The organism is Thioalkalivibrio sp. ALE23 (genome assembly GCF_000378545.1).
Lineage (GTDB): Bacteria > Pseudomonadota > Gammaproteobacteria > Ectothiorhodospirales > Ectothiorhodospiraceae > Thioalkalivibrio.
This window is the reverse complement of sequence record NZ_KB900031.1, coordinates 202,813-429,524: the sequence shown is the minus strand read 5'-3', so window position 1 is coordinate 429,524 and position 226,712 is coordinate 202,813. Positions and strand designations below refer to the sequence as shown.

Below are 226,712 nucleotides of genomic sequence, written 5' to 3'. Positions count from 1 at the left end.
CCCAGCCGGTGTCGAGCACAGCAGGTCTCCCGGTGACGGTGTGGCGTGGCGGCGTTGTGGATGAACCGCCGCAGGCCCGCTACAGTACGCGGGCCGGGCGGCAGCTTAAAGATTTTCCCCGGTGCCCGCCACGGTGGCCCGCGGGAATCCAGCCCTGTCGCCCTCCGTTTCGCTCCCCGGCCGAGAATCGCGCATGAGCCATTCCCTGACTCCCGAATCGTTCGCCAATGGCGAGCAGCTGCCGCTGAAGGATTTCACCGAGAAGGCGTACCTGGATTACTCCATGTACGTGATCCTGGACCGCGCCCTGCCGCATATCGGCGACGGCCTCAAGCCGGTGCAGCGCCGCATCATCTACGCAATGAGCGAACTGGGGCTTTCGGCCACCGCCAAGTACAAGAAATCGGCGCGCACCGTGGGCGACGTGCTCGGCAAGTTCCATCCGCACGGCGACGCCGCCTGTTACGAGGCGATGGTGCTGATGGCGCAGCCGTTCTCCTACCGCTATCCGTTCGTGGACGGGCAGGGCAACTGGGGCTCGCCGGACGATCCCAAGTCCTTCGCCGCGATGCGCTACACCGAGTCGCGCCTGTCGCGCTATGCGCAGCTGCTGCTGTCCGAGCTGGGCCAGGGCACGGTGGACTGGGTGCCGAACTTCGACGGCGCGCTGGAGGAGCCGAAGATGCTGCCGGCGCGGCTGCCGAACGTGCTGCTCAACGGCGGCTCCGGGATCGCCGTGGGCATGGCCACCGACATCCCCCCGCACAACCTGCGCGAGGTGGCCGCGGCCTGCGTGCACCTGCTGGAACACCCGAAGGCCACCGTGGACGAGCTGTGCGAGCACCTGCCGGGGCCGGACTTCCCCACCGAGGCGGAGATCGTCACCCCGCGCGCCGATCTGCAAAAGCTCTACGCCACCGGCCAGGGGTCGGTGCGCGCGCGGGCGCGCTACGAGCGCGAGGGCGACGATATCGTGGTCACCGCGCTGCCGCACCAGGTCTCCGGGGCGAAGCTGCTGGAACAGATCGCCAGCCAGATACGGGCGAAGAAGCTGCCGATGATCGAGGATCTGCGCGACGAATCCGATCACGAGCACCCGACCCGCCTGGTGATCACCCCGCGCTCGAGCCGCGTGGACATCGAGGCGCTGATGGCGCATCTGTTCGCCACCACCGACCTCGAGAAGAACTACCGCGTGAACATGAACGTGATCGGGCTCGACGGCCGCCCGCAGGTGCGCGACCTGCCCGGGCTGCTGCGCGAATGGCTGGAGTTTCGCATCGAGACCGTGCGCCGGCGCCTGCAGTGGCGCCTGGAGAAGGTGCAGGCGCGGCTGCATGTGCTGGAAGGCCTGCTGATCGCCTATCTCAACATCGACGAGGTGATCGCGATCATCCGCGAATACGACGAGCCGAAGCCCGAACTGGTCAGCCGCTTCGGCCTCAGCGAGACCCAGGCCGAGGCGATCCTGGAACTCAAGCTGCGGCATCTGGCGAAGCTGGAGGAAATGAAGATCCGCGGCGAGCAGGACGAGCTCTCGCAGGAACGCGACCAGCTGGAGAAGACCCTGGGGTCCGAGCGTCGCCTGCGGACCCGCGTGCGCCAGGAGATCGAGAAGGACGCCGTCGACTATGGTGACGAGCGGCGATCCCCGCTGGTGGAACGCGAAGCCGCGCGGCCGCTGGACGAATCCGCGCTGGTGCCGGCGGAACCGCTGACCATCGTGCTCTCGGAGAAGGGCTGGGTGCGCGCCGCCAAGGGCCACGACGTGGACGCCCGTGGCCTGAACTACAAGGCCGGCGACGCCTTCCGCGCCGCGGTCGCCGGGCGCAGCAACCAGCCGGTTGCTTTTGTCGACTCCACCGGACGTGCCTATACCCTGCAGGCGCACAGCCTGCCTTCGGCGCGCGGTCAGGGCGAACCCCTGTCGGGCCGGGTGAACCCGGCCGAGGGGGCGCATTTCGTCGGCATGGCCACCGGGAGCGGCGAGGATCGCTGGCTGCTGGCCACCGATCATGGCTATGGCTTCATCACCCGGCTGGAGGATTTGCTGGGACGCCAGAAGGCGGGCAAGAACGTGCTGACCGTGCCGGCCGGGGCGGCGGTGCTGCCGCCGGTGGCGGTGCCGGATCCGGAGCGCGACCATTTGGCGGTGGTCACGACCCGGGGCTACCTGCTGGTGTTCCCCGCGGCCTCGCTGCCGGAGCTGGCCCGCGGCAAGGGCAACAAACTGGCCGGGATCCCGGCGGCGGCGATCAAGGACGGCTCGGAGCGGGTGCAGGAGGTGGTGGCCCTGGCTCCGGGCGATACCCTGGTGGTGCATGCCGGCAAGCGCTTCAAGGCGCTGGCGCCGGCGGAGTGGGGCGAATACGTCAGCGAGCGCACGCGCCGCGGGCGGCAGCTGCCGCGCGGCTACCAGAAGGTCGATTCACTGGAGGTACGCCGCTGACCCGCGCCGCGAGGTCTATGTACCGCGTTGCCCGGCGCCGGTGGCGTCCTGTGCCGGGGCGATCAGCGCGCGGGCATCGGCCTCGGGCAGCGGACGGTGATAGAGAAAGCCCTGGCCGACGGGGCAGCCCAGCTCCCGCAGCAGGTCGGCGTCGTCCCGGGTCTCGATGCCTTCGGCCACCGTCTCCAGGCCAAAGCCGCGACTGACCGCAAGGATCGCCTCGAACAGGCGGCGCATGTCGGGGTCGCCCGCGATGCCGTCCACCAGGGCACGGTCCACCTTGACGGTGGAGACCGGCAGCCGTCGCAGATAGGCCAGCGACGAATACCCCGTGCCGAAGTCGTCGATGGCGATGGAGACCCCCAGTTCGCGCAGCGCGTGCAGCTCTTCCAGGGCCTGATCGAGGTTGTGCATGATCGCGGTCTCGGTGATCTCGACCTCGAGGCACTGCGGCGGCGTGCCGGTCTGTTCCAGGGCCAGGCGTACGGCTTCGGTCAGCGTGTTGCCGCGCGCGGTGCGGGCCTCGAACTGGCGTGCCGAGATGTTGACCGCTACCGGGTAGCAGTCACCGGTCGATGCCCGCCTGCGGGAGGTCGCGGCCAGCGCCTCGCGCAGGGCCCATTCGCCGAGGTTCACGACCGCGCCGGTGGTCTCCGCGACCGGGATGAATTCCCCCGGCGAGACCCTGCCGAATTCGGGGTGATCCCAGCGCATCAGCGCCTCGAAACCGGTGACCATGCCATCGGGCAGGTGGATCTTGGGCTGGTACAGCAGCGACAGGCCTTGATCGTCATGGGCCAGCCCGAGGTCGTGTTCCAGGCGGTGACGCCGGCGGGCGGCCGCTTCCAGTTCGGGGTCGTAGGTGAGCCACTGCATCCGTCGGCGGTCGGCCTTGGACAGCGTGAGCATGACCCGGCGGATCAGCTCGCCGGTGTCGTGGCCGGCCTCGGTGGTGCGCGCATGTCCGGCCACGATCTCCGGGCGTACCTCGTACTGGCCGATCTGCAGGCGCTGCAGGGCGGTGTCGAGCATGTCGCGCAGGGCGTCGTCCGTCAGCCCGTGTTCGCTGCGGGCCAGCAGCAGGAATGTGGCGCCGCCCCAGAGCCCGCAGATCCCACCATGGTGGCCCACCGCGGCGTCCAGGCGGCCCTGCAGGCGCTGGCCGGTCTCGCGCAGCATCGGGTCGGCGGCCGCGTGGCCCTCCATGCGTTCCAGGGTCTCGTGGCCACTGACGCGCAGCATCACCAGATCGATCACCGTTTCCGCTGCATCCGCGAGCCAGCGTTCCAGGGTTTCCAGCAGCGCCGCGCGGTTGGGCAGGTCGGTGGCCAGATCGTGGTGGGCCAGGTACTCCAGATCACGATCCTTGCGCTGCAGGGTCAGGGATTGCGTCTCGAGGCTTTGCGACAGGTCCTGCACCTCGTTGTGCGTGGCATTGTGCAGGGCCCGTACCCGCAGCAGGTTGCTGATGCGCTGGACCACCTCGGAGGCATCGAACGGCTTGGTGATGAAATCCAGGGCCCCGCCCGCTAGCGCCCGCTGCCGGGTGTCCGGGTCGATCTGCGCGGTCAGAACGATCACCGGCAGCCAGTCGCCTTCGCCCAGTTCCGCGTTCAGGTTCTCCATCACCTGATGGCCGTCCATGCCCGGCATGCGGATGTCCAGCAGGAGCAGATCGAAGGCCTCCTCGCGCCAGGTCTCCAGCGCCCGTTGCGGGCTGGTCTCGCCGTGCACGTTGGTGAACCCCGCATCTTCCAGGATGGTGCTCAGGAGCTCCACGTTCATCGGGTTGTCGTCCACGATGAGGATGCGGGCGGCGGTCTGGTGGTGCTCGGGTATCAGCATGTCGGGGACGGACTCGGACGTCAGTCGGCCGGCTGCAGGAGCCGGTCGAGGGTTTGCAGGAAAGCGGGGATATCCAGTGGTTTGGTCAGATAGTCCTCGAAATCGGGGTTCTGGTTCCCTTCGTCGATGCGCTCGCGGGAGGCATCGGCGGTCAGGGCGATCCGCGGGATATGGCGGGTATCCGGCCAGGCTTTCAGCACCCGTGCCGCCGCGGTACCGCTCATCCCGGGCAGATTGATATCCAGGATGACCAGATCCGGTTGCCACTCGCGCGCGGTGATCAGGCCCTGTTCCGCGCTGCCGGCCACGCTCAGTTCGGTATTCCCGCGATGGCCGATCAGCTCGCGCATCAGTTCCACGTTGACCGGGTTGTCCTCGATGTACAGCACCCGCCAGCAGTGGGTCGGTCGCCCGTCATCCGCGCCAACGGAGGGTCCGTCCGGGGCATCCGGGGAAGCCGGGCCCGCGACGTCCGCAGGCGTTCCGGTCTGTTCGCTGCGCGGCAGCACGATGCGGAAGCAGGACCCTTCGCCCACCGTGCTGGTGAAGTCGAGGTCGCCGCCCATGCGCGTGGCCAGTTCGCGCGCGATGACCAGGCCGATACCGGTGCCCTCGATGCCTCCGCCTTCCTGACCCAGACGTTCGAACGGCTGGAACAGGCGGTGGCGCTGTTCCTCCGGGATGCCGGGGCCGGTGTCGCGGACCTCGACCGCGAGGTACCCGGGGGCGGTGCCTTCGGCGTGTTCCGGGACGGAGGCCTCGGGTTCCACCACGACCTCCACGCGGCCGTTGTCGCGGTTGTACTTGATGGCATTGGTCAGCAGGTTGATCAGGATCTGGCGCACCCGGGTGGCGTCGGCATGCACCGGTGGCCAGTCGTGGTCCGGGGTCGGGTGATGCAGGCTGACCCCGCGTTCGCTGGCCTGCGGGCGTACCATCTCGAGCGCCTCGTACAGGATCGCATCGATACCGACGGGCTCCAGCGACAGGGTCAGGCGCCCGGTCTCGATGCGCGAGAGGTCGAGGACATCGGTGATCAGGTTGAGCAGGTGGGTGCCGCTCTGGCGGATGTGGGCGGCCTGGCGGGCCTGGCGCTGGCTCAGGGGTTCGCGCGGGCTCTCCGCCAGCAGCTGGGCGAAGCCGAGGATCGAGTTCAGCGGCGTACGCAACTCGTGCGACATGTTGGACAGGAACTGCGACTTGGCCTGGCTCGCGCGTTCGGCCTCGTGCATCGCCCGTTCGAGTTCCTCGCGGTCGCGGCGCCGCTCCTCGCGGTCGCGCAGCGCGCGGATCAGGATCGCGTAGGTTGCCGAGAACGGGGCGAGGAACTCGGCCAGCTCCTGGTCGTAACCGCCGGGGCGGTTGGCGATGCCGAACATGCCCACCAGCTCGTCGCCGTGGTAGAGCGGCATGCCGAGATACGGGCCGAGCTCGGGGTGGCCCTCGGGCAGGCCGCCGGCACGCGGGTCGTTCATGACGTCATCGGAGATCAGCATGCGCCCGTCGCGCATGACCTGGCCGATCAGGCTGTTCGCCCCGCACAGCCGCATGTCGCCGCTGAGCAGCTCCTGATAGAGCCGTTCGGAGGCATCGCTCCAGGCCAGGTTGGTGATCGCGTGGATCTTGAGGCACGGCTGGCCGTCGTGCCATTCGGTCTCGCCCATGAAACCGTAGTGACTGTCGGTCACCTGCAGCAGGGTGTCCAGCAGGAACGGCCAGACGTCCTCGGCGGAGTCGGTCTCCATGTATTGCGTGGTGGCCAGGCGCATGGCCTCCAGCAGATGCTGCTGGCGCTGCTGCTGCGCGGAGGCGTTGCGGTAGGCGTCGATGTCCTGGACGATGCCCAGCAGGTGTCGCGGGCGGCCACGGTCGTCGCGTTCCAGATCGCCCTGGGCGCGCAGCCAGCGCGGTGGCGAGGTGCGGATACGGAATTCCACGTCCAGCGGAGTCCCCGAGGCCAGGCTTTCGCTCAGCGCTCCCTGGACGTGGGGACGGTCCTCCGGCAGCACGATGTCGGTGAGGAAGCGCGGATCCTGCAGCGCGGGATGCTCGGCGCCTTCGGTCAGGGCGGCGGCCTCCGGGGTCCAGTCCAGCTCGCCGGTGACCGCGTCCACGCTCCAGTTGCCGATGCGCGCAAAGCGCTGCGACAGGCTGCGACGGCGTTCCGCCTCGCGCAGGGCATTCTGCGCACGGGTGATCTCGCTGAGGTCGTGGGCGACGGTGATGACGCCTTCGGAACGGCCGTCCTGGCCGACCAGCGGGGTCTTGATCAGTTCCAGTTCCCAGCTCCGGCCGTTGTGCTCGAAATGCAGCGGCTGGGTGCGGGTCTGGCCGGTGGTCATGACTTCGTGGTCGAGGGCGCGGGCATAGTCGGCCACGTCGGCACTGAAAAAATCGTGGGCCGTGCTTCCGAGGGCCTTTTCCGGCGCGAAGCCCAGCAGGGGTTCGCAGGCCGGGTTGGCCACCACGTAGCGGCCGTCGGCATCGCTGGCGTAGATCGGATTGGGGGCGCCGCGCAGCACCGCGTTGAACAGGCGGCTTTCGCGCAGTTCGCGTTCCTGCGCCTCGTGCAGTTCGGTCAGATCGTTGACGATGCCGATGAAGTGTTCTTCGCCGTCGATCCGGATGGAGGAGACCGCGAGCTGCATCGGAAAGGTGTGCCCGTCGCGATGCAGGCCGCGGACCTCGCGGCCGATCCCGATGATGCGCGCTTCTCCGGTGGCCTGGTAGTGGCGCAGGTAGTCGTCGTGCTGGCTCGCCCAGGGGGCCGGCATGAGCATGGACACGTTTTGGCCCAGGACTTCGTCGGCAGAGTAACCGAACAGGCGCTCGGCCGCGGGGTTGAAGCTCTCGATGAGGCCACCGGCGTCGATCTGAATGATGCCGGCGGCCGCGGTCTCGAGCACGGCGTGCAGCTTGCGGCTCTGGTGCTCGTGTGCAGAGCGGGTGGCGTCATAATCTCCACGCAGGAACTCGGTACGGAGGATGTGCCCGGCGAGCCCGGCGAAGTCCTCCAGCGCGCGGATCCGGTCCGCATCGAACCGGCGCGGCCGGGTATCCATCACGCTCAGGGTGCCCACCGCGAGGCCGTCTTCCAGGGTCAGGGGGATCCCCGCGTAGAAACGTACGCCGGGCTCGCCGGTGACCAGCGGGTTGTCGGCAAAGCGCGGATCGTCGGTCGCGTCCTCGACGATGGTGGTGTGCTGCGGGGTGGCGATGGCATGGGCGCAAAACGAGACCTCGCGCGGTATGCGGCGGTGACAGGCGCCGTGGGTGCCCAGCAGGCGCTGGTGGTCATGGTCGATCACCGAGACCACCGCGATCGGGACCTCCAGCCGTGCCGCTGCCTGACGCAGCAGCGGCGCGAACAGGCGTTCGCCGTCGGTCTCCTCGAGCAGGAGACGGCGGACGCCGGCCAGGCGCCGGTCTTCGTCTTCGGGGGTGGGGGGTGCCCGCATGCATGAACCTAGGCGGAGGATTGTCTACGAAGGGATGATACGTCATGCAGGCGACGGTGTGTGTGACCGGGACTTGAATCCGCGTGTATCGCCCCTATCTTATACACCGTCCGAAATGCCTGATTCCACCCGCAACGGAGAACGAGTTCATCCGATGAAACGCATACTGCTGTTCCTGGCCACCAACTTCGCCATCCTGATCGTGCTCAGCATCACGCTGCGCATCCTCGGGGTGGAGAGCATCCTCGACGAGCAGGGGGTCAACCTCGACCTGACGGCCCTGCTGATCTTCGCCGCGGTGTTCGGTTTTGGCGGCTCGTTCATCTCCCTGGCCATCTCCAAGTGGATGGCGAAGAAGACCATGAAGGTCCAGGTGATCGAGAAGCCTTCGAATGCCACCGAGCAGTGGCTGCTGGAGACCGTCCAGCGCCAGGCGAAGCAGGCGGGCATCGGCATGCCGGAGGTCGGGATCTACGATTCGCCGGACCCCAACGCGTTCGCCACCGGCATGAGCCGGAACAACGCGCTGGTCGCGGTCAGCACCGGGCTGATGCAGAACATGGGGCAGGGCGAGGTCGAGGCCGTGCTGGGCCACGAGGTCGGCCACGTGGCCAATGGCGACATGGTGACCCTGGCCCTGATCCAGGGCGTGGTGAACACCTTCGTGATCTTCCTGTCGCGCGTGATCGGGCACTTTGTCGATCGCGTGGTGTTCAAGAACGAGTCCGGTCACGGCCCGGCGTTCTGGATCACCGCCATCGTGGCCGAGATCATCCTCGCGATCCTGGCCTCCATCATCGTGTTCTGGTTCTCGCGCCAGCGCGAGTTCCGTGCCGACCAGGCCGGGGCCGAACTGGCCGGGCGCGAGAAGATGATCGGGGCGCTGGAGTCGCTGGCGCGGGCCTCCGGCCGGCCGGTGGACATGCCGGATCAGATGGCCGCCTTCGGCATCCGTGGCGGCATGGCGCAGGGCCTGAAGAAGCTGTTCATGAGCCATCCGCCGATCGAACAGCGCATCGCCGCGCTGCGCGCCGGGGCCTGAGGCAGGCCCCGCGCCGGGGTTCACCCGGCGAGCACGTGATCGGCGACGAACGGATTGCGCTGGCGCTGCTCGCCGAAGGTGGATTCCGGTCCGTGACCGGGGATGAAACGGACGTCATCTCCGAGTGGCCACAGTTTCTGCGTGATCGACTCGATCAGAACGCGCCCGTTACCGCCGGGAAAATCGCTGCGTCCGATCGCGCCGTTGAACAGCACGTCCCCCACCAGCGCCATCCGCGCGGACGGGCTGAAGAACACCACGTGGCCCGGGGTGTGCCCGGGGCAGTGCAGTACCTGCAGCCGTTCATTCCCCAGCTCCAGGGTCTCTCCGTCGTCCAGCCAGCGATCCGGGGTCAGCGGCGCGATCTCCGGAAATCCGAACATCGCGGCCTGCTGCGGCAGCTGCTCGAGCCAGAACGCGTCTTCGCGCTGCGGGCCGACGACGGGCACGCCGGACAGCCGTGCCAGCTCGGCCGCGCCGCCGGCATGATCCAGGTGGCCGTGGGTCAGCAGGATGGAATCCAGTTCCAGGCCCTGATCGCGCACGCGGGCGAACAGGGTCGGGGCCTCGCCGCCGGGGTCGACCCAGGCCGCGCGGCCGGTTTCGTTGCACCAGATTAGGGTGGCGTTCTGCTCCAGCGGGGTTACCGGAAGGGTGCAGTGTTCAAGCATCGGGGTATCGCTCCGCGGCGAACGCGTCGGGAGGGAATAGTTGTGTGGCGTATGCGTCTTACGGTTGTGCAGATCGCAAGCTTAGGAGAAAAACCGGTCCGGCGCGACCGCTTTCTGTTCGTCGCTCGCGGGAAGTGCTTGACAGGAATATCCTAATATTAGAAGATCTGCATACGCTGAATGTTGTCCCCCCTGACAGCATCGGCGGACTCCTCCATCCTCCTTTGGTGGTTTTCTTGGCGCGGGCTCTGTCCCGCGCTTTTTTTTGCCCGTTCGCATCGTCCGGCCGCCGCGCCTACCATGGCGGCATGCCCGCCCCCGGTTCCCATCGATCATGACGCGACGCCTGAACAGCCTGCGCAATGTGGTGGTGATGTTCATCCTGCTGCCGCTGCTCCTGTTGGTGGGTGCGGTGGTCGCGCTGGGCCTGCAGGAATTCCAGACGCAGATGGAAGACCGCATGCAGGACGACATCGAGCTGGTTGCGCGGGCGATCCGTCTGCCGGTGTCCACGGCGATTGTTGAACAGGACGTGGCGGCCGTTCAGGAGTCGCTGGATTCGCTGTTCCAGATCGACGAGGTCTTCGGGGTGTATGTCTACGACGCGCGCGGCGAGCTGGTGGCGACCTCCGGGCCGCCCAGCCCGTCGCTGCGGCATCGGGGAGAGGCGCAGGCGATCAGCGAGACCGGAACCCTGGGCGCGTTCGACGAACATCGCGGGCGCGAGGTTTTTTCGTTCTTCCTGCCGCTGGCGGACCACGCGGGACGAATCGTGGGCCTGCTCCAGGTGACCCGTGATGTGTCTCCGTTTCGTGCCTACGTCTCCCAGCTGCGCTGGCAGGGCGCGGTGCTGACCGGGGCGGTGACGGTGCTGTTTCTGGCCCTGGTGCTGGTGGGGTACCACCGGGCCGTGGGGCGCCACGTCGAGCGCCTGACCGGGGTGATGCACGACATTGGCGAAGGGGTGCGCGGCGTGCGGGCGCCCGAGGCCGGGCCGGCGGAGCTGCGCCATGTTGCGGCCACCATGAACGGGATGCTGGAACGGCGCGAGGCGTCCGAAGCCGCGCTGGAGGCGCAGCGGGCCGAGCAGCGAGCGCTGGAGGAAAAACTGCGGCATTCGGAAAAGCTGGCGGCGATTGGCCAGCTGGCGGCCGGGGTGGCGCACGAGCTGGGAACCCCGCTGGGGATCATCGCCGGACGCGCCCAGCGGGCCGCCCGCCGTCTGGCCGAGGACGACCCGGCGCGCAAGGAAATGCAGGAGCTGCGGGCAGAAACCGAGCGGGTGGAGACCATCGTGCGGCAGCTGCTGGATTTCGCCCGGCGCAATCCGCTGCAGCGCCGCAGCGTGAATCTGGACGAACTGGTCCGGGAACTGGTGGATCGCGTGCGCGGTCGGGGGCATTGTCCGGACGTGGAGTTCCGGCTGGAAGGCGCGCCCCTGCAGGTGGAAGCGGACCGGCTGCGGCTGGGCCAGGCGCTGGAAAACCTGATCGAGAACGGCGGGCAGGCAGCCCGGTCGCACGTGCGGATCACCTGGGGCGTGGAGGGCGAGCAGGTCGAAGTCACCGTGGCCGACGACGGCCCCGCCGCCGGAGGCGGTATCGATCCGGAGGCCGCGGAGCGCCTGTTCGAACCCTTTTTCACCACCAAGCCGACCGGAAAGGGAACCGGTCTCGGGCTGGCGGTGGCCCAGGTGGCGATGGAGGATCATGGAGGGTCGATCGCGCTGGATCGTTCGGACCCGGGCGAGACCCGTTTCGTGATCCGGTTTCCGCGGGCTGCGGATGCCACGGGAAGTGCCGCGCGGGATGGAGGGGATGGAACGTTGCCGGAGGAGGGTGCATGACCAATCCGGAGTCGGTGCTGGTGGTCGAGGACGATCGCGGTCACCGGGACCTGCTGGTGGAGGAGCTGCGCGAGGCGGGGCATGGCGTGGTGGCCGTGGGCAGCGCCGAAGAGGCGATGCAGGCCCTGGGCCAGCAACCCTTCGGCCTGGTGGTCAGCGATCTGAGACTGCCGGGCGAGGATGGCTTCCGCGTGCTGGAAGCCACGCGCGAGGCGGTGCCGGAGCCCGGTTTCATCATGCTCACCGGCTTCGGAACCATCGACCAGGCCGTGGCCGCGCTCAAGGCGGGGGCGGATGATTTTCTGACCAAGCCGGTGGATCTCGATCATCTGCGGCTGGCGGCCGACCGGGTGATCGAGGCCCGGCGGCTGAAGGCCGAGGTGCGCCAGTATCGCGAGCTGCTGGCGGCCGGCGAGGGATTTCACGGCATGCAGGGGAACAGCCCGGCGATGCTGCGGCTGTTCGACCTGATCCGGCGGATCGCGGCTTCCGATGGATCGGTGCTCATCACCGGCGAGTCCGGTACCGGCAAGGAGCTGGTGGCGCGTGCGCTGCACGCCGAGAGTGCTCGCCGCGACGGTCCCTTCGTTGCCCTGAACTGCGCCGGCATTCCCGAGAGCCTGCTGGAATCGGAACTGCTGGGGCATGTCGCCGGGGCTTTCTCCGGCGCCCGGGGCGCGCGCCGCGGCTTGTTCCGCGAGGCCGACGGGGGCATCCTGTTCCTCGACGAGATCGCCGAGATGCCGGTGGCGATGCAGAGCAAGCTCCTGCGGTTGCTGCAGGACGGGCGCGTGCGCCCGGTGGGCGGCAACGAGGAGGTGGACACCGACGTTCGCATCGTGGCGGCGACCCACCAGGACATCCCGGGGCGCATCGCGCAGGGCGAGTTCCGCGAGGACCTCTACTATCGGCTGGAGACCTTTCGTATCGAGATCCCGCCGTTGCGCGACCGGGGCGAGGATATCGAACGCCTGGCCCTGCAGTTCCTGCGCCAGCACGCCCTGGCTCACGGGCTGCCGGAGCGCCGTCCGAGTCCCGAGGCGATGCGGGCCCTCCTCCACTATGCCTTCCCCGGCAACGTGCGCGAACTCTCCAGTCTGATGGAGCGCGCCGCGACCCTGTCTTCCGGTGACCAGATCGAGTTGCGCGACCTGCCGGAGCGGGTGCACGCATCGGCATCCGGCGGGACACCCGCCGGCACGTCCCCGGGTGACGGCGTTCCCGGCGCCCGGGACGCCCACTGGCCTTCGCTGGCCGAACTCGAGACCGATTACATCCAGCGCGTGCTGGAACACTGCGAGGGCAACAAGCAACGGGCGGCGCGCATGCTGGGGATCGGCCGCAAGACGCTTTATCGGCGGCTCGGCGAGTCCGATACGAACTGAGCCCTTTCCCTTGCACGATGTGTCATGCGGACGCGGTGACACGTTTCATTGCGACCCATGTGTCGAAAAGAAACAGTTCTGATCTTCTTTCTGTTCTCCTCCCGGCCGCACGGACGGCCTTCATGTCTCTGATTGAAAAGATATTTTTTTGTGTTCTGAATGTTGGCCCGTGGTTTGCTTCGTATGGGTTGTCCGTAGCGAAATCCGCAAACCACAGGAGGTCGCATGACGACTTTCCGCAAAACCGCAACGGCCATGGCGCTCGGTTCGGTGCTGACCCTCGGCTTTTCCGGGGTGGCCGCGGCCCAGGCGGGCCAGGGCGGTGCCCCCGCCGGCGACATGCCGCCCGAGGCCGGAACCCCGGGGCAGGGCCAGCCACCCGAGCCGCGGCAGGACGCACCGGCACCGCGGGATGCCCCGCCACCCGGCGGGAGCGGTCAGGGCGGAGGGCTTCCGCCCGGCGGCACCGGACAGGAACGCGGGCTCCCGCCTGGCGGGCAGCCCCCCGAACCGCAAACCGGGCCGCAAACCGGGCCGGGGCAGCCGGATCGGCCGCAGGGCGCGCCGCCCGAGCCGCGCGACGCGCCGCCGGGGAGCATGGAACCCGAGCGCACGGATCCGCGTGGCGGTGCCACCGGCCAGCAGATGCCGGCCCCGGGCGAGAGGCCCGAGGGCGAGGCGATGCCCGAGCCCGGCGAAGAACCGCGGCAGGACACGGAGCGGGACTGGTAGTCCGGCCCGCCCGCGACTGCGGGCGGATGTTCCGCACAGAGCGCAGATGAACCGCAGATCATGATTTTCGTGAATACAGACCGTCGTAATGACCAAGGAGCAAACGCAATGATGAACTTTCGCAAGACCGCAATGGCTTTCGCCCTGACTTCCATGTTCGCCCTCGGCGGCGTGGCCTCCGCCCAGATGGGTGGCGGCGCCGAGGGCGGTGCTCCGCCGGAAGGTGGCGCCCAGGGCGGTGCCCCGCCGCAGGGCGGCGCCCAGGGCGGCGCGGGCGCCCAGGGTGGTGCTCCGCCGGAAGGTGGCGGCGCCCCGATGCAGCAGCAGGCCCCCGAGGTCGACCTGTCCGATGAAGACATCGACACCTTCGTCGAAGCCTTTGTCGGTGTGCAGGAGGTCCGCGAGGACTTCTCCCAGCGCCTGCAGGAAGCCGAGGACGAGACCCAGGCGCAGCAGATGCAGCAGGAGGCCCAGGATGAGATGGTTGCGGCCGTGGAGGATGCCGGCATGACCGTTGAAGAGTACAATGAGGTCGCCATGGCCCTGCAGAACGACCCCGAGCTGATGCAGGAGGTCCAGCAGCAGGCCGAAAGCGCCATGTAAGCCCGCAAGGGACAGGCATGCGCCGGCGGGGCCGTCCTTCGGGGCGGCCTCGTCTTTTTGCGCGATCGCTCGTGGGACCCTTGAATGACGGGGTACAACACGGTATTCTTTCGCGCTTTCTGAATCGCCCCGACATCGGAGCATCGATACATGAGCACCATCAGCGCCAAGCCGGCAGAAGTCGAACGCGACTGGTTCCTTGTGGATGCCAGTGACAAGACCCTCGGTCGACTCGCCACGGAAATCGCGCGTCGGCTGCGCGGAAAGCACAAGCCCGTCTACACGCCGCACGTGGATACCGGCGACTACATCGTCGTGATCAACGCGGACAAGATCCGGGTCTCGGGCAACAAGGCTTCCGACAAGATGTATTATCGCCATACCGGTTATCCGGGGGGCATCAAGGAGGCGAACTTCTCCCAGATGATCGAACGTCATCCGGAGAAGGTGCTCGAGCTGGCCGTCAAGGGCATGCTGCCGCGCAATCCGCTCGGCCGGTCGATGCTCAAGAAACTCAAGGTGTATGCCGGAACCGAGCACCGGCATGCGGCCCAGCAGCCGCAGCCGCTGGACATCTGATCCGCGGCGCCGCCAACCAGAAACAGGGAAATCGATTCCAATGGCTATGAATCAGTACTACGGTACGGGTCGCCGCAAGACGGCTTCCGCGCGTGTCTTCCTGCGTCCCGGCTCGGGCAACGTGACCGTCAACGGCCGTCCGCTGGACGAGTTCTTCGGTCGTCCGACCTCGCGCATGGTTGTCCGGCAGCCGCTGGAAGCGGCCGAAGCCCTCGACGGCTTCGACGTGGTGGCCACGGTCTCCGGCGGCGGCGGTAACGGTCAGGCGGGTGCCATTCGTCTGGGTATCGCCCGCGCCCTGGTTGAGTATAATGAGGACCTGCGCAGCACGCTGCGTCGTGGCGGTCACCTGACGCGGGATGCCCGCGAGGTGGAGCGCAAGAAGATCGGCCTGCGCAAGGCCCGTCGCGCGACGCAGTACTCCAAGCGCTGATCCGGTTTTCGCCGGTGCACCCGGAGGTTTCGGGCACCGGCCAGAATTGGGGGATCGTCTAGCGGTAGGACTACGGACTCTGACTCCGTCAACCCAGGTTCGAATCCTGGTCCCCCAGCCATCCATGGAAAAGGGCCCCCTCGCGGGGCCCTTTTTCATGGATATGACCGGCCAGGATGAGAACCTGGAAGGTTCGTCGGAGCGCAGCGGAGCAACGCACACGCGCAGCTCTTTTACGGAATGTCGGTCTTTCTCCACGCGTCTGTGGTCTATAGTCAGTCCCAGGTTTCGAGCAAGGAGAAGCCATGTCCGTACCCGAGAATCCGTATCCCGAGGTCACTGTCGATACCCGCGCCCGCCAGGTGGAAGGGACCAATGCCTGGTACATGATCGGTCTGTCGGGCATCCCGGGCCCCGACAACGAGGGCCACACTTCCAACGCCGGTTTCGTGGTGACCGACGAAGGCGTAGTGGTCTACGACGCCCTGGGGACCCCGGCCCTGGGGTTCGAGATGATCCGGCGGATCCGGGAGGTCACGGATCAACCCATCCGCTACGTGATCGCGGGTCATTACCATGCGGACCATATCTACGGTCTGCAGGCATTCGCCGATCACACGGAAGCGCGCATCATCGGTCAGCGGCGTGCGGAAGATTATCTGCGCGGGCCGGGCGCCGAATCCCGGCTGCAGCAGCGCCGGGGCGTGCTCTATCCGTGGGTGGACGAAGACACCCAGGTGATCCCGCCGGACGAGCTGTTCGACGAGGAGTACACCATCGAGCTGGGCGGCAGGACCTTCCGCCTGCTGCATGCCGGTCCGGCGCATTCACCGGATGACGTCATCATGGTGGTCGAGGAAGACGGCGTGGTGTTTGCCGGCGATATCGTGTTTGATGGCCGCATCCCGTTCCTCGGCGATGATGCCCTGGATTCCGGCAACTGGGTGAACCGCCTGGAGCAGGTCGAGGCGATGGAGCCGAACTTTCTGATCCCGGGGCATGGCGACGCGACCGCCAATGCCCGGCGCGCGGTGCGCTTCACCCGGGACTACCTGGTGAAGCTGCGCGAGCACATGGCGGAATCGGTCGAGGACATGATGTCCTTCGAGGAGGCCTACGCTGCCATGGACTGGTCCGAATACGAAGACCTGCCGGCGTTCGACCAGACCAACCGTTCCAACGCCAATGCGGTGTTTCTGGAGATGGAATCCCAACTGTTCTGACGCCGCATTATCTCCGCAGCCGACCGGGCCCGGGCTGTTCCGGGCCCGGTGGGGCGTGCACGTCGATCAGGGTTTCCTTATTAATGCGCAATTACTTTGGTGCCAAAAGAATGGACCGCGAGTGCGAGATCGTGCTTTCGGTCCGGCTGGCCGTTAACCTTGCGCTTCACTCTGATCGGGAGGCCCCGCCTCAATGACCGCCGAACGCGTGCGCGAAATACCGTACAACTACACTTCCTTCTCCGACCGCGAAATCGTTATCCGCTTCCTCGGGTCCGATACCTGGGAGCTGCTCAACGAGCTGCGTGGCGAACGCCGTACCGGCGTGTCCGCGCGCATGCTGTTCGAGGTCCTGGGGGATATGTGGGTGGTCACGCGCAACCCGTACATCCAGGACGATCTGCTGGGGGACCGCAAGCGTCGCCGTTCCCTGATCGATGCGATGCAGCATCGCCTCGACCAGATCGAGGCGCGTGCCGAGGGCAACGAGAAGGCCCTGACCCTGGCCCGGCGCGCCCAGGCGGCGCTGACCGCGTTCGCGGAGGAGTTCGACAAGACGCTGGCGCTGCGCGACAAGGTTCGCAAGCGCATGAACGGGCTCACGCACAAGGACAATATCCAGTTCGGCGGGCTGGCGCGTGTCTCGCACGTGACCGATGCGACCGACTGGCGCGTGGAACTGCCGTTTGTGGTGCTCACCCCCGACTCCGAGGAAGAGATGGGGCCGCTGGTGGCGGCCTGCATTGAGCTGGGCCTGACGGTGATCCCGCGCGGCGGTGGTACCGGCTACACCGGCAGTGCCGTGCCGCTGTCCAAGCGCTCGGCGGTCATCAACACCGAGAAACTGGAAGGCCTGGGTGACGTGCAGCGGCGCAGCCTGCCGGGTGTGGACCGCGAAGTCCCGGTGGTGCACGTCGAGGCGGGCGTGGTGACCAAGCGCGTCTCCGAGCTGGCCGACAACAACGGCCTGGTGTTCGCGGTGGACCCGACCTCGCAGGACGCCTCCACCATCGGCGGCAACGTGGCCATGAATGCCGGCGGCAAGAAGGCCGTGCTGTGGGGTACCGCGCTGGACAACCTGGCCGCCTGGACCATGGTGACCCCCGAGGCGGACTGGATGTATATCGAGCGCCTCGATCACAACCTCGGCAAGATCCACGACGCGGAGACCGTGCGCTTCCGCGTGACCCGTTTTGAGGCGGACGGCCGGACGCAGAAGGGCGAGCCGGAGATCCTGGAGATGCCGGGGGCACAGTTCCGCAAGACGGGGCTGGGCAAGGACGTGACCGACAAGACCCTGATGGGCGTACCGGGTATCCAGAAGGAGGGCTGTGACGGTCTGATCACCTCGGCCGAGTTCATCCTCCATCGCATGCCGGACAACGCCCGCACCGTGTGCCTGGAGTTCTACGGCACCGATCTGCACGAGGCGGTCCCGGCGATCGTCGAGATCAAGGATGCGGTGGATGCCGAGGAAAACGTGCTGCTGGCGGGCCTCGAGCACCTCGACGAACGCTACGTGCGGGCGGTGAAGTACACCCCCAAGGGTGCGCGCGGCGACCTGCCGAAGATGGTCCTGGTGGCGGACATCGTGTCGGATGACGAGGACGCGCTGGGCCGCCTGGCCGCGCAGATGGTGCGCGCCGCCAACGCCCGCAATGGCGAGGGCTTCATCGCGGTCAGCCCGGAGGCGCGCAAGCGCTTCTGGGCCGATCGCGCCCGCACCGCGGCCATCGCCCACCACACCAACGCGTTCAAGATCAACGAGGACGTGGTGATCCCGCTGGAGCGCCTGGCGGAGTACACCGAAGGGGTGGAGACCCTCAACGTCCGCGAGTCGCTGACGAACAAGCTGGCGATGGTCGACGAGATGCTGGAATGCATGTGCGGCGACCATCCCGAGCTGCGCGAGTTGCTGGAGGATGCCGAGGGCGAGGGCCAGCAGTGGTTCGAGACCAAGCGCCAGCGCGCGGTGGAGGTACTGGAATCGGTGCGCGATCGCTGGTCGCGCATCGCCGACAACTTCCACACCCTGGCCTCCGAGTGCGACGAGCTGCTGGACGATGCGGCCCGTGCGGATATGCGCCCGCACGACAAGCTGATCCACCTGCTGCTGCGGCGCAGCCTGCGCATCTCCTATCGCGCGGAGGTCGAACGGCCGCTGTTCGACATCTTCAACGGCCACCAGATGGAGTCGGTGCGCAAGCGCCTGACCGCGATCCACGACCGCGTGCTCACCAGCCGGCTGTTCATCGCCCTGCACATGCATGCGGGCGACGGCAACGTGCACACCAACATCCCGGTCAATTCCAACGACTACCCGATGATGCACCAGGCCGAGCGCCTGGTGGACGAGGTGATGCGCCTGGCGCGCGAACTGGACGGGGTGATCTCCGGCGAGCACGGGATCGGCCTGACCAAGATGCAGTACCTGGACCGCGACCGCATCGACTCGTTCGCGAAGTACAAGAAGCAGATCGACCCGAACGGGGTGTTCAATGCCGGCAAGCTGCTGGAGGGCTCCGGCCTGAACAACGCCTATACGCCGTCGCTGCGTCTGGTGAAGCAGGAGGCGCTGATCCTTGAGCAGAGCGAGCTGGGCGATCTCAACGACGAGATCAAGGACTGCCTGCGCTGCGGCAAGTGCAAGCCCGAGTGCAACACGCACGTGCCGCGCGCCAACCTGCTGTACTCGCCGCGCAACAAGATCCTGGCGACCGGCCTGATCGTGGAGGCCTTCCTGTACGAGGAACAGACCCGACGCGGGCTGTCGCTGAATCACTTCGAGGAGATGAACGACGTGGCCGATCACTGCACGATCTGCCACAAGTGCCTGAACCCGTGCCCGGTCGACATCGACTTCGGCGACGTGACCATGCACATGCGCTCCATCCTCAACAAGAAGGGCAAGCGCAAGGCGTCGCCGGCCACCATGATGTCCATGGCGTTCCTCAACACCAAGGATCCGGCCGCGGTGAAGGGCATCCGCAAGGGCGCGATCCAGATGGGCTATGCGGCCCAGCGTCTGGGTCACTGGTCGTTCAAGAAGCTCGGCCTGACCGGCGAGGGCAAGCGGCCCCGCTCGACCACCGGCAAGGCGCCGGTGCACGAGCAGGTCGTGCATTTCGTGAAGAAACCCATGCCGGCGGGGCTGCCGAGTCAGACCACGCGGCAGATGCTGGGGCTGGAGGACTCGCGCTACGTGCCGATCCTGCGCGATCCGGTGAAGACGGACATGGACTCCGATGCGGTGTTCTACTTCCCGGGCTGCGGCTCCGAACGCCTGTTCAGCCAGGTCGGCCTGGCCACCCTGGCGATGCTCTACGATGCGGGCGCGCAGACCGTGTTGCCGCCGGGCTACCTGTGCTGCGGTTACCCGCAGAACGCCGGCGGCGACTTCGAGAAGGGTTCACAGATCAGCACCGAGAACCGGGTGCTGTTCCATCGCATCGCGACGACGCTGAACTACCTCGACATCAAGACGGTGGTGGTCTCCTGCGGGACCTGCATGGATCAGCTGCTGAAATACGAGTTCGAGAAGATCTTCCCGGGCTGCCGGCTGCTGGACATCCACGAGTACCTGATGGAGAAGGGCATCAAGCTTGAAGGGCTGCAGGGCGTGCAATACATGTACCACGATCCCTGCCATTCGCCGATGAAGTCGCACAAACCGACCGAGGTGGCCGGCAACCTGCTGGGCCAGGAGGTCCTGCAGTCCGATCGCTGCTGCGGCGAGGCGGGCACCTTTGCGGTGAGCCGCCCCGACATCGCGACCCAGGTGCGCTTCCGCAAGCAGGAGGAGCTGCACAAGGGCATCAAGCAGTTGACCGGCGAGGAGAAGGCGGAAAACGGCAACGTGAAGATGCTGACCTCCTGCCCGGCCTGCCAGCAGGGCCTGTCGCGCTATCGCGAGGACACCGGGCTGGACACCGACTACATCGTGGTGGAGATGGCCAACCGGCTGCTGGGCGAGGACTGGCAGAAGGGCTTCATCGACCGGGCGCGTGAAGGAGGCATCGAGAAGGTCCTGCTCTGAGCGGCGGTTTCCCGTACACTGCGCAGTGGAATAAACGGAGTTCACGGGGCGTCGCAGGGAAGGCCGTATCCCGCGGCCCCCTGCTGACGTCAACGGAGATCGCATGAGCTTTCGTCATTTCGCTGTTCGTTCGGGTGTGTTCGCCCTTGCCGCCGGCCTGCTGGCCACCCCTGTCACCCTCTCGGCCCAGCTGGCGGAGTTTCCGGGGCGTCATCTTTACGAACGCTTCGGGGTGGAGGCCATCGAGCTGTTCGACCTGCGCGGTCAGTTCAGCGGCTCGACCCTGGTGGACGTGCGCCCGCGCGCGGAATACGACGTGATGCGGATGCGCGACGCCCATCACGTAAATCTGCACGCCCCCGATTTCGACGAGCGTGTCCGCGACCTGGAAGCCCGGGAAGGCAGCCCGCTGGTGTTCTACTGCAACGGGCGCGACAGCCATCGGGCGTACCGTGCCGCGGCGCGGGCCAGCGATGCCGGGCTCGATGCCGTACTGGCGTATGACGCCGGCATGCATGACTGGGCGCAGAGCTATCCGCGCTTTTCCCGCCTGTTCGGCGAAGCGGTCGAGGACGGCGATCTGATCCCCGACGCGTCGTTCGAGGCGCGGCTGCTGGATGGCGAGACGTTCGCACGCCGGGCCCAGGAGGACGACAGCCTGCTGCTCGACATCAGTGGTGCCGGGGACGAGGATGACATCGCCCTGTTCGGCGGACGCGAACGGGTCATGCCGGTGAACGAGCCGGCGGCCCTGGACGACGCCCTGCGTGCGGCCGCCGCGGACGGCGACACCCTGCTGATCTTCGACCAGCACGGACAGCAGGTGCGCTGGCTGCAGTATCGCCTGCGCGAGCTGGGCATCGAGGACGAGCGTTATTACTTCCTCGAGGGCGGCATGCAGGCGTTCTACGATGAGGTGATGGGCTGAGAGAGCGGGGTCAGCGGCGGAAGAAGCCCAGGATCAGTGACAGCACGATGCTGACGATGATCATGGTCGTCAGCGGGAAGTAGAAGCGGCTGTCACCGCGTTCGATCACGATGTCCCCGGGGAGTCTTCCCCAGGGGATCTTTCCCAGCCAAGGCCACAGCAGCCCGATCAGGACGATCGCGCCGCCGATGATGATCAGCCACTTGCCGGTCTCGTTCATCGTGCCTCAGTGATGGTGGAGTTCGCGCACGCCCTTCTCGCTGCCGATCAGCATCACGTCGGCCGGGCGCCGCGCGAACAGCCCGTTGGTCACCACCCCGGCGATGTGATCGATCTCCGATTCCAGCTCCACCGGGTTCATGATGCGCAGGTTGTGGACGTCCAGGATGACGTTCCCGTTGTCGGTGACGAAACCTTCGCGCAGTTCCGGATTGCCGCCCAGGTTCGACAGCGCGCGGGCCACGTGGCTGCGGGCCATCGGGATGACCTCCACCGGCAGCGGGAAGTTGCCCAGATAGTTCGCGATCTTGGTGTCGTCGACCACGCAGACGAAGGTCTCGGAGGCCGCGGCCACGATCTTCTCGCGGGTCAGCGCACCGCCCCCGCCCTTGGTCAGGTGCAGGTGGGTGGTGGCTTCGTCGGCGCCGTCGACGTAGATCGGCAGCGGGCCGGCCGAATTCAGGTCCAGGACCTCGATGCCATGTTTGCGCAGGCGCTCCGCGCTCGCCTCGCTGGAGGCGACGGCCCCGTCGATGCGGTTCTTCATGCCCGCGAGGGCATCGATGAAATAGTTGGCGGTCGACCCGGTGCCGACACCGACCACCCAGCCGTCCTCGATCTTCGACAGGGCCGCTTCGGCCACCGCCTTTTTCATTTCGTCCTGAGTCATCGCTTCGTCTCGCATGTTCTTGATATAAACTGCCGAGCATAACCATCCCGACGTTGACGGGACAAGCGCCGCGCAGCTCTCGCGCCGTCATTGCGAGTCATGCCATGCCCAGTCATCGCGAGTCGCGCAGCTCTCCCCCCCTCGTCATCGCGAGTCGCGGAGCGACGTGGCGATCTCCATCCGAAGCCACCTGTTCCTGCGTGCAGGCCATTGCGGCCGATTGCCGCGTCGCCTTCGGCTCCTCGCAATGACGGTGGAGGCGTGGATTCCCGTCATCGCGAGTCGCGGAGCGACGTGGCGATCTCCATCCGAAGCCACCTGTTCCTGCGTGCAGGCCACTGCGGCCGATTGCCGCGTCGCCTTCGGCTCCTCGCAATGACGGGGGCACGAACGGCCTCGCGCGAGGGAGTCACAAGGTATGCGGCGCGCGTGCTATCGTGCGAAGTCATGAAAGACTATCCCTATCTGGAGAAGATCCTCACCTCCAGCGTGTACGACGTGGCGCGCGAGACACCGCTGGATACCATGCCCACGCTGTCGAACCGGCTGGGCTGTGATATCCGCCTCAAACGCGAGGACCTGCAGCCTGTGTTCTCGTTCAAGCTGCGCGGCGCTTACAACAAGATCGCGCAGCTTTCGGAGGAGCAGCGCTCGAAGGGCGTGATCGCGGCCTCGGCGGGCAACCACGCCCAGGGCGTGGCGCTGGGGGCCACCCATCGCGGCATCCGTGCGGTTATCGTGATGCCGGTCACCACGCCGCAGATCAAGGTCGATGCGGTACGCCGTTTCGGCGGCGAGGCGGTGCTGTTCGGCGATTCCTTCGACGAGGCCGCAGCGCATGCCCGCGAGCTGGAGGCCGAGCACGGCTATACCTTCATCCACCCGTTCGACGATCCGGACGTCATCGCCGGGCAGGGCACGGTGGCCATGGAACTGCTGCGTCAGCACCCGGGACCGCTGGACGCGGTGTTCGTGTGTATCGGCGGGGGCGGACTGGTCTCGGGCATGGCGGCCTATATCAAGCGCCTGCGCCCGGAGATCCGGGTGATCGGGGTGGAGCCGGACGACGCCCCGTCGATGTACAAGGCGCTGCAGCAGAACCGGCGGGTCAGCCTGAAGCAGGTGGGGATCTTTGCCGACGGCGCCGCGGTGCGTCAGGTGGGCAAGGAGACCTTCCGCCTGACCCGCGAGTTGGTGGACGAGGTCCTGCTGGTGGATACCGATTCCATCTGCGCAGCGATCAAGGACATCTTCGACGATACCCGCGTGGTGGCCGAGCCGGCCGGGGCCCTGGCGGTGGCCGGCATGAAGCAGTACGCCCAGCGCGAGGGGCTGCGCGGCGCGCATCTGGCGGCGGTGCTCAGCGGCGCCAACATCAATTTCGACCGCCTGCGCCACGTGGCCGAGCGCGCCGAGATCGGCGAACACCGCGAGGCACTGTTCGCGGTGACCATCCCCGAACGGCCCGGCAGCTTTCGCGAGTTCTGCGAAGCGGTCGGCAAGCGCGGCATTACCGAGTTCAACTACCGCTACGCCGACGACAGTACCGCGCATGTCTTCGCCGGGATCAAGCTGGAAGGCGGCGATCCCGAGCGCGCGGAGATCCTCGCGAACCTGCGCGAGCGCGGCTACGAGGTCCTCGACATGACCGAGAACGAGGTCGCCAAGCTGCATCTGCGGCACATGGTGGGCGGCCACGGTGGCGAGGTGCGCAACGAGCGGCTCTACCGCTTCGAATTCCCGGAGCGTCCGGGGGCGTTGCTGAACTTCCTCAACCACATGGGGGAGACCTGGAACATTTCCCTGTTCCATTACCGCAACCATGGCTCCGCGCATGGTCGGGTGCTGGTCGGCATGCAGATCCCGAAGGAGGAGCGCAAGCGCTTCCGGGAATTCCTCGAGGAAGTCGGCTACCCGTGGCACGAGGAGACCGGCAACCCGGCCTATTCGCTGTTCCTGCGCTGAAGGTCGCGTGCGGGGTCAGTCTTCCGGGGCGTCCAGTGCATCCGCCGGCGGGGTGCCCTCGGTTTCGATCCCCTCGCGCATGGCTTCCTCCGCCTCCTGGTTGAGGACGATCAGGGTGATGCGCCGGTTCACCGCGGCCTCGGGGTTGTCCTCGTCGAAGGGGACGGTGTCGGACAGCCCCACCACGCGCGCGATCTGTTCCGGCTCGGTGCCGCCGGCGATCAGCTCGCGCCGCGCGGCGTTGGCGCGGTCGGTGGACAGCTCCCAGTTGGTGTAGTCCTCGCGCTGCAGCGGGCGGGCATCGGTGTGGCCGGTGATCGAGATCCGGTTGGGGACCTCGTTGATCAGCCCCGCGAGCTCGCGCAGGATGCCGCTGGCATGGTCCAGCGGCCGCGCGCTGGCGGTGGCGAACATCGGACGATTCTCGGCGTCGATGATCTGGATACGCAGGCCTTCCGGTGTGATGTCCATCAGCAGCTGGTCCTTGAACGGCTCCAGGGCCTGACTGCGGTCGATGGCTTCTTCCAGCGCTTCCTGCAGCGATTCCAGGCGCTCCCGGTCGCGTTCCAGCAGGGTCTCGTCATCGGCATCGTCCGGTACGGGCTCCGGGGGCGCATCGAGACGGTCGGGCAGGCCCTCGAAATCGATGATCGACGGATCGGCGCCGGTGCCGTCACCGATGGCCTGCGACGGAGCCATGGCCTCGCCCTCGAACGCCGAGGGGTTCTGGAAGTACTCCGACAGCGCGGCGCGATCGTCCGCCTCCAGCGCGGCCAGCAGCCACAGCAGCAGGAAGAAGGCCATCATCGCCAGGGCGAAGTCGGCGAAGGCGACCTTCCACGAACCGCCGTGGTGGCCGCCCTGGACCACCTTCTTCTTGACGATGATCGGCTGGGTCTTGTCCTCGACGCCCATGAGCGGTGTCCGGCCGGCCTCAGGCCGCCTTCACGTGTTCCTCGAGTTCGGTGAAGCCCGGGCGCACGTCGCTTTCCATGGTCTTGCGGCCGAATTCCACCGAGACCTGCGGGCTGTAGCCCTGCACGTTGGCGAGGATGCAGGCCTTGATGCACTGCATGTACTTGGTGTCCTCGTGCGAGCGGGCCTCCAGCGCGGAGGCCGTCGGGCCAACGAAGCCGTAGGCCAGCAGGATCCCGAGGAAACTGCCGACCAGCGCGGCGGCCACGTTCATGCCGATGGTCTCGATGTCGCCGCCGATGGCGCCCATGGTGTTGATGATGCCGAGGATCGCCGCGACGATGCCGAAGCCGGGCAGGGCGTCCGCCACCTTGTTCACCGCATGGCTGGGACGCTCCACCTCTTCGTGGTGGGTCTCCAGATCCACGTCCATCAGGGCGTCCAGCTCATGCGGGTTCATCGAGCCGGAGATGATCAGCCGGAGGTAGTCGGTGATGAATTCGACGGCATGGTGATTCTTCAGCACCCGCGGGTGGGCCTGGAAGATCTCGCTGTTTTCCGGATCATCGATGTCGACTTCGACCGCCATCAGGCCCTCCTTGCGGGCCTTGACGAACAGCTTGTACATCAGCGCCAGCAGGTCGAGGTAGTCGGCCTGCGCATATTTGCGTCCCTGCATCAGTTTGGGGATCGACTTGAAGACCGTAACCACCACGTGTGGCGGGTTGGCGATCAGGAACGCGCCCAGCGCGGCGCCGCCGATGATGATGTATTCGTAGGGCTGCCAGATGATGAAGATGTCGCCGCCGTGGGCCACGTAGCCCCCGAAGACGGCGCCCAGTACGACGAGAAAACCGAGGATGAACTTCACGCGCGCAGGTCCTGCGTTGCTATAGTCGGCCCGCCAACTTTAATCGAGAAACGCAGGCGAGGTACAGCAATGGCCCTGGATGAAACGGCGCCCTATGCCGGGCGGGCACGCAGCCTGGCGGAGACGGACTGGCCGGTACTGGGCTCCAGCGAGGCGGTTTTCGCCGACACCGACGCCCTGGTCAACCGCTCGCTGCGCGAGGTGGGGCTGTATGCCGAGCGCGATCCGGGGCTGGCGCTGCGGCTGATCCTGCGCGCCAACGCCCCGCGTCCGGGCCTCAAGCAGGAGGTGCATTCGGTACCGGATGCGATCGCGATGCTGGGCCTGCGGGCGGTGCACGAGGAGATCGAACGCGCACCAAGGGTGGAGGACATCCTCCCGGACCCGCAGCCGTACCGGCGGCGGGCGGCCCAGGCGCGCCTGGCGGCGCTGATCGTGGAGGAACTGGGACGGGTGCGCCACGACAGTGAACCGGGCGAGCTGGGGCTGGCCGCCCTGTTGAACGACCTCGGCATGCTGGCGCTGGAAATGACCGACGCGCCGGAACTGCCGGGGCTGCGCTCGATGCTGCAGCTGCGGGCGCTGCCCGATGAGGCCAGTTACGTGGCCCTGGGCTATGCCACCGACGATCTGTCGCGCGGAATGGCCGAGCACATGCACCTGCCGGAGCTGGTACGCGGTACCCTGCGCGCGGAGAACGCCGCTCACCCGCGGGCCATGGAGGTGATGGTGGCTTCGGCGGTGGCCGGCCAGATCTTCCACGGCATGGACACCCTGCGCGAGGACCGGGATCTGCGCCTGCTGGCCGAGTTGCTGGGCGAGCCCGACAAGGCGGCGGCGGATCGGCTCGGCCGTCTGATGGAGGGCTTCAACCGGGACGCCTGGCTGTATGCCATGGACGCCCTGGATCCCGCGGCGATCGCGCGCGTCTGGCGGGAGGACTGTTCGCCGGTGCCGCTGGGCCTGGCGCCGCGCGGCGACATCGCGGTCAGCGGCGAGCTCGCGCTGCAGCGCGAGCCACACCGGGGCGTGCGCCTGCGGCGCCTGTTGCGCGCCTGCCAGTTCGGCCTGGGGCTGAACAGGGTCGTGTTCGCGGAGCTGGCGCATGATGGTGACTGGCTGCAGGCGGCCGATCTCGTCGGTACGCTGCACGAGCCGGAGTTCAGCCATTTCGGCATCGGTCGCCATGACCTGGGCGCCATGGGCGCGGTACTGGAGCAGACCGATCCGGTCTGGTGGTCGCGCGATTATCCCGATACCCCGCTGCCCGGGGCCGTGGCCGGGCTGACCGGCGGGGTAGACTGCCTGCTGGCGCCGGTGCGGGAGCACGGGCGCTGCATCGGGATGATCTACGCCGACCGGCGCTCGCCGGCGCTGGCGCTGGATCCCCGGACCTTCGACGGCTTCGCCCGGCTGCTGGCGGCGGCACGGCGCTGAAGCTCAAGCCGCCCGGGCGGCGGCCGTTACCCCGTACAACGACACTCACGCGACGAGCAAAGGGCGCGCCGGCCGGCGCGCTCGCGGAGACCGAGCAGCATGCGCGAAAACCTTCCCGTCACGGGGACCGAATACCCTCTCAACGAGGGCGAGGACCTGATCTCGTCCACCGACCTGAAGGGCCGGATTCGCAACGCCAATGACGCCTTCGTGCGTGTCAGTGGTTTCGACTGGGAAGAACTCCACGGCTCGGCGCACAATATCGTGCGCCACCCCGACATGCCCGAGGCGGCCTATGCCGACATGTGGGCCACGCTGCAGTCCGATCGCGCCTGGATGGGCATCGTGAAGAATCGCCGGAAGAACGGCGACCACTACTGGGTGGACGCCTTCGTGACTCCGGCCTACGAGAACGGGCAGAAGGTCGGCTAAGAGTCGGTCCGCCGGGTCCCGTCGCGCGAGCACGTCGAGCGCGCGGAAAAGGTCTATGCCGCGATGAAGCGCGGGCGCCAGTTCCGCCGTCATCTCTGGGACAGCCTGCTGTTCCGGCTGCTGGGTGTCTGGGGTCTCGGCTTTGCGCTGGCGCTGGGGGTGCTACTGCTGGCGCCCTGGGGAGCACTGGCCCAGGGACTGGGTCTGGCCCTGGTGTTCGCCCTGGGGGGCGCGGCCACGCTCGGGCTGATGCAGCCGCTGCAGCGTACGATGCGGGGACTGCGGCGGATCTTCGACAACCCGGTGATGGAGACCATCTACTGCGGCCGGCGCGACGGTTCGGCGACGCTGGAGCTGTTCCAGCGCTTCCACGAGGCGCGGCTGTTCACCGTGCTCGACCGCATCGAGGAGCAGTCGGGGGCGGTAAGCGACGGCGCCCGGACCATGGCGGGTGCGGTGGAGCAGACCGCCAGCGGGGTCACCCGCCAGCAGGGCGAGATCGATCAGGTCGCCACGGCGATGAACCAGATGACCTCGACCATCCAGGAGATGGCGCAGAACTCGGCGCAGGCCGCGGACAGCGCCCATCACGCCGAGCAGGAGACCCGTTCCGGGGAGGAGGTGGTGAACGCCACCGTGGAAGCCATCAACCGCATGGCGGGCGAGGTCGAGACCACCGCGGAGAAGCTCAACCGGCTGGAGACCGACGCTGCGGAGATCGACAACATCCTCGGCGTGATCCGGGAGATCGCCGAGCAGACCAACCTGCTGGCCCTGAACGCGGCCATCGAGGCGGCGCGGGCCGGCGAACACGGGCGCGGCTTTGCGGTCGTGGCCGACGAGGCCCGCCGGCTGTCGCAGCGCACGGATGAGTCCACGGTGACCATTCGCCAGATGATCGAGACCCTGCAGAACGGCTCGCGGGAGGCGGTCAGTGCGATGCGCTCGAGCCAGGAACAGGCTGCCCACGGCGTGGAACAGGCGCAGTCGGCCGGTGAGTCGCTGGGGCGCATCCGCGAGGCGGTAGGGCGCATCACCGAGATGAACACCCAGATCGCCACGGCGGTGGAAGAGCAGAGCTCGGTCGCCGAGGAGATCAACCGCAACGTCACCTCCATCCACGACGTGGCCGGCGAGACCGGGACCGTGGCGGAACACGCGCGCCAGGCCAGCGCCGACATGGAACGCCTGGCCGGCGAGCTGAAATCCCTGATCCACCGTTTCGATACCCGCGCGTAGGAGGCCGGCCCTCCGGCCGATCCGGCGCCGGGGACTGCCCGGACGTCAAATCGGCCAGGGGGCTGGCCTCCTGCACGCGGGGTTCCCGCCCGGTGGCGGGCGGACGTATGCTGTGGGCTGCGACGCCGCCGAGTAGAGGAGCCCCGCCGGATGCCCATCGACTGGAAACACTACGATCCCGCCCCGTTTTTCGACGAGCTGATGGAAGGGGCGGGACAGCCGCGTGCAGCGGCCCGCGCGGTGGCCGATTACCTCGCCACGCTGGACGACGCCGAACTGCAGGGGCGCAAGCAGGCGGCGGACAACGCGATCCTCGAGATGGGGATCAGCTTCACGGTCTACAGCGAGGGCGAAAACATCGATCGCGCCTGGCCGTTCGACATCATCCCGCGGGTGATTCCGCGGCGCGAATGGGAGCAGGTCGCGGCCGGGCTGGAGCAGCGGATGACCGCGCTCAACCTGCTGATTGACGACATCTACAACGAACAGTGCATCTTTCGCGACGGCGTGATCCCGCGTTACGTGCTGGAGCAGTCACGCAATTTCCGCGAGCAGTGCGTCGGGATCCACCCCCCGCACGGGGTGTGGGCGCATGTCTGCGGCAGCGATCTGGTGCGCGCCGGGGACGGGCAGTTCCATGTACTTGAGGACAACCTGCGGGTGCCCTCGGGGGTCTCCTACATGCTGGAGAACCGGCAGGTCACCAAACGGGTGTTCCCGGAACTGTTCCAGGACAGCTCCATCCTGCCGGTGGACGAATACCCCGCGCAGCTGTTCGACATGCTGGCCTCGATCTCGCCGCGGCCGCAGGACTATCCCGAGATCGCGGTGCTGACACCCGGCATCTACAACTCGGCCTATTTCGAGCACTCCTTCCTCGCGCAGCGCATGGGTGCCGAACTGGTGGAGGGGGCCGACCTGATGGTGGGCGACGACGACTGCGTGTACATGCGCACCATCGACGGCCCCGAGCGGGTCGACGTGATCTACCGTCGCATCGACGACGCCTTCCTCGACCCCGAAGTATTCAATCCCGATTCCATGCTGGGGGTGCCGGGGCTGATGCGCGCATGGCGCAAGGGCAATGTGGGGCTGGCCAATGCCCCCGGGGCCGGCGTCGCCGACGACAAGGTGATGTATGCCTTCATCCCCGAGGTGATCCGCTATTACCTCGATCAGGATCCCATCATCCCGAACGTGCCGACCTGGCTGTGTTCCGACGACGAGCACCGCCAGTACGTGCTGGACCATCTGGACGAGCTGGTGGTGAAGCCGGCCAACGAATCGGGCGGCTACGGCATGCTGGTGGGGCCGCATGCGAGCAAGAAACAGCGCAGCGAGTTCGCGAAGCTGATCCGCCGGGATCCGCGCAACTACATCGCGCAGCCGACGCTGGATCTGTCGGTCGCACCCACGCTGTGCGGGGCGGAAATCGAGCCGCGCCACCTGGACCTGCGACCGTTCATCCTGCAGGGCGTGCGCACCGACGTGACCGCCGGGGGGCTGACCCGCGTGGCGATGCGCAAGGGCTCGCTGGTGGTCAACTCCTCGCAGGGCGGGGGCAGCAAGGATACCTGGATCGTGGACGAGGAGGACTGAGATGCTCTCGCGGGTGGCAGAACGGGTGTACTGGATGGCGCGCTATGTGGAACGGGCCGAGAACACCGCGCGCATGGTCATGGCCTTCAACCTGCTGGCGCTGGACATGCCGAAGGCGGTGCAGCTGTCGTGGAAGGGCCTGGTATCGGTCACCGGTCACGATGCCGAGTTCGAGTCGCATTACCAGCGCGAGGACGAGCGCAATTGCGTGAAATTCCTGCTGGCGGATGCCGACAACCCCGGCTCGGTGCTCTCGTCGCTGCGCGCGGCGCGCGAGAACGTGCGGACCACGCGTGATCTGGTGCCCTCCGAGGCCTGGGAGGTGATGAACGAGCTGTACCTGTTCGCCCGCGATCACATCGATCAGGGGATCACCAAGCGCGGGCGCTTCGAATTCCTGTCGCAGGTGATCCAGCGCTGCCAGATGCTGACCGGTCTGCTGGCCGGCAGCATGAGCCACGATGCGGCCTACGATTTCATCCGCCTGGGGCGCAATCTGGAGCGCGCCGACATGACCACCCGCCAGGTGGACGTCGGGGCACTGCGGCTGCTCAAACGCCACGACGAGCCGGCCGAGCCGTACGAAGGGCTGCTGTGGACCTCGATCCTGCGTTCGGAGGGCGGGTTCCAGATGTATCGCCTGCACGTGAAGCGCCGTATCAACGGCCCGGACGTGGTGCGCTTTCTGCTGCAGGACACGGCCTTCCCGCGGGCGGTGGCGCACGCCCTGACCGAGGTGCAGTCGGCGCTGGAGCGCCTGCCGCGCAACGAGATGCCGCTGCGGCTGGTCAGTCAGGCCCGGCGGCATGCCCTGAACGCCGATATCGACGCGCTGATCGCCGAAGGCGAGCTGCATGGCTTCCTGGAGGTCCTGCAGCGCGACGTGGCCGAGCTGCACCGCGCCAACGAGCGGACCTGGTTCCTGTTCCCGGAACACGCGCCCGCGCCGGACGCGGCCTGAGCCGGCCCGGGCTGTGTCGCGGCCCGGGCGTCAGGACTTCTTCTTCGCCCGGCGACTCACGCGAGTGCCGCGGTCCTTGCGCCCGTGGCGGTGTTCCCAGTCGAAGCGGGGCAGGTCGGTGAAGGCCTTCTTCACGTTTTCGTCCCAGGCATGCGTCAGCGAGCGCAGGTATTCGTCCTCCGCCTCCAGGCAGAGGTAGTGATCCATCTCCTGGGTGTCGCGCTCGTACACCAGCACCTCGATCGGGGGCCCCACGGTCAGATTGGAGCGCACCGTGGAGTCGATGGAGACCAGGGCGCAGCGCGCCGCGTCGCCCAGCGAGGTGTCCGCCTCGATGATGCGGTCGAGGATCGGCTTGCCGTACTTGCTTTCGCCGATCTGCAGGAAGCGGGTGTGCTGCGAGGTGGTGATGTAGTTGCCCTGCGGATAGACCAGAAAGATCGCCGGGGGCTCGCCGGCGATCTGGCCGCCGATGATCAGGGTGGCATCGGCCTTCATCCCCGACTTCGACAGCGCCTCGGAATGCTTCTCCTGTTCCTCGCGGTTGATGCGTCCGAGGTATTCCGCCGCCTCCGACATGTGGGCGACGGTCGCGAGGTTTGGTTCGGCGGCGCCTTCCTGGCCGGCTTCCTCCATTTCGCGCTGCAGGCGACTGACCACCGCCTGGGTGGTGGCGAGGTTGCCGGCGGCGAGGACCACGAACAGGCGCTGTCCCTGGACCTCGAAGGTATGCATCTTGGAGTAGGTGCTGACCTGATCGACGCCGGCATTGGTGCGCGAGTCGGAGGCGAACACCAGACCGTCGTCCAGATCGATGGCGACACAGTAGGTCATCGGGCGGGCAATCCGGGCAGGGCGGAGTCCCGGGATACTAGGCGCCGCCAGCGAGTGCGTCAACGCGGGCCGGTCCGCCACCCGGGTGCGCGGACCGGCGGCCGGCCTCTCAGTTCTGCAGGATGCCGTTGGGTGCGTGGGAGCGCATCCAGTCGCGGACCATGTGGCCGTATTCGTGGTCATCCTTGCGGATATGGTTCATCAGCCAGTCGCGCAGGGTCTCGCCCAGTTCGCTGGCCACGTCGTGGCCGTCGGCGAAGTCCTGCTGATACTGGCGGATCCGCTGGCTGAACGCCTCGTGCGACTTGCGATGCTGCTCCAGGTCGGGGTATTCCACGATCTCCAGCATCTCTTCCTCGAAGGCAAAGTGGGTCAGGGTGTAATCCACCACCTGGTCGAGCACTTCGTGGACCTCCTCGCGCGACGCGCGGCCCTCGACGGCTTCGCACAGGCGGTTGATGTATTCGACGATGCGCTTGTGCTGGTTGTCGATGACCGGGATCCCGGTATCCAGATCGTCCGACCAGTGAACGTACGGCATGGCTCCATCTCCTGGTGATGTTATCGGTATGCGGTGCCCGCCGCGTGGCGGCCCTCCTCCGCCACACGGGAGCGGCGCGGCGATCAGCGGCCGAAGAGCTTGCTGAACAGTCCCCGGTTGTGGGCCGTGTCGGCCCCGGTGTGCTGGCGCACGAGCTCGGCGTAATCGGCGTCGTCGTGCTTGATGTGATTGACCAGCCAGGTCTTGAGTACGGTGTGCAGTTCGCGGGCGATGTCCTCGCCGTTCTCGAACTGTTCCTTGAAGGTTTCCACCCGCCGGATGAACAGGCCGTGCACCCGCTGATGGGCGCGCAGGAACGGGTAGCCGGCTTCCTCCATCATTTCTTCCTCGAAGGTGAAGTGCGACTGGGTGTAGTCGATCAACTGGTTGATGACATCGCCCACCTCGTCGCGATCACTGCTCTCGATCGCGTGGTGGAGCTCGTTGATGTAGTCAACGATGCGCTTGTGCTGGTTGTCGATGACGTCGATCCCGGTGTCGAGATCGCTGGTCCATTCCATGTGTGCCATTCGTTGCTCCGGGCCACGGATGTGGGACTGAGAATATCGTCACTCGAGGATACGGGATGCGGACGCCGGTCACAGTGATTCGGCTCATAATCATCGGCGTTAGAGTTGTGCGCGGCCACGCCCGATCCGTGTACCCTCGGGTCTTTATGCAGGCCGTCCGCGGGAGAGGACATGACGCTGTTCTGGGTAACGCTGGTTCCGTTCGCACTGCTGTTCGTGCTCCTGGTGTTCCTGCGCCGGCCGGCGTACGAGGCGGCGCCGCTGGCGTGGCTGGCCACGCTGCTGATCGGGCTGTTCGTCTGGCAGTTGTCGGGCACGGTGGTGGCGACCAGTCTGGCCAATGCCGGGGTCGTGTTCCTGGAGGTGATGCTGATCATCACCGTGGCCCTGCTGATGCTGAACGTGCTGATCCGGACCGGGCACCTCGACACTATCCAGTGCGCGATCGCGTGGGTCTCGGACGACCGCCGGGTTCTGGCGATGCTGCTGGGCTGGGGCCTGGTCGGCTTTGTCGAGGGGATCGCCGGTTTCGGGACCCCGGCGGTGCTGGCCGCGCCGCTGCTGGTGTATTTCGGCCTGCCTCCGCTGAAGGCGGTGGCCATCGCCCTGATCGGCAATTCCACCGCGGTGCCGTTCGGGGCCGCGGGGACCCCGGTGGTGATCGGCTTTTCCGGGCTGGGGCTGAGCGAGGACACCATCGGCCAGGCGGTGTTCCAGACGGCGGCGATCCACGGGACCCTGGGGGTGTTCATCACGGTGTTCATCGCCTGGGTCGCGACCCTCGGCGAGGAGAAGGGCCGTTTTCGCGAGTTCATCCCGTTCGCGGTGTTCTCGGGTCTGGCCTTCGGGCTGCCGTATTTCCTGGTGGCCTGGCTGGTGGGGCCGGAACTGCCGGCGATCATCGGCGGGGTGAGTGCGATGGCCCTGATCGCCTGGGCGGCGCACCGCGGCTGGCTGCTGCCGGTGCGCGGGGGTCGCGAGGCGGCCGAGCCGGTGGATACGCGCGGGGTGTTGCGTGGCCTGGTTCCGTTTTTCGTGATGGCCGTGGCCCTGATCCTGTCGCGTACGGTGGGGCCCCTGCGCGAATGGCTGGCGGCAGTGGAGATCGGGTTTGCCGGGCTCCCGGGCGTCAGCCCGGATCAGACCCTGCAGCCACTGTTCACCCCGTATTTCTATTTCCTGCTGGCCCTGATCACCGCGATGTTCCTGTTCCGCGTGGATCGCGCGACCCTGGGCGGGGCGGCCGTGGCGACCTGGCAGCGGGTACGTATCGCCGCGATCGTTCTGGTGTTCATCATCAGCCTGACCCAGCTGCTGCTGATCTCCGCGGACAACGGTGCCGGGCTGCCGTCCATGCCGCAGGTTCTGGGACAGGGGCTGGCGGAACTGCTGGGCGGGGGCTTCGTGCTGTTCAGTGCCTTCGTCGGTGCCCTGGGCTCGTTCATGACCGGCAGTGCCACGGTCTCCAACCTCCTGTTCACCGGGCTGCAGGTGGATACCGCGGAGGCCCTCGCGCTGGCGCTCCCGTCGATCCTGGCCCTGCAGCTGATCGGCGCCGGCGTGGGCAACATGATTTCCCTGCAGAACATCGCCATGGCCGCCGGGGCGGCGGGGCTGGAGGCGCGCGAGGGTCAGGTGATCCGCGAGACGATCATCCCCGTGCTGGTGGTGTGTACCAGCGCCGGGCTGCTGATGCTGGTCTGGTGAGCCGCCCCCGGGACGGGGGCGGCGGGACACGCGGACCGGCTCAGTACAGGAAGTCCGGGAGGTGTTTGCGCAGGTCGGCGGGCTTTTCCACCTTGGTGACGTTCTTGGCCACCTCCGCGGTCACGGTCTGCGCCACCTGGCGGTCCAGGAGTTCGCGCAGGGCGCCCAGGAAGGAGGGCGCGGCCACGATCACCAGATGCTGAAAACTGCCCGCGTGGTGGGCCTCGCGCAGGCGCTCGGCGAGCTGACGGGCGAAACGGTCGCGTTCCTGAACACCGGGGTCGGTGGGATCCTGCATCGCATGGCGGCCGTCCCCGCCCGTGCTGCCCCAGCTGCGTCCGGGCCGGTCGGAGACCAGGTCCTGATTGTGGGCCCGGGATTCGCTGTGACTGAGGGCCTCGACATCCTGCATGTTGCTGCAGGCCCGGCCTTCACAACTGAGGATGCGCGCGCGCGCGGCATCGGCAACCACGATCCAGACGTTGTTCATGCATTTCCTCCCTTAGATTGACGTGGCGGGTGCCCGTGACGGCCGGGGACGTATCCCGGGCCGCGGGTCGGCCCAATTCGGGAGTGTAGATGCCGGCACGGCCCTTCGGGTGACGAATCCGCCGCGTGCGTGATCCGGATCACTCGACCGGGGCCGAGGTCTGCGACGGCGTACAGGCGGCCAGCGGGGCGGGCATCGCCAGGCCGTAGCCCTGGCCGTAGGGGATGCCCAGGGCGCGCAGGTGGTTGCCGATATGTTCGTTCTCGACATGTTCTGCGATGGTGGTCAGGCCGACGATGCCGCTGATGTCATGGATGGCGCGCACCATGGCGAGGTCGATGGGGTCGTGCTCGATGTCCTTGACGAAGCTGCCATCCACCTTGAGAAAGTCCACCGGCAGGTTCTTCAGATAGGCGAAGGAGGACAGGCCGCTGCCAAAATCGTCCAGCGCGAACAGGCAGCCTTCGCCACGCAGCTCGCGCATGAAGCGCGCGGTGCGGGTCAGGTTGCCGACCGCGGCGGTTTCGGTGATCTCGAAGCACAGGCGGTGGCCGGGGATGCCGGCCGAGCGCACCCGTTCCAGCAGGAATTCGGGGAAGGCCTCGCTGTTGAGGGCGGTGCCGGAGATGTTGATCCCGATGACCGGCAGTTCGGCACCGCGGGCCTGGCAGTCCTGCATCCATTCCAGTGCGGTTTCCACCACCCAGCGATCCAGCTGGCACATCAGATCGTATCGCTCCGCCGCCGGGATGAAGGTCCCCGGGGGAACCGGGTTGCCGTGCTCGTCGCGCAGCCGGAGCAGGAGCTCCTGGTAGGCGGGTGGTCCGTCGTCCAGTGCGAGCACCGGCTGAGCCCAGAGTTCGAATTCTCCGCGTTCGATCGCCTGGGGGATGCGGCTGACCCAGTGCATCTCGCCCGCGCGATCGGCCAGATCGACATCCTGCGGGGTGTAGACGCGGACCTGATTGCGTCCCGAATCCTTGGCTGCGTAGCAGGCGGTGTCGGCGTGGCGCAGCAGCTGCTGGGTGGACTCCGATTCGGCGTCCACCGGCACGGCGCCCAGGCTGGCCGACAGGGCAAAGACGTTGTCTTCCCAGAACAAACGCATGCCGGCGATCTCGCTGGCGATGTCCACGGCCATCTGGCTGCCCTGCTCGATGTCGCAGTCCTGCATCAGGATGCCGAATTCGTCGCCGCCCAGACGCGCGAGGTGGTCCTGCGGCCGCATGATGCTGCGCAGCATGCCCGCGATCTGGCGCAGCATCTCGTCGCCGGCCTGGTGGCCGCGGGTATCGTTGATCAGCTTGAACTGGTCGAGATCGAGATAGCACAGCACATGCGGGCGTCCGTCGCTGCGGGCGCCGTGCAGGGCTTCCTCGACCAGCTGCTCGAAACGTCGCCGGTTGATCAGGCCGGTCAGGTCGTCATGCGAACTGTAGTAGGCCATGTGCTGCAGGGCCTCGCGGACTTCGGACACGTCGCGCAGAACGATGACGTGTCCGCGTGCGGTGCCGTCGGTGTCCTGCACCGGGGTGACGGTCAGCTGGACCGGCAGGCGGGACCCGTCAGAGCGCCGGAGGACCTGTTCGTCGGCGCCGTCGCCGCGTCCGCTGGCCGGGGGAGCGGCATCACCGCCGGGCAGCGGGTCCAGGGGGCGGCCAGTGCTTTGGTCTTCCAGCTGCAGCACCCGTTCGAGCGGCTGTTCGGTCAGTGCTTCGACCGGCTGGTGCAGCAGTCGGGCGGCCATCGGATTGGCGTAGTCGATCCGGCCGGTGGTGTCCACGGTCAGCACGCCGTCGCCAATCGAGGCCAGGGTGGTCTGCGCGCGGCGCTGTTCACGCGCATGGCGGGCACGCTGCTCTTCGATGATCGCCTGCTGATGCCGGCGTTCCAGGCGCATGCCCAGCCATTCGGCACACAGCCCGAGGAAACTGCGGACCACCGGGTCAGGCGGACGGCGGGTGCGGTGACTGCGGCGACACGCGGCCAGGACCACGGGCTCCGGCAGATCGGCCGGCACCCGCACGAGATCCACCCGTCCGGCCGCCGGCAGCTCCACTTCCTGTCCGGGGACGCTCCGGGGAACCGGCTCTTCGGCGCCGCGCGTGCACAGCGCGGCGGCCCGTTCCTCGATCAGACAGGCCGGGCGCTGCGGGTCGCGCGCCCAGTGGGCCAGACGCTCGATGCCCGTGTCGCCCTGCCGGAAAAGCGCGATCTCGTCACTGTCCAGCTCGCCGGCTGCGGCCTCCAGCAGACGGTGGAAGGCCCGGGCGTCGTCCTCCGCTTCCGGCTCGCGGGTCCCGGCCGTGACCGCGGCGAAGGCGCGCAGCACGTGGGTGTGCGACGCGAGCACGCGGATGCGCGCGAGCATGATGCCGAACAGCAGCCCGACCGCCGACGGGATGACGAACAGCTGTGGCGGGAAGCCTTCGACGGCGTAGACGAAGCGCACCTGGACCACCGCCAGCACGGCGACGATCGCCACGGCCAGCGCCGTATAGCGCAGATAGATCGGCCAGGTGTCCCGCCAATCCGGATGCTTTTGCATGTTTTCCCCCTTCAGGAAACGCACACATGGATCAGCGTTTCCTTAACGGACCGCGCGGCTTTTTTGTGCTCTGGCGGCCCCTCCTTTGGTCGCCGCATACGCTACACCGCGAGGCGCAGCGGGTACAGTCCGGCGGAACCGATCGCAGTGCCATCCGGGTGTGGGATACTGGCGGCATCAAGCGACCGCCGGGGGCGAGGATGACGACTGCGCTGACCTGGATCGGCGTGCTGCTGTGCCTGTCGCAGTCGGCGATCCTTTCGGGACTCAACCTGGGGCTGTTCGCCCGCAGCAAGCTGGAACTCAAGGTGGAGGCCAGCAAGGGGGACGCGCGGGCGCAGCGGGTCCTGCACCTGCGCGAGGATTCCAACTTTGCGCTGGTGACCATCCTGTGGGGCAACGTGGGCGTCAACGTCCTGCTGGCGCTGCTCTCCGGCTCGGTGCTCGGCGGGGTCGCGGCGTTTCTGTTCTCCACCGTGGTCATCACCATCTTTGCCGAGATCATCCCGCAGTCGTATTTTTCCCGCCACGCCCTGCGCGTGGCCTCCGTGCTTTATCCGGTGCTGCGTTTCTATCAGTTTCTGATGTATCCGGTCGCGCGGCCCACTGCGTGGGTGCTGGACCGCTGGCTGGGCGGGGAGGAGATCCGCTATTTCCCGGAACGCGACCTGCACCAGGTGCTGGATCTGCACATGCGTGCGGGCGAGAGCGAGATCGCGCGGGTCGAGGGGCGCGGGGCGCGCAATTTCCTCGAGCTGGACGACATCGCGGTGCGCCACGAGGGCGAGCCGGTGGATCCGGCCAGCATTCTGACCCTGGAGTTCGACGGGGACCGGCCGCGGTTTCCGCACATCGAGCCGCGGGTGGACGACCCGTTCCTGCGCAGTATCAATCGTTCGGCCTGCAGCTGGGTGATCGTCACCGACCCGAACGGCGCGCCCCGGCGGGTGCTGCGCGCGGCGGATTTCACCCGCGAGGCGCTGTTCGCGCCGGAGCGTTTCGACCCGCTGCATCACTGCCTGCACCCGGTGGTGGTGCGCGACGGATCGCGCCGCCTCGGCGAGCTGATTCCGCATTTCCGCGTGCGCCCGGCACACGAGGGGGACACGGTGCTGGGCGAGGACGTGATCCTGCTGTGGGACGAGCAGCGGCGGATCCTCAGCGGCACCGACATCCTCGGGCGGCTGCTGCGCGGGGTGGCCCGGCCGGCGCCGGAGTGACCGCGCGGGAGGCGCGCGGAGCGGTCCGGTTCAGTCCTTGCCCGGGTCCTTCAGGCGTTCGGCGAGGTCGGCGAAGGGGTTCCACGTCGCGCCCCCGGACGTCGCCGCGGTGCCGGACCCGCCGCCGGATGCCCCCGCCGCACGCGCCTCGCCATGGCGCTGGTGTTCGTTGTCATGGCAGTACAGGCACAGCAGCTCCCAGTTGCTGCCATCCGGGGGATTGTTGTCGTGGTTGTGGTCGCGGTGGTGCACGGTCAGTTCGTGCAGGTTGGCGCGGGTGAACTCGCGGCCGCAGCGCCCGCAGACCCACGGGTACATGCCCAGGGCCTGCTCGCGATAGCCGCGTTCGCGTTCGTCCCGCTCGCGCCGGGCGCGTGCGACCAGATCGTCCAGACGTTTCGAATCGCTCATGCCCGGAGCATAGCCGTGCGCGCTCAGTCGCGCGAGCGCGGGGGCGGCAGCAGGAATTCCGCCGGGTGGCGCCGCAGGTGGCGGCCGTAGGCGCGCAGCAGCCGCGCCGGGGAGCCGATGCGCACGCCGCGGGCGCGCAGCGCCACGTACAGTGCCAGGCCGAAGCTGACCCACAGGTTGATCGCACCGATCAGCAGCACGAACGCCAGGAACAGGCCGAAGGTGGCCAGGGCGAGTCCCTCGTTCACCGTGACGTAGCCCAGGTTGGCCGACGCGAACGCCACGTGCTGGATATCCAGCGGCAGCCCGGTGAGATAACCGACATAGCCGGTCGCCCCCAGCAGGGCGCCGAACACCATGTTGCCGAGCACGGCGCCATAGTGGTAGCCGACCCAGTTCGCCAGGCCGTGGCGCGCCCGCTGCGGCAGCAGGCGCCGCAGCAGCGGGTGTTCGCGCAGGCGCCCGGGCAGGTCGAGATAGGCGCAGCGGTTGTCCAGCCAGCCGGCCACCAGCCCGGATACGAACAGCCAGACCCCGGCGATGGCCGCGAACAGCAGGGCGAGCCCGGCGAGCGGGCGCAGGCCGTCCAGCAGATAGTCGGCCTTCGTGCTGTCCAGTACCGGCTGTTCGAAGACCGACAGCGCGAACAGACCGATGAACAGGGCCATCGGCAGGGCCACACCTACGTTGCCGAGGATGGCGGCGAACTGCGAGCGTCCGACCCGGACCAGCAGATCGGCGAGTTTCGACGGGTCGGCGGTGCCGCGTTCGGTCTGTTCGATGGCCGCGGCCATGCGTGCCGCGGTCATCGCGGGCTGCTTGGTGGCCACCGTCAGGTGCAGCATGTGGATCAGCACGAAGCCCAGGCCATAGTTGAGGCTGGACCAGAATGCGTACCAGCCCTCCGACAGTCCGAGGTGGCCGATCTGGATCTTGATCAGGGCCATCAGCGCGATGATCACCCCGGCCCCGGCGCCGGACCCGAGCATGCCGAAGTATTCCTGGCGTCCCCGGGTGATGTATTTCTCGCCGGTGTCGGAGACGTGCTGGGTCACGCTGCGCGAGACCTGGCGGATGTTGTCCTGCCACAGGGCGCGCACGCCGTGGCGCCGGGCGCTGGTGGTCACCAGCTCGCGGAACAGGCCGACGGCGGTGGCGCGGGTGGTCGCGGATTCTTCGGGCTCGAGCAGATCCAGCAGCTTGTGGATGCGCGCCAGCGTCTGGTTCAGCCGCTCCAGCAGGTGTGTCAGCGACAGGCTGTTGCCGCGGCTGTGCGACAGCGTGCGCAGCTTCTCGATCTGCTCGGCGCATTGCTCCAGCAGGACCCGCGCATGGCGGTCGTCACGGCGCTCGCGGGTCGGGTCCTGCAACCAGGCGCGGTACTCGCGCACGTAGGCCGCGATCTCGCGTTCCTGCGCCACGAAGGCCGAATTGCGCTCGGCGATCGACGGATCCAGACGCAGGAGTTCGGGTTCCAGCTCCTCCGCCGCGATCCAGATCGAGAGCATCTCCAGGGCGTAGAGGATCTCCTCGCGGGCCCATTCCAGGACTCCGGGGTGTTCGCCGGAAAGACAGCCGAGCGCGCTCAGCAGGCGCAGCCAGGCATCGTCCGGCAGGCGTGCCACCCAGACCGCGTCGTCCGGATCGTGGAACACGTGATAGAGCACGTCGCGCAGGTCGGTGCGATCCATCGGCGACGGGTTGATGCGCTCGTACAGCAGTTCCGCGGCCTCGCGGAAGAAGCCGCGGCGCGAAAACAGTCCGATCCCGGTGTACAGCGTCAGGTGGCGGGCGTCTTCCAGCCCGGCTTCCAGGCGTTCACGCAGGCGTTCGCGCAGCGCAGGCTGATCCTGCAGGGCCAGTACCAGGGATTCCAGGCGCGCGATCACCGGAGCGACATTGCGCGGGTCGTCCGGGCGCAGCCAGTCGACCAGGCGCCGGAGGATCTCCGCCAGGTCGATGTCGGGGTCGTCTTCGAGGGCGGTCAGCAGGTCCGCGGGGTCATCGGCTTGCGACATGGGATTCGGGCTGGATTCCGGATGATGGCGCGAAGCTTATCATTCGTTCCCGGTGACCGCGCGCCCGCGGATTTGATCGGCGCCGCCCCGCAGTCCAGAATACGCCCCCTGCGGCCGGCCCCGGCGACCTTCCCGACGAGATCGATGATCAAGCTCCGTACCTACGTCTACATGGACTCCCTGCAGCCGCAGCTGGCGGCCTACATGGCGACCGTCTCGCAGGGATTCCCGCCGGTGCCGGGTGACTCCTGCCTGTGGGTGGAGGTCTCGCCGGGCATGGCCGTGCACCGCCTGACCGACATCGCGCTGAAGTCCACCCGCGTGCACCTTTCGCAGCAAGTGGTGGAACGCGAATACGGTTCCATGGTGGTGCACCAGCGCGACGACTCCGACGTGCAGGAGGCCGGGCGCGTGCTGCTGTCGCGCATGGGGGCCGAGGTCTCCGACCGCCAGCAGTGCAACATCCCGTGGCAGGAGATCATCCGCGGGATGTCGCCCGACCACACGGTGCTGATCAACCGCCAGAACCGTCGCGGCTCGATGATCCTGCCGGAACAGAGCATGTTCATCCTCGAGGCCGAGCCGGCGGGCTACATCATCTATGCCGCCAACCAGGCGCTGAAGGCCGCGCACGTGACCCTGATCGACGTCAGTGCGGTGGGGGCCTTCGGCCGGCTGATCCTGGCCGGGAGCGAGGCCGACATCGACGAAGCGGCGCGCGCCGCCAGCGCCGCACTGGAACGCCCTGCGGGAACCTGAGCGCCATGCATCGCGAACAGCTGCTGCATCTGCTGCAACGTCACCAGACCCCGTTCATCGAAGAGGCGGGCTTTCGCCGCCGCGCGCTGGATTTCGTCCGCCGGCACCCCGACTGCTTCAACTGCGATCTGCTGCCGGCGCATGTCACCGGCTCCGCCTGGGTCCTCAGCCCCGACCGCGAGCGGGCGCTGATGTTGCTGCACGGGAAGCACAACCGCTGGTTCCAGCCCGGCGGCCATGCGGACGGTCAGGCCGACATCCTCCAGGTGGCCCTGCGCGAGGTGCACGAGGAGACCGGGCTGGCACGCGAGCACATCCGACTGGTCGCCGAAGACGTCTTCGACCTGGATATCCACACCATCCCCGCCAGCCCCGAGTTTCCGCAGCACGACCACATCGACGTGCGCTTTCTGGTGGAGATCGACGACCGTCTGGAGATCCCCGGCAGCCACGAATCGCACGCCGTGCTGTGGGTGCCGCTGCAGCATGTCTCGCGCTACAACAACAACCGCTCCTGCTGGCGCATGGTGGAAAAGAGCCGCCGACTGCGCACTGCCGAGCATGTCGACGACCCGGTGCCGGCCCACCGGGTGCCGGGTCCGGGCACCCGCCCGGGGTACTGATTCGCGGCCAGGGCCGCTCCTGCGACGCCTGTAGGGTGCCTGCTCGCAGGCGAACGGCCAGGGCCGTTCCCACGATGCCTGTGGGAGCCTGCTTGCAGGCGAACAGGGCCGGGCCGGCGCCGCATGTTCAGAACCGCCGGGAGCCATGCCCGGGCAGGGGCACCGCCTCCACGTGTACGCGCACGTTGCGCAGCTCCAGCGGCCCGTCGGAATCCACCCGGCGGGTCTCGCCGCGGCGCCAGCCGGAGCGCCACGGCAGGCGGGCCGCACCGAACTCGGTGCGGCCACGGGACGGCACGTCCAGCAGCAGGAGGCCTTCGCGGTAGGCGACCTTCATCTCTCCCGAACGTCGTTCGCTGTGGACCTCCACCGTGCGCGTCTCGCCATCCGCCAGGGTGAAGGCCAGCGGGGCATAGCGCCGTTCGCGGCCGCCGATGCGCATCCGCCCGCGCTCCAGGCTCACGCGGATCAGGTCACCGAAGTGCCCCTCCTCGCCGCGGTGGATGCGGTCGATGCGCGCCTGGCGTTCCGCGCGTTCGCGCGCCTCGATCTTCTGCTGCTCGCGCCGGGTCTGCTCGCGCTCCTTCTGCACCGACTCCCAGGCGCGCATCGCCTCCTGGCGCTCGGATGTGCTCATCTGCTCCCAGTGTTCCTCCGGCACGCCGTAAATGCGCGGGGCACAGGCCGCCAGCATCACGGCCAGGCTCAGCACGGCGGATATCAGGATGAGGCGGGCAACGGATCGGGTCATGGTCATGGCGGCAATCCCTGTCGGATGGAACATGATGGCCGCCGGGGCGGCTCGGTCAGTCTATCCTGCCGGGGCCGCCTGAGTGGCGGCTGAACGGCCATGCCCCTGGCGGCCGTGCCACCCGCTGCCGCGCGGTTTCAGGCTGGCGCCCGGCGGTTGTGGGAGATTGCTTGCAAGCGAAACGGGCTGCTGCCGGGCCTGACCGCTGCCGCGAGGCCTTGAGCTGGCGCTGCGGAGTCGGCGGCTTTGGCTACCGCCGGGGGTTGCGCTCTCTCGCGAGCGCGCCGCGAGGTCCTTTCTTGCTTGCCCAAGAAAGGACCCAAAGAAGGGCACCCCGACTGCCGCATCCCGGTCCGCTAACGCGGCCCGGGATCCCCTCGCTCCGAGGCCGGTCGCGGGCGGCGCTGAACTCGCGAAGCTGCGCTTCGCTCAGACAAGCAGCGCCTTTTCTCCCGCGCCCGACCTCTGCGCTCGGTGCGGCAAACGGGGGCGCAGGGCCACCGGTCGTTCCTTTTCCGCCAGGCGGGCAGGCCGGGGGTTATGAACGCCCCCGGCCGAGACCAGGACCGTTGGCAACCGATTGTGTCGGATCGGCGAGAGGGCTCGCCTCCCACCGTGTTGAAACCTGTTCCCGCAGGAGGCCGGCCCTCCGGCCGATCGGGGCCGGGATGCCGTGTCGCATGGGAAGATGTCGCCCCCAAAGGACACCACGAGCCTACGGTTCGCTTGCAAGCAAGCTTGTATGTTTACTCGTGGCAGGCCTAGAAAGGGTCTGTCGGGGCGGAGGGACGAAGCAAGCATCTCCCACAGTCACCGTTGCATACCCGGTACCGGGAGGGTGCCCGGGTAGGGCCATGGGCATGCCCTGCCGAGCCGCATGACCTTCTTCCATCAGGGCTTGGGGGTGGGCCGGCCCCTGCCCGCACGCGATTCCTTTGCAAGGATGGTTGGGAATGAGCTCTGCGAAGGGCCCGTACAAAGCTTGAACCCGTTGGTGCACCGGGCCGCCTTTGCATCAGAAGCCAGGAAACGCACGATTCGGGCGCCCCGCAACGAAGCGGGTCGGGACCGGGGCACCAATGGCCTGAACGCCTCCGGTTTACCCCCCCTCCCGTTGCGAGCCCCTTGCGGAGGGTGCCTCGCGCCGGAAACAAGGGGCCGGATGTTTGAGCGAAGCGCAGCTTCGCGAGTTCGGCGCCGCCGGCGCGAGGCGCCCGGAGCAAGGTTCCCGGGCGAGCTCGGGTGCCCTTCTTTGGGTCCTTTCTTGGGCAAGCAAGAAAGGACCTCGCGGCGCGCTCGCGAGAGAGCGCAACCCCCCCGGCGGCAGCCAAAGCCCCGGACCCCGCAGCGCCAGCTCGAAACCCCGCGGCAGCGGTCAGACTCGGGCAGCAGCCCCTGCTCGCTTGCAAGCAAGCTCCTGCAGCCGCATCCGGGCGCGGGCGCGGATGGCGCCTACGCGCCGTGCCCCGTGCGTTCGCGCAGGGCCGCCACCAGTCCGTCCATCGGCAGGTGTTCGGCCTCGGCGGCGGTGCGGGCCTGGTATTCGAGTTCGCCGGCGTCCAGGCCGCGTTCGCCGATCACGATGCGGTGGGGGATGCCGATCAGCTCCATGTCGGCGAACATCACGCCGGGGCGCTGTTCGCGGTCGTCCAGCAGGACCTGGAAGCCGGCGGCCTCGAGCTCGTCGTGCAGCTGTTCGGCGGCCTCGCGCACGCGCTGCGACTTCTTCGCGCCGATCGGGCAAAGGGCGATGTCGAACGGGGCGATGGCGGTGGGCCAGCAGATGCCGCGCTCGTCGGAGTTCTGTTCGATCGCGGCGGCGACCACGCGCGAGACGCCGATGCCGTAGCAGCCCATGGTGACGATCTGCTCGCGGCCGTCCTCGTCCAGCACCCGGGCGCCCAGGGCCTCGGAGTACTTGTCGCCGAGCTGGAAGATATGGCCGACCTCGATGCCGCGGCGGATCTCGATGGGGCCGGAGCCGTCGGGCGCGGATTCCCCCTCGGTGATGTTGCGCAGGTCGGCAGTCTCCGGGCGCGGCAGGTCGCGTTCCCAGTTGACGCCGGTCAGGTGGTGGCCGTCCTCGTTGGCGCCGACCACCATGTCGGCCATGCCGAGCACGGCGTGGTCGGCCAGCACCGGGATCGGGCTGTCCACCGGGCCCAGGGAGCCGGGGTCGGTGCCGAACACGGTACGGATCTCGGCCGCCTCTGCCATGCGCAGCGGCTCGGCGATCCAGGGGTGCTTTTCGGCCTTGACGTCGTTGAGTTCGTGGTCGCCGCGCAGCACCAGGGCGACCAGATCGGCGTCGACCGCGTCGCTGGCGGCCACCACCAGGGTCTTGACCGTGCGTTCGGTCGGCACGTCGAGGAAGGCCGCGAGATCGGCGATGGTGTGGACATCCGGGGTGGCGACCTTCTGCAGCGTCTCGGCGGGGGCGGCCGGTGCGGCCGGGCCGGGGCAGGGCGCGAGTTCGACGTTGGCGGCAAAGCCGCCCGGGGAGAAGGCGATCGCGTCCTCGCCGGAGGCGGCCAGCACGTGGAACTCGTGCGAGGCATTGCCGCCGATCGCGCCGGTATCGGCTTCCACCGCGCGGAAGTCGAGGCCGCAGCGCTGGAAGATGCGGCAGTAGGCATCGTGCATCTGCTGGTAGGTCTGCCCCAGGGAGTCGGCATCCAGGTGGAAGGAGTAGGCGTCCTTCATCAGGAATTCGCGCGCGCGCATCACGCCGAAGCGCGGGCGGCGTTCGTCGCGGAACTTGGTCTGGACCTGGTAGTAGTTCACCGGCAGCTGGCGGTAGCTGCGGATCTCGCGGCGGACCAGATCGGTGATGACCTCTTCATGGGTCGGGCCATAGCAGAAATCGCGTTCGTGGCGGTCCTGGATGCGCAGCAGCTCGGCGCCGTAAAAGTCCCAGCGCCCGGACTCCTGCCACAGCTCGGCCGGCTGGATGGCCGGCATCAGCACCTCCAGGCCCCCGGCCCGGTCCATCTCCTCGCGCACGATGTTCTCCACCCGGCGCAGCACGCGCAGCCCCAGCGGCAGCCAGGTGTACAGCCCCGAGGCGAGCCGGCGGATGTAGCCGGCGCGCAGCATCAGCTGGTGGGAGACGATCTCGGCGTCGGCCGGGGTTTCCTTCAGGGTGTTCAGCGGGAATTGCGAGACGCGCATGGGGCTCGGGCCTTGTGGTCGGTGGTCGTTGAGCGGACGGGGTCGGGGATCAGAACGTGGTGCCGTTGGTGCCCCAGAAATGGCGCGGGGCATCGGCGAACTCGATGTAGACGCGCGCCGGCTCCACGCCCAGTTCGGCCTGCAGGGCGTCGCACAGCTTGCGTGACAGCTCGCGGGTCAGGCCCTCGGGCAGGCCGATGCTCTTGAGTTCGCAGTAGGCGAGTGCCTCGGTGCTGCCGCCGAAACGCATGTGCGCGTTGTGGCCAAGGGCGACCATCACGTAGCCCTCGGGCTTGTTCAGCCATTCGGCAACCGCGGTCGACAGGCGGGCGGTGACGGCATCCGGATCGGCGGGCAGGGCAACGTTGGTCTCGATACGCAGCAGTGGCATGGCGGTCTCCCGGGAATGAAACGGTGGTCGGGGAACGTCCCCGTGCGGGTGCCGTTATGATACGGACAGACGCGGCGCGGTGCAGGGGGTTGCAGGGCTTTGCTGCAAAACCGACGGGGAAAGCTATACTCCGGGCAGTTACCGGGGTTGCGGTCGGGGATTTGCCCGCCCCTGGCCGGCTCCGTTAAATTAGGGAAAACTAATATATTAAAGAACGGCCCCGTGACGGCTGATCGCCCCGCAAGAAGGGTGGCAGGAGAGGGCCGAATATCCGGAAGGGACCACACCATGACACGACTCCCGATCATCGGGGCCGCGCTGCTTGCGCTGGCTCTGCCGCTGGCGACTCAGGCCGATGACCTGCCCTTCGAGACGGTCGAGGCCGAGCGTCTGACCCTGCCGCAGGAGCGTCTGCTGGATGGCCGCGTCGAAGCGGTCCAGCGCTCCACCATCTCGGCCCAGACCTCGGGCCGCATCCGCGAGATCTACGTGGACGTGGATGACTTTGTCGAAGAGGACGAACTCCTGCTGCGCATCAGCGACGTCCAGCAACAGGCGCGCCTGAGTCAGGCCGAGGGTGACCTCGCCGATGCGCGGGCACGTTTCCGCGAGGCGCGCTCCGAGTTCGAACGCATCCGCGAGGTGTTCGAACAGGACGTGGTGTCGCGCTCCGAGTTCGAGCGCGCCGAGGCGCAGCTGGAATCGGCCCGTGCGCGCCTGCGCTCGGCCGAGGGGCGGGTGGACGAGGCCCGCGAACAGCTCGGCTACACCGAGGTCTACGCGCCGTACTCCGGGATCGTGACCGAGCGCATGGTCGAGGTCGGGGAATCGGTCTCGCCGGGTTCGCCGCTGCTGGCCGGGCTGAGCCTGGATCGCCTGCGGGTCGAGGTCGACGTGCCCCAGCGTCTGATGCCCGGGGTGCGGGATCGGCGCGAGGCCGAGGTCCTGCTGGATTCCGGCGAACGGATCGCTGCCGAGAGCCTGACCCTGTTCCCCTATGCACATCCGCAGAGCGCCACCTTCCGGGTGCGCGTGAACCTGCCCGAGGACGAGAACAACCGCGGTCTGTTTCCCGGCATGTTCGTGAAAACGAGCTTCGTGCTGGACGAGGTCGAGCGCCTGATGGTGCCGCAGGAGGCCGTCGCCTATCGCTCCGAGGTGATCGCGGTCTACGTGATCGACGACGAGGGTCGGGTGCGCTTCCGTCAGGTCCGCACCGGGCGCGAGCACGACGGCATGATCGAGATCCTTGGTGGCCTGCGCGAGGGTGAACGCGTGGCGCTGGATCCGGTGCATGCCGCGATCTATCTCAAGGAACACCAGCAGGTGACGCGATGAGCGGCGGCGGCACGGACGCGGCCCCGGAGCGCATGGGGATCTCCGGGCGCATTGCGAAGGCCTTCCTGACCACCCAGATCACCCCTTTGCTGGCCCTGGTGGGGCTGCTGCTGGGGCTGTTCGCCATCCTGGTGACTCCGCGCGAGGAAGAGCCGCAGATCAACGTCACCATGGCGGACGTGTTCATCCCGTTCCCCGGGGCCAGCGCCGAGGAGGTCGCCCATCTGGTGTCGACCCCCGCGGAGCAGGTGCTGTCCGAGATCGAGGGGGTGGACGACATCTATTCCACCTCGCGCCCGGACATGGCGCATATAACCATCCAGTTCGAGGTAGGCGAGGACCGCACCGCGGCGCTGGTGCGGCTGTACAACCAGGTCTTCTCCAACGATGACTGGATGCCGCGGAATCTGGGGGTCGGCGAGCCGATGGTGCGGCCGATGGGCATCGACGACGTGCCCATCGTCAACGTGACCCTGTGGACCGAGGACGAAGAACGTGGCGGACACGACCTGCTGCGCGTGGCCCACGGGCTGGAATCGGAACTCAAGCGGGTGCCCGGCACGCGCGACATCTACACCGTCGGCGGGCCCGACCACGTGGTCCACGTGCGCTTCCAGCCGGAGATGCTGGCGGCGCACAACCTCGCGGTGGACGACCTGCGCGAGGCCCTGGCGGTGTCGAATTTCTCGCGCGATGCCGGGCATCTGTATCAGGACGACGAGGAGATCCTGATCCAGGCCGGCGACTTCATCACCGAGCCCGAGGCGTTCGCGCGGCTGGTGGTGGGGATGCATGACGGACGTCCGGTGCATCTGGAAGACGTGGCCGAGGTCGAACAGGGCCCCGGCTATCCGAGCGAGCACGTACGCTTCGCCCATGGGGCCGCGGCCGAGGGCGGCGGGCACATTGGCCAGAGTCACCCGGCGGTGACCGTCGCGGTGGCCAAGCAGCCGGGCACCAACGCCCCCGATATCGCCGACCAGGTCATCGAGCGCCTGGACCAGCTGCAGGGCACCTACATCCCCGAGGGGGTCGAGGTCTCGATTACCCGCAACTACGGCGAGACGGCCGAGGACAAGGCCTCCACGCTGATCCAGAAGCTGATGCTGGCAACCGCGTCGGTGATCATCCTGGTGTGGATCGCGCTGGGCTGGCGCGAGGCGTTCATCGTCGGCGTGGCGGTCATCATTACCCTCGCGCTGACGCTGTTCGCGTCCTGGGCCTGGGGTTTCACCCTCAACCGGGTGTCGCTGTTCGCGCTGATCTTCGCCATCGGCATCCTGGTGGACGACGCGATCGTGGTGGTGGAGAACATCCACCGACACATGGTCCAGGGCGGGCGCAAGTTCCTCGAATCCATCCCGCTGGCGGTGGACGAGGTGGGCGGCCCGACCATCCTCGCGACCTTTACCGTCATCGCGGCGCTGCTGCCCATGGCCTTCGTGACCGGGCTCATGGGGCCGTACATGAGCCCCATCCCGATCAACGCCTCCATGGGGATGGTCCTGTCGCTGGCGGTGGCCTACGTGGTGACTCCGTGGCTGACCTACAAGGTGCTGCGGCGTCAGGCCGAACAGCACGAGGCCGGGGGCGGACACGGCGGACACGAGGCCGGCGAGGCGGCCTCCGATGGCCTGATGCGCCTGTTCAACTTCCTGCTGCGCCCCTTCCTCGGGACCGGCGGGCGCAAGAAGATCAACCGCATGGCGCTGTGGATCGGCACGCTGGTGCTGATCCTCGGCTCGGTGTCGCTGGCCTATTACCAGCTGGTGGTGCTGAAGATGCTGCCGTTCGACGACAAGTCGGAGTTCCAGGTGGTGCTGGACATGCCCGAGGGCACCAGTCTGGAACGCACCGGCCAGGTGCTGGGCGAGATGGCCGACTACCTCAAGACTGTGCCCGAGGTGCACGACGTGCAGACCTACGCGGGCACGGCCACGCCCATCAACTTCAACGGCCTGGTGCGGCAGTACTACCTGCGCGAGGGGAGCCATGTCGGCGACATCCAGGTGAACCTGACGCATGCCTCCGAGCGCGACCGGCGCAGCCACGACATCGCGCTGTCGGTGCGCGACGAGATCAATGCCATCGCCGGGCGCTATGACGGCGCAGCGGTGAAGGTGGTCGAGGTGCCGCCGGGACCGCCGGTGATGTCGCCGATCGTCGCCGAGATCTACGGGCCGGACTACGACGGCCAGATCGAGGTTGCGAAACAGGTGCGCGAGGTGTTCGAGAACACCGAGGGCCTCACCGACATCGATGACTCGGTGGAACACCCGGGGCCGAAGAAGATCCTGCAGGTGGACCGCGAGCGCGCCGCGCATCTGGGCGTGCCCCAGCGGGCGGTGGTCGAGGCGATCGAGACCGCCCTGTCCGGCGAGGACGTAACCTATCTGTACGGCTCCAACATCAAGTATGCGGTGCCGGTGCGTCTGGAGTTCGATCGTGCGGAGAAGGGCAGCCTGGATCCGGTGCTCGGGCTGCGAGTCCGCTCGCAGAGCGGCGAACTGGTCCCGCTGGGCGAGGTCGTGAACGTGGTGGATTCGAGCCGCGAACACTCCATCCATCACAAGAACCTGCTGCCGGTGGTCTACGTGCAGGGCGATCTGGCGGGCGGAGTGGACAGCCCGCTGTACGGCATGTTCGACATGTTCTTCGGCCTGCGCGACCAGCCCATGGTCCATGGCGAGCCGCTGGAGCAGCGGTTCATCAGCCAGCCGGACAACCCGTACAACTTCAGCCTGAAGTGGGACGGCGAATGGCAGGTGACCTACGAGACCTTCCGCGACATGGGCATCGCCTACTCGGTGGGACTGATCCTGATCTACCTGCTGGTGGTCGCGCAGTTCCGCTCGTACATGGTGCCGCTGATCATCATGGCGCCGATCCCGTTGACGGTGATCGGCGTGATGCCCGGACATGCGTTCGTGGATGCGTTCTTCATGGACGCCAAGTTCACGGCGACCTCCATGATCGGGATGATCGCGCTGGCGGGGATCATCGTGCGCAACTCGATCCTGCTGGTGGATTTCATCAACGAGGAGCTGCGCCGCGGGGTGGATACCATCGAGGCGGTGGTGCATGCCGGTGCGGTGCGGGCCAAGCCGATCGTGCTGACCGGGCTGGCGGCGATGGTCGGCGCCGGGTTCATCCTCGATGACCCGATCTTCTCCGGGCTGGCGATCTCGCTGATCTTCGGGGTGTTCGTGTCCACGGTGCTGACCCTGGTGATCATCCCGGTGCTGTACTACCTGTACGTACGCAACCGGGTGGACCAGATCCGCGAGCAGGCGGCGTAAGCCGGCCCCGTCATTGCGAGGAGCGTAGTGACGAAGCAATCGCCATGGCGGCCCCCGGCCCCGGTGCACTGCGGGCAGCAACCGATTGCCACGTCGCCTTCGGCTCCTCGCAATGACGCAGGCGGGGGCGAGTAGCGGCCCCGGCACGTTGTCGCATGGCAATGGCACGACCGGAGTCCGGCGTTTTCGCCGGGCGACGGTACCGGCATACAATCGGGGGACCGAACGAACCGGAGTGGCTCGATGAATGTGGACATGGGAGACGAGGGCCTGGATGTCACCGGGATCAGTCGTGAACAGTGCGCGACCCTGGTGGAGGCCCTGAAGGCCAGCAGCGATCAGAGTTTCATGGAGGATCCGGAGCTGCGCAAGCTGTTCAAGCTGCTCGCCGTGCTGCAAAGTGATCTGTGGGACGAGATGACCGCGGGTCAGTTCGATTTCAGTCAGTACAAGAAGCAGTAAGCCACTGCAGGAGACTGTCATGTCCGATCCGTCCGGCGGCCGCCCCTCGAATTTCGTCATCGGCAATATCCTGCTGGGGCTGGCGGCCCTGATGCTGTTCTTCTTCGTTCCGCTGTGGGAGCGGATCGGCGTGGTGGCCCTGTTCCTGTGGATGGTCCTCGCTGCGGCGGGGGTGTACTTCATCGTGAAGGACAAGGACATAACGCCCGGTGGACCGCCGAACTGATGCCCCCGGAGCGGGGGAGCAGGCAGCCGGTTTCGAGGGTCCGGACACCGTGTCCGGCGGGTCCCCGCGGGCCGCTTTTCCGGCCTTTCTGAGCGCGCGCCTCGCACGCCTGCGCGACGCCGCGGGCGAGCTCGATCAGGGTGAATGCTCCGGGGACTGCGTGGATCGGCTGTATCGCGAGGTCAGCGCCCTGGCCCGCGTGGCCCGGACTCACGGGGTGCAGGAGATCCTGCGCCTGGCCGAGTCACTACAGGCCACCCTGGCCGGGCTGCGGGCCCGTCCGAACACTGCCGACCACGAACTGCTGCGTCTGGGCCTCGCGCGCCTGGAGGCCGCCGCGGATGCGTGGTCGCGTCAGGCTCAGGGGGTGCCGGAGACGCGGCTCCAGCCGCAGGTGTCGGCGGATGCGGGTGGCGGCCGGGTGCAGGTGGTCGCGGAGGACCCGGAAGTCGGCGAGGCGGTGGCGGGCATGCTGCGTGATCACGGCTTCGCGGTCGTGCTGAGCGGCGCCGAACCGGACGCGGCGGGCGCCGGCGGGGTCACCGCGCGGGTGGTCTGCGTCGGCGAGGTGGCCCCGGAGTCCGCGGTGCTCGCGCGACTGCAGGATCCGGGGCGCGGGTTTCTGCCGACCCTGGTGGTGGCGCGCTCCTGGAGCCCCGGGGCGCGCCTGCAGGCCGTGCGCGAGGGCGCGGCCCGCTGCCTCGATTACCCGCTGGCGGACGATACCCTGCTGGAACAGCTGGTGCAGATCGGCGGGGTCGTCGCGGAGACGGGGTATCGGGTGCTCCTGGCAAGTGCCCGCCCCGAGGCCGCCGACGACACCCTGGCGGCGGGCCTGCGGGAGGCCGGACTGACGGTGGAGGTCCAGCCGGACCCCGATGCCGCGCTGGTCCGCCTCCACGGCGGCGAGGTCGAGGTCCTGGTTCTGGATCTGGACGAAGGGGGGTGCAGTGCCGAGGAGTTCGCGGCCCTGCTGCGCACCCGCGACAACGGTTCCTCCATCCCCATGCTGGTCCTGACCGCCGCCCCCGGGCGGGTGAACGAGCTGATGGCCCTGCACCCCGGGGCGAGCGGGGTGTTCCTCAAACCGGTGGAACCGCGCCGCCTGGCGGATGCGGTGGTGGCGCGTGCCCGCCAGCAGCGGCAGATGGACGGGGTGACGCGTGCTTATCGCCAGGCGCTGTACGAGCGCGAGCGGGAACACCTGGCGGTCAACGAGCACGCGCTGGTGAGCATCACCGACGTGGCCGGGGAGATCATCTATGCCAATGAGCGGTTCGCGCGGGTCAGCGGCTATAACGTATCCGATCTGCTGGGGCGCAACCATCGCCTGCTGAAATCCGGAATGCACGCCCCGGCTTTCTACGAGGAGCTCTGGGAGACCATTGCCGCGGGTCGCGTCTGGCAGGGCGAACTCTGCAACCGCGCGCGGGACGGCTCGCTGTACTGGGTCGAGACCACCATCGTTCCCTATCTGGACGGCGACGGCCTGCCTTATCAGTACGTGTCGATCCGCACCGACATCACCACGGTGAAGCGCCAGGAGCATCGCCTGCGCAGCAGCCAGCGCTTCGCCAACATGGGGACCTGGGAATGGACCCCGGGGCGTGAGGAGCTGCAGTGGTCCGAGCGTATCGCGCCCCTGCTGGGCCACTCTCACGGAGACCTCGAGCCCACGGTGGAAAACTTTCTCGGTGCGGTGCACCCGGAGGATCGCGAGCGGGTGGAAAACGCCATCCGCAGTTCCCTGCGTCGCGGGTCCTATCTCGAACTGGAGCACCGGGTGGTCTGGCCGGATGGCACGGTCCGCTGGCTGCTGCAGCGCGGTGACGTCGAGCGCGACGCCAGTGGCGACGTGCAGCACATGCTGGGCGTGTCACAGGACATCACCAAGCGCAAGCAGTCCGAGCTGGCGCTGACCCGGCAGACCACGCGACTGCGCGAAGCCCAGCGCCTCGCGCGCGTGGGGCACTGGGAGCACGATCCGGTGACCGGAGCGCTGTGGTGGTCCGACGTGGTCTACGAGATCTTCGCCCTGTCCCCGGGCGACGCCCCGGTGAGCATGGAGGGCTTTCGTGCGTTCGTGCACCCCGAGGATCGCGAGGGGCTCGACCGCGAATATGCCGGGGTGCTGGCCGAGGGGCGGGGCGAGGTGTTTCTGCGCATCCGGCGCGATGACGGCGAACTGCGGCACCTGCATCTGATTGCCCATGGCGAAAGCACCGGGGGCCGGGAACAGAACGGCCGGCTGACCGGAACCGTTCAGGATGTCACCGAGCTGCAGCAGGCCCAGGAGGAACTGTCGCTGTTCCGGCGCATCTTCGAGGCCTCGGAACAGGCGATCTCGGTCGCCGACCGGGAAGGCCGCATGGTGTACAACAACCCCGCGGTGCTGGAGATGACCGGCTTCGAGGAGGCCGATCTGGCGGGCCGATCCTATCGCGAACTGATCCCGGCGGAGGCGGAACAGTCGGCGCGCGAGATCGACGAAATCCGCGAGGCCGGCGGGGCCTGGACCGGTCAGCTGCCGATCCGCTGCCGCAACGGCGCGGTGTTCATGTCCAGCAGTACCATCGGCGTGGTGCGTGACAGCCGTAGCGAGCCGCAGTACATCTTCAACATCTTCGGTGACTTCACCGCCGAACTGCAGCGCCGCGCCGAACTGCAGCGGGCCCGCGAGGAGGCCGAGCAGGCGAGCCGGGCGAAGTCCGACTTCCTGTCCAACATGAGCCACGAGCTGCGCACGCCGATGAACGCCATCCTGGGCTTTGCCCAGCTGTTGCAGCGCGACACGTCGCTGGGCGAGCGCCAGCAGAGTCAGCTGGACGAGATCGCCCGCGCCGGCCGGCACCTGCTGGAGCTGATCAACGAGATCCTGGACCTCGCGCGTATCGAGTCGGGGCGGCTGCAGGTGACGCCGGAACCGGTGGACGTGGCGGACGTGGTGGACGAGTGCCTGTCGCTGCTGCGGCCGCTGGCACAGGAGCGCGAGGTTCGCCTGGAAGGCGCGCGGGCGGCCACCGCGGATGCCCCGCGCGTGCAGGCCGACCGTACCCGGCTCAAACAGGTCCTGCTGAATCTCTTGTCCAACGCCATCAAGTACAACCGCGCAGGCGGGCGGGTGACGCTGCTGGGCGCTGCGGGGCAACAGGGGCTGCAGCTGGAGGTGCACGACACCGGCCCCGGACTGACCGCCGAGCAGCTGGAACGGCTGTTCCAGCCCTTCGACCGGCTGGAGGCGGACGCCAGCGGGATGGAGGGCAGCGGCGTGGGGCTCACCATCACCCGGCACCTGGTGGAGATGATGGACGGCCGGCTGGGCGTGACGAGCACGCCGGGCGAGGGTTCCTGCTTCTGGTTCGAACTGCCGCTGGCCGCGGACAGCGATCTCGGGGCAACACCCGGGGGCGGGCCCGATCACCCGGCCGCGACCGGCGCATCGGAACTGCCGGCGTCCGGCACGCCGCGCACGGTGCTGTGCATCGATGATCAGCCGGCCAACCTGCGCCTGATGGAAGAGGTCCTGGGACCGGAGCCGGACCTGGAAACGGTGGTGGCCGAGACCCCCCTGAAGGGCCTGGAGGAGGCGGCACGGCTGGCCCCGGACCTGATTCTTCTGGATCTGGCGATGCCCGGCATGGATGGTTATCAGGTGCTGCGCGCGCTGCGGGCCGACGACCTGCTGGCCGGTGTCCCGGTGCTGGCGGTGACCGCGGATGCCACCGACCCGACGCGCGAGCGGGCGCTGGCGGCCGGTTTCGCCGAGGTCGTCACCAAGCCGGTGGATCCGGCCGGACTGCGGGAGCGGGTGCGCGCGTTCGCCCGCGACGCGGGTCAGAGGTAGAGCCAGGCGACGATCGCGACTGCGGCGACCACCGCCACCGCGTCGGCGCTCAGCGCGGCGGCCAGGGTGTGGCGTACCCGCTTGACCCCGATCGCGCCGAAATACACCGCGAGCACGTAGAAGGTGGTCTCGGTGGAACCCTGCAGGGTGGACACCAGCATGCCGACGTGGGTATCCGGCCCGGTGGCCGGGTCCTGCATGATCCCGGCCATGATGCCGTAGGCCCCGGACCCGGACAGTGGCCGCAGCAGTGCCATCGGCAGGGCCTCGGCGGGCAGCCCGAAGGGCGTGGTCCACGGCCCGACCAGCCCGACGAACATCCCCAGCGCGCCGCTCTCGCGCAGCATGCCCACCGCGACCAGGATCGCCACCAGATACGGGATGATCCGCAGGGCCACGTTGAAGCCTTCCTTTGCCCCCTCGACGAAGACCTCGTATACCGGCACCCCGCGCAGCACGCCATAGGTGAGAAAGCCGACCACCAGTCCCGGGATGATCCACGGGGCGATGGCCTGGCCGTAGATGATGGTCAGCGGGATGATCGCCAGCACCCCCAGCAGGACCAGGAGCGAGACCCAGGCGGGGTAGCCCTCGGCCGGGACCTCGATGTTCATCGGCTGGGGCTGCTCGCCCGGCTCCGTGTCCCGGTCGGCATCGGAGCGCCGGTCCCCGGTGGGGTTGGTTTCCGCATCGGGGTCGTCAAGGCCGCCGGGCGGGATCTCGCGGGTGGCCGCCGGGGGGCGGAACCAGCGTTGCAGGACCAGCGCGCTGGTGATTCCGGCGACCGTGGCGAACAGCGTCGCGAACAGCGTGGTCGGCAGGATGGCGGCCGGATCCTCCGAGCCCAGCGAGGCACGCAGCGCGATCACCCCGGTGGGCAGCAGGGTGATGCTGGAGGTGTTGATCGCCAGGAACAGCGCCATCGCGTTGGTGGCGGTGCCCGGGTGGGGGTTGAGCTTCTCCAGTTCCTGCATCGCGCGGATGCCGAAGGGCGTGGCGGCATTGCCCAGGCCCAGAATGTTGGCGGAGAAGTTCAGGATCATCGCGCCCATCGCCGGGTGTTCCGGCGGGACGTCGGGGAACAGGCGCACCATCAGCGGCCGCAGCAGGCGGGCGAGCACGGTGAGCAGGCCGCCGGCCTCGGCGATCTTCATCAGGCCCAGGAACAGCGCCATCACCCCGACCAGCCCCAGCGCCAGTTCCACCGCGGCGCCGGCTGCCTCCACTGCGCCTTCGGAGAGGTCCGCCATGGGGCGTTCCTCCGGATCGGTGGAGCGCAGCTCGCGCAGCGCCGCGGTGGTGAACGCGATGACGACCAGCGCAAGAAAGATCGCGTTCATGCGCCGGGGGCCGTGATGTTCAGCGGTTCTCGCCGCGCGAGACCAGCCGCAGGAAGGCGTCCATCCAGCGCGCCGGCAGGATCGCCTTGAGGAAGGCGAACAGATGCGTGGGGAAGGTCACGCGGTAGCGCAGCTTCGGCCGCCGCGCCTCCAGGGCGTGGATCACGCAGCGGGTCACGGCCTCCGGCCCGAGGGTGAACGGGGCGTCGGCCTCCGCGTTGGCCATGCGCGCCTCGGCGGCCTCGTAGGTGCGGGCCCAGGGGCTGTGGGCGCGGTGGATGTGGTGGCGGAAGGCCTTCAGCGCGTTGGCGCGGAATTCCGAGCGGATCGGCCCGGGCTGGATCAGGACCACGCGGATCCCGCTGCCGTGGAGTTCCTGGCGCAGGGTGTCGGACATCCCTTCCAGCGCGAACTTGGAGGTGACGTACGCCCCGCGCAGGCGCAGCGGGGCGAAGCCCAGCACCGAGGAGTTCTGGATGATGCGCCCCTCGCCGGCGCGGCGCATCGCCGGGATGACCAGATTGGTGAGCTCCAGCCAGCCCAGCACGTTGGTCTCCAGCTGGGCGCGCAGGGCGGCGCGCGAAAGATCTTCCACCGCCCCCGGCTGGCCGTAGGCGCCGTTGTTGAACAGGCCGTAGAGTTTCCCGCCGGTGCGGTGCAGCACCTCGTGCGCCGCGCTGCGGATGCTGGCGGAGTCGTTGAGGTCCAGCTGCAGGGCCTCGAAGCCCTCCTTCTTCAGGCGCGAGACGTCTTCGGCGGCGCGCGCCGTGGCGAATACCCGGTAGCCGCGGTCGCGCAGGGCACGGGCCGCATGGGCCCCGATCCCCGAGGAACAGCCGGTGATCAGGACGGCACGGGCATCGTCTTCGGCGGAACTCACGCGGACCTCCGGGTGCCGGTCAGTAGGTCAGGGTCGCGACGCCGTCCTCGACGACCTCGCCGATGAAGGCCCCGCCGCCGCGCATGCCGTCGAGTTCGGGCACCGCGTTGTCCAGCGTCAGGCCGTTTTCGTCCATCGCGCCGGCGCAGGCGTAGAAACGCGCACCGGCCTCATGGGCATCCTGCATGAAACTGTAGACCGATTTCTCCTGCCCGTCGCCGGGGTACATGGCTTCCGCGACTCCCTGGCGCAACAGGCGGGTGGTCTGCGCAGCGAAATAGATCTCGACCTCGAGATCCATGGCACCGGCCACCGTGGCCTGAAAGAACGGGGCCCCCAGAGTGCCGGGGCGGTCGAGGTCCAGATTCAGCAGCATGATCACGATCTTGTCGGCCATCTCGTCTCTCGCTTTTGGGCGTGGGCTCGGCATTTTTTCGGGATCGCCGCATGATCGGATCTCGCGGCGCGCGAAGCAATCGCCGCGAGTCCTTTTATTCCGGGCCGGCGGCCGCATAATACGGTCATTCGCTTCGCAACGAGTCACAGCCTCCGGGAGAATACCCTCATGCCGATCTACGAATACGCCTGCCAGCAATGCCACCAGGTCTCCGAGATCCTGCAGAAGATTTCGGATCCGCCCGCCACCACCTGCCCGCAGTGCGGTGCCGAGGCGCTGACCAAGCAGGTCTCGGCCGCCGGGTTCCGCCTGGCCGGCGGGGGCTGGTACGAGACCGATTTCAAACAGGGCGGCCAGCGCAACCTGAAGGAGGGCGGCGGGTCCGCCGGTGACAGTGGCGGCTCCGGGGGTTCCGGCAGTTCCGGCGGCGGCGATGGTGGGGGCAGCGCCGCCACGACCGGAGGCTGAGTCCGATGCTGGCCGCGCTCCGGCGTTACGTGATCGCGGGGCTGCTGGTCTGGCTGCCACTGGTGGTGACCGGTTACATCATCAAGCTGCTGGTGGACCTGCTGGACTACAGCCTGTTGATCCTGCCGGAGGAATGGCGCCCGGAGGCCTGGCTGGGCTTCGACCTTCCGGGTGCCGGGGTGGTGATCGCGGTGGCGATCGTGCTGCTGACCGGCATGATCGTGGCCAATATCCTCGGCCGGCGGCTGGTTCAGCTGGGCGAGGCGGTGGTGCGCCGGATCCCGCTGGTCAGCACCATCTACGGGGCGGTGAAACAGGTCACCGAGACGGTGTTCTCGGACGGCGGGGACTCCTTCCGCAAGGTGGTGCTGGTCGAATATCCGCGCAGCGGCGCCTGGTCGGTGGCCTTCCTCACCGGTACCGGCACCCGCGAGACCCGTGAACGCACCGGCGAGGACATGCTGACGGTGTTCGTGCCCACCGCGCCCAATCCCACCTCCGGGTTCGTGCTGCTGGTCCCGCGCGAAGACGTGATCGAGCTGGAGATGTCGGTGGAGGACGGGCTCAAGTTCGTGATGTCGCTGGGGGTGGTCACGCCCGCCGCGGACAGCCCCGGCAACGCGCCGCTTCCGGTTGCGCGGGACGGGGGCAGGCCGTAACATTTCCGGCCCTTTGACGGGCGTGACGCGCCCGTTTTCCCCGATCAACCCGCGCGGCCGCCATCACCGACATGCCGCGCCCGGCAGCTGGAACGGCGCAATGCGAACGCATCTCTGTGGGCAGGTCACCGAAAGCGACCTCGATTCCGAAGTGACCCTGTGTGGCTGGGTCAACCGCCGCCGTGACCACGGCGGCGTGATCTTCGTCGATCTGCGTGATCACGCCGGACTGGTGCAGGTGGTGTTCGATCCCGACCGCGAGGAGGTCTTCGCGCGGGCCGAGCAGCTGCGCAGCGAATACGTGATCCGCATGACCGGGCGCGTGCGCCGGCGCCCGGAAGGCACCGAAAACCCCGAGCTGACCACCGGCGCGGTGGAGATCCTCGGGCTGGAGCTGGAGGTGCTGAACGCGGCGAAGACCCCGCCGTTCCCGCTGGATGACGAGGACGTGGGCGAGGACACCCGCCTGCGCTATCGCTACATGGATCTGCGGCGGCCGGTGATGCAGGAGCGCCTGCGCCTGCGCGGGCGGGTCACCGCGGCGATGCGCCGGTTCCTCGAGGAGCGCGACTTCCTCGATCTCGAGACGCCGATGCTGACCCGCGCGACGCCCGAGGGCGCGCGCGACTACCTGGTGCCGTCGCGCACCCACGCGGGCAGCTTCTTTGCTCTGCCGCAGTCGCCGCAGCTGTTCAAGCAGCTGCTGATGATGTCCGGCATGGACCGCTACTACCAGATCACCCGCTGCTTCCGCGACGAGGACCTGCGTGCCGACCGCCAGCCGGAGTTCACCCAGCTGGACATGGAGATGGCGTTCGTCGACGAGGCCGACGTGATGGGCGTGACCGAGGAGCTGATGCGTCATCTGTTCCGCGAGGTCATGGGCATTGAGCTGGACGATCCGTTCCCGCGCATGAGTCATGCCGAGGCGATGACCCGCTTCGGCTCCGACAAGCCGGACCTGCGCATCCCGCTGGAGTTCACCGAGCTGACCGAGGTGATGCAGGCGGTGGAATTCAAGGTCTTCAACGCGCCGGCGAACGACCCCGAAGGGCGGGTGGCCGCCCTGCACGTGCCGGGCGGCGCGGAGCTGACCCGCAAGGAGATCGACGGCTACACCGAGTTCGTCGGGCGCTACGGGGCGAAGGGTCTTGCGTACATCAAGGTCAACGACCCCGCCGATCCTGCGAACGGGCTGCAGTCGCCGATCCTCAAGTTCCTGCCCGAGGACGTGATCCGCGAGATCCTCGCGCGCACCGGCGCGGCCGCCGGCGACCTGATCTTCTTCGGCGCGGACCGCGCCGACGTGGTGAACGAGGCGCTGGGTGCGCTGCGCGTGCAGGTCGGCCATGATCGCGGCCTGGTCGAGCCCGGCTGGCGCCCGCTGTGGGTGGTGGATTTCCCGATGTTCGAGTGGGACCCGGACGACAAGCGCCTGTATGCCCTGCATCACCCGTTTACCGCCCCGGCCACCGACAGCCCCGACGCCCTGCGCGAGAACCCGCGCGAGGCCATGTCGCGGGCCTACGACATGGTGCTCAACGGCACCGAGGTCGGCGGCGGGTCCATCCGTATCCACAACCCGGAGATGCAGCAGGCCGCGTTCGAGGCGCTGGGCATCGGCGAGGAAGAGGCACGCGAGAAGTTCGGCTTCCTGCTGGATGCGCTGAACTTCGGCGCCCCGCCGCATGGCGGCCTCGCCTTCGGTCTGGATCGCCTGGTGATGCTGATGAGCGGCGCCCACTCCATCCGCGACGTGATGGCGTTCCCCAAGACCCAGACCGCGGCCTGTCTGCTGACCGACGCCCCGGCGCCGGTGGGCGAGAAGCCGCTGCGCGAGCTGGGCATCCGCCTGCGGGCCGGGGTTGCCGGCGACGGCGCGCAATAGAGCCGGGGCAGCGCGGCGATGACGGCCATGCGGACCACGGTGGTGACCCTGCATGGCTGGCACATGACCGGGGCGGAGATGGTGCTGCTGCGGCGCCGTCTGCATGCGGCGGGTTACCGGGTGCGGGCGTTTCGCTATCCGTCGCGCAGGGCCAGCCCCGAGGAAGTCGCGCGCGCCCTGGCGGCCTGGCTGGAGACCCTGCCGGACGACATGGTGCATCTGGTCGGCCACAGTCTTGGCGGGGTGATCCTGCGGCACCTGTTCGCGGTGGCGCCGGTGCAGCGGCCGGGGCGCGTGGTGATGCTCGGGTCCCCGCTCGCCGGCAGTCGGGTGGCCGCGCGCCTGGCCGCCAACCGGGCCGGGCGCTGGTGGCTGGGGCGCGCGCTGGATCGCGGTCTGCTGGGCGGCAGCCCGGTGCTGCGCGGGCGCCAGGTGGGGATGATCGCCGGGACCCGCGGGCGTTTTCCGGGACCGCTGCTGACCGAACTGCCCGAACCGCATGATGGCCTGGTCGCGGTGGAGGAGACCCGGGGCCCGGAAGTGTCCCGGCATCTCCAGGCACCGGTCACCCACATGGGCCTGATCTTCAGCGATCCGGTCGCGCGGGCCGTCGCGCATTTCCTGGAGCACGGGGAATTCGACCTCTGAACCCCGTTACACTGAGCAGCGTTTCCCTGAGCACAGGCAACGAGGAGGCGGAACACCATGGCCGGTCACAGCAAGTGGGCGAACATCAAGCACCGCAAGAGCGCGCAGGACGCGAAGCGCGGCAAGCTGTTCACCAAGCTGATCCGCGAGATCACCGTGGCCGCGCGTCACGGGGGGCCGGACCCGGAGACCAATCCGCGTCTGCGTCTGGCGTTCGACAATGCCCTGAAGAACAACATGACCCGCGACACCATCGAGCGCGCGGCAAAGCGGGGCGCCGGGGAGACCGAGGGCGAGGCCTACGAGGAGCTGCGCTACGAGGGCTACGGCCCGGGCGGTGCGGCGATCATGGTCGACTGCATGACCGACAACCGCAATCGGACGGTGTCGGAGGTGCGCCACGCCTTCAACAAGATGGGCGGCAATCTCGGCACCGACGGTTCGGTGGCCTATCTGTTCGAGAAGAAGGGCGTGATCAGCTTTGCTCCGGGTCTGGACGAGGAGACGGTGATGGAGCCGGCGCTGGAGGGCGGTGCCGAGGACGTGCTGGTGGACGATGACGGTTCCATCGAGGTCCTCACCGACCCGGATGCCTATCAGGACGTGCGTCAGGCCCTGCTGGATCACGGTCTGGAGCCGGAGAATTCGGAGGTCACCATGCGTCCGGAGACCCTTTCCCCGCTGGACGAGGAAACCGCCGAGACGGTGCTGAAGCTCCTGAACATGCTGGACGATCTGGACGATGTGCAGAACGTCTACACCAACGCCAACTTCCCCGAAGGGGTGGGCGGCGATGGTTGAGCTCCGGATTCGGCGGCGGGGCTGAAGCGGTGCGCATCCTCGGCATTGATCCCGGTTCGCGCCTGACCGGTTTCGCGGTGATCGAAACCGGGTCGCGGCAGTCGCGCTCGCTGGGGCACGGCGTGGTGCGCCCGCGGGCGAAGGCGTTCCCCGAGCGCCTCGGCGAGATCTTTGCGGGGATCGAGGAGGTGATCGCCGAGCTGGCCCCCGAGGTGCTCGCGATCGAGAGCGTATTCGTCGCACGCAATGCGCAGTCCGCGATCAAGCTCGGGCAGGCGCGCGGGGCGGCCATCTGTGCCGCTACCCGGGCGGGGTTGCCCGTCCACGAATACACCCCGCGCGCGATCAAGCTGGCCGTGGTCGGGGTCGGCGGTGCCGGCAAGGAGCAGGTCCAGCACATGACGCAGCAGATCCTTTCTCTCGGCGAACCGGCGTCCAGCGACGCCGCCGACGCCCTGGCCGTGGCGCTGTGCCATGCGCATACCGATGCCAGCCAGGCGCGGCTGCAGCCGGCCGCCGCCATCGGCGGGGGCCGCCCATGATCGCGCGCCTGGAGGGAACCCTGATCAGCCGCGAGCCCGGTGGCGTGCTGCTGGACGTTGGCGGGGTCGGCTACGAGGTGGACGTGCCGGTGTCCACGCTGGCCCTGTTGCCGGACCCGGGCGAGACCGTGGTGCTGGCCACCCATCTGGTGGTGCGCGAGGACGCCCATCAGCTGTACGGGTTCCATCATCGCCGCGACCGTGACCTGTTCCGGCGCCTGATCCGGGTCAACGGCATCGGGGCGCGTCTGGCGCTGGCGATGCTGTCGACCTACGCCGGCGACGAACTGGCGGGGCTGATCCGTTCGGGCGACACCACTGGACTGGCGAAGGTCCCGGGCATCGGCAAGCGCACCGCCGAACGCGTGGCCCTGGAGCTGGGCGAGCGTCTGGGCGAACTCGGCTTTGGCGGCGCGGCGCCGGAGAAGGGGGGCGATGCGGCGCCGGCCCCGGCCGGCCCGTCGATGGAGGACGAGGCCCTGGCGGCGCTGGAGGCCCTGGGCTATGCGCGTGCCAGTGCCGAGAAGATGGTGGCCGCGGTGCGCGAACAGGCCGATTCGGTGGAGACCCTGGTGCGCCTCGCCCTGCGTGCGACCGTGCGTTCCTGAGGCTGCAGGCCGGGCCGGCGTGATCCGGCCCGGATTCCGCGAAAACCACAGTCCCGGGCCCCTGTAAATGGTTCCCGGCAGGATGCATACTGCAGCGCATGGAATCCCGTCTGGTTGACATGCAGCATCAGTCCGAGGACGCCGGCGCCGAGGTGAGTCTGCGGCCGAAACGGCTGACGGACTACAGCGGCCAGCCGCAGGTCGTGGAACAGCTGGGTCTGTTCATCGATGCCGCCCGTGGCCGGGGCGAGGCCCTCGATCACACCCTGGTGGCCGGGCCGCCGGGACTGGGCAAGACCACCCTGGCGCATATCGTCGCCCATGAGCTGGGCGTGGGCCTGCGCCAGACCTCCGGGCCGGTGCTGGAACGCGCCGGGGATCTGGCCGCGATCCTCACCGCGCTGGAACCGCGCGATGTGCTGTTCGTCGACGAGATCCACCGCCTGCCCACGGTCGTGGAAGAGGTGCTCTACCCCGCGCTGGAGGACTCGCAGCTGGATATCGTGATCGGCGAAGGGCCGGCCGCGCGCTCCATCAAGGTTGATCTGCCGCCATTCACCCTGGTCGGGGCCACCACCCGCGCGGGGCTGCTGTCGGCGCCGCTGCGCGACCGTTTCGGCATCGTGCAACGCCTCAATCATTATTCCGTCACCGACCTGGCGCATATTGTCGAGCGGGCCGCCGGGCTGCTGGGCGTGGGCATCGATGCCGCCGGGGCCGAGGCCATCGCGCGGCGCGGGCGTGGCACCCCGCGGCTGGCCAATCGCCTGCTGCGGCGGGTGCGCGACTACGCCGAGGTGCGCGCCAGCGGGGTGATTACCGCCGAGGTCGCGGAGCACGGTCTGGATCTGCTGGCGATCGACGCCGGTGGCCTGGACGCCCAGGACCGGCGCTTGCTGGAGGTGCTGGTGGACAAGTTCGACGGCGGGCCGGTGGGCGTGGAGAGCCTGGCCACCGCGCTCAACGAGGATCGCGGGACCCTGGAGGACGTGGTCGAGCCGTTCCTGATCCAGCAGGGTTACCTGCAGCGCACCCCGCGCGGCCGCCAGGCGACCCGGCGCACGCTGGCGATGTTCGACCTGCCCGGCGGGGACGGGGACCTGCTGGCCGGCGGAGGGCGTGCATGACCGCAGCCACGGATTTTCACTGGCCCGTGCGCGTCTATTACGAGGATACCGATGCCGGTGGCGTGGTCTATCACGCCAATTATCTGAAATTCATGGAGCGTGCGCGCACCGAGTGGCTGCGGGAACTCGGCTTCGAACAGGACCGTCTGAGGGCCGACTGCGGCGTGGTGTTCGCGGTTCGCCGCGCCAGCCTGGACATGCGCCGGCCGGCGCGTTTCAACGAGGCACTGGAAGTGACCTGCGAACCGCGTCGCCTGCGTCGTGCCAGCGTCGAGTTCGTCCAGGTCGTGCGCCGCGACGGCGAGCCGCTGGTTACCGGCGAGATCATGATTGCCTGCGTGGATCCCGAGCGGGCCGTGCCGGCCGCCGTGCCGGAATCTGTTTACCGCGCGATGCACGCGGCGATCGCAACCGATACCGAAGCAACAGGCTGAGGGAGAAGATCCGTGGAAGTCGATTTTTCGATGTACCAGCTCATCATGGAGGCCAGCCTGGTGGTCCAGCTGGTGATGATCATCCTGGTCCTGGCCTCGGTGTTCTCGTGGCTGGCCATCATCGTGAAGGCGCGCACGCTGCGGGGCGTGGACCGGGCGGCCGATGACTTCGAGGAACGTTTCTGGTCGGGCGCGGATCTGTCCCATCTCTACGAGGGATTGCGGCGCAAGACAGTGTTGAACCCGATGGAGCATGTGTTCTCCTCCGGGTTCAAGGAGTTCCTGCGTGCGCGCCAGCACGGCATGCCGCCCGCCGAGCCGGCCCAGGGCGCGATGCGGGTGGCGATCTCGCGCGAGCTGGACGGCATGGAACGCTATCTGCAGTTCCTGGCCACGGTCGGGTCGACCAGCCCGTACATCGGCCTGTTCGGCACCGTCTGGGGCATCATGCACGCGTTTCTCGGGCTCTCCGGGGTGCAGCAGGCGACCCTGGCGATGGTCGCCCCGGGCATTGCCGAGGCCCTGATCGCCACCGCGCTGGGGCTGTTCGCGGCGATCCCGGCGGTGATCGCCTATAACCGCTTCTCCGGGGACGTGGATCGTATTGCCGGGCGGCTGGAGAACTTCAGCGAGGAGTTCGCGGGCCTGCTCAACCGCCAGTCCCATCCGCGCGCAAGCGAGGCGTCGGTCGCCACGACCGGCGAATAAACCATGGCGAAGACCTCGCTCCGCAGTCAGCGTCGCAGCCGGCGGCCGATGTCGCAGATCAACGTCGTGCCGTTCATCGACGTGATGCTGGTGCTGCTGATCATCTTCATGATCACCGCGCCCATGCTGCAGCAGGGGGTGGAAGTGGATCTGCCCGAGGCCCAGGCCGAGGCGCTGGATGACGGGACCGAGGCGGCCGAACCGCTGGTCGTCACGGTGGACGCCGCGGGCGCGCTCAGCCTCAACCAGGGGCCGCGGGTGAATGAACCGCTGGCGCCCGAGGAGATGACCGAGATCGTTATCCAGTTCCTCGAGGACCACCCGGGCACGCAGACCTACGTGCGCGGCGACCGCAACGTGGACTACGGACGGGTGATCGACGCGATGATCGCGCTGCAGCGGGCAGGGGGCGGCCGCGTGGGCCTGATCACCGAACCGCCGCGCGACGACTGAACCGGCCGCCGTGTTCGAACTGCTGCGACAACATCCGTTTGCCCTGCTGCTGGTGCTGGCGCTGCATGGCGTGCTGTTCGCGGCGCTGTTGCTGAACGTCAACCTTGCGCCGGACAGCCGTTCCGGGGAGCCCCTGGAGATCACGACCGGCGACGAGGTGGAAGTGGTTCAGGCCGAGGCGGTGGACGCCGAGACCTTCGACCGCATCCAGCATGAACGCGAAGTCGCGGAGCAGGAGGCGATCGCCGAGGCCCTGCGCGAGGAAGAGGAACGCCGCCGCGCCGAGGAACAGCGCAGGCTGGAAGAACAGCGCCGGCGCGAGGCCGAGGAGCAGGCCCGGCGCGAGGCACTGGAAGAGGCGGAGCGGGCACGCCGGCAGGCACAGGAAGAAGCCGAACGTCTGGAGCGTGAGCGCGAGGCCGCCGAACAGGCCCGGCGCGAGGCAGAAGAAGAGCGCGAGCGCGCGGAACAGGAACGGCGCGAACGCGAGGAGGCCGAACGTCAGGCCCGCGAGGAACAGGAGCGCCGCGAGCAGGAGGAGGCCGAACGCAGGGCACGCGAGGAAGCCGAGCGGCGCGCCGAAGCCGAGCGGGAACTCGAGGAGCAGCGCCGGCGCGAACGCATGGAAGAGGAGATGCAGCGCATGGCCGAGGCCGCGGAACGCCGCGAGGCGGCGCAGGCGGCCGCTGAACGCCGCGAGGCGATCGAGGAGTGGCAGGCACAGGCCAGCGCGGTGGTCCAGCGCCGCTGGCGTGAACCCGCGGACGTCAGCGCGTCGGACCGGGCGACGGTGCACGTGCGGGTCAACGAGACCGGGCGTATCATCAGTTTCGAGGTGGAGCGCTGCGCCGGGGGGCCGGCCTTCTGCGCGTCCGTGGAGGAGGCGATCGAGCGCCTGCGTGCCCTGCCGGAGCCGCCGGATGCCGACGCCGCGGCGCGCGGGGTCCGGATCCAGTTCGAACCGCAGTGACGGTGAGGTTTCAATGGCATTGCAGGCACCAATGATGAAAAAGATGTTGCGGCCCCTGACAGGCCTGCTCGGGATTGCCCTGATGCTGGGGGCCTCCCAGGCGCACGCGGTGCTGGAGGTCACGGTGACCGAGGGCGTGTCGGGGGCGATCCCGGTAGCCGTGGCGCCGTTCGAGTGGCGCGGCGAAGGTGAGCCGGAGACCCGCATGAGCGGGATCCTGGGGGACAATCTGCACCGCAGCGGGTTGTTCGAGGTACTGCGCGAAGACCTGCCTTCGGGGGCCACCGGGCCTGCGGACTTCATTCCGGAGCCCTGGGGTGCGGCCGGGGCCGAGTACGTGGTGGTCGGCAGCAAGCGCCCGGACGGCGATCGCGTGGTGGTGGATTTCCATGTGTTCGACGTGCTTGCCGAGGAACGCCTCGGCGGCTGGCGCATCCCGGTGCCGGCCGACATGCTGCGGCGCGGCGGGCACCGGGTGTCGGATCTCGTGTTCGAGGCCATCACCGGCGATCCGGGGGCGTTCAGTGCGCGCATCGCCTTCGTCCAGGTGCAGCGCGACGGCGACGGCCGCGAGTTCCGGCTGCAGGTCGCCAACTCCGACGGCGCGAATCCGCGCACCCTGTACCGCTCGTCGGATCCGGTAATGTCGCCGGCCTGGTCGCCGGATGGCAACGAACTGGTGTATGTGTCGTTCGAGAACCGCCAGTCCGAGGTCTTCCGCCACGACGTGCGCAGCGGCGAACGGGTGAGCCTGGCCCGGTTCCGGGGAATCAACAGTGCGCCGGCCTGGTCGCCGGACGGACGCTACCTGGCGCTGAGCCTGTCGCGCGACGGCAGTCCCAATATCTATCGGCTGGATCTGCAGAGCGGGGACCTGGAACAGCTGACGCGGTCCTCCGCGATCGAGACCGAGCCGGCGTGGTCGCCGGACGGCGGGACCATTTATTTCACCTCCGACCGTGCCGGGGCGCCGCAGATCTACCGCATGGACGCCGACGGCGGGGATGTCCGGCGCCTGACCTTCGAGAGCGGATATGCGGCGGGTGTCACGGTGTCCCCGGACGGTGATTCGGTAGTGTATGTGGAGGGCGGCGATGGCGGCTTCCGTCTGGCCCGCCTGGATCTCGGCGACCGTCGTGTCACGCGACTGACCGATTCCGGTAACGCCGAATCCCCAAGCTTTGCTCCCAACGGCAGCATGATCCTGTACGCCATCAGCGAAGGCACTCGTGGCGTCCTGGGCTCGGTGAGCCGGGATGGCCGGGTACACCAGCGGCTGGAGGGCCGGGACGGCGAGGTGCGTGAACCGGCCTGGTCGCCACTCGGCGAATGAGGGGCTGCGCGGATTCTTTGATGATTGACAACACCCTGAGGAAACGAACGATGAACCACCTGATTCGCTGGGGCGTGCTGGCCCTTGTCGTGGGCTCGCTGGCGGCCTGCGCCCAGCCGGTGCGCGATGCCGAGGATCCGGCCGAGCGCGAGGCACGTGAGGCGGCACAAGCCGAAGCCGAGGCCGAGCGTGAGGCCCGCGAGCGGCGCGAGCGCGAGGCACGCGGGCTGGGCGAGGACCGGCGTCTGGACGCCGCGGCACTGGATGACCCGGACAGCCTGCTGGCCGAGCGCCTGGTGTATTTCGAATTCGACCGTGACGAGGTGAAGCGCGAGTACGAGGAGATGCTGGAGGCGCATGCCGAGTATCTCGCGGCCAACCCCGGTGCGCGGCTGCGTCTGGAAGGGCATACCGACGAACGGGGTACCCGTGAGTACAACCTGGGGCTGGGCGAGCGTCGTGCGCAGTCCGTGCGTCGGGTGCTGAACCTCAACGGGGCCGAGGACGAGCAGATCGAGGTCGTCAGCTACGGCGAGGAGATGCCGGTGGCCTTCGAACAGACCGAAGAGGCCTGGGCGCAGAACCGGCGCGTGGAACTGGTATACGACCGTCGGCAGTGATGATGGTGATGGATACGCGTCCCATGCAGGCGATTCGGCGGCGGGCCGGGCAGCGTTTCCCGCAGGGTGCTCTTCGGGGCGCCCTGCTGGCCGGGATGCTGCCGGCGCTGCTGCTGGCCGGGCCCCCGGTGCTGGCGCAGGAAGACGGCATCGTGGCGACGCAGTCGCAGGTGCGCGAGCTGGACCGCCGGCTGGATCGCATCGAGCGCAGGCTGGATTCCAGTGCGCTGGCGGACATGCTGCGCGGCGTCGAGGAGATGCAGCGGGATCTGCGCAATCTGCGCGGAGAAGTGGATACCCTGAATCACCGCCTTGATCGCCTGGAAGAGCGCCAGCGCGACCAGTTTGCTCATCTGGACGAGCGGCTGGCGACGCTGGAGGCCGGCGGTGTCGCCCGCGAAGGCGAGGCGCCGCAAGAAGAAGTGGTGGATTTCGATCTGCCGGATGCGGGCGAGCAGGAGGCCTACCAGGAGGCCTTCTCGGTCCTGATGGACGGGGATTATGCCGGGGCGATCCGGCAGCTGGAGGCGTTCATCGAGCGGTTCCCGGACGGGGGTTTTGCCGCCAACGCCTGGTACTGGCTGGCCGAAGCCAAATATGCCAGTGGCGATTTCGAGGCCGCGCTGGAAGACTTCGAGCGGTTGCGTGAGCAGTTTCCGGAGAGTGACAAGCAGGGCGATGCCCTGCTGAAGATCGGTTACTCGCATTACGAGCTCGAGGATTTCGAGGCCGCGCGCGAGGCGCTGGAACAGGTGCGCGAGGAATACGGCGGCACCACGCTGGATCGCCTTGCCCGCGAACGCCTGCAGCGGATGGACGGCTCGTGAGCGTGGAAGCACCGCTGCGCCGCACCACGGCACCGGCCTCCGCGTCCGGGGGCGCACCCCGGCTGCGTCTGAGCGAGATGTTCGTTTCGCTGCAGGGCGAGGCGGCGCAGGTGGGCTGGCCCACGGTGTTCGTGCGCCTGACCGGCTGCCCGCTGCGCTGTCGCTGGTGTGACACCGAATACGCCTTCGAGGGCGGCGAGACCACCGACGTGGACACGGTGCTGCAGAGGGTGACGGGCGAGGGGGTGCGCCACGTGTGCGTCACCGGGGGCGAGCCGCTGGCCCAGCCGGGCAGCCGTGCCCTGATCACGGGCCTGTGTGATGCCGGCCTGGCGGTCACCATCGAGACCTCCGGTGCCATGGACGTGAGCGACGTGGATCCGCGCGCCGGACTGGTCATGGACTGGAAGGCACCCGCGTCCTGCGAGTCCGGGCGTAACCGGACGGAAAACCTCGCGTATCTGGGGGAGGGCGACCAGCTGAAGTTCGTGCTCGCCAACCGGGCGGATTTCGAATGGGCCCGTGAAGCCCTCCCCGGGATGGGCCTCGATCCGGCGGTGGAAGTCCTGTTTTCCCCGGTACATGGCGAGCTGGAGCCGCGGCTGCTGGCCGACTGGATCGTGGCCGAACGCCTGCCGGTACGTTTTCAGGTGCAGCTGCACAAGTGGCTGTGGGGCGACGAGCCGGGGCGTTGATGGCCACGGGGACGAATGAACGCGCCGTGGTCCTGCTGTCGGGCGGACTGGACTCGGCCACCTGCCTGGCGCTGGCGCAGGAGCAGGGGCTGGAATGCCACGCCCTGTCGGTCGACTACGGGCAGCGCCACGCCACCGAGCTGCAGGCGGCGCGGCGTGTGGCCGCGGCCGCCGGGGTGGCCGACCATCGCGTGGTGCATGTCGACCTGACTGCCATTGGAGGCTCCGCGCTGACCGACTCGGCCATCGAGGTGCCCGAGGCCGGCGGTGAGGGTATCCCGGTGACCTACGTGCCGGCGCGCAACACCGTGTTTCTGTCGCTGGCACTGGGGTTTGCCGAGACCCTGGGCGCCCACCGTCTGGTGGTGGGCGCCAACGCGGTCGACTACTCCGGCTATCCCGACTGCCGCCCCGCGTTCATCGAGGCCTTTCAGTCGCTGGCGCGCGTCGCGACGGCCACCGGTGTGGAGGGCGCGCCATGGTCGGTGGAGGCCCCGCTGATGCATCTGAGCAAGGCGCAGATCATCCGCGAAGGCGCGCGTCTGGGGGTGGACTATTCGCTGACGGTGTCGTGTTACCGGGCCGATGCGGACGGGCGGGCCTGTGGCACCTGTGATTCCTGTCGCCTGCGCGCCGACGGTTTCGCGGCGGCCGGGATCCCCGATCCCACCCGTTATGCCGGATGAGCCCCGGCCCCGGGCCCGGAAGGTTCGCCGGGGGAAGCACGGAATGAAACCTCTCTCGATCTCGTCTGGTGGTCGATGTATGCTGCGCGGCCCTGAACGGCGAAACCGGATCCCCTGCTCCGGTCGGTCGTGCAGCCCGAGTGACAACTGATCAAGAGGGTTTGACGCATGGAATTCTCCAGCTTTTCCGCAGCCGCCACGGCGGTGCTGGTCGGGACGTTCATCCTCGCCTTCATCATGGGGGCGGTCGCCAACAAGACCAACTTCTGCACCATGGGGGCGGTGTCCGACTGGGTGAACATGGGTGACACCGGGCGCATGCGCTCCTGGCTGCTGGCCATCGCCGTGGCCATGCTGGGCGTGAGCACCCTGGAATTCTTTGGTGTGCTGAGCGCCGAGGGTTCGTTTCCTCCCTACCGCATGGACAACCTGAACTGGCTCGGGCACGTGCTGGGCGGTTTCCTGTTCGGGATCGGCATGACCTACGGCTCGGGCTGCGGTAACAAGACCCTGGTGCGCGTGGGCGGCGGCAATATCAAGTCGGTGATGGTGATGGTCCTGATCGGCATCGTCGCCTACTTCCTGCTGAGCACGCAGTCGGTATTCGGCACCGGCGAGACTCTCAACCAGCTGCTGTTCGGCTGGATGGACGCCACCGCGATCACGCTGTCCGGCGGCCAGGATCTCGGCTCGATCGTCGCGGGCGATGCCGACGGCACCGCGCGTCTGGTGCTGGGCCTGGTCATCGGCGTGCTGCTGCTGGCGCTGATCTTCAAGGCGGCGGACTTCCGCAAGAGCTTCGACAACATCCTGGGCGGGCTGGTGATCGGCCTGGTGGTGATCGGTGCCTGGTGGCTGACCAGCAACGTGCAGGTGGCCGACGAGATGGGCGACACCTACACCCCGACGGCCTATCTGGCCGACTGGGACTTCCTGGGCGAGCCCGGTGAAGAGCGCCCGGCCGACCAGCTGCGTTTCTGGAACAACCAGTCCTTCACCTTCATCGCCCCGATGGGCCAGAGCGCGGCCTACGTGAAGGAAGGCTTCGACAGCCGCTTCCTGTATTTCGGCGTGATGGCGCTGGCGGGCGTGATCCTGGGCTCGTTCTTCTGGTCGCTGGTGTCGCGCAGCTTCCGCATTGAGTGGTTCTCGTCGCTGCGCGATTTCTGGAACCACTTCGCCGGGGGCATCCTGATGGGCGTGGGCGGCATCCTCGCGATGGGCTGTACCGTGGGGCAGGCCATCACCGGGGTCTCCACGCTGGCGATCGGCGGGTTCCTGACCTTTATCTTCATCGTGTTCGGCGCGGCCCTGACCATGAAGATCCAGTACTACAAGATGGTCTATGAAGACGAAGCCAGCTTCGGCAAGGCGCTGATCACCTCGCTGGTGGACATGAAGCTCCTGCCGTCGAAGATGCGCAGCCTCGAGGCGATCTGATCGCCGGCGGGGCGGGAACCTTCCTGCCCGGGCGGGCCGCGATCGCGGCCCGCCTTGCGTTTTGGCGACGGGGCCGTACACTACGCCCCCGTTGCAGATCACACGGGTCGTTAGCTCAGTTGGTAGAGCAGTGGACTTTTAATCCATTGGTCGTAGGTTCGAATCCTACACGACCCACCATCTCCCCGGTCCCGGACCGGCACAAGGCCCGTTCAGCGGGCCTTTTGTGTTTCCGGCATGCATACACGCTACAATGTCGGGTTACGAAACCAACGGCGAAAGTGGCGGAACTGGTAGACGCGCTGGGTTTAGGTCCCAGTGGGGTAACACCCGTGAGAGTTCGAGTCTCTCCTTTCGCACCAGGAACCCCGTCCGGCCGCGAGACGACGGCCCCGCGCCCGGACACGACGATTTCCGAACCATTTGACGAGGCCCTCCATGCAAGTTTCCGTTGAAGCCACTGGCAACCTGGACCGCAAGATGACCGTCCAGGTCCCCTCCGAACGCGTCGACACCGAGGTCGACAACCGCCTGAAGAACCTCGCCAAGCGGGTCCGGCTCGACGGCTTCCGCCCGGGCAAGGTGCCGCTCAAGGTGGTGCGTCAGCGCTACGGGGCCGGGGTGTACCAGGAGGTGCTCAGCGAAGTCCTGCAGGAGAGTTACCGCGAGGCGGTGCAGCAGGAGGGCCTGGAGCCGGCGGGCAGCCCGAGCATCGAGCCGAAATCGGTGGAAAACGGTCAGCCGATCGAGTTCGAGGCGTCCTTTCAGGTCTTCCCGGAGATCGAGGTTGCCGACCTGTCCGGGGTCGAGATCGAACGCCCGGTGGCCGAAATCGGTGACGAGGACATCGATCGCGTGATCGATACCCTGCGCGAACAGCACAAGGAATGGCAGGCGGTCGAGCGTGCAGCGGCCTCGGGCGACCGCATCACCCTGGACTTCGTCGGCAAGCTCGACGGCGAGGCCTTCGAGGGCGGACAGGCCGAGGACTTTCAGGTGGAGATCGGCAGCGGGCGCCTGCTGGCGGAGTTCGAGAACCAGCTCGAAGGCGTGAAAACGGGCGAGGAAAAGACCATCGAGGTCACCTTCCCGGAGGATTACCCGGCGGAGGTCCTCAAGGGCCGGACCGCGACCTTCGATATCACGGTCAAGGCAGTGGAAGAGGCCCGGCTGCCCGCGGTCGACGCGGCCTTCGCGGAGAAATTCGGCATCGAGGACGGCTCGGTGGAGAAACTTCGCGAGGATGTGCGGTCCAACATGGAGCGGGAGCTGAATCAGGCGCTGAAGAGCAAGATCAAGCAGCAGGTCATGGATGCGCTGGTGGAACGCCACGACTTCGACCTGCCGGATGCCCTGGTGAAGTCCGAAATCAATCGCCTGCGCGAAGACGCCGAGAAGCGCTTCGGCGGGGCGGAGCAGACGCAGCCGCTGCCGGACAGCCTGTTCGAGGAAGAGGCGAAACGGCGGGTGCGCCTGGGCCTGGTGCTGCGGCATCTGATCGACGACAAGGGTTTCGAGGTGGATCGCGAGCGGGTCGAGCAGGAGCTCGACAACATGGCCGCGACCTACGAAGACCCCGAAGAGGTCAAGCAGTACTACCGCACGCAGCCGCAGGCCATGCAGAACCTGGAGTCCATCGTCCTGGAAGACCAGGTGGTGGACTGGGTGGTGGAACAGGGCAATGTTACCGACAAGCCCACCACCTTCCAGGACGTAATGAATCCGAACAAGGAGTCGAGCGAATGACGCACGACATGGGCGATCAGGGCGCGCAGCATACCCAGGGCCTGAACCTGGTGCCGATGGTGGTCGAGCAGACCGCCCGCGGCGAACGCGCCTATGACATCTACTCCCGGCTGCTGAAGGACCGGGTGATCTTCTGCGTGGGGCCGGTCGAGGACTACATGGCCAACGTGATCGTCGCGCAGATGCTGTTCCTGGAATCCGAGAATCCGGACAAGGAAATCAGCCTGTACATCAATTCGCCGGGTGGCGCGGTCACCGCCGGCATGGCGATCTACGACACCATGCAGTTCATCAAGCCGCAGGTGTCCACGCTTTGCGTGGGCCAGGCGGCGAGCATGGGGGCGGTGCTGCTGGCCGGCGGTGCCGAGGGCAAGCGCTACGCCCTGCCGCATTCGCGCGTGATGATCCACCAGCCCCTGGGCGGCTTCCAGGGTCAGGCGACGGACATCGACATCCATGCCCGCGAGATCCTCAAGATCAAGGAAGAACTCAACCGCGTGCTGGCGAAGCACACCGGTCAGACGGTGGAACAGATCGAGCAGGACACCGACCGTGACCGGTTCATGACGGCCTCCGAGGCGCAGGAATACGGCCTGGTCGACAACGTGCTGGCCGACCGCGCGGAAGCCGGCGAGAAATCCGGATCCTGATGCCTAGACCGCATGAACACTTGGCTCGTTTGCACCGGCCGGTGAAACGGGGCATGTTCGAAAGGAATTGCAATCCAATCGAGGGCAACGGATGAGCGACGACAAGAACCCTCCCGCGGACGGCAAGCTGCTGTACTGCTCCTTCTGCGGGAAAAGCCAGCACGAGGTGCGCAAGCTGATCGCGGGGCCTTCCGTGTTCATCTGCGACGAATGCGTTGAGCTGTGCAACGACATCATCCGCGAGGAGATGCAGGAGGCCGGCCAGACCGAGCATGCCTCGCTGCCGCGGCCCCGTGAAATCCGGGACACCCTGGATGATTACGTGATCGGCCAGAACGACGCGAAGAAGATCCTCTCCGTCGCCGTCTACAACCATTACAAGCGCATGGAGGCGCGGGCCGGCAAGGATGAAGTGGAGCTGTCAAAGTCCAACATCCTGCTGATCGGTCCGACCGGATCCGGCAAGACCCTGCTGGCGGAGACCCTGGCCCGGGTGCTCAACGTCCCGTTCACCATCGCCGACGCGACCACCCTGACGGAGGCGGGCTACGTTGGCGAGGACGTCGAAAACATCATCCAGAAGCTGCTGCAGAAGTGTGATTACGACGTCGAGAAGGCGGAGAGCGGGATCGTCTACATCGACGAGATCGACAAGGTATCGCGCAAGGCCGACAACCCCTCGATCACCCGTGACGTCTCGGGCGAGGGCGTGCAGCAGGCCCTGCTCAAGCTGATCGAGGGCACGACCGCCTCGATCCCCCCGCAGGGCGGGCGCAAGCATCCGCAGCAGGAGTTCCTGAACGTCGACACCAGCAACATCCTGTTCATCTGCGGTGGTGCCTTCTCCGGCCTGGACAAGGTGATCCAGCAGCGGGCGGAGAAAGGGACCGGCATCGGCTTTTCCGCGGCGCTGGCGAGCAAGGACGAGGACGCCTCCTCGGACTACTGGCTGAAACAGCTGGAGGCCGACGATCTGGTGCGTTACGGCCTGATCCCGGAATTCGTCGGGCGTCTGCCGGTGCAGGCGACCCTGGACGAGCTGGACGAGGATGCCCTGATCACGATCCTCACGCAGCCGAAGAACGCGCTGGTCAAGCAGTATGCGCGGCTGTTCGAGATGGAAGGTGTCGAGCTGGAGTTCCGCGACGATGCGCTGCACGCGATCGCCGCGAAGGCGCTGGAGCGCAAGACCGGTGCCCGCGGCTTGCGGACCATCCTGGAGAACATCCTGCTGGACACGATGTACGAACTGCCGTCCATGGAGGGGGTCACCAAGGTCGTGATCGACGAGGCGGTGATCCGCGGGGACGCCGAGCCATACCTGATCTACGACAACACCTCGTACACCCGGCAGGCCGCCGCGGACTCCTGAGCGGGAAACATCGGCCGGGCGACCCTTGAAACGCGCGCGGGTCGCCCCCATTTCCCCCCTACATTCGCCCAGCCCTGAGGGGGCCACATGACCGACGACCGTCCTTCCCAGAACGAGGTGGAATCGCCCGTCAAGCGCGTTGCGGTGCTGCCGCTGCGCGACGTCGTGGTGTATCCGCACATGGTCATTCCGCTGTTCGTCGGGCGCGAGAAATCGATTCGCGCGCTGGATTCGGCGATGGCAGAGAACAAGCAGGTCCTCCTGGTCGCGCAGAAGAGCGCCGAGGTGGACGAACCCGACGCCGGGGATCTCCACGAGATCGGGACCCTCGGCAACATCCTCCAGCTCCTGCGCCTGCCCGACGGCACCATCAAGGTGCTGGTGGAAGGCGCGCAGCGTGCCCGCGTGATGGATGTCTCCACCACCGGGGATCCCGAGCAGGAAGAAGACTACTTCGTCTCCGACATCAAGCTGATCGACGAGGAGTTCGATACCGAGGAGAAGGAACTCGAGGTCCTCGGGCGCTCCGCGCTGAACCAGTTCGAGCAGTACATCAAGCTGAACAAGAAGGTCCCGCCGGAGATCCTGACCTCGCTGGCCGGGATCGACGACACCTCGCGCCTGGCCGACACCATCGCCGCGCACATGTCGCTGAAACTCGAGGAGAAGCAGCAGGTCCTCGAGATCGCCAACGTGCGCGAGCGTCTGGAGCATCTGGTCGCCAAGATCGAGGGCGAGATGGACGTGCTGCAGATCGAGAAGAAGATCCGCGGCCGCGTGAAGCAGCAGATGGAGAAGTCCCAGCGGGAGTACTACCTGAATGAGCAGATGAAGGCCATTCAGAAGGAGCTGGGCGACCTCGAAGACGCACCCAACGAGCAGGAGGACCTGGCGGAGAAGATCGAAAACGCCGGGATGTCCGAAGAGGCGAAGAAGAAGGCGACCGCCGAGCTCAACAAGCTCAAGATGATGTCGCCGATGTCCGCCGAGGCCACGGTCGTGCGCAGCTACATCGACTGGCTGGTGTCGCTGCCGTGGAAGAAGAAGACCCGCGTCTCCAAGGATCTCAAGCGTGCCGAGAAGATCCTCAACGAGGATCACTACGGGCTGGAAGAGGTCAAGCAGCGCATCCTGGAATACCTCGCCGTGCAGTCGCGCGTGCGCAAGCTGAAGGGCCCGATCCTGTGTCTGGTGGGGCCGCCCGGCGTCGGCAAGACCTCGCTGGGGCAGTCCATCGCGCGGGCCACCAACCGCAAGTTCATGCGCATGGCGCTGGGCGGAGTGCGTGACGAGGCCGAGATTCGCGGTCACCGGCGCACCTATATCGGGTCGCTCCCGGGCAAGATCATCCAGAACCTGTCCAAGGTCGGCGTGCGCAACCCGCTGTTCCTGCTGGACGAGATCGACAAGATGGCCATGGATTTCCGTGGGGATCCGGCCTCCGCGATGCTCGAGGTGCTGGATCCGGAACAGAACCACACCTTCAGCGACCACTACCTGGAGGTCGACTTCGATCTCTCGGACGTGATGTTCGTGGCCACGGCCAACAGCATGCACATCCCCGGGCCGCTGCTGGATCGCATGGAAGTGATCCGCCTGTCCGGCTACACCGAGGACGAGAAGGTCAATATCGCGCACACCTACCTGATCCCCAAGCAGATCAAGACCAACGGTCTGAAGAAGGGCGAGATCAACATCTCCGATGCGGCGGTGCGCGACGTGGTCCGCTACTACACTCGCGAGGCCGGGGTGCGTGCGCTGGAGCGCGAGATCGCCAAGATCTGCCGCAAGGTGGTCAAGCAGCGCACCCTGTCGAAGGGCAAGGACGCCGACCGGATGACTTCGGTTACGCCCAAGACCCTGGACAAGTACCTGGGCGTGCGGCGCTACCGCTTCGGCCAGGCCGACGAGGCCGACCGGGTCGGCCAGGTCACCGGCCTGGCGTGGACCGAGGTCGGCGGGGAACTGCTGACCATCGAGTCCTCGGTGGTGCCCGGCAAGGGCAAGACCCAGCAGACCGGTAAGCTCGGTGACGTGATGCAGGAGTCGGTCCACGCCGCGCTCACGGTGGTCCGGTCCCGCGCCGCTGCCCTTGGCCTGGAAGAGAACTTCCACGAGAACAAGGACCTCCACATCCACGTCCCCGAGGGCGCCACACCCAAGGACGGTCCTTCGGCCGGGATCGGCATGTGCACGGCCATTGTTTCGGCGCTGACGAACATCCCGGTCCGTGCCTATGTGGCCATGACCGGGGAAATCACCCTGCGCGGGCAGGTGCTGCCGATCGGCGGGCTCAAGGAGAAACTGCTGGCGGCGCATCGCGGGGGTATCCGTACGGTCCTGATCCCGGAGGAAAACGAAAAGGATCTGGTGGATATCCCGAAGAACATCAAGCAGAAGCTGGATATTCGCCCGGTGCGCTGGATCGACGAGGTTCTGGAAGTCGCCCTGGCCGAGATGCCGGAAGCCCGTACCGGCGAGTCGGCGGAGGGCGAGGCGCCCGCCGAGGAAGTCGTTTCCGGCGAGAAGAAACCCTCTCGGGGTCGTGGCCGGGTCCGGCATCACTGATCCGTCCACACACCCCGGGGGAGAGGGCCCGGGGCGAGGACTTTTGTCGAGCCGGTCGCAGGGAGCGGCGACCGGCGTTTGACACCATTTTCGCAGCCTTGCTATAACCCTGATCGCATTGTCCGGATCCGGTTGTCGACCCCATTCCCGTTCCCTGCACAGGCCGTGGCGGCATCGGCCCGGATTGTTGTAAGCTTGGCCGTGCCGGCTGCACGCCCGAGTCACCAAAACGATAAGGAACCGTTTCATGAATAAATCCGAATTGATCGACGCGATCGCCGCGGAAGCCGATGTTCCCAAGGCTCAGGCCGGCAAGGTGGTCGATGCCATGGTCAGCGTAATCGGGGATTCCCTTGCCAAGGGTGATCAGGTATCATTGGTTGGCTTCGGGACGTTCCTCGTCCGCGAACGTGAGGCGCGCACCGGGCGCAACCCGCGCACCGGCGAGACGATCCAGATCGCCGCGTCGAAAACGCCCGGTTTCAAGGCTGGCAAAGCGTTGAAGGATCGGGTAAACTAGAGAGCTTTACCGGGTGCTTAGCTCAGTTGGTAGAGCGTCGCCCTTACAAGGCGAATGTCGGCGGTTCGAATCCGTCAGCACCCACCAGGCGCAGACCTGCTCGATGCGGCTGCGCTGAAAAGAATACGGAGCGGTAGTTCAGTTGGTTAGAATACCGGCCTGTCACGCCGGGGGTCGCGGGTTCGAGTCCCGTCCGCTCCGCCATATTTCGAAAGGCGCCCTCCGGGGCGCCTTTTTTGTTGGTGTGTCCGACAGACGGCGAAGGGCGCGCCTGCTACCATTGATCTGTTTTCCCTGCTGAACCCGAACGGACAAAACCAGCATGCTGCAAGCAATTCGAGATCGGGCGACCGGCTGGCTCGCCTACGTAATCATCGGCCTGATCGCGGTCCCCTTCGCCCTGTGGGGCGTGGGCGAATACTTCGGCGGAGCCGGCGACATCGTGGCTGCCGAGGTCAACGGCGTGGACATCGATACCCGGTCCGTGCATCAGGAGGCGCGTGCCCAGCGGGATGAACTCCGCCGCATGTTCGGCGGCGAGATCCCGGACGAATTCGACGACGAGGGGATTCGGCTGCAGGCGCTGGAGAGCCTGATTCGCGAGACCCTGTTGCGTCAGGCGGCCGGTGATCTCGGGTTTACCGCCGCCAGCGAATCGGTGCGCCGCGAGATCCGCGCGATGCCGGTGTTTCAGGAGGGCGGGCAGTTCAGTCCGGAGCGCTATTCCCAGCTGTTGTCGGCCCAGCGCATCAGTCCCGCGGATTTCGAGGATGACATCGGTCGCTCGCTGGTGATGTCGCAGATCCAGACGGGCATCCGCGAGTCGGGTCGCTTCGACGAAGGCCTGGTGGACGAGTACGCCGCGCTGCGCAATCAGGTGCGGACGGTGAGCTGGCGGGTGTTCGCGGCGGAGGATTTCGATCGCCCCGGCGTGGTGGACGAGGACGCCGTTCAGGCCTACTACGAAGCGAATCCGGAGGAGTTCACGACCGCAGAGCGTTTGCGGGTGGAGTATCTTCAGCTCGATCCGGCATCGCTGGAAGAGGCCGTCGAGCTGAGCGAGGAAGACATCGTGGAGCACTACCGCGCCAACCGGTCGCGTTACGAGGAACCGGAACTGCGCGATGTTCGGGTCATTCGCCTGGCGGACGAGGACGACGCCGAGGCACGGATTGGCGAGCTGCATCAGCGGATCGAGGACGGCGAGGATTTTGCGGAGCTTGCCGAGGAATACTCCGAGGATTCCCTGAGCGCGCCGCGGGGCGGCCGCATGGGGGAGCTGGCCCGCGGGGATCTGGGATCGTCGACCCTGGAGACGGTGATCTTCAGTCTGCCCGAGGGGATGGTGAGCCAGCCGGTGCGGACCGATCAGGGCTGGTACATCATCCAGGTGACTGCGGTCGAGGATGCCCGCGCACAGCCGCTGGAGCAGGTGCGTGACGACGTGGAATCCGACCTGCGCGACCGGCGTGCCGAGCAGATGCAGATCGATGCGCTGGACGACCTGATGTCGCTGAGCGTCGAGTTTCCGGAAAGTCTGGAGCCCGCGGCCGAGGCGACCGGGCTGGAGATCCGCACGACCGACTGGTTCACCCGCGACTCGGGCAGCGGCATCGCGGACTCGCGTTCCGTGCGCGATGCGGCCTTCGGCGAGCGGGTGCGCGAGCGCGGAGAGAACAGCGATGCCCTGGATCTCGATGATGGCTCGACGATCGTGCTTCGCGTGGCCGAACGGGAAGAGGCGGAGCTGCGCCCGCTGGCCGAGGTCGAGGACGAGATTCGGGCCCGGCTGCAGGCCGAAGCGGCCGCCGAAGCGGCGCGCGAAGCCGGCGAGGCCCTGCTGGAAGACCTGCGAGAGGCTGACGACTGGGCGGCTGCCATCGAAGACGAGGGCAGCTGGACGCGCTCGCGCGAGCTGCGCCGGGATACCCGCGACGGTGACGTGCCGGACGGCCTGGTGGCACCGGTGTTCCGTCTGGCCGCACCCGGAGAGGACGGGCCGCGACTGGCGGGCCTGACGCTGTCCGGCGGTGACTTTGCCGTGGTGGCCCTGGAGGCGGTGCAGGCCGGGGGCATGCAGGAGGATCCGGCTCTGCGCCAGCAGGCCCGCGACCAGCTGCGCAACGCCTACGGCGGTGCCGAGATGCGTGCCTATCTGGCGTGGCTGGAGTCCGAGGCCGATATTCAGCGTTTTCCGGAGAACCTGGAGTAGAGGGAGTAGAGAAAGAGCCGGGCGGTACCCGGACCGCCCGGCCGCGCACGAGAAAGGCTCGGCCAGATGACTGGCCGGGCCTTTCTCGGTTCAGAGCCCCGGCGGCCGGCAGGCCGCTGCTTGTGGCCTAGCTGTCGAGGCCGATCTCGTGCTGGCCGAGGCCCACGGTGTTGTAACCGGAGTCGACGTACATCACCTCACCGGTGATTCCCGACGCCAGGTCGGAGCACAGGAACGCCCCGGCATTGCCAACCTGATCAATGGTGACGTTACGCCGCAGCGGGGCGTTGCTCTCGACATGGTCGAGGATGCGCTTGAAATCCCCGATCCCGGATGCCGCGAGGGTGCGGATGGGGCCGGCGGAGACGGCGTTCACGCGGGTGCCCTCCGGCCCGAGGGTGTAGGCCAGATAGCGGACATTCGCTTCGAGGCTCGCCTTCGCCAGACCCATCACGTTGTAGTTGGGCATGGATCGCTGGGCGCCAAGGTAGCTGAGCGTCAGGATGGAGGCATCGCGATCCTTCATCATCGCGCGTCCGGCCTTGGCGAAGGCCGCCAGCGAGTAGGAGCTGACATCATGCGCGGTGCGAAAGCCGTCGCGGGTCATGTTGTCGAGGAAATCGCCGTCCAGTTCCTCCTTGGGCGCATAGGCCACGGAGTGAACCAGAATGTCGACGCCGTCCCAGTAGTCGTCCAGGTGTTCGAAGACCTGTTCGATCTCTTCATCGCTCTCGACGTTGCAGGGGATCAGGATGTCCGAGTCGAAATCGGCGACCAGTTTTTCCACGCGGTCGCGCATCCGTTCGTTCTGATAGGTGAAGGCCAGCTCCGCGCCCTCCCGGTGCAGCGCCGCGGCGATGCCATAGGCGATGGAACGGTTGCTGGCGACCCCGACGACCAGGGCGCGCTTGCCGGTGAGAAAGCCCATGAAACTCTCCTTGCTGGTTTGATGCGATTGGCGTCGCGGACGCGTGTTCCCGGGATCATACCGATGTGCCCCGGGTCGGGCCAGCGCGTCAGGTGTCCGCGCGGGCGACGGTCGCGTCGTCGTGATCGATGTGCAGGACCAGGGTCTCGCCGGCGCGGATGCGGTCGCCGTTAAGGCCGTTCCAGCGCCGCACGTCTTCCACCGAGACCTCGAAGCGCCGGGCGATGCCGGACAGCGAATCCCCCGGGCGGACCTCGTAGTGCACCGTGCCTTCATCGCCGTGTGCCGCCGCGACCTGCAGTACATCCCCGGGCTGCAGGGTGGTGTCGCGCCCGAGGTCGTTGACCCGGCGCAGCTCGCTCAGGCTCATGCCGGTGGACTGGCTGATGGTCCAGAGGCTGTCGCCGCGGCGGACTTCGTATTCCGTCAGTGAATCCGCATCGCCGGCCTCGGCGACGGCCGTGGCGGCCCCGGCGTCGTCCCCGCCCACCGGCAGGCGCAGGGTCTGGCCCGCGCGAATCAGGTCGCCATTGAGATCGTTCATCTGCCGCACGACCGCGACCTCGGTGCCGGCGTCGCGCGCGATACGGCCGAGGTTGTCGCCCGCGCGCACGGTGTATTCGCGGAAACGCAGTAGCGGATCGTCGCCGTGTTCCGCCAGCGCGGTTTCCAGACGGTCCGCGGCTTCGGCCGGCACGAACAGGTGCCGCGCATGTTCGGGATGCGTGGCGTGCCGGTGGTAGCCGGGGTTCAGGCGTTCCAGCTCGGCGGTATCCAGCTCGGCCATGTCCGCGACCAGGGCCAGATCCGCCTGGCGTTCCGGGCGGACGATCTCTAGCGCCGGTTCGTTGGCCACGGGGGTCAGGGTCACGCCGTGTTCATCCGGCGCGCGGAACAGCTCGCGCAGGGCCAGCAGGCGGGGAACGTAGGCATGCGGTTCGGCCGGCAGGTCAAGGCTCCAGTAGTCGGTGTCGCGGCCCTGCGCGGCATTGGCCTCCATCGCCCGGCGGACGTTCCCCTGGCCCCAGTTGTAGGCGGCCAGGGCGAGGTACCAGTCGTCGAAGCGGGAATGCAGGTATTCGAGATAGTCGAGTGCCGCCAGGGTCGACTGGTAGACATCGCGCCGGCCGTCGTACCAGTCGTCGCGGTGCAGGTCGAAATGATCCCCGGTGGACGGTATGAACTGCCAGATCCCGGCGGCACGTCCGCTGGAGGTGGCTTCCGGGGCATAGCCGCTCTCCACGATGGGAAGCAGCAGGAGTTCCGCCGGCATGTCACGAGCCTCGAGCTCCGACAGGATAAAATAGGCGAAGGGTTCGGCCCGCCGCGTGGAGAGTTCGATGATCCGCGGCTGATCGCGATAATGGTCGAGATAACGCTGGACGCGATCGTGGTCGAGTTCGTCGCTGAAACCGTAGTTCAGCCGGGCACGTTCCCACAGGTCGTCGGTTTCGGCAGCACGCTTTTCCGCCTTTTCGGCCTGGCGCTGCATGGCGGATTCGACGTCCTGGGCGTCGTAGGTGCGCGCCTGTGGGGTACGCGCCTCGGCCGGACTCCCGGTACCGGTGTCGGCGGTATCCAGTGACCGCTCGCGGTCGTGTAGGCTACAACCGGAGAACAGGGCCACGGTAACGGCGAGGGCCAGCGGGCGAACGGGAACAGCGGGGCATCGAAGTTTCATGGGGACGAAGGATAAACCAGCCAACCCGGAGCACCAAGCACGCGCACGCGATTGCCTCGCCCGGTGGTATGCCCAGCCTCAGGGCCAGCGGGTGCGCGCGCGCCTGCTGGACCGCATGCGCCGCCACGCGACCGGGAGCCCGCTGAACGTCGCGGTGGAGCTGGCGCCGGCGCCGTTGATGGATCCCGACGCCCCGGATCAGGCACGGGTGCTGCGCGTGGCGGATCCGGGGGCGCAGGTCCGGATCGATCCGGAGGCCTGGGCGCTGGAATCCGCCGGGGCACGGATCATCGTGCTGGGCCATCCCTGCAGCTGGAGTCCGGAGCCGCAGGTGGTGGTCAACGAGGCCGCCCGGGTGCTGGAGCCCGAGGGGCATCTGTTCATGCTGGAGGCCAACCGGCTGCACGGCGATCCGGAGGCGGGCCTCTGGCCGTCCCCGCTGCCCGAGGGGCTGCGCAGCGTACGCTATCGGGGGATGCTGGCGGCCGCCGGCCTGGAAGTGCTGGAGCAATGGAACCTCAGCGTGCTGCCGCCCGGCCTGCCGGTGGCCTGGCAGCGCCGGCTGGCACGCCTGGACCGCTGGGCTCTGCGTGGACTTCCCCCGCTGGCCGGGGTCATTCTGACCATCGCGCACAAGCGGGTGGAGGAGCCCCTGCGGCCGGCACGAGCGCTGCGCTTCGCGCCGCCGACGGGTGCTCCCGGCGTGGCCGTTTCGCGCGTATCATGCGCCGGCGAACGCGGCCGAACGAGGGACGGCAATGAGTGACGACGACGAGCGGGTGTACATCTATACCGACGGCGCCTGCCGCGGCAACCCCGGTCCCGGCGGCTGGGGGGCGGTGCTGCGCTACCGTGGGCACGAGCGCGAGCTGTACGGCAGCGAGGCCGAGACCACCAACAACCGCATGGAGCTGACCGCGGCCATCCGCGCGCTGGAGACCCTGCAGCGACCCTGCCGGGTGGAGCTGGTGACCGACTCCAAGTATGTGAAGCAGGGCGTGACCGAATGGCTGCCCGGCTGGAAACGGCGCAACTGGCGCTCGGCCAGCGGCCAGCCGGTGAAGAACCGGGACCTGTGGGAAGCCCTGGATGCCGAGGCGGCGCGCCATTCCATCGAGTGGTACTGGGTCCGCGGCCACAGCGGGCACCCGGAGAACGAACGCGCCGACGAGCTGGCGAATGCCGGCATCGACGAACTCCTGAGCGGGGCGGCCAGCTGAGCCATCCGCGGGACGACCGAACCGAAGGGAACGCAACATGCGCCAGATCGTGCTGGACACCGAGACCACCGGCCTGGAACCGGCGGACGGGCACCGCATCATCGAGATCGGCTGTCTGGAGGTGGACAATCGCCGGCCGACCGGCCGGGTGTGGCATCACTTCATTCAGCCGGATCGTGAGATCGATGCCGGTGCGGTGGCGGTGCACGGGATCGACAACGAGTTTCTCGCGGACAAGCCGCGTTTCGCCGACCTGGCGGGGGAATTCGTGGAGTTCGTGCGCGGGGCGGAACTGGTGATTCACAACGCCCCGTTCGACATCGGCTTTCTCGATCACGAGCTGGCGCTGCTGGGCGACCAGGCGCCGGCGGGCTCCATCGGCGAGATCTGCGGGGTGCTGGATTCGCTGGTGCTGGCGCGGCGCATGCATCCGGGCAGCCGCAATTCGCTGGACGCGCTGTGCAAGCGCTACGGGGTGGATGCCTCGGACCGGACGCTGCACGGCGCGCTGCTGGACGCGGAGCTGCTGGCCGATGTCTATCTGGCGATGACCGGCGGGCAGGTGAGCCTGACCCTGGACAGCGACAGCGAGCAGGATACGGGGGATCAGGCGCCGGCGCGGGCACGGCGTTCGGGGCAGCCCCTGCCGGTCGTGGAGCCGTCGGCGGAAGAGGCGGCCGCCCATGCCGAGCTGCTGGCGGTGCTGGACGAGGCGGCCGGGGGTGCCTGTCGCTGGCGCGCGGCCCGCGAGTGAGCCCGCATCAGCCGTTCTTCATGATGCGCGCGCGTTCGCGCTGCCAGTCCTTTTCCTTCTTGTCGGCGCGCTTGTCGTAGGCCTTCTTGCCCTTGGCCAGGCCGATCTCCACTTTGGCCCGGCCGCGTTTCCAGTACAGGGCCAGCGGGACCAGGGTGAAGCCGCGGCGTTCCACCGCACCAATCAGTCGGTTGATCTCGGAGCGGTGCAGCAGGAGCTTGCGCGTGCGGCTCGGATCCGGATTGATGTGCGTGGAGGCGGTGGGCAACGGAGTGAAATGGGCGCCGAACAGGTATGCCTCGCCGTTGCGCAGCAGGACATAGGCTTCGCTGATCTGTGCGCGGCCGGCCCGCAGCGACTTGACCTCCCAGCCCTCGAGGGCCAGCCCGGCTTCCAGCCGGTCCTCGATGTGGTAGTCGTGACGCGCGCGGCGGTTGAGCGCGATGGTACTGGAGCCGTCCCCGGCGGTTTTCTTCTTCTTGCCCATGGGGGCGGAGTGTACTCCAGGCGTCAACGGCGGGCATCCATGGACCGGCACTCAGTTGAGTGCCGGCCGGCCTTGGCTCACAATCCACGGGCAAAAACACGGAGATCCGCATGCCACCCACCGCATCGATCCATGGTCAATGGACCACCCGTCTGGCCTTCATCCTCGCGGCGACGGGCTCGGCCGTCGGGCTCGGGAACATCTGGCGTTTCCCCTACATCGCCGGCGAGAACGGCGGTGGCGCCTTCGTGCTGGTGTATCTGGGCTGCATATTGCTCATCGGCCTGCCGGTGATGATCGCCGAGATCATGCTGGGCCGGCGCGGGCGCCAGTCGCCGATCAACACCATGACCAGCCTGTCGCGCGAGGAGGGGGTGTCGACCGGCTGGGCCTCCATCGGCTGGATCGGCGTGGTGACCGGTTTCCTGATCCTGTCGTTCTACTCGGTGGTCGCGGGCTGGGCCCTGTCGTACATCTTCAAGAGCGGGGCGGGCGGCTTTGTCGGCCTGGACGCCAGTGGCTCCGAGGCGATGTTCGACGGCATGCTGGCCTCCCCCGAGGCGCTGCTGGCCTGGCACACCATCTTCATGGTGATGGTCGGCATCGTGGTCGCGCGCGGGGTGCAGTCGGGGCTGGAGAAGGCGGTGACCATCCTGATGCCGTTGCTGTTCGTGATGCTGCTGGTGATGGTCGGCTACGCGGTGGTGCAGGGGAACTTCGGCGAAGGCCTCGCATTCATGCTGGCGCCGGACTTCTCCGAGCTGTCCGCCAACGCGGTGCTGCTGGCCATGGGGCAGGCCTTCTTTACCCTGAGTCTGGGCATGGGCGCGATCATGATCTACGGCAGCTATCTGCAGAGTGATGCCTCCATCCCGCGCACCGCCGGGGTCGTGGTGGGGGCGGATACCCTGGTCGCGATCGTGGCCGGCCTGGCGATCTTCCCGATCGTGCTGGGCGCCGGGCTGTCGCCGGGCGAGGGGCCGGGGCTGATCTTCGTGACCCTGCCGCTGGCCTTCGGCGAGATGCCCGGCGGGCTGATCTTCGGCACGGTGTTCTTCATCCTGCTGAGCTTCGCGGCCTGGACCTCGGCGATCTCGATCGCCGAGCCGGCGGTGGCCTGGCTGGTGGAAACCGTGGGCATGACGCGGGTGGCCGCGACCACGGTGCTGGCGATCGCGGCATGGACTCTGGGGATCGCCGCGCTGCTGTCGCTCAACGTCTGGTCGGACTACACCCTGTTCGACATGGGCGTACTCGATTTCCTCGACTACCTGACCGCGAATATCCTGCTGCCGCTGGGCGGATTCCTGATCGCCGTGTTCGCCGGCTGGCGCATGACTCGCGGGTCGGTGAGTGCGGAGCTGGCGATGCGCTCCCCGGCGCTGTTCGGGTTGTGGTACTTCCTGGTGCGTTTCGTCGCGCCGGTCGCGATCCTGCTGGTGTTCCTGCGTGCGGTGGAGCTGATCTGATGGGCTCGAAGATCCAGCGTTCGGCCGACGTTCCGTATTCGCGCGAGCAGATGTTCGACCTGGTCGACGACATCGACTCTTACCCGGAATTCCTGCCGGGCTGTCGCAGCGCGTCCTCCCGCAACCGGACCGAGACCCAGGTGGAGGGTACCATCGAGCTCGCCAAGGGGGCGCTGCACAAGTCGTTCACCACCCGCAACACGCTGCGGCGGCCGGAGTCCATCGACATCCGTCTGGTGAAGGGGCCGTTCCAGCGCCTGCACGGCACCTGGCGCTTCACCGAGCTGGAGGGCGGCGGCACGCGCATTTCGCTGGAGCTGGAATTCGAGTTCGCCAGCCGGCTGATGTCGTTCGCGATCGGCCCGGTGTTCCACCAGATCGCCAACTCCCTGGTGGACGCCTTCGTCCGCCGCGCGCAGGAGGTGCACGGGAATGGCTGAGGCAGACGATGGTGGCGAGGGGCCGATGACGGTCGAGGTCGCCTATGCGCGGCCCGACCGTCAGGTGATCCTGTCGCTGGAGGTCTCGCCCGGAACGACCGTCGAGCAGGCGCTGCGCCAGTCCGAGATCGACCGGCAGTTTCCGGAGATCGATCTGGACAATGCGAAGGTGGGGATCTTCGGCAAGATTACCCGCCGCGATACCGTGCTGCGGTCGCGCGACCGGGTGGAGATCTACCGCCCGCTGATTGCCGACCCGAAAGAGGTGCGGCGCCAGCGTGCCGGCAAGGGCAAGACGAAAGAAAAGGGCGGGGAGGCGTGACCCCGGTGACGCGGCCCGCCCGTCTCCCTCAGTCGTCCATGTCCACCGGGTGGTCCTCCAGGGCGACCGGCTGGGGCACGTCGGAGTCGATGTAGGCGACCACGCCGTCCTGGAAATACACGCTCACGCGCTGGCGTTCGGTGGGGCCGATCCCCGGACGCCGGTAATAGACATAGTCCCAGCGGTCCTCGCTCTTGAAGGCCGCGTCCAGTTGCGGCGTCCCCAGCAGGAAACGCACCTGGCCGGGCGTCATGCCGGGCTGGACTCGCGCCACGTCGGTGGCGTCGATCACGTTGCCCTGCTGCACGTCGAGACGGAACTGGTTAAAGCCACTGCACGCGGTAAGCGTGCTTGCGGCGACCGCGATAGTAATGAGAATCTTGTACATCGAGCGCGCGGGACCTTGAACGAGTCTGGGAACGCGCATGGTACACCAAAGCATCCGGTGGCTCTCAATGCCCGGAGCCCGACGCGATGCAGGGATCGTGCATGGAAACGAGCAATCTCAAGAAGGCCGGTCTGAAAGTCACGCTGCCGCGGATGAAGATCCTGGAGATCCTGGATCAGTCGGAGACGCGGCATCTCACGGCCGAGGCGATCTACCGCGAGCTGCTGGATTCCGGCGAGGAGATCGGCCTGGCCACGGTGTATCGCGTGCTCACCCAGTTCGAGGCCGCCGGCCTGGTCTGCCGGCTCCATCTGGAGGGCAACCAGGCGGTGTTCGAGCTGGAGCGCGGCGGCCACCACGACCACATCGTCTGCAACCAGTGCGGGCGGGTCGAGGAGTTCTACGACGAGACCATCGAACAGCGTCAGCAGCAGATCGCCTCGGACTACGGGTTTTCGATCCGGGATCATGCCCTGGTGCTGTACGGCGACTGCAGCGACGAGGCCTGCCCCCGCCGCCCCGCCTGAACCCTCTCCCCACCGGGCTTCGCCGGGGGAGTCGTCTCAGTCCCCGGGCGTTTGCAGCAGCTCCCGTGCGTGGGCGCGGCTGCTCTCGGTGAGGGCACTGCCGCCAATCAGGCGGGCCAGGGCGTCTACCCGGTCTTCGTGATCGAGACGCCGGATGCTGGTGCGGGTGTGATCCTCGGCCGTGGTCTTGGCCACTTCCAGCTGATGATGGGCCTGTGCGGCGACCTGCGCGAGATGGGTGACGCACAGCACCTGGTGGCGTTCCCCCAGCCGCCGCAGCTTGCGCCCGACGACCTCGGCCACCGCGCCGCTGATGCCCGAATCGACCTCGTCGAAGATCAGGGTGGGCACGGTCTGTTGCTGGCTCGCGAGCACCTGCAGGGCCAGGCCGATACGCGACAGTTCGCCGCCCGATGCCACCCGGGCCAGCGGCTGCGGGGTCTGGCCGGGGTTGGCGGCGACGCGGAATTCCACCCGGTCGGCGCCATGGGCGCGCGGTTCGTCGTCGGGTTCCACGGCGATCTCGAAACGTCCGCCGGCCATGCCCAGTTCCTGCATGGTCTCGGTGACAGCGGTCTCGATGCGCCGCGCGGCCTGCTCGCGTGCGCGGGTGAGTTCCGCCGCGGCGTCTTCCAGCGCGGAACGTGCCTGCGTGGCTCGGGTTTCCAGTTCTTCCACCGTGCGGTCCCCGGATTCCAGATGCTCCAGTTCGTCCATCAGGCGCCGGTGCAGGCCGGGCAGTTCCTCCGGTTCGACCCGGTGCTTGCGCGCCAGACGCAGGTACTCCCCCAGTCGCGCATCCAGCTCCGCCAGGCGCTGCGGGTCGGGGTCGATGTCCTCGGCCAGCCGGCGCAGGGTGTCCCCGGCCTCGTCGATCTGGATGCGGGCCGACTCCAGCAGCTCGATCCCGGGCTGCAGGCGGTCGTCATGGCGGGCCGCCTCCTGCAGCCGGTGCAGCATCTGGCCGAGCAGGGCATCCAGCCCGTTGTCCTCGCCGATGGTGGCGTCGGCGGCCTGGAGGGCCTGCAGGACCTCGGTGCCGTGCGCCAGCCGGCTCTGTTCGGTGGAGAGCTCGGGGTATTCGTCGGGTTCCGGCGCCAGTTCGGCCAGTTCGCCGGTCTGAAAGCGCAGCAGGTCCAGCCGGTCGCCGGCCTCGGCCAGTTCCGCACGGGCCTTTTCCAGGGCGCTGCGGACCTCGCGCCATTGCTGGAAGGCGGTAGACACCGCATGGCACAGGGGCGCCTCGACAAAGCCGTCCAGCCAGGCCCGCTGGGTATCGCGCCCGAGCAGCTGCTGATGGGCATGCTGCCCGTGGATGTCGACCAGCCACTGGCCCAGTTCCCGCAGCTGGGTAACGGTTGCGGGGCGCCCGTTGATCCAGGCGCGGCTCTTGCCCTGGCGCGTCAGCACGCGGCGCAGCAGGAGCGGGTCGCCGTCCTCGCCGGCCAGACCGGCCTCGGCGAGCCAGGCATGCGCCGGGCTGTTGTCCGGCAGTTCGCATTCGGCGCCCAGCTCGGCCTGTTCGGCGCCCTCGCGCACCATGGAGGCGTCGGCGCGGTCGCCCAGCAGCAGGCCGACCACGTCAACCAGGATGGACTTGCCCGCCCCGGTCTCGCCGGTCAGGGCGTTGAGGCCGTCGTCGAGCTCGAGTTCGAGTTCGTCGACGATGGCGAAATCGCGGATGTGGATCAGGCGCAGCATGTCAGGGCTGTTCTCCCCAGCGCAGCTTGGAACGCAGCATGCGCAGGAACTGGTGATTGTGCGGGTGGATCAGGGTCATGCCGTATTCCCGGCGGCGGATGCGCAGGCGGTCGCCGGGCCCGAAGTCGACGTTCTCCTGACCGTCCAGCGCGACCTGTGCCGGCGAGCGGCTGTCGGGGGACAGCTGGATCTCGATGACCGAATCACCGCCCACCACCAGCGGGCGGTGGTTCAGGCTGTGCGGCGCGACCGGGACGATCACCATGCCGTCCATCTGCGGGGTGAGGATGGGGCCGCCGGCCGACAGGGCGTAGGCGGTGGAGCCGGTGGGCGTGGCCACCACCAGCCCGTCGGCCCGCAGGCGCCCGACGTCCACGCCATCGATGGTGGTGTCGAACTCGATGATGCGCACCACGCTGAGTACGTGCAGCACGGCATCGTTGACCGCGACCCCGGTGTGCACGGTCACGCCGTCGCGCACCACTTCGGCCTCCAGCATGGAGCGCGGTTCCAGCACGTAGGCGCCGTCCAGGACCTCCCCCAGTTCCTCCGCCGCGGTATCGGGGGATACGTCGACCAGGAAGCCCAGGCGGCCGAGATTGATCCCCAGCAGCGGCGTGCCGATCCCGGCGGTGACCCGGGCGGTCGCCAGCAGGGTGCCGTCGCCGCCGATCACGATCAGCAGGTCGGCTTCGCGCGCCAGCTCGCCGACCGGCCGGATCGGTACGTCGGCCGGGCGCTGGAAGCCCTGGATGTCGGCCTCCATCAGTATGTGTCGCTCGCGCTCGCACAGCAGCTGTACCAGCCGCTCCACCAGCGGAGCGGTGCGCGGGTCGTTGGCCTTGCCGATCAGGCCGACGGTCTTGAACTCTGGCATCATGCCGGCATTATCCGGAAAACGGGGCGGTCCTGCACGCGGCCGCTTGACGGCGGGGCGCGGTCCCCGAACACTTGGACGGTTGTGGCACTCGTCCGGAAGGAGCGCTGACAGAAACATGAACGACTCGTCGATTCAGCTGGATGCCCGCGAGCGGACCCTGCTGCGGACGCTGATCGAGAGCTATATCAGCGATGGTCAGCCGGTGGGGTCCCGCAACCTCGCGCGCGCCTCGGGCCTCAAGGTGAGCGCCGCGACGGTGCGCAACGTGATGGCCGATCTCGAGGATCGAGGCCTGATCCAGGCGCCGCACACCTCGGCCGGGCGGGTTCCGACCACCGCCGGCTACCGGCTGTTCGTCGACAGCCTGCTGGAGGTGCGCAAGCCCAGTCGCGAGCAGATCGATGCGATCGAATCGCGCTTCGATCCCGGCGCCTCCACCCAGGACCTGCTGGACAGCGCCAGCAGCGTGCTGTCCCAGGTGACGCGCATGGCCGGGATGGTGCGGCTGCCGCGGCATCGCAACGTCGCGTTGTCGCAGATCGAGTTCCTGCGGCTGGGCGAGGGCCGGGTGCTGGCGATCCTGGTGATCGACGGCCGCGAGGTGCAGAATCGCGTCCTCGAACTGGAGCGGGACTTCAGTCAGGACGACCTGCAGCGCATGGCCAATTATCTCAACGCGCATCTCGCGGGGAAGAGCCTGCATACGGTGCGCGCCGAACTCCTGCGGGAAATGCGCGAGGTGCGCGACGACCTGGACGCGCAGATGCTGGCCGCCATCGACCTGGGCGAACAGGCGCTGGGCGACGAGGACCCCGACGATGTCGTCGTGGCCGGCCAGACCCAGCTGCTGGGCTACGAGGAGCTTTCCGACATGGAGCGCCTGCGGCAGCTGCTGGAAGCGTTCAACGAGAAGCGAGAGATCCTCGGCATCCTCGACCAGTGCATCCGCGGCGACCGGGTGCAGATCTTCATCGGCCGCGAGTCGGGTCTCGACTGGTTCGAGAACTGCTCGGTGGTGACCGCGCCCTACAGCGTGGAAGGCGAGGTGGTGGGTGTGCTGGGTGTGATCGGCCCGACGCGCATGTCCTACGACCGGGTCGTGCCCATCGTGGACGTCACCGCACGATTGCTGGGCTCGGCCTTGAATGTGCGCGGGGAATCCCCAGACTCCCAGTAAACACCGCGAAGGCGGGGCCGCGAGCCCCGCCTTCCTGCTTGTGCGCCGGCGACAGGCGGCGCCCGTCCGAACAACACTCGATACGAACGCGAGGGAAGCATGTCCGAACAGCCGGAATCCCGGGAAACCCCCGAAAACGAAGCGCAGGAGTCGCCCTCCCCCGAGGAACAGGAAGCGGCCGCGGCGGCCGGCGAGGCCGATCGCGTCCAGGAGCTGGAGGCGCTGGCCGAGGAGCGGCGCGACCAGGCCCTGCGCGCGCAGGCCGAGCTGGAGAACCAGCGCCGGCGCTTCGAACGCGAGCTGGAGAACGCGCACAAGTATGCGATGGAGAAATTCGCCTCCGAGATGCTGGAGGTCTGTGATTCCCTGGAGATGGGGCTGCAGGCCGCGCGCGAGTCGCAGGACGTGGACCGCGTCATCGAGGGCGTGGACCTGACCCTCAAGAACCTGCACAAGGTCTTCGACAAGTTCGGCATCCAGGCCGAGGAGCCCACCGGCGAGCGTTTCGATCCGGAGCGCCATCAGGCGATGTCGATGCAGGAGGATCCCGAGCAGCCGCCGAACACCGTGGTCGCGACCATGCAGAAGGGTTACATGCTGCAGGACCGGGTCCTGCGTCCGGCGATGGTCATGGTCTCGAAGGCGCCCAGTTCCCCGGGCATCGACGAGAACGCCTGACCACTCGCCGGTCACGAATTCCGGCCGGGGCGGTTGAAAAGGCCGCCACGGCCCCCAGATCACCGTACAAACGGGCAGGGGCGTCCCCTGTGCCGCGAACTTTCAATTTCAGGAGAATTCAGCCATGGGCAAGATGATCGGAATCGACCTCGGGACCACCAACTCCTGCGTCGCCGTGATGGAAGGCGACCAGGCCAAGGTCATCGAGAACGCCGAGGGCGCGCGCACCACGCCGTCCATCGTCGCGTTCAGTGAAGATGGCGAGGTGCTGGTCGGCCAGGCCGCCAAACGCCAGGCGGTGACCAACCCGCACAACACCATCTTTGCGGCCAAGCGACTGATCGGCCGCAAGTTTGACGAGGGCGAAGTGCAGAAGGACATCGACCTCGTCTCCTACAGCATCGTCAAGGCCGACAACGGCGACGCCTGGGTCGAGGTGCAGGGCAAGAAGATGGCCCCGCCGGAGATCTCCGCGCGCGTGCTGCAGAAGATGAAGAAGACCGCCGAGGATTACCTCGGGGAAGAAGTGACCGAAGCGGTCATCACCGTGCCGGCCTACTTCAACGACTCGCAGCGCCAGGCGACCAAGGACGCCGGCAAGATCGCCGGGCTGGAGGTCAAGCGCATCATCAACGAGCCGACGGCCGCCTCGCTGGCCTACGGCATGGACAAACAGCGCGGTGACCGCAAGATCGCGGTGTACGACCTGGGCGGTGGTACCTTCGACATCTCGATCATCGAGATCGCCGAGGTGGACGGCGAGCACCAGTTCGAGGTGCTGGCGACCAACGGTGATACCTTCCTCGGCGGCGAGGACTTCGACAATCGCCTGATTGACTACCTGGCCGACGAGTTCAAGAAGGACCAGGGCATCGACATCAAGGGCGATCCGCTGGCCATGCAGCGCGTGAAGGAAGCCGCCGAGAAGGCGAAGATCGAGCTGTCCTCCGCGCAGCAGACCGAGGTCAACCTGCCGTACATCACGGCCGACAATACCGGGCCCAAGCACCTGGCGATCAAGGTCACCCGGGCCAAACTGGAGAGCCTGGTCGAGGACCTGATCCAGCGCTCCATCGAGCCCTGCAAGGTCGCCCTGAAGGACGCCGGCCTGTCCGCCTCCGAGGTGGACGACGTGATCCTGGTCGGCGGTCAGACCCGCATGCCCAAGGTGCAGGAAGCGGTCTCCGGCTTCTTCGGCAAGGATGCGCGCAAGGACGTGAACCCGGACGAGGCGGTCGCGGTCGGCGCCGCGGTGCAGGCCGGCGTGCTGGGCGGCGACGTCAAGGACGTGCTGCTGCTGGACGTGACCCCGCTGTCGCTGGGCATCGAGACCATGGGCGGCGTGATGACCAAGCTGATCGAGAAGAACACCACCATCCCGACCCGGGCGCAGCAGGTGTTCTCCACCGCCGAAGACAACCAGACCGCGGTGACCGTGCACGTGCTGCAGGGCGAGCGCGACATGGCCAGCGCCAACAAGTCGCTGGGCCGCTTCGACCTGCAGGACATCCCGGCGGCGCCGCGCGGCGTGCCGCAGATCGAGGTCACCTTCGACATCGACTCCAACGGCATCCTGAACGTCTCGGCCAAGGACAAGGCGACCGGCAAGGAGAACAAGATCGTCATCAAGGCCTCCTCCGGCCTGTCCGAGGACGAAGTCGAGCAGATGGTCAAGGACGCCGAGGCCCATGCCGAAGAGGACAAGAAGTTCCAGCAGCTGGTGCAGGCGCGCAACCAGGCCGATGCCATGGTGCACTCCGCCGAGAAGTCGCTCAGTGATTCGGGCGATCAGGTCTCCGACGAGGAACGCTCCGAGATCGAGTCGGCGGTGAGCGAGGTCAAGACCGCGATGGAAGGCGACGACGCCGAGGCCATCGAGCAGGCCACGCAGAAGCTGACCGAAGCCTCCGGCAAGATCGCCGAGAAGGCCTACGCGCAGCAGGGCGGTGACGCCGGGGCGGCCGATGCCTCCGGGGAAGCCGGTGGCCAGCAGCAGGGCGACGACGTGGTCGACGCCGAGTTCGAGGAAGTCGACGACAACGACAAGAAGAACGGCTGATCGGCCGTGGCCGGCCGGCCACGCGCCGGCCGGTTTCCCTTGCCAGCCACCACGCCCGGGCCCGCGCATGCGCGAACCCGGGCGCTTTCGTTCCCGGCAACGGCTGAACGCCCCGGACCATCCGCAGGAAAACGATCATGGCAAAACGCGATTACTACGAGGTGCTGGGGGTGTCGAAGGACGCCTCCGCCGCCGACATCAAGAAGGCCTTTCGCCGTCTGGCGATGAAGTATCACCCCGACCGCAACCCCGGGGATGAAGATGCCGAGGCCCGTTTCAAGGAGGCCCGCGAGGCCCACGACGTCCTCAGCGACGACCAGAAGCGGGCGGCCTACGACCGCTACGGCCACGCCGGCGTGGACGGTTCGGCCGCCGGCGGCTTCGGCGGCGGTGCCGGAGGGTCCAACTTCAGCGACATCTTCGAGGACATCTTCGGCGACATCTTTGGTGGCGGCGGCGGTCGCGGCGGGCAGCGTGCCTACCGCGGCTCCGATCTGCAGTACAACCTCGAGCTGACGCTGGAGGAAGCGGTGTTCGGCACGGAGGTGCAGATCCGCATTCCCACGACCAGCAGCTGCGAGGCCTGTGACGGCTCGGGCGCGGAACCGGGCACCTCCACCGAAACCTGCCCGACCTGTAATGGCATGGGGCAGGTCCGCATCCAGCAGGGATTCTTCTCGGTGCAGCAGACCTGCCCGCGCTGCCAGGGAAGTGGACGCATCATCCCCACGCCCTGCAAGGCCTGCGGCGGTCAGGGCCGGGTGCAGGAGCAGAGCACCCTGGACGTCAAGGTCCCTGCCGGAGTGGACACCGGCGACCGCATCCGCCTGTCCGGACAGGGCGAGGCGGGCCTCAACGGCGGCCCGCCGGGGGACCTCTACGTGCAGGTGCGGGTCAAGCCGCACCAGCTGTTCCGCCGCGATGGCAACGACCTGCACTGCGAGGTCCCGATTTCCTTCGCCACCGCCGCGCTGGGCGGCGAGCTGGAGGTGCCGGCGCTGGACGGCCGGGTGAACCTCAAGATCCCGCCGGAGACCCAGAGCGGCAAGCAGTTCCGGGTCAGCGGCAAGGGCGTGAAATCGGTGCACGGCGGCGGCGTGGGCGACCTGATCTGTCGCGTGGTGGTGGAGACGCCGGTCAACCTGACCAAACGGCAGAAGGATCTGCTGCAGGAGTTCGAGGAAGAGACCCGGGCCGGCGGCACCAAGCACAGCCCCAAGGAACACTCCTTCTTCGACGGGGTGCGCTCGTTCTTCGACGACCTGAAGTTCTGGTCGAAATAGGGCCGGGAGCCGGCCCCGAGCGCGTCAGACGGACTCGAAGTCGAAGTCCGGCTCGGGCATCGGGGCCTGCAGGAAGAAGCCCTGCACGAGGTTGACGTTCAGGCCGTACAGCACGGCCAGCGCCGAGGCATCCTCGATGTGGGGGACGATGACCTGCTTGCCCTTGGCGTGGGCGGCCTCGGTGTATTCGCGGATCGTCTCCTGGTTTTCCTCGCTTTCGGCAAGATCCTTCACGAACGAGGCGTCCAGCTTGATGTGGTCGGCATCCAGGTGCTGCAGCAGCTGGAACGGCTTGAGGCCGTTGCCGAAATCGTCCACGCACAGGTGACCGTGCATTTCCTTCAGCCCGCGGCCCACGTTCATCGCCGGCTTGAGATGGGTGACGATGGTCGGTTCCTTGAGTTCCACCACCACGTTGTCCGCGGGGATGCGCAGGGCGTGCAGGTCGTCGTTCAGCCAGGTCAGGACGGACGGGTCGCCCAGCGAACCGTTGGTCAGCTTGAGGAAGAACTGCGTGCGCGAGTCCTTCTTCAACTGCCGGGCCAGCACCGCCAGGGCATGGCGCAGGATCCAGCGGTCGATCCGGGTCGCCACTTCGGTGCGTTCGGCGCTGGGCAGGAATTCCACCGGCTCGTGTACCGTGCCGTCGGGATCCAGCAGGCGCACGAACACGCTGTAACGCGGACGGTCGGCGCCGTGCAGGTTGACCACCGGCTGATAGCGCAGCTCCAGACGGTTCTCCTCCAGCGCCTCGAGTATGCGGTTCTTCCATTGCTGATCCAGCTGCGCCTGGGTCAGCTCGCCCTCGGCGGGGCGGTAGAAGCGATGGGTGCCGCCACCGGCCTTCACCGCGTCCTCCAGGGCACGGTCGGTCTGCGCCAGCAGTTCCTCGGTATCCGGCGCGGTCTCGTCGGCGATGACCCCGCCGGCCGAAACGCTGCCATGGGTGGACAGCGTGCCCACCTCGAACACCCGCGAGGCGATGGCCTCCTGCAGTGCATCCAGGCGTTCTTCCGCGGCGGCCTGCTGGGCTTCGGGCAGCAGCACACCGAAGCGTTCGGCCTCCAGCCGTGCGACCACCGCGGTTTCCGGGAAATGGCTCTCGATGATCTGGCCGACGTCGGCCAGCATCAGGTCGGCCCCGGACATCCCGGCGTTGGCGCGGATTTCGGGGAAATGGTCCACCGCCACGGTCAGCAGGGCGAAGGGCTTTTCGGTTTCCGCGGCCCGGGTGCGCGTGGTTTCGATGGCGTCCTGGAAGTACTGTCGGTTGTACAGGCCGGTGACCAGGTCGCGCTGTGACAGATAGTCGATCTTCTGCGCCAGCTCCTTGTCTTCGCCGGAGCTGAGCTGGACCTGGGTCGCGGCCTCGCCTTCCACGGTCGTGGAGGACAGGTGCAGCTCCGCCTCGAAGGCCTCGCCGTCCATCGTGCGCAACTGGAAACGTTGCGCCATGGCCTCCTCGCTGCCCTCCTGGTAGCTGCGCAGGAAGCGCTTGAGGTCGTCGCGGCTCTCCGGCGCGACCAGATCCATCAGCGGCAGGCCCTCGATGTCGTCGGGGTCGTCAACGCCGAAGCGTTCGCGCCAGGAGGCGTTGGCGTACACATGCATGCCGTCATGGATGTAGGCGATGGCGTCGCGCGAGTTGTCCAGCAGCAGCTGGCTGCGCCGCTCGGACTCCTGCAGCGAGTTCTCCATGCGCTTGATCTGCTGGCGCAAATGCAGCGAGTCGGCCGCACGCAGGGTCAGGATCGCGGTGAGCTCCACCAGCTGATGGTCCACCACGGCGAATACACCGGCCTCGTAGTCGGGCAGGCGTTCCTCCTCCGGGCGTTCCGTCATCAGGACCAGGGGGGTGCGGCGGCCACTGGCCTGCAGGGCCGCATCCACGTCGCTGCGCGCCAGATTCAGCCCGGGTTCGGTGAAGACGACGACGTCGAAGCGGGTTTCACGCAGCGCCGCGGTCAGGCCCTCGCCGTCATCGACCTGCTCCGGGCGAACCGCGCAGCCACGCGACCGGATACTGCTGATGACCTGCTCCGCCAGGTTGGGGTTGGCGGTCACGAAGAGGACGCGAATGGATTCGATCATGGAAGTGGGGGTACTCGGTTAATGCGGGTCCAGGGAGAGCGCATCTCCCGCATCCGGGGTTCCCGGCTCGTCGGTCGGGGCTTCATCCAGCTCGATATCGGTCATGCGGCAGCCGACTTCGGTGAACAGTGTAGTGCCCGTGCGCTCTGCGTCCAGCGCCAGTACGCGTGCGCGGCCGTTGAGCCAGACGACCAGACGATTTTCGTGATCGAATTCCTGTGCCGGCAGGAACAGCGCCGCTCCGTCCTGGCCCACGCGCACCGGCGTGAACAGGCCCGGCCGGGCCTCGCGAATCGCACGACCGGCGCGGAAGAGCTGGATCAGTACCGGCATGCAGCGCTGTGCAAGGTACTCCACGCCAATGCTGATCTCGTCGTCGGTTTCGAAACGGATCCAGCGCAGCACGCCGACGGTCCAGCCGATCTGTTCCGGGTCCTGTTCCCGCAGTCCGACCAGGTCGCCGATCAACAGGGTCTGTTGCGGGTTCTGCAGGCGCAGACGAACCCCGCCCGCGCCAATGTCCTCGACCTGCCAGTGCTCGGGCTGCTGACGCTTGACGATGGGGGCCTGCGGCTCTTCGTGGTCGGCGATCTCGAGACCACGACCGACATCTTCCCATGCGTGTCCGGCGCGGTCGGTGCCACGGTCGGCCAGCGGACGGGGGTCATCGTCGGGCTCCGTCGCATGCGGTTCGTCGGACAGGCTGAGGCCGCTGTCGGCACGCGCGGCCTCCGACATCCGGATGACGTTCACGGTGGCCGGCCGCCCGTCCGGGTGAACGTCGTCGTCACCGGTGTCGGGGACCGCGGCGTCGGTCGGGGCAGGGCGTGCGGGGCCCTTGCGGCTGTCCAGCGCGGCCTGCATGTAGGCCTGGATGCGGGTCAGGCCGAACAGGCAGTAACGCTGTTCGTCGGCCGTCTCGCGCGAGTGGCGACGGGTCGGCAGCCGCGACCACAGGCGCAGCATGCGTTCGGCCAGCGTGCGACCGTCAGCCCGGCGTGCGGGGTCCAGCGATTCGGGCTGGTTGCGCAGGGCCTCCAGCAGGGTCCCGAGTTCGACATGCGTGCTGCTTTCGCCGGGCGGCAGGTTGCGCAGGACCAGACCGGGCGGGTGGTCGGTGTCCAGATCCGCGCGCAGGACCGGGAGGTCCGGGTGTTCTTCGGGGCTCGGGGCTTCGCTGCAGGCGACCGGGAGGCCGGCGATCCAGTGGGCCAGGAGGTCGATGTCGCCGATTTCCAGGGCATTCACGCCGGTGCTGCCAAGCACGAACAGGCGTGCCGTGGTGGCATCGATCGAATCCGGGCCGAGCGGGCTGATCGCGGTTTGGCGCAGGGCCTTTTGCCGATCCACTCCCAGCTCGCGGGCGAACCACAGCAGACCGTAGATCTGTCGCCACAGGCCCCGAGGAAGCGGCTGATACAGCCGCCAGTGATGGATGGCCAGCGCGGCCAGGGCATCCATGGCGGCCTGCAGGTGCGGGGTGGCCTTCTCGCGCGAGGCCTTGTTGCCGGGCACGCTGACCGGGGTCAGCAGCAGATGCATGTTCGCCAGTTCGCGCAGCGCGTCACCGAAGATCCGGGCGCGGTGCAGGCTGCGTTCGGCCAGCGGCAGTGGCCGCCGGCGCAGCCCGCGTTCCACCTCCGGGATCAGGGGCAGCAGGTGTTCTTCGATGATGTCCGCGAGTTCGTCGCGCACACCGGGCTTGAGGGCGACCCGGTTGAGCGAGCCGAGCAGGGCACAGAGTTTTTCGAACGCCGTCTCGCGGTCGGCGCGGGGCAGCTCCTCGCACCAGGCCCGCAGCGCCCTGGCAGTGTGCGGCGGGAACCCCTCGGGGCTGGGTTCCGCCTCGGGAAGGGGAGGGAAAACGGCATCCGAATCGATCATGGTCTGTTCCGGAAAGTGGGAAGATCCCCTGAAGGTACCCGATCAAAAGTCAGGGTAAAAGTCGGGGAATGACGTTTCGCCGTCAGCCGGTATTCCGGCGATCGGGGTTTTGCCCGGTTCACCGGCGATTTCGCGCACCCGGCGGGGGAGCAGGTAGCCCGGGAGTCGGCGGTGCATTTCCCGGTAAATGGCGGCGGCGCGGTCTGGAGGCACCTCGAAGTGCGCGGTGCCGCGGGTGCGGTCCAGGCAGTGCAGGTAATACGGCAGCACGCCGTGGCGAAAACCGCTCTCCTGCAGTTCGACCAGGGTGTCGGCGTCGTCGTTGACCCCGGCCAGCAGCACGGCCTGGTTGAGCAGGGTGATGCCGCTCGCCCGCAGGCGTTCCAGCGCGCGATCGGCCGGGGCCGCGAATTCGCGCGGGTGGTTGGCATGCAGCACCACCACGTGCTGCAGGCGCCCCTGCCCCAGCCAGCCCAGCAGGGCGTCGTCCACCCGCTCCGGCAGCACCACCGGCAGGCGGGTGTGGATGCGCAGGCGTTCGAGGTGGGGAATGGCTTCCAGACGCGCCACCAGCCGCGCCAGCCGGGTGTCGGACTGGCTCAGGGGGTCGCCGCCGCTGAGGATGACCTCGTGGATGTCGGGGTGCGCCGCGAGATAGTCCAGTGCCGGGCCCCAGTCGTCGCGTGCGGGGTTGTGGTCGGCGTAGTCGAACTCGCGGCGGAAGCAGTAACGGCAGTGGATGGCGCAGGCCCCGGTGGTCAGCAGCAGGGCGCGTCCGGCGTATTTGTGCGCCACGCCCGGCGCGGCCAGCGCGTCATGGTCGCCGACCGGGTCGGCGACGAAGCCGGGCACCTCGTCGGTCTCTTCCGCCAGCGGAAGCACCTGGCGCAGCAGTGGATCCTTCGGTTCGCCGGGCACGATGCGGGCGAGCCAGCTCTCCGGTACCCGGATCGGGAAGCTGGCGTGTCCGGCCTGCATCCCGGGCAGGTGCTCCGGGGCGAGGGACAGGCGCCGGGCGAGGGTGGCCGGGTCGCGGATCGCGGTAGCCAGCGACTGTTGCCAGCGGGGCGTATGGGTTGCCGGCGGCGTACGCGTTATCATGATCGGATTTTTGGGCATGGTCGGTTCCCGGCGGGACGGCCGGCCCGCGTCGTTTGAACGGCTGGAAGAACTGGCTGGAAACCTTCGAGGACTACGCGCAATGGCAACCTACAGTACCAACGAATTCAAGGGCGGTCTCAAACTCCTGCTGGACGGCGATCCGATGTCCATCGTCGAGAACGAGTTCGTCAAGCCGGGCAAGGGGCAGGCCTTCAACCGCGTGAAGCTGCGCAACCTGCGCACCGGGCGCGTGGTGGAGAAGACCTTCAAGTCGGGCGAGTCGGTGGAAGCCGCCGACGTGCTCGAGACCGAGATGCAGTATCTCTACAACGACGGCGAGTTCTGGCACTTCATGACCCCGGAGAGCTTCGAGCAGTATGCGGTGAGCAAGGCCGCACTCAATGGCTCCGACCAGTGGCTGAAGGAACAGGACATGTGCACCGTGACCCTGTGGAACGGCGAGCCGCTGTCGGTGGAGGCCCCGTCCTTCGTCGAGCTGCAGATCACCCAGTGCGACCCGGGCATCCGCGGCGACACCGCCCAGGGCGGCACCAAGCCGGCCACGCTGGAGACCGGCGCAGTGGTCAAGGTGCCGCTGTTCGTCGAGGAGGGTGAATCCATCAAGGTGGACACCCGCAAGGGTGAATACGTCTCGCGCGTCTGAACCGGCGTTCGTGTCGGACTGGCGGCCGCGGGCCGCCGGGGCCCGCGTGGCCCGGGCCCGCCTGCTGGCCGAACTGCGGGGCTTCTTTACGCGCCGCGGCGTGCTGGAGGTGGAGACCCCGGTCCTCGGTCGGGGCACGGTCCTCGACCCCGCCATGGAGAGCTGGCACGCGCAGGCCGGCGATGGCGCCGGCGGGCGCATGGAGGGCTGGCTGCAGACCTCGCCGGAATACCCGATGAAGCGCCTGCTGGCGGACGGGGCGGGCGACATCTACCAGTTCGCCCGGGTGTTCCGTGGCGGCGAAAGCGGTGCCCGCCACAACCCCGAGTTCAGCCTGCTGGAATGGTATCGCCTCGGGCTCGACGACCGGGCGCTGGCCGACGAGGTGGTGACCCTGCTGCAGGAGGTCGCTGCGGCGGACCCGGCCTGGCACGTGCCGGACCCGGAGCCCCGGGTGGTCGCCTACCCGGACCTGCTTGACGAGGCCCTGGGCGTCGATGCGCTGAACGACGACGCGGCGCGCCTGCAGGCCGTGGCCGCGGAGCGCGGCCTGACCGTCCACGGCGAACTGGACCGCGACGCCTGGCTGGATGCTTTGGTGTCTCTGTGCGTGGTGCCCGGGTTTCCGCCGGGGCGCATCACCATCCTGCACGACTACCCCGAGAGCCAGGCGATCCTCGCCCGGCGCAGTCGCCAGCGTCCCGGCTGCGCCGCGCGCTTCGAGGTCTACTGGGGCGATCTGGAACTGGCCAACGGCTATTTCGAGCTGACCGACCCGGTGGAATTCCGCCGGCGCCGCGAGCAGGACCGGGCGCGGCGGCGCGCGCGCGGCCAGCCGGAACCCGCGGCCGATCCGTTCCTGGAGGCTGCGCTGGAAGCGGGACTGCCCGACTGCGCCGGGGTGGCGCTGGGAGTGGACCGCCTGCTGATGCGCCTGCTGGGCGAGGACGATATCCGGCGGGTGATCGATTTCCCCTGGGGATGCGCCTGAAGCGCCCGCGGCGGCGGCTCAGTCCCGGTCGGTGTAACGCCCCAGGGCGCTGCACACCCGCACCTCGGTTTCGGGCGTCAGCGCCGGGTCCAGTTCCAGCGGCCCCGGGGGCAGCAGCAGGACCACCGACGATCCCAGGTTGAAGCGGCCCATCTCCGCGCCGCGCTCCAGTGCGATGTCGCGCTCCGGCCAGGTCACGCAGCTGGCCTCGCGCGCCGAGGGCGGCGTGATCTCCCCGGCCCACACGGTCTCGATCGAGCCCACGTTCTGGGCGCCGATCAGTGCCATCGCCATGGGGCCGAAGCGGGTGTCGAACAGCGCCACCACGCGTTCGTTGCGGGCGTAGATGCGCGGCACGTGGCGCACGATGCGCGGCGCCACCGAGAACAGCCGCCCGGGGACATGGATCGCGTGGGTCAGGGTGCCGTCCAGCGGCATGTGCAGGCGGTGGTAGTGGCGCGGGGACAGATACAGCGTGACGAAATGCCCGTCGCGAAACGGCACCGCGAGGTCGTTCTCGCCGCCCAGCAGTTCTTCCACCGAATAGTCGTGCCCCTTGGCCTGGAAGATGCGCCCGGCCTCGATGCGCCCGCTGGCGCTGACCCGGGCATCCGCCGGGCTGACCACGGTCGCGGCGTCGCCCTCCAGCGGGCGTACCCCGTCGCGCAGGGCGCGGGTGAACAAGGCGTTGAAGCTGGGGTAGGCGGCGATGTCCGGCTCCGCGGCCTCGCTCATGTCGAGCTCGAAGCGGCGGACGAAGGCACGCAGCAGCGGCTGGACGCGCGGGGATTCGGTGCGGGCCAGCCGGTGCACCAGCCGCGACAGGGCGTGATGGGGCAGGGCGCGGGACAGGCGGGCAAGCCAGGGATCGACGGCGCTCATGGGGTTCTCGTGGCGTGGGATCGGGTGCATGATGCCGCTCCCGGTTTATCATGACGACCCTTCAACCCTTCCCGGAGTGTGAAAATGGAACCCGGTACCGGTCTGCTCACCCTGCGCGACTTCATTCGCTACGGCGCGTCGCAGTTCCGCGCGGCCGGGCTGGCGTTCGGGCACGGCACCGACAATGCCTTCGACGAGGCGGCCTGGCTGACCCTGCACGCGCTGCATCTGCCGCTGGACCTCGAGGCCCACTGGTGGGACAGCCGGTTGACCGAGACGGAGCGCGAACGGGTCGAGGGCCTGCTGCGCGAGCGCATCCAGTCGCGCAAGCCGGCGGCCTATCTCACGCGCGAGGCGTGGTTCGCCGGGCTGCCGTTCCATGTCGACGAACGGGTGCTGGTGCCGCGCTCGCCGTTTGCCGAGCTGATCGAGTCGGGGTTCGAGCCGTGGGTGGACCCGGACGGGGTGGAGCGCGTGCTGGATCTGGGCACCGGGGCGGGCTGCATCGGCATCGCCGCGGCGATGGTGCTGCCGCAGGCGCGGGTGGATCTGGCCGACATCTCGCCGGATGCCCTGGCGGTAGCGCGCGACAACGTGGCGCGCTTCGAGCTGGAGGATCGCGTCCGGCTGGTGCAGAGCGACGTGTTCGAGGGGCTGGGTCCGGAGGATCGCTATGATCTGATCGTGACCAACCCGCCCTACGTGGACGCCCGCGACATGGCCGATCTGCCGGACGAATACCGCCACGAGCCGGAACTGGGCCTGGCGGCCGGGGACGACGGCCTCGACATCGTGCGCCGCATCCTCGCCGGGGCGCGTCGCCACCTGACCGACGACGGCGTGCTGATGGTGGAGGTGGGCAACAGTCAGGAGGCCGTGGAGGATGCCTTCCATGACATCCCGATGGTCTGGCTGGATTTCGAGGCCGGTGGCCACGGGGTGTTCGTGGTGCGGGCGCAGGACCTGCCCCCCGCCTGAGGTCCGCCTTCAGCACTGCTCCCAGGGCAGGCCGTGATAGCGCCAGCCGCCTACGGTGGAGCGGTGGTGCTGCTCGTCCAGCGGGCCTTCGAAGCCCTCCTCGACCGAATACACGTTGTGCATCCCGGCCTGCAGCAGGGCCTCGGCGGCCGCCAGGGTACGCTTGCCGCTGCGGCAGATCAGGTACACCGACGGGGCGTCCTCGGCGGTATCCATGGCCCCGCCCAGCAGCAGCTTGCGCACCTGCGGCACGAAGTCCGGGTTCACCGTCCAGTCCGGTTCGTCGATCCACGGGATGTGCACGGCCCCCACCGGGTGTCCGACGAACAGGAATTCCATGGTCGAGCGAACATCGACCAGCAGATCCCGGGGCCGTTCGCGCAGGCGCTCCCGGACCTCCACCGGGTGGATGCGCGGGACGCCGGCGCCGGTGTCCGGCGAGTGTCCGTGCGGGTCGGAATGTTCGCTCATGCGATGGTCTCCGGTTGCAGGGTTACATGGCGAAGTCGAGTTCTTCCCGGATCGCCTCCATGCCTTCTTCCGCGCAGGCCCGGTCCAGATCGCCACCCGGGGCGCCGGAGACCCCCACCGCACCGAGGACGCGGCCCGCGGCCTCGATGAGGATGGCCCCGTCCAGCATCAGGATCCCGTCCACGTTGTTCATTTCGTGGCGGATGTCTTCCCGGTTGGCGACGAAATCGCCGGAGTCCAGACCCGACATCACCGAGGCGCGGGCCTTGTCACCGGCGATCGAGATGGTCTGCGGCGCGGCGCGGTCATCGCGCATGACCACGCGGTCGTTGCCGCTGCGGTCGACCACCACGGCGCTGACCTGGTGCCCGTCGTCGCGGCAGGACTGCACCGTGGCCATCGCCAGCTCCTGAGCCAGATCGAGGTTCAGGCTGGGCAGCTCGGTGTAGACGTCGGCCGCGGCCGAGCCGCCGAAGCCCAGCATCCCGCTCAGGACGGTGGCCAGGGCGGTGCGGCGGAGCGATTGCAGACGGGTCATGGAGAACTCCTTGCGGTTGAGTGACAGGAGCATAGACGAAAGGACGGCGACGCGGATTCCGGTGGTGGTACCCGGGTCGCTTCCATGGGCGGGCGACATCCCCGGCGGCTGGCGGTAAACTGGCGCCATGTCAGGAAACAGCTTCGGACGACTGTTCGTCGTCACCACATTCGGCGAAAGCCATGGGCCGGCCCTGGGCGGGGTCGTGGATGGCTGCCCGCCCGGGATCCCGCTCACCGAGGCCGATCTGCAGAAGGATCTGGATCGGCGGCGGCCCGGCCAGTCGCGCCACACCACCCAGCGGCGCGAGCCGGACCGGGTGCGCATCCTGTCCGGGGTGTTCGAGGGCGTGACCACCGGTGCTCCGATCGGATTGCTGATCGAGAATACCGACCAGCGCTCGAAGGACTACAGCGAGATCAAGGACCAGTTCCGGCCGGGGCACGCGGACTACACCTATCACCGCAAGTACGGCATCCGCGACTATCGCGGGGGCGGGCGCAGTTCCGCGCGCGAGACCGCGCTGCGGGTGGCGGCGGGCTCGGTGGCACGGCGCTTCCTCGAGGAGCGCTACGGCATCGCGATTCAGGGCTGGCTGTCGCAGCTGGGGCCGCTGGAGCTGGCGGAGAAGGACCTTGCCCGCACCGAAGAGAACCCGTTCTTCTGTCCGGATCCCGAGCGGGTCCCGGAGCTGGAAGAGTTCATGGACCAGCTGCGCAAGTCGGGGGATTCCATCGGGGCGCAGGTGACGGTGGAGGCCCGCGGAGTCCCGGCCGGGTGGGGCGAACCGGTGTTCGACCGCCTGGATGCCGAGCTGGCCCACGCGTTGATGAGCATCAATGCGGTGAAGGGTGTGGAGATCGGCGCCGGTTTTGACAGCGTCGCCCAGCGCGGCACCGAACACCGCGACGAGATCACCCCGGAGGACGGTTTCCTGTCCAACCATGCCGGGGGCGTGCTGGGCGGGATCTCCACCGGCCAGGCGCTGCGCGCGAACCTGGCGCTCAAGCCGACCTCGTCGATCCGCCTGCCGGGTCGCAGCATCGACACCGCCGGCGAGCCGGTGGAGGTGGTGACCAAGGGGCGCCACGACCCCTGCGTGGGCATCCGTGCCGCGCCCATCGCCGAGGCGATGACGGCGCTGGTGCTGGCCGATCATGCCCTGCGTCATCGCGGGCAGAACGCCGACGTGCCCGATCGCGGCCCGTATCCCGGGGGTTCTTCCGGCACCTGAGCTCGCTGGCCCCGTCGGGGCGCCCGGGGTCGCTGGATGGCCCCTTTCGTCCGTTTTCCCGGCCGCCCCGGGTCCGTAAAGCGCGGGCCCGGGGGCGGCCCGTAACCCGTGGTTCCGGTCGTGACGCCCAACCTGCGCCTGTCCAGCTTCTATTTCTTCTACTTCGCCACCATCGGGGCCTTCATGCCCTACTGGGGGCCGTATCTGTCCGAGCTGGGGTTCTCCGGTTCGCAGATCGGCGAGCTGATGGCGATCGTGCTGGCGACCAAGATCATCGCGCCCAACGTCTGGGGCTGGCTGGCGGATCGCACCGGGACCCACATGCCGCTGGTGCGCTCGGGGGCGCTGGCGGGGCTGATCGCCTTCACCGGGGTGCTGCTGTATTCCGGCTACTGGTGGCTGGCGGCGGTGATGGCGGTGTTCAGTTTCTTCTGGAACGCGATCCTGCCGCAGTTCGAGGCCACCACCCTGCGCACCCTGGGACGCGACAGCCACCGCTATGCGCTGGTGCGGCTGTGGGGGTCGGTGGGCTTCATCGTGGCGGTGGCCTCGCTGGGCTGGCTGTTCGACTTCATCGAAATCGCCTGGTTGCCGTGGCTGGTGCTGCTGCTGTTCGTCGGGCTGTATGTCAGCACGCTGCAGGTCCCGGAGCCGCCGCGTGACGAGGTGGCCGAGAACAACGTGCCGTCGATCGGGAGCGTGCTGCGGCGGCCCGAGGTCATCGGGCTGTTCCTGGCCTGTTTCTTCATGCAGGCGAGTCACGGGCCGTACTATGCGTTCTTCACCCTGTACGTGGAGGAGGCCGGTTTCTCCCGTTCCATGGCCGGGCAGCTGTGGGCCCTGGGCGTGCTGGCCGAGGTGTTCCTGTTCCTGATCACGCCGCGGCTGATCCTGCGCTTCGGCGCGTGGTTCCTGGTGACCCTGGCGCTGGTGCTGACCACCCTGCGCTGGTCATTGCTGGCGGCGGTGCCGGAGTCACTGCCGATGCTGCTGTTCATCCAGACCCTGCATGCCTTCAGCTACGGGGTGTATCACGCGGCGGCGATCTCGCTGATCCATTATTTCTTCCCCGGCCGGCTGCAGGGGCGCGGGCAGGCGCTTTATTCGTCGCTGGCCTTCGGTATCGGGGGTGCGCTGGGCAGTCTGGCCGCCGGCTATCTGTGGGACGGCGTGGGCTCGGCCTCGGTCTACGTGCTGGCCGCGGGGCTGGCGGCAGCCGGGGTAGTGGCCTCGCTGTTCGGTCACTGGCGCCACCGGCGGGTGGCCGCCGGGACCCGGGCGGGCTGACGCATCGCCGGGGCTCGCGTAGGCTTTGTGCAACTGACAGGAGGACGCAACGATCATGATCCGAGTAGCAGTCGCGGGCGCCGCCGGGCGCATGGGGCAGAACCTGGTGCGCGCGGTGGAGGAACACCCGCAGGCGGAACTGGGTGCCGCCAGCGAACGTCCGGGCAGCGAGGCCATCGGCCAGCCGGTGGATGCGGCCGGCCGCGTGCACCTGGTGGAGGATCTGGGCACGGTGACCGGAGATTTCGACGTGCTGATCGATTTCACCCGCCCCGAGGCCACCATGGAGCACCTGGAGATCTGCCGCCGGGCGGGGCGCACCCTGGTGGTCGGCACCACCGGCCTGGATGCCGATCAGGAGGCGGCGCTGCGCGCGGCGGCCGCGGAGCATACGGTCGTGTATGCCCCCAACATGAGCGTGGGCGTCAACCTGACCTTCAAGCTGGTGGAACTGGCGGCACGCGCGCTGGGCGACAGCACCGACGTGGAGATCCTGGAGGCGCATCACCGGCACAAGGTGGATGCCCCGTCGGGCACCGCACTGCGTCTGGGGCGCATCGTGGCCGACACCCTGGGGCGCGACCTGGAGCAGGACGCGGTGTACGGCCGCGAGGGACACACCGGTGCGCGCGAGCGCAGCACCATCGGCTTTGCCACGGTGCGCGGCGGCGACATCGTCGGCGAGCATACCGCGCTGTTCGCCGGCGAGGGCGAACGGGTGGAGATTACCCACAAGGCCTCGGATCGCGGGATCTTCGCCGCCGGCGCGGTGCGTGCGGCGGTGTGGGCCAGCGAACGCGGGCCCGGGCTGTTCGACATGCAGGACGTGCTTGGGCTGCGTGAGCTGTAGCCCCGTCCGCGCGGTCCGTGTTGGACGGGGGTTCGGGCCCTCGCGTACACTGATTCCATCCCTTTCGTAGATGCCCTGCCGGAGGTTCGCCCGTGCCCGCGCCCGCCCTGCTCGTCCTTGAAGATGGCACCGTGTTCCATGGCCAGGCGATCGGCGCCCTTGGCCAGACCGTCGGCGAGGTGGTGTTCAACACGGCCATGACCGGCTATCAGGAGATCCTGACGGACCCCTCCTATGCCCGGCAGATGGTGACCCTGACCTATCCGCATATCGGCAACACCGGCACCACCCCGGAAGACGACGAGTCGTCCCGCGCGCAGGCCGCCGGGCTGATCGTGCGCGACGTGCCGCCGCTGGTGTCGAACTTCCGCTCGCGCGAGTCGCTGCCGGATTACCTGCTGCGCCACGGGATCGTCGCCATTGCCGGCATCGACACCCGGCGGCTGACCCGTCTGCTGCGCGAGAAGGGCGCGCAGAACGGCTGCATCCAGGCCGGCGAGGTGGACGAGTCGGCGGCCCTGGCCGCCGCCCGCGAGTTTCCCGGCATCAAGGGCATGGATCTGGCCCGCGAGGTCACCACGCGCAAGCGCTACGAGTGGCTGGAGGGCACCTGGCAGCTGGGCGGGGAGCCGCGGCAGCTGAGCCCGGAGGCGGCCGAGTATCACGTGGTGGCCTACGATTTCGGCATGAAGCAGAACATCCTGCGGATGATGGTGGATCGCGGCTGCCGGGTGACCGTGGTACCGGCGGAGACCCCGGCCGCCGAGGTGCTGGAGCTGGCGCCCGACGGGGTATTCCTGTCCAACGGGCCGGGCGATCCGGAACCCTGTGGCTACGCGATCGAGGCGATCCGTGAATTCTGCGAGCGGCGCCTGCCGCTGTTCGGCATCTGCCTCGGCCATCAGCTGCTGGGCCTGGCCAGCGGCGCGCAGAGCGTGAAGATGAAATTCGGCCACCACGGCGCCAACCACCCGATTCGTCACGAAGCCAGCGGGCGCGTGATGATCTCGTCGCAGAACCACGGGTTCGCGATCGACGAGGACCGGCTCCCGGAGACCCTGACGCCGACCCACCGCTCGCTGTTCGACGGCACCCTGCAGGGTGTCGCGCGGACGGACTGCCCGGCGTTCAGCCTGCAGGGACACCCGGAGGCGAGCCCGGGGCCGCATGACGTGTCCGCGGCGTTCGATGATTTCGTCGAGATGATGCGCGCCGCCCGCGCCTGAGAACCCCGGCGGCGCGCCCGCGTGCCGTCCGCCGAACCCGAATCCTGACCCGACAGCCAGCGAGAGCGGCCTCATGCCCAAGCGTACCGATATCCAGAGCGTCCTGATCCTCGGGGCCGGCCCGATCGTGATCGGCCAGGCCTGCGAGTTCGATTACTCCGGCGCCCAGGCCTGCAAGGCCCTGCGCGAGGAGGGCTACCGGGTGATCCTGGTGAACTCCAACCCGGCGACCATCATGACCGACCCGGAGATGGCCGATGCGGTCTACATCGAGCCGGTGGAGTGGAAGACGGTGGAGAAGATCATCGCCGCCGAGCAGCCGGACGCGCTGCTGCCCACGATGGGCGGGCAGACCGCGCTGAACTGCGCGCTGGATCTCTCGCGCGAAGGGGTGCTGGACAAGCACGGGGTGGAGATGATCGGCGCCAACGAGGCGGCGATCGACATGGCCGAGGACCGCGACCATTTCAAGGCGGCGATGGCCGATATCGGTCTGGATACCCCCACCGCGGAGCTGGCGCATTCCTGGGAAGAGGCGCAGCAGATCCAGCCGCGCATCGGCTTTCCGGTGATCGTCCGGCCCTCGTTCACCCTTGGCGGCTCGGGCGGCGGCATCGCCTACAACCGCGAGGAGTTCGAGTACATCGTCAAGAACGGGCTCGACCTCTCGCCGGTCAACCAGGTGCTGCTGGAGGAGTCCGCGCTGGGCTGGAAGGAGTTCGAGATGGAGGTGGTCCGCGACCAGGCGGACAATGCCATCATCATCTGCTCCATCGAGAACGTCGATCCGATGGGGATCCACACCGGGGACTCGATCACCGTGGCCCCGGCGCAGACCCTGACCGACAAGGAATACCAGATCATGCGCGACGCCTCGCTGGCGGTTCTGCGCAAGATCGGGGTGGAGACCGGCGGCTCCAACGTGCAGTTCGCGATCAACCCTGACAACGGGCGCATGATCGTGATCGAGATGAACCCGCGGGTGTCGCGTTCCTCCGCGCTGGCCTCCAAGGCGACCGGCTTCCCGATCGCCAAGGTCGCGGCCAAGCTGGCGGTGGGCTATACCCTGGACGAGCTGAAGAACGAGATCACCGGCGGCCTGACCCCGGCCTCCTTCGAGCCGTCCATCGACTACGTGGTGACCAAGATCCCGCGTTTCACCTTCGAGAAGTTCCCGCAGGCCGAGGCTAGCCTGACCACGCAGATGAAGGCGGTTGGCGAGGCCATGGCCATCGGTCGGACCTTCCAGGAATCCCTGCAGAAGGCGCTGCGCTCGATGGAGACCGGCATGGACGGGCTGGACGAGCGCATCGATCTCGACACCCCGGACGTGGTGGAGCGCCTGCGCACCGCGCTGGCCAACCCGACGCCCGACCAGCTGCTGTACGTGGCGGATGCCTTCCGTCACGGCTTCAGCGTGCAGGACATCTTCGAGCTGACCGCCATCGACCCCTGGTTCCTGGCGCAGATCCAGGAGCTGGTGGATCTGGAAAAGGCGGTGCGCGACCGCATCCTCGGCGAGATCGATGCCGAGGAGATGTACCGGCTGAAGCAGCGCGGTTTTTCCGACCTGCGCCTGGCCCGGCTGCTGAACGAGACCGAGAAGGCCGTGCGCAAGCACCGTCATCGTCTTGGCGTGCGCCCGGTGTACAAGCGGGTGGATACCTGTGCGGCCGAGTTCGCCACCACCACCGCCTACATGTATTCCTCCTACGAGGAGGAGAACGAGGCGGAGCCGAGCGACCGGCAGAAGATCATGGTCCTGGGCGGCGGGCCCAACCGCATCGGCCAGGGGATCGAGTTCGACTACTGCTGCGTGCATGCCGCCCTCGCGATGCGCGAGGACCAGTACGAGACCATCATGGTCAACTGCAACCCGGAGACGGTCTCCACCGACTATGACACCTCGGATCGGCTGTACTTCGAACCGCTCACGCTGGAGGATGTGCTGGAGGTCGTGGAGACCGAGCGGCCCGCCGGCGTGATCGTGCAGTACGGCGGTCAGACCCCGTTGAAGCTGGCGCGGGACCTGGAGGATGCCGGGGTGCCGATCATCGGCACCAGCCCCGACTCGATCGACCTGGCCGAGGACCGCGAGCGCTTCCAGGCCCTGCTGAACAAGCTGGGGCTCAAGCAGCCGCCGAACCGCACCGCGCGCAGCGAGGAAGAGGCCGAGAAGCTGGCCGACGAGATCGGTTACCCGCTGGTGGTGCGCCCGTCCTACGTGCTCGGAGGCCGTGCGATGGAGATCGTGCGCGACCGCGAGGATCTGCGTGGCTACATGCACAGCGCGGTCTCGGTCTCCAACGAGGCGCCGGTGCTGCTGGACCGTTTCCTTGACGATGCGATCGAGGTCGACATCGACGCCGTCTGCGACGGCCAGGAGGTGTTCATCGGCGGGGTGATGGAACACATCGAGCAGGCCGGTGTCCATTCCGGGGACTCCGCCTGCTCGCTGCCGCCGTTCTCGCTGTCGCTGGAGCTGCAGGAGCGCATGGTGGACCAGGTGCGCAAGATGGCCGTGGGCCTGCGCGTGGTCGGCCTGATGAACACCCAGTTCGCGATCAAGGGCGACGACATCTACGTGCTGGAGGTCAATCCACGTGCCTCGCGCACCGTGCCCTACGTGTCCAAGAGCGTCGGCCTGCCGCTGGCCAAGATCGCGGCGCGCTGCATGGCCGGGACCTCGCTGGCCGACCAGGGCGTGGGTGGTGCGGTGTTCCCCGACTACTACTCGGTCAAGGAAGCGGTTTTCCCGTTCGCCAAGTTCCCCGGCGTGGATCCGATCCTTGGACCGGAGATGAAGTCCACGGGCGAGGTGATGGGGGTGGGCCGCAGCTTCGCCGAGGCCTTCGCCAAGAGTCAGCTGGGCGCGGGCGTGCGGCTCCCCTCCACCGGCAAGGCCTTCGTGTCGGTGCGCGACATCGACAAGCCGGAGGTCATCGGGATCGCCCGCCGGCTGGTGGAGCTGGGTTTCGAGGTGCTGGCGACCCGCGGCACGGCCGGATTGCTGGAAGAGCAGGGCATCGCCGTGACCCGCGTGAACAAGGTTACCGAGGGGCGCCCGCACATCGTCGACATGATCAAGAACGACGAGGTCAGCTTTATCATCAATACCGTGGAGGGCAAGCAGTCGACCGCCGACTCCTACACGATCCGGCGCGAGGCCCTGATGCACAAGGTGGGTTACACCACCACCATCGCCGGGGCCCGGGCGACGGTCCAGGCCCTGGACCATCTGGAGGGCAGCGACGTGTTCCGGCTGCAGTCGCTCCACGAGGAGAACCGAGCAGGAGGGTTGGGTTCATGAAGAAGACACCGCTTACCCTGAATGGCGCCGAGAAGATGAAGGAAGAGCTGCGGCGCCTGAAGGCCGAAGACCGGCCGAAGGTGGTCAACGCGATCGCCGAGGCGCGCGAGCACGGCGACCTCAAGGAAAACGCCGAGTATCATGCGGCGCGCGAGCAGCAGAGCTTCATCGAGGGGCGCATCCGCGAGCTGGAGGCGACCCTGTCGAATGCGGAGATCATCGACGTGACCGCGCTGCCGCAGACCGGCAAGGTGGTGTTCGGCACCACGGTGGTGCTGGAGGCGACCGAGGACGGGCGCGAGGTCACCTACAAGATCGTCGGCGACGACGAGGCCGACATCAAGCAGAACATGATCTCGGTATCCTCGCCGATCGCCCGGGCGCTGATCGGCAAGGAAGAGGGCGACATCGTGACCGTTCAGGCGCCCGGAGGAGAGACGGAATACGAGATCCTCGAGGTGCGCTACGTCAACTGACGGGGTCGAGACTGACCTTCGGCGCTTCGGGGTTGCGCCGGAACAGGGTGGCCACGTGGCCGATGCGCTGAACCAGCTCCGCGCCGGTGCGCTCGCACATGTCGTGGATGACCTCGGCGCGGGTGTCGCGGTCGCCGATCCCGACCTTCACCTTGACCAGTTCGTGGTGGGCCAGCGCCTGTTCCAGCTCGGCCAGTACGGCCTCGGACAGGCCGTGGCGGCCAAGGGTCACGACGGGCTTGCGCGGGTGGGCCAGGCTGCGCAGATGGTGGCGTTGCGCGTCAGTCAGATTCACGGGAGGCTTGCTTCATTTTGAAACGGTACGAGTGTAGCACGCCGCCGCCGGCACGAAACCGGGGGACGGGTGATGCCTAAGCGCAGTCGCTCCAGTCAGCGCTGGCTGAAGGAGCATTTCGATGACCCGTACGTGCAGCGCGCGCAGCAGGAAGGGTATCGCGGTCGCGCGGTCTTCAAGCTGGAAGAGCTGGACCAGCGCGACCGTCTCCTGCGGCCCGGGATGCGCGTGGTGGATCTGGGGGCGGCTCCCGGGGGCTGGACCCAGTACGCGGCCGGTCGCATCGGGCGCAAGGGCGTGCTGGTCGCCTCCGACATCCTGCCGATGGACCCGGTCCCCGGTGCGGAGGTCGTGACCGGGGATTTCCGCGAGGACGAAGTGCTGGACCGCATCCTCGAGACCCTGGGCGGCGAGGGTGCGGATCTTGTGCTTTCCGACATGGCCCCCAATCTTACCGGTACGGACGCCGTGGACCAGCCGCGTTCGATCCATCTGTGCGAGCTGGCGCTGGATCTGGCGCTGCGCGTGCTGAAACCGAATGGCGCGTTTCTGGTCAAGCTGTTCCAGGGGGAAGGCTCGGATGCCTACCTTGCGGAGCTGCGCCGGTGTTTCGCACAGGTGAAGGTGCGCAAGCCCAAGGCGTCGCGGCCCCGCTCACGCGAAGTGTACGTATTGGCGCGGAACCCACGGGATGTGTAACGATCCATTAGTATTCACGGATACGCGTTCGGCCCAGCACAGCTTTTGAGGTGTCGTTTTGAATGGCCTGGTAAAGAATCTGATCATCTGGGCGGTGATTGCCGTCGTCCTGATGTCCATCTTCAACAATTTCGCGCCCGATCCCGAGCAGCAGGCGACGCGCAGCATCACCTACTCGGAGTTCATCCAGCAGGTGCAGAGCGGTCGCGTGGACAGCGTCACCATCGAAGGTGACAAGATCACCGGGCAGATGGCCGACGGGGAGCGCTTCTCCACCGTCAACCCGAACGATTCGGGGCTGATCGGCGATCTCCTCAACCATAACGTGGAGATCAACGCCGAGGAGGAGGCCGAGCGCGGCCTGTTGATGAGCATCCTCATCAGCTGGTTCCCGATCCTGCTGCTGATCGCCGTGTGGATCTACTTCATGCGGCAGATGCAGGGCGGCGGTGCCGGCGGCAAGGGCGCGATGTCGTTCGGCAAGTCCAAGGCCAAGCTGATGTCCGAGGACCAGGTGAAGGTGACCTTCTCCGACGTGGCCGGCTGTGACGAGGCCAAGGACGAGGTCGTGGAGCTGGTCGATTTCCTCAAGGACCCGGGCAAGTTCCAGAAGCTCGGCGGGCAGATCCCGCGCGGCGTGCTGATGGTGGGCTCTCCGGGTACCGGGAAGACCCTGCTGGCGAAGGCCATCGCCGGCGAGGCCAAGGTGCCGTTCTACAGCATCTCCGGCTCCGACTTCGTCGAGATGTTCGTGGGTGTGGGCGCCTCGCGCGTGCGCGACATGTTCGCCGAGGCCAAGAAGAACGCCCCGTGCATCATCTTTATCGACGAGCTGGACGCCGTGGGCCGTCAGCGCGGCGGCGGCATGGGCGGCGGCGGCCACGACGAGCGCGAGCAGACTCTCAACCAGCTGCTGGTCGAGATGGACGGCTTCGAGGGCACCGAGGGCGTGATCGTGATCGCCGCGACCAACCGTCCGGACGTGCTGGACCAGGCGCTGCTGCGTCCGGGGCGCTTCGACCGTCAGGTGGTGGTGCCGCCGCCGGACGTGCGCGGTCGCGAGCAGATCCTCAACGTGCACATGAAGAAGACGCCGATCGCGGACGACGTAAACCCGCACAAGATTGCGCGTGGCACGCCGGGCTTCTCCGGTGCGGATCTGGCCAACCTGGTCAACGAGGCGGCGCTGTTTGCTGCCCGTGCCGGCAAGCGCCTGGTGGACATGAGCGACTTCGAACGCGCCAAGGACAAGATCATGATGGGCGCCGAACGCCGCTCCATGGTGATGTCCGAGGACGAGAAGAAGCTGACCGCGTATCACGAGGCGGGGCACGCGATCGTGGGCCTGACCGTCCCCGAGCACGATCCGGTGTACAAGGTCAGCATCATCCCGCGCGGCCGCGCGCTGGGCGTGACCATGTTCCTGCCGGAGGAGGACCGCTACAGCCATTCGCGGACCAAACTGGAGAGCCAGATCGCCAGCCTGTTCGGCGGACGCCTGGCCGAGGTGATCATCTTCGGCGAGAAATCGGTCACCACGGGGGCATCCAACGACATCGAGAAGGCCTCGCAGATCGCCCGCAACATGGTGACCAAGTGGGGGCTGTCGGAGAAGCTGGGGCCGCTGGACTACGGCGAGGACGAGCAGCAGTCGTTCCTCGGCCCGCAGATGGGCAAGCCCAAGCAGATGTCCGACGAAACCGCCAATGCGATCGACGAGGAGGTGCGCAAGATCATCGATACCCATTACGATCATGCGCGCCAGATCCTGCTCGACAATCTCGACAAGCTGCATGCGATGGCCGGCGCACTGATGAAGTACGAGACCATCGACGACAAGCAGATCGAGGACATCATGGCCGGTCGCGAGCCGCGTGAACCCGCCGACTGGAACGACGGCTCCTCCGGCGGGGGCGATGCCGGCAGCCCGGCGGGTGACGGCGAGGGTGAGGAAGGCGCCGACGACTCGCGGGACAGCGACCGCGGCGTGGTCGGAGGGCCGGCACCTCAGTCCTGACCCGCCCGAGGGCCCGTCGTCGCGTGGCGGCGGGCATGACCGTTGAGCACCCTGGCCGCCGTGACCCCGTCGCGGCGGCCTTTCTGTTGGTGTCTTCCGCCATTCCAGGGACGACTGATGACCGCTACAAATGCAAGCCCCGTGCTGCTGCAGGGACCGGCCGGTCCGCTGCCTCTCGATCGCCCGCGGGTGATGGGCATCCTCAACGTGACGCCGGATTCCTTCTCGGACGGTGGCGCCCATGACCGCGTGGATCGGGCGGTCGCCCGTGCTCGGCAGATGCAGGACGAGGGCGCGGATCTGATCGACGTTGGCGGGGAATCCACCCGCCCGGGGGCCGAACCGGTTTCGCTGGCGGAAGAACGGCGCCGCGTGCTGCCAGTGCTGGAGGCGCTGGGGGCGGAGGTTTCCCTGCCGGTCTCGGTCGATACCATGAAGCCGGAGATCATGCGCGACGCGGTGGCCGCGGGTGCGGCCATGCTCAACGACGTGAATGCCTTCCGCCGTCCGGGCGCCGAGCAGGAGGCGGTGGTGGCCGCCCGGGAGCGCGGCGTGGCCCTGTGCGTGATGCACATGCAGGGTGAGCCGCAGTCGATGCAGCATGCACCGCACTACGAGGACGTCACCGCCGAGGTGCGGGCGTTCCTCGACGCACGCTGCAGTGCACTGCAGGACGCGGGGGTACCGCCGGACCGCCTGGTGGTGGATCCGGGCTTCGGTTTCGGAAAGACGCTGGAACACAATCTCGAGCTGTTCCGCCACCTCCCGGACCTGGTCGGTGATGGTCGGCCGGTGCTGGTCGGGGTCTCGCGCAAGTCGATGATCGGGGCCCTGCTGGGACAGCGCCCGGTGACGGAACGTGGCAGCGGGAGCGTGGCCGCGGCGCTGCTCGCCGCGCAGCAGGGGGCACGCATCCTGCGTGTGCACGACGTCGCGGCCACGGCGGACGCCCTCGCGATATACTCCGCGCTGGATCCCCGCGATACTGGCGGGGTCATGTCTTAGGGAGGAACCGCATGGGACGTTATTTCGGGACCGACGGCATCCGCGGGCGAACCGGCGAATGGCCGATGACGCCGGAGTTTGCCCTGCGCCTGGGCTATGCCGTGGGGGAGATCCTGGGCGAGAACGGACATGCCCAGGGGCCGGTGCTGGTCGGCAAGGATACCCGGGTCTCCGGCTACATGTTCGAATCGGCGCTGGAGGCGGGCCTGTCGGCGGCCGGGCTCGACGTGGCCCTGCTGGGCCCGATGCCCACGCCGGCCATCGCCTATCTGACCCGGACCTTCCGTGCGACTGCGGGGGTGGTGATCAGCGCCTCGCACAACCCGTTCAATGACAACGGGTTCAAGTTTTTCACCCCGGAGGGCGACAAGCTGCCCGACGCGGTGGAGGCCGCGATCGAGGCACGCCTCGACGAACCCGCGCAGGCCATCGACGGCCGGCGTCTGGGCAAGGCCGTACGCATCTCCGACGCGGCCGGGCGCTACGTCGAATTCTGCAAGAGCGCCATCCCCGCGCGATCCGAACTGCGCGGCATGCGCATCGTGCTCGACTGCGCGCACGGGGCGACCTACAACGTCGCGCCGCATGTGTTCGAGGAGCTCGGGGCGGAGGTCGAACTGACCGGTGCCGCGCCCGATGGCTACAACATCAATGAGGGCGTAGGGGCGCTGCACCCCGAGCGCCTGGCCGAACGCGTGCGGGCCGCGGGCGCCGATCTGGGCATCGCCCTGGATGGTGACGGCGATCGCGTGATCCTGGTCGACGCTGCGGGGCAGATCGTGGACGGGGACCGCATCCTCGGGATCCTCGCCCTGGAACGCCTGCGCCAGGGCACGCTGGGCGGGGGTGTCGTCGGTACCCAGATGACCAACCTCGGCCTGGAGAACGCGCTGGCCGAAGCCGGCATCCCCTTCGTACGCGCGCGGGTCGGGGACCGTTATGTCCTCGAAGAGCTGCGTCGCCACCGATGGCTGCTGGGCGGGGAGGGATCCGGGCACATCGTCTGTCTGGACCATACGACCACCGGCGATGGCACCGTTGCCGGGTTGCAGATCGCCCATTTGATGCATCGGACCGGGCGTTCCCTGGCGGACCTGGCCGCAGCCATCCCGCAGTTCCCGCAGGCACTCGTCAACGTGCGTCTGGATGCGGGGGCTGGCGAGCGTCTGGAGGCGCCGCCGGTACGCGCTGCCGTGGCCGAGGTGGAATCGGAGCTGGGGCGCCGCGGGCGTGTGCTGCTGCGACCGTCGGGCACGGAACCCCTGATCCGCGTGATGGTCGAGGCGGAAGACGCGGGCGCCACGCAGGCCGCCGCGGAACGGATTGCGGACGCCATCCGCGCAGTCGCCTGGCGCCCGCCACCCGGTGCGCGTCACGCGGCGCCCGGGTGGTCGGTTGATTTGCCGGGAACGCGCCGGTAACATCCCGCCGCTCAATCATGGAACCCGGGTCACCGCAGGAGGAACCACCGCATGCGCAAGCCGCTGGTCGCCGGAAACTGGAAAATGAACGGCTCCCGCGACGCCAATCGCGAGCTGCTGTCCGCGCTCCGTTCGGAGCTGGACGGACTGACCGGCGTCGAGCTGGCCGTGTGCCCGCCTGCGGTCTACCTGCCCGAAGTCGTCGAGGCCCTGGCCGACAGCCCGATTGAGGTCGGGGGGCAGGACTGCTCCGATCAGGCTTCCGGCGCATACACCGGCGAGGTCGCCGCGTCCATGCTCAAGGATGTGGGCTGCCGTTACGTGATCGTGGGGCACTCCGAACGTCGCGAACGCCAGGCCGAGGACAGCGCCTGGGTCGCGGCCAAGTATCAGGCGGCCCTGGCCGCCGGCGTGACCCCGATCCTGTGCGTGGGCGAGCAGAAGGCCGAGCGCGAAGCCGGTCGTACTGAAGCGGTGGTGGGCGAGCAGCTCGATGCCGTGCTGGACGCCGCCGGGGTCGAAACGCTGGACCGCGCCGTGATCGCCTACGAGCCGGTCTGGGCGATCGGCACCGGCCTGACGGCCACCCCGGAGCAGGCGGCCGAGGTGCATGCGTTCATCCGTAACCGGGTGGCCGGCCGCGATCCGCGCGTGGCTGCCGACCTGCGCATACTGTATGGCGGGTCGATGAAGGCCGACAACGCCGCCGGGCTGCTGGCCCACGATGACATCGATGGCGGCCTGGTGGGCGGAGCCTCGCTGGACGCCTCGAATTTCGCCGGGATTGCGCGGGCCGCGACCGGGGCGGGCGAATGATCTACGGGATTCTCCTGGTCGTTCAGGTGGTGGTGTCGATCTCCATCATCGCGCTGGTGCTGATGCAGCACGGCAAGGGCGCGGATGCCGGGGCCGCATTTGGCAGCGGCGCTTCGGCCACCGTGTTCGGTGCCCAGGGGTCGGCCAACTTCCTGAGCCGCGCCACGGCCTTTCTGGCCGCGGTGTTTTTCATCAACGGGCTGGCCCTGGCCTATATCGCTGCTTCGGAACCCGAGGCGCGCAGCCTGATGGATGAACCGACGCCCGAAGAGGCGGTCGAGGACGATATCCCGATCGGGGATGTCCCGGGCATGGCGCCGGGCGATTCCCCTGCCGACGAGCCGGAGGATCCGCCCTCGCGGCCGCAGGACGTGCCACAATAGGGCTTCAGTCAGGAATACGCAGATGTGGTGGAATTGGTAGACACGCTATCTTGAGGGGGTAGTGGCGCAAGCCGTGTGGGTTCGAGTCCCACCATCTGCACCATTTTTCAATGAAGGTTCCGTCCGGAGGTCCGGGCGGAACCTTTTTATTGTAAAGCCTTTATAAACAATAACTTGGCGTTTTATGTGAGCTTGACACCGTTTTCCGGCTTCACCTAGACTGCCTCACCGGTGAGCGCACCGGCCCGATCGCCCGAGGGCCGCGGCCCCGGCGCATTCACCCAGCAACGCTGAACCGCCCATGGTCCGGCCCTCCTGTTCGGCCGACCCGTGGACCTGCCCGCCCGAGGCGGCGTACGGGAGAGAGACATGCTGGAAGGATATCTGCCCATCCTGCTGTTCATTGCAGTAGGCATCGTGATCGGCATCGTGCCGCTGGTGATCGGCATGGCCGTGGGGCCCCGCAAGGCGGATGCCGCCAAGGATTCGCCGTATGAATGCGGCTTCGAGGCGTTCGAGGATTCGCGCCTCAAGTTCGACGTTCGGTTCTATCTGGTCGCCATCCTTTTCATCATCTTCGATCTCGAGATCGCCTTTCTGTTTCCCTGGGCCGTCTCCCTCGATGCCGTAGGCCTGTTCGGGCTTCTTGCGATGGCGCTGTTTCTGCTGATTCTGGTAGTCGGCTTTGTCTACGAATGGAAGAAGGGGGCGCTGGAATGGGAATAGAAGGCGTTCTGGAAAAGGGCTACGTCACCACCTCGGCTGACAAGCTCATCAACTGGGCCCGCACCGGCTCCCTGTGGCCGATGACCTTCGGCCTGGCCTGCTGTGCGGTGGAGATGATGCACACGGGTGCCGCGCGCTACGACATGGACCGGTTCGGGGTGGTGTTCCGCCCGAGTCCGCGCCAGTCCGACGTGATGATCGTGGCGGGGACGCTGGTCAACAAGATGGCACCGGCGCTGCGCAAGGTGTACGACCAGATGTCCGAACCGCGCTGGGTGATCTCCATGGGCTCCTGTGCCAACGGCGGTGGCTACTACCACTATTCGTATGCCGTGGTTCGGGGTTGCGACCGCATCGTGCCGGTGGATATCTACGTGCCCGGCTGTCCGCCGACGGCCGAGGCACTGCTTTACGGCATCATTCAGCTTCAGAACAAGATCCGGCGCACGAACACGATCGCGCGCTGAGCGACCCGGGGTGGCAGATGGCTGAACAACAGACCTGGATTGACGTACTGCGCGCGAAGCTGGGCGAACGCCTGGACGGAGTGCGGGTGGTCAACGGCGAGGCAACCATTGAAGTACCGGTGGACGCCTGGCGCGAGATCGCCGAGACCCTGCGCGACGACGAGGATTTCGGATTCGACATCCTGATCGACCTGTGCGGCGTGGACTATCTCGAGTACGGCCAGACCGAATGGGCCACCGATGATGCCTCCAGTGAGGGCTTCAGTCGTGGCGTCCAGCCCGCCACCTCCGGCCGGTTCACGTTCGATGATGCGCCCGGTGAGTCGCGCTGGGACGGGCCGCGTTTCGCCGTGGTGGTGCACCTGCTGTCGGTGCAGAACAATCGTCGCCTGCGCATGCGTGCCTGGCTGCCGGATGACGAATTCCCGGAGCTGGAGTCGCTGGTGGATGTCTGGGCGTCGGCCAACTGGTTCGAACGCGAGGCCTTCGATCTGTTCGGGATCCTGTTCTCGGGGCATCCGGACCTGCGTCGTATCCTGACCGACTACGGTTTTGTCGGCCATCCGTTCCGCAAGGACTTCCCGCTGATCGGGCACGTAGAGATGCGCTACGACACCGAGCAGGCTCGCGTGGTGTACCAGCCGGTGACCATCGAGCCGCGCGTGCTGGTGCCGAAGGTGATCCGCGACGACCATCGCTACACCGATGGCGACGCGCCGGCGGAAGGAGCCGATCATGCCTGAGATTCGCAATTTCACCCTGAACTTCGGCCCCCAGCATCCGTCCGCGCACGGGGTGCTGCGGCTGGTCCTGGAGATGGACGGCGAGGTGGTGCAGCGCGCCGATCCGCATATCGGTCTGCTGCACCGCGGCACCGAGAAGCTGGCCGAAAGCAAGCCGTACAACCAGTCGATCGGCTACATGGATCGTCTCGACTACGTATCCATGATGTGCAACGAGCACGGTTACGTGCTCGCCATGGAGCGTCTGCTCGGGATCGAGGCGCCGCTGCGGGCGCAGTACATCCGGGTGATGTTCGACGAGATCACCCGCATCCTGAATCACCTGATGTGGCTGGGTGCGCACGCCCTGGACATTGGCGCGATGACGGTGTTCCTGTACGCGTTCCGCGAGCGCGAGGACCTGATGGACTGCTACGAGGCGGTCTCCGGCGCGCGCATGCACGCCACTTACTATCGGCCCGGCGGGGTTGCCCGCGACCTGCCCGGCACTATGCCGAAATACCAGCCCTCGGCCTGGAAGTCGCAGGAAACGGTCGACGAGCTGAATGCCAATCGGCAGGGCTCGCTGCTGGACTTCATCGAGTCGTTCACCGAACGGTTCCCCGGGTGCGTGGACGAATACGAGACCCTGCTGACCGACAACCGTATCTGGAAACAGCGTACGGTCGGTATCGGCGTGGTGGATGCCGACCGGGCGAAGCAGCTCGGATTCACCGGGCCGATGCTGCGCGGATCCGGGGTGGAATGGGATCTGCGCAAGAAGCAGCCCTACGAGGTCTATGACCAGCTGGATTTCGATATCCCGATCGGCGTCAACGGCGACTGCTATGACCGTTACCTGGTACGCATGGAAGAAATGCGCCAGTCCAACCGCATCATTCGGCAGTGCGTCGACTGGTTGCGCAGGAATCCCGGTCCGGTGCTGCTGGAGGATCACAAGATCACGCCGCCCAAGCGCGAAGAGATGAAGGCGGACATGGAATCGCTGATCCATCACTTCAAGCTGTTTACCGAAGGGATGTGCCTGCCGGAGGGCGAAGCCTACGCCGGCATCGAGCATCCCAAGGGCGAATTCGGCTGCTATCTGGTGTCGGATGGCGCCAACAAACCGTATCGCCTCAAGGTGCGCCCGCCGGGCTTTGTCCACCTTTCCGCCCTGGACGAGATGGCGCGCGGCCACATGCTGGCCGACGTCGTGGCCATTATCGGAACCCAGGATATTGTCTTCGGGGAGATTGATCGCTGATGGCTGCCGAACCCAAACCCGTTGCCTTTCACAAGCCGGCCGCGCACAAGGTCGACCTGAGCGACCACGAGCGCGAAGAGATCGATCACTGGCTGGCCCGCTATCCCGAGGACCAGAAGCGCTCGGCGGTACTCGCCGCACTGCGGGTGGTCCAGCACGAGGACGGCTATGTCTCCACCGCCAAGATGGACGCGGTTGCCGACTACCTCGGGCTGCCGGCCATCGCCGTCTACGAGGTGGGTTCGTTCTATTCGATGTTCGAACTCGAGCCGGTGGGCAAGCACACCATTGCGGTGTGCAACAACATCTCCTGCAGTCTGCGCGGCTCGGCCGGGATTATCGAACATCTGGAGAACCGGCTCGGCATCACCCTGGGCGAAACCACGTCCGACGGGAAGTTCTACCTGAAGAAGGAAGAAGAATGCCTCGCCGCGTGTTGCGGGGCGCCGATGATGCAGGTGAACCATGTCTATTACGAGAATCTGACGCCGGAGCGCGTGGACGAGATTCTCGACGGCCTGGAGTCCTGAAGCGATGGCCAACCAGATCTGTTTTGCGACCCGCTACCTGGACAACCCGTCGTCGCTCGAGACCTATCGCAGCGTCGGTGGCTACCAGGCGCTGGAAAAGGTGTTCGGCGGCAAGATGGCCGCGGAAGACGTGATCGAGGAGGTCAAGACCTCCAACCTCCGCGGCCGCGGTGGCGCGGGGTTCCCGACCGGGATGAAATGGTCGTTCATGCCGCGCAATTCCCCGGGCCAGAAATACATTGTCTGCAACTCGGACGAATCCGAGCCCGGTACCTGCAAGGATCGCGAGATCCTGATGTACAACCCGCATGCGCTGATCGAAGGAATGGCGATCGCCGGTTACGCGATCGGCGCAACCGTGGGATACAACTACATGCGCGGCGAGTTCATGGACGAGGTCAATACGCGCTTCGAGGCCGCCCTGAAGGAGGCCTACGAGGCCGGCTACCTCGGGCGTGACATCCTTGGCTCGGGTGTGGACTTCGATCTGTATCCGACGCTGGGCGCGGGCGCCTATATCTGCGGCGAGGAAACCGCGCTGCTGGAGTCGCTCGAGGGCAAGAAGGGGCAGCCGCGCTTCAAACCGCCATTCCCGGCGAACTTCGGCGTCTACGGGAAGCCGACGACAGTCAACAACACCGAGTCGCTGGCTTCCATCCCGTCGATCATCCGCAACGGCGGCCAGTGGTTCGCGGACCTGGGCGTGCCCAAATCGGGCGGCGAGAAACTGTTCTCGGTGTCCGGACACGTCAACAAACCCGGCAACTTCGAAGTGCCCCTGGGCATGCCGTTTCGCGAGCTGCTGGAGATGGCCGGTGGCGTGCTCGATGGCCGCCAGCTCAAGGCGGTGATCCCGGGCGGCTCGTCCGTGCCGGTCGTGCCGGGCGACACGATGCTGCAGACCAACATGGACTACGACTCCATTACCCAGGCCGGATCCATGCTCGGCTCCGGTGCGGTGATCGTGATGGACGAGACCACCGACATGGTGAAGGCGCTGCAGACCATCGCGCGCTTCTACTATTCCGAATCCTGCGGTCAGTGCACGCCGTGCCGCGAAGGCACCGGCTGGCTGTACCGCATGCTGACCCGCATCGTCGAAGGGAAGGGTCGTCCCGAGGACCTGGAACGCCTGGACGACGTCGCGAGCAAGATCGAAGGGCACACCATCTGCGCCCTTGGGGATGCCGCCGCGATGCCGGTGCGCAGTTTCGTGAAGCATTTCCGTCACGAATTCGAACACTACATCCAGCACGGCCGGAGCCCGGTGGCCAGCGCCGCCTGATCGCCCCGTCGCGCACACGCAGCAGGAATCGAACATGAGTCAGGATCAGCCACAGGATCTGGTCACCGTCGAGATCGACGGGCAGACCTTGCAGGCGCCCAAGGGCACCATGCTCATCGAGGTTGCGGACGAGGCCGATATCCGGATTCCGCGCTTCTGCTATCACAAGAAACTGTCCGTGGCCGCCAATTGCCGGATGTGCCTGGTGGAGGTCGAGCGAGCGCCCAAGCCGCTGCCGGCCTGTGCCACGCCGGTGATGGACGGCATGAAGGTGTACACGCAGTCGCCCCTCGCGAATTCCGCGCAGAAGGGCACGATGGAATTCCTGCTGATCAATCACCCGCTGGATTGTCCGATCTGTGATCAGGGCGGCGAGTGTGAACTGCAGGACGTGGCCATGGGGTATGGCGAGTCCGTTTCGCAATACACCGAAGCCAAGCGGGTCGTGCACGACAAGGATATCGGTCCGCTGATCGAGACCGAGATGACCCGCTGCATCCACTGCACCCGCTGCGTGCGCTTTGGCGAGGAGATCGCGGGCGTGCGCGAACTGGGTGCGACCGGGCGTGGCGAAGACATGCGGATCGGCACCTATGTCGAGAAGACCGTCGCGCACGAGCTCTCCGGGAACGTGATCGATCTGTGTCCGGTGGGCGCGCTCACCGCCAAGCCGTCGCGCTACGGCGCACGCGCCTGGGAATACGCCCAGGCCCCGAGTATCGCCCCGCACGACGCGGTGGGTTCCAACATTGCCGCCCATACCTATGACGGGCGCGTGATGCGGGTGGTCCCGCGCGACAACGAAGCGGTCAACGAGACCTGGATCTCGGACCGGGATCGTTTCTCCTACGCGGGGCTGTATGCCGAGGACCGCGTGACCACTCCGCGCATCAAGCGCGACGGGCAGTGGCAGGACGTGGACTGGGAGACCGCCCTGCAGCATGCGGTTGAAGGCCTGCGCAAGGCGGCCCCGGAGCGGATCGGCGGGCTGTTTTCCCCGTCGCTGTCGCTGGAGGAACACTACCTCGGCCAGAAACTGCTGCGCGGGCTGGGCGTGCGTGACATCGACCACCGCATGAGCCAGCAGGATTTCCGCGACGATGACGCCGCGCCCCTGTTCCCCTGGCTGGGCAGCCCGATCGCCGAGCTGGACCGCGCTGATGCGATCCTGCTGGTCGGCACCAATCCGCGGCGCGAGCAGCCGCTGCTGGCGCATCGCCTGCGCAAGGCGGCGCTCAACAACGATGCCCGGGTCACGCTGGTGCATAACCAGCTGCTGGACCTGACCTACCCGGTGGCGGCCCAGCTGGTCGGCAACGAACACGACCAGGTCATGGCCCTGGCCGGGATCGCCGGCCGGATCGCGGCCGCCGGCGAGGGCCTGCCCCCGCGCCTCGAGAAGATTGTGAAGGCCGCCGAGAGCGACGATCCGGACACCCGCGAAGCGTTCGAGCGGGCGGCGCGCTCGCTGCTGGACGGCGAACAGGGCCACGTGCTGCTGGGTGCCGACGCGATGGCCAGCCCGGCGTTTGCGACCCTGCGGGCCCTGGCCGGCTGGATCGCCCGCCATACCGGCGCCCGTCTCGGGTACATGTCCGAGGGCGCGAATGCTGCCGGTGCCTGGCTGGCCGGGGTGCTGCCGCATCGCGGCGTGGCCGGTCAGGAGCCGGAGGTCGGCGGATGCCCGGCGCCGCAGATGCTGACCGAAGGCCGCGACGCGTTCGTCGTTGCCGGGCTCGAACCCGGCCGTGACGGGCATGATCCGGTCGCTTTCCAGCAGGCACTGCGCGACGCGGGTTTCGTGGTCGCACTGACCGCGTTTGCCGACCCCGAATTGCAGGCATCGGCCGATGTTCTGCTGCCGGTCGCGACCAGCTTCGAATCTTCCGGGACCTTCGTGAATGCGGAAGGACGCTGGCAGAGCTTCCGCGCGGCGAGCCGCGCCCCGGGCGAGGCCCGTCCCGGCTGGAAGGTCTGGCGCGTCCTGGGCAACCTGTTCGGGCAGAAGGGCTTCGATTACCTCGATTCGCCCGCGGTGCGCGACGAGCTGAAGGGCCTGCTCGCGGAGGTCAGCTTCGACAACACGGTCAACCTGAACCGGGTGCACGTCGAGGAGCCGGAAATCGCTGATCCGGGCAAACGGGGCTTGCGGCGCATGGCCTCGCGTTCGCTGTACGCCGGCGATGCGCTCGTGCGTCGCGCCGAACCGCTGCAGCGCAGCCCCGAAGGTCAGCTCGCGAACGCGGTGCAGGTTCACCCCGACTCGGCCGGCGGGATCCCCGACGGCAGTCGCGTCCGCGTGCAGCAGGGCCGGGCCGAGGCCGAACTGACGCTTGTGCTTGACGATTCCGTACCGCCGGGCCTGGCCATCACCCTCACCGGTGGTGCCGCCGCCCCGCTTGGTGCCCCGGGCGAGCCGGTGACGCTCGCACGCGCCTGACAAGGGACTGAACCATGTTCGACTGGATTCTCAACCTGTTCCATTCGCTGCCGACGGTGATGCAGATCCTGATCGCCATCCAGCTGATCATCATCCCGTTGATGCTGGGGGTCGCCTATCTGACCTTTGCCGAGCGCAAGATCATCGGCTATATCCAGGTGCGCGTCGGGCCGAATCGCGTGGGGCCGCGCGGCTGGCTGCAGCCGATCGCGGACGGGCTCAAGCTCCTGCTGAAGGAGGTGATCGTCCCGTCGAATGCCAATCGCTTCCTGTTTCTCAGCGCCCCGGTGCTGACCATCGCCCCGGCGCTGGCGGCCTGGGCCGTGATTCCGTTCTTCGAGGGCGGGGCGCTGGCCGACGTGAACGCGGGCCTGCTCTACCTGCTGGCGCTGACCTCGCTGGGCGCCTACGGGATCATCATCGCCGGCTGGGCCTCCAACTCGAAGTATGCGCTGATGGGCTCGCTGCGCTCGGCCGCGCAGCTGGTGTCCTACGAGATCGCGATGGGCTTCGCGCTGGTGGGCGTGTTGATGGCGGCGGGCTCGATGAACGTCGGCGAGATCGTCCAGGCCCAGTCGGGCAGCATCTACCACTGGTTCCTGCTGCCGTTGCTGCCGTTGTTCTTCGTGTTCTTCATTTCCGGGGTCGCCGAGACCAACCGTGCGCCTTTCGACGTGGCCGAAGGGGAATCCGAGATTGTTGCCGGCTTCCACGTGGAGTACTCCGGGATGGCATTCGCGGTGTTCTTCCTTGCCGAATACGCGAACATGATCCTGGTATCCGCACTGACGGCCGTCCTGTTCCTGGGGGGCTGGCTGTCGCCGTTCCAGGGCATTCTGCCGGCAGCAATGTTTGACTGGCCGGTGCTGGGCACCCTGCTGGGTGACGGTCTGCACTGGTTCCTGATCAAGACGGCGCTGTTCCTGTTCATCTTCCTGTGGCTACGTGCCACCTTCCCGCGCTATCGCTATGACCAGATCATGCGCCTGGGCTGGAAGGTGCTGATCCCGGTCACCATCGTATGGCTGTTCGTGCTGGGCGCGTTCGTCGCGTTCGACGTCGGCCCGTGGTTCGCGTAAGGAGTTCGCCATGAAATCCGTGCGTCATTTCTTCAAGAGCTTCCTGTTCTTCGAGCTGCTTCTCGGCATGCGGCTGACCGGTCGGTACCTGTTCCGGCGCAAATTCACCGTGCAGTACCCGGACGAGAAGACCCCGATGTCGCCGCGTTTCCGCGGATTGCACGCGCTGCGCCGCTACCCCAACGGGGAAGAACGCTGCATCGCCTGCAAGCTGTGCGAGGCGGTGTGCCCGGCGCTGGCGATCACCATCCATTCGGAGGAGCGCGAGGACGGGACGCGGCGCACTTCGCGCTACGACATCGACCTGTTCAAGTGCATCTTCTGCGGATTCTGTGAAGAGGCCTGCCCGGTCGATTCCATCGTCGAGACGCACATCTTCGAATACCACTTCGAAAATCGGGGCGAGCAGATCATGACCAAGGACAAGCTCCTGGCGATCGGCGATCGCTTCGAGAAGGAGATCGCCGAAGCGCGCGCGATCGACGCCCCGTACCGGTAATCAGGGACGCAACGATGACCTTCGAGCTCTTATTGTTCTATGTTTTTGGCGCGATCCTGCTGGGCGCGGCGCTGGCGATGATCAGCGTGCGCAACCCGGTGCATGCCGCGCTGTTTCTGGTGGTCTGTTTCGTGTCCGCAGCGGCACTCTGGCTGATGGCGGAGGCCGAGTTCCTCGGTCTGGTGCTGGTGCTGGTTTACGTGGGAGCGGTGATGGTGCTGTTCCTGTTCGTGGTGATGATGCTCGACATCAACATGGCGAAACTGCGCGAGGGTTTCAGTGAATACCTGCCGGTGGGCCTGGTGGTCGCCGCGGCCATGGCCACCGTGCTGGTCCTGGTGATCACGCGTTACATCACCATGGAAGCCCCCGAGCGGGCCGGGCCCGAATATGCGAACACCGAGGCATTGGGCGCGATCCTCTACACCGAATACGTGTACTCGTTCGAGATTGCCGCCGTGATCCTGCTGGTGGCGATCATCGCGGCGATCTCCCTGACGATGCGGCGGCGGCCGGACAACAAGCGGATCGATCCGGCGCGCCAGATCGAGGTCTCGCGCGAGGGACGCGTGCGCATGGTGTCAATGAAGTCCGAAGACAAGGCGCGTGACAGCCGCGGGGCGGAACGCGACGACGACCCGAACCAGGAATGACGCCGGCGCGCGCCGGTGCCTAACCACCGCGGGGCGGGCTTGTCCGTCCCCCAAAGGAATTCAGGGCCAGACAATGATTACGCTAGAGCACTACCTGGTGCTGGCCGCGCTGCTGTTTTCGATCAGCGTGGCCGGGATCTTCCTGAACCGAAAGAACGTGATCGTGCTGCTGATGTGCATCGAGCTGATGCTGCTGGCGGTGAACATCAACTTCATTGCCTTCTCGTTCTTCCTGCAGGATCTGGCCGGGCAGGTCTTCGTGTTCTTCATCCTCACCGTCGCCGCGGCCGAGGCCGCGATCGGGCTGGCCATCCTGGTGTTGCTGTTCCGTAACCGCGGGACGATCAACGTCCAGGATCTGGACGAAATGAAAGGATAACGGGCCATGGATACGATCTATCTCCTTATTGTCCTGGCGCCACTGGCGGGCGCGATCGTCGCCGGCCTGTTCGGGCGTCAGATCGGCCGGGTGGGCGCGCACAGCGTGACCATCGCCGGGGTGGCCATCTCGTTCCTCCTGTCCGTGGTGGTGTTCTATCAGCACGTATTTGGCGGAGCGGGGGTGTACAACGAGTCGGTGTACACCTGGCTGGTTTCGGACGGCATCCGTTTCGAGGTCGGATTCCTGGTCGATAACCTGACCGCGATGATGATGCTGGTCGTGACCTTCGTGTCGCTGATGGTGCACATCTACACCATCGGCTACATGCAGGAAGACCCGGGCTACCAGCGCTTCTTCGCGTATATCTCGCTGTTCACCTTTTCCATGCTGATGCTGGTGATGGCGAACAACTTCATGCAGCTGTTTTTCGGCTGGGAGGCCGTGGGGCTGGTCTCCTACCTCCTGATCGGCTTCTGGTACAAGCGCCCGACCGCGATCTACGCGAACATGAAGGCGTTCATCGTGAACCGCGTGGGCGACTTCGGTTTCCTGATCGGGATTGCGGCGCTGGTGTTCTACACCGGCAGCCTGAACTACAGCGAGGTCTTCGCCGAAGGCCAGGCGATGAGCGAGGCGACCATCACCATCTGGCCGGGCTGGACCTTCGGCCTGCTGGATCTGGCGCTGATCTTCCTGTTCATCGGTGCGATGGGTAAATCCGCCCAGGTGCCGCTGCACGTGTGGCTGCCGGATTCGATGGAAGGCCCGACGCCGATCTCGGCGCTGATCCACGCGGCGACCATGGTGACCGCGGGCATCTTCATGGTGGCGCGCATGTCGCCGCTGTACGAGTTCTCGGTGCCGGCCCTGTCGTTCATCCTGATCATCGGCGCGATCACCGCGTTCTTCATGGGTCTGATCGGCCTGGTGCAGAACGACATCAAGCGCGTGGTCGCGTATTCCACGCTGTCGCAGCTCGGATACATGACCGTGGCCCTGGGGGCCTCGGCCTACGCCGCCGGCGTGTTCCATCTGATGACTCACGCGTTCTTCAAGGCGCTGCTGTTCCTGGCCGCCGGCTCGGTGATCATCGCGATGCACCACCTGCAGGACATGCGCGCGATGGGCGGGCTGCGCCGGCATATGCCGATCACCTACGTGACCGCGCTGATCGGGTCGCTGGCGCTGATCGGGTTCCCGTTCTTCTCCGGCTTCTTCTCCAAGGACGCGATCATCGAGGCGGTCGGGTATTCGGAGATCCCGGGGGCGACCTTTGCCTACTGGATGGTGCTGCTGGGCGTGTTCGTGACCGCGCTGTACACCTTCCGCATGTTCTTCATGGTGTTCCACGGGGAGGAACGCTACGACCAGGCGCATCACTACATGCCCGACCACGGGGATGGCGAGGACCACCATCACCATGGCACGCCGCATCCGCACGAGACCCCGTGGGTGGTCACCCTGCCGCTGATCCTGCTGGCGATCCCGTCGGTCGTGGCCGGCTACTTCATCGGCCCGATGCTGTTTGGCGATTTCTTCGCCAATTCGATCTTCGTCAGCGAGGCGAAGGACGTGCTGGCGCAGAAGGGCGAGAGCTATACCGGGGTGTTCGGGTTCGTGCTGCACGGGCTCGTGGCGCCGGCGTTCTGGTTCGCGATGGCCGGACTGGCGACCGCCTGGTACCTCTACATCAAACGGCCGGATCTGCCGGCCGTGATCGCAGACCGTCTGCGGCCGGGCGTGCGCATCCTCGAGGACAAGTACGGGTTTGACCGCTTCAACGACTGGTTCTTCGCCGGTGGTACGCGGCGCCTCGGGCGCTGGCTGTGGCGCTATGGCGACGCGATGATCATTGACGGCTGGCTGGTCAACGGCGCCGCGCGTTCGGTGGGCTGGGTGTCGGCCCGGGTGCGCCATGTGCAGTCCGGCTTCCTCTATCACTATGCATTCGTGATGATCATCGGGCTGCTGGTCCTGATGTTCGCCTACGTGATCTGAGGGGTTTCGACGATGACCGCTGCGAAGCCCACCGCTGTTTCAAGGAACGACCATGTTTGCTGACTGGCCCATTCTGAGTCTGTTGATCTGGCTGCCGATCCTCGGTGGCTTCCTGACGCTTGCCGCCGGGCGTGACGCGCCGGTGGTGGCCCGGCGCCTGGGCCTCAGCGTGGCCGTGGCCACTTTCGTGGCAAGCCTGCCGCTGTGGTTCATGTTCGAGCGCGGCACCGCGGAGATGCAGTTCCAGGAGGTGGCCTCCTGGATCCCGGCGTTCAACGTGAACTATCACCTCGGGGTCGACGGCATCTCCATGCCCCTGATCCTCCTGACCACGCTGATCACGGTGGTCGTGGTCATTGCCGCATGGGAGTCGGTGAAGGATCGTATCGCCTACTACCTCGCCGCGATGCTGGTCATGGAAGGACTGATGATCGGCATGTTCGCGGCGATGGACGCGGTGCTGTTCTACGTGTTCTTCGAGGCGATGCTGATCCCCATGTTCCTTGTCATCGGGATCTGGGGCGGGCCGCGCCGCGTGTACGCGACGATCAAGTTCTTCCTCTACACCTTCCTCGGGTCGGTGTTCATGCTGGTCGCACTGATCTGGATGTACATCCAGTCCGGCAGCTTCCTGATCCAGGACTTCCATGCGCTGCAGATCGGGATGACCGCGCAGATACTGATCTTCCTCGCGTTCTTCCTGGCGTTTGCGGTCAAGATCCCGATGTTCCCGGTGCATACCTGGCTGCCGGATGCGCACGTCGAGGCGCCGACGGGAGGGTCGGTGATCCTGGCGGCCATCATGCTGAAGATCGGCGGCTACGGCTTCCTGCGCTTCTCGCTGCCGATCACGCCGGATGCGTCCGCGGTGCTGGATACGCTGATGATCGTGCTGTCGCTGATCGCCGTGGTGTACATCGGGGTGGTGGCACTGATCCAGAGCGACATGAAGAAGCTGATCGCGTACTCGTCGATCGCCCACATGGGCTTCGTGACCCTGGGCTTCTTCCTGGCGTTCTACATCTACTCCAACACCGGCGACTGGCAGGGCGCGTCGCTGGGTATCGCCGGCGGCATGGTGCAGATGATCTCGCACGGCTTCATCTCCGCGGCGATGTTCCTTGCGGTGGGTGTTCTGTACGACCGCCTGCACAGTCGGCAGATCGCGGATTACGGTGGCGTGGTGAACACCATGCCGTGGTTCGCTGCGTTCTTCGTGCTGTTCGCAATGGCGAATACGGGCCTGCCGGGCACATCGGGCTTCGTGGGCGAGTTCATGGTGATCCTGGCCGCCTTCAAGGCCGATTTCTGGATCGCCTTCCTGGCCGCGACGACGCTCATCCTGGCCGCCGGCTACACCCTGTGGCTGGTCAAGCGCGTGATCTTCGGCACCGTGGCCAACGAGAACGTGGCCGGCCTGTCCGACATGAACCGGCGCGAATTCTTCCTGATGGGGCTGCTGGCGTTCTTCACGCTGTTGCTGGGCGTGTGGCCGGCGCCGCTGCTGGAAGTGATGAACGCGACCATCGACAACCTCGTGGCGCATATCGCGCACTCGAAGCTCTGAACGGACGCCTGACATGAATTTCGAGATTCCTGCCTTTCTGCCCGCCGTTCCCGAGATGTTCGTCCTCGGGATGGCGTGCTTCATCCTGATACTGGATGCGTTCCTGCCGGATTCGCGCCGCGACATCACCTACGGCCTGGTGCAGGCCACGCTCGCGGGTGCCGCGGTTCTGACGCTGTGGCTGGCGGGCCCGGAAGTGGTGCTGACCTTCAGCGACAGCTTCATCAAGGACCCGATGAGCGACGTGCTGAAGCTGGCGGTGTACGTCACGAGCTTCTTCGTCTTCCTCTACTCGCGGCCGTATCTGATGGCGCGCGACATCCACAAGGGGGAGTTCTACATCCTCGGGCTGTTCGCGGTCCTGGGGATGATGATCATGATCTCGGGCCACAATCTGCTGACCCTGTACCTGGGCCTGGAACTGCTGTCGCTGTCCTCGTATGCGCTGGTGGCGTTCTGGCGCGACAACACCCGGGCCAGCGAAGCCGCGATGAAGTACTTCGTGCTGGGGGCGCTGGCGTCCGGGCTGCTGTTGTACGGCATGTCCATGATCTACGGCATGACCGGCTCGCTGGATATCGCCGTGATCGCCTCCGAACTGACGACGGCCGATGAAGCCCTGAACGTCCCGCTGGTGTTCGGTCTGGTGTTCCTGGTGGTGGCGATCGCGTTCAAGCTGGGGGCGGTGCCGTTCCACATGTGGGTGCCCGACGTCTATGACGGGGCGCCGACGGCGGTGACACTGTTCATCGCGACCGCGCCGAAGATCGCGGCCTTCGCGTTCCTGATGCGGCTGCTGGTCGAGGGCATGGGACCGATGCACGCGGACTGGCAGGGCATGCTCATCATCCTGACCGTGCTGTCGCTGGCGGTGGGCAACGTGATTGCGATCGCGCAGACCAGCATCAAGCGCATGTTCGCGTATTCGACCATCGCGCATGTCGGGTTCCTGTTCATGGGGATCCTCGCGGGGAGCGATTCGGGCTACGCCTCGGCGATGTTCTACGTGATCGTGTATGCGCTTACCGCGGCCGGCGGGTTCGGCATGATCGTGTTCCTGTCGCGCCGGGGTTACGAGGCCGATCGCCTGGACGACTTCGCCGGGCTGGCGAAACGCAACCCGTGGTTCGCGTTCATCATGCTCCTGCTGCTGTTCTCCATGGCCGGGGTTCCGCCGACCGTCGGTTTCTATGCCAAGCTGGCCGTGATTCAGGCGGCCGTGGGTGCGGGCCTGGTCTGGCTGGGTGTGCTGGCGGTGATCTTCAGCATCATCGGGGCGTTCTATTACCTGCGGGTGGTGAAGATCATGTTCTTCGACGAACCGAAGGAGGAAGCCAGCGAACCGGTGCAGCCGTCGGGCGCGCTGGCCACGGCGCTGAGCATCAACGGATTGGCGGTGCTGTTGCTGGGAATTTTTCCGGGCCTTCTGCTGTCCGTTACCCACTACGCCATCGCTGGCTGATCCGACCCGGAGGATGTCTTGAATCAACTGGTCCCGTTTGAAGTCCTGGTCTGGGGGTTTGTGGCGTTTGCCTTCGTGGCCGCCAACCTTCCGTGGCTGACCGATCGCATCGCACTGATGTTTCTGCCGGCGAGCGGCAGCAAGGGAGGCTGGACCCGGGTGTTCGAATGGCTGGTGCTGTTCCTGCTGGTGGGGCTGATCGGCAAGGGGCTCGAGCATCAGGCGACCGGCAGTGTTCATGCTCAGGGCTGGGAGTTCTACGTGATCGGGCTGTCGATGTTTGCGGTGTTCGCGATCCCCGGGTTCATCTGGCGGCATGATCTTCGCCCGCATCTGCGTCAGCGGGCGCGCCGTTCTCGCTGATTTCGATCGGGGCTTGCAAGCCGGCCCACGGCTTGGTAGAGTACGTTTTCTCGGATGCGGGGTGGAGCAGTCTGGCAGCTCGTCGGGCTCATAACCCGAAGGTCGCAGGTTCAAATCCTGCCCCCGCTACCAGTTTTCGAAAGGGCCCCTTCGCGGGGCCTTTTTCTTGGGGCCGCGCTCCCGCGCGCCGACAGGCTTCGAGCTGCAGCCTGTTTCCATGACGGAAGGTGTAAAGGGGCGTTCAACGCCCTTTTTTTGTTTCCGGGCTCCGTGCACCGGTGCAGTGGAATCGAGGTCGACAGACATTTGTCCGAGCAGGTTGAACAACTGAAGGCGCTACTGGGACCCGTGGTCGAAGGCCAGGGTTGTGAACTCTGGGGTATCGAACACCATGCGGGTTCGAAGCCGCAGATGCTGCGCATCTATATTGATCGTTCGACCGGCGTGTCCGTGGATGACTGTGCGCGCGTCAGCGAGCAGGTCAGCGCGGTCCTCGATGTGGAAGAGCCGATCCGCGCGGACTACACGCTCGAGGTGTCCAGTCCGGGCATCGAACGTCCCCTGTTTACTCCCGATCAGTTCCGCGATTACGTCGGTCGTGCGGTCAAGGTACGTCTGACCTGGCCGGAACACGGGCGGCGGAACTACCGCGGGCAGCTGTTGTCCGCGGACGACACCATGATCGAGGTGGCGGTCGATGGCACGGCCTACGAGCTGCCGCTGGCCGCGATTCACAATGCGCGCGTGCTGGAAGAAGACCCGGGGACGCAATCATGAACAACCTGATGTCGACAGGCGACTGTCGAGGCTGCGAAGAGGCATGACATGAACAAGGAGATCCTGCTGGTCGTCGACGCCGTTTCCAACGAGAAGGGCGTCGAGAAGGGCGTTATCTTCGAGGCCCTGGAATCGGCCCTGGCGATGGCCACGCGCAAGTATCACGGTGGGCGCATGGATGTGCGCGTGAGCATCGACCGCGAAAGCGGCGATTACGAGGCCTATCGCCGCTGGACGGTGGTGGACGACGAGGATCCCGAGTTCGAGTCTCCCGACTATCAGATGCTGCTGTCCTACGCGCAGCAGAAATACCCGGAGATTCAGATCGGCGAGGTGATCGAGGAACCGGTCGAGGCCGTGGATTTCGGTCGCATCGCCGCGCAGACCGCCAAGCAGGTGATCGTGCAGAAGGTGCGCGATGCCGAGCGGCAGAAGGTGGTCGAGGAGTACGAGGACCGGGTCGGTTCGCTGGTGATGGGGATCGTCAAGCGTACCGACCGCAACGGGACCTACGTGGATCTGGGCAACAACGCCGAGGCCCTGGTCCCGCGCGAGCACATGATCCCGCGCGAGACGGTACGCACCAATGACCGCCTGCGCGGTTATCTCAAGGAGATTCGGCCGGATGCCCGCGGACCGCAACTGATCCTCAGCCGGACCGCGCCGGAGTTCCTGATCGAGCTGTTCAAGCTCGAGGTCCCGGAGGTGGGGCAGGAGATCATCGACATCCTCGGGGCGGCCCGTGATCCGGGCATGCGGGCGAAGATCGCGGTGCGCTCGAATGACCCGCGGCTGGATCCGGTGGGGGCCTGCGTGGGCATGCGCGGTTCGCGCGTGCAGTCGGTCTCCAACGAGCTCGCGGGCGAACGCATCGACATCATCGTGTGGGACGAGAATCCGGCGCAGTTCGTGATCAACGCGATGTCACCGGCGGAGGTCCTCTCGATCGTGGTCGACGAAGAGAAACAGTCGATGGACATCGCGGTGGCCGAGGACAAGCTTTCCCTGGCGATCGGGCGCGGGGGGCAGAACATTCGCCTGGCCTCGCAGCTGACCGGCTGGGAGCTCAACGTGATGACCGAGGAGCAGGCCGAGGAGAAGAGCGAGGCCGAGGCCCGGCAGCTGGTGACCTACTTCATGGAGGCGCTGGACGTCGACGAGGAAGTGGCCGGGATCCTGGTGCAGGAAGGCTTCAGTACCCTGGACGAGGTCGCCTACGTCGAAGAAGCGGAGCTTCTGTCGATCGAGGAATTCGACGAAGACGTGGTCGCGGAACTGCGCAACCGGGCGAGCGATGCACTGCTGACGCGGGCGATCGCGGCGCAGGACGGCGGCGGTGGCGAGCCGGCCGAGGATCTGCTGAACATGGACGGCATGACCGTGGCTCTGGCCAATCGGCTGGCGGCGAGCGGCGTGTGCACCATGGAGGATCTCGCCGAGCAGGCGGCCGATGATGTGGTGGAAATGCTGGGCATCTCCGAGCAGGAGGCGTCCGAGTTGATCATGACCGCGCGCGCTCCCTGGTTCGAAACCGGGGAATGACCGCGACGCAGCGGCGGTGGTCGGGCAGCGGCACGCCGGAACAGAATCTGGAATGGAGGTAGCGCCATGGCGCAAATGACAGTGCAGCAATTCGCGGAATCGGTGGGCAAGCCCGTCGATCGTCTCCTGGAGCAGCTCAAGGAGGCGGGCGTCGAGGTGGCCGGGCCCGAGGCGCCCATCACTGATGCCGAGAAGCGCCAGCTGCTGGACCATCTGCGCCAGAGTTCCGCGGGCGGGTCGAGCGACCGTGTGACGCTGCGTCGGCGTTCCCAGGCGCAGACGCTGAAGGTCAGCTCGGGCCAGGGCAAGACCAAGACGGTTAACGTGGAGGTGCGCAAGAAGCGCACCCTCAAGCGCAAGCCGGCGGATGCAACACCGGCGCCGGAGGATCGCCCCGAGGCGGCCGAGGGTGTGGAATCCGAAGCCGGTGCGGCACCGGAAGAGACCCGTGCCGATGCAGAATCGCCGGTGACTCCGGAAGCCGAGGAGGCCGCAGCCGGCGAGGCGCCGGTCGCGGAGCCGGAGGCGGAAGCGCCGGCGGATGAACCGGTGGCGGCCGAGGCGCCGGAGCCGGAACCTGAACCGGCGGTCGACGAGGCCGCGGCGGAGGAACCGGCGGACGTCGAAGAAGAGCCCGAAGCGGCGGAGTCGGCCGCAGCCGAGGCACCGGAGTCATCCGAGGCGGAAGAGGCGGACGAGGAACCGGCCGCCGCCGCGGAAGAATCGCCGGCCGCTCCGAAGAAGCCGCTGAGCCGTACGCAGCAACTGGCCATGCAGCTGGAAGCCGAGCGGGAAGCTCAGCGCAAGGCCGTCGAGGCGCGCAAGCAGGAAGAGGTCGAACGCGAGGAGCGCCAGAAGCGCAAGCAGGAAGAGCAGGAGAAGCAGGAGGCGAAGCGCGAGAAGGAAGAACAGGCGCGCCTGGAACGCGAGGCGGCGCAGCAGCGCCAGGCAGCGGCTCCCGCCGCGGCGCCGGCCGAAGCCGCGAAATCCGGCAAGGGGCGCAAGGGAGGGCGCAAGGACGACCGCAAGGAACTGCACGTCGCCGGCGACCGTCGCGGCCGGCGCAAGAAGGGTGACAAGGGCAAGGGGGCCGGTCAGTCGCAGGCGGCCCAGGCCGTGGCTGGCAAGCACGGCTTCGCCAAGCCGACCGCGCCGGTGGTGCGCGAGGTCGAGGTGCCGGAGACCATCACCGTGGCCGATCTGGCGCAGGCGATGGCGATCAAGGCACCGCAACTGATCAAGACCCTGATGGGCATGGGCGTGATGGCCACCATCAACCAGTCCATCGATCAGGAAACGGCGATGCTGGTGGTCGAGGAGATGGGCCATACCGCGGTGCCGGCCAGGGAAGAGACGATCGAGGACCAGATCGAGGTGGCCCAGGAGCAGACCGGCGAACCCAAGGCGCGTCCGCCGGTGGTGACCGTGATGGGCCACGTCGACCACGGCAAGACCTCGCTGCTGGACCATATTCGCAAGACGCGCGTGGCCTCCGGCGAAGCCGGCGGGATCACCCAGCACATCGGTGCCTACCACGTCGAGAACGGGCATGACGGGGTGACCTTCCTGGATACCCCGGGGCATGCGGCGTTTACGGCGATGCGGGCGCGCGGTGCGCAGTCCACGGACATCGTGATCCTGGTGGTGGCGGCGGATGACGGCGTGATGCCGCAGACCCTCGAAGCCATCAACCACGCCAAGGCGGCCGGTGTGCCGATGGTCGTGGCGGTCAACAAGATCGACAAGCCCGAGGCGGATGCCGACCGGGTGATCAACGATCTCGCGCAGCACGAGGTGATCCCCGAGGAATGGGGTGGCGACACCCAGTTCATCCGGGTCTCGGCGCATTCCGGGGAGGGCATCGACGAGCTGCTGGAAGGCCTGGGTCTGCAGGCGGAGCTGATGGAGCTGATGGCCCCGGACGAGGGGCCGGCGCGCGGTGTGGTGATCGAATCGCGACTGGACAAGGGCCGCGGCCCGGTGGCCACGGTGCTGGTGCAGTCCGGCAGCCTTAAGCATGGCGACATCGTGCTGACCGGCAAGGAATACGGCCGCGTGCGGGCGATGTTCGACGATACCGGCACGGCGGTGAAGGAAGTCGGGCCGTCGATGCCGGTCGAGATCCTCGGTCTGTCGGGCGTGCCCGAGGCCGGCGACGAGATGCTGGTGGTCGCGGACGAGAAGACCGCCCGCGAAGCGGCCGAATATCGGGATGCGAAGCAGCGCGAGCGCAAGCTGGCGGCGCAGCAGGCGGCCAAGCTGGAAAACATCTTCAACCAGATGCAGGAAGGCGACGTCGGCACGGTCAACATCCTGATCAAGGCCGACGTGCAGGGATCCGCCGAGGCGTTGCGCGAATCGCTGGTCAAGCTGTCCAACGAAGAGGTCCGGGTCAAGGTGATCTCCACCGGGGTCGGCGGGATTTCCGAGTCGGACATCAACCTGGCGACGGCCTCGGACGCCATCGTGATCGCGTTCAACGTGCGCGCCGATGCCGGCGCCAAGCGGGTGGCGCAGGAAAACGGGATCGACGTCCGCTACTACTCGGTCATCTACGAGGCCATCGAGGACGTGAAGCAGGCCCTGTCCGGGCTGCTGGCGCCCGAGACCCGCGAGGAAATCGTGGGCCTGGCCGAGGTGCGCGAGGTGTTCAAGGCCTCGAGCTTCGGCCAGGTGGCCGGCTGCCTGGTGGTCGAGGGTTCGGTCAAGCGGGGCAACCCGATCCGCGTGCTGCGTGACAACGTGGTGGTGTACGAGGGCGAGCTGGAAAGCCTGCGCCGCTTCAAGGACGACGTGAACGAGGTCCGCGCCGGTACCGAATGCGGTATCGCGGTGAAGAACTACAACGACGTGAAGGCCGGGGACCAGATCGAGGTCTTCCAGCGCGTCGAGGTCCAGCGGTCGCTGTAATGCCCGGACCCCGCGACTTCCAGCGCAGTGACCGGGTCGGCGAGCAGATCCAGCGCGAGCTCGCCGAACTGGTGCGCGTCGAGGTGAAGGACCCGCGGGTCGGCATGGTGACCATCTCGGGGGTGGAGGTCTCGAAGGATCTGGCCCACGCCCGGGTGTATTTCACCCGGCTGGGCGGCGAAGAGGGCGGTCGCGAGGCGCAGCAGGGCCTCAACAGCGCGGCCGGCTTCCTGCGTCGGGCGCTGGGCAGCCGGATTCGTATGCGCAGCATCCCGCAACTGCGGTTCATCTACGATGATACGCCCGAACGCGGCGCGCGCATGTCTTCGCTGATCAGTCAGGCGCTTGCGGAGGATCGCGAGCGGCACGGCGACGGTGATGCGGAGGCCGGAGCGGAAGGCGGCGGGGACCCGGATGCCTCCGGTGATCCCGACGTCCCGCAGGACCGGTAAACCGACTCGCCGTGGCGCGCAGGAAGGGGCGCAACGTCGACGGCATCCTGCTGCTCGACAAGCCGCAGGGGCTCAGTTCGAACCAGGCGCTGGGTCGGGTGAAATACCTCCTCGGGGCGCGCAAGGCGGGCCATACCGGCGCCCTGGATCCACGGGCGACCGGGCTTCTTCCACTGTGTTTCGGGCAGGCGACCAAGGTGTCCGGCTGGCTGCTGGACGCGGACAAGCGTTATGTGGCTGTCGCGCGGCTGGGTGTGGAGACCGACTCGGCGGACATGGACGGAGAAATCCTTGCCGAGTCCCCGGTTCCCGCGATCACGGACGAGGATCTGGCGCGGCTGGAACGCGGTTTCACCGGCGATCTGGAGCAGGTTCCCCCGATGGTCTCGGCCCTGAAGAAGGACGGCCGGCGGCTGTACGAGCTGGCGCGCGAAGGGGTGGAAGTGGACCGTCCTCCGCGGCCGGTGCGGATCCATTCGCTGAATATCGAACGGCTGGCGGATGATCGCCTGCGGCTGGAGGTACATTGCAGCAAGGGCACCTATATCCGGTCGCTGGTGACCGATATCGGGGAAGCCCTCGGCTGCGGTGCGGCGGTTGAAGAGCTGCGGCGCACCGGCCACGGGGCCTTCGCGGCCGACGCCATGTGGACCCTGGAAGCCCTGGAGCAGCGTTTCGAGGAGGGCGGTGCAGCGGCGATCGAGGCCTGTCTGCTGCCGCCGGAGGCCGCCCTGTCCGGCTGGCCGCAGCTCCATCTGGGTGCCGCCGGAGCGGCGGCACTGCGCCACGGGAATCCGGCGGGAGCGGAAGCGGTGAGCGAGCGCATCGCGGGTGTCTCGCCGGCTGCGGACGAACCGGAAGCGGGCGGGGTCCTGGTACGCCTGCACGGGCCCGCAGGCGAATTTCTCGGCGTGGGGCTGGAGGCCGGGGACGGCACGATTCGCCCGCGGCGTCTGTTCGTCACCGGCTGAGGCCCGCTGCAACCGACCTCATTCGCGGCGATACGCGGGCACCGGGTCCGCGATCAGCGCGGCCAGCTGCTCCGCCGACATCGGCCGCGCGAGGAGATACCCCTGGGCCTCGTTGCAGCCCTCCCGAATGATCAGGTCGCGCTGGGTGGCGGTCTCGACGCCCTCGGCGATGACCGTCAGCCCCAGCTTGTGACCCATGGCGATGATGGACGCGGTGAGGGCGGCATCGGCGGGGTCGCAGTCCGCCCCCTGCACGAACGAGGCATCCACCTTCAGCCGTTGCACAGGCAGGCGCTTGAGATAGCTGAGCGACGAATAGCCGGTACCGAAGTCGTCAATCGCCAGCTGTACGCCCATTGAACGCAGTTCCTCCAGGGTGGCGATGCCGCGTTCGGCGTGGTCCATGACGAAGCCCTCGGTGATCTCCAGTTCGAGCCTGTGGGGTTCCAGCCCGGTCTCGGCGAGCACCGACCGCACGTCCGTGACGATATCCCCGAACAGCACCTGGTGGCCGGAAACATTGACCCCGATCCGGCCCAGACGCTCCGGTCCCCATTCGCGCGCCCGGCGTACCGCTTCGCGCAGCACCCAGCGGCCAAGCAGACCGATGGTGCCGTTTTCTTCCGCCACCGGGATGAATTCCGCCGGGCTGATCATGCCGAACTCCGGATGGCGCCAGCGGACCAGGGCTTCGGCACCGGCCAGGCTCTCGCCGGGCAGGTCCCACTGCGGCTGGAACACGACCTCTAGCTCGTCGCCCTCGATGGCTCGTCGCAGCCCGGCCTCGATCGCCAGCCGGCGCTGGCTGGCGTCGGTGAGGTCGGCGGTGTAGAGCTGCACGTTGTTGCGCCCGCGTGCCTTGGCGCGGTACATCGCCGAGTCCGCGTTGCGGATCAGCATGTCCGGGGTTGCGGCGTCGTCGGGGAACAGGCTGATGCCGATGCTGGCGCCGATGAACAGCTCCTGACCGGCGACGTGGAACGGCGACTCCAGTGCACGCAGCAGCTCGTGTGCGACGCTGGCGGCGTCCTCCGCGGTGGCGATGTGTTCGGTCAGCACCACGAATTCGTCGCCGCCATGGCGCGCAATGGTGGAGTGCCGGTCGATGGCGCCCAGCAGGCGCCGGGCGACCGCTTCCAGGAGCTCGTCTCCGCGATGGTGGCCCAGACTGTCGTTCACGTACTTGAAGCCGTCCAGGTCGACGAACAGTACCGCCAGGCGCTCGTCGTGGAGCCGGCAGCGTTCAATCGCGCGCGCCAGGCGCTCGTCGAGCTGGGTGCGGTTGGGCAGGTCGGTGAGCGGATCGTAGTTGGCCAGATGACTGACCCGGCGCCGGGCTTCTTCGCGGCTGGTCACGTCGCGGGCGACGCCGAAGATGTCGACCACCCGCTCGCCGTCATAGCGGACCCGCGCGTTGAGCTCCAGGACCACCCGTTCGCCGGATACGTCGGTGACCTCGGCGCGTGCCGGAGGCAGGTCGGCGTCGCTGCCGCCGTCGATCGGCACCGCGGTGCCCTCGAGATAGGGCAGGAAGGGTTCGACCAGGGCGCGCAGGGTGGCCTCCGGCAGGCGGTCCATGCTGCGGCCGAGGACCCGCTCCACGCCCGGCGAGATGTACCGCGCGCGACCCGAGCGGTCGAAGCGATAGACGAAGCCGCTGGCGTACTCCAGCAGGTCCTCCTGCTCTTCGGAAGCGCGCTCCAGGGCCTCGGACTGCGCCACCACCTGGCGTGACAGCGGCCGGATCACGCCGATCAGCCCCAGTCCCGACAGCAATGCCATGCCCAGTACCAGTCCGACCGGCAGTGCCAGGTGGGCCATCATGCCCGCGTAGAGCTCCTCCTCCGGTACGGCCATCGCCAGACCCCAGCCCGGGCGTACCGGCACCGCAAAGACCACCTCGCCGTCCGTGCGCTGCAGGGCCTGGGATCCTCCGCGGGCCTGCTGCAGTGCCGGGGCCACCGGGTCCCCGGCGCCGGTCGGCATCAGGCTCCAGGTGATGTCGTCCACCCGCAGCACCACTCCCTGCGGGCCCTCCAGCCAGGCGGCCTTGCCGCCCTCGGCGGCGGACTCCAGCACGCCGACCATGGCTTCGGCGGGGAACACCAGGATGTCGGCGCCCAGCCATTCGTCCTCGCGGGAGAGGATCGGCACCGCGATCATGATCCAGGCCCGGCCCTCCCAGGCCAGGTGGTCCCGCATGCGGGTTTCGCGCATTGCCGGATCGATGTCCGGCCAGTAGATCGGGTCCGGGTTGGCGTCGCCCACCGCCAGTACCTGGCGGCCTTCCGCATCCAGGCGGATGATGCCGGCCGCGCCGGAGGGGCGCAGGGCATCTTCCAGCTTGTCGTGACTGAAGTCCTGCAGGTCTTCGAGATCGGTCTCGCCACGATTGTAGGCGGCCAGTTCGTCGCGGATTCGGCTGCGGCTGGCGACCTGCCAGGCAATGTCCTCCAGACGGTCGAAATACTGCGCCACCGCCTGCCCGTGATGCTGAAGCGCGGCCTGCTGCGCCAGATCCGCGCGGTCGCGCGCCTGCTGATAATAGGCATGGGCGGTGAGGCTGGCCGCGATCAGGCCCAGCAGCACCAGCACCGCCAGTGCCAGCAGCAGGATGCGGGCCTGGAGTCGGCGGGTTTCCTGCGTGGTCATGACCGTCCCTGTCGGGGAGTGATGAAGTTCACAATATAACAGAACCCTCCGTGCGGCGGCCGTCGGTCCGTTCGCTGTTCACGCTGCTTGAGCGCGTGCTAACATACGCGCCTGTTCGCCAGCGCCACTGGCCACTCAGACAGACGGTTCAGGAATCAGGAGTCAGCCTTACATGTCGCTCACTACCGAAGAGAAGTCGGCCATCGTCGAGAAGCACAAGCGCGATGCCAACGATACCGGATCGCCCGAGGTGCAGATTGCACTCCTGACGGCGCGCATCCAGCATCTGATGGGCCATTTCGACAAGCACAAGCAGGATCACCACTCCCGGCGTGGCCTGCTGAAGATGGTCAGCCAGCGTCGCAAGCTGCTGTCCTATCTCAAGCGCAAGGACGTCGAACGCTATCAGTCGATCGTGAAGGAACTGGGCCTGCGCCGCTAGGCCCCGCCCCTCGGGCCCGCGCCACCGGTGCGGGCCCGTTTGTTTGGGCCCCTGTTCGGGGCATCGATTGCGGCCAGAACTTTACGGGGCCCGCCGTCCGCTGCAGCAAGGCGTCCGGTCGGCGGGCCCATCGGGAATCAAAGGGAAAACGGGAAATAACGTGTCATACAAGAAGTCGTTCCAGTACGGAAATCACACCGTAACGCTCGAAACCGGAGACATTGCCCGCCAGGCCAGCGGCGCGGTGCTGGTCAACATGGCCGAGACCGTGGTCCTGGTCACCGTGGTCGCCCGCAAGGAGGCCGACCCGGGGCGCGACTTCTTCCCCCTGACCGTCAACTACCAGGAACGGACCTATGCCGCGGGCAAGATCCCGGGCGGGTTCTTCAAGCGTGAAGGGCGCCCGAGCGAGAAGGAAACCCTGACCTCGCGCCTGATCGACCGTCCGATTCGTCCGCTGTTTCCCGAAGGCTTCAAGAACGAAACCCAGGTCATCGCAACGGTGGTCTCGATCAATCCCGAAGTGGATCCCGACATCCCCGCGATGATCGGTGCTTCCGCGGCGCTGGCACTCTCGGGTGTCCCCTTTGGCGGCCCCATCGGCGCCGCCCGCGTCGGCTACCGCGCCGGCGAATATCAGTTGAATCCGAGCTTCAGCGCGCTGGAGGAATCCGAGCTGAACCTGGTCGTGGCGGGGACCGAGAACGCGGTCCTGATGGTGGAGTCGGAGGCCAGCGAGCTGTCCGAGGAAACCATGCTGGGCGCGGTGATGTACGGCCACGAACAGATGCAGGCCGCGATCCGCGCGATCAACGAACTGGCGGCCGAGGCGGGCGAGCCGGCCTGGGACTGGCAGGCGCCGGAGAGCGAGGCCTCGGTGGAAGAGCGCGTGGCGGCCGCCGCGCGCGACGAGCTGACCGAGATCTACCAGATCGCCGACAAGCAGACCCGCAGCCAGCGCCTGAGCGAACTGCGCAGCCGCCTGGTCGAATCCCTGGCCAGTGACGACGAATCCGGCCCCGATGCCGATGCGGTCAAGACGGCCCTGCACGATCTGGAATATCGCCTCGTGCGTGACCGTATCCTGGACGGCCACCCGCGCATCGACGGCCGCGACACGAAGACCGTGCGCCCGATCGATGTGCAGACCGGCATCCTGCCGCGGGCCCATGGCTCCGCGCTGTTCACCCGGGGCGAGACCCAGGCGATGGTGGTGGCCACCCTGGGCACGGACCGCGACGCCCAGGTGATCGACGCGATCGAGGGCGAGCGTCGCGACCGTTTCATGCTGCATTACAACTTCCCGCCGTACTGCACCGGGGAGACCGGTTTCGTTGGCTCGCCCAAGCGTCGCGAGATCGGCCACGGCCGGCTGGCCAAGCGCGGCGTGGCCGCAGTGATGCCGAGCGACGAGGACTTCCCCTACGTGGTGCGCGTGGTCTCCGAGATCACCGAGTCGAACGGCTCCAGTTCCATGGCCTCGGTGTGCGGCACCTCGCTGGCGCTGATGGACGCCGGGGTGCCGCTGAAGGCCCCGGTCGCGGGCATCGCGATGGGCCTGATCAAGGAGGACGACCGCTTCGCCGTGCTCTCCGACATCCTCGGCGATGAGGACCACCTGGGCGACATGGACTTCAAGGTCGCCGGGACTTCGGACGGCGTGACCGCGCTGCAGATGGACATCAAGATCGACGGGATCACCCGCGAGATCATGGAACAGGCGCTGGAGCAGGCGCGCGAAGGCCGGCTGCACATCCTGGGCTGCATGAACCGGGAGCTGGACACCCATCGCCAGGAGATGTCGGAGCACGCGCCGCGCTTCATCACGCTGAAGATCAACCCGGACAAGATCCGCGACGTGATCGGCAAGGGCGGCGCGACCATCCGTACCCTGACCGAGGAGACCGGCACCACCATCGACATCGGTGACGACGGCACGGTCAAGATCGCCTCCACCGATGCCGCCGCCGGCAACGAGGCGAAGCGCCGCATCGAGGAGTTGACCGCCGACATCGAGGTGGGGCGTCAGTACACCGGCAAGGTCGCCAAGATCATGGACTTCGGCGCCTTCGTGTCGATCCTTCCGGGCCGCGACGGTCTGGTGCATATCTCGCAGATCTCCGACGAGCGCGTGGAGAACGTCAGCGACTTCCTGTCCGAGGGCGACTCGGTCACCGTGCGGGTGCTGGAGGTCGACAAGCAGGGCCGCATCCGTCTGAGCATGAAGGCGGTCGAAGAAGACGCCTGAGGACGGGGCGGCGGGTTCGGCCCCCGGCCGGGCCCCGGTTTCCTTCGGGGACGACAGGCATGGATCTGGTCAGCATACGCAAGAGCTACCGGCGTTACGCACGGCACTACGACGCGACCTTCGGGCGGGTGTTCGCCACCGGGCGGCACAGCGCGCAGAAGACCCTGGCGCCGCTGGAAGGCAAACGGGTCCTCGAGGTCGGGGTCGGAACCGGTATTTCGTTTCCGGAGTACCCCGACGGCGTGGATCTGGTCGGCATCGACGTGTCGCGCGAGATGCTGCAGGTCGCGCAGGAACGCATCAACGGTGGTCTGCCGGGGGTGCGCGGGGTGGCCGAGATGGACGCCGAAGCTCTCGGTTTCCGCGATGACAGCTTCGACGCGGTGGTCGGGATGTACGTGGCGTCCGTGGTCCCCAATCCCGACCGCATGTTCGCCGAGATGTGGCGGGTGTGCCGCCCGGGCGGACAGATCCTGCTGGTCAACCATTTCGCGTCGCGGCAATGGCTGCTGCGCGGGGTGGAACGCAGCCTGCGGCCTCTTTCGCGGGCGGTGGGCTTTCGTCCGGACATGGAGCTCGACCACTTCGTGCACCTGACCGGCTGCGAGCCCGAGGCGGTGGAACCCGCCAGCCTGTTCGGTTACTGGAAGCAGGTGGCGTTCCGCAAACCGGCCGGATAACCCGACCCCTCCGGCGCGCTTGCGCCCACAGGCCTGAACCCCTTAGGGTCTTGCGGGAATCATCCCGTGCCCGCATGCGTGGCATGCCTACTCCGGGAAACCGCCGATGACTCAGCGTGACCAGGCCTCCTTCCAGTCCTTCCACTACCGGCTTCTGCTGCTCGTGCTGGCCGCCATCGTGCTGCTGGGCGCAGTGCTGGCGACCGTGGCGTATCAGATGCTGGAGGGCGAGACGCGCGAAGCGGTGCGCTCGGAAGTGACCTCTACTTCCGAGTCCACCGCACTCTACGTATCCCAGTGGTTTTCCTCCAATGCGCGCCTGATCGAGGGGCTGGCCGAAGAGGTGCCGGTCGGCCGCGATCCGCGTCCGGTGCTGCAGCAGTTCGAGCGCATGGGCGAGGTCGATCTGACCTATGTCGGTGACGCGCAGGGGGGCATGATCATGTCGGACCCCGAGGCTTCGCTGCCGGGTGATTTCGACCCGCGTACGCGACCCTGGTACGAGGGCGCGCTGCTGAACGATGGTCTGTATATCACCACGCCGTTCGAGGATGCCGCGCAGGACCGGCTGATCATCTCCATGGGCGCGCCGGTCTACCGCGACACCGGCGAGCTGCACGGGGTGGCGGCCGGGGACATCGGCCTGCAGGAGGTGGCTGCCAGCGTGGCCGGTCTGGATCTGCGCTGGGACGGCCATATGGTGCTGGTCGACGAGGACGGCATGGTGGTTGCCCACCCGGATTCCTCGCGGGTGCTGCAGTCGCTGGTGGATGCCATCGAGGAAGGCGGCGGTTTCGACCCGCTGGACCCGTCGTACGAGGGTGAGCTGCGCGAGGTGGTGATGGATGGCGAGGAACGCCTGCTGCACGCCACTCCCATTCCCGGTACGGACTGGTACCAGGTCCTGAGCCTGGATCGCTCGGCCGTGACCGAACCGCTGCGCGATCTGCTCTGGCAGTTCGCCCTGTGGACCGTGGTGGCCGTGGTCCTGGTGGGAAGCGGCACGGCGCTGATCCTCAACCGGCTGGTGCGGGTGCGCCGGGAACTGGAGAGCGAGATGAAGCTCGCACGCGAGCAGGCGGAGAGCGCCACCCGCGCGAAGAGCGAGTTCCTGGCCAACATGAGCCACGAGATCCGCACGCCGATGAACGCGATCATCGGCATGAGTCACCTCGCCCGGCGGACCGAACTGACCCCCCGTCAGCGGGGGTACATGGACAAGATCGACAATGCGGCCCAGCGCCTGCTCGGCCTGATCAACGACATCCTCGATTTCTCCAAGATCGAGGCCGGCAAGCTCGAACTGGAAGATGCCCCGTTCCACCTCGATTCCGTGCTCAACGGGGTGACCGACGTGGTCGGTCACCGGGCCGAGGAGAAGGGCCTGGAACTGGTGCATCACGTCGCCCCGGGGACCCCGCGGGACCTGCGCGGGGATGCCCTGCGTCTGGGGCAGGTGCTGACCAACCTGGTGGGCAACGCGGTCAAGTTCACCGAGCAGGGCGAGGTGGTGGTGAAGGTCTCCGCGGAGGCGGTGGATGACGGCTATGCCACGCTGCGGTTCTCCGTGCGCGATACCGGTCCGGGCATGAACGAAGAAGAGGCGCGCCGGCTGTTCCGTTCCTTTACTCAGCTGGATGCCTCGATCACCCGGCGCCAGGAGGGGACCGGACTGGGGTTGGCGATCAGCCGCCAGCTGGTCGAGATGATGGGCGGTGAGATCGGCGTGGAAAGCACGCCCGGTCAGGGATCGACCTTCAGCTTCACCGTGCGTCTGGCGGTCGAGACCGAGCCGGCTCAACCGGCACGTGCTTCCTTCTCACGCTCGCTGCGCGGCCACCGCGTACTGGTGGTGGACGATTCCGCCGCGGCGCGCGAAACCCTGGCCGCCATGCTGCGCGACCTCGGTATCGACGCGGATACCGCCGCCTCCGGCCCCGAGGCACTGCAGTTACTGGAGCGGGCGCCGGCGCAGGGCCTGGCATACGACATGGTCCTGACCGACTGGCGCATGCCGGACATGGACGGCCTTGAGGTCGCCCGCCATATCAATTCCGGCCGCAAGCGGCAGGTGCCATCGGTGCTGATGGTGACCGGCTTCAGTCGCGACGAGATTCTGCAGCAGGCGGAGGAGACCGTGGACGGGATCCTGCTGAAACCGGTGACCGAGTCCACGCTGCACGACACCATGGTCGAGCTTCTGCGGGTGGATGACGCCGAGCAGGCCCCGCGCGAGGCGGCATCCGAGCCGGACGACGAAGTGCCACGGCTGGACGGGGTCCGCGTCCTGCTGGCGGAAGACAACGCCATCAACCGGGATCTCGCCGTGGAACTCCTGGAGGACATGGGCTGCGAGGTCACCACGGTGGAGAACGGCCGCGAGGCAGTGGATGTCGCGCGGGCCGACGCGTTCGACGCGGTACTGATGGATATCCAGATGCCGGAGATGGATGGCCTGACCGCGACCCGCCGGCTGCGGGAGGACCCCGCGCTCGCCCGGCTCCCGGTGATTGCGATGACCGCGCACGCGATGGCGGGGGATCGCGAGAAGAGCCTGGATGCGGGGATGAACGACCACGTGACCAAGCCGATCGACCCGGAGGCACTGGCTCGGACCCTGGCGACCTGGGTGGCGCGTCATGCGGCCTCCGGCGGGACGGCCCCCGGGATGGACCGCGCACCCACGGAGGGCCGCGAGCCGGCGGCATTCGAGGCGGCGCCGGTCACGGATGGCGCCGCCGGGGAAATCGCGGCCCCCGCGCCGAGTGCCGGTGGCGGAGTGGACGGATTGCCCGACGAGCTGCCGCCGTTCGACCTGCCGGCGGCCCTGGCGCGCTGCAACGGCAAGGCGTCGCTGCTGCGGCGCATGATCCTCGGCCTCGAGGAGCGGTACCGTGATGTGGGAACGGAACTGCGCGGCCTGCTGGATCGGGGTGAGCTCGAGGACGCCCATCGCCTGGCGCACTCCCTGAAAGGCGTGGCCGGGTCGCTGGAGCTGCATGCCTTGCGGGATGCGGCCGAGGCGATCGAAGTCGAGCTGGCCGGCGGCGACACGCAGTCCGCCCGCGCGCGGCTGCCCGATCTGGAGTCGCATCTGGCCCCCGCCATCGAGGCCGCCCGCAGCCTGGACGCTGCCGACGGGGCCACGGGTGGTGCGCCGGAGGACGCTTCCGCCGGGCCGGTGGCCCCGACGCGCGGAGCCCTGCCCGTCCCGGCCCTGCAGGAGTTGCGGGCCCTGATCGAGAGCAACAATCTCCGCGCCCGGTCCGAGTTCCGTGCCCTGCAGGAGGGGCTGCTCGGTCGGGGGCATGACGCCACGGTGCGGGAACTGGAGGCCCGGATCGAGGAACTCGATTTCGAGCAGGCCCTGGCCGCCCTGGATCGGCTGCTGGAGCAGGCCGGGGAGGAATCATGAACAGCGCGCATCGGGCACGCATCCTGGTGGTGGATGACGAACCGGCGAACATCGAGCTGCTGGCCGGCATCTTCGAGGACGAGCACGAGGTGATGTTCGCCACCAACGGACACAAGGCCCTGGACCTGGCGGCCTCGGCTCGGCCTGACGTGATCCTGCTGGACGTGATGATGCCCGGCACCGACGGGTTTCAGGTCTGCGAGTGGCTGAAATCGGAGCGTGCTACGGCGAGCATTCCCGTTATCTTCATCACCGGCGTGGGGGACACCGAGGGCGAGGCGCGCGGGCTGGAACTGGGCGCGGTTGACTATGTGAACAAGCCGATCAATCCCCCCGTGGTGAAGCTGCGGGTGCAGCATCAGATCGAACTGAAACGGGCCCGCGACCAGCTGACGCGCATGGCGGTCACCGATGGCCTGACGGGACTCGCCAACCGGCGCCAGTTCGAGGAGACCCTGGAGGGGGAGAACGCCCGGCTGGCCCGTTCCGGGGGGGAACTCTCGATCATCCTGCTGGACATCGACTATTTCAAGCCGTTCAACGACACCCTCGGTCATGTGCGCGGCGATGACTGCCTGCGCGAGGTGGCGCGGGTACTGGACGCGACCGTCTCGCGCTCGGCCGATCTGGCGGCGCGGTACGGCGGCGAGGAATTCGCCTGCATCCTGCCGGATACGGCGCTGGCGGAGGCAGTCACCGTGGCGGAACGGGTGCGCGTCGCCATCACCGAGCTTGCCATTCCGCACCCGGCGTCCGAAGTGGCGGATCACGTGACCGCCAGCCTCGGCGTGGCGAGTCTGCAGTGCCAGCCGCGCCGCTCCGCGCTGCGGGTGGTGGCGCGCGCCGACGAGCAGCTCTACCGGGCCAAGGCCGAAGGCCGCAACCGGGTCTGCGCCGCGGACGGACCGGAGGAGTAAGCGGGGCTCAGGCGCGGGTGAACAGCGGGAGTTCGTGGCGCCGGGCGTTGGCGGCCAGGAAGCGGCCGCGCCCGGGCCGCTCGGCCTCGAGGGCGTCGAGACACTGCGAGGCCTCGCCCGCCACCGTCGCCAGGAACACCTCCAGTTCGCGCGGGTCCACCCGCGGCGCACCGAAGGCGCCACCGCTTTCCGTCGGGTGCCAGAACAGCCGCGGCTGCCAGTTGCAGCCCTGAATGCGCGGATCCTCGAACAGGGCCTGCACGCGTTGCAGCAGTTGCGAGTCGTGGTCGGCGCTCGCGCTCATCCGGCCTGCCCATAGCGGCGTTCGATGTAGGCCTCGACGCGGGCCTGGAACTCCTCGGCGATATGCTCGCCCTTGAGGGTCACGGTCTTCTCGCCGTCCTCGTAGACCGGCGCGACCGGCTGCTCGCCGGTGCCGGGCAGGGAGATCCCGATGTCGGCGTGCTTGCTCTCGCCCGGGCCGTTGACCACGCAACCCATCACCGCGACGGTCATCTCCTCGACCCCGGGGTAGTGCTGGCGCCAGTTCGGCATCTGCTGGCGGATGTAGCTCTGGATGTCCTGCGCCAGGTGCTGGAAGTACTCGCTGGAGGTACGGCCGCAGCCGGGGCAGGCCACCACCGAGGGCAGGAAGCTGCGCAGGCCCATGCTCTGCAGGATCTCCTGCGCGACGCTGACCTCCTGCGTGCGGTCCCCGCCGGGTTCCGGGGTCAGCGAGATGCGGATGGTGTCGCCGATGCCCTGCTGCAGCAGGACGGACAGCGCGGCGGTGGAGGCGACGATCCCCTTGGCCCCCATGCCGGCTTCGGTCAGGCCCAGGTGCAACGGGTAGTCGCAGCGCGCGGCCAGGTCCTGGTAGACCCGGATCAGTGGCTGCACGCCACTGACCTTGGCCGACAGGATGATGCGGTCATGCGGCAGGCCGATGCGCTCGGCCTCGGCGGCGCTCTCCAGCGCCGAGGTGATCAGGGCCTGCTCCATCACCGCCTGGGGTTCCAGCGGCTCCGGGCGCTGCGCGTTCTCGTCCATCATGCGCGCCAGCAGTTCCTGATCAAGGCTGCCCCAGTTCACGCCGATGCGGACCGGGCGGTCGAAGCGGATGGCGGTCTCGATCATCGCCTGGTATTGCGTGTCGCGCTTCGAGCCGCGACCGACGTTGCCCGGATTGATGCGCAGCTTGGCCAGGGCTTCGGCGCATTCGGGATATTCGGTCAGCAGCTTGTGGCCGTTGAAGTGGAAGTCCCCCACCAGCGGCACGTCCAGGCCCATCGCGTCGAGCCGCTCGCGGATCTCCGGCACCGCCTTCGCGGCATCGGCCGAGTTGACCGTGATGCGCACGATCTCGGAGCCGGCGCGCGCCAGTTCGGCCACCTGGACCGCGGTGCGCAGGGCGTCGGCGGTGTCGGTGTTGGTCATCGACTGGACCACCACGGGATGCTCGCCGCCCACGGTCACGGGACCAACGCGGACGGGGACGGTGCGGTGCCGGACGGGAGGCGTGCTCATGGTCGTGTACTCGCGCGGAACGGGGTCGCCGGAAAGAGGCCCGAGTCTAACGCAGTCGCGCGGGCCTGCCGAGCCGCCGCAGGCCGCGCGGGTGCTTGTGCGGCGGTGATGCCCGTTACAGGCCCAGCACCGCCACGGCCACGCCGAAATAGATCAGGATCCCGCCGATGTCGACCACCGAGGTGATCAGCGGCGCGCTGGCCACCGCCGGGTCCAGCCGCAGGGCGGTCAGGGCAAACGGCAGGAGCATGCCGAACATCGCGCCGAACACCACCACCAGGAACATGCCCAGGGCGATGGCGTTGGCGACCTCCAGCGAGCCCAGCCAGTTGCCGGAGAGCCAGATGGCGGCCGCCAGGGTAACGCCCAGTGCGGTCGAGACCAGCAGTTCCTTGCCCCCCAGGCGCCAGGCGTCGCGCAATCGGACATCGTTGACCGCCAGCGAGCGCACCACCAGGGTTGCGGCCTGCGAACCGGTGTTGCCGCCGGTGGCGATGACCATCGGCAGGAAGAAGACCAGGGCGACCACCGCCTCGATGGCCGCCTCGTAGCGGGCGATCGCCAGCCCGGCAAAGATGTTGACCACCACCAGGATCAGCAGCCAGCCGATGCGCTTGCGGTACAGCAGGCCCATGCTGGCGTCGCGCAGCGACAGCACCACGTCGCCCACCGCGGCCATGCGGTGGAAGTCCTCGGTGGTTTCCGCGCGCAGCACGTCCATGACGTCGTCGACGGTGATGATGCCCAGCATGTGGCCCTGGTCGTCGACCACCGGCAGCACGTTGAGGTCGTAGTGGCTGATGCGGTGGGCCGCCTCCTCGCGGTCCTCCTCGGCGGTGATGCTGGCCACGTCGGTGTGCATCAGGTCGGCAACCCGCGCGGAGGCGCGCGCCAGCAGCAGCTCCTTCAGCCGCACCCAGGCCAGCAGCTCGCCGGCCGCGGTGGTCACGAACACCGTGTTCACGGTCTCCGCCACCTCGTGGTGGGCGCGCAGATGTTCCATGGCCTCGCTCACCGTCCATTCGGGCTGCACGGTGACGTACTCCGGGGTCATCACGCGCCCGGCGCTTTCTTCCGGATAGGCCAGCAGCGAGCCCACCGCCTCCTGGCTCTCCGCCGGGAGGGTCTCCATCAGGGAGTCGGCATGGTCGTCGCCCAGGCCGTCGATCACCGCCACGGCGTCGTCCAGCGAAAGGGCGGCGACCAGGTCCGCGGCCTGCTGCTCGTCCAGCGCGGCCAGTACCCGGGACTGATGATCGGGCTCCAGGTGCGCGTACACCGGCGCGGCGCAGGCCGGCTCCAGACGCTGGAAGAAGGCGACTGCCTGATCCTCGGGCAGGGTCTCCAGCGCGTCCGACAGGTCGGGTGCCGCATGCGCGTTGCAGATCGCGTTCAGCGGGCCGTCGGAGCCCTGCTCCAGAGCGGTGCGCAGGGTGTCGGGTAGGTTGTCGATGTCGTGATCGGTCGGACTCATGCGGGTTCCCCTCAGGCCGGCGTGGCAAGGCCGAGCATGGCCACGGCCAGCGAGAAATAGATGGCGATGCCGCCGAGGTCGGCGATGGCGGTGACCAGTGGCACGCTGGCGGTCGCGGGGTCGAGCTTGAGGCTGCGCAGGATGACCGGCAGCAGCATGCCGACCATGCTGGCGAAGGCCACGATCAGGGTCATCGCGACCGCCACCAGCACCGCGATCTCCATGCCGCCGCGCCACAGACCCAGCAGCGATACCGCGATCCCCATGCTGACGCCGATCCCGGTGGCCACGCCCAGTTCCTTGGCCCACAGGCGCAGCCAGTCGCGCGTGGTGACCTCGCCGGTGGCCATCGCGCGCACCATCAGGGTCGAGCTCTGCGCCCCGGCGTTGCCGCCGGAGTCGATGATCAGCGGCAGGAAGAACACCAGCACCGCCACCGCCTCGATGGCCTCCTCGTACTGCGAGATCATCAGGGCGCCCAGGGTGTTGAACGCCACCAGCCCCAGCAGCCAGCCGACCCGCTTGCGATACAGCAGGAACGGGCTCGCCTGGCGCGGACTCAGCGGGAGGTTGCCCACCGAACCCAGCTTGTGGAAATCCTCGGTGGACTCGGCCTCGATCACGTCCATGACGTCGTCCACCGTGACCACGCCCAGCAGCTCGCCGTTGTCGCCCACCACCGGCAGGCTCTCGATGTCGTAGTGCTGGATGCGCCGCGCGGCCTCGACGCGGTCGGCGTCCACCTGCACGGTGTAGGGCGATTCGTCGTCGATCAGGCTGCGTACCGGGCTGTCGGGCTCGGCGCGCAGGAAGCGCCGGATGGGGATGGCGGCCAGCAGGGTGCGGTCATCGTCGACCACGAAGATCACGTTGTTGGAGTGTTCGTCACCGGTGCGCCGCACATGGGCCAGTGCGCGCTTGAGCGTCCAGTCCGGGGCCACCGCGACCACCGACGGCGACATCACCCGGCCGACCGAATCCTCGGGGTAGTTGAGCTGCTTCAGGGCACGGCGGATGGCGCGGAACGGCAGCAGGCGCAGGTATTCGCGCAGGCGTTCGGCGTCCAGGGTCTGCAGCAGCGCGGTGAGGTCGTCGGTCTCCATCTCGGAGAGCAGAAAGCGCGCATCCTCGCGTGACGACGCACCCAGCAGTCGCAGCTGGAAGGGGATGTCGAGATAGGCGAAGACGTCGGCCTTGCGCCCGGGATGCAGCCGGTTGAAGATCGGGGTAACGGCGTCCGCGGGCAGCTCCATCAGCGCATGTGCAATGTCCTGGATGCGCATGTAATCCAGCAGCTCATCCAGGCCGGCGCGGTCGTCCAGCCGGACCAGTTCGCGCAGTTCGATGATGGACTGTTCGAGGTTGTGTTCCATGCCCTGCTCCCGGCGGTCGCTGGCGGATCACCGGCACGCGCGGCGCGGTGACGACGAGGGACCGTCGTAATCGGATTTCCAGGACGGGGCAGATCGCAGGATCCGGCCGCCTCCCGGCGCTCTTGTGTCATGAGGCCCGGCGGCAGCGGCGGAGAAGGGTGCGCAGTGCTTACGGCCGGGCGACGATAGATCGACAGCGTGTTCGGCGTTTCATCATGCGTTCCCTTGTGGCAGGTCCCGTTATTCTAACGGATCCTCTGTTTCACTCAAGTGCTTGCGTGCGATGCTTGCACCGGTTTGAGCACTCGCGCGAACCTTCGGGGCTGCGCCCGGTCGCTTGTTTGACCCCGTCTGGAGCCGAGCATGTCTTCGTCGCCGTCCCCATCCGCTGCCCCGTCGCAGGATCCCGTTCTGAACGTGGCCGCGCTGACGTTCGCCTATCCCGGCGCGCCGGAGACGCCGGTGCTGCGCGGGGTGGATCTGACGCTGGCGCCGGGGGAGCGGGTGGCGATCGTCGGCGAGAGCGGTTCCGGCAAGTCTACCCTGCTGCACCTGGCCGCGGGGCTGGAGCGCCCGGGCGGGGGCGAGGTGCGGCTGGCGGGGACTTCACTCGGTGCCCTGGACGAGGCCGGCCGCACGCGTCTGCGTCGGCGTGTCGCCGGCATCGTGTTCCAGTCGTTCCATCTGATCCCGACCCTGGATGCGCGCGAGAACGTGATGCTGGCACTGGAGCTGGCCGGGCTCCCCGACGACGTTTCCGGCCGCCGGGCGCGGGTCGCGGAGCGTCGCCGGCGTGCGGACGCCGCGCTGGCGGCGGTCGGCCTGGAAGGACTGGGCGGACGCCTGCCCGAAGCCCTCAGCGGCGGGGAACAGCAGCGCGTGGCGATCGCCCGCGCGCTGGTGCATCAACCGGCCCTGATCCTGGCCGACGAACCGACCGGCAACCTCGATTCGGTGACTGGCGAGTCGGTCTTCTCGCTGCTGCTGGAGCAGGTAGCCACGCATGACAGCGCCCTGTTGCTGGTGACCCACAGCGCGGAACTGGCCGGCCGCCTCGACCGCATCCACACCATGCACGACGGCCGTCTGCGGGAGGGCTGACGGCCATGGGGCTGATCTGGCGGGCGTGGATGCGCGACTGGCGCCGCCGGCCCCTGCAGCGGGTGCTGACCCTGCTGGGGGTGGTGATCGCGGTGGCCGTGGTGCTGGCGGTGGATCTGGCCAATCAGTCCGCGCAGCGCGCCTTCGACCGTTCCATGGAGGCCGTGGCCGGCACCGCCACCCACCAGGTGCTGGGGCCGCCACAGGGTTTCGCCGAGGCCGTGTATGCGGAGTTGCGCACCGCCGGCCAGCGGGAGACGGCGCCGGTGGTGGAGGGGGCCGCGCGGCTGGAAGATGGCCGCAGTATCTACCTGCTGGGCGTGGATCCGTTCGCCGAGGGGCCGTTCCGCGGCGCCGCCTCGGACATCGGCGCGGCACCCGTGCAGCGGCTGCTGAGCGAGCCCGGGACGGTATTGCCGCCACGCCAGTGGTTCGCGGAGCAGGATGCGGCGGATGGCGACCGGGTCGAACTGCAGGCGGCCGACGGGCGCCACGCGGTGCGGGTGCTCGCGGCCGACGGCGCCGGCGAGGACGACGGGCGGGTGTGGGTGACCGACATCGCCACCGCCCAGATCCTGCTGGGGCGCGACGGGCGCCTCGACCGCATCGACCTGCGGCTGGAGGATGCCGAGGCGCAGCGGGCGATGGAACGCGCGCTGGAGCAGGCCGCCGGGGCCGCGGGGGTGAACCCCGCGGAGCTGGAGATCGTCGCGTCCGGGGCGCGCGATCAGGCCTCGCGCGAGCTGGCTCGGGCGTTTCGCATCAACCTGACGGCGATGAGTCTGCTGGCGCTGCTGATCGCGGCGTTTCTGGTCTACAACACCCAGACATTTTCGGTGCTGCGCCGGCGCGAGGTCCTGTCCAGCCTGCGCCTGCTGGGGGTGGGACGCGGTCGGGTCGTCGCCGTGCTCCTGCTGGAGGCCGCGCTGGTCGGACTGATCGGGACGCTGCTGGGGGCGCTGGCCGGGGTCGCGCTGGCGCAGGCGCTGGTTGCACAAGTGGCGCAGACCGTCACCGATCATTTCTTTGTCGCGGCCGTTACCCAGGTCACGCCCCGCCCACTGGCGCTGCTGGCCGTGCTGGTGCTGGGCGTGGGCGTGGCGCTGCTGGCCGCGCTGGCCCCGGCACTGGAAGCGGCCCGCCACGCGGGCCCCTCGGCGCAGGGGGCGGGGGGTGGCGAGTTGCGGGCACGGCGGCGGGTGCAACGCGTGGCGGCGGCCTCCCTGATCCTGCTGGCGGCCGGGACGCTGATACTGATCAGCGCACTCGGCGGGCTGCCGGGGGCGTTCTTCGGGCTTTTCCTGCTGATCGCCGGGTTCGTGTTGCTGCTGCCGTGGATCCTCGCGTGGGCGCTGCACGGTCTCGCCGTCGCCAGCGCCGGTCGGACCCTGACGCGGATCGGGTTGCGCAGCCTGGAGCGCAGTCTCTCGCGCAGTGGTCCGGCCGTCTCGGCCCTGACCCTGGCTCTGGCCGCGACCATCGCGGTGTCGGTGATGGTGGGCAGCTTCCGCGGCAGCGTGGAGCAGTGGCTGGGGCAGGCGCTGACCTCCGATCTCTATGTCACTCCGGTCGCGCCGGCCGCGGCACGGGATGCCGCCCGGCTGCCGCAGGACTGGGCCGGGCCGCTGTTGAGCGAATCCGGGGCCGAATCGCTGAGTACCGGTACCACGGTGGAGACCGGCAGCGACGCGGGTCGGGTCGAGCTGTTCGTGGTGCGGCCGCACCCCGACTGGCTGGAACACCTGCCGCTGCTGCAGGTGGATGGTCCCCGGGGCGGGCTGGCGGACCGTCTGGCCGCCGGCGAGGCCGTGCTGGTGACCGAGCCGTTCGCCGCGCACCATGGCCTGCAGGCCGGCGACGGCCTGGAGCTGGCGGTGCCGGGCGGCCGCCGGTCATTCGCGGTGGCAGGGGTCTACCGGGACTATGGCTCGCCTCGGGGGCGGGTAATGATGCCCCATGCGGCGTATGCCCGGGACGGGCCGGCACCGGCGGGCGTGGGTTCGTTCGGGCTGGTGCTGCCGCCGGATGCCGATCCGGAGGCCGCGGCCGAACGCATCGAGGCGTGGCTGGCGGAGCGGGATCCGGCCGCGGTGGTAACGCGGCCCGACACTCTCGAGGAGGAATCCATGGCGATCTTCGACCGGACCTTCGCGGTCACCCACCTGCTGCGCATCATCACCCTCGTAGTAGCCTTCATCGCCATCCTCGGGGCATTGATGGCGCTGCAGATGGAGCGCGCCCGCGAGTTCGCGACGCTGCGCAGCCTGGGGCTGGAACCCCGGGGCGTGCGGGGCCTGGTGCTGCTGCAGGGCGGGGTGCTGGGGCTGTTCGCGGTGCTCGCGGCGATCCCCGGGGGGCTGGGGATGGGCTGGATCCTGATCGAGGTGATCAATCGTCAGGCCTTCGGCTGGGGCATGGACCTGCGCTGGCCGGGACGCGAGGTGGCCGGGACGGTGTTCATCGGCCTCGTGGCCGCCCTGCTGGCCTCGCTGTGGCCGGCCTGGCGCATGGCGCGGATGCGCCTGCTGCCGGCGTTGCGGGAAGTGGCTTGATGGCGGGAATGATGCGCCGAGGACTGGATGTGCTCCGGGAGGGCGCCCCGGGCGTGTTTCTGATGGCCCTGGTGGCGTGCACCGGGGAGCCCCCGGAGCCCGATGCCGGGGTCGACGGGAACGGCGGAGCGCTGCGGGTCGGCGATGCCCTGGGGGTGGAGGATGTCGAGGGCTTTCGTCGCGCCGACGGACCGCGGGCCTTCGAGTTTCCCCGGGATCACGGACCGCACCCGGGGTTTCGCAACGAGTGGTGGTATCTGACCGGCAATCTGGATGACCCCGACGGCGGCCGCCACGGGTTCCACATCACCTTCTTCCGGGTGGCGCTGGCGCCGGAGCTGGAGGGCGACCCGGCGTTTCACGGGTCGAGCTGGGCCACGCCGCGGCTGTGGATGGCGCATGCCGCGATTCTCGACGTGGAGGGCGACTGGCACGCCTCGGAGGAGCGCTTCGCCCGGGATGCCGCCGGGCTGGCGGGTGCCAGCGAGCCGGTGGGCCGGGTGTGGCTGGAGGACTGGGCGCTGGCCGGCCTGGAGGGCGACACCTGGGACCTGCGGTTCACGGTGGACGGGCGTGAGCTGGAACTGGAGCTGGAGCCGGAGCGCGCCCCGGTGCTGCAGGGCGAGGCGGGTCTGAGCCAGAAGGGGCCGGAGCCGGGCAATGCGTCCTATTACTACTCGGTCCCGCGGATCGCCGCGCGCGGTACCCTGCGCGACGTCAGCGGCGACGAACGGTCGCTGTCGGGGCAGGCCTGGCTGGACCGCGAATGGAGCAGCGGCGCCCTGGCCGAGGGCCAGATCGGCTGGAACTGGTTTGCCCTGCAGTTCGATGACGGGACCGACCTGATGTACTACCAGCTGCGGCGCGATGACGGCACGCCCCACGAGCTTTCGAAGGGCCGCTGGATGCCGGCCGATGCCCCGGATCACGAGCTGCGCCCGGAGCATGTGGAGCTCGAACCGCTGCGGCATGCGCGCATGCCTTCGGGGAACCGTTACCCGGTGGTGTGGGCGATGACGGTCACGCCGCCGGATGGCAGCGCGCCCCGGCGTTTCCGCGTGGAGGCGGTGCGGGAATTTCAGGAAATGGATACGGTCATTCCCTACTGGGAAGGCGCGGTGGACATCCGTGATCAGGAGGGCGAGCGTCTGGGCCGCGGCTTCGTGGAACTGACGGGCTATGAACGAGAGGACGAGGAATGAACGGAATGACCGGTGGCAACGCGGATGCCCTGCGGGTGAAGGTCTGGGACTGGCCGACGCGGGTGTTTCACTGGGGGCTGCTGCTGTGTCTGGTGGGGCTTTGGTACACCAGCACCGAATTCATGTTGTTCCGGTGGCACAAGTGGCTGGGTTACACCGTGCTGGGGCTGCTGCTGTTCCGCATCGTGTGGGGCTTTGTCGGCAGCGAGACGGCGCGTTTTCGCCACTGGCTGGCGGGGCCGGTGACGGTCGCGCGTTACGCGTGGGGCCGGCTGCGCGGGACGGCCCCCGAATACCTCGGGCACAACCCGCTGGGTGGCTGGGCGATCCTGCTGATGCTGGTGCTGCTGCTGGTGCAGGCGGTGACCGGACTGTTCGCCAATGACGACATCTTCAACCAGGGGCCGCTGGCCGATTCCGTCAGCCGCGACGTCGAACGTACGATGACGCGGCTGCACAACTGGAACTTCGATCTGTTGCTGATCGTGATCGGCATCCACGTGCTGGCCGTGTTCACCTATCAGTTCATCCTGCGGATCCGCCTGATCGGCGCGATGATTACCGGCTACAAGCGCGGGGCGTGGTCGGACCACCCGCACATCGCGAACCCCTGGTTCGGACTGGTGCTGGTGCTGATGGTGGCCGCACTGGTGTTCGGGGTCGGGTCCGTCTGGGGGTAACCGGTTGTGGGAGCTTGCTTGCAAGCGAACGGGCTGCTGGTGCCTGTGCTTGATCGCTGTCGCGGGCCTTGAGCTGGCGCTGCGGAGTCGGCGGTTTTCGGCTGCCGCCGGGGGTGTTGCGCTCTCTCGCGAGCGCGCCGCGAGGTCCTTTCTTGCTTGCCCAAGAAAGGACCCAAAGAAGGGCACCCGGAGCTCGCCCGGGAACCTTGCTCCGGGCGCCTCGCGCCGGCGGCGCCGAACTCGCGAAGCTGCGCTTCGCTCGGACAAGCAGCTCCTTTTCTCCCGCGCCCGACCTCTGCGCTCGGTGCGGCAAACGGGGCTGGAGGACCACCGCCCGTTCCTTTTTCGCCAGGCGGGCAGACCGGGGCTGTGAACGCCCCGGCCGAGACCAGGACCGTTGGCAACCGATTGTGCCGGATCGGCGAGAGGGCTCGCCTCCTACCGTGTTGACGCCTGCCCCCGCAGGAGGCCGGCCCTCCGGCCGATCGGGGCCCGGATGCCGTGTCGCATGGGAAGATGTCGCCCCCAAAGGACACCACGAGCCTTCGGTTCGCTTGCAAGCAAGCTCCCACAGTCACTGTTGCATACCCGGCACCGGGAGGGTGCCCGGGTAGGGCCATGGGCATGCCCTGCCGAGCCACATGATCTTCTTCCATCAGGGTTTCGGGTGGAGCTTCTGCCCATACGCGATTCCTTTTAAGGATGGACGGGAATGAGCTCTGCGAAGGGCCCGTACCAAAGCTTGAATCCGTTGGTGCACCGGACCGCCGCTGCATCAGGAACCGGGGAATGCACGATTCGGGCGCCCCACGATCAGCCGGGCCGGGACCGGGGCACCAATGGCCGGAGCGCCTCCGGTTTACCCCCCTCCCGTTGCGAGCCCCTTGCGGAGGGTGCCTCGCGCCGGAAACAAGGCGCCGGCTGTCTGAGCGAAGCGTAGCTTCGCGAGTTCGGCGCCGCCGGCGCGGGGCACCCGGAGCAAGGTTCCCGGGCGAGCTCCGGGTGCCCTTCTTTGGGTCCTTTCTTGGGCAAGCAAGAAAGGACCTCGCGGCGCGCTCGCGAGAGAGCGCACCCCCGGCGGCAGCCAAAACCGCCGACTCTGCAGCGCCAGCTCAAGGCCCGCGGCAGCGATCAAGCACAGGCAGTAGCCCGAAGCGCCGCGGCAGCGGTCGGGTAGCAGCTCCTGTTCGCTTGCAAGCAAGCTCCTGCAGCCTTTGCCGGGTGCCGGGTGCCGGGTGCCGGGTGCCGGGTGCCGGGTGCCGGGGCCGGGGGGCGGCACCGGGCGGCGAGCACCGCGCCGGCGTTACATCGCGCGGATGCGTTCGCGTTGCGTGGCGAGCTGCTCGCGGGTGGCCTGCATCTCGGCGACGCGGTCGCGCTCCTTCTGCACCACCTCGGCCGGGGCGCGGTCGACGAAGCTCTCGTTGGACAGGCGTTTCTCGCTCTGCTCGAGATTCTTGTCGAGCTTGTCGATCTCCTTGTCCAGGTGGGCGAGCTCGGCGTCCTTGTCGATCAGGCCGGCCAGGGGGATCAGCAGCTGCATCTCGTCGACCAGGGCCATGGCGGATTCCGGGCCCTCGTCGGCGGCGTCCAGCCAGGTGACGTCCTCGGGCTTGCCGAGGAATTCCAGCAGGGCGCGGTGGCGCTGATAGCGCTCCCGGTCGGCGTCGCTCCAGTTCTTCACCAGCACCGGCAGCGGCTTGCCCGGGGCGATGTCCATCTCCGCACGGATCCGGCGCAGGCCGGTGATGAAGTCCTTGACCCAGTCGAGCTCGGCGGTGGCGGTGGCATCGCGCGGGAATCCGTCCTGCGCCGGCCAGGGGCGCTGCACCAGGAACTCGACGTCGTCGCCGATGCCGGCGTGCGGCTTCGCACTGGTCCAGATCGCCTCGGTGATGAACGGGATCACCGGGTGCAGCAGGCGCAGCAGGGCCTCGAGCACAGTGACCAGCGTATTGCGCGTGGCGCGCTTGACCGCCTCCGGCGTGGCGTCGTCGTTCAGCACCGGCTTGGTCAGCTCCAGGTACCAGTCGCAGTAGTCGTGCCAGGTGAACTCGTAGAGCGTCTGGGCGGCGAGGTCGAAGCGGTAGGCGTCGAGCTGCTGCGTGGCGGTCGCGGCGGTTTCGGCCAGGCGGTCGAGGATCCAGCGATCGGCGAGGGTGCGGTGCTCCGCCGTGTCGTCCGCGGCCGAGCAGTCGTGGCCCTCGACGTTCATCAGCACGAAGCGCGAGGCATTCCACAGCTTGTTGCAGAAGTTGCGGTAGCCCTCGATGCGGCCGAGGTCGAACTTGATGTCGCGCCCGGTGGTGGCCAGCGCGGCCAGGGTGAAGCGCAGGGCATCGGTTCCGAACGCGGGGAAGCCGTCGGGGAAGGCCTTGCGCGTGGTCTTCTCGATCTTCTTCGCCATCTGCGGCTGCATCAGGCCCTGGGTGCGCTTGGCCACCAGGTCGTCGGCGCTGATGCCGTCAATGAGATCAATCGGGTCGATCACGTTGCCCTTGGACTTGGACATCTTCTGGCCTTCCGAGTCGCGGATCAGGCCGGTGACGTAGACTTCGCGGAAGGGCACGTCGCCCATGAAGTGCTCGCCCATCATGATCATGCGGGCGACCCAGAAGAAGATGATGTCGAAGCCGGTGACCAGCACGCTGGTCGGGTAGAAGTCGCGCAGTTCCGGCGTCTCCTGCGGCCAGCCGAGGGTGGAGAACGGCCACAGCGCCGAGCTGAACCAGGTGTCGAGCACGTCCTCGTCCTGTTCCAGCGCCACCTCGGTGCCCAGGCCGTGCTTCTCGCGCAACTCGTCCTCGGAGCGCCCGACATACACGTTGCCATCGCTATCGTACCAGGCCGGGATACGGTGGCCCCACCAGATCTGGCGCGAGATGCACCAGTCCTCGATGTTGCGCATCCACTCGAAGTAGGTCTTCGACCAGTTCTCCGGCACGAAGCGGATGCGGCCGTCCTCCACCGCCTTGATCGCCGGTTCGGCCAGCGGGCCGGCCTTCACGTACCACTGGTCGGTCAGATAGGGCTCGACCACGGTGCCGGAGCGGTCGCCACGCGGGACCATCAGGCGGTGGTCCTCGGTCTTTTCCAGCAGGCCGAGGTGATCCAGATCGGCCACCACGCGCTTGCGGGCCTCATAGCGGTCCAGTCCGCGGTAGGCCTCGGGCACGTTGTCGTTCAGGCAGGCATCGATGGTCAGGATGTTGATCACCGGCAGGTCGTGACGCTGGCCCATCGCGTAGTCGTTGAAGTCGTGCGCCGGGGTGATCTTCACGCAGCCGGAGCCGAACTCGGACTCGACGTAGTCGTCGGCGATGATCGGGATCTCGCGCCCGACCAGCGGCAGGCGGATGGTCTTGCCGATCAGGTGGCGGTAGCGCTCGTCCTCCGGGTGCACCGCGACGGCGGTGTCGCCCAGCATGGTCTCCGGGCGCGTGGTGGCCACGGTCAGGTGCCCGGAGCCGTCGGCCAGCGGATAGCGGAAGTGCCACAGATGGCCGTTTTCCTCCTCCGACAGCACCTCCAGGTCGGACAGCGCGGTGTGCAGTACCGGGTCCCAGTTGACCAGGCGCTTGCCGCGGTAGATCAGGCCCTCGTCAAACAGGCGCACGAAGACCTCGAGCACTGCCTCGGACAGCCCGTCGTCCATGGTGAAGCGCTCGCGCGACCAGTCCACCGAATCGCCCAGCCGGCGCATCTGCCGGGTGATGGTCCCGCCGGATTCGTTCTTCCAGTCCCAGACCGCGCGGACGAACTCCTCGCGCCCGAGGTCGTGGCGGGTCTTTTCCTGCGCCGCCAGCTGGCGCTCGACCACCATCTGCGTGGCGATCCCGGCGTGGTCGGTCCCGCCCTGCCACAGGGTGCGGTCGCCGTGCATGCGCCGGTAGCGGATCAGGGTGTCCATCAGCGTGTGCTGGAACGCATGCCCCATGTGCAGCGTGCCGGTCACGTTCGGTGGCGGCAGCAGGATGCAGTAGTTGGCCTCGCCCGTCTCCGGCGGCGCGAAGAGGTTCGCGGCCTCCCAGCGTTCGTACTGGGCCTGTTCGATGCTCTTGGGGTCGAAGCTCTTGTCCATGGTCGGGCCGGGCTCGGGGTGTGGATGGCAAAGCCGCGCATTATAACGAGGGATGCAGTTCGTGACCCGTTTTCCTGCGCGGCCTGTCGAAACCCTCGGCCCGTGTGCGAGAATAAGTCGAACGTGATGACCGCTGAGTGTGGCGGGCCTGTGCGCCGCAACCGGATAACAACGAGGAGAAAGACCGATGTTCACGAAAGGAAAGATTGCTGCCGCCGTGGGCGGTGCCCTGATGCTGGTCGGTGGCCTGTCCGTGGCCCAGGCCGACACCTTCCACGGCGGATACGTCGGTGGCCAGCTGGTGATCGTGGACTACGATTTTGATGTGGATCCCGGTCCCTCCCTGTCCGACACCGACGTGGGCATCGGTGGCGTGATCGGTACCGGCACCACCGAGAATAATTACTACCTGGGCGTGGAACTCGACTTCTGGCTGGATCAGGCCGACGACTCGACCACCTGGAACGGGGTGGATTACGACGTGGATGTGAAGCACAGCTATGGCGTGAACCTGCGTCTCGGCCGGGTCTTCAACGATGACCTGCTGGTCTACGGTCTGCTCGGGTACCAGGGCACCAAGGCCAAGGTGTCCGCCGACGGGCTCGGGTCGGATTCCGAGACGTACGAGGGCGGTCGCGGTGGCGTGGGTGTCGAGTACCAGCTCGAGAACCGCATGTTCTTCCGCGGCGAGTATTCGCAGACCTTCCACGGAGACGAAACCGTGCTTGGCGGGGTCGATGTGGATCCGGATTCCTGGCAGGTGAAGGGCGCGATCGGTTACCGCTTCTGAAGCCCCACGGGGCAGGACCGGAATGAAGGGGCCCCGCGCGCCAGGGTGGCGTGCGGGGCCCGTTGTATCGGGGCATTCCGGTGCCCCGTGAGCGGGTTGCGGGATCAGCCGCTGACCCACTCATCGCACCAGCCGCCCGCGGCGACGTTGACGCCCTGGAAATCGGCGTGATGGCATCCGCCGTTGCCGTCCCAGAAGGCGCAGTTGTCGCAGCGCTCGCCCTCGGAGTAGTCCGGGTGATCGGCGTTGGCGGCATCCGCCACGTAGTTGTGGGCGTGTCCGTCCTCGGCCATGGGATTGGCCGTGGCCACGGACATGCCGGCCATGCTCACGACCGGGATGGCGGCGACGGCCGCGGAGGCGCGGCGGAGAAAGGTACGGCGGCTGATATCGGTCTTGTCGGACATGGTTCCGACCTCCTTGCTGGTAGTTTTCTTGTGACGGGCATCTCTGCGGATGCCGTCGCTACCTTGCATCGGTTCTCCGCGTGAGTTCTACGTGAATGGGTCACAAAACCTCCCCAAGTGAAGGGATTTATGATCCAGCTCAAGGGGTGGGTGCAGAAAAGGACGCCGCCCGCCGGCGGCGCTCACAGGGCGTGATGTTCCAGCGGATAGCCGCGGTCGCGGAAGTAGCGCCAGCGGGCGCGACCGGCGGCGCGGCCGGCGTCGTCGCCGCCGACGATGTCGGCCACGCGCTCGAAACGGCCGCAGTATTCGGGCACCTCGGAAGCCAGGTTCACCAGCACGTCGCAGTGGGTGGTCGGGGCACGGGAATCGTGCAGGGTCACCGGCACGTCGGCGGCGTCCACCTCGGTGGCGTGGGGCAGGAAGGCGGTGTCGCGGAAGGTCCACAGCCATTCGTCCAGGCTCTGCGTCAGGGCCGGGTCCCCGGTGTGCACGTGCACCCGGTGGCCCTGGCGCGAGGCCTTTTCGGCCAGCTTGCAGGCCAGCCGCAGGCGCGCGTCAGGCTGCGCATCCTGCAGCAGGTAGAAGGTGACGCGGGTCATGCGCCGGCCTCCTTCAGGCTTGATCCAGCAGGTACTGCATCAGCATCGGGACCGGACGGCCGGTCGCGCCCTTTTCCTTGCCGCTCTTCCAGGCCACCCCGGCGATGTCGACGTGCGCCCAGGTGTAGTCCTCGGTGTAGCGCGACAGGAAGCAGCCGGCGGTGATGGTGCCGGCCGGGCGGCCGCCGATGTTGGCCATGTCGGCGAAGTTGCTCTTGAGCTGCTCCTGGTATTCCGGCCACAGCGGGAGCTGCCAGCCGCGGTCGCCGGTCTCCTCGCCGGCCTGCTGCAGCTGCCGGACGAGGCGGTCGTCGTTGCCCAGCAGCGCGGCGCCCTGATGCCCGAGGGCGATGATGCAGGCGCCGGTGAGGGTGGCGATGTCGATCACGGCCTTCGGCTTGTAGCGATCCACCCAGGTCAGGGCGTCGGCCAGCACCAGGCGGCCTTCGGCGTCGGTGTTGAGGATCTCGACGGTCTGCCCGGACAGGGTGTGGATGATGTCGCCGGGCCGGGTGGCGCGACCGTCCGGCATGTTCTCGGCGCTGGTGACCACGCCGACCACGTTGATCGGCAGGCCCAGCTCGCACACCGCCTCGATGACCCCGAACACGCTGGCGGCGCCGCACATGTCGTATTTCATCTCATCCATCTCGGCGCCCGGCTTGAGCGAGATGCCGCCGGTGTCGAAGGTGATGCCCTTGCCGACGAACACCACCGGGGCATCGTCCTTGTTGCCGCCGCGGTATTCCATCGCGATCAGGCGCGGCGGGCGCTCGGACCCCTGGCCGACGGCGAGGATGGCCCCGGTGCCCAGGGCCTCCAGTTCGTGTTCGTCGAGCACCGTGGTCTCGAGACGGTCATACTGTTCGGCGAGCCGGCAGGCGGTGTCGGCGAGGGATTCGGGATAGCAGACGTTGGGCGGGGTGTTGCCGAGGTCCTTCGCCCGGTTCATGCCGGTGACGATGGCCGCGGCCTCGCTGCAGGCCTTCTTCGCCGCATCGGCGCGGCTGCGGTCCACGGCAAACTGGACCTTCTCGAGCTTGACGGGGCGGGTCTCTTCCTTGCCCTTGAACTCGAAGAATCGATAGGCGGCGTCGCCGATGGCGGTGATCAGGGTGCGCACGGTCCAGGCGATGTCCTTGCCGCGCGGGACGAAGTCCTCCACCGCGATCACCGCGCTGTCGGCCGGGCGCTCCACCAGCGCGCCGGCGAGGGTCTGGCAGGCCTTGCGCGCGGCGCGGGCGTCGTAGTCCTTCTTCGCGCCCAGGCCGATCAGCAGCGCGGAACCCTTGCGCCCGGTTCCGGGCACCAGCAGGCGCGAGCCGGCGTCGCCGTCCATCTCGCCGGCCTTGAGCAGGGCTGCGAGGTCGCCGTCGCGGGCCGCATCCAGGTCCCGTGCGCCGGGGGCCGGCTTGCGTCGGTGGCTGACGGCGGCGGCACGGATCCCGGCGCGGGGTTTGTCGATGGTGGAGGTGGTGACGGAGAATTGCATGGGCGCCTCGCGGGATGAGATGAATGATCTCCAGTGATACTACCAGCGCGCCGCCGGGGCGCACTACGCACACCGGCGACGTGGATACGGGCCGCGCATGATCCTGCGCCGGGCCGAGCGCTTCGTTGCGCGCGAACTCCTGGTGACCCAGGCGGCAGTCACCGTGGTGCTGCTGCTGGTGATCGTCGGCGGGGTGCTCGCGCGGGTGCTGCAGGACGTGGCCGAGGGCAGCGTGCCGGCGGATTTCCTGCCGGCGCTGGTGGGCTTCGGCGCGTTCAAGGGCATCGTGTATCTGTGGCCGGTGGCGCTGTTTCTGGGGTTCATGCTGGTGCTGGGCCGCATGCAGCGCGACAGCGAACTGATCGCGCTGCAGTCGGGGGGGATGTCGTTCGCCGCGCTTTATCGTGCCCTGTTCCTGGTCGCCGGACCGGCGGCGATCCTGCTGGCGGCGCTGATGAACACCGTGGTGCCCTGGACCGAGGGCGAGGTGGACCGCATGCGTGATCTCGCCGATCAGCGCTCGGATCTGGTGGGGATCGCGCCGGGGCAGTTCCTGGAGTCGCGCGTGGGGGATCAGGTGTTCTTCGCCGAGCGTCTGAGCGATGACCGCGAGGCGCTGGAGGAGGTCTTCATCTACCGCGAGGTGGACGGCGAGGCGCAGGTCACGGTGGCCGCGCGTGCGATCCCCGATCCCGGTGCCGAGGGCAGCGGCTTCCTGGTGCTGGAGGACGGTTACCGCTACGTCGGTACCCCGGGCAGCGGGGCCTTCCGCATGCTGGAGTTCGAGCGCCTGCGCACGCAGATCACCGAACCCGGCCCGGCGGACGAGCGGCGCAGCCTGGAGGCGCTCTCCACGCCGGAGCTGTGGGCCGAGCGGGACGATCACGAGGTGCGTGCGGAGCTGGAGTGGCGCTTCGCCATGCCGCTGTCGATCGTGGTCCTGAGCCTGATCGCCCTGCCGCTGTCGCTGGTGCCACCGCGCAGCGGGCGCTATGCGCGCATCCCCGCGGCGATCGGGGTGTACGTGCTGTACGCCAACTTCCTGATCCTGGGGCAGGGGCAGCTGGCGGACGGCCAGGTGCCCGTGGCCGTGGGGCTGTGGTGGGCGCACGGCGCGATGCTCGCTCTGTGGCTGTTGCTGGCCTGGCGCAAGGGCCTGCTGCGTCGGCCGCGCCGGGGTGCGGGCCCGCCGGCGGGAGAGCCGGCATGACCACGATCCTGGGGCGCTACATCATCCGCCAGGTGCTGCTGGGGACCGCGCTGGCGGCGCTGCTGCTGGTTGCGCTGGATGCGGTGTTCGCGCTGATCGACGAGCTGCGCGACATCGGCCGCGGCGATTACGGCGTGGCACAGGCGCTGATGTACGTCGCCCTGACGCTGCCGCGGCGGATGTACGAGATGATGCCGCCGGCGGCCCTGCTCGGCGGTCTCCTGCTGCTGGGCAACCTCGCGGCGGGCAGCGAGCTGACGGCCATGCGCGCCGCCGGGATGACCGTCGGGCGGTTCGTCGCCTGGGTGATGCAGGGCGGGCTGATCGTGGTGCTGGCGATGGTCGCGATCGGCGAGTTCGTCGCGCCGGTGGCGGAGAACCGCGCGCAGAACCTCAAGGCGACCGCCTTCGACCGCGAACTGAGCGTTGGCTCGATGGGGCTGTGGGCGCGCGACGGGCGGCGCATCGTGCATGCCGAGGCCGTGCTGCCGGATGACCGGCTGGCCGGCGTGCGCGTGATCGAACTGGGCGAGGACCGGCGCCCGCGCGAGATCGCCCGGGCTGCGGGTGCGCGTTACACGGACGGCGAGTGGTGGCTGGAGGACGTGGAACGCTCGCGCCCGGATTTCGACGGGGTGGTGACGGAACATGCCGAGGAGGAACGCGTGGAGCGTCTGATCGCCCCGGAGTACTTCTCGGTGCTGGTGGTGGAACCCGCGCAGATGGGAGCGCGCGACCTGCATCGTTACATCCAGTACCTGCAGGAAAACCGTCTGGATTCGGCGCCCTACGAGGTGGCCTTCTGGCAGCGCCTGACCCTGCCGGCCTCGACCTGGGTGATGCTGCTGCTGGCGATCCCGTTCCTGTTCGGGTCGCAGCGCGAAGGCGGGGCGGGGCGTCGGCTGTTCGTGGGGATCGCGATCGGGGTGTCGTTCGCGATCGTGATGCGGGCGATGACCCATGTCGGACTGGTGTTCGCGCTGCCGCCGGTGCTGGCGGCCAGTGTGCCGGTGCTGCTGTTCCTGGTGGCGGGGCTGCTGGCACTGCGGCGCGTGGCATGATGCACGACCCACGATCATGGAGATCCATTCAATGACACGAAGCACCCATCTCAGGCGGGTGGGGTGGGCGATGCCCGCCCTGTGGCTGTTGCTGGTGGCGGTCCTGCTGGCCGCCTGCGGCGGCGCCGGGCCCACCGACTTCGACCCGTTGCCGCGCTCGGCCACGGTGCTGGTGTTCGGCGACAGCGTGACCCACGGCACCGGTGCCAGTGATGGCGAGGACTTTCCGACGCGTCTGCAGGCGATCACCGGCTGGACCGTTATCAACGACGGGGTGCCCGGCGATCGGGCGGATACCGCACGCGGGCGCATCGAGGACAGCCTGGTCGAACATGAACCGGATCTGGTCATCCTCGAGCTCGGCGGCAACGACTTCCTGCGCGGGCGCCAGCCGGCGGACGTGAAGGAGGATCTGCGGGTACTGATCGGATACGTGCGCGACCACGGGGCGCAGCCGCTGCTGATCGGCGTGCCCGAGGCCTCGGCCCTGGGGGCCGCTACCGGGCGGCTCAGTGACGACGCGATCTATCGCGAGCTGGCGCGCGAGGAGGACGTGCCGCTGATCGAGGGCGTGCTGGCCGGGGTGCTGAACGACGCGGATCTGCGTGCGGACCGCATCCACCCGAACGCGGATGGCTATGCACGCATGGCCGAGGAGATCGCCGAGGGGCTGATGGAGGTCGGGCTGTGGCTGGGACGCCGAGCCCCGTGAGCGCATGACGGGGCGCGGGTGGCCGCGCGCGATCAGCCGCCCCCGGAGTCCTGTTCTTCCTGGTTTTCCTTCCAGCGCGGACGCTTGAGCGGCCGCGTGCGCATCAGCACGGTGGAGGACAGCCAGTCGTGCAGCATCCAGCGCTGCGGGTGCAGGGCGCTGGCGCCCAGGGCGAGAACGCCCAGGGCGGTCATCAGCGCGGTCATCCAGTCGCCGTGCTCGCGCGCCAGATGGATCGCCATCAGGATGATCATCCACTGCGAGATCCCCACCAGAAAACGCAGCGTGGCCTGCCAGGAGGTGATCCGGCTGCCATCCTCGCTGCGCACCACCAGGTTCCAGGTCTGCATCCCGAGGGTCTGTCCGGTCCGGCGCCAGAAGCCGTAGAAAAAGGCCCAGGCGGCGAAGATGTTGAGGGTCAGCTGGACCTGCCAGAAGAACACGTCCAGCAGGTTCCACAACGGCAGGGTCACCAGCCCCAGCACCAGCCAGATGGCCAGTACCAGCAGGCTGTCATAGAGCAGTGCGCCGAAGCGCAGCAGCAGGCCGACGGGGCGGGAGTCGCGTTCGGGAGCGGGGATGTCGTTCATGGGGTCTCGCTGGTCACTGCGCGGAAGATTGCGTAGTCTTGCGGTATGTCGCGACGGTTTCAACGTATCCCGCTCGAATTTCCGGCCCGGCTCGAGCTGGATGGCCGGACATGCCCGGTGCGCGTGCTCGACATCTCGTTGCGTGGAGTGCTGGTGGAATGCGAGGGGCTCGAACCGCTCGCCCCGGGCACGCCCGGTCAGGTGGACATCCCGCTCAGTGACGAGGCCCGCATCGCGTTCGAGGGCAAGGTGCGCTGGCAGCAGGGCGAGCGGCTGGGGCTGGAGATCGCCGCCATGCCGCTGGAATCCGCCGGGCACCTGCGGCGCCTGGTGGAGCTGAACCTGGGCGACGAGGCACTGCTGGAGCGTGAGTTCGCCGCCATGGTCGCCGAGCCGCCGGGCGAGGATGACCCGGGCAGTTGATCCCCGGCCCTGATCCCGGGCCCTGATCCCGGGCCCTGAACCCGGGGGGCTCAGTAGAGCTCGCTGAACGGCAGTACCTCCACCCACTCCCCGGCGCGTGCGCCGTCCGCCTCCCGCGGCAGTACCACGAAGGCATTCGCCCGGCTCATCGCGCTCAGCTGATGCGATCCCTGTCCCCCGGCGCTGCGCACCACGTCCACGCCGTCCTCGGTCTCCACGATCGCCCGCTGATAATCCGTGCGCCCCGGCCGCTTGCGCAGATCCTCGCACAGCCGTGCGCGCAGGGTGCGCGGTTCGCCCACCGGCAGGCCAGCCAGACTGCGCAGCGCCGGGCCGACGAACAGGCCGAACGTCGCCATCGCCGAGACCGGGTTGCCCGGCAGCCCGATGAACCGCGCCTGGCCGAAGCGGCCGAAGGCCAGCGGACGCCCGGGCTTCATCGCGATCTTCCAGAAGCCGACCTCGCCGCGCTCCTGCAGGATGCGGGTGATGTAGTCGGCATCACCCACCGAGACCCCGCCCGTGGTCAGGATCAGATCGGCCTCGCGGCCCGCGGATTCCAGGGCCTCGCGCACGGCGTCCTCGTCGTCGGGAATGACGCCGTAGTCGCGGGCCTTGACCGCGTAGCGCGACAGCAGGGAACGCAGCATGTGCCGGTTGCTGTCGTGGATCTGCCCGGGTTCCAGCGGTTCGTCCACCGGCACCAGCTCGTCGCCCGTGGAGAAGAACACCACGCGCGGCTTGCGCAGGACCTCGACCTCACTGATGCCCTGGCTGGCGAGCACCCCGATCTCGGCCGGGCCCAGGACCTGTCCGGCAGGGTAGAGCCGCTCGCCGCTGCGGGTATCCTCGCCGGGACCGCGGATGTTCGCGTCCTCGGGGGCCGGGCGGTCGAACTGCACCATGTCGCCATCCACCGTCACGTGCTCCTGCATGACGACGGTGTCGGCTTCGTCCGGGACCACGGCCCCGGTCATGATGCGCACGCACCCGCCGGGTGGCAGCGGTTCGTCCCACGGGTGCCCGGCGGCCGCCTGGCCGACCCGGCGCAGGCGCGAGCCGGCCTCGCGGGCATCGGCGGCGCGCAGGGCGTAGCCGTCCATCGCCGAGACCAGGGCCGGAGGGACGTCCAGCCGGGCATGCACGTCCGCGGCGAGAACCCGTCCGGTGGCCGTCTCCAGACTGCGCGTGCGCGTCTCGGCAACCGCCCGGCAGGCCTCCAGCACGGCGGCGCGCGCCTGTTCCACGGTGAGGGCGGTGGGGTCGAATTCGTCACAGGCGGCCGCGTTCATCCGGTTCCTCCGTTGTCATCTGTCAGCCGTTCAATAACGGGTAAAGGGAAAGGTGTTCGATGATGAAGTCCGCCACCGGCGAGGGGTCGTCCAGCGGCAGCACCGGGCCATGGAAGGGCAGCCCGCCGGCGTCGGTGGCCACTGCGACCACCCCCGGTGTGTCGGGGTACAGCGGTGGCTTGTCGTTGGCCTTGCGGTAGACCTCGATGCGCGGCAGGTCGGCGTTCTTGAAGCCCTCCACCAGGATCAGGTCCGAGCGCGCCGGATCCAGTTTCGCGCACAGGGCGTCGAGGTCGGGGGTCGCCCCTTCCTCGATCTCGGGCGTCTCCACCATCAGGGCGAAGCGCCGGGACGAGGCCACCAGGGTCTGGTCGGCCCCCGAGTGACGCAGCTCGTAGCTGTCCTTGCCCGGCTTGTCCACGTCGAACTCGTGGTGGGCATGCTTGATCACGGCGGGGCGCAGGCCGCGATTGCGCAGCTCCGGAATCAGCTGCTTCAGCAGTGTGGTCTTGCCCGAGCCGCTCCAGGCGGCAAAGCCGATGCGCGGCAGCGTGTTGTCCGGGTGGCTCATGACGGTTCCTCTCCCTGGTGGCGACGGCCCGGTGTGGTACCGGTCGTCGGGGAGTGTAAGGAATCGGCCGCCAATCTACACGCCGGTTGCGGGGCGCAGTAAGTTCCCGGGGTCACCGCGGGGCGAGATCTTCGGGGGTGTTGAGGTTGGCGAAGGCCTCGGGGCAATCGGAGAAGTCGGCGGTCACGGCGCCGTGTTCGCGCAGCCAGGCGCCGGCGGGCAGGGGGCCCGCCGCGATCGCGGCGCGCAGGGCGGGCACCAGTCCGGCACCCAGCAGCAGGAACAGCGGCTGCAGGCGCCGGCCGTCGTGGGCCATCGCCGCGGGGGCGGCGTGTTCGGCCCGCGCCGCCTGCAGGCGGGGGCCGAGGTCGTGCGGGGCGCTCGGGGCATCCACGGGGACGCACAGCAGGTCGCGGCCGGGTCGGGCGGCACCGGCCGCGGCAATGCCGGCCAGCGGGCCGCGGTAATCGGGATGTTCGTCGGCGACACAGGGAAACCCCAGCCGCGCGCAACGGTCCATTTCGGTATTAGTGCTGACGACGATGCCATCGACCTGTCCCTGCAGACGCTCGACGGCATGTTCGATCAGCGGCCGGCCCCGGTATTCGAGCCACGCCTTGTTGCAGCCGCCCATGCGCCGGCCCTGACCGCCGGCGAGGATGACCCCCAGCGGCGGGCGCTCCGGGGCGGCGGGTGGAGTCTGGCGGGAGTCCTGCGGCATGGGCGTTCGTTTGCGCAATGGCCTATGTTGTAGGGTGCAGGATGCGTGGCCGACACGATACGAGGACGACAGCGATCCATGATCCGATTCCGTAACCAACGCGGTGCCGCGGCCCGCTGGCTCCTGTGGCTGGCGCTGCTGGTGGTCGGCACGGCCGGCGCGCTGCTGGCCAGCGCCGATAACGGTGGCGACCGCGAAGCCGTGCTCCTGACCGTGGACGGGGCCATCGGTCCGGCGACCGTAGATTACATCACGCGCGGGATCGATGCCGCCGAGGAGCGCGGTGCCGAGATGGTCGTGCTGCAGCTGGATACCCCGGGCGGGCTGGACTCCAGCATGCGCAGCATCATCAAGCACATGCTGCAGTCCGAAGTGCCGGTGGTGACCTATGTGCACCCCGCCGGCGCGCGGGCCGCCAGTGCCGGAACCTACATGCTCTACGGCTCGCATGTCGCGGCGATGACGCCGGCGACCAATCTGGGCTCGGCAACCCCCGTGCAGATGGGCGGGGGCGGCCTGCCCGGCATGGACGAGGAAGACCTGGACGAGCTGCGCGAGGAAGCGGAAGACGAGGCCGAAGCCGAGGACGAGAACGGCAACGGCGGCGAGGAGCGGGACAACGGCGAGGAGGCGGTCGAGCCGGCCACCGAGGAAGAGCTGCTGGAGGACGACCCCGAGCCCCGGCGCGGCGACGATGCGATGGAGCGCAAGGTGCTGGAGGACGCGGTTTCCTACATCCGCGGCCTGGCCGAGCGCTACGACCGCAATGCCGACTGGGCCGAGGAGACGGTGCGCGAGGGCTCCAACCTGACCGCCACCGCGGCGCTGGAAAAGAACGTCATCGATTTCGTCGCCGACAACCTGGACGATCTGCTGGCGCAGCTCGACGGGCATACCGTGAAGCTGATGTCGGGTGAACGCGAACTGGTGACCGAGGGCATCGAGATCGTGCGCATGGATCCCGACTGGCGCACCGAACTCCTGTCGCTGATCACCAATCCCAACATCGCCTACATCCTGATGCTGATCGGGATCTACGGCATCATCTTCGAACTGGCGAATCCGGGCGCGGTCTACCCCGGTGTGATCGGCTCCATCGCGCTGATCCTGGCGTTCTTCGCCCTGCAGGTGATGCCGATCAACTACGCCGGACTGGCGCTGATGCTGCTGGGGATGATCTTCATGATCGCCGAGGCCTTCGTGCCCAGCTTCGGCGCGCTGGGCATAGGAGGGCTCGTGGCATTCATAACCGGTTCCGTGATCCTGTGGGATGACCCCAATCTGAACGTGGCCCTGCCGCTGGTGGTCGGCACGGCCATTGCCATCGGGCTGGTGTCGGTCTGGGTGCTGGGGCGGCTGTTCAAGCTGCGCGGCAAGAAATCGGCCACCGGCCATGAAGAAATGATCGGCATGATCGGCCATGCGCGGGAAGATTTCGAGCGGCGCGGTCCGGTGTGGGTGCACAGCGAGCTTTGGACCGCCGAGACCACCGCGCCGGTACGCGAGGGGCAGGCCGTGCGGGTGACCGCGATCGACGGCCTGCGCCTGACCGTGGAGCCGGTGGAACAGGACGAGCGGGCCGCGGGCAGCGGCCCGGCGTAGCGCGGGCCGCCCCCGCGCGGCCGGCACATGAAGCAAGCCGCCGATTCGGCGGGAAGGAGCGCAACATGCTGAACGATTTCGGTTTTATCGTCGTACCGCTGGTGATCATCATCGCCCTGATCGCGATGTCGATCCGTGTCCTGCGCGAGTACGAACGTGGCGTCGTGTTCTTTCTCGGGCGCTTCCAGTCGGTCAAGGGGCCCGGCCTGATCATCGTGATCCCCGGGATCCAGCAGATGGTGCGCATCGACCTGCGCGTGATCACGCTGGACGTGCCGAGCCAGGACGTGATCTCGCAGGACAACGTGACCGTGCGGGTCAACGCAGTGCTGTATTTCCGCGTGGTGGATTCGGCCAAGTCGGTGATCCAGGTCGAGGACTACTACGCCGCCACCAGCCAGCTGGCCCAGACCACGCTGCGTTCGGTGCTCGGCAAGCACGAGCTGGACGAGATGCTGTCCGAGCGCGACAAGCTGAACTCCGATATCCAGTCGATCCTCGACGCGCAGACCGACGCCTGGGGCATCAAGGTCACCAACGTCGAGATCAAGCATGTGGACCTGGACGATTCGATGATCCGCGCGATTGCCCGGCAGGCCGAGGCCGAGCGCGAACGGCGCGCCAAGGTGATCCACGCCGAGGGCGAGCTGCAGGCGGCCGAGAAGCTGGTGCAGGCCTCGCAGATCATGGAGGCCAGCCCGGCTGCGCTGCAGCTGCGCTACATGCAGACCATGTCGGACATGTCCACCAACGGGCATGCGAACACCATCTTCTTCCCGCTGCCGCTGGAGCTGACCAAGGTGTTCGAGAACCTGGCGGGCAAGTTCCGCGCGGAGAATCCCGAGAACCCGCTGAGCGCCGCCGCGGCTGCAGCGGGGATGGGGACGAAGGATTCCTCCTCCGGTTCCGGCGTGACCGGCGACACCTCCGGCGCGGAGGAGGATGCGGGCGGGGCATCCGATACCGGCCGCGGTCCGACGTCCGGGGGCCCGGCCAGCTCCTGATCGGTCCGCGGGCGTTCGTCCGGCATGGCGACGGAGACGCCGGAGACGGCCGCGGAGCTCCCCGCGGTCCTCGACCGGTTCCTGGACGAGCTGTGGGCGGTGGAAGGCCTGGCCGACCGCACCCTGGCGGCCTACCGGCGCGATCTGAGCACGCTGGCGGGTTTCCTGGCGGCGCGGGACGGGGCACTGGAGGCCGCGACCCATGCCGACCTGCTGGCCTTTGTCGCCGCCCGCATGCAGGGCGGGGCGCGGCCGCGCTCGGTGGCCCGGGCGCTGTCCTCGATCCGCCGCTTCTATCGTTTTCTGGTACAGGCGGGCGAGCGCGAGGACGACCCCTCGGCCGGCATCGATCCACCGCGGCCCGGACGGCCCCTGCCGGCCGGGCTGTCGGAGGCGCAGGTGGAGGCGCTGCTGGCGGCGCCGGACACCGCCACGGCCGTGGGACTGCGTGACCGGGCGATGCTGGAGATGATGTACGCGGCCGGTTTGCGGGTCTCCGAACTCGTCGGGCTGGAAGGCACGGCGGTGAATACCCGGCAGGGCGTGGTGCGCATCATCGGCAAGGGCGGACGCGAGCGCCTGGTGCCGCTGGGCGAGGTGGCGACCGACTGGCTGGCGGCGTATCTCGACCGCGCGCGCCCCGAGCTGATGGCGGGGCACCCGCCGGTGGAGGCGCTGTTCGTGACCCGGCGCGGCCGCGGGCTCACGCGCCAGGCCTTCTGGTACCGCATCAAGGCGCATGCGGCGCGGGCCGGTATCGACACGGCGCTGTCGCCGCATACCCTGCGGCATGCGTTCGCCACCCACCTGCTGGACCACGGGGCCGACCTGCGGGTGGTGCAGATGTTGCTGGGCCACAGCAGCCTGTCCACGACCCAGATCTATACCCATGTGGCGCGCGCGCGGCTGCAGGCGCTGCATGCGGAACATCATCCCCGGGGATAGCCGTCTGTCCCCCGGAAGGCAACCGGCCTACAATCCACGTTTTGATTCATCAGCGAGACACCCATGTTCCTCAAGCGCGTTCTTCCCTTCGCGGTCGCCCTGGCGGCCGTCGGTACCACGGCCCAGGCCAGCGAGGCGATCGAGCAGGCCATGTCGCAGGCCATCCCCGATGCCGAGATCGACTCCATTCATTCCACCCCCCTCGACGGGATCAAGGAGGTCCGCTACGGCACCGAGATCTTCTACGTCAGCGAGGACGGCCGTTACGTGATGCAGGGCAGCCTGATCGACCTGCAGACCCGCGAGAACCTCACGGAGCAGGCGAAGGGCGGTGCGCGCGCCGAGCTGTTCGCAGCCATCGACGACAGCGAACTGGTGGTCTACGAACCGAACGGCGAGACCCGCGCGGTGCTGAACATCTTCACCGATCCCAACTGTCCGTACTGCCGCGACATCCACGCCGATCTGCCGGAATACCTGGAAGCCGGCATCAAGGTGCGCTACCTGATGTTCCCGGTGCTGGGGCAGGACTCGCCGGAGATCATGAACCGCACCTGGTGCGCCGATGACCGCCAGGCGGCCATGGACCGTTCCAAGGAGGGGGACAAGCTGAGGGACCTGGACGGCGGCTGCGCCACCCCGCAGGACGAGCACATGCAGCTGGGGCAGAGCCTGGGCGTGCGCGGCACCCCGGCCCTGTTCACCGAAAACGGCGAGATGCTCGCCGGCTACGTCGAGCCGGAAGAGGTCCTGTCCCGGGTGCTGGGCGACTGACCCCATGAGCGTGGCCGCCGACGACGCCTTCTTCCTGCGCGAGGCCATCCGTCTGGCGCGGGAGTCCGTGGATGTCGGCGGCGGTCCGTTTGGCGCCCTGGTGGTGCGCGACGGCGAGATCGTCGGCCGCGGGGCGAACCGCGTGATCCCGTGGCAGGATCCCACCGCGCATGCCGAGGTGGCGGCGATCCGTGATGCCTGCCGTCATCTCGGGGATCATCGTCTCTACGGGGCGACCCTGTACGTGTCCTGTGAACCCTGTCCGATGTGTCGTGCGGCGGCCTGCTGGGCCCGGCTGGACCGGGTGGTGCATGCCGCCTCGGCCGCGGATGCGGCCGCGGCCGGGTTTGACGACGAGCGGATCCGCGACGAACTGGTGGCGCCCCCCGAGGCGCGCCGTCTGCCGCTGATCCGAACCCTGGCCGAGGAGGGGCGGGCGGTCTTCGACTACTGGGAACGCCACGCCAACCGCCGCTTGTACTGAATGTGCGGCGGGTCCCGGCCGGGCCCGGCCGTCGGTGCATGACGTGACGCCCGGACTGGGGCACAATCCGGGCACGGAACAGGGAGTGGGGCGGCATGGAGAAGCGTCTGCTGGAACTGTCGGTTTGTGTGGAGCCCGATCGGCGCCGGCTTGCGCGTTTCGCCCTGGACGCCGTGGTGGCCCTGGGCGGCAGCCCGTTCCGCGCCACCGCCCGTCTCGATGTCCTTCTGCACGCGCTGCGCGAGGCTGCCGCCAATGTGGAGGGCGGGCTGCAGGTGGCGCTGGTGGCCCACGGGCGAGAACTCGCCCTGTATTGGGAAGAGGCGGGGGGACGCGCGCGCCGCGAACACCTCGATCGTGTCCCCGAAGACCCCTCCGAAGCTTCGCTCGAGGCCCTGTCACAGCGCCTGCGCCGGGGTTCCGAATCCACTGATCCCGAGCTCCTGCGCCGACGCAATGCCCGCTTCGCCGCCGAACTGGAACGCGCCCGCGAGCGGGCGGCGGCCGAGATGGCCGAACTCGAGGCCGATCTGGAACGCAAGAAGGCCGAGCTCCAGCGCTCGATCCGCGAAGCCGAGACGGACAGCCTGACCGGGCTGTTCAATCGTGGCGCCTTCGATGCCCGTCTGGAAGAGTCCCTGCTGCACTGCGCCCGCCAGGATGAACCGCTGAGCCTGGTGCTGCTTGATCTCGACTTCTTCAAGCAGATGAACGATACCCACGGCCATCAGTTCGGGGATGATTACCTGCGTGGCATGGCCGATGCCATGCGTGCGGCCATTCGCGAACACGTGGACCTCCCCTGCCGCACCGGGGGCGACGAGTTCGCCATTATCGTATTCGGTGACCGCGACGCGGCAGCCGGCGTGGCGCAGCGCGTGCTCGCGGCGATGGAGGGCCGGGTCAGCATCGGCGTGGGGCAGCGGGCGGACGGTGACGCGCCGGAGGATCTGGTGGCGCGCACCGATGCGGCACTGTATCTGGCCAAGCACCGGGGGCGCGGGCAGGTCGCCACTGAACTCGAGCTCGAGGCCCCCGACGCACCGGCGGCCGCGGGCCTCGGAGCCCGCGCGTGAGCGCCGCACCGCCCGCGCGTCAGCCGTATGCCCTGCTGAGCGAGCAGGCGGCGGCGCGCGCCGGCGGGCAGGTCCTGCTGCAGTCGCGGCTGAAGACCGTGGCGCGGCGCCTGGGCTTCGGCGAGATCAAGCGCGAGCGCATGCTGCTGGTCTGCCAGGAGCTCGTGACCAACCAGGTGAAATACGCGCGCGGGACCGGACTGGTGCAGATCTGGGAGCAGCGCTCGCCGGAACCCGCGCTCGACCTGTTCGCGATGGATTTCGGTCCGGGGATCGCGGACCTGAACCAGGCCCTGGCCGACGGCCACACCACCTCGGGGACCCTGGGCAAGGGCCTGGGCACCGTGCGGCGCCTGGCCGACGCGTCCGATTTCTACAGCATCCCTGCCGCGCAGGCCGCCGGCACTCCGTGGCAGGGGGCCGCCGCATGGGCGCGTTTCCGTCCCGGAGAAACCGGCGAACACGAGGCCGGCCCGAGTTTCGGGCGCTATCTGCGCGCGTTGCACGATGCCCCGCACAACGGGGATTGTGCCGGTCTGGATGTCGATCGGAGCGGGCTGCGCTGGGTCCACATGGACGGCCTGGGGCACGGGATCGAGGCCGAAACCGCGGTGGCCGGACGTTGCCGGCCCGGCGCCGCGGGAGAATCGCCCGCCGACGTGCTGCGCGAGCTGAGCCGCAACCTGCGCGGCTCGCGCGGGGCGGTGGGGGTTGTCGGCGAGGTCGCGGCTGCACAGCGCAGCGTTCGGGTATGCGGCGTGGGCGACATGAACGCGTGGGTCGTGAGCGAAGGTGAGCGGCGCGGCCTGGAGATGGCGCCGGGCATTCTCGGGCATGATCATCGTAGCTGCGAGGAGCTCCGGCTGGACCTCCCCCCGCATGCGCTGGTGATCACGGCCTCGGACGGTATCCGGCGCAACTGGAGCCTGGCCAGCTTTCCCGGCCTGTGGCGCCGGCACCCGCAGCTGCTGGCGCTGGTGCTGGGCCAGGTGCTGGGGCGCAGCAATGATGACAAGTCGCTGCTGGTCATCCGCCTTTGACGGCAGGCCGGGGAAACACAAAAAAAGAGGAGGAGTCATGACGGGGGACAACATGAATCGGGAGGACGACGAGACCCGCAGTGCCAACGAGATCCTGGTCGAGCAGCTGATGGTCAACGTCGGCCGGATTTCCGGGGTGATCGAGGAGCGCGGGCACAACATCTTCGTGCAGGGGAACATCCTGTCGCGCGAGGAGATCAGCGACTACTCGGTGGAGTTCATGGAGCTGTTCGTGATGCTGCTGCAGCACGAGGGACGGCCGGATCGCTCCAGCGAAGAGTTCCGTGCCCTGCAGCAGTTCTTCACCACCATGTCGCAGCAGATCCTGATGCGGGGCGGCGACATGGAGGAGTTCGTGCGTTATCTGCAGTTCATGCAGAACGTGATGATCGAGGATCTGGGGCGCGACGCGGAGATCACGCCCGAACAGACCCGCGAGACCCTGCTCCTGCTGGCCGGGGTGTTCAACGACATCATCCTGGACGTCTATCGGGTGTATCTGGAGCAGAAGGAAAGCACCATCGAGGCGCAGCAGGCCGAACTGCGCGAGATCTCCACGCCCATCACCGAGATCTGGGACGGCGTCCTGACGCTGCCGATCATCGGGACCCTGTATTCCTCGCGCACCATGGTGGTGATGGAAAAGCTGCTCGGGCGCATCGAGCAGGATCGGGCCCGCGTGGTGTTGATGGATGTCACCGGGGTCATGGCAATCGACTCCCAGGTATCGCACCACCTGGTGCAGATGATCCGTGCGATCGGCCTGATGGGTGCGCGTCCGGTGCTGACCGGGATCCGGCCGGAGATTGCCCGGGCGCTCACCAGCCTCAACATCGATCTGGGCGACGTGACGACCCGCGCGACCCTGGCCGAAGGCCTGAAGGAGGCCTTCCACTGGCTGGGCGTGCGGATGGCCGACGCCCGGACCCCGGCCTGACGGGCGCGCCGATGGTCCAGGGCATGCATCTCACCCGGATCGGTGCGGACGCGGTGCTGCTGGAGCCGGGCGAGGGCCTGGATCCCGGCGAGCCGGACCGCTATCTGGTCGCGCTGGGGGATTACCTTCAGGCGGCGCGGGCCCGGCGACTGATCTACGACCTCGACAGCGTGCCGGTGGTCGATGGCCTCTACTACGACTGGCTGAAGGCGGTGCACGGGCTTTGTCGGGTCATCGGGGTGGAGATGGTGGTCGCGAACATGGCACCTTCGGTGGCTTATGCGCTGGCGGCGCGCCTGGATGAGGTGCCGCCCTTTGCCTGTGCGCGCGACGTGGAGCGCGCGCGCTGACATCCGCTACCCCCGCGACCGGGAGAACGCCACATGCTGGAACTGGGCATTGTTGCCCTGACCACCTTCTTCGTGACCGTCGGCCCGGTGGACGTGGCGGTGGTCTTCGCGGTGCTGACCCGCGGGATGGATCCGGCTCAGCGCCGCGCGATGGCCTGGCGCGGTGCGTTGCTGGCGACTGCCATCCTGCTGCCGTTCGCGCTGTTCGGCGAGGCCGCGCTGGGGGTGCTGGGGATCTCGCTGCCGGCGCTGTATACCGCCGGTGGTATCCTCCTGCTGCTGATTGGCATCGACATGGTGTTCGCGCGCAGCTCCGGCGGGGTCTCGGCCACCCCGGACGAGACCCGCGAGGCCCGCTCGCGTACCGACCTCTCGGTGTTCCCGCTGGCCACGCCGTTGCTGGCCGGGCCCGGGGCGATGGGCGCGGCCATCCTGATGATGAGCCGGGCCAGCGGCGATCTGGCCGCGCAGGCGGTGGTGATCGCCGCGCTGATCGCGATTATGGCCCTGGCGCTGGTGTGCCTGCTGATCGCGGTGCGTATCCAGCACTGGCTGGGCGTCACCGGTGCGCACGTGCTCACGCGCATCATGGGGGTGCTGTTGTCCGCGCTGGCGGTTCAGTTCATCTTTGACGGGCTGGCCGACAGCGGTGTAATGACCTGACATCGAAGGAGCGATGCATGACCCGAACCTGCCCGCACTGCGCAACCGAGAACCCCGACGACGCGGCCTTCTGCAAGGCCTGTGGCCGTTCGCTGGATTTCGACCCCGAGCCGTCGGAGCCGAACGGCTCCGGCAGGGATCCGGAGTCGGGTTCAGGCCGGGGCGAGGCGCCACCGCCCGTTTCCGGCGGGTCCGGACAGGTGCCTGCCGAGGGGCCACCGCAGGATCGTGCGGCCTTCGGCGGCTTCTGGCGGCGCGTGCTGGCGGTGCTGATCGACGGGGTGATCCTGGGCATCCCGCTGACCGTGGTGCAGGCGATGGTCAGCCCGGAAACCATGCACACCGAGGAATGGACCGATGCGGACACCGCCTGGACCTTCGTGAACATCCTGGTCGGCTGGTTCTATTTCGCCGGCATGCACAGCTCGCAGTACCGCGCGACCATCGGGAAGATGGCGGTAGGCCTGCGGGTGGTCGACTGGCATGGCGAGCGCATCAGCTTCGCCCGCGCGACCGGGCGCCATTTCACCGAATTCCTGTCCGGTCTGCTGTTCATGATCGGCTACCTGATGGTGGCCTTTACCCGGCAGCGCCGCGCCCTGCACGACTTCATCGCCGAGACCTGGGTGGTGCGTCGCGAGTGGCTGGATGAATAGCCCGTTCGACCGGGCGTTCGGCGGGCGGTCCTGAAAATCCCGGCCGAATCCAGTATGGTATTGGACCTTTCCGGCGCCGTACCCCGCCCGGTCCCGACCTTCCGGCCGCCGTCCGCGGCCGGTCGAGCGCCTCTGGCGGGCCGCTGCGCGCCCGAATTGCCTAGAACCCAACGGGAGTCACCGAATGTTTTCGATCGACATGAGCATCAACGGCTACGATGACGAACTCTGGAGCGCGATCCGCAAGGAGGCGCAGCGCCAGGAAGAACACATCGAGCTGATCGCCTCGGAGAACTACACCAGCCCGCGCGTGATGGAAGCGCAGGGCTCGGTGCTGACCAACAAGTACGCCGAGGGCTATCCGGGCAAGCGCTACTACGGCGGCTGCGAGCACGTCGATGTGGTCGAGCAGCTGGCCATCGACCGCCTCAAGGAGCTCTACGGCGCCGATTACGCCAACGTGCAGCCGCATTCCGGCTCGCAGGCCAACGCGGCCGTGTACATGGCCCTGCTGCAGCCGCATGACACCGTGCTGGGCATGAGCCTGGACGCCGGTGGCCACCTGACCCACGGCGCCAAGCCGAACTTCTCCGGCAAGATCTACAACGCGGTGCAGTACGGCATCACCGACGAGGGCCTGATCGACTACGACGAGGTCCAGCGCCTGGCCACCGAGCACCAGCCGAAGATGATCGTCGCCGGCTTCTCCGCCTACTCGCGCGTGGTCGACTGGAAGCGTTTCCGCGAGATCGCCGATTCCGTGGGTGCGTACCTGATGGTGGACATGGCCCACGTCTCCGGCCTGATCGCCGCGGGCGAATACCCGAACCCGATCGACCACGCCCACGTGGTCACCTCCACCACGCACAAGTCCCTGCGCGGGCCGCGTGGCGGTTTCATCATCTCCAAGGGTCAGCCGGAACTGAACAAGAAGTTCCAGTCGCTGATCTTCCCCGGTACCCAGGGCGGCCCGCTGATGCACGTGATCGCCGGCAAGGCGGTGGCGTTCAAGGAGGCCCTGGAGCCGGACTTCAAGACCTACCAGAAGCAGGTGATCGCCAACGCCCGTGCGATGGCCGAGGTCCTGGTCGAACGCGGTTTCGACATCGTCTCCGGCGGCACCGACAACCACCTGTTCCTGCTGAGCCTGGTGTCCAGGGGCATGACCGGCAAGGACGCGGACGCCGCCCTGGGCCGCGCCAACATCACGGTCAACAAGAACGCGGTGCCGAACGACCCGCAGTCGCCGTTCGTGACCTCCGGCATCCGCATCGGCACCGCCGCCCTGACCACCCGCGGCTTCACCGAGTCCGAATCCCGCGAGCTGGCCGGCTGGATCGCCGACGTGCTGGAGAACATGGACAACGAGCAGGTGATCGACGACGTCCGCGGCAAGGTGCTGGACATCTGCCGTCGGTTCCCGGTTTACGGCGCCGGCGAATAAACCGGGGCGATGCGCTGTCCGGCCTGCGGTGCCAGTGACACCCGCGTGGTCGACTCCCGGGTCGCCGGACCCGAGCAGGAACAGATCCGGCGACGGCGGGAGTGCCGCGTGTGTCACGAGCGTTTCACCACCTTCGAGCGGGCGGAGTTCAGCCTGCCGCGGGTGGTCAAGCGCAGCGGCGAGCGGGTGGCCTTCGATGACGACAAGCTGCGCAGCGGTCTGCGCCGGGCGCTGCACAAGCGTCCGGTGCGCACCGAGGACGTGGAGAACGTCATCGACGACATCAAGCGCCGTCTGGCCGGGACCAGTGCCCCCGAAATCAAGTCCGACCGTATAGGCGAGATGGTCCTGGAAGCCCTGCACGGGCTGGACCATGTCGCCTATATCCGGTTTGCCTCCATCTATCTCAGCTTTGCCAGCGTGCAGTCCTTCCGCGAGGCCATCGAGCGCCTGGAAGACGATCTGAGCCCCGAGATGCGGCGTCACCAGCTGCGTCTGATCGACGAGGAGGCCGCGCGCGCCGCGGCTGACGAGATCCCGGAAGAATCCCCTCCCGACGACCCCGACCCCGCCGGCGAATCGCGATGAACGCAGCCGACCGTGAATGGATGCACCGCGCGCTGATGCTGGCGGACTGCGGCCGTTTCACCGCCGATCCCAACCCGCGCGTGGGCTGCGTGATCGTGCGCGACGGCCGCGAAGTGGGCGCCGGCGTGCACTGGCGGGCCGGCGAGGCGCATGCCGAGGTCAACGCCCTGCAGACGGCCGGGGAGGCCGCGCGCGGGGCGACGGTGTACGTGAGCCTGGAGCCGTGCAACCACCACGGGCGCACGCCGCCCTGCACCGAGGCGCTGATCGCCGCCGGGGTGGGGCGCGTGGTCATCGCCATGGAGGATCCCGATCCACGCGTGTGCGGGGGCGGGGCGCAGCGCCTGCGCGCGGCCGGCATTGCGGTGGAGACCGGGCTGCTGGAGGCCGAGGCGCGGGCGCTCAATCCCGGATTCGTGCAGCGCATGGAACGCGGGCGGCCGTGGGTGCGCATCAAGTCCGCGATCTCGCTGGACGGGCGTACGGCGATGGCCTCGGGCGAGTCGCAGTGGATCACCGGCGAGGCCGCACGCAACGACGTGCAGCTGTGGCGCGCGCGGGCCGGGGCCATCCTCACCGGCAGCGCCACCGTGCTGGCCGATGACCCGCAGCTCAACGTGCGCCGCAGCCCGGCGGAGCTGGCCGCCGCGGCCGGGTTGCCGATGTCGGGCCGTGTGGCCGATCTGCCGGTGCGCCAGCCATTGCGGCTGATCGTGGATTCGGGTCTGCGCACACCGCCCACCGCGCGCATCCTGCAGGGTTCACCCACCTGGGTCCTCACTACCGAGTCCGCGGCGGCCGGCCCGGCGGCGGACGCCCTGCGCGGACGCGGCGCCGACCTGATCGCCCTGCCGGGGGCGGCGGAGGACGCCGCCGGGCACCTCGATCTGCATGCCCTGCTGGCGGAGCTGCACACCCGCGAAATCAACGAGCTGCACGTGGAGGCCGGCCCGGGGCTGGCCGGTGCGCTGGCCCGTGCCGGTCTGGTGGACGAGTGGCTGGTGTACCAGGCGCCGCTGCTGCTGGGTTCCGGCGGCCGGCCGATGGTGGACTGGGACATCGGACGCATGGCCGAGCGCGCGGAGCTGGAGGTCGTCGAGTCCCGCTGGCTGGGCGAGACCCTGCGGCTGCGGGCTCTCCCCCGCGGGGTCCCGAATTCGCTATGATCCCCGCATCATCACCGCAAGGACAGGCTGCGCCATGTTCACCGGCATCATCGAAAGCCTCGGCACCCTCGACACCCTGACCCCCAGCGGCGGCGACCGCCGGCTGCATGTCAGTGCGCCGGGGCTGGACTTCTCCGGCACCCACCTCGGGGACTCGATCGCGGTCAACGGCGTCTGCCTGACGGTGACCGATCTCTCCGTGGACGGCTTCACCGCCGATGTCAGCCGCGAGACTCTGGAGGTGACCACGCTGGGCGATCTCGGCCGCGGCGACCGGGTCAATCTGGAGCGCGCGCTGGCACTGGGCGACCGGCTCGGCGGTCATCTGGTTTCCGGCCACGTGGACGGCGTGGGCGAGCTGGTCTCGATGGAGCCCGATGCCCGTTCCACCCGGGTACGGTTCCGCGCACCGGCGGCGCTGGCGCGCTACATCGCCGCCAAGGGGTCGATCACCATCGACGGAACCAGCCTTACGGTGAACCGCGTCGAGGGGGCCGAGTTCGAGGTCAACATCATCCCGCATACCCGGGACCTGACGCGCTTCTCGGTCTACGCCCCGGGGACGCGCGTGAACCTGGAGGTCGACCTGATCGCTCGCCATCTGGAACGCCTGATGCTGGGCGATCGCGCGGCGGACCCGGGCGCCGGAGCCGGAGCCGGGGACGGCGGTGGCACGCTGTCCGAGGACTGGCTGGCCGAGCAGGGCTTTCCCAATCATTCCGGCCCGCGCGACTGAGCGCGGGCCCCGACGGCAGGTGTTCATGGAATTTTCCGATACCGAAACCATCCTCGCGGAACTCGAGGCCGGGCGCATGGTGGTCATCGTCGACGACGAGGACCGCGAGAACGAGGGCGACATCCTGATGCTCGCCTCGCACGTGCGCCCCGAGGACATCAACTTCATGGCCAAGTACGGCCGCGGGCTGATCTGCCTGACGCTTACCCGCGAGCGCTGCCGGCAGCTGGCCCTGCCGCTGATGGTGACCGACACCAACGACGTGCACGGCACCAACTTCACGCTGTCGATCGAGGCCGCCGAGGGCGTGACCACCGGGATCTCGGCGTATGATCGGGCGCACACCATCCGCACCGCGGTGGCGCCCAACGCCCAGCCGGAGGACATCGTTCAGCCGGGGCACGTGTTCCCGTTGATGGCGCAGCCGGGCGGGGTGGTGGTGCGCGCGGGCCACACCGAGGCGGGTTGCGATCTGGCGCGCCTGGCCGGGGCGGAGCCGGCCGCGGTGATCGTGGAGATCCTCAACGAGGACGGGACCATGGCGCGGCGGCCGGACCTCGAGCGCTTCTGCGCCGAGCACGGCCTGAAGATGGGCACCATCGAGGATCTGATCCGCTACCGCATCGAGAACGAGAAGACCGTGCGCCGGGTCTCGGAGCGCGAGTTCCCCACCGAGCACGGGACGTTCCGCCTGCTGGCGTTTCAGGACGAGGTGGATCACGAGATGCACTTCGCGCTGGTGCGCGGCGAACCGCGGCCGGACCGCGACACCCTGGTGCGCGTGCATCTGGAGAACACCCTGCACGACACGCTCGGTTATGCCGGCCCGGATCGCGGCTGGCCGCTGGATGACGCGCTGCGGCGCATCAACGAGGCGGGCGAGGGCGTGGTGGTGGTCCTGCGCAAGCACGAGGGGCCCGAGGCGCTGACCCAGCGGCTGGAGCAGCTGGGCCAGACGGCCCAGATGGCGGGCGAGGAACGCGGCGGCGGGCGCGAGAATTCGGCCGAGTGGCGCATGTACGGCATCGGCGCGCAGATCCTCGCCGACTGCGGCGTCGGGCGGATGCGCCTGATGTCGGCGCCCAAGCGTTTCCATGGGCTGGGCGGCTTCGGCCTCGAGGTGGTGGACTACGTCCACGACGAGGGCTGACCCGCGTCACCAGCGCGCGCGGTCCCACATCTCCGGGTTGGCCCAGAAGCGGGCGTTCAGCCAGTCGGGCGTGAGCTTGTAGTCGTACAGGCTGGTGCGGTAGACCGCATGCTCCGGCGTGGCCGTCTCCGCCGCCGGCTCGCGGCGGAACCCTAGGGCGAGGAAGGCGTTCAGGTCCCAGCGGGTATCGCGGTGGCGGTGCAGGATCAGGGTCTCCTCCGCCCAGCGGTCGCGCAGCCCGCCCAGCAGCTGCTGTCCCGCCGCAAGTTCCATCTCCGCGAGCACGTCCAGCACCAGCACCAGTGGTTCGCGCCCGGCGGGCGGGTCGGCCATCAGGGCCTGTGGGGTGGTCACGCGCCGTTCCCCGTCCTTCTCGGGAACGGCGTCCGGGTCGCAGGTCAGGATCAGCGGGGTGTCGCGGCCCAGGCGTGCGGGGAGCTGACGGCGCAGGCTGTCGATGTCGATCATGCGGGCTCTCGCAGAAGAGACGTTCGTTATACTCTACGTATCCAATCCAGAGAAAGCCGTAAAGGAAGCCGTGCCATGACCCGGGATCTGCTGACCGAGTTTCTGTCCCAGCATCCGATGTCCGCCTCCCTGACTCCCGCGGAGGTCGACACCCTGATGCAGTATCTGGAGGTTGTCGAGACCCATCACAAGGAGATCATCGCCGACATCGGCGAGGTGGGCGAGGCGCTGTTCTTCGTGGTCAGCGGCACCGCCGCGCTGTACGACGACGACGGCAGCCAGGAGATCGAGGTCGGGCGCATGGAGACCGGGGAACTGGCCGGCGAGATGTCGTTCTTCGACCGCGTGCCGCGCGGGGTGCGCATGCGCGCGCTGACCGACAACACCCGCCTGCTGCGCCTGACGCGCTCGAAGTACGACCGCCTGCGGGTGGAACACCCATACATCGCGGTGAACGTGCTGGAGTTCGCCATCATCAGTCTCGATCACCTCATCCGCCGGGTGTCGGAGGACGTGGCGACCTACGCCCGCTACCTCTACGCCCCGGGCAAGAAATAACCGGCGGCGCGGTCGCCGATGGCCGCCGGCATCGCCACCGTGGCCGAGCACCTGCTGCTGCCGCCGGGTCTGGCGGTGCTGCTGCTGGTGCCGGGGCTGCTGCTGTTACGGGGGCAGCGCCGCGGGGGTGGCTGGCTGGTGACCCTCGGGCTGGCCGCACTGGTCCTGCCCGCGCTGAACGTCGTCGCCGCCCCGCTGGCGCAGACCCTGGAGCGGGATCTGCGCGAACGGCCACTGGCCACCGGCCGGGCGGACGCGATCGTGGTGCTGGGGGGCGGCCGGGCCAGCGGCCGTCACCACGTCACCGGCGGTGACGATGTCTCGGCGCTGACCTTCGAACGCCTGCGTTTCGCCGCCCATCTGCACCGCCGGACCGGTCTCCCGTTGCTGCTGTCCGGCGGCAGTCCCGGGGCCGAGGGTCGGCCGGCCGAGGCGGAACTGATGGCGGATGCGCTGCGCCGCGAGTTCCGCGTGGATCCGCGCTGGCTGGAAGGTGCCAGCCGCAATACCCACGAAAACGCCTTTTTCACCGCGCAGCATCTGCAGGGCAGCGGGGTCGAGCGGGTGCTGGTGGTTACTCATGCGATGCACATGCCGCGGGCCCTCGAGCGCTTCGAGGCGGCCGGGCTGGCGGCGGACCCGGCACCCACCGGCTTTCGAGGCCCTGACGGCGAATGGCGCCTGCGCGACTTCGTGCCCACGGTGGATGCGCTGGAGACCTCGCGGTTCGCGCTGCGCGAGTGGCTGGCACGGGCGGCGCGGCCGTTGCGGGATCGTCTGCCGGGCGACCGGCCCGGGGCATGATGGGCGCCATCCAGGCGGTGACTGCCTGGATGGCGCGCGCGGTGGTGGCGCTCGTGCTGGTGATACCGGCGGCGGCCGGTGCCGACCCGGAGGATGCCGGGGGGCTGGCGGTCGACCTGCGGATCGAACGGGTGCTGCACGCGGCGCTGGACGCCGAAGGCCTGTCGGCGCGCGCACACCTGCGCGAGGGGCGGCTGGCGATGACCGTCGGGGCCGAACGCCTGCATCTGCCCGAGCCGGTGGGCACGCTCGCCGGAGTACGCCTGGATTGCCCCTCCCTGGTGCCGACCACCGCCGGCTGGCGGTGCCGCGAGGCGCGGCTGTCCGCCGATGGCGGGGACCTGGCCCTGCAGGAACACCCGCTGCGCCTGGACTGGCACACAGGCCGTAACCGCCTGCGCGTCGCCGGAGACTGGCCCGGCTGGTTCGGGGCGAGTGGCGAATTCGTGCTGCGGGTGGCCGGTGCCGATGACTGGCGGGCCGAACTGGCCCTGTCCGGGGTGGATCTGGTCGCGCTGGCGGAGTCGCCGCGACTGGCGCCCTGGCTGCCCGAAGATTCGCCGGTGACCCTGCAGTCGGGGCGTGCGGATCTGGCGCTGCAGGGGGCGGCGGAAGGCGGGCATCGGGTCGATCTGCAGCTGCGGGACGTGGGCTTCTCCGATGCGGTGGGACTGCGCGCGGGCGAGGGCATCGGCGGCCGGCTCGAGGTGCGCGAGATGGCGGGGGACTGGACCCTGGGCGCGACCCTGGAGGAGGGCGCGGTGTTCGTGGATCCATGGTTCGTGGACGCGGACGAGACCGGGAACCTGAACCTGCGCGTGGATGGCCTGCGTCCGGCGGATGGCGGGTTCGCGGCCGGGGTGGAGGTGGCGGAACTGTCCGGCTCGCTCGGCGAGATACTGGCCTTCAGCGGTCAGGAGATCCGCAGCGGGCCGCCGGAGGCGATCGCTCCTTCGGGGGATTTCCATCTCGAGGCGCGGGACCCGGGAGCGGCGCATGCGGTGCTGCTGGACCCCGCGCTGGCCGGGACCCTGGGGCGTGATCTGACGGTCAGCGGGGATTCGGTGGTGGCGCGGCTGGAGCTGGAGCGCGGCGCTCCGCGTTCGGCGACCCTGCGCTGGAAGGCCCTGAGCGCCGAGGACGGGAGCGGGCGTTTCGGCGTGACGGACAGCGACGGCACGCTGAACTGGCTGGCGGATGCGCCCGGAGTGCCGGGGCAGCTGGGCTGGCAGCGGGCGCATCTGTTCCGCCTGCCGCTGGGCGAGTTCGACGCGCGCGTGCGCGCGCAGCCGGACGGCATCGACCTGATGGAAGTGACCCGCATCCCGATCCTCGACGGCGCCCTGCGTGCGGATGATTTCGGCTTGCGCCTGACCCCCGACGGACCGGATGTGCGTTTCACCGGCGGGGTGCAGGCGATCTCGCTGGAGCCGTTGACCGAGATCGTCGGCTGGCCACGCTTCTCCGGTCGCCTGGCCGGCATGATCCCGGAGGTGCGCCTGGATCGCGGCGATCTGGCGGTCGACGGGCGGCTGCTGGTGCAGGTGTTCGACGGCGACGTGGTGCTGCGCGACGTGCGCATCCGCGACCTGTTCGGGCGAACCCCGGAGCTGGGCCTGTCGGCGCGCATGGACCGCCTGGACCTGGCCCTGGCCACGCGCGCCTTCGACGTGGGCCGGGTGGAGGGCCGGCTGTCGGGCCACCTGGAGGACCTGCACATGATCGACTGGCGTCCGGTGCGCATGGATCTGGCCCTGCAGACGCCCGAAGACGATCCGGGGCGGCGGCGCATTTCGCAGCGCGCGGTGCAGAACATTACCGAGCTGGGCGGGCCGGTGCAGGCGGCGGCTTCGTCGGTGTTTCTGCGTTTCTTCGAAAACTTCTCCTACCGCCGACTGGGCTTTCGCTGCCAGCTGCGCGGCGGGGTCTGTGAACTCGACGGGGTGGGAGACCGCCCGGACGGCGGGTTCGCCCTGGTCCAGGGGGGCGGGCTCCCGCGGATCGATGTCATCGGCTACAACCGTCGGGTCGACTGGGACGAGCTGCTGCGCGGGCTGTCGCAGGTGACCGCCGGGGAGTCCCCGGAGGTTCGCTGAGCACGCGCACGGGGGCGTTCATGTCCTCGTCAGCCACCGGGTGATGTAATGTAGGATGATGACTGTCCAGCCGTGCCTGCCAAGGAGCTGCCCATGAAAGCCTGGTTCGGGGTTCCCGCACTTGCCTTGCTGTCCGCGCTGGTCGCGGGCTGCGTGACCATCAACATCTACTTCCCCGCGGCCGCGGCGGAGGATGCCGCGCGCGCGATCGTTCGCGATGCCCTGCAGCTGCACGACATCGAGGAGCTGCGCGAGCCCGAGTCCGCGCCGGAAATGGACGGCGGTTCTTCGGATGCCGGTTCGCCGGATGCCCGCGATGCGGCCGGCGAGCGCTCGACCCCGCTGCTCGCGCGCCTGCTGGAAACGCTGGTGGCGCCGGCCGCGGCCAGCAACCCGGATCTGCAGATCGAGACGCCGGCGATCAATCGCATCCGCGCGTCCATGCGTGACCGTGCGCCGCAGCTGGCGCCGCATTTCCGCAGCGGGGCCATTGGCTTCGGCGCCGATGGCGACGTGGCCATCCGGGATCTCTCCGAGGTGCCGCTGCGCGAGCGCAGCGAGGTGCAGCGCCTGGTCAGCGAGGAGAATGCCGACCGGGCCTCGCTGTATCGCGAGATTGCCCGCGCCAACGATCGACCCGACTGGGAGGCCCGCATCCGCGAGACCTTCGCCCGGGTGTGGGTGGACGAGGCGCCGGCGGGGTACTGGTACCGCTCCGACGGTCAGTGGCGGCAGAAATGACCGGTCCGGACCGCACATGGAGGGTCGGGCTTGGGGGGTGACGCCAGTCTGGGCGCGCGCCTGGAGGCCGGACGGCACCGGGTCGAACGCCTGGTGCTGGAGAGCGACCTGTCCGCCATGCCGCGCTGGAAAGCGCTCGGGCTGGGCATCCTGCGCGGGCTGCACGGGCTGGTTCGCGAGGCGGCCGAGGGCCAGCTGACCCTGCGCGCGATGAGTCTGGTGTATACCACCCTGCTGTCGATCGTGCCGCTGCTGGCGCTGTCGTTTTCCGTGCTCAAGGGCTTCGGCGCGCACAACGCGGTGGAGCCGCTGTTGCTGGAATTCCTCGAGCCGCTGGGCGCGCAGGGCGAGGAGATCGCCGACAACGTGGTCACCTTCGTGGACAACATCCGCGTGGGTGCGCTGGGAGCGGTGGGCCTGATCTTCCTCGTGTATACCGTAGTGGCGCTGGTGCAGAAGATCGAGGCCGCGTTCAACACCATCTGGCGAGTGGAGACCCAGCGCAGCCTGGCCCAGCGCTTCACCAGCTATCTGTCGGTGATCATGATCGGACCGCTGCTGGTGTTCGCCGCGCTGGGCATCACCGCGACGGTGATGTCCTCCGAGGCGATGCAGACGGTGGCGGGCGTCGAGCCCTTCGGCCGGCTGATCACCGAGTTCTCGCGCCTGGTGCCCTACCTGCTGATTATCGCGGCGTTCGCCTTTATCTACATGTTCGTGCCGAATACGCGGGTGCGTCTGGGGCCGGCGCTGGTCGGGGCGGTGGTTGCGGGCGTGCTGTGGCAGAGCATGGGCTGGGTGTTCGCCAACATGGTGGCGGAGTCCACCCGTTATGACGCGATCTATTCCGGCTTCGCGATCATGATCCTGCTGCTGATCTGGGTCTACCTGGCCTGGCTGGTCCTGCTGATCGGCTCCAACGTGGCGTTCTACGTGCAGCACCCGGAATACATGAACGTGCGGGGCCGCCGCCCGCGGCTGTCGGCCGCGGCGCACGAGCGTCTGGGGCTCAACCTGATGCAGGTGGTGGCGCGCCATTTCATGGAAGGGCGCACGCCGCCCACGGTGGACCAGGTGGCCGCGGAGCTCTACGTGCCCGGCAATGCGCTGGGCGGTGCAGCCCGGGCCCTGGAGGCCGCGGGACTGCTGAGGCGCACCGAAGACCTCGGTCTGGTGCCCGGGCGCGATCTCGGCCATCTGCCGGTCGCGGAGGTTCTGCAGGCCCTGCGCGAGGATCAGGAAGATCCGGCGCTGCGGACCCTGCACGGCGATGCGGCGGTGGAGTCGGCGCTGGAAGAGCTGGACGTGGTGCGTCGCGATCATCTGGGGGCGCGCACCATGCGCGATCTGCTGGAGCGGGCGGGCGTACAGCCGGTGAGGCCGGCGCAGGAAGACGCTGCTGCCGGGCCGGGCCCGAGTTCGCGTGCCGGGGAGTGGCGTCCCGGCTCGGGCGCGTCCCCGTCACCGGGGCCCTGATGCGGTGTCCTCCGGGGGGATCCTCGGGGGCGCGACCGGGTGAGTGCGGCGACTCCGGATGGCCGGCGGGGTCAGGCGTTCGAGCCGGCTTCCGCGTCCAGGCGCTGCTGGGCCCGGTGCATCAGCTGGCCGGAAACGCGCTCCACCAGCGAACTCGCCGCCCTGCGTACCGCCGCTTCAACCAGCGGATTACCGAGACGGTATTCCAGCTCGAACTCGACCCGGGTCAGCCCTTCGCCGGCCGGCTGCAGGCGGTAACTGCCGCGATTGTGGATGCCGCGGATCGAGCGCCAGGCGAAATGCTCCGGCTCCACGGCGCTGCAGACCTCGACATCGAAATCCATGGTCATCCCTGCCGCCACGATGGTCCAGCGGTACTGCTCGCCGCCCAGGGGCTCGATGGTGCGCACGTGGTCGCACAGGTCGACGAAGTTGGGGACATGGCTGAGCAGGGCAAAGACCCGCTCGGGTTCGGCCTGCAGGGAGGTTTCGTGCGTGATACGGCGCATGCTTGCGACTCGCTGGCTGGAGCGGAAGAACTGATGGTAAGAGCCCCCGGAACGCTTCCGGGTTCCCCGCAACCCGTTCACGGCCCGGTTCCGGGCTGCTTGTGGGCCCGAAAGGCTCGTTCTAACATGACGCGCGATTGCGCTGAAACCACCGTTGCGAGCCCCGAATGAGCTTTGCCCGAGATCACCGTCCGGCCCCCGATGCCGGTTTCATGGAGCGCTACGAGGCCGGGGCGCTGGGTATCCTGCACTGGGAACAGCTGGACGCCCTGTGGGCCACATTGCGCGCCGGCGCCCGCGACGGCGAGTGGTACGTCTACGCGGTGGGGGAGGCGGTGCCGCAGGCGCCGGTCCGTGCGGCCGAGCTGGACCGTTTCCTCACCGAGGTGGACGCCCTGCTGCGCGCCGATCACGACGAAAGCTACTGCGGCATCGTCTACGTGGACGACCGCGAGAATCCTCGCTTCGTGAAGATCTTCGACCCCAACAACCTCGGATCCTCCTGCGGATCGTCGGGCCTGCGGGTACTGCCGGGCTGGATCCTCTCGACCGTGCCGCCGGAAGACCTGCAGGCGGCGATGCCCCCGCCGAACAGCCGCCGCCGCTGGTGGCAGCGGCTGTTTCCCTGAGGTTCTTTCCTCAAGACGCTGCTCTCAGGAGGAAGCGCTGAACACGTCGTCGATGTGGCGGGCGGTCAGGACGCGTTCCGACCAGATCAGCAGGGTGTCGGCATCGGCGGATTCGATCCGCTCCCGGTGTTTTTCCGCGGCGTCTGCACCGAACTTGCGGCCGATCAGGCGCAGGAGGACCGCGGCTTCACCCTGCGTGACGCCTTCCTGAAGTCCCTGCTGTCGCCCCTGTTCCAGCCCTTGCTCCAGGCCCTGCTCCAGGCCCTGCTCCAGGCCCTGCTCCAGGCCCTGCTCAAGGCCCTTCTGCAGTCCTTTTTGCAGCCCCTGTTGCTCGTAGCGGCGCTGCCATTCCTTTACGCGTTCCGCCAGCATGGTTTCCATCTCCCGCAGGTCGTTGTTCGGAGGCGCCAATGTTTCGCCGAAGTGGCCGGGGATGACCACTCGGCCCAGCCAGACGCTGAAGGCCCGTCGCAGGGATCGCTGCTCCGGGTGTTTCAGCCATTGCACCAGACGCCCGACGACCGCCTGCAGATCCTCGGGCTCGCGGCTGTGCTCCAGCCGGAAGACGGCCGCGGCCAGGTTGCGTGCCGGCAGATCGGCGTCCGCGAAGGCCCCCTCGTCGAGCAGAAGATACCGGAAATCCGGGCGGTAGGCCTCCAGTCCTCCGGGGATCGGTGCGATCAGCTCGGTGTGGCTGAACAGGTGCTTGTAGCCGTGATCGTGTTCCATGGTCCCTCCCTGGACCCGTAATTCATGCCCCGATGATGCCCTCCAGACGCTTCAGGCATTCGAGGTACTGCGCCTCGTCCGGTGGCTGGCCGCTGCGCTGGCTCTCCCACAGGGTCTGACCCAGACACTCCATCATCCGGTGTTCGGCGTCCAGTTCGCCGTAGCGGGCGCACAGGCGGCGGTGCAGGTCGCGGATGCCGGCCGGACGGTCCGTGGCGGCCTGCTCGCGCAGGCCCATGTGCATGGACATGTGCAAAAACGGATTGGTGGTCCCCGATTCCGGCGGGAACTCGGCCGCCAGGGCCTTCTCGCGGTCGTTCAGCAGGGCATGGTATTCGGGGTGGTCGCGGATGATGCCGACCAGCACCTGTTCCATGTCGCTCAGGGGCTCGTCGTTGCGGGCCTTCTGCCAGGCATCCAGGAACTGGGTTCGCATGCGGTCGCGGTCGCCGTACATCGGATCAGGCCTCGGTCTTGTCCTTGTATTCACACAGGTCGTGGATCACACACTGCCCGCAATCCGGCCGGCGTGCGCGGCACACGTACCGTCCGTGCAGGATCAGCCAGTGGTGGGCGTCGCGCAGGAACTCCTTCGGGGTGAACTTCAGGAGCTTCTTCTCGACCTCCAGCACGGTCTTGCCGGGGGCCAGTCCGGTGCGGTTGGCCACGCGATAGATGTGCGTGTCCACCGCGATGGTGGGTTCGCCGAAGGCGGTGTTCAGCACCACGTTGGCGGTCTTGCGACCGACCCCGGGCAGCGCCTCCAGCGCCTTGCGGTCGCGCGGCACCTGGCCGCCGTGGAGTTCCACCAGCATGCGGCAGGCCTTCATGATGTTCTCGGCCTTGGCGTTGTACAGGCCGATGGTGCGGATGCATTCCTTCAGGCCGTCCAGTCCCAGGTCGAGGATGGCCTGCGGGGTGTTCGCCACCGGGAACAGCCGCCGGGTCGCCTTGTTCACGCCCACGTCGGTCGCCTGCGCGGACAGGATGACCGCCACCAGCAGCTCGAACGGGCTGTTGTATTCCAGCTCGGTGGTGGGCTCGGGGTTCGCCGCCCGCAGGCGTTCGAAGATCTCGCGGCGCTTGGCGGCATTCATGGAGCGGGGCTTCCGATGGTTTCAGGGGTTGCAAACGAAACCGGCCCCGCGAACGGGGCCGGACGATGCGCGCGATGGCGGTGCGACCGCCCTCAGACGTGGCGGTACACGCCCACTTCCGGCGCGGGCTCGCGCGGCTTTTCTTCCGCTTCCTTTTCGAGGTCGGCCAGCAGCTTCGAGTGTTTTTCCTCGAGATCGTGCATCGCCTTCTCGTCCATCTTGGGGAAGATGATGTCACGGATGAACGAGCCCAGCTCGGCCAGGCACTCCGCCCAGTACTTGTCGTTCAGATGGAACGAATGCTCGGCGTGGGTACCCATGGGGTAGCTGTTGAACCGGGTGATCATCGTGACGGACAGGTCGCTGTCCTTCTCGACGAAATCCTTGGCGAAGTCGTACCACCATTTGTAGTACTTCTCCTGCAGCTCCTCACCAAAGCCGTGATTCTCGAAGAATGCGGCGATGGTGCCGCGCGGGGCCTGGCCGTAGCGCGTACCGCGCTTGCCGGCGAACGGGAAATGTCCAGCCATGCCTGCTCTCCTGGGACGATTGGAATTTTTGTAGCGGGGGCAGTGTACCCGCTGGGCGCCGGGAATCAAGGCCAGGGCCGCGTTACACTGCGCCCGAATACGCCCGCATGGAGCACGCACCATGGCCCAACCCGACCCGGTCCGTCCACAGGACGGTGACACGGGCCCCGAGCCCGCCGAATATACCCCGCTGCCGCGCAGCTTCCTGATCGGATCGCTGATCGCGCTGGCCCTGTTCATCTGGGGCGTGAGCCTGCTGTGGCCGCACATGGAGGACTGGCTGGGCGAGCTTTCGATCCTGCAGATCGGGCTGCTGGCCAGCTTCGTGGCCGGGCTGTTCACCGCGGTCGGGGCCATCCCCATCTTCTTCCTGCGCCGCCTCAAGCAGTCGGTGGAGGACGCGATGATGGGCTTCGGCGCCGGGGTCATGCTCTCGGCGACCGCCTTCGAGCTCGCGCTGCCGGCGGTGGAGCAGGCTGAGGCCCAGCATGGCAGCGTGGCCATGGCCATCGTGGTCCTGGCCGGCGGCATCGGCCTGGGCGGCGCGTTCCTGCTGCTGCTGCACAAGCTCGTGCCCCACGAGCACTTCGTGATCGGCCCGCAGAGCGGCGCCGACCCGGCCAAGATTCGCCGGGTGTGGCTGTTCATCTTCGCCATCGCCCTGCACAACCTGCCCGAGGGCCTCGCGGTGGGCGTGGGCTTCGGCGGCGACGACGTCAGCGACGGCATCGCCCTGGCCGTGGCCATCGGCCTGCAGAACATGCCCGAGGGGCTGGTGGTCGCCATCGCCCTGCTGTCGCTGGGCTACAGCCGTGCAGCCGCCTTCGGCGTGACCCTGCTCACCGGCCTGGTGCAGCCGATCGGCGGGCTGATCGGCGCCGGTGCCATCACCCTGATGGAGTTCCTGCTCCCCTGGGGCCTGGCCTTCGCCGCCGGTGCCATGCTGTTCGTCATCAGCCACGAGATCATCCCCGAATCCCACCGCAAGGGCCACGAGGCCCAGGCCACCACTGGGGTGCTGGTCGGGTTCGTCACCCTGCTGGCCATCGACCTGGCGTTGTAGGATCGTTCAGAGGAGGGTTCGCCATGCGTCTGAGTCCCGAACAGCAACACGCCATCCACCGGGCCGTGGGCGAGACCTTCGGTCCGGAGACCACGGTGTGGCTGTTCGGCTCCCGGACCGATGACTCGGCCCGGGGCGGCGACATCGACCTGCTGATCGATACCCCGATGCGCGATGTCGATTCCATCGTACAGGCGGAAATCGCCCTGCGCGCACGCCTGGAGGCGGAACTTGGCGAGCAGAAGATCGACCTGCTGGTCGACTATCCGGGCCGGCGCCGGCATCCCCCCATCTTTCAGGTCGCCCGCGAGGAGGGCATCCCGTTATGAATTCGACCGCCACCGCCATCCAGATGAATTCGACCGCCACCGCCATCCAGCGCCTGCGGGACGCCATCGAGGAATGCCGCAGGCACCGCCACCACATGCGCCACGCCCTGTCTTCGCTGGAACCGCGCCTGCCGCTGGACGGCGAAGCGATGGATTCGATGGACGACGAGGGTGTGCAGGACCTGGATCAGTTCATCCTGCGTTTCGGCAAGTTGCAGGACGCCATGGGGATGCGTCTGTTGCCGGCCGTGCTCATGGCACTCCAGGAACCGTTCGAGGACCGTCCGATGCTGGACAAGCTGCATCGACTCGAAAAGCTCGGCTATCTCGACAGCTCCGTGCAATGGCAGGAACTGCGCGCCCTGAGAAACGGCTTCGCCCACGGTTACCCGGACGAACCCGAGAAGCGCGCGGCCCTGCTGAACCGGGCCATGGAAGGCAGCCGCGAGCTCGAGGCCATCCTGGACCGCATCGAGCAGCGGCTGGGCGAGGAGAACGGGGGCGGGGACTCAGGATGACCCGACCGGGGGAAGCCCCGGGCCGGAGCTTCCTGATTGACCGCTGCTCGCGCTGGGCCTGTTCATCCGGGGCGTGAGCCTGCTGTCGCTGGGCTACAGCCGTGCCATCGCCTTCGGCGTGACCCTGCTCACCGGCCTGGTGCAGCCGATCGGCGGGCTGATCGGCGCCGGGGCCATCACCCTGATGGAGTTCCTGCTCCCCTGGGGCCTGGCCTTCGCGGCCGGTGCCATGCTGTTCGTCATCAGCCACGAGATCATCCCCGAGTCCCACCGCAAGGGCCACGAGGCCCAGGCCACCACCGGGGTGCTGGTCGGGTTCGTCACCCTGCTGGCCATCGACCTCGCGCTGTAGGGCATCCGTGTGCCGTTCCGCGTTCAGCGCGGGGCGGTCCTGCATCCCCGAACCCCTCCGTTTGGAGGGGGCGAGGCATGCGGAAAGGCGGCACCATGCCCGGAGTACGGGGTGCTCACCCGTCTTCACGCCTGCGCGCGTGTGGCCTACATTGAGAAGTGGTCGGCAATAACCATGAGGGCTGGCCGCCTTTCACCATGACGTCCGACTCGGAGGAACCTTATGCGCAATCTGAAACGCTCTATCCTGCTGCTTTTAGGCGGTGCTTCCCTAGCTGGGGCGGGCCCGCTCCTCGCGGAGGGTCCTCTTCCCCCGGAAAATGGCATCACAGATCGGACCCCCGCGGAGGAGCCCACCGAGCGGACGCCTACGATCTCGGAGAGTCTCAAATCCACCAGCCGGGCGGTGGGAGCCGCGCTTTCCACCAGCACGCTGCATGTCCATGGTGCGCACGGGCGGCCGATGTCCCGCTATGTGGACGAAGGCGAGAGCACCGTGTGGGTGCTGGGGGACTACGGCGTGCGCCGCCATGGCGACCAGGACGGCAACACCGGCATCGCGGGCGTGGGTGCGGGGCACAACTTTGGTCTCATGCAGTTCAACTATTCCCTGGGGCGTACCTGGACCGAGGAGGATCTGGTTCAGGGCGGTGAAGTCGACACCGATACGTTTTTCCTGATGCTCGAAGGCATTGTGCCGGTTCATGAAGAAGCCGGTCTGTTCCTCACCGTCGGGGGCTTCCACCAGTGGGGTGAAGCGGACATCCGCCGCGGCTACCTCAATTCGAGCGGTCAGCGCGATTTCTCCACGGCGTCCCCTTCGATGCACGGCCAGGGCGCCCGGGTGCGCATGGACTGGGTGGATGCCTGGAGCGCTTCCCGCGTCAGTCTGAGCCCCTATGCCGATCTCAGTTACTCGCGGATCCGCATGGAGGGGTACGAGGAGAGCGGGGGTGATCTGCCCGCGCGTTTCAGCAGCCGCAGCGACAGCGTGACCGAACTGCGCGTCGGTTCGGAACTGGCCATGCCGATCGCGGAATCCGGGTTTGATTTCGTGGCCACCGGTAACGTGACGCATCGTTTCGACAGCGATGGCGTGCGCACCCGCGGTCGCATGCTGAACGATCCGTTCACGGTCAACCAGTTCAACATCGACGGCCGGGACTACGACCAGACCTGGGTTCGCGCCGGCGTGGGCGTCGAAGGCGCTGTGGGCCCCGGAGATGTTTCGGTGATGCTGAACGGCACCTCCAGGGGTGAAGAAGAGGCCGGCTGGCTGGCCGCCTCCTACAGTGTGACCTTCTGATCCAGCCCCTTCGCCCCTGCCTTGTGTCGCGGCCCGGCGCTCGTTACGAACGCCGGGCCGCTTGCTGACCGGCCCCTGCCGAACCGGGCGGCTTCCCGGTCGCGGTCGCTCGCGATCCGTCGCAGCCGTCTTCGTCCCCCGGGGGCGTCTCTGCCCCCTGACCGTCTTCTCGAATGCACCGCCCCGTCCGTCCCCGGACGTGCCGGGTGTTGTATCGTGGCAACACCGCCTTGCTGAACGCCGCCATCGGGAAGCGTGTTGCATATTCGCAACGTTCACCGGTCCGCATCCGGACGCGGAAATCCGGCGCAGCCGCAGCGGCCCCGGCCATGTGGAGGGGCGAGAAGACGATCGGCGTCCCGGTGTATTCGGAATTTCTAAATGCCCGTGTTGTCAATGGCTTGCGATCGCTCCGGCGTTTTCGGTGGGGCTGTCTCGGGAGATCGCGTGAAGACCGAAGCGTATAAGCGTGATCGAATACGGGTTTTTTTCCGCCGCAAGGGTTGAAATACGACACCGTGGCGTATATAAAACACAGGACATCGCGGGGCCGACGGGCTCCGGGGTGCAACAGACAGCAAGAACTCACCTCCTGGGAGAAAGCATCATGCAGAAGAAGATTCTCGCAATGGCCGTCGCCGGCGCCTTCGCCGCCGCTCCGGCCTTCGCCTCCGCCGACGATTCCGTGACCCTGTACGGTCAGATGAAGTACGAAGTGGGTGCCGTCGACGGCGCCAGTGAAGACGATGGCGGTACCGGTAACCGTGATCTGGTCCACTCCGCTGCCGGCAGCCGCATCGGTGTGCGTGGTTCCGAAGACCTGGGCGGCGGCCTGACCGGCATGTTCCGTATCCAGGGCAACTTCGCACCGAGCCGCCTCGATCTTGCCGCGACGGGGCATTCCTGGAACGAAGAAGTCTGGGTGGGCGTTGACGGCAACTTCGGTCAGGTCCGCCTCGGTCAGTCCGACACCGCCATGAAGAACGCGATGAAGTCGTTCCGCGCCTTCACCGATACCCTGGCCGATGGTTCGACCCGTCCGGGTACCTTCGGGGTCTCCGCCGCCCAAGTCGACGGCGCTTCGGGTGCCAATAGCTGGGCCCGCACCACCGGTATTCATTACCAGAGCCCGGACTTCCAGGGCTTCACCTTCGGCGCCACGCTGGAGCCGACCGGCCGCAAGACCGATACCTACTATGCCCTGAACGGCATGTACGAGATGGGCCCGATGGAATTCTCGCTGGCCTATGAAGCCCAGTCGGGTGCGGATCCTTCGGATGACGACAACTATGGCATCCTCGCGCAGAACAGCTCGGCCGTGGATGGTGACTCCGAGTCCTATCACGCCGGCTTCAGCTTCGATTTCGGTCAGGGCGACGTGGGCGTGAAGTACCATCAGTGGGACTGGGATAGCGATTCCGGTCGTGCGCCTGAAGGCAAGGTGCATCAGTGGCTGGTCCCGGCCAACTTCGCGGTTACCGATCAGATCAACCTGCGTGCGGCCGTGCAGTACAACCGGAACAACCCGGATGAGGGTAGCACGGAGTCCTGGACCAACGTGGCCGTGGGTGCGCAGTACCACTTCAGCAACCGTACCGAGGCGTTCGTGAACATCTGGAACGACGGTGAGGTGGGTACGAGCCCGACGAACAGTGGCGGTGTGTCCGACGACGGCACGCACGTCGGTGTGGGCCTGCGTCACAGCTTCTAAGCGCGATTGCGCATGAAGTGATAACAACGGGTGTAAGCCCGTTTTGCGGGGCCCTCCGGGGCCCCGTTTTTTATGGAGGGTCGCGCATTCGGTGTGCGGCCCTTTTTCGTGGGTGCATGCGGTTGGGTGGCGCGTCCGGCGGGGCTACGATGGCCGTCATCCGCGTTGCAGCATTCACCCCGACCGATCAGAACGATCGAAACGATCCGAGGAGGCAACATGAAGATCGAAGTGGAACATCGGCCGGAGCGCGACCGGCTGGAGGCACTGGGCGTGTTCGACTGGCCGGTGTGGGAGAAGGAGGCGTCCAGCTTCCCGTGGCATTACGACGAGACGGAGACCTGCTACATCCTGGAGGGGCAGGTGACGGTGACGCCGGAGGATGGCGAGCCGGTCACGGTCGGCGAGGGGGATCTGGTGACCTTCCCGGCGGGCATGGGCTGCACCTGGGAGATCCACCGGGACATCCGCAAGCACTACCGCTTCGGGTAGTCGGCTATCGCTTCGGGTAGTCGGCACGTAGGAGGCCAGCCCCCTGGCCGATCCGGGACGCTGTGGGGGTGTGAAAAAGAGAAAAGACCGAACAACATCCCTGTTGATCGGCCCTTTCGGTTGGAACTTCCCTGTTCCTGATTGGGGATATTATCGGCGCCCCCGGGCTGAAACAATATCGATTGCGTGTTTTTGTGATTAAAACCACAAAAAATAGATTGGAATCAGTCTAAATCTTCGGCAGAATCAGAGAGATTGGGTCGAAAAGTGCCGAATAAACAGGTCTTTATGAAGGTTCGTCGGGCCTCTGGTGGGAGTTGTGGGAGTTGTGGGAGTACGGGGTGGGCGGGGAAGAACCCCGGGTGAGGGAAGCCGATTGTTCGCGTGCGAGCACGCTCCCACCAGGCCCCGGGCCCACCAGGCCCCGGGCCCACCAGGCCCCGGGGCCTCCGGGTCGAGTGAAGTGCGGGTGGGGGCGTCAGTCGGCCCAGAGTCCGCCGAGGGGGATGGTGACGGCATCGAAGGGGGCGACGGACACGGGGTCGTCGTTTTCGAACGCATTGAGCAGGAGCCAGTGCCCTTCGTGGTTGGCATAGGCCTCCAGGGTGCGGAGCACGGGGTCGACGAGCCAGACGTGGCCGACACCGTGGGCAGCGTACACGGGCAGTTTTTCCACCCGGTCGACCCGGGCAGTGGATTCGGAGAGGACTTCGCAGACCCAGTCGGGGGCCAGCTCGAACCAGGCGGTCTCGGGCAGGCCGGGCATCCGTTCGCGGCGCCAGCCGGCCAGTTCGGGGACCAGCACATGGCTGCCCAGGTGCACTTCGGGTTCGTCGAAGATCCACCAGCCGCCAGGGCCGCCATGCCCCTTGTCGTATGGTCCTCCGAGCTCTACGCCCAGCAGGGAGCTGGCGCGGGCATGACGCGGGGCTGGTCGGGGGGTGGTGACAAGCTGCCCATGAATGAGCTCCGCCACCAGGTGGTCCTCGACCTGGAGGAGGTCTTCGTAGGTTGCGTCTCGGGTAGCCGGGTCCGGCATGGGTGTCTGCCTCCTGTTTCCGGGTGACGCCGCGCTTGTTGTTCCATCGTACGGGTTGCGATGCGGGGCGGGAAGAAGGGGGTCTTCGCGTGCGAGCACGCTCCCACAAGGGGTGGGGTGTCAAGGAGTGGGCGGGCACCGGTGCTGTGGGAGCGGCCCTGGCCGCGAAGAGGGCGGGGCGGGGTGGTTCAACGGGCGAGCCACTGGGCGTCGAGCCGGGTGGCTTAGTCGCTCCGCCAGGAGCGCGCCCCGGTCCCACCGGCGACGCAGTGCGCCTCGCTGTCCCCGAGGACGGACCAGTCAGCGACCAGCGCCCCTGCCCTGTTCGCCTTCGCCGACGCGGTCAAGCACCGTGCGTATGACGTCGGCCGCGATGCGGAACTCCGACTGGTGAAGCCGTTCGAAAACCGCGCGTGCGGACGGGATCAGACCCTGGCGGCGCGCCATCCCGATCACGGCGGCGGTCCCCGCCACACGAATACCGGCCTCAAGGGCAAGGGCGCGGCCCATCCGTTCATCCATGAGCACCAGGGCGGGTTCATCGTGGCCGAGGGCCATCCGGATACAGGCTGCTTCGCCTTCATCCAGTTCGGGTAACGGTGTCGACGAGCGCGGCCCTTCCCGGAGGCACAGCCAGCCGGCGTCCAGCGCGGCGGCGATGGCGGATTCTCCGGGCCTTCCCTGGCCGGGCAGCACCTCGCGGGCGACTTCCTCCGGAATCCCGACCGTCCCGAACAGACGGGGCAACCATTCCAGCCCATCGACGAACGAAAGCCCGATCAAAGGGCTGGCGTCGCTCAGGACGAGGCGAGCCATTCGTCGACGGTATCCATGTCGTGGTCCGCTTCCGTGCCATTCAGGTCCACGACGGGAATCCCGAGCCGGGAAAGATGGCGCGCGAAGTCGGCCGTGGCGAACTCGGCGAGACGTGCCGCACGCGCCAGGGAGAGGTGCCCGTCACGGAACAGGGCGGTGGCCAGGGCCGCCTTGACACCCGGCGCGTCGAGTTCCCCCGCATCGTTCAATCCCAGGATGAGGGCATCGGGACGGTCCCGGTTCATGACCAGCACCGGCGTTTCGTGGGACTTGCGCAGGGCGCCGGTGGGATTGTTCTTGAGGCCGCTAACGTTCACGACTTCCATGGGAATCCTCCATGGGAATAGAAGACAGGATCAATACTAGTCCTGTCCATGCTTCCCGGCAATCCGCTCAGCTTCTGGCTGTGGTAGTCCTCGATGGCGAGGTTGCGCACCCGGGAGCTGGCGCGGCAATGACGCGGCGCGGGGCGGGGTGGTTCAACGGGCGAGCCACTGGGCGTCGAGCCGGGTGGCGAAAGTCTCCTCGACCCGGCGCAGGTAGTACATCATGTCCACCGGCAGGTTGATGCCGTCGTGCATCTGCAGGGGGTAGAGGTCGGCGGCGATCACGCAGTCGGCGATGGACGGGTGGCCGAGATAGAAACCGTTGGCGGCCAGGTGGCGGGCGAGCTCGGGCAGGCGGCTCAGCCGGGCCAGCTGCTGGTAGCCGTCGTAGCGGTCGTTCGCCAGTTCCTCCACGCTCATGCCGAAGCGGTGTTCCACGTTCGCCTTGAAGTCGGCGAGGGCATCGGCGTCCTGGCCGATGCCGTGGTAGCCGGGGGCGAGCGGGGCGTACAGGCGTTCGAGCACGACGTCCACGCGGGCACGCCAGTCGAGCAGGGCCTGCCAGGCGTCTTCGGCGATGACGCCCGCGGACAGCGGTTCGCCGCTCGGGAACAGCTCGTCGATCGCGCGCAGTGCCGCCGTGGTGTCGGTGTGCAGGGCGCCGTCGTCGGTGGCGAGAACCGGGGACTGGCGCGCGATGCCCAGCTCGAAGAAGGTCTCGTCGTCGAACCAGTCCACCGCGCGGGTCTCCAGTGCCGCACCCTTGTACCCGCAGGCCAGGCGGATGCGGTCGGCCTTGGGGTCGTGGGCGAAGTGGTAGAGGGTCGCCATCAGGCGGAGCCCCGGTTTGTTCCGGCCTGAGCCTGCCCGCGCCTGGCGTGGGCGAGGATGAAGTCCCACTGGTCCTCGGTCAGCGGCATCACCGACAGGCGGTTGCCGCGGCGCACCAGCGGGCAGTCGGCCAGCTCCGGCTGCTGTTTGAGCCAGTCGAGGGTGAGGATGTCGTCGAATTTCTCCTCGAAGGCGACGTCCACCCGCAGCCAGCGCGGGTTGTCGGGGTCGCTCTTCGGGTCGTAGTGCTTGTCCTCGGGATCGAACGCGCAGTAGTCCGGGTAGGCCTCGTTCTCGATGCGCATGATGCCGACGATGCCCGGCGGTTTGGCATTGGAGTGGTAGAAGAAGGCGAGATCGCCCTTCTTCATCTCGTCGCGCATCATGTTGCGCACCTGGTAGTTGCGGATCCCGTCCCAGGGCTCCACGCCCACGCGTTCGAGATCGTCGATGCCGAACTCGTCGGGTTCGGATTTCATCAGCCAGTAGCCCATGTCGTCGCGTTCCTTGAATCAGTCGTTGTCAGGTGTCTGCAGGGTAGCAGTGGCCTGTCCGTGCCGGGGGAATACATGCCAGCCGGTCTCGGTGACCACGGCATCCAGCGGCACGTCCCAGGGCTGCACCGGCAGGGCCTCGACCTGCTGCAGGCCATGGGCCACGCCGATCAGGCGCGGGCGGTGGATGCCGAAGCGCCGCCGGGCGAAGTAGCGGTCGTAGTAGCCGGCGCCCATGCCCATGCGGTTGCCGTGGCGGTCGAAGGCGACCAGCGGCATCAGCACCACCTGCATCTCGCGGCGCCAGACGCGCGGCGCGCCGGGACAGGGCTCGGCGATGCCGAAGCCGTTGTGGCACAGGCGGTCTTCGGGGTGCCATTCGTGGAAATGCATGCGGCCGTCGCGGCGGGTGTCCATCACCGGCAGGGCGATGCGGGTGCCGCGCCTGGCCAGGGCGCAGGTCAGCGCGGTCAGGTCGACCTCGCCGCGCAGGCCGCGGTAGGCGCCGATGCAGCGCGGTTGCCAGCGTTCCAGCCATTTCAGCAGGTGACCGCTGATCGCGCGGTTGTGCGAGTCCAGGCGGGTGTCGGACAGCGCGGCACGCCGACGGCGCAGTTCGCGCCGGAGCCGGCGGGCGTCCTCGCGGGCGAGGGCGTCGATATCGGGGGCGTGCGCGGTGGTGGACATGGCCGTGAGGGTCATGGGGATGGGCAGGAAAAAAGAGAGGACGCGCCCCGCGGGCGCCGTCGTGGCCTTCGACCTTGAACCAGCGGTTCAGGTGGGAGAAGTCTCCGAATCTTTAGGCTTTCCGCTCGGGGGCGGACCTGCACAGCGAAACGGAAGAACTCGGTCCCTGGGTGTTGCATTAAGGCTCAAGGGTACCACCCGGCCACGTTCGAACGCCGCAGCGACGCGTCCGGGATCATTATGGACCAGATGCCCGGGGCGTGCTCAACCCGGCCCCGCGGAAGGGGAATCCGGTGGCGGGAATCAGGGCTCCGAGCGGGTGGTGCCGGTCTCGGTCGGGCCGCCGGTGCCGGCGTCCGTGCCACGGTCCAGGTTCTGCTCGATGCGTTCGGCCAGCGCGTGCAGGCGTTCGGGGGCGTCGGCCCCGCCCTTTTTCATCCGTTCCAGCTCTTCCTGGCACTCGAGCTTTTCGTGGGCGAGGTTGAGCGCGACCATCACCGCGATGCGCTCGGCCCCGACTACGCGCCCGCCGTCGCGCAGTTCGCGCATGCGCTCGTCGATCAGGGACGCGGAGGCGAACAGGTCGGCGCGCTCCTCGGGCGGGCAGGCGACGTGGTACTCCTTGCCCATGATGGTGATGCGGACCGGCTCGGACTGGCTCATTCGGACTGCTCCATCGCCCGCAGGCGGGCGATCATGGTCTCGACCCGGTGGCGGGCCTGCTCGTTGCGTTCGCGGTAGGTCGCACGTTCGGTACGCAGCTGGCGCACCTGTTCGTGCAGCGCCCGGTTTTCCTCGCGCAGTTCGGCGTTGTCGTCCAGCAGGCGCAGGATCGCGGCCTCGAGACGGTCGAGGGCATCGGGCGCGTGGCTGCCGGAAGAAGCGCTGTCGGACATGGCGGGGCGGGCCTCGGGCTTGAAAAACGGGAGCGAAGTCCCTGAATCCCGGAGTCTAGGAGGGGGTCGGCGGAACCGTCAACCGAAACACCGGCGGGTTGTGTTGCGACCCGCGCAGGGGGTGGCCAGAATATGACCCATGACACAGCCTCCCGAACCCGCACCCGACGCCACGATCATCGAAGGCACGGCCCACAACGGCAAGCCGTGCCGGGTGGTGGACAACACCGGCACGATCCCGCGCGGCGAGCTGGAACAGCTGCTGGAGGACCTGATCCGTGACAAGCGCTTCGGCCTGACGGCGCTGTCCGCGACCGGTTCCAGCGAGATCCGCCTGGGTGAGCCGCAGTTCACCCATCTGCAGCTGGGCGATGATCTTTACCGCTTTCTGCTGTTTCCTTACGAAGCCCGTCTGGAGGCCTTCTGATGGCGCAGTCCTGGGAAGAACGCCTGGCCCACGGCCTGCGCACCATGGGGTTCGCGCAGACCCCGGCCTCGGCCCATGGCCTGATCACCGGCTGCCTGGTGGCGGACCCCGAGGCCGGCAATGACCTCCTGATCAAGTCGCTGGGCGAGGCGCTGCCGCTGACCGAGAACCCCGCCGAGGCATTCGACCGGCTGGTGGACGAGCTGCGCCGGCATCTGCTGGCGCAGCTGTACGACATCGAGCTCGGTTTTGCCCCGCTGGTGCCGGAGGATGCGGAGATCGAGACCCGCGCCCAGGCGCTGTCGGAATGGGCCGACGGTTTCATCAGCGGGCTGGGGCAGACGCCGCGGCTGGGCGGGCTCAAGCCGTCGGCCGAGTCGGCGGAGATCCTGCGGGATCTGGCCGAGATCGCGCGCATGGATCCCGAGCCGGAGGACAGCGAGGCCTCGGAGAAGGACTTCGAGGAGCTGTCCGAATACGTGCGCGTGGGCGTGCTGCTGATCGCCGACGAGCTGGCCCCCGAGAACCCGACCCGGATCCCGATGCAATGAGCCGCGCGCCGCAGATCCCCGCCGGTGAACTGGCCCGTCGCCGCCAGCGCCTGATGCGCGCGGCCGGGCGCGATGCCCTGATCGTGATCCCGGGCGCGGTGGAGACCACCCGCAACCGCGACGTCGAGTACCCGTTCCGGCAGAACTCCGATTTCCTCTATCTGACCGATTTCGAGGAACCGGACGCAATCGCGGTGCTGGCCCCGGGGCGCGAGGCCGGCGAATACATCCTGTTCTGCCGCGATCGGGACCCGAAGATGGAGACCTGGACCGGGCGCCGCGCCGGGCCCGACGGGGCGATGGAGCACTTCGGGGCCGACTGCGCCTTCCCGGTGGACGACATCGACGAGATCCTGCCCGGTCTGCTGGAGAACCGCCGCGAGCTGTGCGCGCCGTTCGGCCGCGACGAAGGCTTCGACCGGCGGCTGTTCGGCTGGCTGCAGCAGGTGCGCCGGCGCGCGGCGCGCAGCGGGGTGCGGGTGCCGCACGAGTTCGCCGCGCTGGAACACCACCTGCACGAGCAGCGCCTGTTCAAGAAGGCCCCGGAGCTGAAGATGATGCGCCACGCCGCGGCGATCTCGGTGGGGGCGCACAAGCGCGCGATGCAGGCCTGCCGCCCGGGCATGACCGAATACCAGGTGGCCGCCGAGATCACCCACGAGTTCCATCGCCACGGCACCGAGGCGGCGTATCCGTCCATCGTCGGCGGCGGCGAGAACGGCTGCATCCTGCACTACATCGAGAACCGCGACGTGCTGCGCGACGGCGACCTGCTGCTGATCGACGCCGGTTGTGAGCACCGCGGCTATGCCTCGGACATCACCCGCACCTTCCCGGTGGGCGGGCGCTTCGGCGGGCGCCAGCGCGAAGTCTACGAGATCGTGCTGGACGCGCAGCGCGCCGCCATCGACGCGGTGCGGCCCGGGCATCACTGGAACGATCCGCACGACGTCGCAGTGCGCGAGCTGACCCGCGGGCTGCGGGATCTGGGCGTGCTCGAGGGCGAGCTGGATGCGCTGATCGAGGACGAGGCGTATCGCCCGTTCTTCATGCACCGCACCGGCCACTGGCTGGGGCTGGACGTGCACGATGTGGGCGACTACCGCGTGGGCGAGGCCTGGCGGCAGCTGGAGCCGGGGATGGTGATGACCGTCGAGCCCGGGCTGTATTTCGGCCCGTACTGCGAGGCCCCGGAGGACCTGCGCGGGATCGGCGTGCGCATCGAGGACGACGTGGCCGTGACCCGCGACGGGCACGAGGTGCTGACCGAGGCCTGCCCGAAGACCGTGGAGGCCATCGAGGCCTGCATGGCCGATGGCGCCCCCAAACGTCGCTGAAACCGGGGCAGAGGGACGCGCATGGAGGCCACCGTGAATCGCGGAACACAAACGCAAACCGAGACCGATATCGCCGTGGTCGGCGGCGGGCCGGTGGGCGGGCTGATGGCCTGCACCCTGGCGCGCGCCGGCTACTCGGTGAGGCTGTTCGAACGCGGCCCGGCGCCGGATCCGGCCGCCCCGCGCGTGGACACCCGTGGCTATGCCCTGGCGGCCGGCTCGGCCACCCTGCTGGACGATCTCGGCTACTGGGCGGAGCTGGCGACCACGGCCGCGCCCATCCGGCGCATCGTCGTCAGCCGTCGCGGCGGGCTGGGCCGGGTGCGCATGGATGCCGTGCAGATGGGCCGCGAGGCCCTGGGGCAGGTGGTGCCGGCCGCGGCGCTGGATCCCCTGCTGGCGCGGGCCCGGGATGCGGCGGGGGTGGCCAGTCATCACGCCACCACCCTGGCGGGCGTGGAGGCGGCTGCGGACGGCGCGCGCCGCCTGCACCTGGAGGGTCCCGACGGGGCGTGGTCCTGCCGCGCGCGGCTGCTGATCGCCGCCGACGGCGTGGGCTCGCCGACCCGCGAGGCGCTGGGCATCCCGGTGCAGCGCCACCGCTACGATGCCGATGCCCTGGTGTTCGACGTGCGGCCCTCGCGTGCGCACGATGGCGAGGCCTTCGAGCGCTTTGCCGACGAGGGGCCGCTGGCGCTGCTGCCGCAGGCCGACGGGCGCATGAACGTGGTCTGGGTCGCCCCGCCGGAGGTCTGCGACGCCCGCCTGGAGCTGGACGAACCGTCCCGCATGGCGGCGCTGCAGGAACGCTTCGGCTGGGCGCTGGGGCGGCTGCACCCGGCGGGGGACGTGCTGCGCTTCCCGCTGCAGCGGATGCATGCGCCGCAGCCGTTCGCCGAACGCGCGCTGCTGCTGGGCAACGCTGCCCACTCGGTGCATCCGGTGGCGGGGCAGGGGCTGAACCTGGCGCTGCGCGACGTGGCCGATCTGCTGGGCGTGCTGCGCGAGGGTGCGCAGCCCGACGGACGCCCCGCGTTCGTGGCCGATCCCGGTGGCCGGCATGTGCTGGAGGCCTGGGCGCGCCGGCGCGAGGGCGACATCCGCCGCATCGTCGGGGTGACCGATTTCCTCGCCCGCGGGATGCGCCATGTTGACGGGCTGCTGGGCCATGCCCTGGGGCTGGGCATGATGACGGTCGACCGGGTGCCGCCGCTGCGCGATGCCTTCGCGCGCGGGGCGATGGGGCTGCGGCCGGTGCCGCGGCACACCCTGTCGCGGCTGCCGGAGACGCGGGCATGACGCGCGCCGGCGAGCCGCTGGACGTGCTGGTGGTGGGCGGTGGCGCCACCGGCCTGGCCACCGCCCTGGGCTGCGCCCGCGCGGGCATGCGGGTGGCGGTGCTGGAGCGCGGACCGGCACCGGCGTTCGATCCGGCGACCGCGCCGGTGACCCGGGTGGTCACGCTCAACGCCGCGGCCATGGGCCTGCTGGATCGCCTGGGCGTGCAGGAGGCCCTGGCGGGGAACCGCGCCCATGCCTTCTCCGGCATGCAGGTGTGGGACGCGCACGGCCCCGCGCATATCCGCTTCGACGCGGATGATCTGGGCGTGCCCGAACTCGGCTGGACGGTGGAGAACGCGGCGCTGGAGGCGGTGCTGTGGCAGGCCCTGCGCGAGCGCGGCGTGGCGCTGTGGTCGGAGACCGCGTGGCGCAGCGTGGACCTGCGGCCCGACCGCGTGGATGTCTACGCCGAGGGGCATGCGCCGCTGGCCTCGGCGCGCCTGGTGGTGGCGGCCGACGGGGCTCGTTCGGCCCTGCGCGAACGCGCGGGCATCGCGGTCAGCGAACGCCCGTACCACGCGCGCGGGGTGGTGGCCACGGTGGAGACCGCGCAGGGCCATGGTGACACCGCCTGGCAGCGCTTCGACGACGAGCGCATCCTGGCCTTCCTGCCGCTGGGTGACGGGCGCTGTTCCATCGTCTGGTCGCTGCCGGAGCCCGAGGCCGATGACGTGATGGCGATGGATGATGCGACCTTTATCCGCGAGCTGTCGAACGCGATCGACGGAGGTCCCGGCCCGGTGACCGGCACCTCGCCGCGCGCCAGCTTCCCGCTGGTGGCGCGCCATGCGCGCGACTATTTCGCCGGGCGGGTGGTGCTGGCCGGGGACGCGGCGCACACCATCCATCCGCTCGCGGGGCAGGGGCTCAATCTGGGGCTGGCCGATGTCGATGCGCTGCTGCGCCAGCTTGCCGGCCCCAACCGGCGTGATCCCGGCGATCCGCGCGGGCTGCGCGCCTACACCCGCGCGCGGCGCCCGGAGAACGCGATGATGCAGCGCGCGATGGACGGCTTCCGCCTGCTGTTCGGTGCCCGCCGCGCCGGTCTGCCGGAGCTGCGCGGGGCCGGGGTGCGGCTGGTGGACGGGCTGGTCCCGGTCAAGCGCCAGCTCGCGCTGCGCGCGTTCGGGCTGGACGGCATCCGCCGCTGATCCATGGACCCGGCGTGAATCGGGGCATTGGGTTCCGGCGCCGGATCGCCTATAATTGATCTTACGCCAGCGGGGCACGAAACGCTCCGCACATCATCCTGGAAGAGTTCTGCCGCGCCGCGCCTCGGGCGCGCGCCGCAGACGCCGAAGGCGCAACATCCGCCCGGAATCGCTCAGGCTTCAGGACCGGGATGATGAAACGGCGAACTCTGGAGAGCGGCCGGCAGACGGCCCACCGAAGGGGGCGATCGCCCGGGTCCACAGGACCGCGGGGCGCGCAAACTCTCAGGTTTCAGGACAGAGGGGCGGCTGGCAGTTAATCCTGTCGGCCGCCCTTTTTTATGCGCGGATGACCGCGACGCCATCGACGCCGGAACAACTGCAGGACGAAAAGCATGACGCTGAAGAAAACCCCGCTCCATGCCGCCCACGAACGCGCCGGCGCCAAGCTGGTCGATTTCGCCGGCTGGGAGATGCCGCTGCATTACGGCTCGCAGATGGAAGAGCACAAGAAGGTGCGCGCCGGCGCCGGCATGTTCGATGTTTCGCACATGCGCGTGGTCGACATCCACGGCCCGCAGGCGCAGGCCTTCCTGCGCTATCTGCTGGCCAACGACGTGGCCAAACTGAAGACCGAAGGCCGCGCGCTGTACAGCTGCATGCTGAACGAGCGCGGCGGCGTGATCGACGACCTGATCATCTACTGGCTGGGCGGGGACGCCTATCGCGCGGTGGTCAACGCGGCCACCGCCGAGGGCGATATCGCCCACATGCAGGCGGTGGCGCAGGACTTTGATGTCAGCGTCGAGCCGCGCCCGGAATTCGCCCTGATCGCGGTGCAGGGTCCGCAGGCCGTGGACAAGACGCTGCCGCTGCTGCCGGAAGACCTGCGCGGCGCGGGCGAGCTCAAGCCGTTCTCCGCCGTGTGGAACGACGAGTGGTTCGTTGCGCGGACCGGCTACACCGGCGAGGACGGCTTCGAGGTGATGCTGCCGGCCGCGGAGGCCGAGGGCTTCTGGCAGGCGCTGCTGGACGCCGGGGTCGACCCCATTGGCCTGGGCGCCCGCGACACCCTGCGTCTGGAGGCCGGGATGAATCTCTACGGTACCGACATGGACACCGAGACCAGCCCGCTGACCGCCAACCTCGGCTGGACCGTGGCGCTGAAGGACGGCGAGCGTGATTTCATCGGCCGCGCGGCCGTCGAGCGCGAGAAGGCCGCGGGTGTGCAGCAGCGCCTGGTGGGCGTGGTGCTGGAGGGCCGCGGCGTGCTGCGCGGCGGCACCCGGATCGCGACCGACGCCGGCGACGGCGAGGTGACCTCGGGCAGCTTCGCGCCCAGCCTCGGCATGTCCGTGGGCTTCGCGCGGGTGCCGGCCGCCGCGGCCGATGCCGAACGCCTGGAGGCGGAGATCCGCGGGAAGCACCTGCCCGTGCGGGTCGTGCGCCCGGGCTTCGTGCGCAACGGCGAACCGCTGATCGAACTGCCCTCCGGCTGATGCGAGCCATACAATTTTAGTGCGCTACACTGCGTACCGGGTTTCAACGCTATAAGGAAGACGCCATGAGCGAAGCACCGAAGGATCTGAAGTACACCAGGAGCCACGAATGGGTTCGTACCGAAGACGACGGCACGGTGACCGTCGGCATCACCGATCACGCGCAGGAGCTGCTGGGTGATCTGGTGTTCGTCGAGGCCCCCGAGGCCGGCAGCAGCCTGGAAGCCGGCGCGGCCTGTGCCACGGTCGAGTCGGTCAAGGCCGCCTCCGACATCTATGCCCCGATCGGGGGCGAGGTGACCGAGACCAATGCGGAGCTGGAGGACAGCCCCGAGAAGGTCAACGAGTCGCCGTTCGAGGATGGCTGGCTGTTCCGCATGAAGCCGGCGGATGCCGGCGAGCTGGACGGCCTGATGGACGCGGACGCCTACGCCGCGCACGTCGAAGCCGAATCCTGAAGCCACCGGTGGCGGCCGGACCCCGGTGTCCGTCGGGCACCGGGGCGCCGCCGAAGAACTTCGCGTCAGCGAAAGCGAGAAAGTCATGCCGTTTATCCCGCATACCGAAGAAGACATCCGTTCGATGCTCGAGTCCATCGGCGCCGATTCCGTGGAGGATCTGTTCGACGAGATCCCGGCCGGGCTGCGCGCGCCACCGCTGGAGGGCATCCCCGAGGGTCTCAACGAAATGGGGATCTCCCGCCTGATGCAGGAGCGGGCCGCCCGTGACGGCATGCCCTCGAATTTCATCGGCGCCGGGGCCTACGAGCACCACATCCCGGCGGCCGTTTGGCAGATCGCCACCCGCGGCGAGTACTACAGCGCCTACACGCCCTACCAGGCCGAGGCGTCGCAGGGCACGCTGCAGCTGATCTACGAGTACCAGACCATGATGGCCCGCCTGACCGGCATGGAGGCCTCCAACGCCTCGCTGTATGACGGTGCCTCCGCGCTGGCCGAGGCCGTGCTGATGGCGGTGCGCGTGAACCGCCGCTCGAAGAGCAAGCGGGTGCTGGTCCCGGGTGCGCTGAATCCGGTGTACCGCCGCGTGATCGACACCCTGATCGGCAACCAGGGCATCGAGCTGGTCGAAGTCCCGTTCGACGAGACCACCGGGCAGACCCCGGTGGAGGCGCTGGCCGCGCACGCCGACGACGACATCACCGCGATGATCATCAGTCAGCCGAACTTCTTCGGCATCCTCGAGGATGTGGACGGCCTGACCGGCTGGGCCGAAGAGCGCGAGATTCCGGTCATCGGCGTGGTCAATCCGGTCTCGCTGGCGCTGCTGAAGCCGCCGGGCGAGTGGGGCAGCCAGGGCGCGGACATCGCCGTGGGCGAGGGCCAGCCGCTGGGCGCGCCGCTGTCCTCCGGCGGGCCGTATTTCGGCTTCATGACCACGCGCAAGAAGCACATCCGGCAGATGCCGGGGCGCATCGTCGGGCGCGCCGAGGATGCCGACGGCAAGCCGGGCTTCGTGCTGACGTTGCAGGCCCGCGAGCAGCACATCCGCCGCTCCAAGGCCACCTCCAACATCTGCACCAACCAGGGCCTGGTGGTGACGGCCGCGACCATCCACATGTCCATGCTGGGTGACGAGGGCCTGACCCGCGTGGCCGAGGCCTGCTACGCCAACACCCATGCCCTGGTGGAAAAGCTCGCCGCGAAGGGCATCAAGCCGCGCTTCACCGGCGAATACTTCCACGAGGTGGCGCTGGACTTCGGCGGCAATGCCGCCGGGCAGCTGCAGGCGATGGCCGACGCCGGCGTGCTCGCCGGGCACGACCTGGGGCGCGACTACCCGGCGCTGGATGGCTGCGTGCTGGCCTGCGTCACCGAGACCAAGAACGAGAACGATCTGGAGCAGTACGTGGCTGCCTGCGAGCAGGCCCGCGCGGCCTGAGCGGGGAGTCACTCCACGCGACGTGCCATACCCCAACCGCCGAGGAGGCTGACATGGCCGAGACCAAGCTAGAGGGCAACACGATCCACACCAACGGCGACCTGCCCCACGTGGGTTCGCCGGCTCCGGACTTCAACCTGACGGGCAAGGACCTCAACGATGTCTCGCTCGCCGATTTCGGCGACAAGCGCAAGATGATCTACATCGTGCCCAGTCTCGACACGCCGGTGTGTGCCGAGTCGACCAAGAAGATCAACCAGTTCGTCGAACAGCGCCCCGACGTGCATGCACTCATCGTCTCCGCCGATCTGCCCTTCGCGATGGACCGTTTCTGCTCCGTGGAGGGGCTGGAGCGCGTCACGGTGCTGTCGATGATGCGCGATCGCAATTTCGCCAGGGACTACGGCGTGCTGATCCAGGACGGACCGCTGGCCGGGATCACCGCCCGCGCGATGCTGGTGCTGGATGCCGACAATCTGGTGATGCATGCCCAGCTGGTCCCCGAGATCGGCGACGAACCCGACTACGACGCGGTCTTCGCCGCGCTGGACGACCGGGCGACGCTGAGCCCGACCCAGTAACGCGACAGGCCTCCGGCGGGCCCCGCGCGGTGCAGATCCGCCGGGGCCCGCCGTCTACCCGAATACCGAAGCGAGAAACCGCCATGAACACCACGGAAACCAAGCTGATCTTCGAACATTCCCACGCCGGTCGCTCCGCCGTGGCCCAGGCCCCGCAGGAACACGCGGCCACGGCCATCCCCGCGCACCTGCGGCGGAAGTCGGCGCCCGGCCTGCCGGCCGCCTCGGAGCTGGACGTGGTGCGTCACTACACGCGGCTGTCGCAGAAGAATTTCTCCATCGACACCGAGTTCTATCCGCTGGGCTCGTGCACGATGAAATACAACCCGCGCGCCTGTAACAGCCTGGCGATGCTGCCCGGGTTCCTGAACCGCCATCCGCTGGCCCCGGCCAGCCACAGCCAGGGCTTCCTGCAGACCATGTACGAGCTGCAGGAGATGCTGCGCGAGGTCACCGGCATGCAGGGCGTGTCGCTGGCGCCGATGGCGGGCGCGCAGGGCGAGTTCACCGGCGTGGCCATGATCCGCGCCTACCACGATGCTCGGGGCGACACCGAGCGCCGCGAGATCATCGTGCCCGACGCCGCGCACGGCACCAACCCGGCCACCGCGATCATGTGCGGCTACGAAGTGCGCGAGATCCCCACCGATGCCAGCGGCGACGTGAATATCGACGCGCTGAAGGAGGCCGTGGGCCCGCAGACCGCCGGGATCATGCTCACCAACCCGTCCACCGTGGGCGTGTTCGAGCGCCGCATCGAGGAGATCGCGAAGATCGTGCACGAGGCCGGCGGCCTGCTGTATTACGACGGCGCCAACCTCAACGCCATCCTCGGCAAGGTGCGCCCGGGCGACATGGGCTTCGACGTGATCCACATGAACCTGCACAAGACCTTCTCCACGCCGCACGGCGGTGGCGGTCCGGGTTCCGGCGCGGTGGGCGTGGGCGAGCGGTTGCTGCCGTACATGCCGGTGCCGCATGTGGAAGAAGACGGGCAGGGCGGCTACCGCCTGGCCGACGAGGCCGACCGGCCCGAGACCATCGGCCGGCTGTCCGCGTTCATGGGCAACCCCGGCGTGCTGCTGCGTGCCTATGTGTACATGCGCATGCTGGGTCGCGAGGGCATGGTTCGGGTCGCCGAGTTCGCGACCCTCAACGCCAACTACCTCGGGAGCGAGCTCAGGGCCGCCGGATTTGATCTGGCCTATCCGGAACGCCGCGCGACCCACGAGTTCATCGTCACCCTGAAGAAGCAGGCGAAGGAGACGGGGCTGACCGCCGGCGACGTGGCCAAGCGGCTGCTGGATCACGGCTTCCATGCCCCCACCACCTACTTCCCGCTGCTGGTGCCGGAATGCCTGCTGGTGGAGCCGACCGAGACCGAGTCGAAGGAGACCCTGGACGCCTTCGTCGAGGCGATGGCCTGCATCCTCGCCGAGTCGGCGGACGACATCGACACCATCAAGTCGTCGCCGCACAACCTGCCGAACCGCCGTTTCAACGAAGTGGCGGCGGCCAAGGCGCTCGACCTGGTGTACCAGGAACCGACCGGCGACGCCGCCGGCGCGCAACCGCGCAGCGGCACCCACGGCTGACGCGCCATCCGGGCGGGCCTGCTTTCGGGCCTGCCCGATCCGCCCGCCCAGGGAACCGGTCCGGAGGTTGTCACGTCGCCTTCGGCTCCTCGCAACGACGAGCACGAATTCCCGTCATCGCGAGCAGGCCGGACGAACGAGGACGGCGAGACGGTGATCACCTCGCAACGACGAGCATGGATTCCTGTCATCGCGAGTCGCGCAGCGACGTGGCGATCTTCGGTCGCAGCCCCTGATCCTGCGTGCAGGCCGCTTCGGCGGATTGCCACGTCGCCTTGCGGCGACTCGCAATGACGGGGGCGATGGCTGCGCGACTCGCGAATGGCTGGGTGAGCGGCCCTGGCGGATGGGGCTTATTCGCGCTTCATGCAGTCGAGGAAGCCGTCGGCCAGGTCTTCCATCAGTTCGAACCAGGCGTCCGGGCCGGGCCGGATGTCGACACCGACCGGGTCCAGTTGACCCAGGCGCGTCGCGTGTCCTTCCACGATGGTCTCGGCCAGCGCCGGGCGGAACTGCGGTTCGGTGAACAGGCAGGTGACATCGTCCGCGGACAGGCGATCACGCAGTTCGCTGATGCGCCGTGCCCCGGGACTGCGGGACGGGTCGACGGTGATGGAGCCGGCTGCGTTCAGGCCGTAATGGGCCTCGAAATACTGGTAGGCGTCGTGGAACACTACGAAGGCCTCGCCGCGCACCGGTTCCAGGCGCTCTTTCAGTTCGGCATCGAACTCGTCGATGCGTTCCAGCATGCGGTCACGGTTGTCTTCCAGGGCGCTGGCCTTGTCGGGGAAATTCTCCCCGAGTCGGTCCGCAAGCTGCGTCACGATCGCCCGGGCGTTGTCGGGCGACAGCCAGATGTGGGCGTCCTGGTGGCCATGTGCGTGCTCCTGGTCATGCCCGTGCTCCTGGTCATGCCCGTGGTCATGGTCATGGCCGTGGTCGTGGTCATGTCCGTGGTCGTGGTCATGTCCGTGGTCGTGGTCATGTCCGTGGTCGTGGTCATG

General features: G+C 68.0%; 207 protein-coding genes, 7 tRNA genes, 1 other RNA gene, 4 pseudogenes and 2 riboswitches (1 of these 221 running past the window's edge). Of the genes and pseudogenes, 155 read left to right on the top strand and 64 right to left on the bottom strand.

What is annotated here, in order from left to right; genetic code table 11:
* A protein-coding gene (cls, locus tag F573_RS0102065; protein ID WP_019021276.1) for a cardiolipin synthase crosses the window boundary here: on the bottom strand, positions 1–19 show its beginning. The gene continues 1,406 nt to the left of window position 1, outside the view; only the first 19 of its 1,425 coding nucleotides appear in the window; its start codon is at positions 17–19; the stop codon falls past the left edge of the window.
* A gap of 174 nt (positions 20–193) precedes the next feature.
* Here cls and parC point away from each other — a divergent pair, with 174 nt between their 5' ends.
* Positions 194–2,449, top strand: a complete 2,256-nt coding sequence (gene parC, locus F573_RS0102060) for a DNA topoisomerase IV subunit A (protein WP_019021275.1) — start codon at positions 194–196, stop codon at positions 2,447–2,449.
* Positions 2,450–2,464: 15 nt separating this feature from the next.
* Here parC and F573_RS0102055 read toward each other — a convergent pair whose 3' ends face one another.
* Together F573_RS0102055 and F573_RS0102050 are read right to left on the bottom strand one after the other, a co-directional pair.
* Positions 2,465–4,294: an EAL domain-containing protein gene (locus F573_RS0102055; protein ID WP_019021274.1), complete on the bottom strand. Its 1,830-nt coding sequence runs from the start codon at positions 4,292–4,294 to the stop codon at positions 2,465–2,467.
* Positions 4,295–4,314: 20 nt separating this feature from the next.
* A complete protein-coding gene (locus F573_RS0102050; RefSeq protein ID WP_019021273.1) occupies positions 4,315–7,752 on the bottom strand; it encodes a PAS domain S-box protein in 3,438 nt (1,145 codons plus the stop codon).
* Positions 7,753–7,906: 154 nt separating this feature from the next.
* Here F573_RS0102050 and htpX point away from each other — a divergent pair, with 154 nt between their 5' ends.
* Positions 7,907–8,794 carry a protease HtpX gene (htpX, locus tag F573_RS0102045; RefSeq protein ID WP_019021272.1) on the top strand — a complete coding sequence of 296 codons (888 nt, stop codon included), beginning with the start codon at positions 7,907–7,909 and terminating at the stop codon, positions 8,792–8,794.
* A gap of 20 nt (positions 8,795–8,814) precedes the next feature.
* Here htpX and F573_RS0102040 read toward each other — a convergent pair whose 3' ends face one another.
* On the bottom strand, positions 8,815–9,465 hold the full coding sequence (locus F573_RS0102040; RefSeq protein WP_019021271.1) for an MBL fold metallo-hydrolase: 651 nt from the start codon (positions 9,463–9,465) through the stop codon (positions 8,815–8,817).
* A gap of 334 nt (positions 9,466–9,799) precedes the next feature.
* Between F573_RS0102040 and F573_RS0102035 the strand changes: the two genes are divergently transcribed.
* The 10 genes from F573_RS0102035 to F573_RS0101990 all read left to right on the top strand — a co-directional run bounded on the left by F573_RS0102035 (position 9,800) and on the right by F573_RS0101990 (position 21,230).
* Positions 9,800–11,311: an ATP-binding protein gene (locus tag F573_RS0102035; RefSeq protein WP_019021270.1), complete on the top strand. Its 1,512-nt coding sequence runs from the start codon at positions 9,800–9,802 to the stop codon at positions 11,309–11,311.
* Entirely contained in the window at positions 11,308–12,696 is a 1,389-nt protein-coding gene (locus tag F573_RS0102030; RefSeq protein ID WP_019021269.1) for a sigma-54 dependent transcriptional regulator, read from the top strand. The genes F573_RS0102035 and F573_RS0102030 overlap by 4 nt, the downstream gene beginning before the upstream one ends.
* 225 nt (positions 12,697–12,921) lie before the next feature.
* Positions 12,922–13,428, top strand: coding sequence for a hypothetical protein (locus tag F573_RS0102025; protein ID WP_026300760.1), 507 nt, complete (start codon positions 12,922–12,924; stop codon positions 13,426–13,428).
* Between the two features lie 111 nt (positions 13,429–13,539).
* Positions 13,540–14,031 (top strand): DUF4168 domain-containing protein, encoded by a 492-nt coding sequence (locus tag F573_RS0102020; RefSeq protein WP_026300759.1) that lies wholly within the window; start codon positions 13,540–13,542, stop codon positions 14,029–14,031.
* A 150-nt stretch (positions 14,032–14,181) separates the two neighbouring features.
* Positions 14,182–14,610 (top strand): 50S ribosomal protein L13, encoded by a 429-nt coding sequence (rplM, locus tag F573_RS0102015; protein WP_018946445.1) that lies wholly within the window; start codon positions 14,182–14,184, stop codon positions 14,608–14,610.
* 40 nt (positions 14,611–14,650) lie between these two features.
* Positions 14,651–15,043, top strand: a complete 393-nt coding sequence (rpsI, locus tag F573_RS0102010; RefSeq protein WP_024328551.1) for a 30S ribosomal protein S9 — start codon at positions 14,651–14,653, stop codon at positions 15,041–15,043.
* 47 nt (positions 15,044–15,090) lie between these two features.
* Positions 15,091–15,164 (top strand) — tRNA-Gln (locus F573_RS0102005).
* Positions 15,165–15,348: 184 nt separating this feature from the next.
* Positions 15,349–16,266 (top strand): MBL fold metallo-hydrolase, encoded by a 918-nt coding sequence (locus tag F573_RS0102000; protein WP_019021267.1) that lies wholly within the window; start codon positions 15,349–15,351, stop codon positions 16,264–16,266.
* Between the two features lie 193 nt (positions 16,267–16,459).
* Entirely contained in the window at positions 16,460–20,302 is a 3,843-nt protein-coding gene (locus tag F573_RS0101995; protein ID WP_019021266.1) for a DUF3683 domain-containing protein, read from the top strand.
* Between the two features lie 103 nt (positions 20,303–20,405).
* On the top strand, positions 20,406–21,230 hold the full coding sequence (locus F573_RS0101990) for a rhodanese-like domain-containing protein (protein ID WP_019021265.1): 825 nt from the start codon (positions 20,406–20,408) through the stop codon (positions 21,228–21,230).
* 10 nt (positions 21,231–21,240) lie between these two features.
* Here the strand turns inward: F573_RS0101990 and F573_RS0101985 are convergent, their stop codons facing one another.
* The gene (locus F573_RS0101985; protein ID WP_019021264.1) at positions 21,241–21,450 is read right to left on the bottom strand and encodes a DUF2905 domain-containing protein; all 210 of its coding nucleotides are present in this window, start codon (positions 21,448–21,450) and stop codon (positions 21,241–21,243) included.
* A gap of 6 nt (positions 21,451–21,456) precedes the next feature.
* Positions 21,457–22,119 (bottom strand): ribose-5-phosphate isomerase RpiA, encoded by a 663-nt coding sequence (gene rpiA / locus F573_RS0101980; protein ID WP_018946441.1) that lies wholly within the window; start codon positions 22,117–22,119, stop codon positions 21,457–21,459.
* A gap of 447 nt (positions 22,120–22,566) precedes the next feature.
* On the opposite strand from rpiA, the gene ilvA reads away from it, so the two are divergent.
* Positions 22,567–24,084, top strand: a complete 1,518-nt coding sequence (gene ilvA / locus F573_RS0101975) for a threonine ammonia-lyase, biosynthetic (RefSeq protein WP_019021263.1) — start codon at positions 22,567–22,569, stop codon at positions 24,082–24,084.
* 15 nt (positions 24,085–24,099) lie between these two features.
* Here ilvA and motB read toward each other — a convergent pair whose 3' ends face one another.
* Entirely contained in the window at positions 24,100–24,999 is a 900-nt protein-coding gene (motB, locus tag F573_RS0101970; protein WP_019021262.1) for a flagellar motor protein MotB, read from the bottom strand.
* Positions 25,000–25,018: 19 nt separating this feature from the next.
* Positions 25,019–25,870 carry a flagellar motor stator protein MotA gene (gene motA, locus F573_RS0101965; RefSeq protein WP_019021261.1) on the bottom strand — a complete coding sequence of 284 codons (852 nt, stop codon included), beginning with the start codon at positions 25,868–25,870 and terminating at the stop codon, positions 25,019–25,021.
* 69 nt (positions 25,871–25,939) lie between these two features.
* Between motA and F573_RS0101960 the strand changes: the two genes are divergently transcribed.
* The 4 genes and pseudogenes from F573_RS0101960 (at position 25,940) to F573_RS0101945 (ending at position 31,538) form a co-directional block, all read left to right on the top strand.
* Positions 25,940–27,307, top strand: coding sequence for an HDOD domain-containing protein (locus F573_RS0101960; RefSeq protein WP_019021260.1), 1,368 nt, complete (start codon positions 25,940–25,942; stop codon positions 27,305–27,307).
* 99 nt (positions 27,308–27,406) lie between these two features.
* Positions 27,407–28,978 (top strand): annotated as a pseudogene (locus F573_RS14145) (methyl-accepting chemotaxis protein).
* A 150-nt stretch (positions 28,979–29,128) separates the two neighbouring features.
* Complete coding sequence (locus tag F573_RS0101950) at positions 29,129–30,577, top strand: circularly permuted type 2 ATP-grasp protein (RefSeq protein WP_019021257.1); 1,449 nt, start codon at positions 29,129–29,131, stop codon at positions 30,575–30,577.
* A gap of 1 nt (position 30,578) precedes the next feature.
* Positions 30,579–31,538, top strand: a complete 960-nt coding sequence (locus F573_RS0101945; protein WP_018870048.1) for an alpha-E domain-containing protein — start codon at positions 30,579–30,581, stop codon at positions 31,536–31,538.
* A 30-nt stretch (positions 31,539–31,568) separates the two neighbouring features.
* Here the strand turns inward: F573_RS0101945 and F573_RS0101940 are convergent, their stop codons facing one another.
* The 3 genes from F573_RS0101940 to F573_RS0101930 form a co-directional block, all read right to left on the bottom strand.
* Positions 31,569–32,372, bottom strand: a complete 804-nt coding sequence (locus F573_RS0101940) for a proteasome-type protease (RefSeq protein ID WP_018870047.1) — start codon at positions 32,370–32,372, stop codon at positions 31,569–31,571.
* 109 nt (positions 32,373–32,481) lie between these two features.
* On the bottom strand, positions 32,482–32,913 hold the full coding sequence (locus F573_RS0101935) for a bacteriohemerythrin (RefSeq protein ID WP_019021256.1): 432 nt from the start codon (positions 32,911–32,913) through the stop codon (positions 32,482–32,484).
* 83 nt (positions 32,914–32,996) lie between these two features.
* Positions 32,997–33,443, bottom strand: a complete 447-nt coding sequence (locus tag F573_RS0101930) for a bacteriohemerythrin (RefSeq protein ID WP_019021255.1) — start codon at positions 33,441–33,443, stop codon at positions 32,997–32,999.
* Between the two features lie 171 nt (positions 33,444–33,614).
* Between F573_RS0101930 and F573_RS0101925 the strand changes: the two genes are divergently transcribed.
* Complete coding sequence (locus F573_RS0101925; protein ID WP_019021254.1) at positions 33,615–35,150, top strand: L-lactate permease; 1,536 nt, start codon at positions 33,615–33,617, stop codon at positions 35,148–35,150.
* Between the two features lie 40 nt (positions 35,151–35,190).
* On the opposite strand, the gene F573_RS0101920 is transcribed toward F573_RS0101925, so the two are convergent.
* Complete coding sequence (locus F573_RS0101920; RefSeq protein ID WP_018870043.1) at positions 35,191–35,640, bottom strand: host attachment protein; 450 nt, start codon at positions 35,638–35,640, stop codon at positions 35,191–35,193.
* A 139-nt stretch (positions 35,641–35,779) separates the two neighbouring features.
* Positions 35,780–38,188: an EAL domain-containing protein gene (locus tag F573_RS0101915; protein ID WP_038033150.1), complete on the bottom strand. Its 2,409-nt coding sequence runs from the start codon at positions 38,186–38,188 to the stop codon at positions 35,780–35,782.
* 200 nt (positions 38,189–38,388) lie between these two features.
* Between F573_RS0101915 and F573_RS0101910 the strand changes: the two genes are divergently transcribed.
* On the top strand, positions 38,389–39,408 hold the full coding sequence (locus tag F573_RS0101910; RefSeq protein WP_019021253.1) for a DUF21 domain-containing protein: 1,020 nt from the start codon (positions 38,389–38,391) through the stop codon (positions 39,406–39,408).
* Positions 39,409–39,438: 30 nt separating this feature from the next.
* Here the strand turns inward: F573_RS0101910 and F573_RS0101905 are convergent, their stop codons facing one another.
* A complete protein-coding gene (locus F573_RS0101905; protein WP_019021252.1) occupies positions 39,439–39,819 on the bottom strand; it encodes a YajD family HNH nuclease in 381 nt (126 codons plus the stop codon).
* Between the two features lie 23 nt (positions 39,820–39,842).
* Positions 39,843–41,837, bottom strand: a complete 1,995-nt coding sequence (locus F573_RS0101900) for a site-specific recombinase (RefSeq protein WP_019021251.1) — start codon at positions 41,835–41,837, stop codon at positions 39,843–39,845.
* A gap of 144 nt (positions 41,838–41,981) precedes the next feature.
* Between F573_RS0101900 and F573_RS0101895 the strand changes: the two genes are divergently transcribed.
* Both F573_RS0101895 and F573_RS0101890 read left to right on the top strand, forming a co-directional pair.
* Positions 41,982–42,596, top strand: coding sequence for a BMC domain-containing protein (locus tag F573_RS0101895; protein ID WP_018870039.1), 615 nt, complete (start codon positions 41,982–41,984; stop codon positions 42,594–42,596).
* Positions 42,597–42,601: 5 nt separating this feature from the next.
* Entirely contained in the window at positions 42,602–43,219 is a 618-nt protein-coding gene (locus F573_RS0101890; RefSeq protein WP_019021250.1) for an NUDIX hydrolase, read from the top strand.
* A 127-nt stretch (positions 43,220–43,346) separates the two neighbouring features.
* Here the strand turns inward: F573_RS0101890 and F573_RS0101885 are convergent, their stop codons facing one another.
* The 3 genes from F573_RS0101885 to F573_RS0101875 all read right to left on the bottom strand — a co-directional run bounded on the left by F573_RS0101885 (position 43,347) and on the right by F573_RS0101875 (position 47,532).
* Positions 43,347–43,976 (bottom strand): hypothetical protein, encoded by a 630-nt coding sequence (locus tag F573_RS0101885; protein WP_019021249.1) that lies wholly within the window; start codon positions 43,974–43,976, stop codon positions 43,347–43,349.
* A gap of 1,446 nt (positions 43,977–45,422) precedes the next feature.
* Positions 45,423–47,141, bottom strand: a complete 1,719-nt coding sequence (locus F573_RS0101880; protein WP_019021248.1) for a proline--tRNA ligase — start codon at positions 47,139–47,141, stop codon at positions 45,423–45,425.
* A 49-nt stretch (positions 47,142–47,190) separates the two neighbouring features.
* On the bottom strand, positions 47,191–47,532 hold the full coding sequence (locus F573_RS0101875) for a phenylpyruvate tautomerase MIF-related protein (RefSeq protein ID WP_018946422.1): 342 nt from the start codon (positions 47,530–47,532) through the stop codon (positions 47,191–47,193).
* 288 nt (positions 47,533–47,820) lie between these two features.
* Between F573_RS0101875 and F573_RS0101870 the strand changes: the two genes are divergently transcribed.
* The 5 genes from F573_RS0101870 to F573_RS0101850 all read left to right on the top strand — a co-directional run bounded on the left by F573_RS0101870 (position 47,821) and on the right by F573_RS0101850 (position 56,701).
* Positions 47,821–48,870, top strand: a complete 1,050-nt coding sequence (locus F573_RS0101870; RefSeq protein ID WP_018870034.1) for an efflux RND transporter periplasmic adaptor subunit — start codon at positions 47,821–47,823, stop codon at positions 48,868–48,870.
* Complete coding sequence (locus F573_RS0101865; RefSeq protein ID WP_019021247.1) at positions 48,867–52,169, top strand: efflux RND transporter permease subunit; 3,303 nt, start codon at positions 48,867–48,869, stop codon at positions 52,167–52,169. Before F573_RS0101870 ends, F573_RS0101865 begins: the two co-directional genes overlap by 4 nt.
* Positions 52,170–52,412: 243 nt before the next feature.
* Positions 52,413–52,631 (top strand): hypothetical protein, encoded by a 219-nt coding sequence (locus F573_RS0101860; protein WP_018870032.1) that lies wholly within the window; start codon positions 52,413–52,415, stop codon positions 52,629–52,631.
* A gap of 19 nt (positions 52,632–52,650) precedes the next feature.
* Complete coding sequence (locus F573_RS0101855; RefSeq protein WP_018870031.1) at positions 52,651–52,857, top strand: hypothetical protein; 207 nt, start codon at positions 52,651–52,653, stop codon at positions 52,855–52,857.
* The gene (locus F573_RS0101850; protein WP_019021246.1) at positions 52,841–56,701 is read left to right on the top strand and encodes a PAS domain-containing protein; all 3,861 of its coding nucleotides are present in this window, start codon (positions 52,841–52,843) and stop codon (positions 56,699–56,701) included. Before F573_RS0101855 ends, F573_RS0101850 begins: the two co-directional genes overlap by 17 nt.
* On the opposite strand, the pseudogene F573_RS15540 reads toward F573_RS0101850, so the two are convergent.
* The 4 genes and pseudogenes from F573_RS15540 to F573_RS0101835 all read right to left on the bottom strand — a co-directional run.
* Positions 56,692–57,321, bottom strand: a pseudogene (locus tag F573_RS15540) (spore maturation protein); the annotation flags it as partial. The gene F573_RS0101850 and the pseudogene F573_RS15540 sit on opposite strands and share 10 nt — an antisense overlap.
* 90 nt (positions 57,322–57,411) lie before the next feature.
* Positions 57,412–58,041: pseudogene (locus tag F573_RS15535) on the bottom strand (nucleoside recognition domain-containing protein); the annotation flags it as partial.
* 19 nt (positions 58,042–58,060) lie between these two features.
* A complete protein-coding gene (locus F573_RS0101840; RefSeq protein WP_019021244.1) occupies positions 58,061–58,921 on the bottom strand; it encodes an SDR family oxidoreductase in 861 nt (286 codons plus the stop codon).
* Between the two features lie 19 nt (positions 58,922–58,940).
* Positions 58,941–59,318 (bottom strand): DsrE family protein, encoded by a 378-nt coding sequence (locus F573_RS0101835; protein ID WP_019021243.1) that lies wholly within the window; start codon positions 59,316–59,318, stop codon positions 58,941–58,943.
* A 168-nt stretch (positions 59,319–59,486) separates the two neighbouring features.
* Between F573_RS0101835 and F573_RS0101830 the strand changes: the two genes are divergently transcribed.
* From F573_RS0101830 to F573_RS0101695, 28 genes are all read left to right on the top strand, one after another.
* The gene (locus tag F573_RS0101830) at positions 59,487–59,786 is read left to right on the top strand and encodes an FmdB family zinc ribbon protein (protein ID WP_019021242.1); all 300 of its coding nucleotides are present in this window, start codon (positions 59,487–59,489) and stop codon (positions 59,784–59,786) included.
* 5 nt (positions 59,787–59,791) lie between these two features.
* Positions 59,792–60,445 carry a DUF502 domain-containing protein gene (locus tag F573_RS0101825; RefSeq protein WP_019021241.1) on the top strand — a complete coding sequence of 218 codons (654 nt, stop codon included), beginning with the start codon at positions 59,792–59,794 and terminating at the stop codon, positions 60,443–60,445.
* A 100-nt stretch (positions 60,446–60,545) separates the two neighbouring features.
* Complete coding sequence (gene aspS / locus F573_RS0101820) at positions 60,546–62,333, top strand: aspartate--tRNA ligase (RefSeq protein WP_019021240.1); 1,788 nt, start codon at positions 60,546–60,548, stop codon at positions 62,331–62,333.
* Between the two features lie 18 nt (positions 62,334–62,351).
* A complete protein-coding gene (locus F573_RS0101815) occupies positions 62,352–62,981 on the top strand; it encodes a triacylglycerol lipase (protein WP_018870023.1) in 630 nt (209 codons plus the stop codon).
* Between the two features lie 57 nt (positions 62,982–63,038).
* A complete protein-coding gene (locus F573_RS0101810) occupies positions 63,039–63,782 on the top strand; it encodes a YebC/PmpR family DNA-binding transcriptional regulator (protein ID WP_018870022.1) in 744 nt (247 codons plus the stop codon).
* A 29-nt stretch (positions 63,783–63,811) separates the two neighbouring features.
* Entirely contained in the window at positions 63,812–64,324 is a 513-nt protein-coding gene (ruvC, locus tag F573_RS0101805; protein ID WP_019021239.1) for a crossover junction endodeoxyribonuclease RuvC, read from the top strand.
* Positions 64,321–64,932, top strand: coding sequence for a Holliday junction branch migration protein RuvA (ruvA, locus tag F573_RS0101800; RefSeq protein WP_019021238.1), 612 nt, complete (start codon positions 64,321–64,323; stop codon positions 64,930–64,932). Before ruvC ends, ruvA begins: the two co-directional genes overlap by 4 nt.
* Positions 64,933–65,030: 98 nt before the next feature.
* The gene (gene ruvB, locus F573_RS0101795) at positions 65,031–66,059 is read left to right on the top strand and encodes a Holliday junction branch migration DNA helicase RuvB (protein WP_018870019.1); all 1,029 of its coding nucleotides are present in this window, start codon (positions 65,031–65,033) and stop codon (positions 66,057–66,059) included.
* Positions 66,056–66,493 (top strand): tol-pal system-associated acyl-CoA thioesterase, encoded by a 438-nt coding sequence (ybgC, locus tag F573_RS0101790; RefSeq protein WP_019021237.1) that lies wholly within the window; start codon positions 66,056–66,058, stop codon positions 66,491–66,493. Before ruvB ends, ybgC begins: the two co-directional genes overlap by 4 nt.
* A 30-nt stretch (positions 66,494–66,523) precedes the next feature.
* Entirely contained in the window at positions 66,524–67,201 is a 678-nt protein-coding gene (gene tolQ / locus F573_RS0101785) for a protein TolQ (protein WP_026300757.1), read from the top strand.
* Positions 67,202–67,204: 3 nt separating this feature from the next.
* On the top strand, positions 67,205–67,654 hold the full coding sequence (gene tolR, locus F573_RS0101780; protein WP_018946406.1) for a protein TolR: 450 nt from the start codon (positions 67,205–67,207) through the stop codon (positions 67,652–67,654).
* Positions 67,655–67,664: 10 nt separating this feature from the next.
* On the top strand, positions 67,665–68,624 hold the full coding sequence (gene tolA / locus F573_RS0101775) for a cell envelope integrity protein TolA (protein WP_019021235.1): 960 nt from the start codon (positions 67,665–67,667) through the stop codon (positions 68,622–68,624).
* 43 nt (positions 68,625–68,667) lie between these two features.
* Positions 68,668–69,957, top strand: a complete 1,290-nt coding sequence (tolB, locus tag F573_RS0101770) for a Tol-Pal system beta propeller repeat protein TolB (RefSeq protein ID WP_019021234.1) — start codon at positions 68,668–68,670, stop codon at positions 69,955–69,957.
* 50 nt (positions 69,958–70,007) lie between these two features.
* Positions 70,008–70,577, top strand: coding sequence for a peptidoglycan-associated lipoprotein Pal (pal, locus tag F573_RS0101765; protein WP_018870013.1), 570 nt, complete (start codon positions 70,008–70,010; stop codon positions 70,575–70,577).
* On the top strand, positions 70,577–71,404 hold the full coding sequence (ybgF, locus tag F573_RS0101760; protein WP_019021233.1) for a tol-pal system protein YbgF: 828 nt from the start codon (positions 70,577–70,579) through the stop codon (positions 71,402–71,404). The genes pal and ybgF overlap by 1 nt, the downstream gene beginning before the upstream one ends.
* Complete coding sequence (gene queE / locus F573_RS0101755; protein ID WP_019021232.1) at positions 71,401–72,099, top strand: 7-carboxy-7-deazaguanine synthase QueE; 699 nt, start codon at positions 71,401–71,403, stop codon at positions 72,097–72,099. The genes ybgF and queE overlap by 4 nt, the downstream gene beginning before the upstream one ends.
* Positions 72,099–72,785 (top strand): 7-cyano-7-deazaguanine synthase QueC, encoded by a 687-nt coding sequence (queC, locus tag F573_RS0101750; RefSeq protein WP_019021231.1) that lies wholly within the window; start codon positions 72,099–72,101, stop codon positions 72,783–72,785. Before queE ends, queC begins: the two co-directional genes overlap by 1 nt.
* A gap of 168 nt (positions 72,786–72,953) precedes the next feature.
* Positions 72,954–74,225: a YeeE/YedE family protein gene (locus tag F573_RS0101745; protein WP_019021230.1), complete on the top strand. Its 1,272-nt coding sequence runs from the start codon at positions 72,954–72,956 to the stop codon at positions 74,223–74,225.
* A 104-nt stretch (positions 74,226–74,329) separates the two neighbouring features.
* Positions 74,330–74,405: transfer RNA gene (locus F573_RS0101740), tRNA-Lys, on the top strand.
* A 95-nt stretch (positions 74,406–74,500) separates the two neighbouring features.
* Positions 74,501–74,587: transfer RNA gene (locus tag F573_RS0101735), tRNA-Leu, on the top strand.
* Between the two features lie 76 nt (positions 74,588–74,663).
* Positions 74,664–75,971 (top strand): trigger factor, encoded by a 1,308-nt coding sequence (tig, locus tag F573_RS0101730; protein ID WP_019021229.1) that lies wholly within the window; start codon positions 74,664–74,666, stop codon positions 75,969–75,971.
* On the top strand, positions 75,968–76,621 hold the full coding sequence (clpP, locus tag F573_RS0101725) for an ATP-dependent Clp endopeptidase proteolytic subunit ClpP (RefSeq protein WP_018870007.1): 654 nt from the start codon (positions 75,968–75,970) through the stop codon (positions 76,619–76,621). The genes tig and clpP overlap by 4 nt, the downstream gene beginning before the upstream one ends.
* Positions 76,622–76,712: 91 nt before the next feature.
* The gene (gene clpX / locus F573_RS0101720) at positions 76,713–77,993 is read left to right on the top strand and encodes an ATP-dependent Clp protease ATP-binding subunit ClpX (protein ID WP_019021228.1); all 1,281 of its coding nucleotides are present in this window, start codon (positions 76,713–76,715) and stop codon (positions 77,991–77,993) included.
* An 87-nt stretch (positions 77,994–78,080) separates the two neighbouring features.
* On the top strand, positions 78,081–80,561 hold the full coding sequence (gene lon, locus F573_RS0101715; RefSeq protein WP_019021227.1) for an endopeptidase La: 2,481 nt from the start codon (positions 78,081–78,083) through the stop codon (positions 80,559–80,561).
* A gap of 232 nt (positions 80,562–80,793) precedes the next feature.
* Positions 80,794–81,081, top strand: coding sequence for an HU family DNA-binding protein (locus F573_RS0101710; RefSeq protein WP_255349426.1), 288 nt, complete (start codon positions 80,794–80,796; stop codon positions 81,079–81,081).
* An 11-nt stretch (positions 81,082–81,092) separates the two neighbouring features.
* A tRNA-Val gene (locus F573_RS0101705) sits at positions 81,093–81,168 on the top strand.
* A 40-nt stretch (positions 81,169–81,208) separates the two neighbouring features.
* A tRNA-Asp gene (locus F573_RS0101700) sits at positions 81,209–81,285 on the top strand.
* Between the two features lie 118 nt (positions 81,286–81,403).
* The gene (locus F573_RS0101695) at positions 81,404–83,293 is read left to right on the top strand and encodes a SurA N-terminal domain-containing protein (RefSeq protein ID WP_019021226.1); all 1,890 of its coding nucleotides are present in this window, start codon (positions 81,404–81,406) and stop codon (positions 83,291–83,293) included.
* A gap of 127 nt (positions 83,294–83,420) precedes the next feature.
* On the opposite strand, the gene F573_RS0101690 is transcribed toward F573_RS0101695, so the two are convergent.
* Complete coding sequence (locus F573_RS0101690; RefSeq protein WP_018870002.1) at positions 83,421–84,221, bottom strand: enoyl-ACP reductase; 801 nt, start codon at positions 84,219–84,221, stop codon at positions 83,421–83,423.
* Between the two features lie 88 nt (positions 84,222–84,309).
* Positions 84,310–85,902: a LysM peptidoglycan-binding domain-containing protein gene (locus F573_RS0101685; protein WP_051075349.1), complete on the bottom strand. Its 1,593-nt coding sequence runs from the start codon at positions 85,900–85,902 to the stop codon at positions 84,310–84,312.
* Positions 85,903–85,993: 91 nt separating this feature from the next.
* On the opposite strand from F573_RS0101685, the gene F573_RS0101680 reads away from it, so the two are divergent.
* The 3 genes from F573_RS0101680 to dnaQ are packed head-to-tail and all read left to right on the top strand — an operon-like array spanning position 85,994 to position 87,876.
* Positions 85,994–86,668, top strand: a complete 675-nt coding sequence (locus F573_RS0101680; RefSeq protein WP_019021224.1) for a hypothetical protein — start codon at positions 85,994–85,996, stop codon at positions 86,666–86,668.
* Complete coding sequence (gene rnhA, locus F573_RS0101675) at positions 86,661–87,122, top strand: ribonuclease HI (protein WP_019021223.1); 462 nt, start codon at positions 86,661–86,663, stop codon at positions 87,120–87,122. The genes F573_RS0101680 and rnhA overlap by 8 nt, the downstream gene beginning before the upstream one ends.
* Before the next feature lie 37 nt (positions 87,123–87,159).
* Positions 87,160–87,876 carry a DNA polymerase III subunit epsilon gene (gene dnaQ, locus F573_RS0101670; RefSeq protein WP_019021222.1) on the top strand — a complete coding sequence of 239 codons (717 nt, stop codon included), beginning with the start codon at positions 87,160–87,162 and terminating at the stop codon, positions 87,874–87,876.
* 7 nt (positions 87,877–87,883) lie between these two features.
* On the opposite strand, the gene smpB is transcribed toward dnaQ, so the two are convergent.
* On the bottom strand, positions 87,884–88,363 hold the full coding sequence (gene smpB, locus F573_RS0101665; RefSeq protein ID WP_018869997.1) for an SsrA-binding protein SmpB: 480 nt from the start codon (positions 88,361–88,363) through the stop codon (positions 87,884–87,886).
* Between the two features lie 110 nt (positions 88,364–88,473).
* On the opposite strand from smpB, the gene F573_RS0101660 reads away from it, so the two are divergent.
* Genes F573_RS0101660 through F573_RS0101650 form a run of 3 tightly spaced genes read left to right on the top strand, consistent with a single transcriptional unit; the run spans position 88,474 to position 90,594 of the window.
* Complete coding sequence (locus tag F573_RS0101660; protein ID WP_019021221.1) at positions 88,474–89,832, top strand: sodium-dependent transporter; 1,359 nt, start codon at positions 88,474–88,476, stop codon at positions 89,830–89,832.
* The gene (locus F573_RS0101655) at positions 89,832–90,272 is read left to right on the top strand and encodes a type II toxin-antitoxin system RatA family toxin (RefSeq protein WP_019021220.1); all 441 of its coding nucleotides are present in this window, start codon (positions 89,832–89,834) and stop codon (positions 90,270–90,272) included. The genes F573_RS0101660 and F573_RS0101655 overlap by 1 nt, the downstream gene beginning before the upstream one ends.
* Positions 90,265–90,594 (top strand): RnfH family protein, encoded by a 330-nt coding sequence (locus F573_RS0101650; RefSeq protein WP_019021219.1) that lies wholly within the window; start codon positions 90,265–90,267, stop codon positions 90,592–90,594. Before F573_RS0101655 ends, F573_RS0101650 begins: the two co-directional genes overlap by 8 nt.
* 28 nt (positions 90,595–90,622) lie before the next feature.
* On the opposite strand, the gene F573_RS0101645 is transcribed toward F573_RS0101650, so the two are convergent.
* Positions 90,623–90,982 carry an outer membrane protein assembly factor BamE gene (locus F573_RS0101645; protein ID WP_018869993.1) on the bottom strand — a complete coding sequence of 120 codons (360 nt, stop codon included), beginning with the start codon at positions 90,980–90,982 and terminating at the stop codon, positions 90,623–90,625.
* A gap of 101 nt (positions 90,983–91,083) precedes the next feature.
* Between F573_RS0101645 and fur the strand changes: the two genes are divergently transcribed.
* A complete protein-coding gene (gene fur, locus F573_RS0101640) occupies positions 91,084–91,509 on the top strand; it encodes a ferric iron uptake transcriptional regulator (RefSeq protein ID WP_019021218.1) in 426 nt (141 codons plus the stop codon).
* A 36-nt stretch (positions 91,510–91,545) separates the two neighbouring features.
* On the opposite strand, the gene recN is transcribed toward fur, so the two are convergent.
* Positions 91,546–93,210: a DNA repair protein RecN gene (recN, locus tag F573_RS0101635; RefSeq protein ID WP_019021217.1), complete on the bottom strand. Its 1,665-nt coding sequence runs from the start codon at positions 93,208–93,210 to the stop codon at positions 91,546–91,548.
* Between the two features lies 1 nt (position 93,211).
* Complete coding sequence (locus F573_RS0101630) at positions 93,212–94,090, bottom strand: NAD(+) kinase (protein ID WP_019021216.1); 879 nt, start codon at positions 94,088–94,090, stop codon at positions 93,212–93,214.
* 115 nt (positions 94,091–94,205) lie between these two features.
* On the opposite strand from F573_RS0101630, the gene hrcA reads away from it, so the two are divergent.
* From hrcA to dnaJ, 4 genes are all read left to right on the top strand, one after another.
* Positions 94,206–95,267: a heat-inducible transcriptional repressor HrcA gene (hrcA, locus tag F573_RS0101625; protein ID WP_018869989.1), complete on the top strand. Its 1,062-nt coding sequence runs from the start codon at positions 94,206–94,208 to the stop codon at positions 95,265–95,267.
* A gap of 99 nt (positions 95,268–95,366) precedes the next feature.
* Positions 95,367–95,945, top strand: coding sequence for a nucleotide exchange factor GrpE (grpE, locus tag F573_RS0101620; protein ID WP_019021215.1), 579 nt, complete (start codon positions 95,367–95,369; stop codon positions 95,943–95,945).
* 124 nt (positions 95,946–96,069) lie between these two features.
* The gene (gene dnaK / locus F573_RS0101615) at positions 96,070–98,004 is read left to right on the top strand and encodes a molecular chaperone DnaK (RefSeq protein ID WP_019021214.1); all 1,935 of its coding nucleotides are present in this window, start codon (positions 96,070–96,072) and stop codon (positions 98,002–98,004) included.
* Positions 98,005–98,141: 137 nt separating this feature from the next.
* On the top strand, positions 98,142–99,287 hold the full coding sequence (dnaJ, locus tag F573_RS0101610; protein WP_019021213.1) for a molecular chaperone DnaJ: 1,146 nt from the start codon (positions 98,142–98,144) through the stop codon (positions 99,285–99,287).
* A gap of 24 nt (positions 99,288–99,311) precedes the next feature.
* Here dnaJ and F573_RS0101605 read toward each other — a convergent pair whose 3' ends face one another.
* Genes F573_RS0101605 through epmB form a run of 3 tightly spaced genes read right to left on the bottom strand, consistent with a single transcriptional unit; the run spans position 99,312 to position 104,363 of the window.
* Positions 99,312–101,378 (bottom strand): GGDEF domain-containing phosphodiesterase, encoded by a 2,067-nt coding sequence (locus tag F573_RS0101605; protein WP_019021212.1) that lies wholly within the window; start codon positions 101,376–101,378, stop codon positions 99,312–99,314.
* An 18-nt stretch (positions 101,379–101,396) separates the two neighbouring features.
* Positions 101,397–103,262 carry a hypothetical protein gene (locus tag F573_RS0101600; RefSeq protein WP_019021211.1) on the bottom strand — a complete coding sequence of 622 codons (1,866 nt, stop codon included), beginning with the start codon at positions 103,260–103,262 and terminating at the stop codon, positions 101,397–101,399.
* A gap of 42 nt (positions 103,263–103,304) precedes the next feature.
* Positions 103,305–104,363: an EF-P beta-lysylation protein EpmB gene (epmB, locus tag F573_RS0101595; RefSeq protein WP_051075360.1), complete on the bottom strand. Its 1,059-nt coding sequence runs from the start codon at positions 104,361–104,363 to the stop codon at positions 103,305–103,307.
* 100 nt (positions 104,364–104,463) lie between these two features.
* Here epmB and efp point away from each other — a divergent pair, with 100 nt between their 5' ends.
* Both efp and epmA read left to right on the top strand, forming a co-directional pair.
* The gene (gene efp / locus F573_RS0101590) at positions 104,464–105,027 is read left to right on the top strand and encodes an elongation factor P (RefSeq protein WP_019021209.1); all 564 of its coding nucleotides are present in this window, start codon (positions 104,464–104,466) and stop codon (positions 105,025–105,027) included.
* Positions 105,028–105,037: 10 nt separating this feature from the next.
* Positions 105,038–106,018 carry an EF-P lysine aminoacylase EpmA gene (gene epmA / locus F573_RS0101585; RefSeq protein WP_019021208.1) on the top strand — a complete coding sequence of 327 codons (981 nt, stop codon included), beginning with the start codon at positions 105,038–105,040 and terminating at the stop codon, positions 106,016–106,018.
* An 18-nt stretch (positions 106,019–106,036) separates the two neighbouring features.
* On the opposite strand, the gene asd is transcribed toward epmA, so the two are convergent.
* A complete protein-coding gene (gene asd / locus F573_RS0101580; RefSeq protein ID WP_019021207.1) occupies positions 106,037–106,900 on the bottom strand; it encodes an archaetidylserine decarboxylase in 864 nt (287 codons plus the stop codon).
* A gap of 84 nt (positions 106,901–106,984) precedes the next feature.
* Between asd and prmB the strand changes: the two genes are divergently transcribed.
* On the top strand, positions 106,985–107,878 hold the full coding sequence (gene prmB, locus F573_RS0101575) for a 50S ribosomal protein L3 N(5)-glutamine methyltransferase (protein WP_019021206.1): 894 nt from the start codon (positions 106,985–106,987) through the stop codon (positions 107,876–107,878).
* Between the two features lie 9 nt (positions 107,879–107,887).
* On the opposite strand, the gene F573_RS0101570 is transcribed toward prmB, so the two are convergent.
* Both F573_RS0101570 and F573_RS0101565 read right to left on the bottom strand, forming a co-directional pair.
* Positions 107,888–108,349, bottom strand: coding sequence for a rhodanese-like domain-containing protein (locus F573_RS0101570; RefSeq protein ID WP_019021205.1), 462 nt, complete (start codon positions 108,347–108,349; stop codon positions 107,888–107,890).
* 22 nt (positions 108,350–108,371) lie between these two features.
* Positions 108,372–108,920 carry a heme-binding protein gene (locus tag F573_RS0101565; RefSeq protein ID WP_019021204.1) on the bottom strand — a complete coding sequence of 183 codons (549 nt, stop codon included), beginning with the start codon at positions 108,918–108,920 and terminating at the stop codon, positions 108,372–108,374.
* 94 nt (positions 108,921–109,014) lie between these two features.
* Here F573_RS0101565 and aroC point away from each other — a divergent pair, with 94 nt between their 5' ends.
* The 6 genes from aroC to greA all read left to right on the top strand — a co-directional run bounded on the left by aroC (position 109,015) and on the right by greA (position 117,270).
* On the top strand, positions 109,015–110,121 hold the full coding sequence (gene aroC / locus F573_RS0101560; RefSeq protein WP_019021203.1) for a chorismate synthase: 1,107 nt from the start codon (positions 109,015–109,017) through the stop codon (positions 110,119–110,121).
* Between the two features lie 120 nt (positions 110,122–110,241).
* Positions 110,242–111,408 carry an MFS transporter gene (locus tag F573_RS0101555; protein ID WP_026279497.1) on the top strand — a complete coding sequence of 389 codons (1,167 nt, stop codon included), beginning with the start codon at positions 110,242–110,244 and terminating at the stop codon, positions 111,406–111,408.
* A 55-nt stretch (positions 111,409–111,463) separates the two neighbouring features.
* On the top strand, positions 111,464–112,258 hold the full coding sequence (gene dapB / locus F573_RS0101550; protein WP_026300755.1) for a 4-hydroxy-tetrahydrodipicolinate reductase: 795 nt from the start codon (positions 111,464–111,466) through the stop codon (positions 112,256–112,258).
* Positions 112,259–112,350: 92 nt separating this feature from the next.
* Positions 112,351–113,484 (top strand): glutamine-hydrolyzing carbamoyl-phosphate synthase small subunit, encoded by a 1,134-nt coding sequence (gene carA / locus F573_RS0101545; protein WP_018869973.1) that lies wholly within the window; start codon positions 112,351–112,353, stop codon positions 113,482–113,484.
* Between the two features lie 73 nt (positions 113,485–113,557).
* Positions 113,558–116,794 (top strand): carbamoyl-phosphate synthase large subunit, encoded by a 3,237-nt coding sequence (carB, locus tag F573_RS0101540; RefSeq protein ID WP_018869972.1) that lies wholly within the window; start codon positions 113,558–113,560, stop codon positions 116,792–116,794.
* Positions 116,791–117,270 (top strand): transcription elongation factor GreA, encoded by a 480-nt coding sequence (gene greA / locus F573_RS0101535; protein WP_018869971.1) that lies wholly within the window; start codon positions 116,791–116,793, stop codon positions 117,268–117,270. The genes carB and greA overlap by 4 nt, the downstream gene beginning before the upstream one ends.
* Here greA and yhbY read toward each other — a convergent pair.
* Complete coding sequence (gene yhbY / locus F573_RS0101530) at positions 117,263–117,565, bottom strand: ribosome assembly RNA-binding protein YhbY (RefSeq protein WP_019021201.1); 303 nt, start codon at positions 117,563–117,565, stop codon at positions 117,263–117,265. The two genes, greA and yhbY, sit on opposite strands and share 8 nt — an antisense overlap.
* A gap of 72 nt (positions 117,566–117,637) precedes the next feature.
* Here yhbY and rlmE point away from each other — a divergent pair, with 72 nt between their 5' ends.
* From rlmE to truB, 28 genes are all read left to right on the top strand, one after another.
* On the top strand, positions 117,638–118,264 hold the full coding sequence (gene rlmE, locus F573_RS0101525) for a 23S rRNA (uridine(2552)-2'-O)-methyltransferase RlmE (protein WP_018869969.1): 627 nt from the start codon (positions 117,638–117,640) through the stop codon (positions 118,262–118,264).
* Between the two features lie 58 nt (positions 118,265–118,322).
* Positions 118,323–120,281, top strand: a complete 1,959-nt coding sequence (ftsH, locus tag F573_RS0101520) for an ATP-dependent zinc metalloprotease FtsH (protein ID WP_019021200.1) — start codon at positions 118,323–118,325, stop codon at positions 120,279–120,281.
* Between the two features lie 117 nt (positions 120,282–120,398).
* A complete protein-coding gene (folP, locus tag F573_RS0101515) occupies positions 120,399–121,286 on the top strand; it encodes a dihydropteroate synthase (RefSeq protein ID WP_051075345.1) in 888 nt (295 codons plus the stop codon).
* A gap of 11 nt (positions 121,287–121,297) precedes the next feature.
* Positions 121,298–122,707 carry a phosphoglucosamine mutase gene (gene glmM, locus F573_RS0101510; RefSeq protein ID WP_019021198.1) on the top strand — a complete coding sequence of 470 codons (1,410 nt, stop codon included), beginning with the start codon at positions 121,298–121,300 and terminating at the stop codon, positions 122,705–122,707.
* 51 nt (positions 122,708–122,758) lie between these two features.
* On the top strand, positions 122,759–123,523 hold the full coding sequence (tpiA, locus tag F573_RS0101505) for a triose-phosphate isomerase (protein ID WP_019021197.1): 765 nt from the start codon (positions 122,759–122,761) through the stop codon (positions 123,521–123,523).
* Positions 123,520–123,906 carry a preprotein translocase subunit SecG gene (gene secG / locus F573_RS0101500; protein WP_018869964.1) on the top strand — a complete coding sequence of 129 codons (387 nt, stop codon included), beginning with the start codon at positions 123,520–123,522 and terminating at the stop codon, positions 123,904–123,906. The genes tpiA and secG overlap by 4 nt, the downstream gene beginning before the upstream one ends.
* A gap of 18 nt (positions 123,907–123,924) precedes the next feature.
* Positions 123,925–124,009: transfer RNA gene (locus F573_RS0101495), tRNA-Leu, on the top strand.
* A 266-nt stretch (positions 124,010–124,275) separates the two neighbouring features.
* Positions 124,276–124,632 (top strand): NADH-quinone oxidoreductase subunit A, encoded by a 357-nt coding sequence (locus tag F573_RS0101490; protein ID WP_018869963.1) that lies wholly within the window; start codon positions 124,276–124,278, stop codon positions 124,630–124,632.
* Entirely contained in the window at positions 124,623–125,099 is a 477-nt protein-coding gene (locus F573_RS0101485) for an NADH-quinone oxidoreductase subunit B family protein (RefSeq protein WP_018869962.1), read from the top strand. Before F573_RS0101490 ends, F573_RS0101485 begins: the two co-directional genes overlap by 10 nt.
* 17 nt (positions 125,100–125,116) lie before the next feature.
* A complete protein-coding gene (locus tag F573_RS0101480) occupies positions 125,117–125,842 on the top strand; it encodes an NADH-quinone oxidoreductase subunit C (RefSeq protein WP_019021196.1) in 726 nt (241 codons plus the stop codon).
* Positions 125,835–127,088: an NADH-quinone oxidoreductase subunit D gene (locus tag F573_RS0101475; RefSeq protein WP_019021195.1), complete on the top strand. Its 1,254-nt coding sequence runs from the start codon at positions 125,835–125,837 to the stop codon at positions 127,086–127,088. Before F573_RS0101480 ends, F573_RS0101475 begins: the two co-directional genes overlap by 8 nt.
* On the top strand, positions 127,088–127,618 hold the full coding sequence (gene nuoE / locus F573_RS0101470; RefSeq protein ID WP_019021194.1) for an NAD(P)H-dependent oxidoreductase subunit E: 531 nt from the start codon (positions 127,088–127,090) through the stop codon (positions 127,616–127,618). The genes F573_RS0101475 and nuoE overlap by 1 nt, the downstream gene beginning before the upstream one ends.
* A 4-nt stretch (positions 127,619–127,622) precedes the next feature.
* Positions 127,623–128,903, top strand: coding sequence for an NADH-quinone oxidoreductase subunit NuoF (gene nuoF, locus F573_RS0101465; protein WP_019021193.1), 1,281 nt, complete (start codon positions 127,623–127,625; stop codon positions 128,901–128,903).
* A gap of 34 nt (positions 128,904–128,937) precedes the next feature.
* Positions 128,938–131,343 (top strand): NADH-quinone oxidoreductase subunit NuoG, encoded by a 2,406-nt coding sequence (gene nuoG, locus F573_RS0101460; RefSeq protein ID WP_019021192.1) that lies wholly within the window; start codon positions 128,938–128,940, stop codon positions 131,341–131,343.
* 14 nt (positions 131,344–131,357) lie between these two features.
* The gene (gene nuoH / locus F573_RS0101455) at positions 131,358–132,422 is read left to right on the top strand and encodes an NADH-quinone oxidoreductase subunit NuoH (protein WP_019021191.1); all 1,065 of its coding nucleotides are present in this window, start codon (positions 131,358–131,360) and stop codon (positions 132,420–132,422) included.
* A gap of 10 nt (positions 132,423–132,432) precedes the next feature.
* Positions 132,433–132,921 carry an NADH-quinone oxidoreductase subunit NuoI gene (gene nuoI / locus F573_RS0101450; protein WP_018869955.1) on the top strand — a complete coding sequence of 163 codons (489 nt, stop codon included), beginning with the start codon at positions 132,433–132,435 and terminating at the stop codon, positions 132,919–132,921.
* A 14-nt stretch (positions 132,922–132,935) separates the two neighbouring features.
* A complete protein-coding gene (locus F573_RS0101445) occupies positions 132,936–133,574 on the top strand; it encodes an NADH-quinone oxidoreductase subunit J (protein ID WP_018869954.1) in 639 nt (212 codons plus the stop codon).
* Between the two features lie 73 nt (positions 133,575–133,647).
* Positions 133,648–133,953: an NADH-quinone oxidoreductase subunit NuoK gene (nuoK, locus tag F573_RS0101440; protein WP_018869953.1), complete on the top strand. Its 306-nt coding sequence runs from the start codon at positions 133,648–133,650 to the stop codon at positions 133,951–133,953.
* A 6-nt stretch (positions 133,954–133,959) separates the two neighbouring features.
* Positions 133,960–135,954, top strand: coding sequence for an NADH-quinone oxidoreductase subunit L (gene nuoL / locus F573_RS0101435; protein ID WP_019021190.1), 1,995 nt, complete (start codon positions 133,960–133,962; stop codon positions 135,952–135,954).
* Positions 135,955–136,006: 52 nt separating this feature from the next.
* Entirely contained in the window at positions 136,007–137,521 is a 1,515-nt protein-coding gene (locus F573_RS0101430) for an NADH-quinone oxidoreductase subunit M (protein WP_018869951.1), read from the top strand.
* Between the two features lie 13 nt (positions 137,522–137,534).
* Positions 137,535–138,983, top strand: coding sequence for an NADH-quinone oxidoreductase subunit NuoN (gene nuoN, locus F573_RS0101425; RefSeq protein WP_019021189.1), 1,449 nt, complete (start codon positions 137,535–137,537; stop codon positions 138,981–138,983).
* Between the two features lie 18 nt (positions 138,984–139,001).
* Positions 139,002–139,346, top strand: a complete 345-nt coding sequence (locus F573_RS0101420) for a DUF2818 family protein (protein ID WP_018869949.1) — start codon at positions 139,002–139,004, stop codon at positions 139,344–139,346.
* Positions 139,347–139,401: 55 nt separating this feature from the next.
* A tRNA-Met gene (locus tag F573_RS0101415) sits at positions 139,402–139,478 on the top strand.
* Positions 139,479–139,652: 174 nt separating this feature from the next.
* Positions 139,653–140,123, top strand: coding sequence for a ribosome maturation factor RimP (rimP, locus tag F573_RS0101410; RefSeq protein ID WP_018869948.1), 471 nt, complete (start codon positions 139,653–139,655; stop codon positions 140,121–140,123).
* A gap of 48 nt (positions 140,124–140,171) precedes the next feature.
* Complete coding sequence (gene nusA / locus F573_RS0101405; RefSeq protein ID WP_018869947.1) at positions 140,172–141,665, top strand: transcription termination factor NusA; 1,494 nt, start codon at positions 140,172–140,174, stop codon at positions 141,663–141,665.
* 66 nt (positions 141,666–141,731) lie between these two features.
* A complete protein-coding gene (gene infB, locus F573_RS0101400; protein ID WP_019021188.1) occupies positions 141,732–144,575 on the top strand; it encodes a translation initiation factor IF-2 in 2,844 nt (947 codons plus the stop codon).
* Positions 144,575–145,027 (top strand): 30S ribosome-binding factor RbfA, encoded by a 453-nt coding sequence (gene rbfA / locus F573_RS0101395; RefSeq protein ID WP_019021187.1) that lies wholly within the window; start codon positions 144,575–144,577, stop codon positions 145,025–145,027. Before infB ends, rbfA begins: the two co-directional genes overlap by 1 nt.
* A gap of 11 nt (positions 145,028–145,038) precedes the next feature.
* Positions 145,039–145,998: a tRNA pseudouridine(55) synthase TruB gene (gene truB / locus F573_RS0101390; RefSeq protein ID WP_019021186.1), complete on the top strand. Its 960-nt coding sequence runs from the start codon at positions 145,039–145,041 to the stop codon at positions 145,996–145,998.
* A gap of 18 nt (positions 145,999–146,016) precedes the next feature.
* Here the strand turns inward: truB and F573_RS0101385 are convergent, their stop codons facing one another.
* On the bottom strand, positions 146,017–148,650 hold the full coding sequence (locus F573_RS0101385) for an EAL domain-containing protein (RefSeq protein WP_019021185.1): 2,634 nt from the start codon (positions 148,648–148,650) through the stop codon (positions 146,017–146,019).
* Positions 148,651–148,822: 172 nt separating this feature from the next.
* Between F573_RS0101385 and rpsO the strand changes: the two genes are divergently transcribed.
* The 5 genes from rpsO to F573_RS0101360 all read left to right on the top strand — a co-directional run bounded on the left by rpsO (position 148,823) and on the right by F573_RS0101360 (position 156,352).
* On the top strand, positions 148,823–149,092 hold the full coding sequence (gene rpsO / locus F573_RS0101380; RefSeq protein ID WP_018869942.1) for a 30S ribosomal protein S15: 270 nt from the start codon (positions 148,823–148,825) through the stop codon (positions 149,090–149,092).
* A gap of 160 nt (positions 149,093–149,252) precedes the next feature.
* Complete coding sequence (pnp, locus tag F573_RS0101375) at positions 149,253–151,340, top strand: polyribonucleotide nucleotidyltransferase (RefSeq protein ID WP_019021184.1); 2,088 nt, start codon at positions 149,253–149,255, stop codon at positions 151,338–151,340.
* Positions 151,341–151,399: 59 nt separating this feature from the next.
* Positions 151,400–152,020, top strand: coding sequence for a class I SAM-dependent methyltransferase (locus F573_RS0101370; protein ID WP_019021183.1), 621 nt, complete (start codon positions 151,400–151,402; stop codon positions 152,018–152,020).
* Positions 152,021–152,126: 106 nt separating this feature from the next.
* Complete coding sequence (locus F573_RS0101365; protein WP_019021182.1) at positions 152,127–155,435, top strand: response regulator; 3,309 nt, start codon at positions 152,127–152,129, stop codon at positions 155,433–155,435.
* Positions 155,432–156,352 carry a diguanylate cyclase gene (locus tag F573_RS0101360; protein ID WP_019021181.1) on the top strand — a complete coding sequence of 307 codons (921 nt, stop codon included), beginning with the start codon at positions 155,432–155,434 and terminating at the stop codon, positions 156,350–156,352. The genes F573_RS0101365 and F573_RS0101360 overlap by 4 nt, the downstream gene beginning before the upstream one ends.
* 7 nt (positions 156,353–156,359) lie before the next feature.
* Here F573_RS0101360 and F573_RS0101355 read toward each other — a convergent pair whose 3' ends face one another.
* The 4 genes from F573_RS0101355 to mgtE (F573_RS0101340) all read right to left on the bottom strand — a co-directional run bounded on the left by F573_RS0101355 (position 156,360) and on the right by mgtE (F573_RS0101340) (position 160,726).
* Positions 156,360–156,656 (bottom strand): hypothetical protein, encoded by a 297-nt coding sequence (locus tag F573_RS0101355; RefSeq protein ID WP_019021180.1) that lies wholly within the window; start codon positions 156,654–156,656, stop codon positions 156,360–156,362.
* The gene (ispG, locus tag F573_RS0101350; protein WP_026300754.1) at positions 156,653–157,879 is read right to left on the bottom strand and encodes a flavodoxin-dependent (E)-4-hydroxy-3-methylbut-2-enyl-diphosphate synthase; all 1,227 of its coding nucleotides are present in this window, start codon (positions 157,877–157,879) and stop codon (positions 156,653–156,655) included. Before ispG ends, F573_RS0101355 begins: the two co-directional genes overlap by 4 nt.
* A gap of 115 nt (positions 157,880–157,994) precedes the next feature.
* Positions 157,995–159,353: a magnesium transporter gene (gene mgtE, locus F573_RS0101345; protein WP_019021178.1), complete on the bottom strand. Its 1,359-nt coding sequence runs from the start codon at positions 159,351–159,353 to the stop codon at positions 157,995–157,997.
* A gap of 11 nt (positions 159,354–159,364) precedes the next feature.
* The gene (gene mgtE, locus F573_RS0101340; protein ID WP_018869934.1) at positions 159,365–160,726 is read right to left on the bottom strand and encodes a magnesium transporter; all 1,362 of its coding nucleotides are present in this window, start codon (positions 160,724–160,726) and stop codon (positions 159,365–159,367) included.
* Positions 160,727–161,143: 417 nt separating this feature from the next.
* Here mgtE (F573_RS0101340) and F573_RS0101335 point away from each other — a divergent pair, with 417 nt between their 5' ends.
* The 4 genes from F573_RS0101335 to F573_RS0101320 are packed head-to-tail and all read left to right on the top strand — an operon-like array spanning position 161,144 to position 166,261.
* On the top strand, positions 161,144–161,827 hold the full coding sequence (locus F573_RS0101335; protein WP_019021177.1) for an ABC transporter ATP-binding protein: 684 nt from the start codon (positions 161,144–161,146) through the stop codon (positions 161,825–161,827).
* Between the two features lie 5 nt (positions 161,828–161,832).
* A complete protein-coding gene (locus F573_RS0101330) occupies positions 161,833–164,379 on the top strand; it encodes an ABC transporter permease (protein WP_019021176.1) in 2,547 nt (848 codons plus the stop codon).
* A complete protein-coding gene (locus F573_RS0101325) occupies positions 164,379–165,581 on the top strand; it encodes a lipocalin-like domain-containing protein (protein WP_019021175.1) in 1,203 nt (400 codons plus the stop codon). Before F573_RS0101330 ends, F573_RS0101325 begins: the two co-directional genes overlap by 1 nt.
* A gap of 5 nt (positions 165,582–165,586) precedes the next feature.
* Positions 165,587–166,261 (top strand): cytochrome b/b6 domain-containing protein, encoded by a 675-nt coding sequence (locus tag F573_RS0101320; RefSeq protein WP_019021174.1) that lies wholly within the window; start codon positions 165,587–165,589, stop codon positions 166,259–166,261.
* Positions 166,262–167,564: 1,303 nt separating this feature from the next.
* On the opposite strand, the gene F573_RS0101315 is transcribed toward F573_RS0101320, so the two are convergent.
* Entirely contained in the window at positions 167,565–170,342 is a 2,778-nt protein-coding gene (locus F573_RS0101315; protein ID WP_019021173.1) for a valine--tRNA ligase, read from the bottom strand.
* A gap of 187 nt (positions 170,343–170,529) precedes the next feature.
* Here F573_RS0101315 and F573_RS0101310 point away from each other — a divergent pair, with 187 nt between their 5' ends.
* The gene (locus F573_RS0101310; protein WP_019021172.1) at positions 170,530–171,132 is read left to right on the top strand and encodes an outer membrane protein; all 603 of its coding nucleotides are present in this window, start codon (positions 170,530–170,532) and stop codon (positions 171,130–171,132) included.
* Positions 171,133–171,236: 104 nt separating this feature from the next.
* Here the strand turns inward: F573_RS0101310 and F573_RS0101305 are convergent, their stop codons facing one another.
* The 3 genes from F573_RS0101305 to F573_RS0101295 form a co-directional block, all read right to left on the bottom strand.
* Positions 171,237–171,539, bottom strand: a complete 303-nt coding sequence (locus F573_RS0101305; protein WP_019021171.1) for a high-potential iron-sulfur protein — start codon at positions 171,537–171,539, stop codon at positions 171,237–171,239.
* 182 nt (positions 171,540–171,721) lie between these two features.
* Positions 171,722–172,141 (bottom strand): DNA polymerase III subunit chi, encoded by a 420-nt coding sequence (locus F573_RS0101300; RefSeq protein WP_019021170.1) that lies wholly within the window; start codon positions 172,139–172,141, stop codon positions 171,722–171,724.
* A gap of 13 nt (positions 172,142–172,154) precedes the next feature.
* Complete coding sequence (locus F573_RS0101295; RefSeq protein ID WP_019021169.1) at positions 172,155–173,633, bottom strand: leucyl aminopeptidase; 1,479 nt, start codon at positions 173,631–173,633, stop codon at positions 172,155–172,157.
* Between the two features lie 97 nt (positions 173,634–173,730).
* On the opposite strand from F573_RS0101295, the gene lptF reads away from it, so the two are divergent.
* The 3 genes from lptF (at position 173,731) to F573_RS0101280 (ending at position 176,616) form a co-directional block, all read left to right on the top strand.
* Positions 173,731–174,843, top strand: coding sequence for an LPS export ABC transporter permease LptF (lptF, locus tag F573_RS0101290; protein ID WP_019021168.1), 1,113 nt, complete (start codon positions 173,731–173,733; stop codon positions 174,841–174,843).
* Positions 174,840–175,904 carry an LPS export ABC transporter permease LptG gene (gene lptG / locus F573_RS0101285; protein WP_019021167.1) on the top strand — a complete coding sequence of 355 codons (1,065 nt, stop codon included), beginning with the start codon at positions 174,840–174,842 and terminating at the stop codon, positions 175,902–175,904. The genes lptF and lptG overlap by 4 nt, the downstream gene beginning before the upstream one ends.
* A 70-nt stretch (positions 175,905–175,974) precedes the next feature.
* Complete coding sequence (locus F573_RS0101280; protein WP_038033117.1) at positions 175,975–176,616, top strand: GDSL-type esterase/lipase family protein; 642 nt, start codon at positions 175,975–175,977, stop codon at positions 176,614–176,616.
* A gap of 32 nt (positions 176,617–176,648) precedes the next feature.
* Here F573_RS0101280 and F573_RS0101275 read toward each other — a convergent pair whose 3' ends face one another.
* Positions 176,649–177,206 (bottom strand): RDD family protein, encoded by a 558-nt coding sequence (locus F573_RS0101275; protein WP_019021166.1) that lies wholly within the window; start codon positions 177,204–177,206, stop codon positions 176,649–176,651.
* Positions 177,207–177,251: 45 nt separating this feature from the next.
* On the opposite strand from F573_RS0101275, the gene F573_RS0101270 reads away from it, so the two are divergent.
* Positions 177,252–177,629, top strand: a complete 378-nt coding sequence (locus F573_RS0101270; RefSeq protein WP_018869921.1) for a PilZ domain-containing protein — start codon at positions 177,252–177,254, stop codon at positions 177,627–177,629.
* Between the two features lie 50 nt (positions 177,630–177,679).
* Here F573_RS0101270 and glp read toward each other — a convergent pair whose 3' ends face one another.
* The 3 genes from glp to mobA form a co-directional block, all read right to left on the bottom strand.
* Complete coding sequence (glp, locus tag F573_RS0101265; protein ID WP_019021165.1) at positions 177,680–178,921, bottom strand: gephyrin-like molybdotransferase Glp; 1,242 nt, start codon at positions 178,919–178,921, stop codon at positions 177,680–177,682.
* A 22-nt stretch (positions 178,922–178,943) separates the two neighbouring features.
* Positions 178,944–179,492: a molybdopterin-guanine dinucleotide biosynthesis protein B gene (gene mobB / locus F573_RS0101260; protein WP_018869919.1), complete on the bottom strand. Its 549-nt coding sequence runs from the start codon at positions 179,490–179,492 to the stop codon at positions 178,944–178,946.
* A 112-nt stretch (positions 179,493–179,604) separates the two neighbouring features.
* The gene (gene mobA, locus F573_RS0101255; RefSeq protein ID WP_018869918.1) at positions 179,605–180,213 is read right to left on the bottom strand and encodes a molybdenum cofactor guanylyltransferase MobA; all 609 of its coding nucleotides are present in this window, start codon (positions 180,211–180,213) and stop codon (positions 179,605–179,607) included.
* Positions 180,214–180,291: 78 nt separating this feature from the next.
* On the opposite strand from mobA, the gene F573_RS0101250 reads away from it, so the two are divergent.
* The 16 genes from F573_RS0101250 (at position 180,292) to ribBA (ending at position 194,828) form a co-directional block, all read left to right on the top strand.
* Complete coding sequence (locus F573_RS0101250) at positions 180,292–181,815, top strand: nodulation protein NfeD (protein ID WP_019021164.1); 1,524 nt, start codon at positions 180,292–180,294, stop codon at positions 181,813–181,815.
* Positions 181,816–181,883: 68 nt separating this feature from the next.
* The gene (locus tag F573_RS0101245; RefSeq protein ID WP_231364966.1) at positions 181,884–182,819 is read left to right on the top strand and encodes a slipin family protein; all 936 of its coding nucleotides are present in this window, start codon (positions 181,884–181,886) and stop codon (positions 182,817–182,819) included.
* A 24-nt stretch (positions 182,820–182,843) separates the two neighbouring features.
* The gene (gene xerD, locus F573_RS0101240) at positions 182,844–183,764 is read left to right on the top strand and encodes a site-specific tyrosine recombinase XerD (protein ID WP_019021163.1); all 921 of its coding nucleotides are present in this window, start codon (positions 182,844–182,846) and stop codon (positions 183,762–183,764) included.
* Between the two features lie 63 nt (positions 183,765–183,827).
* Positions 183,828–184,538, top strand: a complete 711-nt coding sequence (locus tag F573_RS0101235; protein ID WP_019021162.1) for a DsbC family protein — start codon at positions 183,828–183,830, stop codon at positions 184,536–184,538.
* A gap of 4 nt (positions 184,539–184,542) precedes the next feature.
* Positions 184,543–185,022 (top strand): nucleoside deaminase, encoded by a 480-nt coding sequence (locus F573_RS0101230; protein ID WP_018869913.1) that lies wholly within the window; start codon positions 184,543–184,545, stop codon positions 185,020–185,022.
* A 95-nt stretch (positions 185,023–185,117) separates the two neighbouring features.
* Entirely contained in the window at positions 185,118–186,098 is a 981-nt protein-coding gene (locus F573_RS0101225; protein ID WP_019021161.1) for a diguanylate cyclase, read from the top strand.
* A complete protein-coding gene (locus F573_RS0101220; RefSeq protein ID WP_018869911.1) occupies positions 186,095–187,138 on the top strand; it encodes a SpoIIE family protein phosphatase in 1,044 nt (347 codons plus the stop codon). The genes F573_RS0101225 and F573_RS0101220 overlap by 4 nt, the downstream gene beginning before the upstream one ends.
* Positions 187,139–187,175: 37 nt before the next feature.
* Positions 187,176–188,075: an STAS domain-containing protein gene (locus tag F573_RS0101215; protein ID WP_019021160.1), complete on the top strand. Its 900-nt coding sequence runs from the start codon at positions 187,176–187,178 to the stop codon at positions 188,073–188,075.
* A gap of 11 nt (positions 188,076–188,086) precedes the next feature.
* Complete coding sequence (locus F573_RS0101210) at positions 188,087–188,425, top strand: hypothetical protein (RefSeq protein ID WP_019021159.1); 339 nt, start codon at positions 188,087–188,089, stop codon at positions 188,423–188,425.
* 33 nt (positions 188,426–188,458) lie between these two features.
* Complete coding sequence (locus tag F573_RS0101205; protein ID WP_019021158.1) at positions 188,459–189,088, top strand: MarC family protein; 630 nt, start codon at positions 188,459–188,461, stop codon at positions 189,086–189,088.
* A 17-nt stretch (positions 189,089–189,105) separates the two neighbouring features.
* Positions 189,106–189,744, top strand: coding sequence for an RDD family protein (locus F573_RS0101200; RefSeq protein WP_019021157.1), 639 nt, complete (start codon positions 189,106–189,108; stop codon positions 189,742–189,744).
* Between the two features lie 184 nt (positions 189,745–189,928).
* Positions 189,929–191,188, top strand: coding sequence for a serine hydroxymethyltransferase (glyA, locus tag F573_RS0101195; RefSeq protein ID WP_018869906.1), 1,260 nt, complete (start codon positions 189,929–189,931; stop codon positions 191,186–191,188).
* A gap of 9 nt (positions 191,189–191,197) precedes the next feature.
* Positions 191,198–191,776, top strand: a complete 579-nt coding sequence (gene nrdR / locus F573_RS0101190; RefSeq protein ID WP_019021156.1) for a transcriptional regulator NrdR — start codon at positions 191,198–191,200, stop codon at positions 191,774–191,776.
* Entirely contained in the window at positions 191,773–192,942 is a 1,170-nt protein-coding gene (ribD, locus tag F573_RS0101185) for a bifunctional diaminohydroxyphosphoribosylaminopyrimidine deaminase/5-amino-6-(5-phosphoribosylamino)uracil reductase RibD (protein WP_019021155.1), read from the top strand. Before nrdR ends, ribD begins: the two co-directional genes overlap by 4 nt.
* A gap of 34 nt (positions 192,943–192,976) precedes the next feature.
* The gene (locus tag F573_RS0101180) at positions 192,977–193,678 is read left to right on the top strand and encodes a riboflavin synthase (protein WP_019021154.1); all 702 of its coding nucleotides are present in this window, start codon (positions 192,977–192,979) and stop codon (positions 193,676–193,678) included.
* Between the two features lie 25 nt (positions 193,679–193,703).
* Complete coding sequence (gene ribBA / locus F573_RS0101175) at positions 193,704–194,828, top strand: bifunctional 3,4-dihydroxy-2-butanone-4-phosphate synthase/GTP cyclohydrolase II (protein WP_019021153.1); 1,125 nt, start codon at positions 193,704–193,706, stop codon at positions 194,826–194,828.
* Between the two features lie 6 nt (positions 194,829–194,834).
* On the opposite strand, the gene F573_RS0101170 is transcribed toward ribBA, so the two are convergent.
* Complete coding sequence (locus F573_RS0101170; protein ID WP_019021152.1) at positions 194,835–195,296, bottom strand: DUF6231 family protein; 462 nt, start codon at positions 195,294–195,296, stop codon at positions 194,835–194,837.
* A 75-nt stretch (positions 195,297–195,371) separates the two neighbouring features.
* On the opposite strand from F573_RS0101170, the gene F573_RS0101165 reads away from it, so the two are divergent.
* The 5 genes from F573_RS0101165 to F573_RS0101145 all read left to right on the top strand — a co-directional run bounded on the left by F573_RS0101165 (position 195,372) and on the right by F573_RS0101145 (position 200,971).
* On the top strand, positions 195,372–195,854 hold the full coding sequence (locus tag F573_RS0101165; protein WP_019021151.1) for a Crp/Fnr family transcriptional regulator: 483 nt from the start codon (positions 195,372–195,374) through the stop codon (positions 195,852–195,854).
* 18 nt (positions 195,855–195,872) lie between these two features.
* Positions 195,873–196,658 (top strand): YdcF family protein, encoded by a 786-nt coding sequence (locus F573_RS0101160; protein WP_019021150.1) that lies wholly within the window; start codon positions 195,873–195,875, stop codon positions 196,656–196,658.
* Positions 196,658–198,754 (top strand): hypothetical protein, encoded by a 2,097-nt coding sequence (locus F573_RS0101155; protein WP_019021149.1) that lies wholly within the window; start codon positions 196,658–196,660, stop codon positions 198,752–198,754. Before F573_RS0101160 ends, F573_RS0101155 begins: the two co-directional genes overlap by 1 nt.
* 93 nt (positions 198,755–198,847) lie before the next feature.
* Positions 198,848–199,495 (top strand): YdbL family protein, encoded by a 648-nt coding sequence (locus F573_RS0101150; RefSeq protein WP_019021148.1) that lies wholly within the window; start codon positions 198,848–198,850, stop codon positions 199,493–199,495.
* A gap of 30 nt (positions 199,496–199,525) precedes the next feature.
* Complete coding sequence (locus F573_RS0101145; RefSeq protein WP_019021147.1) at positions 199,526–200,971, top strand: YihY/virulence factor BrkB family protein; 1,446 nt, start codon at positions 199,526–199,528, stop codon at positions 200,969–200,971.
* Between the two features lie 71 nt (positions 200,972–201,042).
* On the opposite strand, the gene F573_RS0101140 is transcribed toward F573_RS0101145, so the two are convergent.
* The gene (locus F573_RS0101140; protein WP_019021146.1) at positions 201,043–201,480 is read right to left on the bottom strand and encodes an SRPBCC family protein; all 438 of its coding nucleotides are present in this window, start codon (positions 201,478–201,480) and stop codon (positions 201,043–201,045) included.
* Between the two features lie 167 nt (positions 201,481–201,647).
* On the opposite strand from F573_RS0101140, the gene F573_RS0101135 reads away from it, so the two are divergent.
* A complete protein-coding gene (locus tag F573_RS0101135; RefSeq protein WP_019021145.1) occupies positions 201,648–202,109 on the top strand; it encodes a hypothetical protein in 462 nt (153 codons plus the stop codon).
* A gap of 24 nt (positions 202,110–202,133) precedes the next feature.
* On the opposite strand, the gene F573_RS14140 is transcribed toward F573_RS0101135, so the two are convergent.
* The 4 genes from F573_RS14140 to F573_RS0101115 all read right to left on the bottom strand — a co-directional run bounded on the left by F573_RS14140 (position 202,134) and on the right by F573_RS0101115 (position 204,465).
* Complete coding sequence (locus F573_RS14140) at positions 202,134–202,838, bottom strand: hypothetical protein (protein WP_019021144.1); 705 nt, start codon at positions 202,836–202,838, stop codon at positions 202,134–202,136.
* A 22-nt stretch (positions 202,839–202,860) separates the two neighbouring features.
* The gene (locus F573_RS0101125) at positions 202,861–203,295 is read right to left on the bottom strand and encodes a DUF1841 family protein (protein WP_019021143.1); all 435 of its coding nucleotides are present in this window, start codon (positions 203,293–203,295) and stop codon (positions 202,861–202,863) included.
* A 4-nt stretch (positions 203,296–203,299) separates the two neighbouring features.
* Positions 203,300–203,935, bottom strand: coding sequence for an endonuclease III (gene nth, locus F573_RS0101120; protein ID WP_019021142.1), 636 nt, complete (start codon positions 203,933–203,935; stop codon positions 203,300–203,302).
* A 92-nt stretch (positions 203,936–204,027) separates the two neighbouring features.
* On the bottom strand, positions 204,028–204,465 hold the full coding sequence (locus F573_RS0101115; RefSeq protein WP_018871456.1) for a hypothetical protein: 438 nt from the start codon (positions 204,463–204,465) through the stop codon (positions 204,028–204,030).
* A gap of 121 nt (positions 204,466–204,586) precedes the next feature.
* On the opposite strand from F573_RS0101115, the gene F573_RS0101110 reads away from it, so the two are divergent.
* From F573_RS0101110 to F573_RS0101080, 7 genes and pseudogenes are all read left to right on the top strand, one after another.
* Entirely contained in the window at positions 204,587–205,528 is a 942-nt protein-coding gene (locus tag F573_RS0101110; protein ID WP_019021141.1) for a ZIP family metal transporter, read from the top strand.
* A gap of 23 nt (positions 205,529–205,551) precedes the next feature.
* Positions 205,552–205,857 (top strand): nucleotidyltransferase domain-containing protein, encoded by a 306-nt coding sequence (locus F573_RS0101105; protein ID WP_018871488.1) that lies wholly within the window; start codon positions 205,552–205,554, stop codon positions 205,855–205,857.
* Positions 205,854–206,375, top strand: coding sequence for a hypothetical protein (locus tag F573_RS0101100; RefSeq protein ID WP_019021140.1), 522 nt, complete (start codon positions 205,854–205,856; stop codon positions 206,373–206,375). The genes F573_RS0101105 and F573_RS0101100 overlap by 4 nt, the downstream gene beginning before the upstream one ends.
* A 76-nt stretch (positions 206,376–206,451) precedes the next feature.
* Positions 206,452–206,727, top strand: a pseudogene (locus F573_RS0101095) (ZIP family metal transporter); the annotation flags it as partial.
* A 462-nt stretch (positions 206,728–207,189) separates the two neighbouring features.
* Positions 207,190–208,032 (top strand): autotransporter outer membrane beta-barrel domain-containing protein, encoded by an 843-nt coding sequence (locus F573_RS0101090; protein ID WP_019021138.1) that lies wholly within the window; start codon positions 207,190–207,192, stop codon positions 208,030–208,032.
* A 607-nt stretch (positions 208,033–208,639) separates the two neighbouring features.
* Positions 208,640–209,743 carry a porin gene (locus F573_RS0101085; RefSeq protein WP_019021137.1) on the top strand — a complete coding sequence of 368 codons (1,104 nt, stop codon included), beginning with the start codon at positions 208,640–208,642 and terminating at the stop codon, positions 209,741–209,743.
* Between the two features lie 219 nt (positions 209,744–209,962).
* Entirely contained in the window at positions 209,963–210,235 is a 273-nt protein-coding gene (locus F573_RS0101080; protein ID WP_018871282.1) for a cupin domain-containing protein, read from the top strand.
* Between the two features lie 478 nt (positions 210,236–210,713).
* Here F573_RS0101080 and F573_RS0101075 read toward each other — a convergent pair whose 3' ends face one another.
* From F573_RS0101075 to zapB, 9 genes are all read right to left on the bottom strand, one after another.
* A complete protein-coding gene (locus F573_RS0101075) occupies positions 210,714–211,274 on the bottom strand; it encodes a Uma2 family endonuclease (RefSeq protein ID WP_019021136.1) in 561 nt (186 codons plus the stop codon).
* Positions 211,275–211,574: 300 nt separating this feature from the next.
* Entirely contained in the window at positions 211,575–212,090 is a 516-nt protein-coding gene (locus tag F573_RS0101070; protein WP_018871280.1) for a DUF3368 domain-containing protein, read from the bottom strand.
* Positions 212,072–212,416 (bottom strand): UPF0175 family protein, encoded by a 345-nt coding sequence (locus F573_RS0101065; RefSeq protein ID WP_019021135.1) that lies wholly within the window; start codon positions 212,414–212,416, stop codon positions 212,072–212,074. Before F573_RS0101065 ends, F573_RS0101070 begins: the two co-directional genes overlap by 19 nt.
* Positions 212,417–212,569: 153 nt before the next feature.
* Positions 212,570–213,247, bottom strand: a complete 678-nt coding sequence (locus F573_RS0101060) for a glutathione S-transferase N-terminal domain-containing protein (RefSeq protein WP_019021134.1) — start codon at positions 213,245–213,247, stop codon at positions 212,570–212,572.
* Entirely contained in the window at positions 213,247–213,741 is a 495-nt protein-coding gene (locus F573_RS0101055) for an EVE domain-containing protein (RefSeq protein ID WP_019021133.1), read from the bottom strand. The genes F573_RS0101060 and F573_RS0101055 overlap by 1 nt, the downstream gene beginning before the upstream one ends.
* Positions 213,742–213,759: 18 nt before the next feature.
* A complete protein-coding gene (locus F573_RS0101050; protein WP_019021132.1) occupies positions 213,760–214,428 on the bottom strand; it encodes a 5-formyltetrahydrofolate cyclo-ligase in 669 nt (222 codons plus the stop codon).
* 41 nt (positions 214,429–214,469) lie between these two features.
* A non-coding RNA gene (gene ssrS / locus F573_RS14725) (6S RNA) lies at positions 214,470–214,655 on the bottom strand.
* 76 nt (positions 214,656–214,731) lie between these two features.
* Positions 214,732–215,091, bottom strand: a complete 360-nt coding sequence (locus F573_RS0101045; protein ID WP_019021131.1) for a cell division protein ZapA — start codon at positions 215,089–215,091, stop codon at positions 214,732–214,734.
* On the bottom strand, positions 215,088–215,324 hold the full coding sequence (gene zapB / locus F573_RS0101040) for a cell division protein ZapB (protein ID WP_018871274.1): 237 nt from the start codon (positions 215,322–215,324) through the stop codon (positions 215,088–215,090). Before zapB ends, F573_RS0101045 begins: the two co-directional genes overlap by 4 nt.
* 139 nt (positions 215,325–215,463) lie before the next feature.
* Between zapB and F573_RS0101035 the strand changes: the two genes are divergently transcribed.
* From F573_RS0101035 to gcvPB, 10 genes are all read left to right on the top strand, one after another.
* The gene (locus F573_RS0101035; RefSeq protein WP_019021130.1) at positions 215,464–215,751 is read left to right on the top strand and encodes a hypothetical protein; all 288 of its coding nucleotides are present in this window, start codon (positions 215,464–215,466) and stop codon (positions 215,749–215,751) included.
* On the top strand, positions 215,751–216,302 hold the full coding sequence (locus tag F573_RS0101030) for a UPF0149 family protein (protein ID WP_018871272.1): 552 nt from the start codon (positions 215,751–215,753) through the stop codon (positions 216,300–216,302). The genes F573_RS0101035 and F573_RS0101030 overlap by 1 nt, the downstream gene beginning before the upstream one ends.
* A complete protein-coding gene (pepP, locus tag F573_RS0101025; RefSeq protein WP_019021129.1) occupies positions 216,299–217,639 on the top strand; it encodes a Xaa-Pro aminopeptidase in 1,341 nt (446 codons plus the stop codon). The genes F573_RS0101030 and pepP overlap by 4 nt, the downstream gene beginning before the upstream one ends.
* Before the next feature lie 21 nt (positions 217,640–217,660).
* Positions 217,661–218,938, top strand: coding sequence for an FAD-dependent monooxygenase (locus tag F573_RS0101020; RefSeq protein ID WP_019021128.1), 1,278 nt, complete (start codon positions 217,661–217,663; stop codon positions 218,936–218,938).
* Entirely contained in the window at positions 218,935–220,131 is a 1,197-nt protein-coding gene (locus tag F573_RS0101015) for an FAD-dependent oxidoreductase (RefSeq protein WP_019021127.1), read from the top strand. The genes F573_RS0101020 and F573_RS0101015 overlap by 4 nt, the downstream gene beginning before the upstream one ends.
* A gap of 89 nt (positions 220,132–220,220) precedes the next feature.
* A riboswitch (glycine riboswitch) is annotated at positions 220,221–220,330 on the top strand.
* Positions 220,331–220,442, top strand: a riboswitch (glycine riboswitch).
* Between the two features lie 84 nt (positions 220,443–220,526).
* Positions 220,527–221,630, top strand: coding sequence for a glycine cleavage system aminomethyltransferase GcvT (gcvT, locus tag F573_RS0101010; RefSeq protein WP_019021126.1), 1,104 nt, complete (start codon positions 220,527–220,529; stop codon positions 221,628–221,630).
* A gap of 65 nt (positions 221,631–221,695) precedes the next feature.
* A complete protein-coding gene (gene gcvH, locus F573_RS0101005) occupies positions 221,696–222,088 on the top strand; it encodes a glycine cleavage system protein GcvH (RefSeq protein WP_019021125.1) in 393 nt (130 codons plus the stop codon).
* Positions 222,089–222,173: 85 nt separating this feature from the next.
* The gene (gene gcvPA, locus F573_RS0101000) at positions 222,174–223,532 is read left to right on the top strand and encodes an aminomethyl-transferring glycine dehydrogenase subunit GcvPA (RefSeq protein WP_026300751.1); all 1,359 of its coding nucleotides are present in this window, start codon (positions 222,174–222,176) and stop codon (positions 223,530–223,532) included.
* Positions 223,533–223,585: 53 nt separating this feature from the next.
* A complete protein-coding gene (gene tpx, locus F573_RS0100995; RefSeq protein ID WP_018871265.1) occupies positions 223,586–224,113 on the top strand; it encodes a thiol peroxidase in 528 nt (175 codons plus the stop codon).
* An 83-nt stretch (positions 224,114–224,196) separates the two neighbouring features.
* Positions 224,197–225,708 carry an aminomethyl-transferring glycine dehydrogenase subunit GcvPB gene (gene gcvPB, locus F573_RS0100990; RefSeq protein WP_019021123.1) on the top strand — a complete coding sequence of 504 codons (1,512 nt, stop codon included), beginning with the start codon at positions 224,197–224,199 and terminating at the stop codon, positions 225,706–225,708.
* Between the two features lie 353 nt (positions 225,709–226,061).
* On the opposite strand, the gene F573_RS15355 is transcribed toward gcvPB, so the two are convergent.
* On the bottom strand, positions 226,062–226,712 hold a 651-nt coding region (locus tag F573_RS15355), incomplete at its 5' end, for a zinc ABC transporter substrate-binding protein (protein WP_038033112.1).

Excerpts from the sequence above, each read along its gene's own strand:
- parC (WP_019021275.1), top strand. The coding sequence starts at position 194 with ATGAGCCATTCCCTGACTCCCGAATCGTTCGCCAATGGCGAGCAGCTG.
- F573_RS0102055 (WP_019021274.1), bottom strand. The coding sequence starts at position 4,294 with ATGCTGATACCCGAGCACCACCAGACCGCCGCCCGCATCCTCATCGTG.
- F573_RS0102050 (WP_019021273.1), bottom strand. The coding sequence starts at position 7,752 with ATGCGGGCACCCCCCACCCCCGAAGACGAAGACCGGCGCCTGGCCGGC.
- htpX (WP_019021272.1), top strand. The coding sequence starts at position 7,907 with ATGAAACGCATACTGCTGTTCCTGGCCACCAACTTCGCCATCCTGATC.
- F573_RS0102040 (WP_019021271.1), bottom strand. The coding sequence starts at position 9,465 with ATGCTTGAACACTGCACCCTTCCGGTAACCCCGCTGGAGCAGAACGCC.
- F573_RS0102035 (WP_019021270.1), top strand. The coding sequence starts at position 9,800 with ATGACGCGACGCCTGAACAGCCTGCGCAATGTGGTGGTGATGTTCATC.
- F573_RS0102030 (WP_019021269.1), top strand. The coding sequence starts at position 11,308 with ATGACCAATCCGGAGTCGGTGCTGGTGGTCGAGGACGATCGCGGTCAC.
- F573_RS0102025 (WP_026300760.1), top strand. The coding sequence starts at position 12,922 with ATGACGACTTTCCGCAAAACCGCAACGGCCATGGCGCTCGGTTCGGTG.
- F573_RS0102020 (WP_026300759.1), top strand. The coding sequence starts at position 13,540 with ATGAACTTTCGCAAGACCGCAATGGCTTTCGCCCTGACTTCCATGTTC.
- rplM (WP_018946445.1), top strand. The coding sequence starts at position 14,182 with ATGAGCACCATCAGCGCCAAGCCGGCAGAAGTCGAACGCGACTGGTTC.
- rpsI (WP_024328551.1), top strand. The coding sequence starts at position 14,651 with ATGGCTATGAATCAGTACTACGGTACGGGTCGCCGCAAGACGGCTTCC.
- F573_RS0102000 (WP_019021267.1), top strand. The coding sequence starts at position 15,349 with ATGTCCGTACCCGAGAATCCGTATCCCGAGGTCACTGTCGATACCCGC.
- F573_RS0101995 (WP_019021266.1), top strand. The coding sequence starts at position 16,460 with ATGACCGCCGAACGCGTGCGCGAAATACCGTACAACTACACTTCCTTC.
- F573_RS0101990 (WP_019021265.1), top strand. The coding sequence starts at position 20,406 with ATGAGCTTTCGTCATTTCGCTGTTCGTTCGGGTGTGTTCGCCCTTGCC.
- F573_RS0101985 (WP_019021264.1), bottom strand. The coding sequence starts at position 21,450 with ATGAACGAGACCGGCAAGTGGCTGATCATCATCGGCGGCGCGATCGTC.
- rpiA (WP_018946441.1), bottom strand. The coding sequence starts at position 22,119 with ATGACTCAGGACGAAATGAAAAAGGCGGTGGCCGAAGCGGCCCTGTCG.
- ilvA (WP_019021263.1), top strand. The coding sequence starts at position 22,567 with ATGAAAGACTATCCCTATCTGGAGAAGATCCTCACCTCCAGCGTGTAC.
- motB (WP_019021262.1), bottom strand. The coding sequence starts at position 24,999 with ATGGGCGTCGAGGACAAGACCCAGCCGATCATCGTCAAGAAGAAGGTG.
- F573_RS0101960 (WP_019021260.1), top strand. The coding sequence starts at position 25,940 with ATGGCCCTGGATGAAACGGCGCCCTATGCCGGGCGGGCACGCAGCCTG.
- F573_RS0101950 (WP_019021257.1), top strand. The coding sequence starts at position 29,129 with ATGCCCATCGACTGGAAACACTACGATCCCGCCCCGTTTTTCGACGAG.
- F573_RS0101945 (WP_018870048.1), top strand. The coding sequence starts at position 30,579 with ATGCTCTCGCGGGTGGCAGAACGGGTGTACTGGATGGCGCGCTATGTG.
- F573_RS0101940 (WP_018870047.1), bottom strand. The coding sequence starts at position 32,372 with ATGACCTACTGTGTCGCCATCGATCTGGACGACGGTCTGGTGTTCGCC.
- F573_RS0101935 (WP_019021256.1), bottom strand. The coding sequence starts at position 32,913 with ATGCCGTACGTTCACTGGTCGGACGATCTGGATACCGGGATCCCGGTC.
- F573_RS0101930 (WP_019021255.1), bottom strand. The coding sequence starts at position 33,443 with ATGGCACACATGGAATGGACCAGCGATCTCGACACCGGGATCGACGTC.
- F573_RS0101925 (WP_019021254.1), top strand. The coding sequence starts at position 33,615 with ATGACGCTGTTCTGGGTAACGCTGGTTCCGTTCGCACTGCTGTTCGTG.
- F573_RS0101920 (WP_018870043.1), bottom strand. The coding sequence starts at position 35,640 with ATGAACAACGTCTGGATCGTGGTTGCCGATGCCGCGCGCGCGCGCATC.
- F573_RS0101915 (WP_038033150.1), bottom strand. The coding sequence starts at position 38,188 with ATGCAAAAGCATCCGGATTGGCGGGACACCTGGCCGATCTATCTGCGC.
- F573_RS0101910 (WP_019021253.1), top strand. The coding sequence starts at position 38,389 with ATGACGACTGCGCTGACCTGGATCGGCGTGCTGCTGTGCCTGTCGCAG.
- F573_RS0101905 (WP_019021252.1), bottom strand. The coding sequence starts at position 39,819 with ATGAGCGATTCGAAACGTCTGGACGATCTGGTCGCACGCGCCCGGCGC.
- F573_RS0101900 (WP_019021251.1), bottom strand. The coding sequence starts at position 41,837 with ATGTCGCAAGCCGATGACCCCGCGGACCTGCTGACCGCCCTCGAAGAC.
- F573_RS0101895 (WP_018870039.1), top strand. The coding sequence starts at position 41,982 with ATGATCAAGCTCCGTACCTACGTCTACATGGACTCCCTGCAGCCGCAG.
- F573_RS0101890 (WP_019021250.1), top strand. The coding sequence starts at position 42,602 with ATGCATCGCGAACAGCTGCTGCATCTGCTGCAACGTCACCAGACCCCG.
- F573_RS0101885 (WP_019021249.1), bottom strand. The coding sequence starts at position 43,976 with ATGACCATGACCCGATCCGTTGCCCGCCTCATCCTGATATCCGCCGTG.
- F573_RS0101880 (WP_019021248.1), bottom strand. The coding sequence starts at position 47,141 with ATGCGCGTCTCGCAATTCCCGCTGAACACCCTGAAGGAAACCCCGGCC.
- F573_RS0101875 (WP_018946422.1), bottom strand. The coding sequence starts at position 47,532 with ATGCCACTGCTGCGTATCGAGACCAACGTTGCCCTGCCCGCCGATCCG.
- F573_RS0101870 (WP_018870034.1), top strand. The coding sequence starts at position 47,821 with ATGACACGACTCCCGATCATCGGGGCCGCGCTGCTTGCGCTGGCTCTG.
- F573_RS0101865 (WP_019021247.1), top strand. The coding sequence starts at position 48,867 with ATGAGCGGCGGCGGCACGGACGCGGCCCCGGAGCGCATGGGGATCTCC.
- F573_RS0101860 (WP_018870032.1), top strand. The coding sequence starts at position 52,413 with ATGAATGTGGACATGGGAGACGAGGGCCTGGATGTCACCGGGATCAGT.
- F573_RS0101855 (WP_018870031.1), top strand. The coding sequence starts at position 52,651 with ATGTCCGATCCGTCCGGCGGCCGCCCCTCGAATTTCGTCATCGGCAAT.
- F573_RS0101835 (WP_019021243.1), bottom strand. The coding sequence starts at position 59,318 with ATGGCCGACAAGATCGTGATCATGCTGCTGAATCTGGACCTCGACCGC.
- F573_RS0101830 (WP_019021242.1), top strand. The coding sequence starts at position 59,487 with ATGCCGATCTACGAATACGCCTGCCAGCAATGCCACCAGGTCTCCGAG.
- F573_RS0101825 (WP_019021241.1), top strand. The coding sequence starts at position 59,792 with ATGCTGGCCGCGCTCCGGCGTTACGTGATCGCGGGGCTGCTGGTCTGG.
- aspS (WP_019021240.1), top strand. The coding sequence starts at position 60,546 with ATGCGAACGCATCTCTGTGGGCAGGTCACCGAAAGCGACCTCGATTCC.
- F573_RS0101815 (WP_018870023.1), top strand. The coding sequence starts at position 62,352 with ATGACGGCCATGCGGACCACGGTGGTGACCCTGCATGGCTGGCACATG.
- F573_RS0101810 (WP_018870022.1), top strand. The coding sequence starts at position 63,039 with ATGGCCGGTCACAGCAAGTGGGCGAACATCAAGCACCGCAAGAGCGCG.
- ruvA (WP_019021238.1), top strand. The coding sequence starts at position 64,321 with ATGATCGCGCGCCTGGAGGGAACCCTGATCAGCCGCGAGCCCGGTGGC.
- ruvB (WP_018870019.1), top strand. The coding sequence starts at position 65,031 with ATGGAATCCCGTCTGGTTGACATGCAGCATCAGTCCGAGGACGCCGGC.
- ybgC (WP_019021237.1), top strand. The coding sequence starts at position 66,056 with ATGACCGCAGCCACGGATTTTCACTGGCCCGTGCGCGTCTATTACGAG.
- tolQ (WP_026300757.1), top strand. The coding sequence starts at position 66,524 with ATGTACCAGCTCATCATGGAGGCCAGCCTGGTGGTCCAGCTGGTGATG.
- tolR (WP_018946406.1), top strand. The coding sequence starts at position 67,205 with ATGGCGAAGACCTCGCTCCGCAGTCAGCGTCGCAGCCGGCGGCCGATG.
- tolB (WP_019021234.1), top strand. The coding sequence starts at position 68,668 with ATGTTGCGGCCCCTGACAGGCCTGCTCGGGATTGCCCTGATGCTGGGG.
- pal (WP_018870013.1), top strand. The coding sequence starts at position 70,008 with ATGAACCACCTGATTCGCTGGGGCGTGCTGGCCCTTGTCGTGGGCTCG.
- ybgF (WP_019021233.1), top strand. The coding sequence starts at position 70,577 with ATGATGGTGATGGATACGCGTCCCATGCAGGCGATTCGGCGGCGGGCC.
- queC (WP_019021231.1), top strand. The coding sequence starts at position 72,099 with ATGGCCACGGGGACGAATGAACGCGCCGTGGTCCTGCTGTCGGGCGGA.
- F573_RS0101745 (WP_019021230.1), top strand. The coding sequence starts at position 72,954 with ATGGAATTCTCCAGCTTTTCCGCAGCCGCCACGGCGGTGCTGGTCGGG.
- tig (WP_019021229.1), top strand. The coding sequence starts at position 74,664 with ATGCAAGTTTCCGTTGAAGCCACTGGCAACCTGGACCGCAAGATGACC.
- clpP (WP_018870007.1), top strand. The coding sequence starts at position 75,968 with ATGACGCACGACATGGGCGATCAGGGCGCGCAGCATACCCAGGGCCTG.
- clpX (WP_019021228.1), top strand. The coding sequence starts at position 76,713 with ATGAGCGACGACAAGAACCCTCCCGCGGACGGCAAGCTGCTGTACTGC.
- lon (WP_019021227.1), top strand. The coding sequence starts at position 78,081 with ATGACCGACGACCGTCCTTCCCAGAACGAGGTGGAATCGCCCGTCAAG.
- F573_RS0101695 (WP_019021226.1), top strand. The coding sequence starts at position 81,404 with ATGCTGCAAGCAATTCGAGATCGGGCGACCGGCTGGCTCGCCTACGTA.
- F573_RS0101690 (WP_018870002.1), bottom strand. The coding sequence starts at position 84,221 with ATGGGCTTTCTCACCGGCAAGCGCGCCCTGGTCGTCGGGGTCGCCAGC.
- F573_RS0101685 (WP_051075349.1), bottom strand. The coding sequence starts at position 85,902 with ATGAAACTTCGATGCCCCGCTGTTCCCGTTCGCCCGCTGGCCCTCGCC.
- rnhA (WP_019021223.1), top strand. The coding sequence starts at position 86,661 with ATGAGTGACGACGACGAGCGGGTGTACATCTATACCGACGGCGCCTGC.
- dnaQ (WP_019021222.1), top strand. The coding sequence starts at position 87,160 with ATGCGCCAGATCGTGCTGGACACCGAGACCACCGGCCTGGAACCGGCG.
- smpB (WP_018869997.1), bottom strand. The coding sequence starts at position 88,363 with ATGGGCAAGAAGAAGAAAACCGCCGGGGACGGCTCCAGTACCATCGCG.
- F573_RS0101660 (WP_019021221.1), top strand. The coding sequence starts at position 88,474 with ATGCCACCCACCGCATCGATCCATGGTCAATGGACCACCCGTCTGGCC.
- F573_RS0101655 (WP_019021220.1), top strand. The coding sequence starts at position 89,832 with ATGGGCTCGAAGATCCAGCGTTCGGCCGACGTTCCGTATTCGCGCGAG.
- F573_RS0101650 (WP_019021219.1), top strand. The coding sequence starts at position 90,265 with ATGGCTGAGGCAGACGATGGTGGCGAGGGGCCGATGACGGTCGAGGTC.
- F573_RS0101645 (WP_018869993.1), bottom strand. The coding sequence starts at position 90,982 with ATGTACAAGATTCTCATTACTATCGCGGTCGCCGCAAGCACGCTTACC.
- fur (WP_019021218.1), top strand. The coding sequence starts at position 91,084 with ATGGAAACGAGCAATCTCAAGAAGGCCGGTCTGAAAGTCACGCTGCCG.
- recN (WP_019021217.1), bottom strand. The coding sequence starts at position 93,210 with ATGCTGCGCCTGATCCACATCCGCGATTTCGCCATCGTCGACGAACTC.
- F573_RS0101630 (WP_019021216.1), bottom strand. The coding sequence starts at position 94,090 with ATGATGCCAGAGTTCAAGACCGTCGGCCTGATCGGCAAGGCCAACGAC.
- hrcA (WP_018869989.1), top strand. The coding sequence starts at position 94,206 with ATGAACGACTCGTCGATTCAGCTGGATGCCCGCGAGCGGACCCTGCTG.
- grpE (WP_019021215.1), top strand. The coding sequence starts at position 95,367 with ATGTCCGAACAGCCGGAATCCCGGGAAACCCCCGAAAACGAAGCGCAG.
- dnaK (WP_019021214.1), top strand. The coding sequence starts at position 96,070 with ATGGGCAAGATGATCGGAATCGACCTCGGGACCACCAACTCCTGCGTC.
- dnaJ (WP_019021213.1), top strand. The coding sequence starts at position 98,142 with ATGGCAAAACGCGATTACTACGAGGTGCTGGGGGTGTCGAAGGACGCC.
- F573_RS0101605 (WP_019021212.1), bottom strand. The coding sequence starts at position 101,378 with ATGATCGAATCCATTCGCGTCCTCTTCGTGACCGCCAACCCCAACCTG.
- F573_RS0101600 (WP_019021211.1), bottom strand. The coding sequence starts at position 103,262 with ATGATCGATTCGGATGCCGTTTTCCCTCCCCTTCCCGAGGCGGAACCC.
- epmB (WP_051075360.1), bottom strand. The coding sequence starts at position 104,363 with ATGATAACGCGTACGCCGCCGGCAACCCATACGCCCCGCTGGCAACAG.
- efp (WP_019021209.1), top strand. The coding sequence starts at position 104,464 with ATGGCAACCTACAGTACCAACGAATTCAAGGGCGGTCTCAAACTCCTG.
- asd (WP_019021207.1), bottom strand. The coding sequence starts at position 106,900 with ATGAGCGCCGTCGATCCCTGGCTTGCCCGCCTGTCCCGCGCCCTGCCC.
- prmB (WP_019021206.1), top strand. The coding sequence starts at position 106,985 with ATGGAACCCGGTACCGGTCTGCTCACCCTGCGCGACTTCATTCGCTAC.
- F573_RS0101570 (WP_019021205.1), bottom strand. The coding sequence starts at position 108,349 with ATGAGCGAACATTCCGACCCGCACGGACACTCGCCGGACACCGGCGCC.
- F573_RS0101565 (WP_019021204.1), bottom strand. The coding sequence starts at position 108,920 with ATGCTCCTGTCACTCAACCGCAAGGAGTTCTCCATGACCCGTCTGCAA.
- aroC (WP_019021203.1), top strand. The coding sequence starts at position 109,015 with ATGTCAGGAAACAGCTTCGGACGACTGTTCGTCGTCACCACATTCGGC.
- dapB (WP_026300755.1), top strand. The coding sequence starts at position 111,464 with ATGATCCGAGTAGCAGTCGCGGGCGCCGCCGGGCGCATGGGGCAGAAC.
- carB (WP_018869972.1), top strand. The coding sequence starts at position 113,558 with ATGCCCAAGCGTACCGATATCCAGAGCGTCCTGATCCTCGGGGCCGGC.
- greA (WP_018869971.1), top strand. The coding sequence starts at position 116,791 with ATGAAGAAGACACCGCTTACCCTGAATGGCGCCGAGAAGATGAAGGAA.
- rlmE (WP_018869969.1), top strand. The coding sequence starts at position 117,638 with ATGCCTAAGCGCAGTCGCTCCAGTCAGCGCTGGCTGAAGGAGCATTTC.
- folP (WP_051075345.1), top strand. The coding sequence starts at position 120,399 with ATGACCGCTACAAATGCAAGCCCCGTGCTGCTGCAGGGACCGGCCGGT.
- glmM (WP_019021198.1), top strand. The coding sequence starts at position 121,298 with ATGGGACGTTATTTCGGGACCGACGGCATCCGCGGGCGAACCGGCGAA.
- tpiA (WP_019021197.1), top strand. The coding sequence starts at position 122,759 with ATGCGCAAGCCGCTGGTCGCCGGAAACTGGAAAATGAACGGCTCCCGC.
- secG (WP_018869964.1), top strand. The coding sequence starts at position 123,520 with ATGATCTACGGGATTCTCCTGGTCGTTCAGGTGGTGGTGTCGATCTCC.
- F573_RS0101490 (WP_018869963.1), top strand. The coding sequence starts at position 124,276 with ATGCTGGAAGGATATCTGCCCATCCTGCTGTTCATTGCAGTAGGCATC.
- F573_RS0101485 (WP_018869962.1), top strand. The coding sequence starts at position 124,623 with ATGGGAATAGAAGGCGTTCTGGAAAAGGGCTACGTCACCACCTCGGCT.
- F573_RS0101480 (WP_019021196.1), top strand. The coding sequence starts at position 125,117 with ATGGCTGAACAACAGACCTGGATTGACGTACTGCGCGCGAAGCTGGGC.
- F573_RS0101475 (WP_019021195.1), top strand. The coding sequence starts at position 125,835 with ATGCCTGAGATTCGCAATTTCACCCTGAACTTCGGCCCCCAGCATCCG.
- nuoE (WP_019021194.1), top strand. The coding sequence starts at position 127,088 with ATGGCTGCCGAACCCAAACCCGTTGCCTTTCACAAGCCGGCCGCGCAC.
- nuoF (WP_019021193.1), top strand. The coding sequence starts at position 127,623 with ATGGCCAACCAGATCTGTTTTGCGACCCGCTACCTGGACAACCCGTCG.
- nuoG (WP_019021192.1), top strand. The coding sequence starts at position 128,938 with ATGAGTCAGGATCAGCCACAGGATCTGGTCACCGTCGAGATCGACGGG.
- nuoH (WP_019021191.1), top strand. The coding sequence starts at position 131,358 with ATGTTCGACTGGATTCTCAACCTGTTCCATTCGCTGCCGACGGTGATG.
- nuoI (WP_018869955.1), top strand. The coding sequence starts at position 132,433 with ATGAAATCCGTGCGTCATTTCTTCAAGAGCTTCCTGTTCTTCGAGCTG.
- F573_RS0101445 (WP_018869954.1), top strand. The coding sequence starts at position 132,936 with ATGACCTTCGAGCTCTTATTGTTCTATGTTTTTGGCGCGATCCTGCTG.
- nuoK (WP_018869953.1), top strand. The coding sequence starts at position 133,648 with ATGATTACGCTAGAGCACTACCTGGTGCTGGCCGCGCTGCTGTTTTCG.
- nuoL (WP_019021190.1), top strand. The coding sequence starts at position 133,960 with ATGGATACGATCTATCTCCTTATTGTCCTGGCGCCACTGGCGGGCGCG.
- F573_RS0101430 (WP_018869951.1), top strand. The coding sequence starts at position 136,007 with ATGTTTGCTGACTGGCCCATTCTGAGTCTGTTGATCTGGCTGCCGATC.
- nuoN (WP_019021189.1), top strand. The coding sequence starts at position 137,535 with ATGAATTTCGAGATTCCTGCCTTTCTGCCCGCCGTTCCCGAGATGTTC.
- nusA (WP_018869947.1), top strand. The coding sequence starts at position 140,172 with ATGAACAAGGAGATCCTGCTGGTCGTCGACGCCGTTTCCAACGAGAAG.
- infB (WP_019021188.1), top strand. The coding sequence starts at position 141,732 with ATGGCGCAAATGACAGTGCAGCAATTCGCGGAATCGGTGGGCAAGCCC.
- rbfA (WP_019021187.1), top strand. The coding sequence starts at position 144,575 with ATGCCCGGACCCCGCGACTTCCAGCGCAGTGACCGGGTCGGCGAGCAG.
- F573_RS0101385 (WP_019021185.1), bottom strand. The coding sequence starts at position 148,650 with ATGACCACGCAGGAAACCCGCCGACTCCAGGCCCGCATCCTGCTGCTG.
- rpsO (WP_018869942.1), top strand. The coding sequence starts at position 148,823 with ATGTCGCTCACTACCGAAGAGAAGTCGGCCATCGTCGAGAAGCACAAG.
- F573_RS0101370 (WP_019021183.1), top strand. The coding sequence starts at position 151,400 with ATGGATCTGGTCAGCATACGCAAGAGCTACCGGCGTTACGCACGGCAC.
- F573_RS0101365 (WP_019021182.1), top strand. The coding sequence starts at position 152,127 with ATGACTCAGCGTGACCAGGCCTCCTTCCAGTCCTTCCACTACCGGCTT.
- F573_RS0101360 (WP_019021181.1), top strand. The coding sequence starts at position 155,432 with ATGAACAGCGCGCATCGGGCACGCATCCTGGTGGTGGATGACGAACCG.
- F573_RS0101355 (WP_019021180.1), bottom strand. The coding sequence starts at position 156,656 with ATGAGCGCGAGCGCCGACCACGACTCGCAACTGCTGCAACGCGTGCAG.
- ispG (WP_026300754.1), bottom strand. The coding sequence starts at position 157,879 with ATGAGCACGCCTCCCGTCCGGCACCGCACCGTCCCCGTCCGCGTTGGT.
- mgtE (WP_019021178.1), bottom strand. The coding sequence starts at position 159,353 with ATGAGTCCGACCGATCACGACATCGACAACCTACCCGACACCCTGCGC.
- mgtE (WP_018869934.1), bottom strand. The coding sequence starts at position 160,726 with ATGGAACACAACCTCGAACAGTCCATCATCGAACTGCGCGAACTGGTC.
- F573_RS0101330 (WP_019021176.1), top strand. The coding sequence starts at position 161,833 with ATGGGGCTGATCTGGCGGGCGTGGATGCGCGACTGGCGCCGCCGGCCC.
- F573_RS0101325 (WP_019021175.1), top strand. The coding sequence starts at position 164,379 with ATGGCGGGAATGATGCGCCGAGGACTGGATGTGCTCCGGGAGGGCGCC.
- F573_RS0101320 (WP_019021174.1), top strand. The coding sequence starts at position 165,587 with ATGACCGGTGGCAACGCGGATGCCCTGCGGGTGAAGGTCTGGGACTGG.
- F573_RS0101315 (WP_019021173.1), bottom strand. The coding sequence starts at position 170,342 with ATGGACAAGAGCTTCGACCCCAAGAGCATCGAACAGGCCCAGTACGAA.
- F573_RS0101310 (WP_019021172.1), top strand. The coding sequence starts at position 170,530 with ATGTTCACGAAAGGAAAGATTGCTGCCGCCGTGGGCGGTGCCCTGATG.
- F573_RS0101305 (WP_019021171.1), bottom strand. The coding sequence starts at position 171,539 with ATGTCCGACAAGACCGATATCAGCCGCCGTACCTTTCTCCGCCGCGCC.
- F573_RS0101300 (WP_019021170.1), bottom strand. The coding sequence starts at position 172,141 with ATGACCCGCGTCACCTTCTACCTGCTGCAGGATGCGCAGCCTGACGCG.
- F573_RS0101295 (WP_019021169.1), bottom strand. The coding sequence starts at position 173,633 with ATGCAATTCTCCGTCACCACCTCCACCATCGACAAACCCCGCGCCGGG.
- lptF (WP_019021168.1), top strand. The coding sequence starts at position 173,731 with ATGATCCTGCGCCGGGCCGAGCGCTTCGTTGCGCGCGAACTCCTGGTG.
- lptG (WP_019021167.1), top strand. The coding sequence starts at position 174,840 with ATGACCACGATCCTGGGGCGCTACATCATCCGCCAGGTGCTGCTGGGG.
- F573_RS0101280 (WP_038033117.1), top strand. The coding sequence starts at position 175,975 with ATGCCCGCCCTGTGGCTGTTGCTGGTGGCGGTCCTGCTGGCCGCCTGC.
- F573_RS0101275 (WP_019021166.1), bottom strand. The coding sequence starts at position 177,206 with ATGAACGACATCCCCGCTCCCGAACGCGACTCCCGCCCCGTCGGCCTG.
- F573_RS0101270 (WP_018869921.1), top strand. The coding sequence starts at position 177,252 with ATGTCGCGACGGTTTCAACGTATCCCGCTCGAATTTCCGGCCCGGCTC.
- glp (WP_019021165.1), bottom strand. The coding sequence starts at position 178,921 with ATGAACGCGGCCGCCTGTGACGAATTCGACCCCACCGCCCTCACCGTG.
- mobB (WP_018869919.1), bottom strand. The coding sequence starts at position 179,492 with ATGAGCCACCCGGACAACACGCTGCCGCGCATCGGCTTTGCCGCCTGG.
- mobA (WP_018869918.1), bottom strand. The coding sequence starts at position 180,213 with ATGCCGCAGGACTCCCGCCAGACTCCACCCGCCGCCCCGGAGCGCCCG.
- F573_RS0101250 (WP_019021164.1), top strand. The coding sequence starts at position 180,292 with ATGATCCGATTCCGTAACCAACGCGGTGCCGCGGCCCGCTGGCTCCTG.
- xerD (WP_019021163.1), top strand. The coding sequence starts at position 182,844 with ATGGCGACGGAGACGCCGGAGACGGCCGCGGAGCTCCCCGCGGTCCTC.
- F573_RS0101235 (WP_019021162.1), top strand. The coding sequence starts at position 183,828 with ATGTTCCTCAAGCGCGTTCTTCCCTTCGCGGTCGCCCTGGCGGCCGTC.
- F573_RS0101230 (WP_018869913.1), top strand. The coding sequence starts at position 184,543 with ATGAGCGTGGCCGCCGACGACGCCTTCTTCCTGCGCGAGGCCATCCGT.
- F573_RS0101225 (WP_019021161.1), top strand. The coding sequence starts at position 185,118 with ATGGAGAAGCGTCTGCTGGAACTGTCGGTTTGTGTGGAGCCCGATCGG.
- F573_RS0101215 (WP_019021160.1), top strand. The coding sequence starts at position 187,176 with ATGACGGGGGACAACATGAATCGGGAGGACGACGAGACCCGCAGTGCC.
- F573_RS0101210 (WP_019021159.1), top strand. The coding sequence starts at position 188,087 with ATGGTCCAGGGCATGCATCTCACCCGGATCGGTGCGGACGCGGTGCTG.
- F573_RS0101205 (WP_019021158.1), top strand. The coding sequence starts at position 188,459 with ATGCTGGAACTGGGCATTGTTGCCCTGACCACCTTCTTCGTGACCGTC.
- F573_RS0101200 (WP_019021157.1), top strand. The coding sequence starts at position 189,106 with ATGACCCGAACCTGCCCGCACTGCGCAACCGAGAACCCCGACGACGCG.
- glyA (WP_018869906.1), top strand. The coding sequence starts at position 189,929 with ATGTTTTCGATCGACATGAGCATCAACGGCTACGATGACGAACTCTGG.
- nrdR (WP_019021156.1), top strand. The coding sequence starts at position 191,198 with ATGCGCTGTCCGGCCTGCGGTGCCAGTGACACCCGCGTGGTCGACTCC.
- ribD (WP_019021155.1), top strand. The coding sequence starts at position 191,773 with ATGAACGCAGCCGACCGTGAATGGATGCACCGCGCGCTGATGCTGGCG.
- F573_RS0101180 (WP_019021154.1), top strand. The coding sequence starts at position 192,977 with ATGTTCACCGGCATCATCGAAAGCCTCGGCACCCTCGACACCCTGACC.
- ribBA (WP_019021153.1), top strand. The coding sequence starts at position 193,704 with ATGGAATTTTCCGATACCGAAACCATCCTCGCGGAACTCGAGGCCGGG.
- F573_RS0101170 (WP_019021152.1), bottom strand. The coding sequence starts at position 195,296 with ATGATCGACATCGACAGCCTGCGCCGTCAGCTCCCCGCACGCCTGGGC.
- F573_RS0101165 (WP_019021151.1), top strand. The coding sequence starts at position 195,372 with ATGACCCGGGATCTGCTGACCGAGTTTCTGTCCCAGCATCCGATGTCC.
- F573_RS0101160 (WP_019021150.1), top strand. The coding sequence starts at position 195,873 with ATGGCCGCCGGCATCGCCACCGTGGCCGAGCACCTGCTGCTGCCGCCG.
- F573_RS0101155 (WP_019021149.1), top strand. The coding sequence starts at position 196,658 with ATGGGCGCCATCCAGGCGGTGACTGCCTGGATGGCGCGCGCGGTGGTG.
- F573_RS0101150 (WP_019021148.1), top strand. The coding sequence starts at position 198,848 with ATGAAAGCCTGGTTCGGGGTTCCCGCACTTGCCTTGCTGTCCGCGCTG.
- F573_RS0101140 (WP_019021146.1), bottom strand. The coding sequence starts at position 201,480 with ATGCGCCGTATCACGCACGAAACCTCCCTGCAGGCCGAACCCGAGCGG.
- F573_RS0101135 (WP_019021145.1), top strand. The coding sequence starts at position 201,648 with ATGAGCTTTGCCCGAGATCACCGTCCGGCCCCCGATGCCGGTTTCATG.
- F573_RS14140 (WP_019021144.1), bottom strand. The coding sequence starts at position 202,838 with ATGGAACACGATCACGGCTACAAGCACCTGTTCAGCCACACCGAGCTG.
- F573_RS0101125 (WP_019021143.1), bottom strand. The coding sequence starts at position 203,295 with ATGTACGGCGACCGCGACCGCATGCGAACCCAGTTCCTGGATGCCTGG.
- nth (WP_019021142.1), bottom strand. The coding sequence starts at position 203,935 with ATGAATGCCGCCAAGCGCCGCGAGATCTTCGAACGCCTGCGGGCGGCG.
- F573_RS0101115 (WP_018871456.1), bottom strand. The coding sequence starts at position 204,465 with ATGGCTGGACATTTCCCGTTCGCCGGCAAGCGCGGTACGCGCTACGGC.
- F573_RS0101110 (WP_019021141.1), top strand. The coding sequence starts at position 204,587 with ATGGCCCAACCCGACCCGGTCCGTCCACAGGACGGTGACACGGGCCCC.
- F573_RS0101105 (WP_018871488.1), top strand. The coding sequence starts at position 205,552 with ATGCGTCTGAGTCCCGAACAGCAACACGCCATCCACCGGGCCGTGGGC.
- F573_RS0101100 (WP_019021140.1), top strand. The coding sequence starts at position 205,854 with ATGAATTCGACCGCCACCGCCATCCAGATGAATTCGACCGCCACCGCC.
- F573_RS0101090 (WP_019021138.1), top strand. The coding sequence starts at position 207,190 with ATGTCCCGCTATGTGGACGAAGGCGAGAGCACCGTGTGGGTGCTGGGG.
- F573_RS0101085 (WP_019021137.1), top strand. The coding sequence starts at position 208,640 with ATGCAGAAGAAGATTCTCGCAATGGCCGTCGCCGGCGCCTTCGCCGCC.
- F573_RS0101080 (WP_018871282.1), top strand. The coding sequence starts at position 209,963 with ATGAAGATCGAAGTGGAACATCGGCCGGAGCGCGACCGGCTGGAGGCA.
- F573_RS0101075 (WP_019021136.1), bottom strand. The coding sequence starts at position 211,274 with ATGCCGGACCCGGCTACCCGAGACGCAACCTACGAAGACCTCCTCCAG.
- F573_RS0101070 (WP_018871280.1), bottom strand. The coding sequence starts at position 212,090 with ATGGCTCGCCTCGTCCTGAGCGACGCCAGCCCTTTGATCGGGCTTTCG.
- F573_RS0101065 (WP_019021135.1), bottom strand. The coding sequence starts at position 212,416 with ATGGAAGTCGTGAACGTTAGCGGCCTCAAGAACAATCCCACCGGCGCC.
- F573_RS0101060 (WP_019021134.1), bottom strand. The coding sequence starts at position 213,247 with ATGGCGACCCTCTACCACTTCGCCCACGACCCCAAGGCCGACCGCATC.
- F573_RS0101055 (WP_019021133.1), bottom strand. The coding sequence starts at position 213,741 with ATGGGCTACTGGCTGATGAAATCCGAACCCGACGAGTTCGGCATCGAC.
- F573_RS0101050 (WP_019021132.1), bottom strand. The coding sequence starts at position 214,428 with ATGTCCACCACCGCGCACGCCCCCGATATCGACGCCCTCGCCCGCGAG.
- F573_RS0101045 (WP_019021131.1), bottom strand. The coding sequence starts at position 215,091 with ATGAGCCAGTCCGAGCCGGTCCGCATCACCATCATGGGCAAGGAGTAC.
- zapB (WP_018871274.1), bottom strand. The coding sequence starts at position 215,324 with ATGTCCGACAGCGCTTCTTCCGGCAGCCACGCGCCCGATGCCCTCGAC.
- F573_RS0101035 (WP_019021130.1), top strand. The coding sequence starts at position 215,464 with ATGACACAGCCTCCCGAACCCGCACCCGACGCCACGATCATCGAAGGC.
- F573_RS0101030 (WP_018871272.1), top strand. The coding sequence starts at position 215,751 with ATGGCGCAGTCCTGGGAAGAACGCCTGGCCCACGGCCTGCGCACCATG.
- pepP (WP_019021129.1), top strand. The coding sequence starts at position 216,299 with ATGAGCCGCGCGCCGCAGATCCCCGCCGGTGAACTGGCCCGTCGCCGC.
- F573_RS0101020 (WP_019021128.1), top strand. The coding sequence starts at position 217,661 with ATGGAGGCCACCGTGAATCGCGGAACACAAACGCAAACCGAGACCGAT.
- F573_RS0101015 (WP_019021127.1), top strand. The coding sequence starts at position 218,935 with ATGACGCGCGCCGGCGAGCCGCTGGACGTGCTGGTGGTGGGCGGTGGC.
- gcvT (WP_019021126.1), top strand. The coding sequence starts at position 220,527 with ATGACGCTGAAGAAAACCCCGCTCCATGCCGCCCACGAACGCGCCGGC.
- gcvH (WP_019021125.1), top strand. The coding sequence starts at position 221,696 with ATGAGCGAAGCACCGAAGGATCTGAAGTACACCAGGAGCCACGAATGG.
- gcvPA (WP_026300751.1), top strand. The coding sequence starts at position 222,174 with ATGCCGTTTATCCCGCATACCGAAGAAGACATCCGTTCGATGCTCGAG.
- tpx (WP_018871265.1), top strand. The coding sequence starts at position 223,586 with ATGGCCGAGACCAAGCTAGAGGGCAACACGATCCACACCAACGGCGAC.
- gcvPB (WP_019021123.1), top strand. The coding sequence starts at position 224,197 with ATGAACACCACGGAAACCAAGCTGATCTTCGAACATTCCCACGCCGGT.